General features: G+C 51.8%; 220 protein-coding genes, 10 tRNA genes, 1 other RNA gene and 1 pseudogene (2 of these 232 only partly in view). 87 read left to right on the top strand and 145 right to left on the bottom strand.

Annotated features, from left to right (window positions below):
• From F1E05_RS02715 to F1E05_RS02695, 5 genes are all read left to right on the top strand, one after another.
• Positions 1–889: the 3' portion of an NAD-dependent 4,6-dehydratase LegB gene (locus F1E05_RS02715; protein ID WP_150046519.1), read on the top strand. 92 nt of this gene lie to the left of the window's left edge; the window shows 889 of its 981 coding nt (coding positions 93–981); its start codon lies off the left edge, out of view; it ends in the stop codon at positions 887–889.
• Entirely contained in the window at positions 882–2,021 is a 1,140-nt protein-coding gene (locus F1E05_RS02710; protein ID WP_150046517.1) for a LegC family aminotransferase, read from the top strand. Before F1E05_RS02715 ends, F1E05_RS02710 begins: the two co-directional genes overlap by 8 nt.
• Positions 2,021–3,220, top strand: a complete 1,200-nt coding sequence (neuC, locus tag F1E05_RS02705) for a UDP-N-acetylglucosamine 2-epimerase (RefSeq protein WP_150046516.1) — start codon at positions 2,021–2,023, stop codon at positions 3,218–3,220. Before F1E05_RS02710 ends, neuC begins: the two co-directional genes overlap by 1 nt.
• A 222-nt stretch (positions 3,221–3,442) precedes the next feature.
• Positions 3,443–4,135 (top strand): hypothetical protein, encoded by a 693-nt coding sequence (locus F1E05_RS02700; RefSeq protein WP_232056756.1) that lies wholly within the window; start codon positions 3,443–3,445, stop codon positions 4,133–4,135.
• Positions 4,136–4,613: 478 nt separating this feature from the next.
• Complete coding sequence (locus F1E05_RS02695; protein WP_197737407.1) at positions 4,614–6,737, top strand: putative Ig domain-containing protein; 2,124 nt, start codon at positions 4,614–4,616, stop codon at positions 6,735–6,737.
• Positions 6,738–6,821: 84 nt separating this feature from the next.
• Here F1E05_RS02695 and cydX read toward each other — a convergent pair whose 3' ends face one another.
• The 10 genes from cydX to F1E05_RS02645 form a co-directional block, all read right to left on the bottom strand.
• Positions 6,822–6,962 (bottom strand): cytochrome bd-I oxidase subunit CydX, encoded by a 141-nt coding sequence (cydX, locus tag F1E05_RS02690; RefSeq protein WP_150046510.1) that lies wholly within the window; start codon positions 6,960–6,962, stop codon positions 6,822–6,824.
• An 11-nt stretch (positions 6,963–6,973) separates the two neighbouring features.
• Positions 6,974–8,113, bottom strand: coding sequence for a cytochrome d ubiquinol oxidase subunit II (gene cydB, locus F1E05_RS02685; protein WP_150046508.1), 1,140 nt, complete (start codon positions 8,111–8,113; stop codon positions 6,974–6,976).
• Between the two features lie 3 nt (positions 8,114–8,116).
• Complete coding sequence (locus F1E05_RS02680; RefSeq protein ID WP_197737406.1) at positions 8,117–8,671, bottom strand: aspartate carbamoyltransferase; 555 nt, start codon at positions 8,669–8,671, stop codon at positions 8,117–8,119.
• Between the two features lie 11 nt (positions 8,672–8,682).
• Entirely contained in the window at positions 8,683–10,245 is a 1,563-nt protein-coding gene (locus tag F1E05_RS02675; protein ID WP_150046506.1) for a cytochrome ubiquinol oxidase subunit I, read from the bottom strand.
• Between the two features lie 11 nt (positions 10,246–10,256).
• Positions 10,257–10,478 (bottom strand): hypothetical protein, encoded by a 222-nt coding sequence (locus tag F1E05_RS02670; protein WP_150046504.1) that lies wholly within the window; start codon positions 10,476–10,478, stop codon positions 10,257–10,259.
• Between the two features lie 131 nt (positions 10,479–10,609).
• A complete protein-coding gene (locus F1E05_RS02665; RefSeq protein ID WP_150046502.1) occupies positions 10,610–11,632 on the bottom strand; it encodes an urease accessory protein UreH domain-containing protein in 1,023 nt (340 codons plus the stop codon).
• 108 nt (positions 11,633–11,740) lie between these two features.
• Positions 11,741–13,474, bottom strand: coding sequence for a multicopper oxidase family protein (locus F1E05_RS02660; protein WP_150046500.1), 1,734 nt, complete (start codon positions 13,472–13,474; stop codon positions 11,741–11,743).
• Positions 13,475–13,633: 159 nt separating this feature from the next.
• Entirely contained in the window at positions 13,634–14,026 is a 393-nt protein-coding gene (locus F1E05_RS02655) for a phosphate-starvation-inducible protein PsiE (RefSeq protein WP_197737405.1), read from the bottom strand.
• 33 nt (positions 14,027–14,059) lie between these two features.
• On the bottom strand, positions 14,060–14,989 hold the full coding sequence (locus F1E05_RS02650) for a sulfite exporter TauE/SafE family protein (protein ID WP_150046496.1): 930 nt from the start codon (positions 14,987–14,989) through the stop codon (positions 14,060–14,062).
• A 9-nt stretch (positions 14,990–14,998) separates the two neighbouring features.
• On the bottom strand, positions 14,999–15,697 hold the full coding sequence (locus tag F1E05_RS02645) for an MBL fold metallo-hydrolase (RefSeq protein ID WP_150046494.1): 699 nt from the start codon (positions 15,695–15,697) through the stop codon (positions 14,999–15,001).
• Positions 15,698–15,916: 219 nt separating this feature from the next.
• On the opposite strand from F1E05_RS02645, the gene F1E05_RS02640 reads away from it, so the two are divergent.
• On the top strand, positions 15,917–17,269 hold the full coding sequence (locus tag F1E05_RS02640; protein ID WP_232056754.1) for a sigma-54 interaction domain-containing protein: 1,353 nt from the start codon (positions 15,917–15,919) through the stop codon (positions 17,267–17,269).
• Between the two features lie 245 nt (positions 17,270–17,514).
• Here F1E05_RS02640 and F1E05_RS02635 read toward each other — a convergent pair.
• The 51 genes from F1E05_RS02635 to F1E05_RS02385 all read right to left on the bottom strand — a co-directional run bounded on the left by F1E05_RS02635 (position 17,515) and on the right by F1E05_RS02385 (position 56,491).
• Positions 17,515–17,590: transfer RNA gene (locus F1E05_RS02635), tRNA-Thr, on the bottom strand.
• 19 nt (positions 17,591–17,609) lie between these two features.
• On the bottom strand, positions 17,610–17,972 hold the full coding sequence (rplQ, locus tag F1E05_RS02630) for a 50S ribosomal protein L17 (RefSeq protein ID WP_150046493.1): 363 nt from the start codon (positions 17,970–17,972) through the stop codon (positions 17,610–17,612).
• 16 nt (positions 17,973–17,988) lie between these two features.
• Positions 17,989–18,990: a DNA-directed RNA polymerase subunit alpha gene (locus tag F1E05_RS02625; RefSeq protein ID WP_150046491.1), complete on the bottom strand. Its 1,002-nt coding sequence runs from the start codon at positions 18,988–18,990 to the stop codon at positions 17,989–17,991.
• 26 nt (positions 18,991–19,016) lie between these two features.
• The gene (gene rpsD / locus F1E05_RS02620; RefSeq protein ID WP_150046489.1) at positions 19,017–19,637 is read right to left on the bottom strand and encodes a 30S ribosomal protein S4; all 621 of its coding nucleotides are present in this window, start codon (positions 19,635–19,637) and stop codon (positions 19,017–19,019) included.
• Between the two features lie 17 nt (positions 19,638–19,654).
• On the bottom strand, positions 19,655–20,041 hold the full coding sequence (rpsK, locus tag F1E05_RS02615; protein WP_150046487.1) for a 30S ribosomal protein S11: 387 nt from the start codon (positions 20,039–20,041) through the stop codon (positions 19,655–19,657).
• A 19-nt stretch (positions 20,042–20,060) separates the two neighbouring features.
• Positions 20,061–20,417 carry a 30S ribosomal protein S13 gene (gene rpsM / locus F1E05_RS02610; protein WP_150046485.1) on the bottom strand — a complete coding sequence of 119 codons (357 nt, stop codon included), beginning with the start codon at positions 20,415–20,417 and terminating at the stop codon, positions 20,061–20,063.
• A gap of 64 nt (positions 20,418–20,481) precedes the next feature.
• Positions 20,482–20,595: a 50S ribosomal protein L36 gene (gene rpmJ, locus F1E05_RS02605; RefSeq protein ID WP_150046483.1), complete on the bottom strand. Its 114-nt coding sequence runs from the start codon at positions 20,593–20,595 to the stop codon at positions 20,482–20,484.
• A gap of 32 nt (positions 20,596–20,627) precedes the next feature.
• Positions 20,628–21,953 (bottom strand): preprotein translocase subunit SecY, encoded by a 1,326-nt coding sequence (secY, locus tag F1E05_RS02600; RefSeq protein ID WP_190303228.1) that lies wholly within the window; start codon positions 21,951–21,953, stop codon positions 20,628–20,630.
• Between the two features lie 4 nt (positions 21,954–21,957).
• Positions 21,958–22,392: a 50S ribosomal protein L15 gene (rplO, locus tag F1E05_RS02595; RefSeq protein WP_150046481.1), complete on the bottom strand. Its 435-nt coding sequence runs from the start codon at positions 22,390–22,392 to the stop codon at positions 21,958–21,960.
• Positions 22,392–22,577, bottom strand: coding sequence for a 50S ribosomal protein L30 (rpmD, locus tag F1E05_RS02590; RefSeq protein ID WP_150046479.1), 186 nt, complete (start codon positions 22,575–22,577; stop codon positions 22,392–22,394). Before rpmD ends, rplO begins: the two co-directional genes overlap by 1 nt.
• A 1-nt stretch (position 22,578) precedes the next feature.
• The gene (rpsE, locus tag F1E05_RS02585; protein WP_150046477.1) at positions 22,579–23,091 is read right to left on the bottom strand and encodes a 30S ribosomal protein S5; all 513 of its coding nucleotides are present in this window, start codon (positions 23,089–23,091) and stop codon (positions 22,579–22,581) included.
• A 12-nt stretch (positions 23,092–23,103) separates the two neighbouring features.
• A complete protein-coding gene (gene rplR, locus F1E05_RS02580; RefSeq protein WP_150046476.1) occupies positions 23,104–23,457 on the bottom strand; it encodes a 50S ribosomal protein L18 in 354 nt (117 codons plus the stop codon).
• A gap of 9 nt (positions 23,458–23,466) precedes the next feature.
• The gene (rplF, locus tag F1E05_RS02575) at positions 23,467–24,000 is read right to left on the bottom strand and encodes a 50S ribosomal protein L6 (RefSeq protein WP_150046474.1); all 534 of its coding nucleotides are present in this window, start codon (positions 23,998–24,000) and stop codon (positions 23,467–23,469) included.
• Positions 24,001–24,016: 16 nt separating this feature from the next.
• Positions 24,017–24,412 (bottom strand): 30S ribosomal protein S8, encoded by a 396-nt coding sequence (rpsH, locus tag F1E05_RS02570; RefSeq protein WP_150046472.1) that lies wholly within the window; start codon positions 24,410–24,412, stop codon positions 24,017–24,019.
• Between the two features lie 30 nt (positions 24,413–24,442).
• A complete protein-coding gene (gene rpsN, locus F1E05_RS02565; protein ID WP_150046470.1) occupies positions 24,443–24,748 on the bottom strand; it encodes a 30S ribosomal protein S14 in 306 nt (101 codons plus the stop codon).
• A gap of 9 nt (positions 24,749–24,757) precedes the next feature.
• Positions 24,758–25,297 carry a 50S ribosomal protein L5 gene (gene rplE / locus F1E05_RS02560; RefSeq protein WP_150046469.1) on the bottom strand — a complete coding sequence of 180 codons (540 nt, stop codon included), beginning with the start codon at positions 25,295–25,297 and terminating at the stop codon, positions 24,758–24,760.
• A 14-nt stretch (positions 25,298–25,311) separates the two neighbouring features.
• Positions 25,312–25,629, bottom strand: a complete 318-nt coding sequence (gene rplX, locus F1E05_RS02555; RefSeq protein ID WP_150046467.1) for a 50S ribosomal protein L24 — start codon at positions 25,627–25,629, stop codon at positions 25,312–25,314.
• Positions 25,630–25,644: 15 nt separating this feature from the next.
• Positions 25,645–26,013: a 50S ribosomal protein L14 gene (rplN, locus tag F1E05_RS02550; RefSeq protein ID WP_150046465.1), complete on the bottom strand. Its 369-nt coding sequence runs from the start codon at positions 26,011–26,013 to the stop codon at positions 25,645–25,647.
• Between the two features lie 30 nt (positions 26,014–26,043).
• A complete protein-coding gene (gene rpsQ, locus F1E05_RS02545) occupies positions 26,044–26,307 on the bottom strand; it encodes a 30S ribosomal protein S17 (RefSeq protein WP_150046463.1) in 264 nt (87 codons plus the stop codon).
• On the bottom strand, positions 26,304–26,501 hold the full coding sequence (rpmC, locus tag F1E05_RS02540) for a 50S ribosomal protein L29 (protein WP_150046462.1): 198 nt from the start codon (positions 26,499–26,501) through the stop codon (positions 26,304–26,306). The genes rpsQ and rpmC overlap by 4 nt, the downstream gene beginning before the upstream one ends.
• Positions 26,501–26,914 carry a 50S ribosomal protein L16 gene (rplP, locus tag F1E05_RS02535; RefSeq protein ID WP_150046460.1) on the bottom strand — a complete coding sequence of 138 codons (414 nt, stop codon included), beginning with the start codon at positions 26,912–26,914 and terminating at the stop codon, positions 26,501–26,503. The genes rpmC and rplP overlap by 1 nt, the downstream gene beginning before the upstream one ends.
• 16 nt (positions 26,915–26,930) lie before the next feature.
• Entirely contained in the window at positions 26,931–27,602 is a 672-nt protein-coding gene (rpsC, locus tag F1E05_RS02530) for a 30S ribosomal protein S3 (protein ID WP_150046458.1), read from the bottom strand.
• Positions 27,603–27,614: 12 nt separating this feature from the next.
• Positions 27,615–27,947, bottom strand: coding sequence for a 50S ribosomal protein L22 (rplV, locus tag F1E05_RS02525; protein WP_150046457.1), 333 nt, complete (start codon positions 27,945–27,947; stop codon positions 27,615–27,617).
• Positions 27,948–27,955: 8 nt separating this feature from the next.
• Entirely contained in the window at positions 27,956–28,228 is a 273-nt protein-coding gene (gene rpsS / locus F1E05_RS02520; protein WP_150046455.1) for a 30S ribosomal protein S19, read from the bottom strand.
• A 14-nt stretch (positions 28,229–28,242) separates the two neighbouring features.
• Positions 28,243–29,070 carry a 50S ribosomal protein L2 gene (gene rplB, locus F1E05_RS02515; RefSeq protein ID WP_150046453.1) on the bottom strand — a complete coding sequence of 276 codons (828 nt, stop codon included), beginning with the start codon at positions 29,068–29,070 and terminating at the stop codon, positions 28,243–28,245.
• 33 nt (positions 29,071–29,103) lie between these two features.
• Positions 29,104–29,400, bottom strand: a complete 297-nt coding sequence (rplW, locus tag F1E05_RS02510; RefSeq protein ID WP_150046451.1) for a 50S ribosomal protein L23 — start codon at positions 29,398–29,400, stop codon at positions 29,104–29,106.
• Positions 29,397–30,011 (bottom strand): 50S ribosomal protein L4, encoded by a 615-nt coding sequence (gene rplD / locus F1E05_RS02505; RefSeq protein WP_150046449.1) that lies wholly within the window; start codon positions 30,009–30,011, stop codon positions 29,397–29,399. Before rplD ends, rplW begins: the two co-directional genes overlap by 4 nt.
• Before the next feature lie 10 nt (positions 30,012–30,021).
• Positions 30,022–30,663: a 50S ribosomal protein L3 gene (rplC, locus tag F1E05_RS02500; protein ID WP_150046448.1), complete on the bottom strand. Its 642-nt coding sequence runs from the start codon at positions 30,661–30,663 to the stop codon at positions 30,022–30,024.
• A 22-nt stretch (positions 30,664–30,685) separates the two neighbouring features.
• Positions 30,686–30,997, bottom strand: coding sequence for a 30S ribosomal protein S10 (gene rpsJ / locus F1E05_RS02495; protein ID WP_013820389.1), 312 nt, complete (start codon positions 30,995–30,997; stop codon positions 30,686–30,688).
• Positions 30,998–31,002: 5 nt separating this feature from the next.
• Positions 31,003–32,193, bottom strand: a complete 1,191-nt coding sequence (gene tuf / locus F1E05_RS02490; RefSeq protein ID WP_150046429.1) for an elongation factor Tu — start codon at positions 32,191–32,193, stop codon at positions 31,003–31,005.
• Positions 32,194–32,220: 27 nt separating this feature from the next.
• Positions 32,221–34,317: an elongation factor G gene (gene fusA / locus F1E05_RS02485; RefSeq protein WP_150046446.1), complete on the bottom strand. Its 2,097-nt coding sequence runs from the start codon at positions 34,315–34,317 to the stop codon at positions 32,221–32,223.
• A gap of 32 nt (positions 34,318–34,349) precedes the next feature.
• Positions 34,350–34,820: a 30S ribosomal protein S7 gene (rpsG, locus tag F1E05_RS02480; protein ID WP_150046444.1), complete on the bottom strand. Its 471-nt coding sequence runs from the start codon at positions 34,818–34,820 to the stop codon at positions 34,350–34,352.
• Positions 34,821–34,837: 17 nt separating this feature from the next.
• The gene (rpsL, locus tag F1E05_RS02475; RefSeq protein WP_013820393.1) at positions 34,838–35,212 is read right to left on the bottom strand and encodes a 30S ribosomal protein S12; all 375 of its coding nucleotides are present in this window, start codon (positions 35,210–35,212) and stop codon (positions 34,838–34,840) included.
• A gap of 133 nt (positions 35,213–35,345) precedes the next feature.
• Positions 35,346–39,545, bottom strand: coding sequence for a DNA-directed RNA polymerase subunit beta' (gene rpoC, locus F1E05_RS02470; RefSeq protein ID WP_150051744.1), 4,200 nt, complete (start codon positions 39,543–39,545; stop codon positions 35,346–35,348).
• Positions 39,546–39,619: 74 nt separating this feature from the next.
• Positions 39,620–43,696: a DNA-directed RNA polymerase subunit beta gene (gene rpoB, locus F1E05_RS02465; protein ID WP_150046442.1), complete on the bottom strand. Its 4,077-nt coding sequence runs from the start codon at positions 43,694–43,696 to the stop codon at positions 39,620–39,622.
• A 125-nt stretch (positions 43,697–43,821) separates the two neighbouring features.
• The gene (gene rplL / locus F1E05_RS02460) at positions 43,822–44,190 is read right to left on the bottom strand and encodes a 50S ribosomal protein L7/L12 (RefSeq protein ID WP_150046440.1); all 369 of its coding nucleotides are present in this window, start codon (positions 44,188–44,190) and stop codon (positions 43,822–43,824) included.
• A 45-nt stretch (positions 44,191–44,235) separates the two neighbouring features.
• Positions 44,236–44,730, bottom strand: coding sequence for a 50S ribosomal protein L10 (rplJ, locus tag F1E05_RS02455; protein WP_150046438.1), 495 nt, complete (start codon positions 44,728–44,730; stop codon positions 44,236–44,238).
• A 171-nt stretch (positions 44,731–44,901) separates the two neighbouring features.
• Positions 44,902–45,597: a 50S ribosomal protein L1 gene (rplA, locus tag F1E05_RS02450; RefSeq protein WP_150046437.1), complete on the bottom strand. Its 696-nt coding sequence runs from the start codon at positions 45,595–45,597 to the stop codon at positions 44,902–44,904.
• The gene (gene rplK / locus F1E05_RS02445) at positions 45,597–46,028 is read right to left on the bottom strand and encodes a 50S ribosomal protein L11 (RefSeq protein WP_150046435.1); all 432 of its coding nucleotides are present in this window, start codon (positions 46,026–46,028) and stop codon (positions 45,597–45,599) included. Before rplK ends, rplA begins: the two co-directional genes overlap by 1 nt.
• A gap of 99 nt (positions 46,029–46,127) precedes the next feature.
• The gene (gene nusG / locus F1E05_RS02440; protein WP_150046433.1) at positions 46,128–46,661 is read right to left on the bottom strand and encodes a transcription termination/antitermination protein NusG; all 534 of its coding nucleotides are present in this window, start codon (positions 46,659–46,661) and stop codon (positions 46,128–46,130) included.
• A gap of 3 nt (positions 46,662–46,664) precedes the next feature.
• Positions 46,665–47,042 (bottom strand): preprotein translocase subunit SecE, encoded by a 378-nt coding sequence (gene secE / locus F1E05_RS02435; RefSeq protein ID WP_150046431.1) that lies wholly within the window; start codon positions 47,040–47,042, stop codon positions 46,665–46,667.
• A gap of 25 nt (positions 47,043–47,067) precedes the next feature.
• Positions 47,068–47,143: transfer RNA gene (locus F1E05_RS02430), tRNA-Trp, on the bottom strand.
• A gap of 20 nt (positions 47,144–47,163) precedes the next feature.
• On the bottom strand, positions 47,164–48,354 hold the full coding sequence (gene tuf / locus F1E05_RS02425) for an elongation factor Tu (RefSeq protein WP_150046429.1): 1,191 nt from the start codon (positions 48,352–48,354) through the stop codon (positions 47,164–47,166).
• A gap of 35 nt (positions 48,355–48,389) precedes the next feature.
• Positions 48,390–48,465 (bottom strand) — tRNA-Thr (locus F1E05_RS02420).
• Between the two features lie 20 nt (positions 48,466–48,485).
• Positions 48,486–48,559: transfer RNA gene (locus F1E05_RS02415), tRNA-Gly, on the bottom strand.
• Between the two features lie 17 nt (positions 48,560–48,576).
• A tRNA-Tyr gene (locus F1E05_RS02410) sits at positions 48,577–48,661 on the bottom strand.
• A gap of 113 nt (positions 48,662–48,774) precedes the next feature.
• Entirely contained in the window at positions 48,775–49,311 is a 537-nt protein-coding gene (locus F1E05_RS02405; protein ID WP_150046428.1) for a hypothetical protein, read from the bottom strand.
• 143 nt (positions 49,312–49,454) lie between these two features.
• Positions 49,455–50,504 (bottom strand): glyceraldehyde 3-phosphate dehydrogenase NAD-binding domain-containing protein, encoded by a 1,050-nt coding sequence (locus F1E05_RS02400; protein WP_150046426.1) that lies wholly within the window; start codon positions 50,502–50,504, stop codon positions 49,455–49,457.
• A 264-nt stretch (positions 50,505–50,768) separates the two neighbouring features.
• A complete protein-coding gene (locus tag F1E05_RS02395) occupies positions 50,769–54,038 on the bottom strand; it encodes an efflux RND transporter permease subunit (protein WP_150046424.1) in 3,270 nt (1,089 codons plus the stop codon).
• Positions 54,035–55,132, bottom strand: coding sequence for an efflux RND transporter periplasmic adaptor subunit (locus F1E05_RS02390; RefSeq protein ID WP_150046422.1), 1,098 nt, complete (start codon positions 55,130–55,132; stop codon positions 54,035–54,037). Before F1E05_RS02390 ends, F1E05_RS02395 begins: the two co-directional genes overlap by 4 nt.
• 18 nt (positions 55,133–55,150) lie before the next feature.
• On the bottom strand, positions 55,151–56,491 hold the full coding sequence (locus F1E05_RS02385) for a TolC family protein (RefSeq protein ID WP_150046420.1): 1,341 nt from the start codon (positions 56,489–56,491) through the stop codon (positions 55,151–55,153).
• Between the two features lie 174 nt (positions 56,492–56,665).
• Between F1E05_RS02385 and F1E05_RS20160 the strand changes: the two genes are divergently transcribed.
• Positions 56,666–56,809, top strand: a complete 144-nt coding sequence (locus tag F1E05_RS20160; protein WP_190303227.1) for a hypothetical protein — start codon at positions 56,666–56,668, stop codon at positions 56,807–56,809.
• 63 nt (positions 56,810–56,872) lie between these two features.
• Here F1E05_RS20160 and F1E05_RS02380 read toward each other — a convergent pair whose 3' ends face one another.
• The 3 genes from F1E05_RS02380 to F1E05_RS02370 all read right to left on the bottom strand — a co-directional run bounded on the left by F1E05_RS02380 (position 56,873) and on the right by F1E05_RS02370 (position 59,758).
• The gene (locus F1E05_RS02380) at positions 56,873–57,670 is read right to left on the bottom strand and encodes a VPLPA-CTERM sorting domain-containing protein (protein WP_150046418.1); all 798 of its coding nucleotides are present in this window, start codon (positions 57,668–57,670) and stop codon (positions 56,873–56,875) included.
• A gap of 140 nt (positions 57,671–57,810) precedes the next feature.
• On the bottom strand, positions 57,811–58,287 hold the full coding sequence (locus F1E05_RS02375) for a DNA polymerase III subunit chi (RefSeq protein ID WP_150046417.1): 477 nt from the start codon (positions 58,285–58,287) through the stop codon (positions 57,811–57,813).
• Positions 58,274–59,758 carry a leucyl aminopeptidase gene (locus F1E05_RS02370; RefSeq protein ID WP_150046415.1) on the bottom strand — a complete coding sequence of 495 codons (1,485 nt, stop codon included), beginning with the start codon at positions 59,756–59,758 and terminating at the stop codon, positions 58,274–58,276. Before F1E05_RS02370 ends, F1E05_RS02375 begins: the two co-directional genes overlap by 14 nt.
• A 228-nt stretch (positions 59,759–59,986) precedes the next feature.
• Between F1E05_RS02370 and lptF the strand changes: the two genes are divergently transcribed.
• Together lptF and F1E05_RS02360 are read left to right on the top strand one after the other, a co-directional pair.
• The gene (gene lptF / locus F1E05_RS02365; protein WP_232056753.1) at positions 59,987–61,135 is read left to right on the top strand and encodes an LPS export ABC transporter permease LptF; all 1,149 of its coding nucleotides are present in this window, start codon (positions 59,987–59,989) and stop codon (positions 61,133–61,135) included.
• Between the two features lie 115 nt (positions 61,136–61,250).
• The gene (locus F1E05_RS02360) at positions 61,251–62,624 is read left to right on the top strand and encodes a DNA recombination protein RmuC (protein WP_232056752.1); all 1,374 of its coding nucleotides are present in this window, start codon (positions 61,251–61,253) and stop codon (positions 62,622–62,624) included.
• A gap of 136 nt (positions 62,625–62,760) precedes the next feature.
• On the opposite strand, the gene F1E05_RS02355 is transcribed toward F1E05_RS02360, so the two are convergent.
• Entirely contained in the window at positions 62,761–64,920 is a 2,160-nt protein-coding gene (locus tag F1E05_RS02355; protein ID WP_150046413.1) for an Rne/Rng family ribonuclease, read from the bottom strand.
• Positions 64,921–65,343: 423 nt separating this feature from the next.
• On the opposite strand from F1E05_RS02355, the gene rluC reads away from it, so the two are divergent.
• The 7 genes from rluC (at position 65,344) to recR (ending at position 70,632) form a co-directional block, all read left to right on the top strand.
• Positions 65,344–66,303, top strand: a complete 960-nt coding sequence (gene rluC, locus F1E05_RS02350) for a 23S rRNA pseudouridine(955/2504/2580) synthase RluC (RefSeq protein ID WP_150046411.1) — start codon at positions 65,344–65,346, stop codon at positions 66,301–66,303.
• Positions 66,287–66,934: an HAD family hydrolase gene (locus F1E05_RS02345; RefSeq protein ID WP_150046409.1), complete on the top strand. Its 648-nt coding sequence runs from the start codon at positions 66,287–66,289 to the stop codon at positions 66,932–66,934. The genes rluC and F1E05_RS02345 overlap by 17 nt, the downstream gene beginning before the upstream one ends.
• Positions 66,931–67,902, top strand: coding sequence for a signal peptide peptidase SppA (gene sppA, locus F1E05_RS02340; RefSeq protein WP_232056751.1), 972 nt, complete (start codon positions 66,931–66,933; stop codon positions 67,900–67,902). Before F1E05_RS02345 ends, sppA begins: the two co-directional genes overlap by 4 nt.
• Before the next feature lie 72 nt (positions 67,903–67,974).
• An RNA gene (gene ffs / locus F1E05_RS02335) (signal recognition particle sRNA small type) lies at positions 67,975–68,071 on the top strand.
• 33 nt (positions 68,072–68,104) lie between these two features.
• The gene (dnaX, locus tag F1E05_RS02330) at positions 68,105–69,697 is read left to right on the top strand and encodes a DNA polymerase III subunit gamma/tau (protein ID WP_150046407.1); all 1,593 of its coding nucleotides are present in this window, start codon (positions 68,105–68,107) and stop codon (positions 69,695–69,697) included.
• 12 nt (positions 69,698–69,709) lie between these two features.
• Positions 69,710–70,033 carry a YbaB/EbfC family nucleoid-associated protein gene (locus F1E05_RS02325; RefSeq protein ID WP_150046405.1) on the top strand — a complete coding sequence of 108 codons (324 nt, stop codon included), beginning with the start codon at positions 69,710–69,712 and terminating at the stop codon, positions 70,031–70,033.
• Positions 70,034–70,035: 2 nt separating this feature from the next.
• Positions 70,036–70,632 (top strand): recombination mediator RecR, encoded by a 597-nt coding sequence (recR, locus tag F1E05_RS02320; RefSeq protein ID WP_150046404.1) that lies wholly within the window; start codon positions 70,036–70,038, stop codon positions 70,630–70,632.
• 55 nt (positions 70,633–70,687) lie between these two features.
• Here the strand turns inward: recR and F1E05_RS02315 are convergent, their stop codons facing one another.
• A complete protein-coding gene (locus tag F1E05_RS02315; RefSeq protein ID WP_150046402.1) occupies positions 70,688–72,283 on the bottom strand; it encodes an FAD-binding oxidoreductase in 1,596 nt (531 codons plus the stop codon).
• Positions 72,284–72,893: 610 nt separating this feature from the next.
• On the opposite strand from F1E05_RS02315, the gene F1E05_RS02310 reads away from it, so the two are divergent.
• A complete protein-coding gene (locus tag F1E05_RS02310) occupies positions 72,894–73,757 on the top strand; it encodes a PEP-CTERM sorting domain-containing protein (protein WP_150046400.1) in 864 nt (287 codons plus the stop codon).
• Positions 73,758–73,833: 76 nt separating this feature from the next.
• The gene (locus tag F1E05_RS02305) at positions 73,834–74,634 is read left to right on the top strand and encodes a hypothetical protein (RefSeq protein ID WP_150046398.1); all 801 of its coding nucleotides are present in this window, start codon (positions 73,834–73,836) and stop codon (positions 74,632–74,634) included.
• Positions 74,635–74,743: 109 nt separating this feature from the next.
• On the opposite strand, the gene F1E05_RS02300 is transcribed toward F1E05_RS02305, so the two are convergent.
• The 5 genes from F1E05_RS02300 to F1E05_RS02280 form a co-directional block, all read right to left on the bottom strand.
• On the bottom strand, positions 74,744–75,751 hold the full coding sequence (locus F1E05_RS02300; RefSeq protein WP_150046396.1) for an SGNH/GDSL hydrolase family protein: 1,008 nt from the start codon (positions 75,749–75,751) through the stop codon (positions 74,744–74,746).
• Positions 75,752–75,890: 139 nt separating this feature from the next.
• The gene (locus F1E05_RS02295; RefSeq protein ID WP_150046394.1) at positions 75,891–77,279 is read right to left on the bottom strand and encodes a TIGR03013 family XrtA/PEP-CTERM system glycosyltransferase; all 1,389 of its coding nucleotides are present in this window, start codon (positions 77,277–77,279) and stop codon (positions 75,891–75,893) included.
• 50 nt (positions 77,280–77,329) lie between these two features.
• Entirely contained in the window at positions 77,330–78,088 is a 759-nt protein-coding gene (locus tag F1E05_RS02290) for a S1 family peptidase (RefSeq protein WP_150046392.1), read from the bottom strand.
• Positions 78,089–78,255: 167 nt separating this feature from the next.
• The gene (locus tag F1E05_RS02285; protein WP_150046390.1) at positions 78,256–79,110 is read right to left on the bottom strand and encodes a hypothetical protein; all 855 of its coding nucleotides are present in this window, start codon (positions 79,108–79,110) and stop codon (positions 78,256–78,258) included.
• A gap of 93 nt (positions 79,111–79,203) precedes the next feature.
• Positions 79,204–80,220 (bottom strand): tryptophan--tRNA ligase, encoded by a 1,017-nt coding sequence (locus F1E05_RS02280; RefSeq protein WP_150046388.1) that lies wholly within the window; start codon positions 80,218–80,220, stop codon positions 79,204–79,206.
• Positions 80,221–80,482: 262 nt separating this feature from the next.
• Between F1E05_RS02280 and F1E05_RS02275 the strand changes: the two genes are divergently transcribed.
• Both F1E05_RS02275 and F1E05_RS02270 read left to right on the top strand, forming a co-directional pair.
• Entirely contained in the window at positions 80,483–81,247 is a 765-nt protein-coding gene (locus F1E05_RS02275; protein WP_232056750.1) for a dienelactone hydrolase family protein, read from the top strand.
• A 14-nt stretch (positions 81,248–81,261) separates the two neighbouring features.
• On the top strand, positions 81,262–81,690 hold the full coding sequence (locus F1E05_RS02270; RefSeq protein WP_150046385.1) for a DUF4186 domain-containing protein: 429 nt from the start codon (positions 81,262–81,264) through the stop codon (positions 81,688–81,690).
• Positions 81,691–81,737: 47 nt separating this feature from the next.
• Here F1E05_RS02270 and F1E05_RS02265 read toward each other — a convergent pair whose 3' ends face one another.
• Positions 81,738–82,316, bottom strand: coding sequence for a beta-class carbonic anhydrase (locus F1E05_RS02265; protein WP_150046383.1), 579 nt, complete (start codon positions 82,314–82,316; stop codon positions 81,738–81,740).
• A 156-nt stretch (positions 82,317–82,472) separates the two neighbouring features.
• Between F1E05_RS02265 and F1E05_RS02260 the strand changes: the two genes are divergently transcribed.
• On the top strand, positions 82,473–83,384 hold the full coding sequence (locus F1E05_RS02260) for a LysR family transcriptional regulator (RefSeq protein WP_150046381.1): 912 nt from the start codon (positions 82,473–82,475) through the stop codon (positions 83,382–83,384).
• Positions 83,385–83,530: 146 nt separating this feature from the next.
• Here the strand turns inward: F1E05_RS02260 and glnA are convergent, their stop codons facing one another.
• Together glnA and F1E05_RS02250 are read right to left on the bottom strand one after the other, a co-directional pair.
• Positions 83,531–84,940 (bottom strand): glutamate--ammonia ligase, encoded by a 1,410-nt coding sequence (glnA, locus tag F1E05_RS02255; RefSeq protein ID WP_150046380.1) that lies wholly within the window; start codon positions 84,938–84,940, stop codon positions 83,531–83,533.
• A gap of 153 nt (positions 84,941–85,093) precedes the next feature.
• Positions 85,094–86,407, bottom strand: a complete 1,314-nt coding sequence (locus tag F1E05_RS02250; RefSeq protein WP_150046378.1) for a porin — start codon at positions 86,405–86,407, stop codon at positions 85,094–85,096.
• A gap of 428 nt (positions 86,408–86,835) precedes the next feature.
• On the opposite strand from F1E05_RS02250, the gene glnK reads away from it, so the two are divergent.
• The 8 genes from glnK to F1E05_RS02210 all read left to right on the top strand — a co-directional run bounded on the left by glnK (position 86,836) and on the right by F1E05_RS02210 (position 94,398).
• Positions 86,836–87,174: a P-II family nitrogen regulator gene (gene glnK / locus F1E05_RS02245; RefSeq protein ID WP_150046377.1), complete on the top strand. Its 339-nt coding sequence runs from the start codon at positions 86,836–86,838 to the stop codon at positions 87,172–87,174.
• A gap of 21 nt (positions 87,175–87,195) precedes the next feature.
• A complete protein-coding gene (locus tag F1E05_RS02240) occupies positions 87,196–88,587 on the top strand; it encodes an ammonium transporter (protein ID WP_150046375.1) in 1,392 nt (463 codons plus the stop codon).
• Between the two features lie 242 nt (positions 88,588–88,829).
• On the top strand, positions 88,830–89,168 hold the full coding sequence (locus F1E05_RS02235; RefSeq protein ID WP_150046373.1) for a P-II family nitrogen regulator: 339 nt from the start codon (positions 88,830–88,832) through the stop codon (positions 89,166–89,168).
• A 111-nt stretch (positions 89,169–89,279) separates the two neighbouring features.
• Positions 89,280–90,572 carry an ammonium transporter gene (locus F1E05_RS02230; protein WP_150046372.1) on the top strand — a complete coding sequence of 431 codons (1,293 nt, stop codon included), beginning with the start codon at positions 89,280–89,282 and terminating at the stop codon, positions 90,570–90,572.
• Positions 90,573–90,754: 182 nt separating this feature from the next.
• Positions 90,755–91,519: an inositol monophosphatase family protein gene (locus tag F1E05_RS02225; RefSeq protein WP_150046370.1), complete on the top strand. Its 765-nt coding sequence runs from the start codon at positions 90,755–90,757 to the stop codon at positions 91,517–91,519.
• A gap of 228 nt (positions 91,520–91,747) precedes the next feature.
• Positions 91,748–92,212, top strand: a complete 465-nt coding sequence (bfr, locus tag F1E05_RS02220; protein WP_150046368.1) for a bacterioferritin — start codon at positions 91,748–91,750, stop codon at positions 92,210–92,212.
• An 82-nt stretch (positions 92,213–92,294) separates the two neighbouring features.
• Entirely contained in the window at positions 92,295–93,428 is a 1,134-nt protein-coding gene (locus F1E05_RS02215) for a S1C family serine protease (protein ID WP_150046366.1), read from the top strand.
• A gap of 13 nt (positions 93,429–93,441) precedes the next feature.
• Positions 93,442–94,398, top strand: a complete 957-nt coding sequence (locus F1E05_RS02210) for a zinc metalloprotease HtpX (RefSeq protein WP_456299305.1) — start codon at positions 93,442–93,444, stop codon at positions 94,396–94,398.
• Positions 94,399–94,406: 8 nt separating this feature from the next.
• On the opposite strand, the gene F1E05_RS02205 is transcribed toward F1E05_RS02210, so the two are convergent.
• Genes F1E05_RS02205 through rluD form a run of 3 tightly spaced genes read right to left on the bottom strand, consistent with a single transcriptional unit; the run spans position 94,407 to position 96,923 of the window.
• Positions 94,407–95,264 carry a ZIP family metal transporter gene (locus F1E05_RS02205; protein ID WP_150046364.1) on the bottom strand — a complete coding sequence of 286 codons (858 nt, stop codon included), beginning with the start codon at positions 95,262–95,264 and terminating at the stop codon, positions 94,407–94,409.
• Between the two features lie 2 nt (positions 95,265–95,266).
• Positions 95,267–95,992, bottom strand: a complete 726-nt coding sequence (pgeF, locus tag F1E05_RS02200; protein ID WP_150046362.1) for a peptidoglycan editing factor PgeF — start codon at positions 95,990–95,992, stop codon at positions 95,267–95,269.
• A complete protein-coding gene (rluD, locus tag F1E05_RS02195) occupies positions 95,973–96,923 on the bottom strand; it encodes a 23S rRNA pseudouridine(1911/1915/1917) synthase RluD (RefSeq protein ID WP_150046360.1) in 951 nt (316 codons plus the stop codon). The genes pgeF and rluD overlap by 20 nt, the downstream gene beginning before the upstream one ends.
• An 87-nt stretch (positions 96,924–97,010) precedes the next feature.
• On the opposite strand from rluD, the gene F1E05_RS02190 reads away from it, so the two are divergent.
• From F1E05_RS02190 to F1E05_RS02170, 5 genes are all read left to right on the top strand, one after another.
• Positions 97,011–97,850, top strand: a complete 840-nt coding sequence (locus F1E05_RS02190; protein WP_150046358.1) for an outer membrane protein assembly factor BamD — start codon at positions 97,011–97,013, stop codon at positions 97,848–97,850.
• A gap of 3 nt (positions 97,851–97,853) precedes the next feature.
• On the top strand, positions 97,854–99,068 hold the full coding sequence (locus F1E05_RS02185; RefSeq protein ID WP_150046356.1) for a hypothetical protein: 1,215 nt from the start codon (positions 97,854–97,856) through the stop codon (positions 99,066–99,068).
• A gap of 75 nt (positions 99,069–99,143) precedes the next feature.
• Complete coding sequence (locus F1E05_RS02180; protein WP_150046354.1) at positions 99,144–99,698, top strand: DUF2058 domain-containing protein; 555 nt, start codon at positions 99,144–99,146, stop codon at positions 99,696–99,698.
• A 66-nt stretch (positions 99,699–99,764) separates the two neighbouring features.
• The gene (locus tag F1E05_RS02175; protein ID WP_150046353.1) at positions 99,765–100,745 is read left to right on the top strand and encodes a thymidylate synthase; all 981 of its coding nucleotides are present in this window, start codon (positions 99,765–99,767) and stop codon (positions 100,743–100,745) included.
• Positions 100,746–100,924: 179 nt separating this feature from the next.
• On the top strand, positions 100,925–101,686 hold the full coding sequence (locus F1E05_RS02170) for a DUF5765 domain-containing protein (protein ID WP_150046351.1): 762 nt from the start codon (positions 100,925–100,927) through the stop codon (positions 101,684–101,686).
• 70 nt (positions 101,687–101,756) lie between these two features.
• Here the strand turns inward: F1E05_RS02170 and rpsT are convergent, their stop codons facing one another.
• Entirely contained in the window at positions 101,757–102,020 is a 264-nt protein-coding gene (gene rpsT, locus F1E05_RS02165) for a 30S ribosomal protein S20 (RefSeq protein WP_150046349.1), read from the bottom strand.
• Between the two features lie 108 nt (positions 102,021–102,128).
• Between rpsT and murJ the strand changes: the two genes are divergently transcribed.
• From murJ to F1E05_RS02145, 4 genes are all read left to right on the top strand, one after another.
• Positions 102,129–103,673 (top strand): murein biosynthesis integral membrane protein MurJ, encoded by a 1,545-nt coding sequence (murJ, locus tag F1E05_RS02160; RefSeq protein WP_150046348.1) that lies wholly within the window; start codon positions 102,129–102,131, stop codon positions 103,671–103,673.
• Between the two features lie 77 nt (positions 103,674–103,750).
• A complete protein-coding gene (gene proC / locus F1E05_RS02155; RefSeq protein ID WP_150046346.1) occupies positions 103,751–104,578 on the top strand; it encodes a pyrroline-5-carboxylate reductase in 828 nt (275 codons plus the stop codon).
• Positions 104,579–105,154: a YggT family protein gene (locus F1E05_RS02150; RefSeq protein ID WP_150046344.1), complete on the top strand. Its 576-nt coding sequence runs from the start codon at positions 104,579–104,581 to the stop codon at positions 105,152–105,154.
• 9 nt (positions 105,155–105,163) lie between these two features.
• A complete protein-coding gene (locus F1E05_RS02145; RefSeq protein WP_150046342.1) occupies positions 105,164–106,195 on the top strand; it encodes a DUF4124 domain-containing protein in 1,032 nt (343 codons plus the stop codon).
• Here the strand turns inward: F1E05_RS02145 and argB are convergent.
• From argB to coaBC, 4 genes are read right to left on the bottom strand one after another with little or no spacing between them, the layout of a single operon-like run.
• On the bottom strand, positions 106,151–107,044 hold the full coding sequence (argB, locus tag F1E05_RS02140; protein ID WP_150046340.1) for an acetylglutamate kinase: 894 nt from the start codon (positions 107,042–107,044) through the stop codon (positions 106,151–106,153). The genes F1E05_RS02145 and argB overlap by 45 nt on opposite strands.
• A gap of 11 nt (positions 107,045–107,055) precedes the next feature.
• Positions 107,056–109,656 (bottom strand): phosphomannomutase/phosphoglucomutase, encoded by a 2,601-nt coding sequence (locus F1E05_RS02135; RefSeq protein WP_150046339.1) that lies wholly within the window; start codon positions 109,654–109,656, stop codon positions 107,056–107,058.
• A gap of 17 nt (positions 109,657–109,673) precedes the next feature.
• On the bottom strand, positions 109,674–110,129 hold the full coding sequence (gene dut / locus F1E05_RS02130) for a dUTP diphosphatase (RefSeq protein WP_150046338.1): 456 nt from the start codon (positions 110,127–110,129) through the stop codon (positions 109,674–109,676).
• Positions 110,101–111,312 (bottom strand): bifunctional phosphopantothenoylcysteine decarboxylase/phosphopantothenate--cysteine ligase CoaBC, encoded by a 1,212-nt coding sequence (coaBC, locus tag F1E05_RS02125; RefSeq protein WP_408631332.1) that lies wholly within the window; start codon positions 111,310–111,312, stop codon positions 110,101–110,103. Before coaBC ends, dut begins: the two co-directional genes overlap by 29 nt.
• Before the next feature lie 85 nt (positions 111,313–111,397).
• On the opposite strand from coaBC, the gene radC reads away from it, so the two are divergent.
• Complete coding sequence (gene radC / locus F1E05_RS02120) at positions 111,398–112,072, top strand: RadC family protein (protein ID WP_150046336.1); 675 nt, start codon at positions 111,398–111,400, stop codon at positions 112,070–112,072.
• A 341-nt stretch (positions 112,073–112,413) separates the two neighbouring features.
• Positions 112,414–112,779 carry a hypothetical protein gene (locus F1E05_RS02115; protein ID WP_232056748.1) on the top strand — a complete coding sequence of 122 codons (366 nt, stop codon included), beginning with the start codon at positions 112,414–112,416 and terminating at the stop codon, positions 112,777–112,779.
• Between the two features lie 239 nt (positions 112,780–113,018).
• Here the strand turns inward: F1E05_RS02115 and pth are convergent, their stop codons facing one another.
• The 7 genes from pth to F1E05_RS02080 all read right to left on the bottom strand — a co-directional run bounded on the left by pth (position 113,019) and on the right by F1E05_RS02080 (position 118,478).
• On the bottom strand, positions 113,019–113,585 hold the full coding sequence (gene pth, locus F1E05_RS02110; RefSeq protein ID WP_150046334.1) for an aminoacyl-tRNA hydrolase: 567 nt from the start codon (positions 113,583–113,585) through the stop codon (positions 113,019–113,021).
• 15 nt (positions 113,586–113,600) lie between these two features.
• Positions 113,601–114,206, bottom strand: a complete 606-nt coding sequence (locus tag F1E05_RS02105; protein WP_150046333.1) for a 50S ribosomal protein L25/general stress protein Ctc — start codon at positions 114,204–114,206, stop codon at positions 113,601–113,603.
• Positions 114,207–114,252: 46 nt separating this feature from the next.
• Positions 114,253–115,206: a ribose-phosphate diphosphokinase gene (locus tag F1E05_RS02100; protein WP_150046332.1), complete on the bottom strand. Its 954-nt coding sequence runs from the start codon at positions 115,204–115,206 to the stop codon at positions 114,253–114,255.
• Positions 115,207–115,240: 34 nt separating this feature from the next.
• Positions 115,241–115,315: transfer RNA gene (locus F1E05_RS02095), tRNA-Gln, on the bottom strand.
• Entirely contained in the window at positions 115,295–116,209 is a 915-nt protein-coding gene (ispE, locus tag F1E05_RS02090) for a 4-(cytidine 5'-diphospho)-2-C-methyl-D-erythritol kinase (RefSeq protein WP_232056747.1), read from the bottom strand. Before ispE ends, F1E05_RS02095 begins: the two co-directional genes overlap by 21 nt.
• Positions 116,194–116,700, bottom strand: a complete 507-nt coding sequence (gene lolB, locus F1E05_RS02085) for a lipoprotein insertase outer membrane protein LolB (protein WP_190303226.1) — start codon at positions 116,698–116,700, stop codon at positions 116,194–116,196. Before lolB ends, ispE begins: the two co-directional genes overlap by 16 nt.
• A 59-nt stretch (positions 116,701–116,759) precedes the next feature.
• Complete coding sequence (locus F1E05_RS02080) at positions 116,760–118,478, bottom strand: tetratricopeptide repeat protein (RefSeq protein ID WP_150046330.1); 1,719 nt, start codon at positions 118,476–118,478, stop codon at positions 116,760–116,762.
• A 144-nt stretch (positions 118,479–118,622) separates the two neighbouring features.
• Between F1E05_RS02080 and hemA the strand changes: the two genes are divergently transcribed.
• Genes hemA through F1E05_RS02060 form a run of 4 tightly spaced genes read left to right on the top strand, consistent with a single transcriptional unit; the run spans position 118,623 to position 122,264 of the window.
• Entirely contained in the window at positions 118,623–119,873 is a 1,251-nt protein-coding gene (gene hemA, locus F1E05_RS02075; protein WP_150046329.1) for a glutamyl-tRNA reductase, read from the top strand.
• 6 nt (positions 119,874–119,879) lie between these two features.
• Complete coding sequence (gene prfA, locus F1E05_RS02070; protein WP_150046328.1) at positions 119,880–120,965, top strand: peptide chain release factor 1; 1,086 nt, start codon at positions 119,880–119,882, stop codon at positions 120,963–120,965.
• A gap of 31 nt (positions 120,966–120,996) precedes the next feature.
• Positions 120,997–121,845, top strand: a complete 849-nt coding sequence (gene prmC, locus F1E05_RS02065) for a peptide chain release factor N(5)-glutamine methyltransferase (protein WP_150046327.1) — start codon at positions 120,997–120,999, stop codon at positions 121,843–121,845.
• Positions 121,842–122,264 carry a Mov34/MPN/PAD-1 family protein gene (locus F1E05_RS02060; RefSeq protein ID WP_150046326.1) on the top strand — a complete coding sequence of 141 codons (423 nt, stop codon included), beginning with the start codon at positions 121,842–121,844 and terminating at the stop codon, positions 122,262–122,264. The genes prmC and F1E05_RS02060 overlap by 4 nt, the downstream gene beginning before the upstream one ends.
• 99 nt (positions 122,265–122,363) lie before the next feature.
• Here the strand turns inward: F1E05_RS02060 and F1E05_RS02055 are convergent, their stop codons facing one another.
• From F1E05_RS02055 to F1E05_RS02040, 4 genes are read right to left on the bottom strand one after another with little or no spacing between them, the layout of a single operon-like run.
• Positions 122,364–122,672, bottom strand: coding sequence for a GIY-YIG nuclease family protein (locus tag F1E05_RS02055; RefSeq protein WP_150046325.1), 309 nt, complete (start codon positions 122,670–122,672; stop codon positions 122,364–122,366).
• Positions 122,669–122,944, bottom strand: coding sequence for a hypothetical protein (locus F1E05_RS02050; RefSeq protein ID WP_150046324.1), 276 nt, complete (start codon positions 122,942–122,944; stop codon positions 122,669–122,671). Before F1E05_RS02050 ends, F1E05_RS02055 begins: the two co-directional genes overlap by 4 nt.
• Before the next feature lie 22 nt (positions 122,945–122,966).
• Entirely contained in the window at positions 122,967–123,407 is a 441-nt protein-coding gene (gene rnhA / locus F1E05_RS02045) for a ribonuclease HI (protein ID WP_150046323.1), read from the bottom strand.
• Positions 123,400–124,125, bottom strand: coding sequence for a class I SAM-dependent methyltransferase (locus F1E05_RS02040; RefSeq protein WP_150046322.1), 726 nt, complete (start codon positions 124,123–124,125; stop codon positions 123,400–123,402). Before F1E05_RS02040 ends, rnhA begins: the two co-directional genes overlap by 8 nt.
• An 87-nt stretch (positions 124,126–124,212) precedes the next feature.
• On the opposite strand from F1E05_RS02040, the gene F1E05_RS02035 reads away from it, so the two are divergent.
• The 12 genes from F1E05_RS02035 to F1E05_RS01980 all read left to right on the top strand — a co-directional run bounded on the left by F1E05_RS02035 (position 124,213) and on the right by F1E05_RS01980 (position 138,363).
• Positions 124,213–125,826, top strand: a complete 1,614-nt coding sequence (locus F1E05_RS02035; RefSeq protein WP_150046321.1) for a lytic transglycosylase — start codon at positions 124,213–124,215, stop codon at positions 125,824–125,826.
• Between the two features lie 260 nt (positions 125,827–126,086).
• Positions 126,087–128,198, top strand: coding sequence for a RelA/SpoT family protein (locus tag F1E05_RS02030; RefSeq protein ID WP_150046320.1), 2,112 nt, complete (start codon positions 126,087–126,089; stop codon positions 128,196–128,198).
• Between the two features lie 77 nt (positions 128,199–128,275).
• Positions 128,276–129,049 (top strand): alpha/beta fold hydrolase, encoded by a 774-nt coding sequence (locus F1E05_RS02025; RefSeq protein WP_150046319.1) that lies wholly within the window; start codon positions 128,276–128,278, stop codon positions 129,047–129,049.
• A 220-nt stretch (positions 129,050–129,269) separates the two neighbouring features.
• Positions 129,270–130,436, top strand: a complete 1,167-nt coding sequence (locus F1E05_RS02020) for a methyl-accepting chemotaxis protein (RefSeq protein WP_150046318.1) — start codon at positions 129,270–129,272, stop codon at positions 130,434–130,436.
• A gap of 17 nt (positions 130,437–130,453) precedes the next feature.
• The gene (locus tag F1E05_RS02015; protein WP_150046317.1) at positions 130,454–131,413 is read left to right on the top strand and encodes a nitrate- and nitrite sensing domain-containing protein; all 960 of its coding nucleotides are present in this window, start codon (positions 130,454–130,456) and stop codon (positions 131,411–131,413) included.
• Positions 131,414–131,546: 133 nt separating this feature from the next.
• On the top strand, positions 131,547–132,683 hold the full coding sequence (locus F1E05_RS02010; protein WP_150046316.1) for an efflux RND transporter periplasmic adaptor subunit: 1,137 nt from the start codon (positions 131,547–131,549) through the stop codon (positions 132,681–132,683).
• The gene (locus F1E05_RS02005) at positions 132,680–133,348 is read left to right on the top strand and encodes an ABC transporter ATP-binding protein (RefSeq protein WP_150046315.1); all 669 of its coding nucleotides are present in this window, start codon (positions 132,680–132,682) and stop codon (positions 133,346–133,348) included. The genes F1E05_RS02010 and F1E05_RS02005 overlap by 4 nt, the downstream gene beginning before the upstream one ends.
• 420 nt (positions 133,349–133,768) lie before the next feature.
• Positions 133,769–134,578 carry a formate/nitrite transporter family protein gene (locus F1E05_RS02000; RefSeq protein WP_150046314.1) on the top strand — a complete coding sequence of 270 codons (810 nt, stop codon included), beginning with the start codon at positions 133,769–133,771 and terminating at the stop codon, positions 134,576–134,578.
• A gap of 421 nt (positions 134,579–134,999) precedes the next feature.
• On the top strand, positions 135,000–135,938 hold the full coding sequence (locus tag F1E05_RS01995) for a GTP-binding protein (protein WP_190303225.1): 939 nt from the start codon (positions 135,000–135,002) through the stop codon (positions 135,936–135,938).
• Between the two features lie 73 nt (positions 135,939–136,011).
• On the top strand, positions 136,012–136,371 hold the full coding sequence (locus F1E05_RS01990; RefSeq protein WP_150046312.1) for a roadblock/LC7 domain-containing protein: 360 nt from the start codon (positions 136,012–136,014) through the stop codon (positions 136,369–136,371).
• 46 nt (positions 136,372–136,417) lie between these two features.
• Positions 136,418–136,663, top strand: coding sequence for a hypothetical protein (locus F1E05_RS01985; protein ID WP_150046311.1), 246 nt, complete (start codon positions 136,418–136,420; stop codon positions 136,661–136,663).
• A complete protein-coding gene (locus F1E05_RS01980; protein WP_150046310.1) occupies positions 136,636–138,363 on the top strand; it encodes a bifunctional protein-serine/threonine kinase/phosphatase in 1,728 nt (575 codons plus the stop codon). The genes F1E05_RS01985 and F1E05_RS01980 overlap by 28 nt, the downstream gene beginning before the upstream one ends.
• A 69-nt stretch (positions 138,364–138,432) precedes the next feature.
• Here the strand turns inward: F1E05_RS01980 and F1E05_RS01975 are convergent, their stop codons facing one another.
• The 5 genes from F1E05_RS01975 to F1E05_RS01955 form a co-directional block, all read right to left on the bottom strand.
• On the bottom strand, positions 138,433–139,032 hold the full coding sequence (locus tag F1E05_RS01975; protein WP_150046309.1) for a hypothetical protein: 600 nt from the start codon (positions 139,030–139,032) through the stop codon (positions 138,433–138,435).
• A gap of 224 nt (positions 139,033–139,256) precedes the next feature.
• Entirely contained in the window at positions 139,257–140,495 is a 1,239-nt protein-coding gene (locus F1E05_RS01970; RefSeq protein WP_150046308.1) for a S8 family peptidase, read from the bottom strand.
• Positions 140,492–141,118, bottom strand: coding sequence for a zf-HC2 domain-containing protein (locus F1E05_RS01965; protein WP_190303224.1), 627 nt, complete (start codon positions 141,116–141,118; stop codon positions 140,492–140,494). The genes F1E05_RS01970 and F1E05_RS01965 overlap by 4 nt, the downstream gene beginning before the upstream one ends.
• Before the next feature lie 28 nt (positions 141,119–141,146).
• Positions 141,147–141,707, bottom strand: coding sequence for an RNA polymerase sigma factor (locus tag F1E05_RS01960; RefSeq protein WP_150046306.1), 561 nt, complete (start codon positions 141,705–141,707; stop codon positions 141,147–141,149).
• A 126-nt stretch (positions 141,708–141,833) separates the two neighbouring features.
• Positions 141,834–142,571 (bottom strand): TorF family putative porin, encoded by a 738-nt coding sequence (locus tag F1E05_RS01955; protein WP_150046305.1) that lies wholly within the window; start codon positions 142,569–142,571, stop codon positions 141,834–141,836.
• 494 nt (positions 142,572–143,065) lie between these two features.
• On the opposite strand from F1E05_RS01955, the gene F1E05_RS01950 reads away from it, so the two are divergent.
• The 5 genes from F1E05_RS01950 (at position 143,066) to F1E05_RS01930 (ending at position 150,981) form a co-directional block, all read left to right on the top strand.
• Positions 143,066–145,111, top strand: a complete 2,046-nt coding sequence (locus F1E05_RS01950) for a TonB-dependent receptor plug domain-containing protein (protein WP_150046304.1) — start codon at positions 143,066–143,068, stop codon at positions 145,109–145,111.
• A 28-nt stretch (positions 145,112–145,139) separates the two neighbouring features.
• Complete coding sequence (locus F1E05_RS01945; protein WP_150046303.1) at positions 145,140–146,231, top strand: lipocalin family protein; 1,092 nt, start codon at positions 145,140–145,142, stop codon at positions 146,229–146,231.
• A 259-nt stretch (positions 146,232–146,490) separates the two neighbouring features.
• On the top strand, positions 146,491–147,027 hold the full coding sequence (locus tag F1E05_RS01940; RefSeq protein WP_150046302.1) for a YfiR family protein: 537 nt from the start codon (positions 146,491–146,493) through the stop codon (positions 147,025–147,027).
• 4 nt (positions 147,028–147,031) lie between these two features.
• Positions 147,032–150,046 (top strand): response regulator, encoded by a 3,015-nt coding sequence (locus F1E05_RS01935; protein ID WP_150046301.1) that lies wholly within the window; start codon positions 147,032–147,034, stop codon positions 150,044–150,046.
• On the top strand, positions 150,043–150,981 hold the full coding sequence (locus F1E05_RS01930; RefSeq protein WP_150046300.1) for a diguanylate cyclase domain-containing protein: 939 nt from the start codon (positions 150,043–150,045) through the stop codon (positions 150,979–150,981). Before F1E05_RS01935 ends, F1E05_RS01930 begins: the two co-directional genes overlap by 4 nt.
• Here F1E05_RS01930 and lptG read toward each other — a convergent pair.
• The 15 genes from lptG to F1E05_RS01855 form a co-directional block, all read right to left on the bottom strand.
• Positions 150,973–152,040, bottom strand: coding sequence for an LPS export ABC transporter permease LptG (gene lptG / locus F1E05_RS01925; protein WP_150046299.1), 1,068 nt, complete (start codon positions 152,038–152,040; stop codon positions 150,973–150,975). The genes F1E05_RS01930 and lptG overlap by 9 nt on opposite strands.
• 81 nt (positions 152,041–152,121) lie before the next feature.
• A complete protein-coding gene (locus tag F1E05_RS01920) occupies positions 152,122–152,700 on the bottom strand; it encodes a DUF502 domain-containing protein (protein WP_150046298.1) in 579 nt (192 codons plus the stop codon).
• A gap of 78 nt (positions 152,701–152,778) precedes the next feature.
• Entirely contained in the window at positions 152,779–153,888 is a 1,110-nt protein-coding gene (cydB, locus tag F1E05_RS01915; RefSeq protein WP_150046297.1) for a cytochrome d ubiquinol oxidase subunit II, read from the bottom strand.
• A complete protein-coding gene (locus F1E05_RS01910; protein ID WP_150046296.1) occupies positions 153,885–155,273 on the bottom strand; it encodes a cytochrome ubiquinol oxidase subunit I in 1,389 nt (462 codons plus the stop codon). The genes cydB (F1E05_RS01915) and F1E05_RS01910 overlap by 4 nt, the downstream gene beginning before the upstream one ends.
• Before the next feature lie 103 nt (positions 155,274–155,376).
• Complete coding sequence (phoR, locus tag F1E05_RS01905) at positions 155,377–156,657, bottom strand: phosphate regulon sensor histidine kinase PhoR (protein WP_150046295.1); 1,281 nt, start codon at positions 156,655–156,657, stop codon at positions 155,377–155,379.
• A 3-nt stretch (positions 156,658–156,660) separates the two neighbouring features.
• Positions 156,661–157,353, bottom strand: coding sequence for a phosphate regulon transcriptional regulator PhoB (gene phoB / locus F1E05_RS01900; RefSeq protein WP_150046294.1), 693 nt, complete (start codon positions 157,351–157,353; stop codon positions 156,661–156,663).
• Between the two features lie 394 nt (positions 157,354–157,747).
• The gene (locus F1E05_RS01895) at positions 157,748–159,607 is read right to left on the bottom strand and encodes a SurA N-terminal domain-containing protein (protein ID WP_150046293.1); all 1,860 of its coding nucleotides are present in this window, start codon (positions 159,605–159,607) and stop codon (positions 157,748–157,750) included.
• Between the two features lie 92 nt (positions 159,608–159,699).
• Positions 159,700–159,776, bottom strand: a tRNA-Asp gene (locus tag F1E05_RS01890).
• A gap of 6 nt (positions 159,777–159,782) precedes the next feature.
• A tRNA-Val gene (locus tag F1E05_RS01885) sits at positions 159,783–159,858 on the bottom strand.
• A 13-nt stretch (positions 159,859–159,871) separates the two neighbouring features.
• Positions 159,872–160,144, bottom strand: a complete 273-nt coding sequence (locus F1E05_RS01880) for an HU family DNA-binding protein (protein ID WP_013820824.1) — start codon at positions 160,142–160,144, stop codon at positions 159,872–159,874.
• 207 nt (positions 160,145–160,351) lie between these two features.
• Positions 160,352–162,763: an endopeptidase La gene (lon, locus tag F1E05_RS01875; RefSeq protein WP_150046292.1), complete on the bottom strand. Its 2,412-nt coding sequence runs from the start codon at positions 162,761–162,763 to the stop codon at positions 160,352–160,354.
• Positions 162,764–162,903: 140 nt separating this feature from the next.
• The gene (gene clpX / locus F1E05_RS01870) at positions 162,904–164,181 is read right to left on the bottom strand and encodes an ATP-dependent Clp protease ATP-binding subunit ClpX (protein ID WP_150046291.1); all 1,278 of its coding nucleotides are present in this window, start codon (positions 164,179–164,181) and stop codon (positions 162,904–162,906) included.
• A 99-nt stretch (positions 164,182–164,280) separates the two neighbouring features.
• Positions 164,281–164,913: an ATP-dependent Clp endopeptidase proteolytic subunit ClpP gene (clpP, locus tag F1E05_RS01865; protein ID WP_150046290.1), complete on the bottom strand. Its 633-nt coding sequence runs from the start codon at positions 164,911–164,913 to the stop codon at positions 164,281–164,283.
• A 13-nt stretch (positions 164,914–164,926) separates the two neighbouring features.
• Positions 164,927–166,228 (bottom strand): trigger factor, encoded by a 1,302-nt coding sequence (tig, locus tag F1E05_RS01860; RefSeq protein ID WP_150046289.1) that lies wholly within the window; start codon positions 166,226–166,228, stop codon positions 164,927–164,929.
• 101 nt (positions 166,229–166,329) lie between these two features.
• A tRNA-Leu gene (locus tag F1E05_RS01855) sits at positions 166,330–166,413 on the bottom strand.
• A gap of 180 nt (positions 166,414–166,593) precedes the next feature.
• Here F1E05_RS01855 and F1E05_RS01850 point away from each other — a divergent pair.
• Positions 166,594–166,947, top strand: a complete 354-nt coding sequence (locus F1E05_RS01850) for a DUF192 domain-containing protein (protein WP_190303223.1) — start codon at positions 166,594–166,596, stop codon at positions 166,945–166,947.
• A 7-nt stretch (positions 166,948–166,954) separates the two neighbouring features.
• Here F1E05_RS01850 and topA read toward each other — a convergent pair whose 3' ends face one another.
• The 15 genes from topA to crp form a co-directional block, all read right to left on the bottom strand.
• Positions 166,955–169,279, bottom strand: coding sequence for a type I DNA topoisomerase (gene topA, locus F1E05_RS01845; RefSeq protein ID WP_150046287.1), 2,325 nt, complete (start codon positions 169,277–169,279; stop codon positions 166,955–166,957).
• Positions 169,280–169,292: 13 nt separating this feature from the next.
• Entirely contained in the window at positions 169,293–169,760 is a 468-nt protein-coding gene (locus tag F1E05_RS01840; RefSeq protein ID WP_150046286.1) for a DUF494 family protein, read from the bottom strand.
• 8 nt (positions 169,761–169,768) lie between these two features.
• Positions 169,769–170,866 carry a DNA-processing protein DprA gene (gene dprA, locus F1E05_RS01835; RefSeq protein ID WP_150046285.1) on the bottom strand — a complete coding sequence of 366 codons (1,098 nt, stop codon included), beginning with the start codon at positions 170,864–170,866 and terminating at the stop codon, positions 169,769–169,771.
• A gap of 28 nt (positions 170,867–170,894) precedes the next feature.
• Positions 170,895–171,950, bottom strand: coding sequence for a LysM peptidoglycan-binding domain-containing protein (locus F1E05_RS01830; RefSeq protein WP_232056746.1), 1,056 nt, complete (start codon positions 171,948–171,950; stop codon positions 170,895–170,897).
• An 84-nt stretch (positions 171,951–172,034) separates the two neighbouring features.
• A complete protein-coding gene (gene xrtD, locus F1E05_RS01825; protein WP_232056745.1) occupies positions 172,035–173,654 on the bottom strand; it encodes a VPLPA-CTERM-specific exosortase XrtD in 1,620 nt (539 codons plus the stop codon).
• Between the two features lie 181 nt (positions 173,655–173,835).
• A complete protein-coding gene (gene fcl / locus F1E05_RS01820; RefSeq protein WP_150046283.1) occupies positions 173,836–174,810 on the bottom strand; it encodes a GDP-L-fucose synthase in 975 nt (324 codons plus the stop codon).
• Between the two features lie 3 nt (positions 174,811–174,813).
• The gene (gene gmd / locus F1E05_RS01815; protein ID WP_150046282.1) at positions 174,814–175,935 is read right to left on the bottom strand and encodes a GDP-mannose 4,6-dehydratase; all 1,122 of its coding nucleotides are present in this window, start codon (positions 175,933–175,935) and stop codon (positions 174,814–174,816) included.
• A gap of 117 nt (positions 175,936–176,052) precedes the next feature.
• Complete coding sequence (gene trmL / locus F1E05_RS01810; RefSeq protein ID WP_150046281.1) at positions 176,053–176,523, bottom strand: tRNA (uridine(34)/cytosine(34)/5-carboxymethylaminomethyluridine(34)-2'-O)-methyltransferase TrmL; 471 nt, start codon at positions 176,521–176,523, stop codon at positions 176,053–176,055.
• 3 nt (positions 176,524–176,526) lie between these two features.
• The gene (locus tag F1E05_RS01805) at positions 176,527–179,031 is read right to left on the bottom strand and encodes a glycogen/starch/alpha-glucan phosphorylase (RefSeq protein ID WP_150046280.1); all 2,505 of its coding nucleotides are present in this window, start codon (positions 179,029–179,031) and stop codon (positions 176,527–176,529) included.
• Positions 179,032–179,270: 239 nt separating this feature from the next.
• Complete coding sequence (secA, locus tag F1E05_RS01800) at positions 179,271–182,015, bottom strand: preprotein translocase subunit SecA (protein WP_150046279.1); 2,745 nt, start codon at positions 182,013–182,015, stop codon at positions 179,271–179,273.
• Positions 182,016–182,152: 137 nt separating this feature from the next.
• A complete protein-coding gene (locus F1E05_RS01795; RefSeq protein WP_150046278.1) occupies positions 182,153–183,667 on the bottom strand; it encodes a GGDEF domain-containing protein in 1,515 nt (504 codons plus the stop codon).
• Positions 183,668–183,757: 90 nt separating this feature from the next.
• On the bottom strand, positions 183,758–184,363 hold the full coding sequence (locus tag F1E05_RS01790) for a thiol:disulfide interchange protein DsbA/DsbL (RefSeq protein WP_150046277.1): 606 nt from the start codon (positions 184,361–184,363) through the stop codon (positions 183,758–183,760).
• A 170-nt stretch (positions 184,364–184,533) separates the two neighbouring features.
• Positions 184,534–185,208, bottom strand: a complete 675-nt coding sequence (locus tag F1E05_RS01785; RefSeq protein ID WP_150046276.1) for a c-type cytochrome — start codon at positions 185,206–185,208, stop codon at positions 184,534–184,536.
• Positions 185,209–185,341: 133 nt separating this feature from the next.
• On the bottom strand, positions 185,342–186,511 hold the full coding sequence (locus F1E05_RS01780) for an MFS transporter (protein ID WP_150046275.1): 1,170 nt from the start codon (positions 186,509–186,511) through the stop codon (positions 185,342–185,344).
• 271 nt (positions 186,512–186,782) lie between these two features.
• On the bottom strand, positions 186,783–187,430 hold the full coding sequence (crp, locus tag F1E05_RS01775; protein ID WP_150046274.1) for a cAMP-activated global transcriptional regulator CRP: 648 nt from the start codon (positions 187,428–187,430) through the stop codon (positions 186,783–186,785).
• A gap of 143 nt (positions 187,431–187,573) precedes the next feature.
• On the opposite strand from crp, the gene F1E05_RS01770 reads away from it, so the two are divergent.
• Positions 187,574–187,993 carry an OsmC family protein gene (locus tag F1E05_RS01770; protein WP_150046273.1) on the top strand — a complete coding sequence of 140 codons (420 nt, stop codon included), beginning with the start codon at positions 187,574–187,576 and terminating at the stop codon, positions 187,991–187,993.
• A gap of 4 nt (positions 187,994–187,997) precedes the next feature.
• On the top strand, positions 187,998–188,777 hold the full coding sequence (gene speD / locus F1E05_RS01765; protein ID WP_150046272.1) for an adenosylmethionine decarboxylase: 780 nt from the start codon (positions 187,998–188,000) through the stop codon (positions 188,775–188,777).
• A 50-nt stretch (positions 188,778–188,827) separates the two neighbouring features.
• Here the strand turns inward: speD and F1E05_RS01760 are convergent, their stop codons facing one another.
• The 4 genes from F1E05_RS01760 to F1E05_RS01745 form a co-directional block, all read right to left on the bottom strand.
• Positions 188,828–190,762, bottom strand: coding sequence for a dynamin family protein (locus F1E05_RS01760; protein WP_150046271.1), 1,935 nt, complete (start codon positions 190,760–190,762; stop codon positions 188,828–188,830).
• Positions 190,763–190,864: 102 nt separating this feature from the next.
• Entirely contained in the window at positions 190,865–191,506 is a 642-nt protein-coding gene (pyrE, locus tag F1E05_RS01755; protein WP_150046270.1) for an orotate phosphoribosyltransferase, read from the bottom strand.
• Positions 191,507–191,551: 45 nt separating this feature from the next.
• A complete protein-coding gene (gene hemW, locus F1E05_RS01750; RefSeq protein ID WP_150046269.1) occupies positions 191,552–192,682 on the bottom strand; it encodes a radical SAM family heme chaperone HemW in 1,131 nt (376 codons plus the stop codon).
• A gap of 6 nt (positions 192,683–192,688) precedes the next feature.
• The gene (locus F1E05_RS01745) at positions 192,689–193,129 is read right to left on the bottom strand and encodes a VOC family protein (protein ID WP_150046268.1); all 441 of its coding nucleotides are present in this window, start codon (positions 193,127–193,129) and stop codon (positions 192,689–192,691) included.
• A 237-nt stretch (positions 193,130–193,366) separates the two neighbouring features.
• Here F1E05_RS01745 and sodB point away from each other — a divergent pair, with 237 nt between their 5' ends.
• Positions 193,367–193,948, top strand: a complete 582-nt coding sequence (gene sodB, locus F1E05_RS01740; RefSeq protein ID WP_150046267.1) for a superoxide dismutase [Fe] — start codon at positions 193,367–193,369, stop codon at positions 193,946–193,948.
• A 52-nt stretch (positions 193,949–194,000) separates the two neighbouring features.
• On the opposite strand, the gene F1E05_RS01735 is transcribed toward sodB, so the two are convergent.
• Genes F1E05_RS01735 through metH form a run of 3 tightly spaced genes read right to left on the bottom strand, consistent with a single transcriptional unit; the run spans position 194,001 to position 198,360 of the window.
• On the bottom strand, positions 194,001–194,237 hold the full coding sequence (locus F1E05_RS01735; RefSeq protein WP_190303222.1) for a glutaredoxin family protein: 237 nt from the start codon (positions 194,235–194,237) through the stop codon (positions 194,001–194,003).
• Positions 194,237–194,737: a TIGR00645 family protein gene (locus F1E05_RS01730; protein WP_197737403.1), complete on the bottom strand. Its 501-nt coding sequence runs from the start codon at positions 194,735–194,737 to the stop codon at positions 194,237–194,239. The genes F1E05_RS01735 and F1E05_RS01730 overlap by 1 nt, the downstream gene beginning before the upstream one ends.
• Before the next feature lie 14 nt (positions 194,738–194,751).
• The gene (gene metH / locus F1E05_RS01725) at positions 194,752–198,360 is read right to left on the bottom strand and encodes a methionine synthase (RefSeq protein WP_408631323.1); all 3,609 of its coding nucleotides are present in this window, start codon (positions 198,358–198,360) and stop codon (positions 194,752–194,754) included.
• A 136-nt stretch (positions 198,361–198,496) separates the two neighbouring features.
• Here metH and F1E05_RS01720 point away from each other — a divergent pair, with 136 nt between their 5' ends.
• On the top strand, positions 198,497–198,685 hold the full coding sequence (locus F1E05_RS01720) for a DUF2970 domain-containing protein (RefSeq protein WP_150046264.1): 189 nt from the start codon (positions 198,497–198,499) through the stop codon (positions 198,683–198,685).
• 51 nt (positions 198,686–198,736) lie between these two features.
• On the opposite strand, the gene F1E05_RS01715 is transcribed toward F1E05_RS01720, so the two are convergent.
• A complete protein-coding gene (locus tag F1E05_RS01715; protein ID WP_150046263.1) occupies positions 198,737–199,156 on the bottom strand; it encodes a hypothetical protein in 420 nt (139 codons plus the stop codon).
• A 215-nt stretch (positions 199,157–199,371) separates the two neighbouring features.
• On the opposite strand from F1E05_RS01715, the gene F1E05_RS20705 reads away from it, so the two are divergent.
• The 3 genes from F1E05_RS20705 to F1E05_RS20155 all read left to right on the top strand — a co-directional run bounded on the left by F1E05_RS20705 (position 199,372) and on the right by F1E05_RS20155 (position 201,788).
• The gene (locus F1E05_RS20705; RefSeq protein WP_255189959.1) at positions 199,372–199,500 is read left to right on the top strand and encodes a hypothetical protein; all 129 of its coding nucleotides are present in this window, start codon (positions 199,372–199,374) and stop codon (positions 199,498–199,500) included.
• Between the two features lie 129 nt (positions 199,501–199,629).
• On the top strand, positions 199,630–201,537 hold the full coding sequence (locus tag F1E05_RS01710; RefSeq protein ID WP_150046262.1) for a DCC1-like thiol-disulfide oxidoreductase family protein: 1,908 nt from the start codon (positions 199,630–199,632) through the stop codon (positions 201,535–201,537).
• A 113-nt stretch (positions 201,538–201,650) separates the two neighbouring features.
• On the top strand, positions 201,651–201,788 hold the full coding sequence (locus F1E05_RS20155) for a hypothetical protein (protein WP_190303221.1): 138 nt from the start codon (positions 201,651–201,653) through the stop codon (positions 201,786–201,788).
• Between the two features lie 119 nt (positions 201,789–201,907).
• Here F1E05_RS20155 and F1E05_RS01705 read toward each other — a convergent pair whose 3' ends face one another.
• The 6 genes from F1E05_RS01705 to glyQ all read right to left on the bottom strand — a co-directional run bounded on the left by F1E05_RS01705 (position 201,908) and on the right by glyQ (position 207,735).
• Positions 201,908–202,474 (bottom strand): lysophospholipid acyltransferase family protein, encoded by a 567-nt coding sequence (locus F1E05_RS01705; protein ID WP_332095594.1) that lies wholly within the window; start codon positions 202,472–202,474, stop codon positions 201,908–201,910.
• Between the two features lie 148 nt (positions 202,475–202,622).
• Positions 202,623–203,165 carry a D-glycero-beta-D-manno-heptose 1,7-bisphosphate 7-phosphatase gene (gene gmhB, locus F1E05_RS01700; protein WP_150046260.1) on the bottom strand — a complete coding sequence of 181 codons (543 nt, stop codon included), beginning with the start codon at positions 203,163–203,165 and terminating at the stop codon, positions 202,623–202,625.
• Entirely contained in the window at positions 203,162–205,228 is a 2,067-nt protein-coding gene (glyS, locus tag F1E05_RS01695; protein ID WP_150046259.1) for a glycine--tRNA ligase subunit beta, read from the bottom strand. Before glyS ends, gmhB begins: the two co-directional genes overlap by 4 nt.
• 23 nt (positions 205,229–205,251) lie before the next feature.
• Complete coding sequence (locus tag F1E05_RS01690; RefSeq protein ID WP_150046258.1) at positions 205,252–205,776, bottom strand: hypothetical protein; 525 nt, start codon at positions 205,774–205,776, stop codon at positions 205,252–205,254.
• Entirely contained in the window at positions 205,769–206,821 is a 1,053-nt protein-coding gene (locus tag F1E05_RS01685) for an AAA family ATPase (RefSeq protein ID WP_150046257.1), read from the bottom strand. The genes F1E05_RS01690 and F1E05_RS01685 overlap by 8 nt, the downstream gene beginning before the upstream one ends.
• An 11-nt stretch (positions 206,822–206,832) precedes the next feature.
• Positions 206,833–207,735: a glycine--tRNA ligase subunit alpha gene (gene glyQ, locus F1E05_RS01680; RefSeq protein WP_150046256.1), complete on the bottom strand. Its 903-nt coding sequence runs from the start codon at positions 207,733–207,735 to the stop codon at positions 206,833–206,835.
• 277 nt (positions 207,736–208,012) lie between these two features.
• Here glyQ and F1E05_RS01675 point away from each other — a divergent pair, with 277 nt between their 5' ends.
• From F1E05_RS01675 to F1E05_RS01610, 14 genes and pseudogenes are all read left to right on the top strand, one after another.
• Positions 208,013–209,518 (top strand): helicase HerA-like domain-containing protein, encoded by a 1,506-nt coding sequence (locus F1E05_RS01675; RefSeq protein ID WP_150046255.1) that lies wholly within the window; start codon positions 208,013–208,015, stop codon positions 209,516–209,518.
• A 103-nt stretch (positions 209,519–209,621) separates the two neighbouring features.
• Positions 209,622–210,089 (top strand): copper resistance protein NlpE, encoded by a 468-nt coding sequence (locus tag F1E05_RS01670; RefSeq protein ID WP_150046254.1) that lies wholly within the window; start codon positions 209,622–209,624, stop codon positions 210,087–210,089.
• 102 nt (positions 210,090–210,191) lie between these two features.
• On the top strand, positions 210,192–210,758 hold the full coding sequence (dcd, locus tag F1E05_RS01665) for a dCTP deaminase (RefSeq protein WP_150046253.1): 567 nt from the start codon (positions 210,192–210,194) through the stop codon (positions 210,756–210,758).
• Positions 210,759–210,770: 12 nt separating this feature from the next.
• Positions 210,771–214,037, top strand: coding sequence for a glycoside hydrolase family 15 protein (locus F1E05_RS01660; RefSeq protein WP_150046252.1), 3,267 nt, complete (start codon positions 210,771–210,773; stop codon positions 214,035–214,037).
• Between the two features lie 11 nt (positions 214,038–214,048).
• Positions 214,049–215,023, top strand: coding sequence for a glucokinase (glk, locus tag F1E05_RS01655; RefSeq protein ID WP_150046251.1), 975 nt, complete (start codon positions 214,049–214,051; stop codon positions 215,021–215,023).
• A 70-nt stretch (positions 215,024–215,093) separates the two neighbouring features.
• Positions 215,094–215,266, top strand: a pseudogene (locus F1E05_RS20500) (IS110 family transposase); the annotation flags it as partial.
• A complete protein-coding gene (locus F1E05_RS20955; protein ID WP_456299307.1) occupies positions 215,261–215,419 on the top strand; it encodes a transposase in 159 nt (52 codons plus the stop codon). The pseudogene F1E05_RS20500 and the gene F1E05_RS20955, both read left to right, overlap by 6 nt.
• A 97-nt stretch (positions 215,420–215,516) precedes the next feature.
• Complete coding sequence (locus F1E05_RS01645; protein ID WP_150046250.1) at positions 215,517–216,053, top strand: VPLPA-CTERM sorting domain-containing protein; 537 nt, start codon at positions 215,517–215,519, stop codon at positions 216,051–216,053.
• Positions 216,054–216,690: 637 nt separating this feature from the next.
• On the top strand, positions 216,691–216,954 hold the full coding sequence (locus F1E05_RS01635; protein ID WP_150046248.1) for a phosphopantetheine-binding protein: 264 nt from the start codon (positions 216,691–216,693) through the stop codon (positions 216,952–216,954).
• Between the two features lie 2 nt (positions 216,955–216,956).
• Complete coding sequence (locus tag F1E05_RS01630) at positions 216,957–217,577, top strand: COG4648 family protein (RefSeq protein WP_150046247.1); 621 nt, start codon at positions 216,957–216,959, stop codon at positions 217,575–217,577.
• Positions 217,574–218,194, top strand: a complete 621-nt coding sequence (locus tag F1E05_RS01625; RefSeq protein ID WP_150046246.1) for a LolA family protein — start codon at positions 217,574–217,576, stop codon at positions 218,192–218,194. Before F1E05_RS01630 ends, F1E05_RS01625 begins: the two co-directional genes overlap by 4 nt.
• Positions 218,195–218,196: 2 nt before the next feature.
• Positions 218,197–220,488 (top strand): MMPL family transporter, encoded by a 2,292-nt coding sequence (locus F1E05_RS01620; RefSeq protein WP_150046245.1) that lies wholly within the window; start codon positions 218,197–218,199, stop codon positions 220,486–220,488.
• Positions 220,485–221,693 carry a beta-ketoacyl-ACP synthase gene (locus F1E05_RS01615; RefSeq protein WP_150046244.1) on the top strand — a complete coding sequence of 403 codons (1,209 nt, stop codon included), beginning with the start codon at positions 220,485–220,487 and terminating at the stop codon, positions 221,691–221,693. The genes F1E05_RS01620 and F1E05_RS01615 overlap by 4 nt, the downstream gene beginning before the upstream one ends.
• Positions 221,690–222,436: a beta-ketoacyl synthase chain length factor gene (locus F1E05_RS01610; RefSeq protein WP_150046243.1), complete on the top strand. Its 747-nt coding sequence runs from the start codon at positions 221,690–221,692 to the stop codon at positions 222,434–222,436. Before F1E05_RS01615 ends, F1E05_RS01610 begins: the two co-directional genes overlap by 4 nt.
• Before the next feature lie 251 nt (positions 222,437–222,687).
• Here the strand turns inward: F1E05_RS01610 and F1E05_RS20390 are convergent, their stop codons facing one another.
• Both F1E05_RS20390 and F1E05_RS01600 read right to left on the bottom strand, forming a co-directional pair.
• Positions 222,688–222,813: an Arm DNA-binding domain-containing protein gene (locus F1E05_RS20390; protein ID WP_232056744.1), complete on the bottom strand. Its 126-nt coding sequence runs from the start codon at positions 222,811–222,813 to the stop codon at positions 222,688–222,690.
• Positions 222,814–222,986: 173 nt separating this feature from the next.
• Positions 222,987–223,074, bottom strand: a tRNA-Ser gene (locus F1E05_RS01600).
• 349 nt (positions 223,075–223,423) lie between these two features.
• On the opposite strand from F1E05_RS01600, the gene F1E05_RS01595 reads away from it, so the two are divergent.
• Positions 223,424–224,071, top strand: coding sequence for a DUF2959 domain-containing protein (locus tag F1E05_RS01595; protein WP_150046242.1), 648 nt, complete (start codon positions 223,424–223,426; stop codon positions 224,069–224,071).
• A gap of 46 nt (positions 224,072–224,117) precedes the next feature.
• Here the strand turns inward: F1E05_RS01595 and F1E05_RS01590 are convergent, their stop codons facing one another.
• Positions 224,118–224,684: a YceI family protein gene (locus F1E05_RS01590; protein ID WP_150046241.1), complete on the bottom strand. Its 567-nt coding sequence runs from the start codon at positions 224,682–224,684 to the stop codon at positions 224,118–224,120.
• A gap of 671 nt (positions 224,685–225,355) precedes the next feature.
• On the opposite strand from F1E05_RS01590, the gene F1E05_RS01585 reads away from it, so the two are divergent.
• From F1E05_RS01585 to F1E05_RS01575, 3 genes are all read left to right on the top strand, one after another.
• Positions 225,356–225,994 carry an MlaC/ttg2D family ABC transporter substrate-binding protein gene (locus tag F1E05_RS01585; protein ID WP_150046240.1) on the top strand — a complete coding sequence of 213 codons (639 nt, stop codon included), beginning with the start codon at positions 225,356–225,358 and terminating at the stop codon, positions 225,992–225,994.
• A 587-nt stretch (positions 225,995–226,581) separates the two neighbouring features.
• A complete protein-coding gene (locus tag F1E05_RS01580) occupies positions 226,582–230,256 on the top strand; it encodes a response regulator (RefSeq protein ID WP_232056743.1) in 3,675 nt (1,224 codons plus the stop codon).
• Between the two features lie 15 nt (positions 230,257–230,271).
• Positions 230,272–230,686, top strand: partial view of a response regulator gene (locus F1E05_RS01575; protein WP_150046238.1) — the 5' portion only. The gene runs 605 nt beyond the window's last position; 415 of the gene's 1,020 nt are visible here — the first part of the coding sequence; it begins with the start codon at positions 230,272–230,274; its stop codon lies beyond the right edge, outside the window.

The raw sequence follows: 230,686 nt of genomic DNA, 5'->3' as shown, positions 1-230,686 counted from the left end.
GGCGCACTACAATTCATTCAACAACTGGGGCTGGCTGGACGACACGACGTGTAAAAACGATATCGAAATCGTCTGCGGCGACGTGCGCGATGCGCACTTTTGCCGAGTAATCTGCCGGGATGTCGACACTGTTTTCCATCTGGCCGCGCTGATTGCCATTCCTTATTCCTACCAAGCACCGGACAGCTACGTCGATACCAACATCCGCGGCACCTTAAACCTGTGCCAAGCCGCACGCGACGCCGGAATAGCCCGTTTGGTGCATACCTCGACCTCGGAAGTGTACGGCAGCGCGCAATACGTACCGATAGACGAAAAACACCCGTTGCAACCGCAATCGCCTTACAGCGCCTCTAAAATCGGCGCCGACGCGATGGCCATGAGTTTTTTCCACGCCTTCGGCTTGCCGGTCACCGTCGCCCGGCCGTTCAATACCTACGGGCCGAGACAATCGGCGCGCGCCGTCATTCCTACCATCATCACCCAGATAGCCGCCGGCAAAAAGCAGATCCACCTCGGCGACCTTACCCCGACCCGCGATTTCAACTACGTGGAAGATACCTGCCGGGGATTTATTGCCGTGGCCGAATCCGCGCAAACCGTAGGCGAGATCGTCAACATCGGCTCCAATTTCGAAATTTCGATCGGCGACACGCTGAATCTGATCAAACACCTCATGCAAAGCGACGTGGAGTTCCTCACCGACCAGCAACGCTTGCGTCCCGCCGCCTCGGAAGTAAACCGCTTATGTTGCGACAACCGTAAAATCAATGCCTTAACCGGTTTTATTCCACAAGTCGGCTTAGAACAAGGCTTGAACCGCACCATCGCCTGGTTCTGCGACCCGGATAATCTGCGCAAGTACAAAACGGACATTTACAATGTTTGAAAGCTTTGTCCGGCTGGTCCGGGAAATTTACCATAGCGATCAGTTCATACCCTTGCACGCGCCTCACTTCGCCGGCAACGAAAAACGTTATTTAGATAAGGTCATCGATAGCACTTTCGTCTCCAGCGTCGGCCCTTACGTCGGCGAGTTCGAACAACAAATTGCCACGTACTGCGGTAGCTCGCATGCCATCGCCACGGTTAACGGCACCGCGGCTTTGCATATCGCCTTATTGCTGGCCGGCGTGCGGCCCGGCGACGAGGTGCTGACCCAAGCCGTCACGTTTGTCGCCACCTGCAATGCCATACACTATTGCGGCGCAGAACCGGTCTTTCTCGATATCGCAGCCGAGACCTTGGGTTTATCCGCCGCCTCGCTCGACGATTTTTTGGCGCAGTACGCCGAACGCCGCGCAGGCGGCATCTACAACCGACGGAGCGGCCGGCGTATCGCCGCCTGTTTACCGATGCATAGCCTCGGCCATCCGTGCGAGATGCCGGCGTTAACCGAGATTTGCCGGGAATACGACTTACCTATGGTAGAAGACGCGGCCGAAGCGCTGGGCAGCCGGCTGCAAGGCCGCCACTGTGGCACCTTCGGCTTGCTGGGCGTGTTGAGTTTTAACGGTAACAAGATCATTACCACCGGCGGCGGCGGCATGATTTTGACCGACGACGCCGAATTGGCCGCCAAAGCCAAGCACTTGACTACTACCGCCAAACTGCCGCATCCCTGGAAGTTCGAACACGATCAAATAGGCTACAACTACCGCATGCCGAATCTGAACGCCGCGCTGGGTCTGGCGCAACTGGAGCAATTGCCGCACTTCATCGCCGCCAAGCGCACGCTCGCCGCCCGCTATGCGGCATGGGCAGCCGAAACCGGCGCGACTTTTTTCCCGGAACCCGCCGGAGCCAGCGCCAACTATTGGCTAAACGCCTTGCTGCTGAACGACTTGGCGCAACGCGACGCATTTTTGACATACACCAATGCACGCGATGTGATGACCCGCCCGTTGTGGGAACTGATGTCCGACCTACCCATGTTTCGTCATTGCCAAACCGACGGCTTGGCCAACTCGCGTCGGCTGTCGGCACGTCTGGTCAATATACCGAGCAGCGTGGCAAGCTAATGGCCATTCCGCGCAAACTCTGCGTCATCACCGGCTCCCGCGCCGAGTACGGCCTGCTTTATTGGCTATTGCGGGAAATAGTGAACGACCCGGATTTGCAACTGCAACTGGTCGCCACCGGCATGCACTTGTCGCCGGAATTCGGATTGACCTGGCAGCAAATTGCCGCCGACGGTTTTCCCATCAACCGCAAAGTGGAAATGCTGCTGTCGTCCGATACCCCGGTCGGTATCGCCAAAGCGCTAGGTTTGGGCGTGATCGGCTTTGCCGATGCCTTGGCCGATTTACAACCGGACATGCTGGTCGTGCTGGGCGACCGCTTCGAAATTTTTGCAGCCGCACAAGCCGCTCTAAATTTGCGCATCCCCATTGCCCACATCCACGGCGGCGAACTCACGGAAGGCGCAGTGGACGATGCGATCCGCCACTCCTTGACCAAACTGTCGCATCTACACTTCACTGCCGCCGAAGCCTACCGGCAGCGGGTGATACAGCTCGGCGAACAACCCGAGCGGGTATTCAACGTCGGCGCCCTCGGCTTGGATAACATCCGCCGGCTGAGGCTACTGAGCCGGCGCGAATTGGAGCAAAGCCTGGATTTCAAGCTGGGCGAGCGCAACTTATTGGTCACTTTCCACCCGACCACCCTAGAATGCGACAGCGCCGGCGAACAGTTCGCGCAGTTGCTGGAGGCCTTGGATCGTTTCGAAGACGCGCATATCGTGTTCACTCACAGCAACGCCGACGCCGACGGACGCGTGATCGGCAAAATGATAAACACTTACCGCGAACACCATCCGCAGCGGGTGACGGCCTTCGTCTCGCTGGGGTCTCTGCGCTATTTGTCACTGCTGCGCGAAGTCGACGCCGTAGTCGGCAATTCCTCCAGCGGCCTGTTGGAAGCGCCCGCCCTGCAAACACCGACCGTGAACATCGGCGAGCGCCAGCGCGGCCGCTTATGCGCGGCCAGCGTGATCAACTGCCCCCCGCAAGCCGACGCCATCGCCGGCGCACTACGGCACGTCTACTCCGAAACCCGGTCTTGGAATTCGGAAATTCCCCATCCCTACGGAAACGGCGATAGCGCTGTACAAATCAAACGGATTCTTAAAGACACTCCGCTCGAGTCCATTCTAATGAAACGCTTTTTCGACCTTCCGCCAAGCGCGCTACAAAAACAGGAGGCGCCAGTTTGTTAAACGGCGTGTAAGTTTTTCAGTAGTCGGCAATGCGAACGCAAAAATCAAAATCCTGTTAGGCCGATTGAACTTTTAAGCCGGTAACGGGAATTCACTGCAGAGTATCTCTGCATACCGATCAGGTGTGGAAATACTCGTTTTCCGGCTTGTCCGGCCGGCCCAGATGACGTCACGCTCCGCCGGCTTTAAAAATACTGTCTCAGGAGGATTTCGATGAAAACTATGAAAACAATTTTTTCGCAAGTTGTATGGTTTACGCTCTGGATGTGCCCGTTGCTGTTTGCATCCGAGTCTACGCGGGCCGCCACCGTGAACGACCCGTTAGGGGATTACGTTGCCGGCTATATCGGTAGCACCCTCGGAGATTTGGACGTTGCCGCGGCTTCGGTTAGCTACGATCCGAATACCGACGTATTTCGTTTCGAAGCTAGTTTTGCGGCAGCGGTCGGTAGCTCTGCAGGCGGCATTTATGTACTAGGTTTCGATCGCGGTGCCGGTACGGCACGGTTTGCTGGGAATGGTTTGTCCGATATCGTATTCGATTCGGTCGTGGTGTTGACCGGTAGCGCAAGCGGTACGGTAACAGTCCTGACCCCGGCAACGGCGTCTACCTCTTTAGCCGCGGGTACGGTAGTTATCGACGGCAATCAGTTGACGGCGACTATCGACGGTTCACTATTGCCTAGCCAAGGTTTGGATAAAACCGCTTACACGTGGAATTTATGGCCGCGCGACAGTAGTTTACCGGCCGGTTTCGGACAAATATCCGATTTCGCTCCCGATACTACCAATGCGGCAGTGCAGGTGGTACCGCTACCCGGCGCCCTGTACTTGTTTGCGGCCGGCTTGGGTGTCCTGTTGCGTAGGGCAGGTCGTACCGATTTGAACGCCGAACGCGTCAGCGCAGTTAGTTGATTGACCATGCGGAGGTGCGGCCGGCTTAGCCGGTCGCACCTTTTTGTTTTTACTATGAAAGTCATGGCAGGAGCGACGCATAGCCGCGATTCGTAAGGCCATCATCGCGACTATGCGTCGCTCCTACCAAACTACCTTCCATTTGCCTGGGCGATTGCCGTTTTGCGTAATACCCGGTTGCAGCCGATTTTCTTGAAAGACCTTCTCCCTGATGTCAGGGCGGCATACCATAAAGACCGGAAAAAAAATATGACTATTGGGTAGTTTGTGAATTACTTCTCGGCTGATATGCTGTGCGCGTAGTCGGCTTAGCTTGGCTGGTATGGTCGCAAATCGACTAAAGCATCTGATTCCATAAGGAAAATTCGTCGCCGAGTTTAAGTAAACATACGTCATTCATTTCAAATGCCATAGATGAATGACTTAGTTTTACTTCATTTAGAAGCTCATGGCGAATTGTGTTGATTGGGAGGGGAATATGAAATCCGTAACAAATGCGCTGGCGTGCATATTGAGTCTTACCGTTTCGGGAATGGCTGTGGCGTCGGACGATCCTTTAATGGACAAACTGAATAGCGTCGGTCCAGGCCAATGGGTCAAGTTGAACACAAACAGTTTTCAATCGGTATGGCCGGCTACGGCGTTGATTCCGTGGCCGCCCAATACGGTTTCCGGGTCGCCGAAAAAGGTATTGCAAGCCTGGAGTTCTATGGCTTGGGACAGCAACCGGCGGGCGATGATTTTCTGGGGCGGCGGACACGCCAACTATGCCGGCAACGAGGTGTATCTGTGGCGGGCGGACGATTTGATGTGGGCGCGCGGCTCGTTGCCTAGCGATGTTAGGCTGGTACCAGGCACTACGACGGTGTTCGAAGCTGTGGACGGAGTAGAAAATGCCCCCACCAGTTCGCATACCTACGACAACAACGTGTTTGCCCCCGTGGCGGATAGATTCGTCAATTTTGGCGGAGCCGCTTTCAATACCGGTTGGCGCTTCGAAAAAGATTATCCGGCCAGAACGCCGACCGGTCCTTATTTTTGGAATCCGGACTTGGCCGACCCGAATAAAGTGGGCGGCACCACGGGCTCAAACGTCATCAGTGCGGCTTATCCCAGCATCGAGGGCGGCAACATGTGGCAAAACCGCGACAACGCGCCCATAGCCTCATTTGTCGAAGGCGCTTCCGCCTATAGAGAAGAAGGCGGCAAGGACGTCATCTACATCCAAAGCTTTACCACGAGTTCCGGTTTGTTCCGATACACGATTAACGACCCTGCCGACCCGGCGCAAGATACTTGGAGTCTGATCGGCATCAAAAATCTTTACGTCAGCGGTCAAGGCGCGGCCGGATTGGATTTGGAAAACAATCTGTTCGTAAGGGCCGGCGGGACCGGATTCACCCTTTGGGAACTGGATAAAGCCTCTCCGACCAATAAAAGCCAAAAACCCCAAGTGGTTTATAACACCCCGGGCATGGCAAAAATTGCGACTTATGGAATGGACTACGACACCGCGCGGAAAAAGTTCTTCTTATGGAACGGTTATGGCGATGTCTGGTCCGCCAGCATCACCAGCCCGTCGCGGGTAACCCTGGACAAAGTGCCGGTCGGCAATTCGGTCGGAGCCCCGAGCTATGGCCCGGGAACGGGTATCCTCGGCAAATGGAAATATATCGATCAATACGACATATTTATTGGCGTGCATAACGAAAACGCCGGTGAAGTTTGGGCTTACAAACCCGATCACTGGATATTCGACGGTCCGACTTTGATGACGAATAGTTTGAGCAACGGCGCCCGCAGCTTGGCCTATTCTCAAGCGCTGGAAACGATAGGCTACGGTAATTTAACTTTTGCATTGGCAGGCGGTGCGCTTCCCGACGGCTTATCGCTGAATACCGAGACCGGGGTAATTTCCGGTATCCCGACAGCGGCGGGCGGCTCGACGTTTACGGTGAGCGCAACAGACCAAAACGGCTTATCAACCAGCAAAGACTACACCCTGAACATCCTGGAACCCGGCACGTCGGACGTATTGCTGGCCGAGCCGTTTGACGGCAGTTGGGGTTTGGTCGATTGGACGGTAGTGAACGAAGGCACCTATTTAGCGCCGTCGATTTGGACGATAGAAAACGGCGAGTTGCTGCAAAAAAGCGATATTTATTCCACGCCGACTACAGCTACCGCCTTGGATAAAAAAGGCACCTTCCTGCGCTATGGCCCGGGTTCGAGTTGGACCAACTATCAAGCCAGTTTCACCATGCGTTCCGGAGACGACGACGACATAGGCGTGATGTTCCGTTATAAAGACGCGAATAATTACTACCGGTTTTCCTGGGATAAGGAACGAGCGTATAGACGCTTGATCAAAAAGGTCGGCGGCGTAGTCACGGTGCTGCAAGCCGACGCAGTCCCATACGTACAAGGCCGGACTTATCAGATGAAAGCGGTTGCTAACGGAAGTACTTTGGAAGTCTGGATAGACGGTAAAAAGGTATTCAGCGTCGTGGATACCGCGCATGCCTTCGGCTCTATCGCCTTTTACACCTGGTACAACAAACCCAGCGCCTTCGATAATTTGTTAGTCGAAGGTATCAACTGATTCTGCGTTTATCTGCGACTTAGTCTTGCCTGGTAAAGTGCCGACAGGTAGCGCCGAGAGGCCTACCTGCCGGTTACTGCTGGTTCAGTCGGATTTATGCAGGGTGTCACAAGATTGATCGATACCGTGGGTATCGATGTCACACACCGATTCCAGCCACATCGCATTAATGATGCCGAATGCCGCGGCAAAGCCGACACCAAGTATCCAAGTAAAGTACCACATCGCTTGTCTCCTCAATAAAGTGTATGGCTGTCTTCTAAAACAGTGGATTCGGTCACGCTGCCCCAGATGATTTTGTAAACCCAGCGGGTATAAAGCAGCACGATGGGCAGAAATATCACGGTAATCCAGAAGGCCAGAGACAGCGTGGCGTAGCTGGAACTGGCGTCCCACAGCGTCAGGCTGGAGCCGGGATCGGTGCTGGAGATCAGCAGAAACGGAAACAAACCGAAACCCACGGTCAAGGCGATGCCGGTTATGCCCAAACTGCTGGCCCAAAATGCGGCCATGCGCGATCGACCTTTGCCGAGTAACCAGGCCAGGCTAAACCCGCCGAAGCCGGCAAGCGGCGCCAGTAACATCCAAGGATGCCCGGTAAAATGCGCCCACCAGCCGGTACCGTTTGCGATCACAGTTTTATGCAGCGGGTTGGATGGCGCGGCGGTACCGGCCATGGCGGTCAGCTCCGGGCGATCGATGCCGGCGAAGGTCCAAAAAGTGATGACGGCCAGCACGGCGAGCAGAGCGGGACCCAAGATTGAGATAGCCTTGATCGAGCGGGCATGGACCACGCCTTCGCTCCGCCACTTTAAAAACAGCGCGCCGTGAAAGCTGGTTAACAGCACGCCACCGACGCCGCACAGCAACGCGAACGGGCTTAACAAACCCCAAAACGAGCCGTCGTAAAAAGCCCGCAAATCCCGGTCTAAGTGGAACGGCAAGCCTAGAAGCAAGTTACCGACCAATACGCCTAACAGCAACGGCGGCAGCGTGCCGCCGAGAAACAGCGCCCAATCCCAGGCGCTGCGCCAGCGGGTATCTTCCAGTTTGCTGCGGTAATCGAAGCCGACCGGGCGAAAAAATAGCGAAAACAAGACCAGCAGCATGGCGACATACAGGCCGGAGAACAAGGTGGCATAGACCGGAGGCCAGATCGCGAAAATGGCGCCGCCCAGCAGAATCAGCCACACCTGGTTCCCTTCCCAGGTCGCGCCGACCGTGTTGAGGATGATGCGCCGTTCCAGGTCGGTTTTGCCGACGAAGGGCAACAAGGTGCCGGTGCCGAAATCGAAGCCTTCGGTAATCGCAAAGGCGATGCCGACGATGCCGATGAATAACCACCAGATCAAACGTAGCGTTTCGTAATCGAACATGGCTTACTCCTGGTTATGCGGATGGTGCTTGCCGGCGTGTTTATGCTGCATGTGCTGGCAATGCGCCGGTTTGCCGTCGGTCGCGTGGCGGGCGTGATCGCGCAATTGGGCGTTGAAATAGCGATGGATTGCATCCACCAAGCCCGGATCTTCGGCACTGTATTCGATTTCCGCCCCGTTGGAGAGCTCGCGGTAATTGAATTGAATGCGCGAGTGACTAGCGGCCAGTTCGGCCAGTCCGGGCATGGTGTCGCCGTGCACCTGGCGCTGGGGGGAAAAGTCACCCTGCTTGAAGCGCATGTTCAGCTCCGCCAAATGCCGGCGGATCAGGCCGATTTGAGTTTGGTCGCTAGGATCATTGGCGATCACCTGCTGAATCCCGCCGTGTGCGGTTTTCTCGAATATATGCAGGGTCTTTTCTAGGTTGAACGGCATGGCGTGACGGCCGCGTTCGGCGACTTGGTCTAAACGGGCCGGACTAGCGGGCGTATCGGCATAGACCGGGAGCGACACTGCAAATAGGGCGGATAGCAGAAAGGGGATAATCGGGTAGCGCATGTTGGCCTCCTCTAGTGGGCGATTGCAGTTTGTTCGAAGAAATAGCGCCCTGTGTGCAAGCTGCTCGGCCCTAAGCGCACATACTTGAACATCAAAAACAATTCGATGATCAACAGCGTGGTATAGAACAAAGCGAAGCCGCCGATGCTGAACCACAACTGGTCGGCGCTGACGCTGGAAACGCTCAGTTGCGTGGGTAACACGCCGGAAATGGTCCACGGCTGACGCCCAACTTCGGCGACGAACCAGCCGGTTTCCGCGGCTATCCACGGCAGCGGGATGCACCAAACCGCCATCCGCATCAACCAGCGCTTTTGGTCGGCAACCCGGGTTGCGCAGTAATAGAAGCTCATCGCGAAGATAAACAACATGGTAAAACCGCATGCCACCATGATGCGGAAGGTCCAAAACAGCGGAGCCACTTTGGGGATGGTGTCGTTGGCCGCTTTGGCTATGGTGGCGGCGTCGGCATCCACTACGTTGTCGGTGTATTTTTTCAGCAGCAAGCCGTAGCCTAGGTCCGCTTTGTGGGTTTCAAAGGCCTGCTTGGTGTTATCGCTGTTGTCGCCAGCGCGCAGTTTTTGCAGTTCGCCGTAGGCTAACATGCCGTTTTTAACCCGTTTTTCGCTCTCATTGCGCAGTTCCTTTAAACCTTTGACTTCTTCGTCTATCGAGCGGGTGGCGATCAGGCCTAACACGTAAGGAATTTTGATTGCATAGTCGGTGCGCTCCTGTTGCTGGTTCGGGATGCCGAAGGCGGTAAAGCTGGCCGGAGCGGGTTCGGTTTCCCATTCGGCTTCGATGGCGGCCAATTTGATTTTCTGAGTTTCGCCTTCGGTATAACCGCTTTCGTCGCCTAAAACGATGACCGATAAAATCGACGCCAGACCGAAGGCGGAAGCGATCGAAAACGAGCGGCGGGCGAAGCCGATGTCGCGCTTGTTCAATAAATACCAGGAGCTGATTCCCAGCACGAACATCGAGCCGGTGACATAACCCGCGGCGACGGTATGCACGAATTTGACTTGGGCGACCGGGTTAAAGAACACGTCGGCGAAGCTGGTCATTTCCATACGCAGCGTTTCGTAATTGAACTCGGCACCCACCGGATATTGCATCCAGCCGTTGGCAATCAGAATCCACAATGCCGACAAACTGGTACCGACCGCCAGCAACCAAGTTACGACCAGGTGCTGCACCTTGCTGAGTTTGTCCCAGCCGAAGAAAAACAGGCCGACGAAAGTGGATTCCAAAAAGAACGCCATCCAACCCTCGCTAGCCAGCAAGGGTCCGAAGATGTCGCCGACATAATGCGAGTAATACGCCCAGTTGGTACCGAATTGAAATTCCAGGGTGATGCCGGTGGTCACCCCCATGGCAAAATTGATTCCGAACAGTTTGCCCCAGAATTTGGTCATGTCCTTATAGACTTCCTTGCCGGTCATCACGTACACCGATTCCATGATGCCGAGGATAAACGTCATCCCCAAGGTTAGCGGGACGAATAAAAAGTGGTACATCGCTGTGAGTCCGAATTGCATGCGGGACAGCATGACGACATCATCACCGAACATGGCGGTTCTCCTTATTTTCTAAGTTGAGTGGCGGGGGAGGGAGCGCTTATGGTCGCTTGATCCTTAGGGGCAAAATGCCGGGTTATATCGATTTGTTGTAAGGGTTGGCCCAACCAGCGAAACAGCAGAAACCATAGGCCAATCAATAAGAGGATTTTCAGCGACAACGCCACGCCGATTTCCCAGGCAAAACGATTGGGCGGCAGCTGGCTTTTTATGGGGCGATTCGGCAAGGGTGTTCTCCGGTTTGGGTGTGATCGAAGCGGATTGACGCTGGAAAGCATTGTTAGAATATTAGATTTTTCTAATTTAATAAAGCGGATTAATCCCTTTTGCCCACACTTATCAAATCGAATCATAAGGCTTAGTGGCCGGACTGCTGCTGCATGGCAGGCATGACATTGGTTTGCAGCATCAGCATGCCGCGTTGGGCCATCATGATTCCCATCACGATGACCAATACCCCGGATACCCGCACCAATTGCCGCATGGCATTCGCGCTGAGCAAGGTCGCGAATAGTCCGAACCCCCACAGTGGAATCAAGGTACCCAGGCCGAACAGCAAGAGTATCGTGGCGCCTTGGAGCGGATCGCCACTACCGGCTGCCATCACATACATGGCTTGTAGCGGGCCGCAGCCCAGCAACAAACCGCTGAGTAAACCGGTGCGCCACGGGCTGCGGGTACGCAGGCTTTTTTCCTGCAACTCCCGGTTCAGCTTTGCCGGCAAGCGCAGAACAAAGCGCCGCAGCGCGCTGAAAACATTGAGCATCCTCAAGCCGTACAGCAATAAAAACAGACTGGCGGCCAAGGCTAGCGCTCCGCGCAACTGCGGCGTAATCGCAATCGCCGATCCCAACAGCCCAAAGCCGGCGCCCAGACTGGTATAGGATAAGGTTTTACTGAAGCCGTAGCTCAGATGGGCCAGCATCTGCCGCCATTTGGGCAAACCGGTATCGGTATAGCCGACCACAAAGCCGCCGCACATGCCTATGCAATGAAATCCGGTTAAAAAGCCGATGCCTAGCAACGCCGCAAAATCCAAATGCGCCGTCATCATTTGCATCAAAGCCGGCATTTTCGATTTACCCCAGAATGTAATGCCGCCGACGACCGACAGCAGCAGCATAAACAACAACCAAGGCCTGGCTTTAGCGGCAAAACGGGTTGCAGGCTCGCCGATTGAATAGCCTTTGCCGATAACGGCGCGCTCCAGCTCCGCCAAGCCGATGCGGGAGTCGTCGAAGGTAATTTCGCCAACTTGCTTGGCAAAACTCACGTCGGCGCGTTCGACACCCGGCAAGCTTTCCAACGTTTGCCGAATGACGTCCTCGCAACCCGTGCAGTGCATGCCGCCGATCGATAGCGTTCTCGATTGGAAGGTCATAAGCCTACTCTCCTGTGTCGGTCGATAACCTCGAAATAACAACGTCAAGTTTTATACGGGAATAGCGGCTTTGCCAGTTGCGGCGGCGAGACATAATGTCGCAGGCCTTTATTCGACCGAGAATTCCCGCATCATTCCCATGTCTTCATGTTCCAAGTTGTGGCAATGAAACATGAACAAGCCTTTAAAATCCTCGAACGGCTTGATTAACTTCAGGCGTTCGCCCGGCATGACCAGCACGGTATCTTTCCAGCCGTTATCCACAAAACCGTCCTTAACGCTGGCGTAGCCCGCACCGCTACCGCCGCTGCGCTCGAAAATCTGGAAATATTGGCCGTGAAAGTGGATGGGATGCGCCATGGACATCATCATACCCATGCCTCCCATACCGCCCATGCCCATACGAGATCCCGTGCCGTTTGCTTGCTGCTCGCTACCGTGGCGCATACCCATGCCGCCATGGCGCATGCCTCCGCCCATCATGCCCATGCCGCCCATGCGGTGGCCGGCGGACTCGTCGGCTTGATGGCCGCCGCCGTGTGCGTGGAATATTTCCATCAGCTGAACGCTGTCGACCGGAATGCGTTCGCTAGGCAACACGTCGTTATAGGCATACGGTCTGCCGTTCAACAGCATGCGCATCGGGCCTTCGGAAATACCGATGGGAACCGGCTTGCCGGGATTGGCCGTGTCGTTCAAGCCATAGCGGCGTATGCTTGACAGAAACTTGGGCAATTTCGGGCTGTCGCTGACTTGGCGGCCTACCTTGACGCTGAAAATCGGATAATCGCTGCCCATGGTTAACGGTGAACCGTGCATGCCGCCCATCATGTGCTCGGCCATTCTCGGCAATGCGCCGGAAAAGCTACGGCTGCGCATGACCAGCTGGGAGCCGACGCTACGCCCGCTAAAATCAGCCCAAACGTCCAAGCGCTCGCCGGGAGCCAGCATAACGTAGGGTTTTTCCACTGGATGTTCCAGCAAACCACCGTCGGTGCCGATGACGGTGACCGGCGTGTTGTCATCCCAGGCCAGCTTGTAAATGCGCGCCGTCGAGCCGTTCATGATGCGAAAGCGGTAGACCCGGCTGGCAACGTCCAGGCGAAAGTTGGCAAAGCCATTGACTAAAATCCTATCGCCGTAAAAGCCCATCATGCGGTCGTGCATGTGACGGACGTATTGGAACTGGTTGCTGACGTCGAACATCCTGTCCTGTATGACGATAGGGACTTCGTATTCGCCGGCAGGCAAGTCCAATTTGGCTTCCTCGCTATCGTTCACCAAAATCGCGCCGGCCAATCCCATGTAGACTTGCCGGGCAGTGGCATTGTGCGGATGCGGATGGTAAATGTTCATGCTGGCACGGTTCAGCATTTCGAATTCGTAAACGAAGCTTTCGCCTTTATCGATCGCGTATAGAGGATGACCGTCCATCTCTGCCGGCACGTGCAGGCCGTGCCAGTGGGTAATGGACGCTTCGTTGAGTTGGTTATGCAGATTGATTCGAATTTTCTGACCTTTTTGAAAGCGCAATATCGGACCGAGATACGAACCGGGGATTTCCGATACGGTGTCGGCTGGGCCCCTGACGAGGGTAGCTGTATAGCGCATGACGCGCGTTGCTTGACCGGGCAGGATGGAAACGGCGGACGGTTTGCAAATTAGGTCGACTTCTACATCCGGACGGAAGTTCGGCGATGCCCGACGGGCGGGCAGTTTTGGCATGTGCCCCATGCCTTCCATCGCCGAGAGCCAGCCGGGTAGGCCGCTCCAGGCTAATAAGCCGGCGGTACCGGCAGTCTTGATGAAGCGGCGGCGGTGTGGATTGGTAGTGTTTGTCATAACGGCTCCTCAACCTGAAGCGGTTTGTTGTAATAGTTGTTGTAGAGAACCTTCCTTGTTGAGCTGGTCGTGAAACTTTAGGCGCCGAGGCGATAATTTAGCGTTGTTAATCTCTCCTGTCGTTGAGTTGGACTAATAAATTGTGAAATTGGCGTATGTCTAGCCGCTATCCGCGGGGGGCTTTAAAATCAGCCGCGTTGAAATTGCCAACACGAATATCGCCAGAGAAACCCATAAAATGCCCAAACCGGTTTGGTGGTGCATTTGCACGTCGGCAATCAACAAGCGGGCCAATGCCGTAATGGCGATGTAAATCAAGCAGCGCACCGGCATCACGTTGGTTTTGAAATAAATGCCGACCATGGCGCCCAATTCCAAGTATATAAATAGCAGCAAAATGTCACCCATGCTGGCTTTGCCTTGCCTCATCATGCTGCCGTAATCGACGACAGCCGCCCAAACGATACTGGCACCGATGACGAATAAGGCTAGATAGTGAAACGCTTCAATCAACAAGTTGCCTAACTCGTCGGCTTTGCTCTTTAAAGCCATGCGTGTGTGTAGTATGCGTTCGATCGACATGACTTATTGCCTGTCTGCGGAATGTTTGCCGGAAAAATTAACGTTCTCCAGCGTGTGTAGCCATCGGCCGAAGCGGATCAAGATTGCTAACCCTGCCAAGCCCAATACCAAGCCGATACTATGCCCGATGTTTTCCAGCCATACCTCGCTGCTGGCGATCAAATCCTCGCTGACGGACTGAGTCAATACGTAAACGCCTATCGCTACAACGGTTACGCCGAATGCTCGGCGAAGTTTCGCTTCGTTAATGAAGCCGGAAATCCCCGCGCCCAGCGCACTGCCGACTAATGCGCCTGCGGAAACGATGATAGTGAGGTCGAGGTCCAGTTCTGCATGCTGGCTATAGCCAGCCAAGCCGGCGAGTGCATTCATGATGATGACCAATAACGAGGTGCCGATCGCGCCATGCATAGGCAGGCCAACCCACAGCGCGAGTGCGGGGACAATTAAAAAGCCGCCGCCCACGCCTATCATTCCCGTTAGGCCGCCAACTAACAAACCGTCGAACAGAACCCGCCGGTAAGGTACCGTCAATGGGCACACCGAAACGATGGCCGCGGCTTTCGGCGCAGAGCGCTCGGCTTTTTTGCCACGTAACATCATGATGCCTGTTGCGATGCAAATCAGGCCGAACAATGTCATTAACCAATCGGCGGAAAAAAGTCCGGCAAGGCGTCCGCCGCCAAAAGCGCCCACCATGCCGGACAGGCCGAAAAACAAACCGCTTTTCCAACACACCGAGTGACGGCGCGCATGCGGAATCAACGCGATGATGCTGGACAAGCCGACCACGACAAACGAGGTGGTAATCGCAGTTTTGGCCGGAACGCCCAGCAGATAAACCAGCATCGGCACCGTCAAGATCGATCCGCCGCCACCCAGTAAACCTAAAAGCAGCCCGATCACTAAAGACAAAAGCAAGGTCAACAGCATGCTTTTCTCCTAGTCTTGAGCCGCAACGGATCCGCAGGACTGGTTTGCGGGTAAGGCTTGCTCAATGTACTTGGGATAGGCTAGCTTCAACTCCTTCATGATAGCTATGAATTCTTCCCGACTGCGGCCTTGGCCTAAGCGGGCGTTTTTGGCCATTTCCTGCTTGATAGTCGATACGGTATTGCCTTGATAATCATGGCCGGGGTAGACCAGGGTATCCGGCGGCAAACTAAATAATTTGCCGGTTATGCTGTCGTACAATTGGCCGGCGTCGCCTTGTTGGAAGTCGGTGCGGCCGCTGCCGCCTATCAATAACGCATCGCCGGTAAACACCCGATCCGCCATCACGTAGCTCACGCAACCGCCGGTATGACCGGGAGTGTGTTTGATGAGGAATTCCAAATCGCCCACTTGCAAGCTGACACCGTCGCTGACGAGTAAATCGGCGCACATTGCGCCGGCGTCGCGATGCACCACGCTTTTGCTGCCGAGACTGTCGCGCAATAAGCCGGCGCCGGTGATATGGTCCGCATGCACATGGGTTTCGAAGGTGTAAACCAGCTTTAATTGCAGGTCTCGCAACAAGGCAAGGTAATGCTCGACTTCCGATGCAACCGGGTCTATCAACACCGCTTTTCCGGTGCGCTCGCAACCCAATAAATAAGTAAAAGTCGACGTTTCGGTTTCGAACAGTTGGCGGAAAATCATGGGAAGCTCCTCAAATTGCCTATAAATTAGAATAGTCTAATTATCTTATATCAATTGTCGTGCCAAATCGCTTCACGGCCTATCGGCTTTATAAGCCTGATGATTCAAGCGATAGCAGGTCGAGAGCAGAGCGATAGCTTGCCGCGTGCCGGTTTCATTATGAAACATTGAAACAAATGTGATACATTTGAAACGTTATTGAAACGTTAAACGGGCAGCGTGAAACAGTTAGTGACTTTTGAGGATTGGCTTGAGCAAATCGGATCGGTAAAGGTGATTGCTACCTTGGCAACGCTAAGCGGCGCTGCGGCAATGGCGGTAAATACGACAGGAACCGTATTGTTTTGCAGCGAGGGCGCTTTGTCTCTGCTAGGAATCAGTGCGGCAGACGCTGTCGGCAAAAACCTGGCTGGCCTGGTGGGACCGACGGCGGCCAATGCGCTTAAGCCGGGTACAAGGCAAGCCGACACGAACCTCGAACCGCAAACAGTGTCGTTCGACTTGCTCAACGGCGGCCATGCCGACTGTCTGGTAAAAACCGGCTTGATGTGCAATGAGCAAGCACGCGTTTTAGGTGCGCTTTACCTGTTGGCGCGGCAGACAAAAGAAGCCCATGCTACGCAACGGCACACGGCTACCTGTCAACAATTTCACGGAATTTTATCCTGCGATCCTAAGATGCTGCAGGCATTAAAAATTATTCATAACGTGGCGGAAACCGACGTGACGGTGTTGATACGCGGGGAATCCGGAACCGGCAAAGAATTGGTGGCTCACGCGTTACACCTGGAAAGTAATCGCCGCAACGGACCGTTTTTAGCGATTAACTGTGCGGCGTTGACACCGAGCTTGTTGGAGAGCGAGTTGTTCGGCCACGTCAAGGGCGCTTTTACCGGAGCGGTTCGCAACCATGCCGGATTATTCCAGCGCGCGCATGGCGGCACCTTGTTTTTGGACGAAGTGGCGGAATTACCGCTGGAATTGCAAGCGAAGTTGCTTAGAGTGCTACAGGAACAGAGCTTTATTCCGGTAGGCGGCGATGCGCCGGTATCGGTGGACGTGCGGATTATCGCCGCCACGCACCGATCGTTGCGCGAGGAAGTTAAAGCCGGCCGGTTTAGGGAGGACTTGATGTATCGCTTGCGAGTCGTGCCCGTCTTTTTACCGCCCTTGCGCGAACGGCGCGGCGACATACAACTGTTGTTGTGGCACTGTATCGAACAACATAACCGGCAAAGCCGAAGGCGGCTGGATGCTATCGCGCCGGATGCGATGCGGATACTGCTGAATTATCGCTGGCCGGGCAATGTGCGCGAATTGAAGAATGTCGTGGAATACGTGTTTGCGGTAGGTCGCGGCAACGAACTGACGATAGAGGAATTGCCGCCGGAATTTCGCGAGCCACTGGCCGAACCGGCAGCAATCGCCACGCAAATGCCGATTCGCAGCGAAGCCGAAGTCATACGCGAAGCCTTGCAAATGAACGATGGGCGGGTAGCCGATGCGGCGCGCTATGCGGGCATGAGCAGAGCGACTTTCTGGCGTAAACGCAAAAAATACGCGCTGGATTAACGTGCTTTACAAAAATGCGCTCGGATATTCCGAACACCAACATCATGAAACAGCACTGCCGTGGGGTGGAGAAACACCACCCCATCGCCGACAGGTAACAACGCCCATCCCGCCGGGGAAAGTGAGCGCGTGGTCGGCAAAAGAAGATTACCGCTAATTACCATCGCTCGCTTTCTTTCCTGGTGATTCCTTGGTGGCTCAAAATAAAAAAGGCCCAGGTAAAAATACCTAAGCCTTTGATTTTATGGAGCTGGTGATGGGACTCGAACCCGCGACCGGCTGATTACAAATCAGCTGCTCTACCAACTGAGCTACACCAGCAATATATTAATTCCGTGAGTTAGTTATCGCGATCAACAAGCTCTACGTATGCCATAGGCGCATTATCACCACTTCGATATCCGCATTTAATGATACGAAGATACCCTCCGTTCCGCCCAGAGAATCTCGGACCAAGCACAGCAAAGAGTTTAGTGACCGCATCTCTATCCTGCAATTTAGCAAATACTCGGCGCCGCTTTGCAACGCTATCTTCTTTTGATAGCGTAATAAGAGGCTCCGCAAACATTCGAAGCTCTTTTGCTTTCGGCAAAGTTGTTTTGATCAGTTCCTCTTTTATTAGCGAACTAGCCAGATTAGAAAATAATGCATTCCGATGGCTACTGTTAAGATTTAGTTGCCTGCCTACTTTACGATGTCTCATTTTTGCAATCTGTTGTTCAATTATTGGAATGGTCAGCGAGATTTTCAGGGGGCCAGTTTTCGAGCCTCATCCCCAAAGACAACCCTTTTATCGCAAGAATATCTTTAATTTCAGTTAATGACTTCTTACCAAGATTTGGAGTTCTAAGTAATTCAACCTCAGTTCGTTGAATTAAATCACCAATATAAAAAATGTTTTCAGCTTTCAAGCAATTTGCAGATCTGACAGTAAGCTCAAGATCATCTACAGGTCTTAGCAGAATAGGATCGAACGAATCCTCTTCGGTATTAATTTCTTCAGGTTGAGTCTCTTTAACCTTTTCGAAATCTACAAACACAGACAATTGGTCATGTAAAATTGAAGCAGCATCCTTAATGACTTTTTCGGGATCTACTGAACCATTGGTTTCCAGATCAATCACTAACCGGTCTAGATTAGTTCGCTGCTCTACCCTAGTGCTTTCAACATGATATGCAACCTTCACGACAGGACTGAACATAGCATCTACCAGAAGCACTCCGACTGGGCTGTCTTCATTCATCTCTTTTCGTAGGGCTGCAGGTATATACCCCCTGCCCCGTTCGATTTTAATCTTAATATCCAGTTGTTTATCTTGAGTTAGATGAGCGATAACAAGCTCGGGGTTTATAATTTCTACACTGCTGATAGACTGAATATCACTTGCTTTGACAGGCCCAACACCGGTTTTAGATAATGTCAATACAACCTCATCTTTCCCATGCAGTATAACTGAAAGCTTTTTTAAATTAAGTAGTATATCGATGACATCTTCCTGAATCCCTTCGATAGATGTAAACTCATGGACTACTCCGGCAATTGATACTTCCGTTACCGCGCACCCTGGAATTGAAGACAAAATCACCCGCCTAAGCGCATTACCAAGAGAATGCCCGAATCCTCTTTCCAGTGGCTCTATAATGATTCTGGAATGATACATGCCTTGGCTTACAACTTCGACTAGCTTAGGCCTAAGCAACCCCGCTACAGCGTTATGCATATTTCTGTTAACCTTTTAAGTCACACTTATTTTGAATATAATTCGACAACAAGCTGTTCATTAATCTCTGAGCCAAGATCAATTCGATCAGGAACCGATTTAAATTGACCAGCCAATTTCTTAGTATCAACTTCAACCCATTGCGGAAAGCCGTATTGCTCTGCGACAGTTATAGCGTCTTTAATACGTTGTTGACTCTTAGCGTTTTCTCTAATACTCACCGTGTCACCAGCGGATACATGATAAGAAGGAACATTGATCAAAGCATCGTTAACTAAAACCGCTTTATGAGATACTAATTGCCTTGCTTCCGCTCGAGTACAAGCAAACCCCATTCGATAAACTACGTTATCCAAGCGAGACTCCAAAATGTCTAGCAAGTTCTGGCCTGTAGCTCCTTTTTTTTGATCCGCAGTTTTATAATAGTTTCTAAACTGCTTTTCCAAAACCCCGTAAATTCTTCTCAACCGTTGTTTTGCGCGAAGCTGCAACGCATAGTCGGAATTTCGAGAACGCTTTGCTCCGTGCTGTCCAGGCTTTTGATCTTGTTTACATTTACTATCTAATGATTTGCCTCGGCTTTTAAGAAACAGATCAGTTCCTTCGCGCCTGGCAAGCTTGCATACCGGTCCAATATATCTAGCCATTGTGTAAAATTCCGCTATTAAACTCTACGTTTTTTGGGTGGTCGACAGCCATTGTGGGGAATAGGGGTAACGTCGACGATGTTGGAAATTTTAAAACCCAGCGCATTTAATGAGCGCACAGCAGACTCCCTTCCTGGTCCAGGGCCTTTAATCATAACATCTAAATTTTTTACACCATATTCAAGTGCAACTTGACCCGCTTTTTCGGCAGCCACTTGCGCCGCGAAAGGAGTACTTTTTCTTGAGCCTCTAAAGCCCGAACCACCGGAGGTCGCCCACGACAGGGCGTTACCTTTTCTATCAGTGATGGTTACGATTGTGTTATTAAACGACGCATGAACGTGTGCAATACCATCAGCAACTTCTTTGCGTATTCGTTTTTTTGTTCTGGTTTGGGTAGCCATACTTATTTAAACCAAAATATTATTTAGTAACAGGCTTTCTTGGCCCTTTTCGTGTTCTTGCGTTTGTACGAGTACGCTGTCCTCTCAAAGGCAGGCCTCTTCTGTGTCTAATACCCCTATAACAACCAAGGTCCATTAGGCGCTTAATATTCATCGAAACTTCTCTACGCAAATCACCTTCGACAGTCATAGCAGCGATTGTTTTCCTAATCGATTCGATCTGCTCTTCGGTCAAATCTTTAAGCTTGGCGGTTGCTTTAATACCAACCTTCGTGCAAATCACTTTTGCAGTTGGTCGACCAACACCATAAATCGCTGTTAAAGCAATTTCGGCGTGCTTATGGTCCGGCACGTTAATTCCGGCAATACGAGCCATTATGCGTTCTCCCGAGCGATAATCAGTTTAAAACTATCCATTATACTATATAGACAAAAAAAATCTATCCTTGACGCTGCTTATGACGACCGTCTTTACAAATCACTCTTACAACGCCAGAACGCTTAACTACTTTACAGTTTTTACAAATTGGCTTTATTGATGCCCGAACTTTCATATTGATTACCCTCAACAGTATTTGTAATTGAATTAGTTTCTTTTTAAATTTGCCTTTTTCATAAGCCCCTCATACTGCTGGGACATCAAATGAGTCTGCATTTGCGAAATAAAATCCATTACAACTACCACAATGATTAAAAGCGAAGTGCCGCCAAACGAGAATGGAACATTCCAATAGACAATCAAAAACTCCGGCAGCAGACAAATCAGAGTTATATAAATAGCACCGAATAAAGTGAGCCTAGACATTACTTTGTCTATATAAAAAGTGGTATGAACACCTGGCCTTATGCCCGGTAAAAATGCTCCGGATTTTTTCAAATTCTCTGCCGTTTCTTTAGAGTTAAAAACGAGAGCGGTATAAAAAAAACAGAAGAAAATTATTGCCAACGCATAGAACATTACGTAAACAGGCTGACCCGGTGACAAAACTGTCGATATTTCAGTTAGCCACGCGAATCCGTCAATATGCCCGAACCACCCTGCGACTGTAGCAGGAAAAAGAATAATACTTGATGCGAAAATCGGCGGAATCACTCCGGCCATATTAAGCTTAAGCGGCAAAAAGGAGGACTGTCCTGCATAAACTTTATTGCCTTGTTGCCGCTTAGGATAATTAATAGTTATCCGTCTCTGCGCCCTTTCAACAAACACAACTAGGGCAGTCACAAGAATGGAAATCAAAAATAGCAGAACAATGAATGCACCGTTCATTTCACCGGTTTGCGCTAATTCCAGAGTCCCCCCGATTGCAGAAGGCAAGCCAGATACTATACCAGCAAATATAATTAAGGAAATACCGTTACCTAGCCCTCGCTCGGTGACTTGTTCGCCAAGCCACATCAGAAATATTGTCCCAGTTACCAACGTAATAGCAGTAACCACTACAAACACAGCACCAGGATTGATAACTACAGACATACCTCCTGCAGTTTGATTTTGAAGAGCTATAGCAATTCCAACCGACTGGAAAGAGGCAAGCACTACAGTCGCATATCGAGTGTACTGAGTAATTTTTCGCCGCCCCGACTCCCCCTCTTTTTTAATTTGCTCTAAAGCAGGGACCACAATCGTCATTAACTGCATAATAATTGATGCAGAAATGTAAGGCATAATGCCCAGTGCGAAAAGACTTAGTCGCATTAAGGCACCACCCGAAAACATGTTGAACATGTCTAGAATCGAACCACCTTGCTGCGCAAACATAGCAGCAAGAGCATCCGGATTTATGCCCGGCACAGGAATGTGAGCTCCTATTCTGTATACTATAAATGCACCCAAAACAAAACCCAGCCTAGCTCTCAGCTCCCCGAACTGAAACTTACCTACCGGCACATCAAAACCTTGTTTACTCACAGCGTCATGCCTCGATTTTTCCGCCGACAGCTTCGATTACTTCTTTAGCGCCCGGCGTAACTTGCAAGCCCTTAATATAAACAGGCCTAGATAGATTTCCCGACTTGATTACCTTAACTTTTGATACCGCAGCAGCTATAACGCTGTATTTTTTTAAAACATCAATATCGATTACTTCGACATGAAGCCCTTCTAGCTCGCTTAACCTGACTTCTGCTGAAAATTTTGCCATGGCAGAGTTAAAACCAACTTTCGGCAAACGTCTTTGCAGCGGCATTTGACCACCTTCAAAGCCAACCTTGTGATAACCACCTGCGCGCGCTTTTTGACCTTTATGACCACGACCACAAGTTTTACCGTCAGTGCAACCAATACCACGACCGACTCGCTTAGACTTTTTACGCGCCCCGTTTGCTGAGGCAATAGAATTAAGAAACATTATGCCTTCTCCACCGTGACCATATAAGAGATTTTATTGATCATACCCCTATTTTCCGGGGTATCGATTACCTCCACTGTTTGGCGAATACGACTTAATCCCAATCCTTTAAGACATTGCAGGTGCTTTTCTAGTCGGCCATTTTTACTTTTGACCATTGTCACTTTAAGTTTTTTGTCGGCCATTTCATTGCCCCATGATTTGATCTACGCTTAAACCGCGTTTCGCTGCGATTTGTTTAGGATCTCGCATCGAAGTTAAGCCTTCTATGGTAGCTCTAACTACATTGATAGGGTTGCTTGTACCTATACACTTTGCCAAAACATTGTGCACCCCAACGACTTCAAATACAGCCCGCATTGCACCACCCGCGATAATTCCGGTACCTTCAGATGCAGGTTGCATATATATCTTTGCGGCACCAACATTCGAAGTAATCGAGTATTGCAATGTTCCTTGATTGAGCGCCACTTTGCGCATGTTTTTTCTAGCTTGTTCAAGCGATTTTTGGATAGCTACCGGTACCTCTCTAGCTTTAGATACGCCGTATCCAACCCTACCCTCGCCATCACCAACAACGGTGAGCGCGGCGAAGCCGAATACTCTACCGCCTTTTACCACTTTAGCGACTCGCCGAACAGAAACAAGTTTCTCCTGCAAACCGTCGCTGCTACCTTGTTGCGCTGTTGCTGTTGCCATCTTAACTTACTCCTAAAAATTCAAACCAGCTTCACGCGCTGCATCAGCAAGGGCTTTTATTCGCCCGTGATATTTAAATCCAGAACGATCAAACGCAACCTCATTGACACCGGCAGCCAACGCTTTTTCAGCAATTTTTCGCCCCACTTCAACTGCAGCATTAATGTTACCGGTACGTCCGACCAGAGCCTTCACTTCGGCTTGCACAGTCGATGCAGCAGCTAAAGTTGAACAACCATCTACACTTAATATTTGTGCATAAATATGCTGAGAAGTTTTATGTATAGTCAGTCGATGAACGGCTTGCTTCTTTATTTTGCAGCGCAGCTTTATTGCTCGCTTCATTCTCGCAGATTTCTTATCCATTTCTATTACCTACTTTTTCTTAGCTTCTTTACGAGCAATGAACTCGTCAGCCAGCTTTACACCTTTACCTTTATAAGGCTCAGGTGGCCGAAATGCGCGAATTTCAGAAGCCACTTGTCCAACTTGCTGCCTGTTACTGCCTTTAACTAGTAATTCTGTTTGAGACGGCGCTTCTACAACGATTCCCTCGGGAACTATATATTCGACTGGATTGGAATACCCAAGAGATAGCGTAAGCTTTTGGCCTGATATTTGAGCCCGATAACCAACACCCACTAATTGCATCTTTTTTACAAACCCCTCGGATACTCCTTTAACCATGTTGGCAACAGAAGCTCGAGTGGTTCCTGCAAATGCTTTTGCATTTTTTATACTGTCATTCCAAGTAATTGCGATTTGACTATTTTCAATGGTTATGCCTACCGACTGCGGCACACAAAACGATAGCTCGCCTAATTTCCCGGATACTTGAATGACAGCACCAACCATTTTTACCTCTACACCGGTAGGTAACGTAATAGGTGCATTTGCTACACGTGACATTTAACCCTCCTATTTGTTAGCATACCGTGCAAATCACTTCGCCGCCATGGCCTATAGCTCTAGCGGCGCGATCGGTCATCACCCCATTGGAAGTAGAAACTATAGCTATCCCCAACCCACCGAGCACCTTAGGCAACTCATCTTTTGATTTATATATCCTTAGCCCGGGCCTGCTAACTCTGCTCACCCTCTCTATCACAGGCACGCCATTGTAGTATTTCAATACAATAGTCATTTCTTTATGCGATCCAATTTCTTCGATCTGAAAATCCGTGATATATCCTTCTTCTTTTAATACTTTCGCTATCGCCGACTTCAATTTAGACGAGGGTAGCTTGACGCTTTTTTTTCCAGCAGCTTGACCATTTCTAATTCTGGTAAGCATATCTGCGATTGGATCTGTCATACTCATTTGTTATTTCTCCACAAACCCGATAAAGATTTACCAGCTCGCTTTCGCTACACCAGGGACATCGCCACGCATCGTAGCTTCCCGTAATTTATTACGGCTAAGCCCAAATTTACGATAATAACCATGTGGGCGGCCAGTTAAATTACATCTGTTTCGTAACCGTGCTTTACTGGAATCTCGTGGAAGTTTCTGTAATTGAAGTTGCGCAGACTCTTTATCTTCAATAGAAGAACTTGGAGAACTAATAACTTTTTTTAAAGCATCTCGCTTTGATTTATATTTTTTTATAAGCTTAGCGCGCTTCACTTCACGCGCAATCATAGATTTTTTAGCCATAAATTGCCCTCAGTTTCTGAATGGAAAGTTAAACTGTTTCAACAATGCTAACCCTTCTTCATCGGATTTAGCAGTTGTAGTGATACAGATATCCATCCCACGTAAGGCATCAATTTTATCGTAATCGATTTCCGGGAAAATAATCTGCTCTTTAATCCCTAAAGTATAGTTACCGCGACCATCGAAAGCTCTAGAGCTAACTCCCCGAAAATCTCTTACTCTCGGAATTGCTATTGTTATCAATCGATCAAAAAATTCATACATTTTGGCGCCACGCAAAGTTACTTTGCACCCGATAGGCATTCCGTCACGAATTTTAAAACCTGCGATTGATTTTCTGGCTAACGTAATAACTGCTTTTTGCCCGGATATTTTTTCCAAATCGGATACCGCTGATTGCAGAATTTTCTTATCTGCAATTGCCTCGCCAACCCCCATATTCAAAGTGATCTTGGTCAACTTCGGCACTTGCATGACCGATTTGTACTCAAATTGTGCTAACAATGCAGGCACAATGTCTTGTTTATATTTCTCTTCAAGTCTTGCCACATCTACCCCCAAACTTATAAATCGACAACTTCACTAGTGGATTTAAACAAACGAACTTTTTTCCCGCTGTCCAAAGTTTTAAATCCTACCCGATCAGCTTTTTTTGTTTTTGGGTTGTAAATAGCAACATTTGAAATATGAATAGGCATATTTTTTTCGACAATACCGCCAGCAATCCCAAGGTTTGGATTACCACGCTGATGCTTCTTAACGGTATTAACGCCATCTATAACTAGCTTATCGTTATTTAGTTTTTTAACGACTTTTCCTAATTTACCTTTTTCTTTCCCAGCGATAACAATTATTTCATCGCCTTGTCTGATTTTATCCATCGCCTCGGACCTCGCTTACAACACTTCTGGAGCTAAAGAAATAATTTTCATAAATTTATCCCCCCTAAGCTCTCTGGTAACAGGCCCGAATATACGAGTACCGATAGGTTGTAGTTGATTATTCAAAATGACTGCTGCGTTACCGTCAAATCTTATTACCGAACCATCCGGACGACGCACGCCTTTACGCGTTCTAACTACTAGCGCATTATAAACATCACCTTTTTTGACGCGAGTGCGGGGCATTGCGTCTTTGACGCTGACCTTGATAATATCCCCAATTCCGGCGTATCGCCGGTGCGAACCACCAAGGACCTTGATACACATGACCTTTTTTGCGCCACTATTGTCGGCGACGTCAAGGCTAGTTTGCATCTGAATCATTTTGAATTCCTAAAAATGTACTTAATATATTTATTTGCTAGAAGCCTCTAATACTTCTACCAGTTTAAACGTTTTTCTTTTTGAAATCGGCCGGCACGAAGTAATGCTAACAAGATCCCCTTGCTGACATAAATTGCTTTCGTCGTGCACTAAAAACTTTGTCGACCGCTTGACATATTTGCCATAGACCGGATGCTTAACCAAGCGCTCGACCAAGACTGAAGCAGTTTTATCCATTTTATTGCTGATTACACGACCGGTTAAAGTACGTACTTTCTCTGGATTTTCACTCATATCACGCCTTTATCCTTTTCGCCCAAAATAGTGTGAATACGGGCAATATCGCGCCTAACTTGTTTAATTTGGCTCGATTTTGTAGATTGCCCTATACTTTTTTGCATCCGTAAATTAAATTGTTCACGAGCTAATTCATATAGAGAAGTAAGCAGCTCTTCTTTCGACTTCTCACGCAGTTCTTTTGCTTTCATCACATTATTGTCCGTGCTGAAAAGGTGGTTTTTACCGGTAACTTCGCTGCCGCCAGAGTGAAAGCTTCGCGGGCCATTTCTTCTGAAACGCCTTCAATTTCGAACAACATGGTACCAGGCTTAATTTGTGCAACCCAATATTCTACACTACCCTTGCCTTTACCCATACGAACTTCTAACGGTTTTTTTGTGATCGGCTTATCCGGGAAAATCCGTATCCAAATTTTGCCGCCACGCTTTACGTGCCGACTTATCGCTCTTCGAGCAGCTTCAATTTGGCGGGCGGTCATTCTACCACGACTAATGGACTTCAATCCATATTCGCCAAAGCTAACCGAAGATCCCCTGGTAGCTATTCCATTGTTTCGATTGGTTTGTTGCTTTCTAAACTTTGTTCTTTTCGGCTGAAGCATAGTCTTGACTCCGTTGTTACTTTTTCGAATCTGAATTCAAAGAAGCGGTATGAGCGTCAAGATCAAACACTTCACCTTTAAAGATCCAAACCTTGATGCCTATGATTCCATACGTGGTTTTTGCCTCGGCTGTACCGTAATCAATGTCAGCGCGCAAAGTGTGAAGTGGAACCCTCCCTTCTCTGTACCATTCTGTTCTTGCGATTTCAGCACCATTCAAACGTCCGGCAACGGTTATTTTAATTCCTTCCGCACCTAACCTCATTGTATTTGTTACCGCTCGCTTCATTGCACGACGGTACATGATCCGCTTTTCCAACTGCTGGGCAATGCTTTCAGCCACAAGATAAGCATCTAACTCCGGCTTTCTGATTTCTTCCACGTTCAATTGAACGGGAACGCCCATCATCGCCGAGATATCTTGCCTAAGTACATCGATATCTTCGCCTTTCTTTCCTATTACAATGCCAGGCCGGGCGGTATGTACAGTGATATTGGCGTTATTAGCCGGTCTGTTGATTTGCACTCTGCTTACTGAAGCGTGCGCCAACTTCTTTTTAATATATTCGCGAACTTTGAGGTCCTGCAGGAGTAGAACGGGGTAGTTCTGGCTGTTTGCGTACCATCTGGACGTCCAATCTTTAACTATCCCAAGGCGTATACCTGTAGGATGAACTTTCTGACCCATTTTTAACCTCTATTAACTTTCCGCTACAGTTACAGTAATGTGACACGTTCTCTTAAGAATGTGGTTCGCTCGCCCTTTCGCCCGTGCAGCTATTCGCTTCATCACACGCCCCTCGTTTACAAACACGGTAGAAACTTTTAAGTCGTCGATGTCGGCATTTTCGTTGTGTTCTGCATTCGCGATTGCTGACTCCAAAACCTTTTTGAAGATACCGGCCGCTTTCTTTGGACTAAATGCAAGAACGTTTAGTGCTTTTTCTACTGACAAACCTCTTATCTGATCACCCACTAATCTGGCTTTTTGGGCCGATAAGGGCGCGTTGCTTAATTTCGCTGAAACTTCCACACATCCTCCTATCTGGATTTCTTATCTACGATATGGCCTTTATAGGTACGCGTCGGGGAAAACTCACCCAATTTGTGTCCGACCATGTTTTCCGTAATTAGAACCGGAATGTGTTGTTTTCCATTATGGACAGCTATCGTCAAGCCCAACATTTCAGGACTTATCATCGATCTTCTAGACCATGTTTTAATCGGTTTCCGATTATTCGCCCTCACAGCTTCTTCTACTTTTTTCAGCAAATGATGGTCAATAAAAGGACCTTTCTTAATTGAACGTGGCACGTTTTATACCCCTGTTATTTCTGCTTGCGGCGTCTGACGATCATATTGTCAGTGCGTTTGTTTTTGCGTGTTTTGTATCCTTTTGTCGGCGTACCCCATGGAGATACTGGATGACGCCCACCTGAGGTCCTGCCTTCACCACCACCGTGCGGATGGTCTACCGGGTTCATTGCCACCCCTCTAACGGTCGGCCTAACGCCTCGCCAACGCTTTGCGCCTGCTTTCCCCAGAGAAATCAAATTATGTTCGGAATTGGACACTTCTCCGACTACACCTTTGCAATCAGAAGGTACTTTGCGCATCTCGCCAGAGCGCAGCCTTAATGTGACATAAGCTCCATCTTTAGCAACGAGCTGAACAGAAGTGCCCGCGCTACGAGCCAACTGAGCACCTTTACCTGGCTTCAATTCAACGCAATGTAGCACAGCACCCAAAGGTATATTTCTAAGCGGCATACAATTGCCTGGCTTGACCGGCGTGGTCTCTCCGCTCATTACTTCTTGGCCAACTTCTATGCCCTTTGGTGCAATAATGTATCTGCGTTCGCCGTCTTTGAAGAGCAGCAACGCAATGTTCGCAGTCCGATTCGGGTCATATTCGATTCGCTCAACAACGGCAGGAACTTCTGTTTTGTTTCGTTTGAAATCGACAATCCGATAGAATTTTTTATGCCCCCCGCCAACATGGCGAGTGGTTATTCTACCTGCATTATTTCGACCGCCTGTTTTCGATTTCTTGTCTAGTAGCGGCGCAAATGGCTTACCCTTATACAAGTTATCGTTTTTTACACGCACCACAAACCGAGATCCTGGAGAGGTCGGTTTTGATTTTAGAATAGCCATGCTGTTCTACCCATTCCTAAAATTGCTATTTGCCTATGCTGAGGCCAGTTCGATTGCATAACCGGACTGAAGCTTGATGTATGCTTTTTTCCAATCCGAGCGCTTACCCAAGCTACGGCCAAAACGCTTGACCTTGCCTTTAACGTTTAACACCCGAACAGCATCAACTTTTACATCAAACATCGCTTCTACAGCGTTTTTAATTTCAAGCTTTGTAGCGCTTTTCAACACCCGAAATACGTATTGATTACTTTCCGCAATTACGGCGCTTTTCTCTGAGATCACCGGGGCAGTCAAAACAGTCGCTAGTCGTAATTTATAGTTGTTCATGACAAACGTTCCTCTAATTGCTTAAGCGCCAAACTGGTTACCAATACTTTGTCAGCTGATACTAAAGTAACTGGATCGACGCTTAATGGCGTCATCACCGCAACATAAGGCATATTACGTGCTGCTAGAATCAAATTCTCGTTCAGATCTTCTACAAGCAACAGCACGCGCTTTGCATCCAAGTCCTTTAGTTTCGCCACGAGCTCTTTAGTTTTCGGTGCTGAAGGAAATATACTATCGCATACCGCTAAACGGCTTTGCCTTAATAACTCGGAGAATATGGAACGAAGGCCCGAGCGATACATTTTTTTATTCAGTTTTTGGTCAAATGAACGAGGCTGAGCTGCGAACGCCACTCCTCCTGACCTCCAAATAGGACCTCTAGTAGTACCAGCTCGTGCGCGACCCGTGCCTTTTTGCCTGAATGGCTTGCTGCCACCACCACTAACTGCAGAACGATTTTTCTGCGCTTTGGTGCCAGATCTTGCGGCGGCCATGTGCTTAACTACTAACTGGTGAACTAAAGTTTCATTGAACGACTGCCCGAAAACAGATTCTGATACTTCACTACCGGCTTGTTGGCTTTCGATATCAGGAACTTGCAAACTCATAACGTAACCTTTATTTACTTTTAACTGCTGGTGTGATGGTAACATCTCCGCCCTTAGCCCCCGGAACCGCCCCCTTTACCAGAATCAAACTTTTCTCTATATCGATAGAGTGAATAGTCAGATTCTGAACGGTGGTCTTTTCCGCCCCCATGTGGCCACACATTTTCTTTCCTTTAAATACGCGACCCGGAGTTTGGTTCATACCGTTAGATCCAGGCACCCTATGTGAACGCGAATTCCCATGCGTAGCGTCTTGAGTTCTAAAGTTATACCGTTTAACGGTACCAGCAAAACCTTTACCTATGCTAATGCCGCAAACATCGACTTGTTGGCCGGCCTCGAATACGCTAACAGAAAGCTCTGAACCCGCAGTCAAATCGACGCCTTCACTTTCGCCTAGCCTAAACTCCCACAAACCTCTACCCGCAGTCACATTTGCGGTAGCGTAGTGCCCGGCCATTGCTTTATTAATTTTTGACGACTTTATGTGCCCGGCAGCTATTTGCACAGCGCGATAACCGTCTATTTCTATGTTTTTTACTTGAATAACACGATTCGAGTCTATGTGCAGCACGGTGACCGGTACTGAAGTACCGTCTTCATTGAAAATCCGCGTCATCCCGCACTTACGACCAACAAGACCTAATGACATCTGTCGATTCCTCTATTTTTGCTTATTTCAGCTTGATTTGAACATCTACGCCAGCGGCGAGATCAAGCTTCATTAACGCATCAACTGTTTTATCTGTTGGCTCTACTATATCCAACAGCCTTTTGTAGGTGCGCAGTTCATACTGATCACGCGCATCTTTATTAACATGCGGCGATATCAATATCGTGAACCGTTCTTTCCGGGTCGGCAAGGGTATAGGCCCTTTGACTTGGGCACCGGTACGTTTAGCTGTTTCAACGATTTCACCGGCCGATTGATCAATTAACTTGTGATCGAATGCTTTCAGTTGAATGCGGATAGTTTGATTCGCCATTGCTATTACTCGATTATAGAAGCCACAACGCCCGCGCCCACGGTACGACCACCTTCACGGATCGCGAAGCGCAAGCCTTCATCCATAGCGATAGGCACTATCAATTTCACTTCGACGGAAATGTTGTCACCCGGCATCACCATTTCTACGCCTTCAGGCAATTCTACCGCGCCCGTTACATCGGTGGTTCTGAAGTAAAACTGTGGCCGATAACCGTTAAAGAATGGGGTATGCCGTCCACCCTCGTCTTTTGACAGGACGTAAATTTCCGCTTTAAAGTGCGAGTGTGGCTTGATAGAGTTGACGTGTGCCAACACTTGACCGCGCTCAACCTCATCACGCTTGGTTCCGCGCAACAACACGCCGACGTTATCGCCTGCTTGCCCCTGATCCAATAATTTGCGGAACATTTCCACACCGGTGCAGGTGGTTTTGATAGTTGCCTTGATACCGACGATTTCAACCTCTTCGCCGACTTTGATAATGCCGCGCTCGACACGGCCGGTAACGACTGTACCGCGGCCGGAAATCGAGAATACGTCTTCGATAGGCATCAGGAATTTGCCGTCAATTGCACGCTCAGGCTCCGGAATGTATGTATCCAGGGCTTCTACCAATTTGATCACGGATTGCACGCCGATTTCGCTTTGGTCGCCTTCCAACGCTTTCAACGCAGAACCCACGATAATCGGGGTGTCGTCGCCCGGGAATTCGTATTGATTTAACAATTCGCGGATTTCCATTTCGACCAATTCGATCAATTCGGCATCGTCTACCATATCCGCTTTGTTCAGGAATACGACAATGTAAGGCACGCCAACCTGGCGGGACAATAAGATATGTTCGCGCGTTTGCGGCATCGGACCGTCCGCTGCCGAACAAACCAGGATAGCACCGTCCATTTGCGCCGCGCCGGTAATCATGTTTTTGACGTAATCGGCGTGTCCCGGGCAGTCTACGTGCGCGTAGTGGCGCGTAGTGGATTCGTATTCGACGTGCGAAGTGGAAATCGTGATGCCGCGCGCGCGTTCTTCAGGTGCGTTGTCGATTTGATCGAAGGCTTTGACTTCACCGCCGTTGGCTTCCGCCATGACTTTTGTCAACGCCGCTGTCAGCGTGGTTTTTCCATGGTCTACGTGACCAATCGTGCCGACGTTTACGTGCGGTTTCTTTCTTTCAAACTTTTCTTTAGCCATGAGTCGTTACCTAAAATTTACCAATAGTCAAAACATTTTTTTAATGATCGCATTAGCGACGTTTACAGGCGCTTCGTTGTATTTTTCGAAATGCATGCTGTACGTGGCACGCCCCTGCGTCGCGGATCGCAGGTCAGTGGCGTAACCGAACATTTCCGCCAGCGGAACTTCGGCCTCTATTGACTTACCGGCCAAAACATCATTCATACCGTGAATGATTCCGCGTCGTCTGTTTAAATCGCCTACCACGTCTCCCATGTATTCATCTGGGGTTACAACTTCTACTTTCATCAACGGCTCCAGAAGAACCGGCCGAGCGGCTTCAGCCCCCTCTTTAAAAGCCATCGACCCGGCAATTCTGAACGCCATTTCGTTCGAATCGACTTCGTGGTACGACCCGTCTATTAAACTCGCCTTTACATCCACCACAGGAAAGCCGGCTATTATGCCATTTTCCATTTGCTCCTGGATACCTTTATCAATAGCCGGAATAAATTCTTTCGGAATTACCCCCCCCGCTATCTCGCTAAAGAATGAATAACCTTCTCCGCGTAATTTTGGTTCAAGCCGGATAACCACATGGCCATACTGTCCTTTGCCACCAGTCTGCCTGATAAATTTCCCTTCGCATTGCACTGCATCACTTATCGTTTCCCGGTAAGCAACCTGAGGAGCACCAACATTTGCAGCGACGCCGAATTCGCGTCTTAATCGATCTACAATGATCTCTAAGTGCAACTCCCCCATCCCTGAAATAATAATTTGCCCTGATTCCGCGTCTATAGCCACTCTAAACGACGGATCTTCTTGAGCAAGCCTAGCCAATGCCGCACCTAATTTATCTTCATCCGCTTTAGTTTTAGCTTCCAGGGCTATCGCAATAACCGGCTCAGGAAATTCCATTTTTTCCAGCAAAATCGGGGCATCCATAGCGCAAAACGAATCCCCGGTCACAACATCTTTCAGCCCGATCGCCGCAGCGATATCGCCCGCCCGAACCTCCGAGATTTCCTCCCGGCTATTTGCATGCATCTGGACAAGCCGACCAATTCGCTCTCTCTTGCCTTTCGTAGCATTAAGCACCACTTCGCCAGCCTTTAGAACCCCAGAGTACACCCTGACAAACGTCAAAATACCCACAAATGGGTCTGAGGCAATCTTAAATGCCAGCGCAGCAAAAGGCTGCTCGTCATCCGCTTTTCTGACAACAGGCACAGTCGAGTCTGTTGAAACACCGCCAACAGGAGGTAAGTCAGCGGGTGAAGGTAAAAAATCCAACACTCCATCAAGGAGACACTGTATACCTTTGTTTTTAAAGGCTGCACCACAATACACCGGCACAATCCCTCCTTTCAAAACCCTTGATCTAATTCCTTCTTTGATTTCGAGCTCGGATAACACTCCCTCTTCAAGGTATTTTTCCGTAAACCCCTCATTTGCCTCAGCCGCCAGCTCTACTAAGCGCTCCCTGTATTCTTGAGCGGACTTCATTAACCCTTCAGGTATATCGGACTCTTTAGGATCGACTCCCAAATCTTCTTCACCCCAATAGATAGACCTCATCTTTATTAAGTCAATCACACCAGAAAAAGACTCTTCCGCACCTATCGGCAGCTGCATCACCGCAGCAACCGCACCTAACCGATTCTCTATCTGCTCGACGACACGCAAAAAATCCGCACCAACTCTGTCCATCTTATTGACGAACGCCAGTCGCGGAACATGATATTTATCGGCCTGACGCCATACCGCCTCGGATTGCGGCTCTACCCCACCTACGGCACAGAAAACAGCGCACGCCCCATCTAATACACGTAAAGATCTTTCAACTTCGATCGTAAAATCAACATGCCCGGGCGTGTCTATAATATTTATCCGATGAACAGGGCGTTGCTTATCCATCCCAGACCAAAAACATGTAGTAGCGGCAGATGTGATTGTGATTCCACGCTCTTGCTCTTGCTCCATCCAATCCATGGTTGCCGCACCATCGTGGACTTCCCCAATCTTGTGGGAAACGCCCGTATAAAACAATATTCTTTCAGTAGTCGTCGTTTTACCCGCATCAATATGGGCCATTATCCCTATGTTGCGATAGCGCTCTATAGGGGTCTGCCTAGCCATTGGTTTACTCCCTCAAATCAACGATGAACTAATTACCAACGGTAATGAGCAAACGCTTTATTGGCTTCAGCCATTCTATGGGTATCTTCCCTCTTTTTAGCCGCCGCACCACGCCCTTCGGACGCATCCAGTAATTCTCCGGCCAACTTTGCCGCCATCGTTCTTTCGTTACGCTTTCGCGCCGCATCGATCAGCCACCGCATGGACAGTGCCACCCTGCGAGCAGGGCGCACCTCAACAGGCACCTGGTATGTAGCGCCACCAACTCGGCGGGACTTAACCTCTACCCTTGGCTGAACGTTTTCCAATGCCTTAGCCACCAACTCCAAAGATTCTTTATGCCCCTTAGCCTCAATTACATCCAGAGCACCATAAACAATTTTTTCAGCAACGGATTTTTTACCATCTTGCATAATCATGTTCATGAATTTTGATAGCATTTCACTACTGAAACGCGGATCCGGATTAATTGTGCGCTTGGCCGCCACCCTTCTTCTTGACATTTGCCGTTAACCTTTCTTTATTTCTTAGGTCTCTTCGCCCCATACTTGGAACGACCGCATTTTCTATCTTTAACACCCGATGTATCCAAACTACCTCTCACTACGTGATAGCGCACACCCGGCAAATCCTTTACCCTGCCACCACGAATCAAGACCACTGAGTGCTCCTGTAAGTTATGCCCCTCGCCGCCGATATAACTACTAACCTCAGCACCATTGGTCAATCTAACCCTAGCAACTTTTCTCAGTGCGGAATTGGGCTTTTTAGGCGTTGTAGTATATACACGCGTACAGACTCCGCGTCTTTGAGGGCACGCCTCCAAAGCGGGAACATTGGTTTTTTCTATTTTTTTCGCACGAGGCTTACGGACCAACTGATTGATCGTGGCCATTATTTACTCCGATACAATTGTTTTGCTACGGAGCCCGCTTATTGCGGGCTCACTCGTCAATCATGCCAACCTATTTCAGGTAAGCTGATCATGTTACCTTTTAGTTAGACATCGGTCAAGCATTTATTACGTATTACTCAATATTCAACGCTTGCTTTAATGCTTCCTCGACATCGACAGCTTCAGCAGCACTCATAGAGGATTCCGATTCAGCTGCTGCATCGCCTTTTCTTTGTTTCCGACGCTGTTCGTGATAGGCCAAACCTGTCCCCGCTGGAATTAACCGTCCGACAATGACGTTTTCTTTCAAACCGCTCAAGTTGTCGCTGATCCCTCTTACCGCCGCATCCGTTAACACACGAGTGGTCTCCTGGAACGAGGCCGCGGAAATAAACGATTCGGTTGCTAAAGAAGCTTTAGTAATACCAAGCAGCAACGACTCGTAACTTGCCGGAATACGCCCTTCTTTTTCAACCTTCTCGTTAACTGCGTTCAACAACGTCCTTTCAACCTGCTCACCTTTAACAAAATCCGTGTCGCCGGATGCAGTAATTTCTACTTTGCGCAACATTTGGCGGATTATCGCTTCGATATGCTTATCGTTGATTTTCACACCTTGCAAGCGATAAACGTCTTGAATTTCCTTGACCAGATAGTCCGCGAGCTCTTCGACGCCCCTTAAACGTAAAATATCGTGTGGTGTCAGTTCGCCTTCAGCAATTGTTTCCCCTTTCTCGACAAACTCCCCCTCAAACACCGTAATATGCCGCCATTTAGGGATTAAGGTTTCATGCTGCTCCCCGTCAGCATCGGTAATAATGACGCGCTGCTTTCCTTTGGTTTCCTTCCCGAAGGAAACCATACCGGTCGCCTCTGCCAAAATAGCCGGGTCTTTTGTTTTTCTTGCCTCAAACAAATCGGCTACTCGCGGCAAGCCACCGGTAATATCGCGGGTTTTACTGGACTCTTGCGGAATCCGAGCCAGTACGTCACCAACTTTTACCTCCGCACCATCTTTTACGCCCACGATTGCGCCGGCCGGTAAAAAATATTGTGCTGGAATGTCGGTACCCGGCAAACTGATCAATCCACCATTTTCATCGATCAAACGCACCATAGGGCGAAGCTCCTTACCGGCGGAACTCCTTTGCTTAGGATCGGTAACCACCCGCGAGGTCAAGCCTGTCACCTCATCCGATTGCTCCTGAACGGTTACCCCGTCAATAAAGTCATGAAGCTGAACGACCCCGTCCACTTCGGTGATTACCGGATGGGTGTGCGGATCCCAATTAACGATAATATCTCCAGCTTTAACTTCGCTTCCGTCCTCAATCGATAAAACCGCACCGTAAGGAATCTTATAGCGCTCGCGTTCCCGTCCGTAATCATCCATGACCCCGACTTCCCCGGATCTAGACACCGCGACCAAATGGTTTTCGCGGTTTTTAACAGTCTTCAAATTGCTCAATTTAACGTTACCCGCCGACTTAACTTGAACATTACTGATCGCTGCAGACCTTGACGCGGCACCGCCGATATGGAAGGTTCTCATGGTCAATTGAGTTCCGGGCTCGCCGATCGACTGTGCAGCGACGACACCGACAGCCTCTCCACTATTCACCAAATGCCCGCGTCCCAAATCGCGGCCATAACATTTGGCACATACTCCGTGACGCGATTGACAAGTAATCACCGAACGCACCACCATCTTATCGATACCATTTTCTTCCAGGACCGATACCAAATTTTCATCGATCATCGTACCGGCTGGAATTAACACCTTATCGCTACCCGGATCGGTAACATCCAAAGCCGCAACCCGACCCAATACCCTTTCCACTAACGGCTCGACGACGTCTCCTCCCTCGATGATAGGCATCATGGTTAGGCCGTTTTCGGTTCCGCAATCATATTCTGCAATGACTAAGTCTTGCGCCACGTCGACTAATCGACGCGTCAGATAGCCTGAGTTTGCGGTTTTCAGAGCCGTATCGGCCAAACCTTTCCGTGCGCCATGGGTCGAGATGAAATATTGCAGTACGTCCAGGCCTTCGCGGAAATTCGCGGTAATAGGCGTTTCGATAATTGAACCGTCCGGCTTGGCCATCAATCCACGCATACCCGCTAATTGCCTTATTTGCGCTGCCGAACCCCTAGCGCCCGACTCCGCCATCATGAATATAGAGTTGAACGACTTTTGTTTGACTGTCTTACCGGCTGAATCGATTGCATCTTCTTCACCCAAGCCTTCCATCATCACTTTGGCAACTTGGTCATTCGCGCGCGACCATATATCCACTACCTTGTTGTAACGCTCGCCGTCGGTAACCAAACCGGACGCATATTGATTTTGAATTTCGCTGACTTCCCCTTCGGCCGCACGAATGATATCGGCCTTTTTAGCGGGAATTTCCATATCTTCTATACCGAACGAGACGCCTGCCCGGGTAGCGTATTTGAAACCCAAGTACATGATTTTGTCGGCCAAAATCACCGTATCTTTGATTCCGAGATAACGATAACAATAGTTAATCAAGCGCGAAATATTTTTCTTAGTCATATCCACGTTGACTAACTCGAACGGCATACCGTCCGGAACGATGTTCCAAATAAGCGCTCGTCCTACCGTCGTCTTTCTTCTAGTGGTTGTCTCTTCAAGTTCGCCGTCGGAATTTTTTGTTTTCTCGGTGATTCGAACTTCAATTTTACTTTGTAATTCAATGACCTTGTTGTCTAGTGCGATACCTACCTCGGCAAGATCGGAAAAAATGCTGCCTTCGCCTTTTGCGTTAACTTTTTCCCGGCTGATGTAGTAAAGACCCAATACCACGTCTTGTGAGGGGTTGATTACCGGCTCACCGTTTGCCGGAGACAAAATGTTATTGGTCGCCATCATCAGGGTGCGCGCCTCCAGCTGCGCTTCCACTGACAACGGAATATGTACGGCCATCTGGTCTCCGTCGAAATCGGCGTTAAAGGCGCTACATACTAAAGGATGCAACTGAATGGCCTTGCCCTCAATCAAAGTCGGTTCGAACGCCTGAATACCCAGCCTGTGCAAGGTTGGCGCACGGTTCAGTAGTACCGGATGCTCTCTAATCACTTCTTCGAGAATATCCCATACTTCGGCGCCTTCGCGCTCGACCATTTTCTTTGCCGCTTTGATGGTGGTTGCCAAACCGCGCATTTGCAGTTTGCTGAAGATGAACGGCTTGAACAATTCCAACGCCATTTTTTTCGGCAACCCGCATTGATGCAACCGCAGCGTCGGACCAACCACGATTACCGAGCGCCCTGAGTAATCCACCCGTTTGCCGAGCAAGTTTTGCCGGAAGCGCCCTTGTTTGCCCTTGATCATATCCGCCAAGGATTTTAACGGCCGTCTATTGCTTCCGGTAATCGCACGGCCGCGGCGGCCATTATCCAGCAGTGCATCCACTGCTTCTTGCAGCATGCGTTTTTCGTTGCGAACGATGATATCCGGGGCGTTTAAATCCAACAACCGCGTCAAGCGATTGTTACGATTGATGACCCGTCTATATAAGTCGTTCAAATCCGAAGTCGCGAAACGCCCCCCGTCTAAGGGTACCAATGGACGCAGTTCAGGCGGCAACACCGGCAAAACATGCATAATCATCCATTCCGGCCGATTGTTAGAGGCGAGCAACGAATCGATGACTTTTAAGCGTTTTGAAAATTTCTTGATTTTGGTATCGGAGGAAGTCGAATTGATTTCCTCCCTTAAATTATTGATTTCTTCTTTTAAATCGATGGATTTCAATAAATCGTAAATAGCCTCGGCGCCCATTTTTGCGACGAAATCATCGCCGTGTTCTTCCACCGCGTTCATATACTCTTCGTCGGACAATAATTGCCCTTTCTCCAACGGCGACATGCCCGGATCGGTGACTACGAACGTCTCGAAATACAACACTCTTTCGATGGAACGTAGTGTCATATCCAGTAACAGCGCGATTCTGGAAGGCAAAGATTTCAAAAACCAGATATGTGCGACCGGGCTAGCTAATTCGATGTGCCCCATCCGTTCGCGACGTACTTTTGACAAGGTAACTTCTACGCCGCACTTTTCGCAAATTACCCCACGGTGTTTCAGGCGTTTATATTTACCGCACAAGCACTCGTAATCGCTAATCGGCCCGAAGATTTTTGCGCAAAACAACCCATCGCGCTCCGGTTTGAAGGTCCTGTAATTGATCGTTTCCGGTTTTTTGACTTCGCCGTAAGACCATGAGCGAATCATATCAGGAGAAGCCAAACCGATTCTTATCGTGTCAAAATCATCGGAGCGGTTTTGTCGTTTCAAAAAATTCATTAAATCTTTCAAGAGCGTACCCTCTTTTTATGTAAATCGATAATGTCCAGTGTTTAGTCGTCCCAAGCGTGGGATCATTCCTGTTCCATTTCGATATTGACTCCCAGCGAACGTATTTCTTTGACCAACACGTTGAATGATTCCGGCATTCCGGCTTCCATCGTATGGTTGCCGTCGACGATATTCTTGTACATTCGAGTTCTACCGGTAACGTCGTCCGATTTGACCGTCAGCATTTCTTGCAGCGTATAAGCGGCACCGTATGCTTCCAATGCCCAAACTTCCATCTCACCGAAGCGCTGGCCGCCGAACTGGGCTTTGCCGCCGAGTGGCTGCTGCGTGACCAGACTGTAAGGCCCGGTTGAACGCGCATGCATTTTGTCGTCCACCAAATGATTTAATTTCAGCATATACATATATCCGACAGTAACCTCCCTCTCGAACCTTTCGCCGGTCAAGCCGTCGTACAAAACGGTCTGGCCATGTTCAGGCAAGTCGGCCAAGCTCAACATGCTGCGAATGTCTTCTTCGGAAGCGCCGTCGAATACCGGTGTTGCCATCGGCACGCCTTCGGTCAAATTAGATGCCAAATCTAGAATTTCGGCGTCGGACAAGCCGGCTAAATCTTCTTTTCTACCGCTGCAGTTATAAATTTTTTCCAAAAGCTCCCTAACTTCTATCACCTTGGCTTGCGCCTCCAACATCTTGCCGATCTTGATACCCAATCCTTTCGCCGCCCATCCCAAATGGGTTTCCAGTACTTGCCCTACGTTCATCCGCGAGGGTACACCCAGTGGATTCAACACGATATCGATGGTAGTACCGTCGGCCGTATAGGGCATATCTTCGATCGGAACGATCTGCGAAATGACCCCTTTGTTTCCATGGCGTCCCGCCATTTTATCGCCCGGCTGGATGCGCTTTTTGACCGCCAAATACACTTTGACCATTTTCAACACACCCGGCGCCAAGTCGTCGCCCATGGTGATTTTTTTCTTTTTCTGCTCGAAACGTTCGTCGAATTGTTTACGTTGTTGCTCGACTTGTTCTGCAATCGTCTCCAGATAAACATTGACGTCTTCGTCTTGAGACCTAATTTTAAGCAGTTCGGAATTCGTCAAGCCGTTCATATAGGCTTCAACGATTTCTTCGCCTTTTTTCAGACCGTTCGGTCCCTTTTCCGCCTTTTTACCTTTCAGAGTTGCTTTAACCCTGGCAAAAATGTCGTGCTCGACGATTTTTAATTGGTCGTCCAGATCTTTACGGTAACGTCTGATTTCGGCGTCTTCGATCTCCAACGCCCGTTTATCTTTTTTAACGCCGTCGCGGGTGAATACCTGAACATCGATCACGGTTCCCCGCACGTTATTAGGCACTCGCAACGAGGTATCTTTCACGTCTGCGGCCTTTTCGCCGAAAATCGCTCTTAGCAGCTTTTCTTCCGGAGTCAGTTGCGTCTCGCCTTTCGGGGTAACTTTACCGACGAGAATGTCACCGCCTTTCACTTCCGCTCCAACGTAAACGATGCCGGACTCGTCAAGTTTCGATAGCGCTTCTTCACTGACGTTCGGAATATCGGCGGTAATCTCCTCGGGACTATGCTTGGTCTCTCGAGCGACGCACGTTTTCTCTTCTATATGAATAGTGGTGAATCTATCTTCTTTCACCACCCGTTCCGACACCAAAATGGAATCTTCAAAGTTATAACCGTTCCAAGGCATAAACGCGATCAGCATATTTTGCCCAAGCGCCAACTCACCCAAGTCCGTCGACGGACCATCCGCCAGAATATCGCCTTTGTTGACGATATCGCCCAACTTAACTAGCGGCTTTTGATTGATGCAGGTGTTTTGGTTCGAACGGGTGTATTTGATCAAATTGTAAATATCGACACCCGGAACGCCGGCAACGGTTTCTTCGTCGTTTACTCGCACCACGATTCTGGCGGCATCGACCGCTTCGATTCTACCGCCGCGCGTTGCAACGACAGTTACACCGGAGTCCTTGGCAACAACACGCTCCATACCCGTGCCAACCAGCGGTTTTTCCGCACGCAATGTCGGTACCGCTTGGCGCTGCATGTTGGAGCCCATCAACGCCCGGTTCGCGTCATCATGCTCTAAAAACGGAATGATCGATGCCGCGACCGAGACGATTTGCTTTGAAGAGACGTCCATGTATTGCACAGTATCGGAAGACGCCAAGGTAAACTCGTCTTTATAACGGCAAGAAACCAAACCTTCGATCAATTTGCCGTTGTCGTCTACCGCTACGCTGGATTGCGCAATGACATATTCGCCCTCTTCAATGGCAGAGATGTAATCGACTTGATCCGTTACAACACCGTTAACAACTTTGCGGTACGGCGTTTCTAAAAAGCCGTATTCGTTAGTGCGCGCGTACACGGCCAGAGAGTTGATCAAACCGATGTTCGGCCCCTCCGGGGTTTCAATCGGACATACCCGACCGTAATGAGTGGTATGAACGTCCCTGACCTCGAATCCGGCCCGCTCTCTGGCTAAACCGCCCGGTCCCAGCGCAGATACGCGGCGCTTGTGAGTAACTTGAGACAACGGATTGTTTTGGTCCATGAACTGCGATAACTGACTGGAACCGAAGAACTCCTTCACTGCCGCCGAAACCGGTTTGGCATTGATAATTTCTTGCGGCATCAAACCTTCGGAGTCCGCAAGCGTTAGGCGTTCCCGCACGGCGCGCTCAACGCGGACCAAACCGATCCGGAATTGGTTTTCTATCATTTCTCCAACCGAGCGTACCCGGCGGTTACCCAAATGATCGATATCGTCTACTGTTCCGTTGCCGTTACGAATTTTGATCAATTCCTTTAAAACATCAATGATGTCTTCTTTGCTTAACGTGCCTTGACCTTCGATTTCTTCACGGCCCAAGCGACGGTTGAATTTCATTCTGCCGACAGCGGACAAGTCGTAACGCTCGTCGGTGAAAAATAAATTTTCGAATAAGTTTTCCGCGGACTCTACGGTAGGCGGCTCGCCCGGACGCATCATCCGGTAGATTTCGACTAATGCTTCCAGACGATTCGTCGTGGTATCCAAACGCATGGCGTTTGAAATATACGGACCGCGATCTAAGTCATTGACATACAAGGTATTAATTTCTTTAACGTCGTTGTCAATTAATTTCTGCAACAGGGATTCGGTCAATTCGTCGTTGACGTTTGCTACCAATTCGCCAGTCGATTTATCAACGACGTTGTGTCCCAAAATTTTTCCATAAAGATAATCTTTAGGCACTTCTATTTCGGTGACGTTGGCCTTTTCAAGCTGGCGTACGTGTTTTGCGGTAATCCGCCGCCCTTCCTCGATCAAAACCTTCCCATCGTGCTTGATATCGAATACCGCCATCTCGCCTCGCAAGCGCTCCGGTTTGACGTGAAACATAAAACGATTCGGGGCCAATGAAAATTTATTGGTGTCGAAGAAAATATTAATCATCTCTTCGTTGTCGTAGCCCAACGCACGCAACAATATGGTCGCCGGAATTTTTCGACGGCGGTCTATTCGCACATAAACGGCATCCTTGTGGTCGAATTCAAAGTCTAACCATGAGCCGCGGTAAGGTATTACCCGTGCATTGAACAATAATTTCCCGGATGAGTGAGTCTTGCCTTTGTCGTGATCAAAAAACACTCCGGGCGAACGGTGCAATTGCGACACGATGACGCGTTCGGTGCCATTAATGACGAAGGTACCGTTCTCCGTCATCAACGGCAATTCACCCATGTAAACTTCCTGTTCGCGAATGTCCTTCACGACTTTGGTGTTAGCCGGCGCGTCTTTGTCGTAGATAACCAAACGAACTAATACCCGTAACGGTGCGGAAAATGTCGCGCCTCTTTGCTGGCATTCTCTTACGTCGAAAGCAGGTTCCCCTAAACGGTATTTTACGTACTCAAGCACTGCGTACCCGGAATGACTCACCACCGGAAAAACGCTGGAAAACGCCGCGTGTAACCCTTGATTTTTTCGTTTTTCCGGCTGTACGCCTAGTTGCAGGAAGCTGGCATACGAATCGATCTGCGTTGCCAACAGATAAGGCACATCCAGAACTTCACTGCCTTTTCCAAAATTGTTACGAATGCGCTTTTTTTCGGTAAAAGAATAGGCCATATTGCTTCTATACCTTCTTCGTCAGAGATGATTGATACTGCCCGTCTTACAAGCAGTAAAAGGCCGACGGTAAAATACCGTCAGCCCGGCTTGGTGGGCTTGCGCCCGATGAGCAAACAAATTGCTTATTTGATTTCGCAGGTAGCGCCCGCTTCTTCGAGTTCTTTTTTCGCAGCTTCAGCTTCAGCTTTGCTGACAGCTTCTTTCAAAGTAGTCGGAGCGCCTTCTACCGCATCCTTGGCTTCCTTCAGTCCCAAACCGGTTAAACCGCGAACGGCTTTAATTACTGCTACTTTATTCTCGCCGAAACCGGTCAAAATGACATCAAACTCGGTTTGTTCTTCGACAACTGCAGCCGCTGCAGGTGCGGCCACAGCGACTGCGGCAGCTGCAGATACACCAAATTTTTCTTCCATCGCCGATATTAAATCAACGATTTCCATCACAGTCATGTTTGCAACTGTTTCCAAGATATCTTCTTTCGAAATTGCCATTCTAAATTCCTCGTATATTTTGAGCTTTATCAGTTAATCGTGAGTTTACGCCGCTTCTTTTTCGTCTCTGATCGCAGCCAAGGTGCGTGCCAGTTTTTCCACCGGTGCTTTCATGACAGACATCAGCATGCTGATACCTTGATCGCGTGTCGGCAATCTCGCCAATCGTTCCAACTCGGAGCCGTCAAATGCTTGACCGTTAATTGCAACGACTTTCGCAATCAGCTTGTTATGCTCTTTTGCAAAATCGTGTACCAATCGCGCCGCACAACCTGGATCTTCCAACGAAAAGGCCAGAATAAGCGGCCCGGTTAAACCGTCTTGCATGCATTCAAATTCGGTCCCAACCACTGCGCGTTTTGCCAGTGTGTTTTTTACCACCCTCAAATACACGCCTGTTTCCCGGGCTGTTTTGCGCAATTTAGTCAATTCGGAAACGGTTAAGCCGCGATATTCGGCCGCAACCGCCGAAAGCGCTTTTCCTGCTACTTCTGCAACTTCCTCTACGACAACTTTTTTGCCATCTAAATTGAGTGCCACATCTATCTCCTGTATCGTCTGACTTTCATCAGCACTGCAAATGCATCTAATAGATGCCCCTTCACGGTACTCTTTCCAATCCTTTAGTTCGAGCTTCCGTCTACGTAGGATATTAAGCTTCCGCACCTACGGTCTTTGACGGTTACCGATTTGCCGGCAACCCAAAGTTTTTTAAATCTCGATGCTAGTTTGATCGATCCACAATCCAGGTCCCATCGTGGACGACAACGAAATTTTCTTTAAATACACGCCTTTCGCCGCGGTAGGCTTCGCTTTTTTCAAATCTGTAATCAAAAATTCCAGATTTTGTTTGATGGCAGTCTCGTCGAAAGAGACTTTGCCAATGGAACAATGAATGATGCCGGCTTTATCGGTTCTGTATCTAACTTGTCCGGATTTGGCATTCTTTACGGCTGTAGCGACATCGGGCGTTACAGTTCCCACTTTAGGGTTAGGCATTAAGCCTCTTGGACCTAAAATTTGACCCAACTGGCCGACGACTCTCATAGCATCCGGAGAGGCAATAACGACGTCAAAATTGATTTCGCCGCGCTTTACTTGCTCAGCCAAGTCGTCCATGCCTACTAAGTCGGCGCCTGCTTCTTTTGCTGCGTCGGCATTAGGCCCCTGGGTAAACACCGCTACACGTACGGTTTTACCCGTACCATTGGGCAATACCGATGCACCTCGAACGTTTTGATCGGATTTTCTTGGATCGACGCCCAAATTGACGCTTACATCAATCGACTCGTCAAATTTGACATTTGCGAATTCTTTCAATATCGAAATGGCTTCAGATACTGAATATTGTTTGCTTCTAACCACTTTGGCTTTAATTGCCTGTGTTTTTTTACTAAATTTAGCCATTACAATCCCTCCACGTTCAAGCCCATACTGCGAGCGCTGCCCGCAATAATTTTGACTGCCGACTCTAAATTTGCAGCATTCAAGTCTTCCATTTTTGTTTTGGCGATTTCTTCCAACTGCGCCCGCGTTACGGTGCCGACTTTGTTGGAGTTAGGCTTACTGCTACCACTCTTGATGCCTGCGGCTTTTTTCAACAAAATAGATGCGGGTGGAGTTTTGGTAATAAAAGTAAAACTTTTATCACTATAAACAGTAATAACGACAGGTAAAGGCAAACCTTTCTCGACTTCCTGGGTTCTAGCATTGAAGGCTTTACAGAACTCCATGATATTGACGCCACGTTGGCCCAAAGCAGGACCAACCGGAGGACTAGGGTTAGCCTCGCCTGCTTTTACCTGCAATTTAATATATGAATCGATTTTTTTAGCCATTTTTAGCTCCTATTCGGGTACTAACGCTTTTCAGCTCCCCATACAAACAAAAATCCTTGCCATGAGCATGGCAAGGATTCAGATATTTAGCCCTGCAAGTTAAATTTTTTCTACTTGAACAAAGTCCAGCTCTACCGGCGTTGAGCGACCAAAAATCAACACGGAAACTCTCAAACGGCTTTTGTCGTAGTTGACTTCCTCAATGCTACCATTGAAATCTTTAAATGGCCCGTCGATTATCCTAATAACTTCTCCGACTTCAAATAGCGTTTTAGGGCGCGGCTTATTAACCCCTTCCTCAACTCTATTAAGGATTGCCATCGCCTCTTTTTCCGAAATCGGCGAAGGCTTATCTGTAGCCCCTCCGATAAATCCCAATACTCTAGGCACGTTTTTAACTAAATGCCACGTTTCGTCGTTTAACTCCATTTGAACCAAGACGTAGCCGGGAAAAAATTTGCGCTCGCTTTTACGCTGCTGCCCCATTTTCATCTCTACGACTTCTTCCGTTGGGACCAGGATTTTCCCGAAATAATCTTGCAGCCCTTCCCGCTTAATGCGCTCCTCTAAGGACTGCTTAACTTTATTTTCAAAATTTGAGTACGCGTGTACCACATACCAGCGCAACGACATGGATTAAATCCCCTGATTCATTAGCAATTGGATTGCCCAGAGCAGAAACATATCGAGCAACCAAAGTATCAGCCCCACAATAAATACCATTGCAAAGACCAATATTGTCGTTCTAAATGTTTCTTCCCGCGTAGGCCACACCACGCGCCGCATTTCCTGCTTAGACTCACCGATAAATTGCCAAACAGCGCGCCCTTTTGCCGTGGTAAAACAAATACCCACCGCAAAAGCTACAATCAATACTAAGGCAAGTACACGATACAACAGCAGAAAATCAGAAAAGTGATAGAACGCAACAACCCCAGCTGCAATCAGCAAAGGGCAAATTATTAATTTTACGATATCACCTATAGAAGTGACCTGCTCTGCTTGTGCGTTCATTATTTATTATTTTTATATATCCGGATGGCAGGCCAGGAGGGACTCGAACCCCCAACTTGCGGTTTTGGAGACCGCTGCTCTACCAATTGAACTACTGACCTATTCCAGATAATTAAGAATGTTATTCGATTATAGAAGCCACAACGCCCGCGCCCACGGTACGACCACCTTCACGGATCGCGAAGCGCAAGCCTTCATCCATAGCGATAGGCACTATCAATTTCACTTCGACGGAAATGTTGTCACCCGGCATCACCATTTCTACGCCTTCAGGCAATTCTACCGCGCCCGTTACATCGGTGGTTCTGAAGTAAAACTGTGGCCGATAACCGTTAAAGAATGGGGTATGCCGACCACCCTCGTCTTTTGACAGGACGTAAATTTCCGCTTTAAAGTGCGAGTGTGGCTTGATAGAGTTGACGTGTGCCAACACTTGACCGCGCTCAACCTCATCACGCTTGGTTCCGCGCAACAACACGCCGACGTTATCGCCTGCTTGCCCCTGATCCAATAATTTGCGGAACATTTCCACACCGGTGCAGGTGGTTTTGATAGTTGCCTTGATACCGACGATTTCAACCTCTTCGCCGACTTTGATAATGCCGCGCTCGACACGGCCGGTAACGACTGTACCGCGGCCGGAAATCGAGAATACGTCTTCGATAGGCATCAGGAATTTGCCGTCAATTGCACGCTCAGGCTCCGGAATGTATGTATCCAGGGCTTCTACCAATTTGATCACGGATTGCACGCCGATTTCGCTTTGGTCGCCTTCCAACGCTTTCAACGCAGAACCCACGATAATCGGGGTGTCGTCGCCCGGGAATTCGTATTGATTTAACAATTCGCGGATTTCCATTTCGACCAATTCGATCAATTCGGCATCGTCTACCATATCCGCTTTGTTCAGGAATACGACAATGTAAGGCACGCCAACCTGGCGGGACAATAAGATATGTTCGCGTGTTTGCGGCATCGGACCGTCCGCTGCCGAACAAACCAGGATAGCACCGTCCATTTGCGCCGCGCCGGTAATCATGTTTTTGACGTAATCGGCGTGTCCCGGGCAGTCTACGTGCGCGTAGTGGCGCGTAGTGGATTCGTATTCGACGTGCGAAGTGGAAATCGTGATGCCGCGCGCGCGTTCTTCAGGTGCGTTGTCGATTTGATCGAAGGCTTTGACTTCACCGCCGTTGGCTTCCGCCATGACTTTTGTCAACGCCGCTGTCAGCGTGGTTTTTCCATGGTCTACGTGACCAATCGTGCCGACGTTTACGTGCGGTTTCTTTCTTTCAAACTTTTCTTTAGCCATTACCTAAACACCCTAAGAACGACAATTTATTTAACTGGAGCTCATAACCGGATTTGAACCGGTGACCTCTTCCTTACCAAGGAAGTGCTCTACCTACTGAGCTATATGAGCGTCATTACCGTAGCCAAAAGTGGAGCGGGTGATGGGAATCGAACCCACGTGATCAGCTTGGAAGGCTGGAGTTCTACCATTGAACTACACCCGCAGATCCAATTCAATTAATGGTGGAGGGGGGAGGATTCGAACCTCCGAAGGTAGAACCGGCAGATTTACAGTCTGATCCCTTTGGCCGCTCGGGAACCCCTCCGTCACATGATCTGAGCATTATCCACGAATATTTTTTATCCGTCAAACAATTTATTTCTTTTTCCGCCCAACTTATCGATTCACCGCATCTCCATATACAGCGCAATCAATGTTCTACTGTAAGTCGATGGCCAATGCCCAGCCTCTTCTACCTTGACATTCGCCTGTAGTCATTTCGACCTCGACGAATACATCCTTTTTGCCGTAAGCGTCTTGGGATTGAATCACTTTAACCGGAGTGCCTTGAGGCATATGTTTACAACCTCCCTCACGATCGTCTTCTTCGGTATCGTCATAGGCAGCCATAGAGCCCGGTACGGCGACTAATCGAACAGTAGAATCCGAGTCGTAAGCATTCGCACTTTTCAGCACATAATTTTGACCGATGACGATAGGCTTCGCTTGATGCACAGGCAGTTTTGGATCGGAACCGCCGGACATGAACAGCAACAATACAACAACGACAACCGCACCGACTCCACCGAAGAACACCTTCGGATTGTTTTCCTTCAGCTCGGTCAGCGTTTTCAGAATATTACCCGCCGCATTTTGTGCAGCAGCCATCGTTTCTTTAGGATTGGATTCGCTTGCTTGCGTATTTTCCTCGTTTGGATTCACGTTCTCGGGTTTGTTGTTATCGTCTGCACTCATGGAATGTATCCTCTCGTGTAATTATTATTATGGTAAGAGCGACAAAGTTACCATGCCTGATAAACATTTCAAGCATTGGATGCAATTCCCTGCGAATTTGGCAGCTCTCGGCAGAACGGCTCATAACATTTTCGTCAATGAAATCACCGGTTTTTCGCTTCAATTATCTGCAACACATCCAAGACCCGGCAGCAATACGCAAATTCGTTATCGTGCATCAAGGCCATGCCCAGTTGACGCTTGTTGCTAAGCGTCAAGTGCTCCATCAACACGATTGCCGAATAGGGCGCACCCAGATAATCGATACTGGCTTTCTGATGCCCCCAACTTCCGTACTCACAGCATACAATCCCGTTTAGCTCGCCGTTAGCATACGCCTCTAAACGCTCGCGAACCGCCTCTAAAGACGTTTCGGTCGAAAGGGTAGCGGTCAAATCAATCACCGACACCACCGCCGTCGGCACCCGGTAGGACAACGAATCCAACTTGCCGTCCAATTCCGGAATCACCAAACTGGTCGATTTGCCGACATTGGTCGGCGTCGGCACAATAGAAACCCCACAAGCCCGGCCTAATTGCGAATTGGGATGGTAGGCGTCCAACACCTTTTGATCGGACAAAACCGGATGTATCGTGATAATACGGGCATAATCCATACCGAAATGACTATGCAGGATATGGCAAATCGGCACCATCGCGTTACCGGTACAGGTACTGGCCGAAATCACGTCGTGCCTAGCCGGATCGTAAGCCTGATGATTGACCCCATAAACGACACTAATGTCGGCACCCGCCACATTCCAAGTGCAAAGGATTTTTTTGGCCACGTTTTGGACGATCAAGGCTCGAAAGTCGTTGATCGTGGCAGTACCGGTCGCATCGAACAACACGTCTAACTCGAACTCGCGCAATGCCCCAAAACTATCTTTTTCGGGCGGACTCCGGCGCCGATCAACCCGTAGATACCTTACCCGTATTCCATCCAACAACAAATCGTCGTCGTCAATATCTACTGTAAACGGCGGCCGACCGTAACTGCTGTCATGCGCGATCAAATAAGCGACGTGGTCTATCGGCATCACGTCGCAGACCACACGGATATCGAACCGACCGCCGCCGGCCTGACTAAAGTTGTTTCGTAAAACGCCGCCGCCTACCCGGCCTAAACCGACTATTCCGACTCGTAATCTCATAAGCCGACATCCTGCTTGACGGCCTCGATCGAACACTCGAAACGCTCAATGTCAAACAGTGCGGACAAGATAGGTAATTGGCATGCCATAGGAAGTGAGAAGTCCGGAAGGAGAGAAACATGTGATTTAGTTCGCGAAATCAGACTAGATCAACGGTTCGAGGAAGTCAATCTCGCAGCATTTCCCCGCAATTACAATCCCGTCGAACCGGCACTCGCCGCTAAATATACAATCAAATCAATAAAGGACATAGTGCAAAACCACTCACTGCTCAACTATCGCCGCTTTCGGCAACTCCCGGTTAATCAAAAAATACACTACCGGTATCACCACCAGCGAGAATAAGGTCGAGGCGATAATGCCGAAGATGAAGCTCCAGGCCAGACCGGAAAAGATCGGGTCCAGCACGATCATCACCGAGCCAAGTACCGCCGAGGCGGCGGTCAGGAAGATCGGGCTCAAGCGAGTGGCGCCGGCTTCGACGATGGCGTCGGCCAGCGAAATCTCCGGGTTGCTGCGATAGATGTTCTCGATGAAGTCGATCAGGATGATCGAATTGCGCACCACGATGCCTGCCAACGCGATCATGCCGATCATCGCGGTGGCGGTAAAATACACCGGATCGGCGTATGGGCCCACATCCGACGCAAACAGGTTGATAAACCAAAAGCCGGGCATGATGCCGATCACGGTCAGCGGGATGGCGATCATCATGATCAGCGGCACGCTCAGCGAGCCGGTCTGGCCGACCAGCAGGATGTAGATCATCACCATCGCCGCCGCGAAGGCAAGCCCTAAGTCGCGGAATACGTCCACGGTGATTTTCCACTCCCCTTCCCCGGCCATTTCGGCCCGGTAGCCGGGCGGCAGCGGCTTTTCCTCCAGCTTGTCGCCCAAGTCCCAGACCGCTTCGACCGGGCTGCGGCCGGCCATTTCCGCCAGCACGTAGGACAACGGCTGTAGATTTTTATGGTAAATGGTTTGGTCGGCAATGTCGTGCGTGAATTCGCCCAGTTCGCTCAAGCGCACCAGTTCGCCATTGGCGGATTTGACCGCCAGTGCCAGCAAGTCGGCCTCCGAAGCGCGCGCCGCACGCGGAATGCGCAATTCAATCAACAAGGGTTGGCGTTCGCTGCCGATATGCAGGGTGCCTGCCGCGCCGCCTTGTACCGCCAATTGCAGACTGTCGGCGACTTGCCGGCTACTAATGCCCAATAAGGCCGCCTTGTCCTGATCCAGTTTAAACTGCAGTTTTTGCTGCGGCGCTTGCACGTAATCGTCCACATCCACAACGCCTTCGACGGATTCCAGATCCGCGCGGACCCGTTTGGAGGCTTGCAGAATGTCGGCATAAGTGGCTTCCGGCGGGCCGTAAATTTCGGCGACCACACTGGACAGTACCGGCGGTCCGGGCGGCATCTCGACGATTTTGATGTTGGCGCCGTATTGCTTTTCGATTTTGTCGATCTCCGGACGCATACGCAAAGCGATGGCATGCGATTGTTGCTCGCGCTTGGTCTTATCCACCAACACGATCCGCAAGTCGCCGGCGTAAGCGCCTTGGCGCAGATAGTAATGCCGTACCATGCCGTTGAAATCCATAGGCGAGGCCAAACCAACGTAAACTTGGTAACTGCTGACTTCGTTGACGGTCGCCAGATAGCGGCCCAACGCCGCTGCAACCTGGTCGGTAGCTTCCAACGTGGAGCCGCGCGGCATGTCGATAACCAGCTGTAATTCGTTTTTGTTGTCGAAAGGCAGTAATTTCAACGGCACGACCCGGGTGACCGCCATCAGCGTAGACAGCACGAATGCGGCAAACACTGCCCCCAAAAACCACAAGGCCTTGTTTTTATCGGCCAGCAGCGGTGCCAGGATGGCCCTATAGGTCCTGTAACCCAGGGTTTTCTTCAAGTCGAAGGCCGGCCCGTGATCTTTACCGTAATCGCCTTTCAATAAGCGGTAACTGGCCCATGGCGTTACAGTGAAAGCAATCAGCAGCGACATCAGCATCGCAATCGGTACGTTAAACGCCATAGGCGCCATGTAAGGTCCCATCATGCCGGTGATAAAAAACATCGGCACAAAGGACATGATCACGGCGAACGTCGCCAGAATGGTGGGCGGACGAATTTCGTCCACGGCGGTCAGCAAGGCTTGCAGCGGCGGCTGTTTGCGCAGCTTGTAATGGCGGTGGATGTTTTCCACGTCGACAATCGGGTCGTCGACCAATAAACCCAGCGACAAAATCAAGGCGAACAGCGTCACCCGGTTGATGGTGTATCCGAAGATCAAATCCAGCAGCAAGGTAATCGCAAAGGTCATAGGCACCGCCAACGATACGATCATCGACTCCTTAAACCCCAACGACAATGCCAGCAACACAATAATGGTCAAGATGGCGATGGACAAATGCATCACCAACTCGTTGACTTTATGATCGGCGGTTTCGCCATAGTCGCGGGTGACGGTAATCAGCACGTCGTCCGGAATCAGGGTACCGTGCAGTTGCTCGGTCAATTCCAATACCTGTTCGGCGACACCGACCGCGTTGCTGCCGCGCCGCTTGGCAATCGCAATAGTCGCCGTTTGCCTTTCCTCGCCGACCGCCGGCAATTCGCCGCCGGCGTATCCAACCATTTTCATGTCGGCGACCCCGGGACCGAAACCGATGCGGGTGTAATAATCGGTATCCGCCGGACCGTCGATAATTTCAGCCACATCGCGCAAATACAACAAACGGCCGTCGACGTTTTTCAATACCGTCGCGCCGACTTGTTCCGGAGTTTGATAATGGGGGCCGGCTTCCAACACGATTTCCCGGTTATCCCGGTCCAAGCTACCGATTTGCAGGTTGGCATTGCTCAAGGCCAAGGCTTGCTTGACTTCCAGTAGGCTGACCCGGCCGGCTTGCAGCTTGGCAGGATCCGGATACACCGAGATACGGCGCGGCGCGGCGCCTATCACCCAGCTTTTACCGACGTCGTCTATCGCCCGCAGCCGTTCTATCAGTTCCTCGGCAATGCGGCGAATGGCCATAATATCTTCGCCGGCTTTGGGCATGGACAGATTCAACAATACGATCGGCACATCGTCGATTTCCACCGGCTTGACCACCCAACGGGTGACGCCGGGGGGAATGACGTCCAGATTGGCGTCCAATTTATCGCGGGTCTTGATCAAACTGTCTTCTATGCTCTGCCCGACCTGATAGCGCACGGTCACGACCGATTGTCCCGGGCCGGAGGCCGAGTAAACGTACTCGACTCCTTGAATCTGTTTGAGCAACACCTCCAACGGCGTTGTCACCCGCTTTTCCACTTCCTCGGCGCCGGCGCCGGGATATTCGACGAATACGTCCATCACCGGCACGATGATTTGCGGATCTTCCTCGCGCGGCGTCAGCATCAGCGCCCCGGCGCCGGCTAACAACGAAATCAGCAAAAACAGCAGCGACAGGTGTGAAGTCGTGAAAAGCCGGACGATGGCGACCGTCAAGCTGTCTTTTTTTAAGCTAGCCTGATCTTGGTTCATGGCGCCGGCTCACTGTCGATCAGAATGGTTTCGCCGTCGTGCAAACCGGATAATACCTCCAGTTGTTCACCGTATTGCTTGCCGGTACGAATGTGCCGCGTATGCAGACTTTGCCCCTCGACCACGCGCACGGCCTGCAATTGACCATAGTGCAATACGGCGGATTGCGGGATCAACAAAGCCTGCCGTTCGGCTTGACAGCCCAACCGCAACCAGCCGAACTGGCCGTGCTGCAAACCCGGGTCGACCGGCAGATTGGCCTTGATCAACCGGGTGTGGGTTTGCGGATCGATTTCCGACGCAATTTCGTCGACCGTGCCGGACATCTCGCGCGCCAATGCATCGATGCGTACCGTTACCGGCAGTCCGAGCCGGATTTGGCCGAAACAATGGCTGGCTATCGCGGCTTCGAAGCGCAAGTCTTCGGGTTTGTGCAGGAACACTACAGGCTCACCCGGCAAAGCCAGGTCGCCGGGCTCTTTCAGGCGCTCGCCGACCACCCCGGCGAACGGCGCATACAGTACGTTTTCCCCCAGCATGACCTTAGCTTGCTGCGCCGCGCCAGCCGCTTGCGCCGCCAGCGCGCGCGCGGCCTTGGCCTGAGCCAGGGCCGCGTCGTAATTTTGCCGGGTTGCCGCTTGCTTTTGGTAGAGATCGATCATGCGCTTTTCGTCGGCCCCTGCCTGGCCGGCTTGCGCTTGGGCTGCGGTCAATGCGGCGGCGGCGGCCTGATAAGCCGCTCTGAGGTCGCGGTCGTCCAAGCGGGCGATGACGTCGCCTTTTTTTACCCTGTCGCCGGCGTGCACCAATACCTCGCTAATCCTGGCGTTCAACTTAGCCGAGATCTTGGCCACGCTACGCGAGCGCACGCTGCCCTGCCACGCCAATGCGTCGGGTGCCGCTTGCGCATGTACGCTCAAGGTACGCGCCGCAGGCGGTAACGGCATGACGCTTGGGTGGGTTCTCCCCGGCCCGACTTTATCCGGCCCGCCGATAAAACCCAACGCGAACAGGATGACTAACAACAAGCAGGCAACGGCCGCCGCCGGCGCCCACCACTTGCGTTCCAGCGAGAAACTATTGTGTTCAGACATGGCGCTATCCTAGGTTGACTAATTCCAAAAGCCTATGGCTTGCTTGAGTTCCGCGTCGGCGCGCAACGCATCGTAGCGAGCCGAGATGTCGCGGGTTTTAGCCTTGTCGCGGGCGACCTCGGCCTCGATGTAGCGGGTGACGGTAACGACCCCGGCGTCGCGCTGTTCTTTGACCAGACGCAAGGCTTCTTCGGCCGCAGCGACGGCTGACGAAGTCACTTGCTCGCGGTTCAACGCTTCCAGCAACCGCAGACGCGCGGTATTGACTTGATTCTCCACTTGCAAGCGAGCTTGCCGTGCCGCTTCCCTGGCAACAGTCAGTTCACGCTCCGCTTTGCGGACATTTTCTTGGGTCGCGAAACCGGAAAATACGTCTACCTCCACCATCACCCCGGCACTGACGTTGTCGCGATTGCTACTGAAGGCTAAATTCTTGCTGTTGGAGCCGTAGCTGACATAGGCGTCGGCGCGCGGCAAGTGCGCGGCCTCCGCTGCATTTAACTGCTGTTCGGCGATTTCCACCCGTTTTTCAGCAGCTTGCAACGCCGGATGTTGTGCGATGGCTTGCTCCAGCAAGGTTTGGTAGCTTTCCGGCGTTTGCGGCTGGGTTGGCGTATCGTCGCTGTTGACGGCGAATTCGCTGTCCACAGGCATGCCGAGCAAGGTTTTCAGCATGGCTTTGGCTATGTCGACGGCGTTTGCGGCCTGTAGTTGCGCGTCCTTGGCTTCGGCGTCCTGAACTTCCAACGATAATACGTCCGACTTTAGTAAAGTGCCTGCCTCGTAACGGATGCGGCTTTGCTGCAATTCACTGTCCACCGCGTCGATAGCGCGCAAGCTGGCTTGATGAGCCTCTTGGGCCGCAAGATGCGCGTAAAAAGCCGCAGTCACGTTCGCGATCAAATGCTGGCGGGTAGCCGTGGTTTCCAGTTCCGAGGTTTCGACGCCCAGTTCGGCGGCTTTGCTCAAGTAGTAATCCCGGCCGCCGCGAAACAGCGAATAAGTGGCGGTCACTTGCGGGCGGTAATCGTCCACTCCGCCGGGATGATTGAAGTCCATGCCGTTAAAATCCAAACGGCGTTGGGCGATGATCATCGCAAACGCTTGGGCCGGATTGTCGCTGTGCTGGTAAGCCAAGCTGGCTTTGATGTGCGGATAATAGTTGGCCAACGCCATGCCGAGTTGCGCGTCGGCCTGCGCGATGCGCGCTTGCATGATGGACACTTCGGGATTGTTTTCCAACGCGTAATCGATGGCTTGCTGAAGCGTAAAGCTGGCGGGACCGGACTCGGCCGTCGCTACGGCAGCCAGAAGCATAACGGAGACGGTGACGGTTAGCTGCAAAATACCCAGTCGCATAAGCGCACCCAATGTTAGTATTTAAGAGTTATCTAATATTATAACGCGATGCACCGGCTTTCCCAACTTTTGCGCCCATGATTTTTACCGATCAGCACTGTAAACATAGCCACGCTTTAGACATCGTTACAGCTAATCCCTTATTTTGCCGAACGCTGTTTACCTGTCGGGGTTGTGAAATTCCGCCAACTCGTCTGCCAGCTACTGGGATTTTTGCCGCAACTCGGGCAACTCGGCGACGGTTTGGCCGATGTGCGCCCTGAAATCGCCGCCCTGCATGCCGGGCAGGGGTTTCGAGCCGTTCCGGCCGGGAATTGAAACGAGAAACGCCTGCCTAGCGTTCGGCCCGGCCCCGCCGACCGAACCAAACCCGCCGGGACACTAAACCGCGCCGGATTTGCGCCCAACCGCAGTCAACAGCCCCAGCAAACCGGAACCGAACATCCAAGCCGCAGCCGGCAGCGGCACTTGCGACACAGGACTAAAACTGTATACCGAGGCTTGCGCGGCTAAATTGCCCGTCACGCCGTGCACGCCGTCGCTGAACAGCGTGATCGTGAACGTTCCACTCCGGGAAAACTCACTACCGCTGCCTGCGGTATCATTGCCGCCGCCGGTATTTTTGCCGACATTACCGTTACCGTCAGTGTATTCGGCGGCCAACGCCACTTGGGCACTGGAATAACTACTGAAATCCGCAGCGTCGTGACTGCCGGTTATGGACCAATCGATAGAAATCAAAGCCAACCCGAATCCCGTGACTTGAAAGGAACCGAAATTGTAAGCCGTCGCCGCTGCGTAATTCGAATCTAACAGCGATGCAAAGCCGACTTGGCTGGCCGCATAGGCGTTCAAATCGTCGCCATCGCGTAGCGTGCTGCTTTGGGCGTTGATCGTCGTGGTCGCGGTGCTTAAACTGCTGATGAAATCCGCAGCGCTTTGCGCATCGTTTTGATAATCGCCGTTGCTGCCGGAATACGCATAGGAATCGATCTGGCCGTATTGGGTGGACCACGTCAGTAGCGGGACGTTGCTACCGTCGGATAAGTCGAAATAAGTCACGTTGATGCCGTTCCAATCGATGTGCGCCTGCGCCGAAGTTGCCGCGTATACAGGTTGAACGCTTAATGCCAGCAGCGACATCGCACCGATGGAAAGCTTATGGACAAAAAAATTCATGGGTAATCTCCGATTGAAATAGTTGAAGGAATTTCGTGGTTTGCAAGCACGTCAGCAATACTAACGCGACGGCAATAAATTGGCATCATTCGCGGCTTGTTCGCGCCCGGCCCATACCCCTCAACGGCGCACACTCCGCGTTAATTTTGCGCCGGCCGCCGCGACTCCACCCAGCCGTGGCCATTGTGTACATGCGTGGTAATGGCGATACCGCTTTCTTGATAATGCCTGAAGCGGTTGCGGCCGGCCTGTTTGGAAGCGGCGCCGGCATCCAAAATTTCGATGATGTGCCGCGTGGCACGGGACAGCGGCGCAAGCGCGCCGGACAAATTGACGATCACCCCCTCCCAGCCTTCGGGAACCGGGTCGCCGCCGATTAACACGGTGTTGCGAAACGCGGGCACTTGCCCTTGAAACACTTGGTGCGGCACAAAACTGCCAGCACGAAACGTCCATAAAGCCTTGTCGATTTCGGCGGCTTGCGCGCCATCGTCGGCGAGCACATAGCAAAATTGTCCGTCCCGATAGAGTTTTTCGATTAAACGGCAGGCAAATACCTGCCGCTCCGCCGCCGATTCGGATGCCAGGACGTAAAAAACGACGTCAGGCCGCGGCACGGTCGATCAGATATTGACTCAACAAAGGTACCGGACGGCCGGTCGCGCCTTTACCCGCCCCGGTGCGCCACGCAGTACCGGCAATGTCGATGTGCGCCCAGCGGAATTTATCGGCGAACTTCGACAAGAACACCGCAGCGGTGATGCTGCCACCGTCCGGTCCGCCGATATTGGCCAGATCGGCGAAGTTGGATTTCAATTGTTCTTGATATTCTTCCCAAATCGGCATGCGCCACAGCAAATCGCACGAAGATTCGCCGGCTTTGATCAAGTCAGCCGCCAGGCTTTCATCGTTGCTGAACAGACCGCTAGGTACCCTGCCGAGCGCGACGATGCACGCCCCGGTCAGAGTGGCCATGTCGATGACGACCTCAGGATCGTATTTTTTTGCGAAGGTCAGGGTATCGCACAAAATCAAGCGGCCTTCGGCGTCGGTATTCAAGATCTCTATGGTCCGGCCGGCCATACTGGTGACGATGTCGCCCGGCTTGTTGGCGTTGCCGTCCGGCAGGTTTTCCGACGACGGAATCAAGCCGACGACATTCAACGGCAAGTTCATCAGCGTCACGGCGCGCAAAATGCCCAATACGCTGGCACCGCCGCACATATCGTATTTCATCTCGTCCATGCCCTGGCCGGGCTTCAAGGAAATGCCTCCGGCGTCGAAGGTCAGGCCTTTACCGACCAACACAACAGGTTTGGCGTCTTCCGCCCCGCCCCGATATTGCAAGCAAATCAACTTTGCCGGTTGCCGGCTGCCGCGGGAAACCGATAGAAATGCCCCCATGCCCAAGGCTTCCATATCGTTTTCTTCCAGAATTTCGCAGGTGAGTTTTTCGTGTTGCCCGGCCAATGCCAAGGCTTGCTCGGCAAGATAGGTCGGCGTACAAATATTGCCCGGCAAATCGCCCAATTCTTTGGTCAATGCCACGCCTTGCGCAATGGCAATCCCTTGTTGCAACCCCGTTTGAGCCAACGCCAAATTAGCGTCGCCGGCGACGATCCGCACGGCCTGCAAGGCGATTTTCTCTTCGATCTGTTTGGTCGCGGTGTATTGGTAGGCGCTGTCGTTCAGCAGTTCGACGATTTGCCGGGTCAACCACTGTGCATCGGCTTTATCCAATTCGATATCCAGCAACGCGCAATCGACCGTCTTGATTTTGGCATCTTTAACGGTTTTCGCCGCTGCCGTAACGGCTTTGCGAAACTGCTTGCGGGTAAGTTTGCTTTTTTCGCCGAAGCCGACCAATATTGCCCGTTCGATTGAAGTATCCGGCAGATTGTTTATCAACAAGGTTTCGCCGACTTTACCCTTGATGTCACCGCGGGCAAGGAGCTTGCCGATCAGACCGCCGGACAAGCCGTCCAGCACCGTCGCGCTCGGGCTGAGCTGCTGGTTTTCGTAGAGTCCGACGAGTAGGCAGGCGCTTTGCAATTTGTCTAGGGATAAGCTTTCTATAGAATAGTCCATGGCAGTGTCTGTATGTGTCTCAAGGAAGGGCTTCCCGCAGCAGGAATCGGACAAATTATATACCTATCGGGCCGCAAATACCGGCCTGTGCCTGTGCCGGCGCGGTAGTGTACTGCCAACGGCCGCATAGACATCTTACGCCCGGGCCGATGGAACATACAGGCCGGGAAAACGGAACGCGCTCGGCCTGTTACCACTGAATTTAACCTAAGAAAATCCGGAAAAATTATGTCGGAAGGAAAATTGATGACTTACGGCCGCGGCATCCCCGGCAACGGACCGCCGTTTCGGCTAATGACGGTGCTGGATAAAATGATCGTCAAGGATTTATTCAAAACTGTTTTAGCCGTATTAACCGTTCTAGTCGTCATCATCGTCAGCCGTAAGTTCATTAAAGTGTTGGCGCAAGCAATTGAGGGCAACATTTCCAACGAAACCGTGTTGGCGCTACTCGGTTTCAAAACCATCATCGCGATTACTGCGTTCTTGCCCGCCGCCACCTTCATCGCCGTGCTGATGGTGCTCGGCCGCATGTATCGCGAGCAGGAAATGGCCGCTATCGCATCCGCCGGCGGCGGACTGTTCACCCTGTATAAAGCGGTGTTATGGCTGGTCTTGCCGCTGAGCCTGTGCGCCGCCGGCTTGTCCATGCTGGCTTCGCCCTGGGCGGAAGCGCAAAGCGAGAAAATGACCTATTTAGATAAACAAAGCGCCGACATCCGCGGCATATCCGCCGGACGCTTTAGCGAATACAGCGACGGCGAAATAATTTTCTATACCGAGAACGTCGACGAATCCGGCACGATGAGCCGGGTATTCGTGCAAAACAAACAACAGGACAAATTAGGCGTAGTCAACGCCGAATCCGGCAAGTTGGAATATTTACCCGGCGGTTTGTATTTGATTTTGCAAAACGGCCAACGCATACAAGGCCAACCCGGTCAAAAAGACTATACGCTGGAGAGCTTCGCCGAATACGCCGTGTTGGTAGAACGAAAGACCATCAGTTTCATGCCGCACCTGGAAGCCCTGCCTACCCGAGAAATTTGGCATTCGGATAAATTGACCGAAATCGTGTTGCTGCAAGACCGCCTGAATGCACCGTTGGGCGTATTGCTGCTGGCGGTATTGGCCGTGCCTTTGGCGCGCTCGTCACCACGTGGCGGGGTATACGGTAGCGTACTGATTGCGTTCGGCATTTATTTCGCCTACGCCAACCTGCAAAAGGTCAACCACAGTTGGGTACTTAGCGGCATCGTGCCGGTCTGGCTGGGTTATTTTTGGGTGGAAGCCTTGTTACTCGGCGTGGCTTTATGGATGTTGTCGCGCTATTACGGTTGGCGTTGGATCACACAACGCATCATCCGTCACGGCTGAGCCGCTACCCAAACATGGTCGGCTCGGACAGCCTCCAGCTCACGCAAGCCTCCCCATAAACCTGCTTTCCAACCCTAATGCTACCGGCTTGCAGCCTACTAAGAGGAAAGATAGCTTGATTGAAATTTGGATAGTACCGGCAGCGGCGATTGTGTCCGGCTTACTCGGTTATGCGCTGGCGGTTTGGCTAGGCGGGAGTCGCCGCACCGCGCTGTCGGCGCAAATCGACGACATGAATCGGCAATTGCAGCAACAAAGCGTGAAACTGGCTGTGGCAGAAGAGAGGCTGAGCTTGCTAAGTCAACGCGAATCCGAGTTGCAAGCCTTGCAACAACAGTTATTGGTCCTGAAAACCGAAAACGCTGAACTGAATACCCGCCAGCAAGAACAACACAAGCATAACGAAGAGAAAATCCGCTTGCTGCAGGATGCGGAAAATCAACTGAAAACCCAGTTCGAAAATCTGGCGCACCGGATTTTCGAGGAACGCGGCAAGCAATTCGTCGAGCATAACAAGACCAGTATCGAAACGCTGGTGGCACCGCTGAAGCAGCAGCTCGGCGAGTTCAAGCAACGGGTGGAAAGCGTTTACGACAACGAAACCAAGGACCGCATCAGCCTGCGCGAGGAAATCGTTTCGTTGCGCCGCGACACCCAGAAAATGAACCAGGAAGCGCTGAATCTGACCCGCGCGTTAAAAGGCGACCACAAGGCCCAGGGTAATTGGGGCGAGATGATTCTGGAAAAGGTACTGGAACAATCCGGCCTGCGCAAGGGCATCGAATACGAAACCCAGGGCGCGTTCCGCGACCAGGACAATCGGCTGTTCAAACCCGACGTGATCGTCCGCCTGCCGGACAACAAGGACGTGGTGATCGATTCGAAGGTGTCATTGAACGCCTACGAGCGCTACTGTTCCAGCGAAGACGATGCCGAACGCACCGAAGCCCTGAAGCAACACGTCGAAGCGGTGCGCGCCCACATCAAAGGCCTTAGCGGCAAGGATTACTCCAGCCTGAAAGGCCTGCGCTCTCTGGATTTCGTGCTGCTGTTCATGCCGATCGAAGCCGCTTTCATGGCCGCTTTTCAAGGCGACGAGAAACTGTTCAACGACGCCTTCGAGCACAAAATCGTCGTCGTCACCCCGACCACGTTATTGGCAACCCTGCGCACGATCCAAAACATTTGGCGCTACGAACAACAAAACGAAAACGCCCGGCTGATCGCCGACAAGGCCGGCGCGCTGTACGACAAAATCCGCGGCTTTGTCGAAGACATCGAAAAACTCGGCAACCAACTTAGCACCGTGCAAAAAACCTACGACGGTATCGTTAATAAACTCAGCAGCGGCCAGGGCAATTTGTTACGGCAAGCTAGCAATTTGGAAGAGCTGGGCGTGAAGGTAAAAAAGAAACTGCCTAAGAGCTTGACGGCACAACCGGAGGCAGGAGAGGCGACGACCGGAGACCGAACACCGCCGGTTCGATAAACTCAAGCCTTATTCGTGAATATCGAGGTATTGCACCTCGGTTTACAAACCGGCTCTATTCTGCCGGTTTGACTAGCCAGCCAGCCGGCACCGCGTATCACGCGCGGCACCGGCGATATTGCCAGCGGCCAACCCTTTATTCGTCTACGACGACTTTAGGGCGCTGCTCTTCATAGTCAGATTGACGCGGTTCGCGCGGCTCGAAATCGGCCGGCCGAGAGCGTTCGGCAAAGTCGTTACGGTAATTGTCGGCAAACGGGGCGTTAACGTTACCAGCATCCGCAGCAGCCCCCCGCCCTGCTTGCTCCGAGTCGGCAACGCCGGACTCCGTGCGTCTTTCTGCACCGTTACGGACATTGCGCCTGCGGTTTCTGCCCCTTCTGGGCGGGCGCTCGCCTACCTGCGGCTTGGCGGCTAGCGGAGCAACGCTATTTTCCGGCCTCTCGGTATTTCCGTCGGCATTGACGGAGCTTTGTGCGCTGACATTTTCATCGGCCGGCTGGTTTCCCGCCCGCTTTCCTCCGCGTCTGCCGTTGCGGCCATTCGGCCTATCCCTGCGCCCCATCCTAGACTTAGCTTTCAATTCTCCGCCCGGCCTTACGTTGTCTTGGGCCGCTTGCTCCACCTTTTTTTGCCCGATTAAACGCTGCCAAAAACGCTGGATCAAACTGGCGGACGTCTTTTTGTTTTGTACCGGCGCCGGCGCATCGGGCAAAAACTCTTTGACCGCCGCCTTCTCCGCTCTAGGTACCACTTGCTTGGCAAACTCGGGCACCGCGATTTCGTCTTCTTTGATCTGCATGTGACTGGGTTTTTCTTCCAACCCCTCCAAAGACTTAATCCGCTCGATTTCGTAAGCCGGCGTTTCCAAATGTTTGCTCGGCAACACCACAATGCTCACCTTAAGACGGGCCTCCAGTTCCTGAATGGCTGCGCGCTTTTCGTTGAGCAGGAAGGTGGCGCAATCGATAGGCAGATGGGCAATCACGCGTTCGGTACCCTTTTTCATCGCCTCTTCTTCAATCAACCGCAATACGGCCAAGGTGACCGATTCGACATTGCGGATCGTACCCTGCCCCTTGCAACGCGGACAGGTCAATTGCGTCGAATCGCCCAACGACGGCCGCAAACGTTGCCGGGACATTTCCATCAGGCCGAAGCGGGAAATACGGCCGGTTTGAATACGGGCGCGGTCGATTTTCAGGGCATCGCGCAAGCGATTTTCCACTTCGCGCTGATTTTTATTCGACATCATGTCGATGAAGTCGATGACGAACAAACCACCCAAGTCACGCAAGCGCAGTTGACGGGCAATTTCATCGGCCGCTTCCAGATTGGTGTTCAGCGCGGTCTCTTCGATATCGCTACCCTTGGTCGCCCGCGCCGAGTTGATGTCTATCGAGGTCAAGGCTTCGGTATGGTCGATCACGATGGAGCCGCCGGACGGTAACGAAACCTCGCGCTTGTAAGCCATTTCGATTTGGGTTTCGATTTGGTAGCGGTTGAACAGGGGCACGCTATCCTGATAAAGCTTGGCTTTATGTAGATTGTGCGGCATCACCTGCTTCAAGAAATTGTGCACCAGCTTGAATGCGCCTTCCTGATCGATCAAAATCTCGTCGACATCGCCGCGTAAATGATCGCGCAAAGCCCGGATAATGACGTTGCTTTCCTGAAAAATCAGAAACGGCGCGGCTTGCTCGTGGCTGGAACGCTCGATCGCTTCCCAAAGCTGCAATAGGTAATTCAAGTCCCACTGCAATTCTTCGGCATTTTTATCGCTACCGGCGGTGCGTATGATCAATCCCATATTGTCGGGAATTTCCAAGTCCGCCATGGTTTCGCGCAACTCGCTACGGTTTTCCCCCTCGATGCGACGCGAAATGCCGCCAGCCTTGGGGTTATTCGGCATCAATACCAAATAGGTGCCGGCCAAGCTGATGTAGGTCGTTAGCGCGGCGCCTTTGTTGCCGCGCTCTTCCTTTTCGATTTGAATGACGATTTCCTGACCTTCGCGCACGCCGGCCTTGGACGTCGGCTTACCGTCGTCGCTATCCTGATTGCGATATTCCGGCGCAATCTCTTTAAACGGCAAAAAACCGTGTTTTTCCGCGCCGTAATTGACGAATGCGGCTTCTAAACTCGGCTCCACCCGAGTGATGATACCTTTATAGATGTTGGATTTTTTTTGTTCTTTTGAAGGGACTTCGATGTCAAAATCGTAAAGTTTTTGACCATCTACCAAAGCCACCCTCAGCTCTTCAGGCTGTGTGGCGTTGATAAGCATTCTTTTCATTCAGTAATCCTTGTTGTTATTTATCCTACCGAAGAGTTTGAAACAGTACGACTTACCGCGACATTGAGGCGGCTATCCCACCTTGGGTGTATTAATTGAGCAGCCAGGCTGACTGTAAACGGCAATTAGGTGCGTTATGTTTGGAGCAGCAGAATCGGTCTTGCCGAGGATGGCGCTTGCAAAGTGGGTGGATCTGTTTTGCTGGGCTCTTAGTATTGGACGTAGTCGCTCCTCATGGGTTGAGCGATAAAACCCGAATAAATTCTTTTTTGATGTTATTTGGCGAGGGCTGCTATGCGCCGGTGGCCATTGAATAATCATTGTCCGGTTTATCACACAGATAAACTAGCCTAATATAGCAATGTTTACTTAGTGCAGCAATTTTAAACAGCGGCTTTGCCCGTATTGATAGCGTAATCGTGCATGAATACCACCTCAACCCCCAATCCTCCGCAGGTTCAATGGCTTACTATCGGCGAAGCCAATGCCGAACAACGCTTGGATAATTTTTTAATCAGCCTGTTGAAAGGCGTGCCTAAAACCCGCATTTATCGCATGGTCCGCAAAGGCGAAGTCAGGGTCAACAAGGCCAGAGCCGACGTCAGCTATAAACTGGCCGAAGGCGACGTCGTTCGAGTCCCGCCGGTCAGAACGGCGGATCACCCGGACGCCGTCATCGTCCAACCCGGCTTGAAATTCAGCTTGGAAAACCACATTTTGTACGAAGACGACGGCTTTTTGGTACTGAACAAACCGGCCGGTTTTGCCGTGCATGGCGGTAGCGGCATTCAATCCGGAGTCATCGAGGGGTTACGGCAAATTCGACCGGCTCAAAAATTTCTGGAACTGGTTCACCGCTTGGACAAAGATACCTCCGGCTGTCTGCTTATCGCCAAAAAACGTTCGGTCTTAAAGCAACTGCACGAAATGTTTCGCGGCGACGGCATACAGAAAACCTATTTGGCATTGCTGGCAGGACAATTTACTCGCAAAAAGCAATGGGTGGATGCGCCGCTACTCAAAAATGTCGGGCGCGGCGGCGAACGTTTCGTGATCGTTAGTCAAGCCGGAAAACCTTCGGAAACCTTGTTTACCCGCTTGCAGCCATATAAAACGGCGACGCTCGTCCGTGCGGAACCTAAAACAGGCCGGACCCATCAAATCCGTGTTCATGCAGCCTGGCTGGGCTTCCCCATCGTCGGCGACGAACGTTACGGCGCAGTCGAAACAAACAAGACGTTTAGCCAAAAGGGCTACAAACGCCTGTTTTTGCACGCAGAACAATTAGCGTTCACCCATCCGGGCAACGGAACCAAACTGCAATTTAACGCGCCTTTACCGGACGATTTACAACAACTGTTAAACAATGAAGAACCGCTTTGACTTAATCATTTTCGATTGGGACGGTACACTGGTCGATTCCGTCGATTGGATAGTCCATTGCATCCAAACCGCCGCAGCCGATAACGATTGCCCGGTACCGAACAGCCAAGCCGTCAAAGATATCATCGGCTTGAGCATCGAAAATGCGATGAACCTATTGTTTCCCGATCTGGACCAGGAAACGAGATTCCGGCTTGCCTCGCACTACGGCCAACAGTTTTTTTCCAAACCGGCAGGCCCTGCAGACTTGTTCCCCGGCGTCCCCGAGATGCTGGAGCACTATAGGTCGGCCGGCGTCCGGCTAGCTGTTGCCACGGGCAAAAAGTCCGCCGGCTTGAACCGCGCTTTACAAGCCACTGGCGTGACGGATTATTTCTGCACGACGCGTTGCGCCGATCAAACCGCCTCTAAACCGAATCCGCTGATGATCGACGAAATCGTGACCGAGTTAGGCATAAATAAACAACGGACTGTCATGGTCGGCGATTCCGTGCATGATATGCAAATGGCCTTGAATGCCGGGGTGACCGCGATTGCCGTGACCTGCGGCGCCCATACGGCCCGGACACTGCAACAATACCAACCGCTGCATTGCCTAGCTTACCCGACCGATCTTACCGCATTGCTATGAGAGAACCACCTATGGAGCATTCGCAACAACCCGACAATCAGCCAAACTGGGAAAAATCCGTCCTGGAAAAATTAGCGATGGCAGCGATCGAAGAACAGCGCCGGGCTCGCCGCTGGGGGATTTTTTTTAAATTCGCAACCTTAGCGTATGCCAGCCTATTATTGGCATTAATGGCTTACCCCAAATTCGAAACCGAAATAACCACAAACCAAAAGCACACTGCGGTCATCGATGTCCTGGGCATCATCGCCGACGGAGAAGCCGCTTCCGCAGACAGCATTATCGAAGGCATCCGCGATGCCGTTAAGGATAAAAACACCAAAGGCGTCATCCTTAACATCAATTCTCCAGGAGGCAGTGCGGTTCAGTCGGCCTATGTTTACGAGGAAATTCGTCGCCAGAAAAAACAACATCCGGAATTGCCGATTTACGCGGTAGTCGGCGATATGTGTGCGTCGGGCGGCTATTACATCGCCGCCGCCGCGGACAAGATTTTTGTCAGCCCTGCCAGCATCATAGGTTCGATCGGCGTGGTGATGAACGGCTTCGGATTCACCCACATCCTCGACAAACTCGGCGTGGAACGACGCCTTCTGACCGCCGGCGAACACAAGGCTTTCATGGATCCTTTTTCTCCGGTCAATCAGATAGAAGCGCAACATATGCAAACCATGCTGAATCAAGTTCACGGACAATTTATCGACGCCGTTAAAATCGCGCGCGGCGAACGCTTGAAAGACACTCCGGAACTATTTTCGGGACTGGTTTGGTCCGGCGAAGAAGGCGTCAAAATCGGTTTGGCGGACGCCTTCGGCAGTATCGACAGCGTGGCCAGAGAAGCGCTAGAAGCGGAAGAGGTCGTCAATTTCACGCCACGCGAACAATTATTCGACCGTTTGGCCGGTAAATTCGGCGCATCCTTCGCGCATACACTGTCTACCGCTGTCAATTCAATCAGTTTACGTTAAAACTTGCATCGGTAGTTCGTTTTCTGCATAATGCGCGTTCTTCGGCGACAGCCGATGCCATTATGGTTACCGTGTCGGTCCTCTCGCAACGATACGCTGTAAACCCCGCCAGGCCCGGAAGGGAGCAACGGTAGCAGCAGATTCGTGTGCCGGGATGCGGCTGGCATGGTAGCCGCCCTAATTGCCCGCCCCGGTCGCTATGATGGCTTATCAGGTTCTTGCCAGAAAATGGCGCCCTCGCACTTTCACTCAATTAGTCGGTCAAGAACACGTCAGCCAAACGCTGTCGCATGCGCTCAAACACGACCGCCTGCATCATGCCTATTTATTTACCGGCACCCGCGGGGTAGGCAAAACCACAGTGGCCCGCATCCTCGCCAAGGCTATCAATTGCGAAAATCTGCAAGACTGCAATCCCTGCGGTGCCTGCGAAATTTGCCTAGCCTTCGAACAAGGCCGCTTTATGGACTTAATCGAAGTCGATGCCGCCTCCCGCACCAAAGTGGAAGACACCCGCGACTTGCTGGACAACGTTCAATACGCCCCCAATCAAGGACGTTATAAAGTTTATTTGATCGACGAAGTTCACATGCTGTCGGGACACAGTTTCAACGCCTTATTGAAAACCCTGGAAGAACCCCCGCCACACGTTAAATTTTTACTGGCCACCACCGATCCGCAAAAAATTCCCGTCACCGTATTGTCCCGCTGTTTGCAATTCAACCTGAAACGGCTCTTGCCCGAACAAATCGATGCGCAAATGCGGCGGATACTGAACGAAGAAAATATCGTTTTCGAGCCGGCCGCTACAAAGCTCCTCGCTCGCGCCGCGGACGGCAGCATGCGGGACGGACTGAGCCTACTGGACCAAGCAATAGTCTACGGCAGCGGCGGCCAAGTGAATACGGCAGAAGTAGCCGCCATGCTCGGCAGCGTCGCCCAAGAACCGGTAACAGACATGCTACAAGCCCTCGCCGCACGCGACGGCAAGACACTTTTGGCAACCATTTCTCACGCCGCCGAATTGAGCCCGGACTTCTCGGCCATGCTGGAGGAGATGCTACGCATTCTCCATCGCGTGGCAATACTGCAACAAATTCCGGATTTCATCGCTCCGGAATTCGACCCGGAGATGCTTGCCAATTTGGCCGCCACCCTGAGCGGCGAAGACGTACAACTTTATTACCAAATCGGCCTGATTGGCCGGCGCGACCTCACTCTGGCCCCTGATCCCAGAACCGGCTTCGAAATGATCATGCTGCGCATGTTAAGCTTTAGCCCGCTCGACGCGCCCCAACCTTCGACAAACACGCCCAGGCAACGCCCATCCGAACCGAGCCGGCCACCAAAGATTACCGCAGCGACCCCGCTTGAACATCCAACTAACGCGGTGCGCGAAACCCACCCGGCGGCAGGAAACCCGGAAAATTGGAGCGACATCGTTTCAGCCCTTAAAATAACCGGCTTGGCGCGCGAGCTGGCGCATAATTGCGCGCTCGACGGCATTGAAGACAATGTCTGCCGCTTGCTTATCGATCCCGGCTTCCAACGCGTAAGCACCCAGGCGGAAGACAAATTGCGTAGCGCATTGCAAAATTATTACGGCAAGCCTATTAAATTGCAGATAATTTCTCAAAACATCCCACAACAAACACCCGCGTTAGAAATGCAAAAAGCTCGGGAAGACAGACAGCAAGCCGCCGTTGACGCCATCGACAACGACCTAAACATACAAGCTTTATCCGAACAATTCGGTGCCCACGTCATTTCGGGCTCGATAGAACCGCTCGACTAAAAGGTAGACATCATGAAAAACGCATTCGCTGGCATTATGCAGCAAGCCCAAAAAATGCAAGAAAACTTCAAAAAAGCTCAAGACGAGCTTGAAAACATGGAAGTTATTGGCGAATCCGGCGGCGGCTTAGTCAGTATATTAATGACTGGCAAGCGCGAAGTTCGCAAAGTCAGCATAGACCCTTCTTTGGTTGGCGACGACAAGGATATGCTGGAAGACTTGGTAGCTGCCGCCATTAACGACGCAGTCCACAAGGTCGGAAAAATGAAAAAGGAAAAAATGGCGGAAATTACAGCCGGAGTACCGTTGCCTCCCGGTTTTCAGATGCCATTTTAAGCATGCGCGACCGCGGCTTGCTGAAAGAATTAATCCAAAATCTTTGCTGCCTGCCGGGCATAGGCCCCAAGTCCGCACAGCGCATGGCGTTTCATCTGTTGCAACGCAACCGCGAAGGCGGCATGCAATTAGGAAAATTGCTGGTCCGAACCATGGAGGAAATCGGCTATTGCAAAGATTGCCGCACCTTCACGGAAGCGGAGCAGTGCGAAATTTGCGCGGACCCGAATCGGGCAAACGACGTAATTTGCATCGTCGAGCACGCCGCAGACGTTTGGCTATTAAATCAAGCAACCGGATTTAACGGCAAATATTTCGTGCTACACGGCCGCCTCTCCCCGTTAGACGGTATCGGTCCGGACGAACTAGGCATTGCACAACTGGAGCATCGCTTCGAACAAAACAATATCAGCGAAGTGATTTTGGCCACCAACACCACTATTGAAGGTCAGGCCACCGCCCACTTCGTGGCTGAATTAGCAGCGAAACATCACATCCGCGCCACCCGCATCGCCCACGGCGTACCCATGGGTGGAGAGCTGGAATTCATAGACAGCGGCACCTTAGCCCATGCGTTTAAGGGGCGGCACGAATTCTGAGATCGCTCCCCGTTAATTGCTATTAAATCCCCTCCCGCCGGCTTGTCTGAAAATTTTACAACCCATAGCGACCAGGCGCGATTATGTTATCGGGATCGATCGCATTTTTCAGTTTACGCAGCAGCTTAGGCTGTACACTCTCGTCCGCCAAAAGCCCCATCGACTGTATCCCTAAGCGATAGGGCACAAACCCTAGTTTGCGCCCCGCATCCAATAACTCCTCATAGCAAGCGTGAGCACGACCAATTTCCGCTTGATTGCGTTTGTCGAACAAAATAGGCACCGTACTGTCCCAACACCTATCCGAAACGCTAGTTAGCGTGATAAGCGGCTCTATCTTGTGCGCCCTGCAAATTCGGCTGGCCATTTCCACAAATTCGCGCGTCACATCCGGCCGCATGGGAATCAGCGGCGAATACCAGATCAACCCGCATCCATCACGGTCCGGATCCATCGGATCACCCTCTTTCGGCTTTTCGCCCGATTTCCAATAGGCCAACGGCAAAGCTATTTCACTCGGTTCACCCGCGAATAAATCCATGGTCTTTTTGAGTGTCGCAACCGTGTTCATGATATGCGCATCGCGAACGACCGGTATTGCTCCCAATAAATGTGCCAAGAACGATACCTTTCCGGGCGTTAAAAACACTAAGCGCGACGCCACTGGAGACAAAATCTTTTTGATTTCCTTTTTAACTGCCGCCACGACACGCTTATTGCCGTATATAGCCCCAACCCCGGTCCAATCCATCACCTGATTGCGCCGCATCATTTTTTGCAATACCGCGTCGGGTATCAATCCGTCTTCTCCAATCGCATCCCATGGATAAGCTTCGGACATCGAAAGCACCCGGTGCTTATTCATCAAATTGATAGAGCCCGTTACCGTTCCCACTTCCCGTAACACTTTGCGGACTTTTTCGACCGCCAGCTCTAACTTGTCATCTCTTTTTACACTAAAAAAGAACGCCTCCATGCGCTCGGGAATCGGCGCCAACGCGATGGTCATCTTGGTGACGATACCAAAATTACCCTGGGAAAAAATTCCGTCGACATAAGGCCCAACACCCCACTTGAACAGATTATTGACATCCCCACCTCCGAATCCATCGAGCATCGAAGTATAAAGCGTGCCATCCGGCAGCACCGCCTCCAAACTCATCACCGCGGCAAAATGGTCGGCATAAGGCGTGATTCCATACCCACGCTCCAGAGCATTCCCGATCAAACTACAATCCGGACCGGCCCCGGTTACGGGGATTAAGAACGAGCAGCCTTTCTTTTGAAGATAAGCATTCAATTTGCGCTGGGTGACTCCAGGCTCCAACGTGACGATACCCGTCTGAGCATCAAACGCTAACACCTTGTCCATTTTCGACAGATCAACGACGACACACCCATCGATGACCGGCGATTTCGAACCGTATCCCCAATTGTTTCCGGTACTGATTGGATAAAGTGGAACTTTATGTTTCCCGGCAATTTCCACTATCGAAATGACTTCGGTAACATCTTTGGGAGTCAACCGAAGCGGCACGCGCTTTGTAGAGCCAAGCGTGGACACGTAAGACCTTTCCACAAACTCAATTGAGGCGACGCCAAGCCCCTGCTTCCACTCAAAAACAGCCTTCTCAAGGATACCGTAATCCACATTCCCCTCCTATTTGTTTAAGAATTCACCTAACTTCTCAATAACACCCTATTCACCAAACAGCGCCGCGGCTAAGTCTTACAAACAGACAATGCTAACGTGGCGCAACGAAATCACTTTCCAATCATTCAAAAATTGAAAAAGCGCATGGGATTGATCTCTAGATCTCGCTAAAGACTGGAACAAGAAGCTCATCCAACAGAATTGAGGACTAATCAAGATTAATGTACAGCTTAAATTTGACCGTCATAAATCAACATGCAAACCGGTTTCGCCCAAACCCACATGATTGTTCTTCAGAAAAGTCCAGGGAAACAGAAGCTTGCACGCTAACCAGTAATGATGCAAGACCACCAGCAAATGCTGCCGCATGAGTAGCATGGCGCCCTGATTTCTCTGATGCCTATCTGGAGACTCAAATATCTCCACAAGCTAAACGGCAATTCCTGAAAAGCAGTATAGTGAGCACATAATCATTCGTCAGTTTTTTTTACAAACCACAGAATTCCCAGCCCCCACCAACAAAAAATATCATTACTTTTCATTAACTTAATAAACTGGCCCATTTAATGCTTTCTCTTATTCGAATTCAATACATTCGGAGCAAAAAATGAACAGCAAATTCTCAACAGCAATCCTAGCTGGCGCACTTTCCGTTCTGGCGGCAAGCAATGCAAGCGCGGTAACGGTACAAAACATAATTTGGGATCCGGACGCGTCTGTCGGCAATCCAAATCAGCCTGCAGATGACTTTATCGGCAAAACCACATATACCCAATGGTTCCAAGCAGCTTCAGCTGAAAACACATTTTCTGCCAGACAAGCCATCAATACGAGCGATCTAGGTAGCCTTACGGGCTTGAGCCTGACCGGTACCGGCATTTTTGCCGAATTCAATGGCATCAACTCAATTAACGGTGACCCATTCCCGGACACCAATCCAGCTGATTTTGCTGATAACGTGCAACTGACCTACGGTTTCGGAGGCATAGTTGTCACCGCTGTCGATCTAACAAATCCAGCGGCACCTGTGTTCACACTTGACTATTCAAACGCATGGGTAAACCTGTATTCGGACGCAAACTTAAATTATGGCAACGCATTGCCAGAGACTAGCGATGCAGTTGACAGCACGTTTGGCACCCCATTCCTCACATTGAAAATTGACACCTTAGACTTAAGCACTGCTGTACTTGGAAGCAACTTGTTTGGGGACGTCAGAGCTTATTTCTCAGTAACTGGTGGCGCTGCTGCGGATTATTTCGACACAAACACCCAAACCAATGCATCAGGCGGCGTGTCAGATCTTTTCTACACCTCCAGCTCTCAGTTCAAAGATGGGGATAACTTCACCACTGGTACCGCAGAATTATCAGGAGACACACAAAAATTACCAGAACCTGCTTCCTTGGCATTACTAGGCCTGGGCGTATTAGGCTTAGGAAAATATTCTCGCAGAAAACTTATTGCCTGATAATCCACAATTTTTCGTATTGTATCGAACTAAAATGCCCTCCTAACGAGGGCATTTTTGTTTGAGGTGAGAAAAAATGAAACGCATCCAATTTATCGAAATCGAGGATCAAAATTGGTGCCCCAAAGAAATCCGTAACGGGGTAACTAATTTTTTAGAATATATAGTCCGAAAATATCACCTTTATCACAGCATTTCTCCAATGCTATTCAAAGCCCTACAGAAAAGCAACCACCCATGCATCATAGACTTATGCTCAGGAGCCGGCAGCGCATGGTTATCTATATTAAACAAGCCAAATAACACATCAAAAGACGCTAGCAACATTATCCACAAAGTAATACTAACTGATTTATATCCTAATCACGAAGCATTCAATCATGCGCGGCATAACTTTCCCGAAATTATTGACACTTGCTTTACCTCAGTAGACGCAACCGAGGTCAACCCCGATCTGAAAGGGTTCCGCACACTTTTTTCTAGCTTCCATCATTTTGAACCATCGAAAGCCAAAGCCATCTTACAAAACGCAGTCGATTGCAAAGAAGGAATCGCTATCTTCGAGAGCACTCAAAGACACCCATTGATGTTGCTATACATGCTTTTTACCCCCCTTATAGTATTAGCAGCAGCACCATTTATCAGACCATTCAAAATTTCACATATAATTTTAACTTATCTACTACCTATTATCCCTCTGGTAGTCATGTTTGATGGAATTATTTCGTGCCTGAGAACATACACAGTGGACGAATTAAATGGTTTTGTTAATGTTCTAAGAAATAACTCCTATCATTGGGAAAGCGGAGTAATGCGCTTTCGTTTTCTTCCTATCGGAATTACCTATCTAATTGGGACTCCCCAATCGATCACTTAACATCAAAGATTAGAAAAGTTAAACACTTAGTAACAAGCCATATGCTTGAGAGCATTATTAGGCTCGCTTGACCATGGAATACAGCAATCTAACTTTTTTACAAGGCGATTCATTGTGAAATAAGTTTAATCATTTTATCTGCTATCGCTTTGTGCAAAACCGTAGTAGGATGAAGCTCATCCCAATAAATCAGGTCATCTCCCAGCCCAAAATCAACCTTATTACATACTTCAAGGCCTATAACCGGGCTAAACAAACAACCTGCAGCAGGCCCTGCAACCAAATTTTGGCCTGACGCATATTTTTTAACCAAGCCAAATACATCAACCTCCATAATACGAATCGGATAATTACTTTTTAATTCTTTGAACATTTTCCGCAACTTTTCATTATGGCGCATTGAACTATCCGTCAATATATCCGGTATATCGGCATTTAAATACAACCCAGCCAATATACTTGCCAAAGGAACCTCACCTAAATCAGGCAAATTAGGAATCAAAAACTGACGAACTCCGGCATGATAAAGACCAATAATAGATAATTTTATTCTAAGAATAACGTCGTCTTCAGATACAGGCCTACCGGAAAGTATCTCATTTATATAATCATTAGCACCACTCCAGACTAGCGCATATGTATTACGCATTGGGGTATTATCTGGCTTTAATACCCGAAAAAAACCTACTTGCCCTAGCAATCCTAACACTTCAAACTTTCCAACCACAGAGTTCAAAACCCCTGATTCCGCTCCGCCGTATGCAAAGCTAACCGCCTGTTTATTAAATATAAGTCGCCAATTCATTCCAAGATCTACTCCCTCAGATGGCTTAACACTAGACCCATCACCAATGTAATCCCATAAATAGTCGGCAACATTCAATCCGTTTGAAAATCTCCTATTGAAATATCTTGTTTCAGGCGGAATCGGAATTATCCCCCCTTCGCGCGTAGTTTTTATATAATCATTCCCTACATCTAATAAACTATCTCCAAAAACAATCAAACTAGATCTTCCACCTGCGTTCACACCTACGCAGAAACCAAAAAACATTACTAAAAAAACTATTACCCTTATCACAGCCCCCCCTAAATTGAATTCCGAAGCATATAACATTCACCTTGCGCCGCCATAATATTACAGAACCATAATCATTACCCATTATTTCTTATCTAAGCCTCGAAAATAAGACACAGAAAAATCATAATAATCCACCTCGACCATCCATTAGCGACCGACTATTACACTTCTAATTTTACCTAGCCCCCTTTCCCCACAGCACAACTTCAACGGTACTCATCATAATCGCCAAGTCTAAAAACAAGCTGTAGTTTTTAACGTAATATAGGTCGTATTGTAATTTTTGCCACGTATCTTGTTCGCTAGCGCCATAGGGGTAGCATAATTGCGCCCAACCGGTAATCCCAGGTTTTACGCGATGCCGCTCTTTGTAGTAGGGAATTCGGGCTTCAAATCCTTCGACAAATTCGGGACGCTCTGGCCTAGGGCCGACAAAGCTCATTTCGCCTTTCAACACATTAAATAACTGCGGCAATTCGTCAATTCTAAACGTTCGAATGACTTTACCCACGCGGGTCACCCTGTTATCTGTCTGACTTGCCCATTGGGCGCCGTGCTTTTCTGCGTCCACCCGCATGCTACGAAATTTGATTACTTGAAACGGGCGGTCTCGATAACCGACTCTAGTCTGCCTATAAAGCACCGGAGCTCCAAAGCCGCTTTCGATATAGATAGCAATCGCGGTGAGTAACATGACCCACCAACTAACCAATAACAGCAGCACACTGGCAATCACGTCGAACCCGCGTTTAATAATCGGCCGCATGCCGTCGTTGACGAACCCATCGGAAAATACCAGCCAACTCGGGGTTAATGCTTCCAGAAACACCAAGCGTTGCTCCCGCTCGTAAAAGGTCTGCAAGTCCATCACGACGACACCGGACATTTTGATGTCCAATAAATCGTCTACCGGTAGTTTCTTGCGTCTATCGTCTATTGCTATAACAATTTCATCCACTTTTTGCTGGGCAACCAGTTGAGCCAACGACAAAGTATCGTTTAATGCAAACACTTCCCCAACTGCTTGCTCTTCGTCTTCCATGGCTAAATAACCGACTATTTCGAATCCTCGAAATACAAATGTGGAATTGACCACATCCAATTCCGCCGCTCGCCGACCGCTTCCTATTACCAATACTCTGCGCTTCAAGTTGTCCAGACTTATAAACCGGTAGAACAAATACCGGGTGCTCAGCATGCCGAAAAACGATACGACGATTGCAGAAATTAACACACTACGAGCCAACATCAGTTCCGGTATCACGTAATAAACGAACACTAAAACGAATATTGCCACGGTAAAACTATAGTTAATCCGCTCGAGTAATTTGTATTCTTCCCGGTCCAGGGATTTCCGATACAAGCCCAATGCGGAGCAACTTAACGAAAACACGGCGGAAAACATTAACGAGGCTTGTGCCATCTCCCACTGCGAATACCAAGACTCGGTGTATAAAAATCTGACGGCCGCTCCGATATGCATGGAGCAATAAAACACCACCCATTCCGCCAACATCAACCATAAGTAAGCAGTCGAGATGTAGTGCCTAAAAATTCTGATCATTCTTGTTGTTCCGAAGGGTCTGGTAGTTAATTTACTCGCGGGAAAGCGACTTACATGAGTAGTTTTCGAATGTGCTCTGCGGGAATCGCATAAGAAATACCGCTGGGATTGCTAATGGCATTTTCTTTACTGCCTTGCACGAACACTTTATTAATGATGCCAACGACTTTAGCATCGCTGATATCATAAAGTGGGCTACCGCTATTGCCGGGATACGCGGTCGCGTCAAGTTGGAATACGTCAAAAGGCGTCGTCAAACTTTTTACCATTTTAAAATTCAATTGCTTACTCGATATGACAGGGATTGCGTTGGGCGATATGGCCGAAACGATACCGCGGTGCGTAACCGGATATAGGCCTAAAACCATCCCAATGGGATAGCCGGTGAATGCATACAACTCGCCTTCCCTAACTGTAGTCGAATCTGCGAGTTCCAGCGCAGGCAGTCGGCCTTGAGTCAAGGTCAAAACGGCCAAATCGTGCTGACTATCGGTTTGCCCCAAACTCACTTCTTGCATCAGTTCGTTTCCGTCCTGCCGATAAAATATAGCAAAACGCTCCAAATGCCCTACGTCTAATTGTTTGCCTACAACATGAGCATTAGTTACCACTTTACGCCCATCGCCAACCGCAAAGCCCGTTCCTAAAAAAACCGCGTTCGGATTCCGCGCCGGCATATAGGTGCCTACCGCAACAACACTCGGCTTCACCTTAAGGATGGTTCCCGGTAACAATTCGCTTCCCGCTTCAGCCCAAGCGCCTGTTCCTAGCAACACACTAATTAAACCGCAAACTAATCTAATACCCATACTTTACAACCTCTACAATAAACTTGCGGCTAATCAGCCTAGGAAATACGGACAAAACCTGTCTCAAAAGTTTGCTTATGATAAGTAGATAGCGCTGTCTCGGGCGAGATTGTTTGTTCCATAGCATCGCAACACCGGCAAACTTGTCATCGAACCGACAAAGCCGATTACATCGTTGACGAGTCGTCAAGTTTGCGCTGCTTGAACACAATCCGTATCACTTTGACGATGCAGTAGCATACAAATACCGCAACGCCGACGACGAGGATATTGCTAAGCTTAAACAATTCAAATATCCAGCGAAAAATACTGTCGCGCACCAACTCATCGTCAATTGTAGAATCACCACGCTTAAGCCCCAGCGTTTCAAAATCATTCAAAGGATTGACAGCCTGGGAGGTCAACGGCTGATATACGCCGCCGGAATCGCCACCTTCCGGCCCGAACAATAAACTGGCCGCAAATTCGCTGTTCAATCCTAGAATAGCGCCGACGCCCTGCAATTGGCCCGGTAAATCGTAACTTTCTAAAGTCGCTTCCAGCCAGATGTCGATTTGTTTCACCTCTAAATAGGTATCTCCCAGAGACGCGAAATTCTCTTCACCCAACACGTTACGGAATTCGCTTTGCAACTCTCCGATAACCTCGTATCCGCTCACCGCTTGAACGCCGATGAAATCCAAATCCGAAACTTGCAAAGGCTTTCGAGTCAGCATCGCCGCAATGGGGAAACGGCGATTCATGTCATCGGCCTCGTGATTCGCACTGGCGGCCGCTTCATGAGACTTGGAAATAGGTTTAGGTTTAGGTCTAGCCGGCATTGCAGCCCTATGCGAAGAAAACTCGCCCTGCTCATCGACATCCTCATCCACCGCCTCAACAACGTTAGGCTTGGACGGCTTAAGCGATTCTTGCGGTTTTTTTTCCTCACCGGCTTTAGTGGGCGGCTTGGTGAACGCGTCCACCCCCGACTGCTGAGTCGATTGCTGCCCTAGCAGGCCTGAGGTGATGTCCAGCGTCATATCGTCTGCACGCACCGTCCCTAAGCACCAAACAATCGGTACAAACTTAATGAGACGCTTCACAATATCACCCCCCTCACAAAAGCCCTATCGCTAACACTGCATAATCGGCGCTATTCCCACCGCTTCGCGCAGCTCCCTCATAAACGGCTGACTGATCGCTCGCGCTTTCTCCGCACCCAGGCATAGCTGCTGCTCGATATGTTCGGGGGCTTGCAGCAAAGCTTCGTATCTCTCACGGGCTGGCGCAATCTCATCGTTTATTTTTTCGAATAAAATTTGCTTCATCTCCCCCCACCCTATGCCCTCCGCATAACGCTGGCGAATCGCGTCGATTTCATGCCGGTTGGCAAACGCTTGATAAATTCCAAACAGCGTGCAGCCTTCCGTTTCTTTGGGCTGCCCCGGCTCCAAGGAATTGGTTTTAATCTTGTTGATGAGTTTGCGCAATTTTTTTTCCGGCTCGAACAACGGAATCGTGTTGTTATAGCTTTTACTCATCTTGCGTCCGTCCAAACCCAATAAGGTCGCCGCGTTATCGTCCAACACGGCCTCCGGCAATATGAAATGTTCACCGTACAAATGATTGAAACGACTAGCAATATCGCGCGCCATCTCAATATGTTGAATTTGGTCTTTGCCGACAGGCACCTGCTGCGCTTTAAACATCAAAATATCCGCGGCCATCAAGACCGGATAGCTGAACAGCCCCATAGTAATGCCCTTATCCGGATCGTTCCCTTGCCCTTCTTCGTTCTCGGCGACCGCAGCCTTGTAGGCATGCGCTCGATTCATCAACCCCTTCGCCGTCACGCAGGTTAAAATCCAGGTTAACTCTAAAATCTCGGGCACATCCGATTGCCGGTAAAACACCGCGTTTTCGGTATCCAGCCCCAAAGCCAGCCAAGTCGCCGCAATTTCCAAACTGGACTGTTTGACGCGAGCCGGCTCATGGCATTTGATCAACGCATGGTAGTCCGCCAAAAAATAAAAAGGTCTGACCTGCTCATCCTTGCTAGCATTAATAGCAGGACGAATAGCACCGGCATAATTGCCTAAATGCGGTGTACCTGTTGTGGTAATCCCGGTCAGAACGATGGATTTGCTCATATACTTACCTGTGCACTACAGACTAATAGTTGATAAATACTTGGATTCTACACAAATCCGCTTGCTTAGCCGAACATTAACGTCGGATTAACCGATGGAGCAACCATGTCGCGGCAAGACCCGACAATCGGCCCGAGGACGCTGCTATATCTTGGCTAGCCAAATTAACCGGCAACACGCTTTTTTTAACGGCTTTCAGCAGTCATTCGCTGGATCAAACCACCCAAGGAGGAAACTCGGCATGCGATACACGCTTTTAATCATGACGCTGCTCTTTAGCTACGCTACCTTTGCCGCCTTACGTACTGAAACGATTGAGTACCGGGCAGGCAACACCCGTTTAAAAGGCTATTTAGCCTGGGACGACACTAAAGGAGCACAACAGCCTGGCGTGCTGGTCGTGCACGAATGGTGGGGCTTAAACGACTATGCCCGTAAACGCGCAGAGATGCTTGCCGGGCTCGGATATACGGCTATGGCTTTAGACTTGTACGGAGACGGGCGTCATACCGAGCACGCCAAGGACGCCGCTGCATTTATGAACAGCCTCGCCGCTTCGCCGAGCGCGATTCGACAACGTTTTGAAGCGGCAAAACAACTGCTCAGCCACAGGCCCCAGGTAAACCCCGGTAAAATAGCCGCAATTGGTTATTGTTTCGGCGGCGCAACAGTGTTGAATATGGCTAGACTAGGCTTGGACTTAGCCGCCGTGGTGAGCTTCCACGGCAATTTAACCACCCAAACGCCCGCCCGGCCCGGGCAAATCAAGGCCAAAATACTGGTGTTAAACGGCGCGGACGACAGCTTCGTAACAGCCGATAGCATCTTGGCGTTCAAACAGGAAATGACTGCGGCCGGCGCTGATTACCAGTTTATCAACTATCCGGGCGCTTTACATGGCTTCACCAATCCGGACGCCGACCGGATGGCGAAACGCAATGGACTTCCGCTGGCCTACAACGCCGAAGCCGACAAACAGTCTTGGCTAGCCATGCAAGCACTGTTTGCCCAAGTGTTGCATCCTTAATCTTTCCGCCCGTCATGCAGCATTATGACCGCCTATTCGCGCGATTGGCGGCGTCGGAGTTTCGCAGCCGCTTTCGCCTTAACCAGCCAGATTGGCGCTATCTGCATCACAAGGGTTTGGTACGGATCAGCCGGCACGCCAGCGAATTGGTTCGCCGACGCTTGGCTCCCGCCGTCATTCCTAACGACGGCAAACAAACGCCCTACCATGGCCATCCGGTATTTACCGCACAACATGCTACTGCCTGTTGTTGCCGCGGCTGTTTACAAAAATGGCATGGCATCGCTTGCGGATCCGCCTTAAACACCGACGAACAAAGTTATATCATCGAGGTGCTCATGCATTGGCTGCAACGGGAGCTGGAGAACGGCATCAACCGCCATGGCAACGAACACCACGATTCTGCACCTCACCAGTTCGACTTGTTCAGCTTCGATGTTTGACAGCTGAAAGCGCGAAACCGATCTTAAACCGGTTTCGCTTATCTTCCTTACCCGGCTGCGCCAGCTGCGCTAGCTTCCGGCACTTCTATCAAGCTACCGGTTTTAACGTCGTATACATAGCCATATACCGGAATGTTAGCCGGCACAAGGGGATGCGCTTTGATCCGCTTTACATCTTCCAATACACTCTGCGCTTGATTTTTAATTGTCAACCAGTTGATAAACTTACCGTCCGTGGAACCCGGGCCTTCCCCACCGTCGTGCCAGCCGGACGCATCGATACTGGCGGTCTTCAAACTGCTAGCCAATAAGTCGCCCATGATTTCATTCGTGAAGGTTTCCATGCCGCAATCAGTATGGTGAATGACGAACCACTCCTTGGTCCCCAGCAATTTATATGAAATCACCAACGAACGGATTGCATCGTCGCTGGCACGGCCGCCGGCATTTCGAATGACGTGAGCATCTCCTTCGGATAGCCCGGCATATTTTGCCGGGTCCAATCGTGCATCCATACAAGTCAAAATAGCAAATTGACGTGCCGGAGGCATTGCCAAGTCGCCTTTGTTGAACCCAGCTACGTACTCACGGTTCGCCATTAATACTTCGTTCAGTATCTTGCTCATAATTATTATCCCCTGGTGTGAAAAAGCGTCCGGCTCCCAATATTACTGCCGGACGTAGTAAGGACTATCTCCGACGCAGATTTTATACATACTTTATTTTGGTTTAAAGACACGACAAGGTTTATAAAATATAAACTTTTGGTTTATATTATTAACATGGACAAATTCAACAACATGCACGTTTTCTGCCGCATAGTCGAGCTAGGCACATTTTCTGCTGTAGCCAAAGAGTTGAAAGTCTCCACGATGATGATCAGCAAATACATCGCACAATTGGAGGCTTCGCTAGGTGTGGTCTTGTTAAACCGAACCACCCGCAGCCTCAGTTTGACCAGTGCCGGCGAAGCCTTTTACAACCGCGGAAAGCAACTGTTGGAAGATTTGGCGGAATTGGAAGCCTCAACCGCACGTCTGGGAGAAAGAATCAGCGGCCAACTCAAAATCAGCGCACCTATCGACTTCGGCGGCATTTACATGGTGCCTGCTATCGAACATTATCTACGCCGTTATCCGGATGTCAGTATCTTAATGACGCTGGATAACAAGCCACCCAATCTACGCGACGGCAGCTTCGATGTTTCTCTTTTGGTAACCGACAAACTGGACCCGGGCGTCGTAGCACGCAAGATTGCCGAAACAGAGTTATGCACCTTCGCCTCGCCGGCTTATCTTAAGTTGAAAGGAGAACCGACCAGCATAGATGAATTAACCAAACACCAATGCTTGCATTACCTGGACACCCCGCACGGGGATTTCTGGCTTTTCGACGTAGCCGGCGAAACTCGTCGGGTTAAAACGCAATGGCTATTGGCCTCCAATAACGGCCGCGCCCTATGTCAAGCTGCAGCCTTGGGCATGGGCATAGTACAAGCGCCGCGCTTGTCGGTAGTATCGTATCTGGACAACGGCGAGTTGGTCGAAATACTGCGAGCCTACCGCCGACCAGCAGTTTCCATATACGCAACCTACCTACAACGGCGTTTTTATCCGGCTAAATTGACCAGTTTCATCGATTTTCTACTCGCTTATTTCGAGCAACCTCCTATCGTTCGGCCACCCGAGCAGTAAACATCACGATAAACGACGCCTTATAAGCAAGGGACCACGCTCCCTTAAGTGAAGAAAGGCCTAAACTCCCGCACAAAAAACCCCGCAAAGCCTAGAAGGCTTGCGGGGTTTTCAACCTCTAACGTATTAAGGCTAGATGGAGGCGGTTACAGGCTGTAGTACATGTCGAACTCAATCGGATGAGTGCTCATGCGTAAACGCTGTACGTCTTGCGATTTCAGATCGATATAGCCGTCGATGGCATCGTCGGTGAATACACCGCCGCGGGTCAAAAACTCGCGGTCCGCATCCAAGGCTTTCAAGGCTTCGTCCAGCGAGAAGCATACCTGCGGAATGGCTTTTTCCTCTTCCGGCGGTAGGTCGTACAAATCTTTGTCCATCGCGTCGCCCGGATGGATTTTGTTTTGAATACCGTCTAAGCCGGCCATCAACATGGCAGAGAAAGCCAAGTATGGGTTGGCGGTCGAATCCGGGAAGCGCACTTCGATACGCCGCGCTTTCGGGTTGGTGACGTAAGGAATACGGATGGACGCAGAGCGGTTACGCGCTGAGTAAGCCAACATTACCGGTGCTTCGAACCCCGGTACCAAGCGCTTGTAACTGTTGGTGGAGGCGTTGGTCAAGGCGTTGATCGCTTTGGCGTGTTTAATAATGCCGCCGATATAGTACAGAGCGGTTTCGGACAAGCCGCCGTACAGATTGCCCGAGAACAGATTGACGCCGCCTTTGGACAGAGATTGGTGCACGTGCATGCCGTTGCCGTTGTCGCCGACCAAAGGTTTCGGCATAAAGGTAGCGGTTTTGCCGTAAGCGTGCGCGATATTGGCGATGACGTATTTCAATTCCAATACTTCGTCGGCTTTCTTAACCAAGGTGTTGAATCTGGAGCCGATTTCGCATTGGCCGGCAGTCGCCACCTCGTGGTGATGCACTTCAACGGTTTGTCCCATTTCGCCCAAGACCAAGCACATCGCTGAACGCATGTCCTGGAAAGAGTCGACCGGCGGAACGGGAAAATAACCGCCTTTTACGCCCGGACGGTGGCCAATGTTGCCGTTTTCGTAGACTTTTTCGGAGTTCCAACCGGCTTCTTCGGAGTCGACTTGGTAAGAGCAACCACCCATGCTGGCACTCCAACGTACGTCGTCGAAAATAAAGAATTCGTTTTCGGGGCCGAACAGGGCGGTGTCGGCAATACCGGTAGATTGCATGTAGGCTTCGGCGCGTTTGGCGATGGAGCGCGGATCGCGACCGTAGCCCTGCATGTCTTTGGGCTCAATGATATCGCAGCGCAAAATCATTGTTTTGTCGTCGAAGAATGGATCGATTTTAGCGGTGCTGGCGTCCGGCATCAGAATCATGTCGGATTCGTTGATGTGTTTCCAACCGGCAACGGAAGAACCGTCGAACATTTTGCCTTCTTCAAAAGTGTCTGCGTCTACGGCGTGAGCAGGAAAAGTCACGTGTTGCTCTTTGCCGCGGGAGTCGCAAAAACGAAAATCAACGAATTTCACGTCGTTTTCTTGCATAAGTTTGAGTGCGCTATCTACTGACATCGGCCAAAATCTCCTACTGGTTTAATTATTAGTGATGGTTAAAAAACGATGCTTACGATAGCACCAATCAGTGGAAAGAGCTATAGAAATCAATGCCTCCAGCTCGGCTGACCGAACGGGAGGCTTGGTTTGATTTCTAAAGCGGCGGGCTAATTAGAATGTAACGATGAAATCGGCGGTAACCAGAAGCTGGTTACGGCCGTTGCCGTTGTCGAAAGCTTTGACGTCGTCGGTAAAGTCATAGCGAACGTTAGGACGTAGATTCAACCACGCCATCGGTTTATAGCTCAACCCTGCAGTAATACCATAATAACTGCTACCGGCAAGCGGGTAGCTGGTAGCGTTGGGGCAGGCATAATTGCTGCCGATGTTTCCCGCAGCCGCAAAACAGCGGCCGGGTCCGTTGATGCGATAACCGTTATGGTCGCGGAACCATTCCGCCCGTAAACCGGCGGATAGCTTGTCGTTGACATCGTAAATCAGATAGTTGTTGATGCCGTACCATTCGGCGTCGCCATTGTCGGACAAAGCCCCTACGTTATCGGCAAAACCATGATCGTGCTGGATTATGTAATGCAGGTTGTCCTTGAAATCGTGTTTGCCGACAACGCTGTACATATTCCAAGCACCGCTGTTATTCTCCGCCACTTCGCCTGCGGTAGAGGTAACCGCCAAAGACGTTCCCGCGTCGTTGCTGGTCCAGGTTACGCCGCCCAAGAATGCCCAGTTGCCCAAGCCACGATCGAAGTTGCCGTCCCAACCGCCGGTATTGCTGCCGGTTACCGCGCCAGCGGAGATATTCCAATTATCGTCTATCGAGTAGTTGGCCAAGATACCGGTGTGGGTGAAAGGCTCGCCGTACTGCATGGTGTAGGGCTTGGTGATGAAGAAGTTGTCCGGCGAGGTTACGACTTCGTAGCCGATGATGGTGTAAAAGTGTCCGACTTTTACGTCAACCCCGGTACCTATCGGCAAATTGAATTCGGCGTAGGCTTGCGGAAACGCAATGCCGTAAAAGCGCTCGTCGCGGCCGTTGATGTGCAAGTCCCAGTTACCGCGGTTCACATAAGCGTTACCGTAGGCTTGGGTGAAAATGGCGTCGGTACCGTACATGAAGTCGAATCGACCGCCAAAATCAAATTGATCGCCGCTTACATTCACTTCTTTTTGGAAATACAAATACAGCTGATTCATCTGCACTTCGCCGGTGCGATCGTTAAACGTGATCGGTCCGTTGAAACCATCGCTGTGGCTGCCGCTCATGTTTGCACTGATACTGCTGTTAACCCAGCCGCCGAATTTCAGATTGTTGTTTTTCATGAAACCGAGCTCATTCGGATCCGCGCCCAACGCGCCCAGAAGACCCGGAGCCTCCATCCAATTATCGCCGGCATAAACGGTATTTGCCGCTAGCGTTAATGCGATTGCCAGATATGTGCGGGGAAAGGTAATAGGTGGTTTTATCATAATTTTCTCCGGTAAATGCTCACCCATAAACGCAGCATTTACCATGCCAAAGACAAAGAGCATATTTATCAATAGCTTGAAGATATAAGCCCTACTCAATCCATTCTGATCGCACAAACTTAGTGCATCAAGTGCACCACTTTTGTTGCTAAAAACCAATTTTTTGTTGTTGCGCAACAAGAATTTTAAGCAAATTAGCCTAAAAACGACAAAAAACAACAGTGCTTGAGCACAAAACCCGGACACTAGCTCCAAAATAAAGCAAAACGTACCATTTTGGTGCTTTGAAATGGAAAATTCTGAACCTCCCAGACAAAAGCCTTTATAAAACAGCTGCTTCAATACTGGTATGCTCTTTGCTTTTGAGAATAGCGTTATTTACGAAACCCCAGGGGTAATTTGGCCATGAACTTAAGAGGTATGCATTTATGAAACTTATAACAGCGGTAGTAAAGCCATTTAAGCTGGACGATGTGCGCGAAGCACTGTCCGACATTGGTGTATCGGGTGTTACCGTGACTGAAGTAAAGGGTTTTGGGCGTCAAAAAGGCCATACCGAATTATATCGTGGCGCGGAATACGTCGTGGACTTCCTGCCCAAGGCAAAAATCGAAGTAGCCGTAGCGGATAATCTGGTCGATCAAGCGGTAGAAGCCATAGTCAAAGTGGCCAATACCGGAAAAATCGGCGATGGCAAGATTTTTGTCGCCAATTTGGAGCAGGTTGTGCGAATTAGAACCGGCGAATCCGGCGAAGAAGCCCTTTAAACCATTAGCGAGGATAAAACAATGAAACAAATTTACCTAACTGTTGCGTCGCTCGTGCTTGCGGGGTTTTGCGGGGTTAGCTATGCCCAGGAAGTTGCAGAGCAAACAGTTGATAAAGGCGATACCGCTTGGATGCTGGTATCGACTTTGCTGGTTACTCTGATGGTCATTCCGGGGCTGGCGCTGTTTTACGGAGGCATGGTACGGGCAAAAAATATGCTTTCGATACTGATGCAAGTATTCGTAATTTTTTCTTTGTCTGCCATTTTGTGGGCAACCTACGGCTACAGCGTCGCATTTACGGAAGGAAATGCTTTTTTTGGCGGTTTTAGTAAGGCATTTTTAAGCGGCGTCACACCCGAGTCTCTTGCCGCCACTTTTAGCAAGGGCGTGTACGTCCCCGAATATGTTTACATTGCATTCCAATTGACTTTTTCGGCCATAACGCCTGCATTGATTGTTGGCGCTTTTGCCGAAAGGGTTAAATTCTCGGCAGTTCTAATGTTTACCGTCCTCTGGTTTACATTTTGCTATTTACCCATGGCTCACATGGTTTGGTATTGGGCCGGTCCGGACGCCTATACCGATCAAGCGGCCGCGGATGCCGCAGCAAGTACCGCAGGCTTCCTATTTCAAAAAGGCGCACTGGATTTCGCCGGCGGCACCGTAGTCCACATTAACGCCGGCATCGCCGGTCTGGTTGGCTGCTTAATGATCGGCAAGCGCATTGGCTACGGCAAGGAGTTTATTGCTCCGCATAGCTTGACCTTAAACTTGGTGGGAGCTTCTTTGCTGTGGGTCGGCTGGTTTGGATTCAACGCGGGTTCAAACCTGGAAGCAAACGGACTGGGAGCCATGGTTTTTCTAAACACCATGCTGGCCGCCGCCGCCGCCACACTGGGCTGGATGGGCGTGGAATGGATGGCCCGCGGCAAACCCAGCATGCTGGGCGCCACTTCCGGTGCAATCGCCGGTTTAGTAGCCATCACGCCGGCGTGCGGATGGGCCGGACCAATGGGCTCAATCTTCTTGGGTTTGATAGCCGGGGCTGTTTGTTTCTGGGCCGTAAGCGGATTGAAACACTCTTTAGGATATGACGACAGCTTGGATGCCTTTGGCGTCCACGGCATAGGCGGCATCATAGGCGCACTGGGAACCGCAATCGTAGCGAGTCCGGCTCTTGGCGGCTCAGGCGTATGGGATTATGTATCCAACTCTGTCGCCGAGTACGACATGGCTGCACAATTGGGCAGTCAGACATGGGGCGTGATGACGGCGATTGTATGGTCGGGAGGCGTATCGTTTTTAGCCTTCAAACTCACCGACATCATGCTGGGTTTGCGCGTCGACGAGGCTTCCGAGCGCGAGGGCCTGGATATAACCACGCACGGCGAATCCTCATACAACCTCTAGTTGCAGCAATTTTAAACACTGTAAAGCGGACCGCCTCACTGGGGAGGTCCGCTCCGGATTGCCGAATCTCACTAGACATTGTTTCCGCAACTAAAATTGTATGTTGACCTAGAATTTTTTATCATTCCCATAAGTTTTGATAGCGTGCCTACTTTCTGTTTGATTGCTATCTCTACGTTATCATCTAGTACTAAAATCAAGCCGATAAGTGGCATTTTTACAATTCATTTTTTGGGGAAGCGATGAAATTAATAACCGCGATTATCAAGCCGTTTAAATTGGACGATGTACGCGAAGCGTTGTCGGATATCGGTGTAGCCGGGGTAACCGCCACGGAAGTTAAAGGTTTCGGCCGGCAAAAAGGGCATACGGAACTTTATAGGGGGGCCGAATACGTGGTCGATTTTCTACCTAAGGTCAAACTGGAAATCGCTGTAACGGAAGCCATCGTTGACCAAGCGGTCGAAGCTATCGTCAAATCCGCCAACACCGGGAAAATCGGCGACGGCAAAATATTCGTAACCAACCTGGAACAAGTTATCCGTATCCGTACCGGAGAAACCGGGCCGGACGCTATTTAGCGCTAACGCAGCCGTTTCGATCACCACAAAATCGCCGGGCCGTAAGGCCCAGGCGATTTTGTTGTTTTAATCGGCGGCAATAATCATGCTAACCATCCACCAATCACCACCATGACAAGAATAATAAAAATCGTATTGCCGGCTTTACCGGCTTTCTTGCTGCCGAATTCAGCAATGGCGGCCACCCTCAATCAAGCAAATACGGCCTGGGTGTTAACCTCTACCGCCCTGGTGTTGTTCATGACAATACCCGGCTTGTCGCTGTTTTACGGCGGTTTGGTACGCAGCAAAAACGTTTTGTCCGTATTAATGCAATGCTTTTCCATTACCTGCTTGGTATCCATCCTCTGGTTGGCAGGCGCTTACAGCTTTATTTTCGCCGACGGTGGAGACTGGCAAGGTTTTATCGGCGGAGCGGAAAAAATGTTCGTGCCGGACATGGGCACTGCCTCTCTGACAGGCGATATTCCTGAAACCGTATATTTCATGTTTCAGATGACCTTTGCGATTATCACGCCCGCGCTGATCGTCGGCGGTTTTGCCGAGCGCATGAAGTTTTCTTCGATGTTGTGGTTTAGCGCATTATGGTTGATTTTGGTATACACCCCGGTTTGCCATTGGCTATGGGGCGGCGGCTGGCTGGCCCAACTTGGAGCCAAAGATTTTGCCGGCGGAATCGTCATTCACGTGAATGCCGGCGTCGCCGCTTTGGTCGCCGCTTTGGTCATGGGTCCAAGACGCGGCTTTCCGACGACGGCCATGCCTCCGCACAACATGACCATGGTGGTGACCGGCGCCGGTATGCTGTGGTTCGGTTGGTTCGGCTTCAACGGCGGCAGCGCCTTGACGTCCAACGGCAATGCCGGTATGGCTATCGCCGTTACCCACATCGCGGCCGCAGCAGGCTCGTTGACATGGATGTCTATCGAGTGGCTACGCTTCGGCAAACCCAGCGTGTTAGGCATCGTTACCGGGATGGTGGCCGGCCTGGGGACGATCACCCCGGCGTCCGGATTCGTTGGCCCGTTCGGTGGCTTGGTAATCGGCATCATCGCCGGTACGGTATGTTTTTACGCCACGCAATACGTTAAGCGCCGTTTGAAAATCGACGATTCCTTGGACGTCTTTCCGGTGCACGGCGTCGGCGGCTGCATAGGCTCGATATTGACGGGTGTTTTTGCCGCCGACAGCTTGGGCGGCTTGGGTCTTGCCGGCATTAGCATGCAAGAACAAGTCGGGGTGCAAGCCTTAGCAGTATTGGCTACAGCGGCGTGGAGCGCTGTATTCAGCTATTTAGCACTTAAAGTGATCGATATGGCCATAGGTTTGCGGGTCAGCGAAGATATCGAAGTCGAAGGCCTCGACATCGGCTTGCACGAGGAAACCGGATACCACAACTTGTAACGCCCTGATTACTCTCCGCACCTTGATATTCGGCAGCGCCGTCTCTGTCGGAGGACACAGGTACAGATAAATCCGTGCAACCCATGCCGCCAAGACCTGTGCCCTCTGTTGCCGAAATTCCAATCTCGGCAAGTCTCGATTGCCGAGATTGCGCCGCAACCGCATAACCTTAAGGAAGCAACATGCCGATAAATTTGAATTCGTTGGAAAATATCGTTCGCCAAGCAGGCAGCTTGGCGATGGAGCATTTTGGAAATGTCGCTCAACTGGCGGTAAACAAAAAAAGCGCCAGAGATCTGGTGACCGTAGCGGACGTCGCGGTCGAAAACTTTCTGAAGCAATCTCTCACGGAATTATGTCCCGAATACGGGTTTTGGGGGGAAGAAAGCGGCCAGTCGGCCAATCAACTGAACCGCTGGATTGTCGATCCTATCGACGGTACGCATTCTTTCGCTAAAGGTCAGTATTTCTGGGGTATTAGCGTCGCTTTGGAACTGGCCGGCGATCTGGTGATGGGGGCCGTTTACGGCCCGGCCTTAGACGATTATTACTGCGCGGAAAAAGGCAAAGGCGCATGGAAAAACGCACGGCCGATCACGGTGTCCACGGAGGTCAATTTGGCCGACAGCATGGTTTCTACCGGTTTCGCTTGTTTGCGGGACTATCTGGATGCCAATAATTTGGCCAGGTTTTGTCGAATCGCCCAAGTGACTACCGGGCAACGTCGTTTCGGCTCGGCCGCGCTGGATTTATGTACCGTGGCCGACGGTCAAGTGGATGCTTACTGGGAACAGGAATTAAATCTGTACGACGTGGCAGCCGGAGCGCTGATAGTCATGGAAGCCGGCGGAACGGTTACCGATTTCGGCGGTGTGCCGGGCGTGTATCCGAAACAAATACTCGCTACCAACGGCCATTTGTTGCCGCAAATAGTGCCGCTGATGTAGCCGGCAAGCCAACAACACACTTCTAACGAACTGGATACGGCCTCCACGTGCGGAGCAACCATAAAAACCTGGCAAAGCCGGTATCGCAAGTCCGTGACGTTCAGCGTGTTCTCTACCCTGAGGTCCGCGAGCATTCGGTAGTTAACTGCTTGCGACTGTGATAACGTGTTCACCACTTGCCAGTCCGACTAAACTATTCCTGTCAAACCCGTTTAAGGAGATCCCCCCATGCAAGGCGACAAAAAAGTCATCGAATATCTGAACCAAGTATTGGAAAACGAACTTACCGCAATCAACCAATATTTTTTACATGCCCGCATGTACAAAAACTGGGGCTATCACAAACTCAACGAGAAGGTGTATCACGAATCTATCGACGAGATGAAGCACGCCGATAAAATCATCGAACGTATTTTATTTTTAGAAGGCCTGCCCAACCTGCAAAGCCTGGGTAAATTATTGATCGGCGAAAATCCCAAAGAAATGCTGGAATGCGACTTGAAACTGGAGCATATAGCCCTACCGCTACTGAGGGAAGCCATCGCCTATTGCGAATCGATCAACGATTTCATCACCCGCGAATTGTTCGAGCATATTTTGGAAAGCGAGGAGGAACATGTCGACTGGTTAGAGACCCAATTAGGCCTGATCGAACAAATCGGCATACAAAACTACCTGCAATCCGCCATGTAATCCCAGCGCGCCGGCGGCGGTTTGGTCAATCAGCCGCCGGCCTTTAACCGCTCCCGCTCGTCTTCACTGCTAGAGATTCAGCATGCCAATCCCTCAATCCACCGACCCCACTACGCAAAGAATCGTCACACTCGGACTGGTGCTCGCGGGCTTGATCGTGTTGTGGAAATGGTTACCGGCGCTGGAAGCGGCTTTCACGCCGACGTCGAACCCGGTCCGCACGGTAACGGCCAGAGGCGATTTGGCGGCAGACGAGAAAAGCACCATCGAATTGTTCGAAAAGTCGCGCGATACGGTCGTATTCATTACCACCGCATCGCTGGTTCAAAACATTTGGACCCGCGACGTCTTCAGCGTGCCCAAAGGCTCGGGCTCCGGTTTTATTTGGGACGAAGCGGGCCACGTCGTAACCAATTTTCACGTGATCGCCGGCGCCAACGAAGCCACCGTCAAATTAGCGGACGGCCGCGACTACAAAGCCGCGCTGGTAGGGGCCAGCCAAGTACACGACATCGCTGTCCTTAAAATCGGAGTCGGATTCAAGCGCCCGCCGCCGGTTCCTATCGGCAGCAGCCATGATTTAAAGGTAGGGCAAAAAGTCTTCGCCATCGGCAACCCCTTCGGTTTGGACTGGACGCTGACCACCGGCATCGTTTCGGCCCTGGATAGATCGTTGGGCGGCGGCGAAGGGCCTGCGGTGGAACACTTGATTCAAACCGACGCCGCAATCAATCCGGGCAACTCCGGCGGGCCGCTATTGGATTCCGCCGGCCGCCTGATCGGCATCAACACAGCAATTTATAGCCCGAGCGGTGCCTCCGCAGGCATTGGCTTTGCTGTGCCGGTAAATACCGTCGCCAGAGTCGTACCCGAAATCATCAAAAATGGCCGATACATTCGGCCGACTCTGGGCATAGAAATTAATCAACCATTGAACGAACGTCTGGTTCAAGCGTTGGGGGTAAACGGGGTTGTGATATTACGTGTACAACCCGGATCAGCGGCGGAGAAAGCCGGCCTGCTCGGCGCTAGCGTGAACGATACCGGCATTATCCCCGGCGACATCATTACCGCCATAGACGCCAAACCGGTGAATTCCACCAATGAGCTATTAAGCATTTTGGACGAACGACAAGTCGGCGACACAGTCCACGTGACGGTGTTACGCGACGGTACGGCTACAGAGCTCACCGTCACCTTGCAGCCCGGCAACTAGCCCAGGAGGTAACGTGAGCCGCGAATTTGCCCAGCAACACGCCTGGAGCAACCGGCTACAAACCGTGTTGCTGATGGCCTTGCTGTTGGCCATCAGCGGCCTGACCGGCAGTTTGATCTTAGGCGAACTCGGCTTCTGGACCGCTTTATTCGGTGCCGGTTTCGCCCTGCTGTTCGAGCCGGTTGCGGCGTGGCGGCTAACCTTGCGCTTATATCGCGCCCGGCCGATTTATCCGGATCAAGCCCCGTTGCTATGGCAAATGGTTTACGGCTTGGCCCAACGCGCCGAGCTACCGACGACGCCGGTGCTGTACTACCTACCTAGCGCAGTGATCAATGCATTCGCGGTCGGAAACCGCAAGCATTCCGCCATCGCCCTGACCGACGGCTTATTGAGCCAGCTAACCCAAAGGGAACTCGCCGGCGTATTGGGCCACGAAATCAGCCATATCGCCAACGGAGACTTGAAAGTAATGGGACTGGCCGATTACATCAGCCGCTTGACTAATTTGTTTTCGGGTGTAGGCCAGATTCTAATTATGCTGTCCCTGCCGTTGCTGCTAACAGAAGGCTACAGCGTGAATATCAACCCGCTAGCCATATTACTGTTGGTTTTTTCTCCACATTTGGCTTTATTGACGCAACTAGGCTTATCCCGCGTCCGGGAGTTCGACGCCGACCTGAAGTCGGCCAGCCTCACCGGCGACCCCATGGGGTTGGCCTCTGCGCTGGCAAAGATAGAGCGCGCCCAACGCTCGTGGCTGTCGGTGCTATTGCCCGGTTGGGGAAATCCCGAACCGTCTTGGCTTAGAAGCCACCCGGCCACTGAAGCGCGCATCGAACGACTGACCCGATACGCCCGGGCCCAACACGCCGAGCTCTGGCCGCACGAAACCGGGATTCCGCTAGAACTGCTGGGCCGCCATTGCACAACGCCCCCCCGCTGGCGGATCGGCGGCCTGTGGCACTAAGCGCCAAGCTACTTCTCGATCGCGCCAATCGCCCGGTGATCGGCCGCTTCGTAACGGTGCGCCAAATGTTGCATACTGACGATGAGAGCGACGCCGGCCAAAATAAACCCTATTTGCTGCAAAGAGGTTTTGATATCGGTTTTAACATGCAATGACGGAATCAAGTCGGCGACGGCGATATAAATAAAACTGGATGCCGCCAAAACCAGAAAGTACGGCAATGACGCTTGCATGTCACCTAAACCGAAATACGCCAGAACCCCGCCCGCAACCGTGGTCAAACTAGCCAGCACGTTATATAACAAGGCCTTGCGCCTTTCGTAACCGCTATGCAGCAATATGGCGAAATCGCCGACTTCTTGCGGAATCTCATGGGCAGCCACCGCCAAACTGGTCACCATTCCCAAATGCACGTCGGTCAGGAACGCGGCACCGACCAAAATACCGTCCACGAAGTTATGAATGCCGTCGCCTAAAATAATGAAGGTACCGGCAGCCCGCCGCCCGTGCTGATGGCTGTTCTCAGCGCTATTGTGGCTATGATGCGCATCCTCTCCGTGCATTTCACAGGCGTGCGCATGGCAGTGCCGCCAAACCAGCAACTTTTCTAAAACAAAGAAAACCAAAATGCCGGCCATCAAAGTGGCCGACAAAACCGGAATATCGCTGGCCGCCACATCCTCGAATGCATGCGGGATTAACCCGCAAAAGGCGCCGGCGAGTAACGCGCCGATCGCGAAACTGATCCCGTGCGGCAACGCACTTTCCCGGTAATGTTCCGGCAACAGCAAAAACACCCCGGCTGCCAATACGCTGAGCAATCCGCCAATCGCGGTAAAAATAACGATCAGTAACAAAACATCCAAAATCAATTTCTCCAAATCAGACTAGCCATACGCCCGGTACGCGTACCGTCCCGGCGGTAGGAGAAAAATCGACTGCCGTCCGCCACCGTGCAATCCCCTCCGCCGTATACCGCATCGACACCGAGCGCCCGCAACTGCTGTCTCGCCAAACCGTAGAGGTCTGCCAACCATTTACCCGGTGCTACCGCGCGAAACGCCGCCGAATGCACGGGATCGCTGTCGACAAACGCCGTTCTAACCTCGTCGCCGACTTCGAAATGCGCTGGCCCTATCGCCGGACCCAGCCACACCGAGACGTCCCGGCACTGCATGGCCAGCAAGGTTTGCCCGATCACGCCTGCTTGCAAGCCCCGCCAACCGGCATGAGCGGCGGCAATCACCTCGCCCCGGTCGCCGCAAAACAACACTGGCAGACAATCGGCGGTCAAAACCGCGCAAACCACCCCGGCCCGGTCGGTATAGCTGGCGTCGGCACATTCCAATCCAATGGTTTGATCCGCTTTCACAACCCGAACGCCGTGCACTTGCTGTAACCAAACCGGTTCACCGGGCAAACCAAGCCCCTCTCGGATCAATTCACGATTGCGAGCGACATGTTCGGGATTATCGCCGACATGATCGGCCGGATTCAGACTAGCGTAGCACCCCAGACTTACGCCGCCGTCCCGCAAAGTCGTGGCGGCCTGCACCGTCGACGGTAGCGGCCAGTCAGGTCGGATCCAATTCATTTTCGGTCAATACCTCAAGCAAATACCGCATGTCGTCCGGCATGGCTTGTTCCCATTCCATATATTCGCCGGTTTCCGGATGCTCCAAGCCTAACTTGGCCGCATGCAGCGCTTGCCGCTTGAAATTGCGCAGCGCTTCCGCCAAGGCCGGGCTGCAATCGGCCGGCATTTGAAATCGGCCACCGTATACCGGATCGCCAACCAAAGGGTAATTGATGTGCGCCATATGCACCCGAATTTGGTGGGTACGCCCGGTTTCCAATTTCACCCGAATCAACGTATGACGTTTGAAACGCTGCTCCAATCGGTAATGGGTAATCGCTTCTTTGCCGTCCCGTCGCACCGTGTTGCGCTTACGATCCGTCGGATGCCGGCCTATCGGTTCGTCCACGGTACCGCCCGCGGTCATCCAGCCTTTCACCAATGCCAAATATTCGCGCTCAATCGCCCGCTCCTGCAATTGTTCGACCAGGCTGGTATGCGCAGCCAAGGTTTTGGCGACCATCAACAAGCCGCTGGTCTCTTTATCGATCCGATGCACAATTCCGGCTCGCGGCAAGGTATCCAACGCCGGCTGGTGATGGAGCAATGCATTCACCAAAGTGCCGTGCCAATTGCCGACCGCGGGATGTACGACCAATCCGGCCGGCTTGTTGACGATCAACAACGCATCGTCTTCGTAAACGATGTCCAGCGGAATGTCTTCCGCGTCGTATTCCACAACCTGTTCGGCTTCGGCATCCAGTTCGATTTCCTCACCGCCGTCCAATTTGTGGCGCGCTTGCATTTGCTCGCCGTCCACCAATACCCGGCCGGCCTTGATCCAGGTTTGCAACTTGCTGCGCGAATAATCGGGAAAGATTTCCGCCAAACCTTGGTCCAAGCGCATGCCTGCCAACTCTTCGGGAACTGTTGCTATTAATGTCGTCATAATGGTTTTTTACGTTATACTCGCAGCCTTTGATTCTGTCCGAACCTGCTGCAAAATCTTGCAATATTACAACGTGTTGTATTTTCTATGCGATTACTTTTAGTACAAACCGTCATTCTCGTCAGTTTGAGCTGTTTTCTGTCCGGATGCGAACTCTTTGGCGGCGGCAAACGGGACGGTTCGGAACAACAAGACGAGTACGTGGGCTGGGACGACGCGAAATTTCACCAACAAGCCAAAGCGGCGTTGGAAGAGAAAAACTTCCAGAAAGCCATCAAACTGTACGAAGCCTTAGAGGCCCGTTATCCGTTCGGCGATTACGCCGCTCAGGCGCAATTGAACATCGCCTACGCTTATTATAAAAACGACGAGCCGGAAGCCGCATTGGCGGCCGCGGACCGCTTCATCAAAATCCATCCGCGCAATCCTCACGTCGATTACGCTTATTATCTGAAAGGCTTGATCAATTACAACCGCGACATCGGCTTTATCGACCGATTTATGCCGACCGATTCCACTCAGCGCGACCCGGGCAATGCCAAAGACGCTTTCGACAATTTCCAGGAACTGATACAACGCTTTCCTAACAGCAAATACGTGCCGGACGCCCGCCTAAGGATGGTCGCCTTACGCAACAACATGGCGATGTACGAGCTGCACGTGGCGGATTTTTACATGCGCCGCAAGGCTTACGTCGCCGCAGTGGACCGGGCGAATCACATCATCAAGGAATATCAACGCACCCCGGCGGTTCCGCATGCCTTGGAAATCATGCAGGAAGGCTACCGAAGCTTAGGCCTCAACGATCTGGCCGCCGACGCCGAGCGCATTTATAAACTGAATTATCCCAACGGCGCACCCACAGTCGATTACAAGGAAAGAACCATGATGGAAGAAGCCTGGGATGCCATGGGCATGGATAAATAACGCTTGAAACATCTCATCCTCCTGTCGGCCGCTGTTGGGCTGCTGAATGGAGCGGCTTTGGCGCAAGACCAAGCCGAAACCCTGTTCCAAAACCGTTTTTTCACGCTGTCTAAAGACAACCAGCTGTTATGCGCGACCAGCGAACAGGCCTTTCTGCCGCCTTCGGTTTTACGCGCCGCGCTGCAGTTTTACGAACGCGGCCGTCCGCATCTGCGCGCGCAAGCGGTAGCGGTTCTGACCGACCATAAAAATCCTCAGCATCTGGAGGATTTGGCCGATTACCGCGCCGACTGCCAATCCAACGAATCGCCGGATTTATGTGTCCTGGAAAAATATTGGGGCGATACCGATGCGGCATTACGGGCCTTAGCCTTGTTTTACGATACCAAAACCATCGTGAAACATAGCGAAGACTACCGCTATCAAATCAAACGCTTCAGCGAGGATCATATTCGCGCATTCGAAAAAGCCGTCCGCAAAATTCCGGGATTTTTACGGCAAAGCATCAGCAAAGCCAAACCCATCGACAAACTGGCGCAGGAAATCGCCGATAAACCACGCGCAGTACAAAACTTGATTCGGGAAGCCTATCAGGACGATTACGACACCAGCATCTGGCAGGATTACACTCACCCCTTAACTCTGGTACCCGGCATAGGCTTTCGTTCACAGACCGTAGCCCAAGTATTCAGTGGGCAAAACCTGATCGTTTTCACGGTCTCCGCCTTCGACAAAGGTAAAGAAGGTACGGTATACCGCGACATAAACGCCGAATATCTGGTCGACTTTCGCCTGCCTATCGCGGTACACGAAATCGCCCATACCATAGACAATTTTCATTTCTGGAACGGCACGGACGACTTGTACTTTTTCTACAAGTACCACAAGATGTCCAACGACCAACAAATCATGCAAATCGTTTCCGCAGCTCAATTGGCCCTGTGGCCCTCCAAGTGGTTCGAAGCGTTCGAGTACCTGCACGAAGTCAACGCCGGCCGCTATGACGGAAGCGTTCAGGAAAAGCTGGCGGAATTAGTCGCCCAATACATCCTGATTCCGGAAAGACTAAAAATCAGTGCGCCGCAAGCGTATCAATGGCTGCGCCACGAGGTGTTTCGCGACATCGAATATCAAGGTTACGACAGTTGCCCGCAGCCGGTAATTCGCCCCTTATCGTGGTGGCAACAATACGCCAGTGGTAAAATTTTAGGTCGTTGACAGCCACCCCTACCCCGGACTGATCAGACTACAGGAATCCTTACCCTCCTTGCTTCGCACCGGCAGGCTAGTATCATGAAAAAAACGCAACTCCATTCTTTACAAGAGCAATTACTGAAAGCCGGCTTGGCCAACAGCAATCAAGCCAAACAAGTCAAAGCCGAAAAACGCAAGCAACAGAAACTGCAACGCAACACCGGTGTCGAGTGGGTCGACGAGGTTAAATTAAGCGCGGAGCAGACTCGCCAACAGCAAGCCGAACGCGACCGGGAACTGAACTTACAACGTAAACTGGCGGAAGAGCAAAAAGCCTTGGCTGCGCAAATCAAGCAAATCGTCGATCTGAATCGTATTTCGCAAACGGCCGACGGCCTGAGCTATCAATTCAACCATCAAAACAAAGTCAAAACGGTATTAGTCGACGAAAAACTTAGAAGTGCTCTGGCCAACGGCAGAGCGGGAATTGTCAACGTGGACCAGCGCTACGAGATCGTTCCGGCCGAAATCGCCCGCAAAATTCAGTCGCGCGACGCCGCCTGTGTACTGGTACTAAACGATGCTTCTCAACATGACCATTCGGAAGAAGACCCCTACGCGGCCTACCAAGTCCCCGACGATTTAATGTGGTAATACGCCCGACCGGTTGTTTAGCCACTTTTCCCAATCATTTCGCATCTTTCCTCGCCCCCTGCCAACATGCGCCAATACCTTGACTTGGTTCAACAAATTCTCGATCACGGCACTTGGCAGCAAAATCGCACCGGCATACGCACTTGCAGCCTGCCGGGCGCCATGTTGCGCTTCGATTTGCAACAAGGTTTTCCGGCGATCACCACTAAAAAATTGGCGTTCAAATCGGCAATGGCAGAGATGGTCGGATTTTTGCGTGCATCCCGCAATGCCGCCGATTTTCGGGCCTTGGGCAGCAAAGTATGGGACCAAAACGCTAACGAGAACAGCCAATGGTTGGCCAACCCCTATCGGTTGCAACCGGACGACTTGGGGCCGATTTACGGCGTGCAGTGGCGGCAATGGCCCGCTTATAAGCTTATCAAATCCGCTAGCCCGCAAAGCGACAAGCAGGTCGAATACGCGCAAACTCTCGGCTATCGCATTCTGGGCGAAGTGGAAGATAACGGCGAACCCGGTCTATTACTTTATAAGGCGATCGACCAATTACGCGTTTGCTTGGACACCATCATGAGCGACCCGGGAAATCGGCGCATCCTGTTTCATGGCTGGAACTGGGCCCAGCTGGACGAAATGGCACTGCCGCCGTGCCATTTGCTGTATCAATTTTTGGTCAACACGGTGAAGCAGGAGATTTCGCTGTGCCTTTACGTTCGCTCCAACGACATCGGTCTCGGCGCCCCCTTTAACTTAGCCGAAGGCGCAGCCCTATTGCATTTGGTCGGCCACTTGACCGGCTATACGCCGCGCTGGTTTAACTATTTCATCGGCGACGCCCACATTTACGAAAACCATCTGGACATGCTGCAAACTCAGCTGTCCAGAGCGCCTTTACCGCTACCCCAGCTTGCGCTTACCGCCAGGATACCGGCTTACCGCGAAACACGACGCTACGAACCCGAGTGGCTGGAGCGCATAGAACCGAACGATTTCGTTTTACAAGGCTATACCCACCATTCACCGCTAACCGCCACCATGGCGGTCTAAACCGCATACCGCTGCAACAAATTTCCCTCGCCGCCGGGCAACCATCGTATTGCGTCGCCCGAAATTTCAACGCAAACCGGCTTGATCCCGGCCATTAAAATGCAATATTGCCTATGTAATAATGTTTAGCTGCGGGGTTTACCCGCATCGAAATCATAACAATTACAGAGGGTAATGCAATGTGTTGGAGTGGAGAAGCGTCCGGCGTGCTGGCCGCCGCCGGTCTGACAACTGCCGTCTATGTGGCTTACAAAGGCGAATCCAGGGAATTATGGCTACCGCTGACGTATTTCGCATTGATGGAGTTATTACAGGCCATAACGTATATTTATATCGATGTTTGCGACAATCCCAACAATCAGGTGCTCACGTTATTGGGCTACCTGCATATCGCGTTTCAACCGTTCTTCGTCAATATGGTGGCGATGTATTTCATACCGGAAAGTGTAAAACACAAAATCCGCATCACGGTATACGGCATATGCGCCATTAGCGCCCTGGCAATTATCATCAAGATGTTTCCGTTTGCCTGGGCCGGCGCCTGTGCCGAGGGCGTGGAGGGGTTTTGCGGACCGGAAATATGTTCGGTATCCGGCAACTGGCATATTGCTTGGCAAATGCCGCTGAACGGCTTATTGTCAGAACCGATAGCTTGGCTGTTCGGCTTCGATTGGGGTTTACACGCCTTAGCTTATATCGCTGCCGCGTTTTACCTGCCGATACTTTACGGCTCTTGGCGTTTCGTCGGATTTCATTATTTGCTGGGTCCGCTGATTTCAGATCTGACCACTGACAACCCGAACGAATATTGCGCAGTGTGGTGTCTGTTTTCTATCGCCTTATGCGTCTCGGTCATAAAGTCACCGATACGTAAGCATCTGCATGTCCGGCAATGGGCGTTTTATTATCGCGAAGCCGCCGGAAGCCCGCAACAATCGTGAATTCGGCGCATAAAAAAGGCTGGCGTTTTAAGGCGCCAGCCTCGCAAATTATTCTTTCAAACAATAAGCCTTAAGCCATTGCCCGCAGCCTGCTGTTCAACCGGCTTTTACTGCGAGCCGCTTTATTTTTATGAATCAAGCCTTTGTTCACTGCGGAGTCTATCACCGGCACAGCTGCTTTAAAGGCCGCTTGCGCTTGGTCCTTGTCGCCCGCTCTAACTGCAGCGATTACTTTTTTGATAAAGGTGCGAAGGTTGCTGCGCTGCCCGGCATTGCGAATACGGCTGTTCTCTGCCTGACGCGCTCTTTTTCTAGCTTGTGGTGAATTAGCCATAAGGGATCAGATTATTCGAGTAATTAGAAAACGGCGTATTATCTTTTTGGATGCTATGATTGTCAAATTTTTATCGCCACCGGATAATCGCGACTCAACGGAGCCTGCTTGAGCAAACAACTTTATCGATCGACTGCGACGGTCAGCAGCATGTCCTTGCTGTCGCGGATTTTAGGATTCGTACGCGACATGTTGATTGCTAATATTTTCGGCGTCAGCGCCGCCACCGACGCATTTTTTGCCGCGTTCAAGATACCCAACTTACTGCGCCGTCTTTATACCGAAGGCGCGTATTCCCATGCGCTAATCCCGCTGCTTGCGGAGCAACAGCAAAAGGCCGACTCCCTCTCGCAAAAACGTTTTATCGACAACGCCGCCGGCACGCTAACGGCCTTGTTATTGCTATTGACATTGGTAGGCATGCTCGCCGCCCCGGCCTTGGTAACACTACTGGCCCCGGGCTTTTTAAACGCAGACGGCGAATTCGATTTGGCGGTGCAACTGCTGCGAATTTCGTTTCCTTACTTATTTTTCATCAGCTTGACCGGCTTGGCCGGAGCCTTGTTAAACGCAAAAGGCCGTTTTGCCTTACCCGCGATTACCCCCGTCGTCTTGAATATTTGTTTGATCGCCGCGGCGCTTTGGCTTGCGCCGCTGTGCCGAGAGCCTGTCACTGCACTGGCATGGGGTATTGTGATAGCCGGCGTGTTGCAACTTGCGCTGCAACTGCCTGTCTTGCATGCCTTAAACCTACTGCCGCGCTTACGCTGGGGTGCAAGCGACCCCGCGGTACGCCGCCTGCTGCATTTGATGCTGCCGGCAATTTTCGGCATCTCGGTCACCCAATTGAATCAAATTTTCGGCACCTTAGTCGCTTCATGCTTGGAAACCGGCAGCGTATCTTGGCTATATTATTCCGAACGGCTGGTCGAATTCCCCCAGGGCATTTTAGGCGTTGCCGTCGCAACCGTCATTTTGCCCAGCCTATCGAACAATCATGCCGCGGAAGATCCGGTCGCATTTTCCGCGTCCTTGGATTGGGGCCTAAAAATTGTGTTGTTGGTCGGTGTACCGGCGACATTGGGCTTAGTGCTGTTAGCCGATCCACTGCTATCAACGCTATTCGAATATCGCGAATTCGATCGCCACGACGTGTTGATGGCCAGTGAAAGTTTAATTGCCTTCGCGTTCGGATTGTTGGCATTCACCTTAATCAAGGTTTTCATACCCGGCTTTACTTCCCGTCTGGATACCCGCTCTCCCGTGCGCTTCGGCCTCTATTCGATCATAGGCAACGCGGTGCTATCCGTAATGTTGGCTTGGCCTTTCGCGCACGCCGGCATTGCTTGGGCGGCAACCTTAGCGGCCTATCTCAACGCCGGATTATTGTTTTTTACCCTATACCGGCAAGGCGTCTATCGCCCGCGCCCCGGCTGGCAAAGCTTCGGATTGAGAATAGCGTTTGCCAGCACGGCGATGGCACTGTTTTTGATGTATTTTGTCAAACTGCCCGTCTGGCATGATTGGTCCGCCGCACAACGCGCTTTGCATCTGTCCGGCACCGTCGGCATCGCGATGGGAGTCTACGCTGCCGCGCTATGGCTGGGCGGGATTCGCCCGCAGCATTTGCAGGCCGACGGCGCCGGCCTTTAGATTTAACGGCGCGACGCTATAGTCATGTAAAATGCGTCAACTTTAATTATTAACCAATGGATTCAGAACGATAAGTTATGAAAACTCGAACGATCGGATTTATCGGCGGCGGCAACATGGCTAGTAGTTTGCTGAGCGGTTTGATTGCCAGCGGCCACTCCCCTCAACAGCTTTGGGTGTCCGACCCAGCCCCCCTCCTATTGGAAGAACATCAACAACGCTTGAAAGTGAATGTCTCGGCCGACAACAACGCTATCGTGCAAGCAGCCGACGTCATTGTTCTGGCCGTGAAACCGCAAATATTGCGCGATGTTGCCCTGCAAATTGCTCCCCTGGTCCAACAACGGCATTCGCTGGTGGTTTCGATAGCCGCCGGCATTTCGCAAGCCAGCTTGGCGCATTGGTTGGGACATTCGACCGCCATAGTGCGCTGCATGCCTAACACTCCGGCATTAGTCTTAACCGGTGCCACCGCGCTGCACGCTAACCCGAACGTCAGCGACGAACAAAAAGATCTGGCCGAAAACATCCTGCGCGCGGTCGGCTTAACTTTGTGGGTGGCCGACGAAAGTCAGATGGATGCCGTTACCGCAGTATCGGGTAGCGGCCCGGCTTACTTTTTCTTGTTGATGGAAGCCATGGAAGCCGCAGCAATATCCATGGGATTGGACGAAAAAGCCGCGCGCTTGTTGACTCAGCAAACCGCATTGGGTGCGGCTAAAATAGCCTTGGAATCCAGCGAATCGCCCGCCGAACTGCGGCTAAGAGTGACTTCTCCGGGTGGAACCACACAGCAAGCAATCGAAACGTTTCAGCAAAACGGCTTCGAAGCCTTGGTCGCTAAGGCCTTGCAGGCGGCCCGCGATCGTTCTATAGAAATGTCCAAACAACTGGGAGCCGAATAAATGGGATCCAACTATATGACCGATCCGCTGGTGTTTTTAATCGACACCATCACCTCGCTGTATATCTTGGCGGTAATGTTACGATTTTTGTTTCAATGGACGCGGGCGGATTTTTACAACCCGGTCTCGCAATTCTTGGTCAAAATCACCCACCCGCCGCTTCGCATCATCCGCCGCTTCGTGCCGGCGGTAGGCCGCATCGACACCTCCTGTTTATTGCTGGCCCTGCTGTTGCAACTCTTGGCCAATCTAGCGATTTTGTCCATCAAAGGCGTAGGCATAGGCATAGCCGCCCTGACGGTGCTGTCATTCACGGCCTTGTTGAAAATGTTGCTGGACATTTTCGTGTACGCCATTTTTGCCGGTGCGATACTGAGCTGGTTCGCGCCCATGAGCTACAGCGGCGCAGCGTCTTTGCTGTACAGTTTGACCGAACCGGTATTGTCGATCTGCCGCCGCATGATTCCTGATTTAGGAGGCATCGATTTATCGCCGCTGGTCGCATTAGTGCTGCTGCAGCTTGCCAAAATGATGCTGCTGCCGCCGTTGCAGGAATTGGCCGGCATGTTGAGCTAAATCCCGGCGATGAGTGTACGTTCTGGCAAGCTGGTCTGGTTGCTGCCGCTAGCGGTAGCTTATTGGCTCGTCGCCGCACCCGCCGCGTATGCAAAAAAAATGTATCGCTGGGTCGACGAAAACGGCAACGTGTATTTTTCCGACCAAGTACCGCCCGATCAAGTCAAACATAAACGGGAAACCTTAAACCAGGATGCCCGCATCCTGGATTCCGTAGACAAAGCCAAATCGGCGGAAGAACTTGCCCAGCAACAGCGCTTGCAGAGCTTACGCCGAGAGCAAAACAAACTCATCGAAAAACAGGCGGCTAGCGACAAGGTACTGTTGGCCACTTACCGTACCTTGGACGATATAAACCGCGCTTTCGAAAACAAAATGGCGTTAATGGACGGCAAACAACGCGTATTAGAAGGTAATAAACAGCGACTGGAACAACAACTGCTTCAGCAACAGCAGCAAGCAGCGGAAAACGAACGCAACGGGCGGACGATCCCGGAAAAATTAATCGCCGATATCGCCTCGACCGAACAACAAATCAAGCAAGCCGACCTGGATTTGCAAAGGCATGCCGTAGACAGGCAAGCGGCTGAAAAAGAATTCCGCGCCGACATCGCCCGCTTTGAAATACTCACGCGCTCGGAAAGCGGCGGAGTCAACGACGCTGCAAACGCCGCAGTACACAGCAACGACGAACTCGGGCTTTTCAGCTGCGAGAACACCGAAATATGCGAGAACGCCTGGGCAATCGCCGGTCAGTTTGTCCGCGAATTTGCAACGACCGGTCCCGATGTCGATACCGAGCTATTAATCATGTCGGCTCCCCCTATCAATGACAACGACATTGGCTTGTCCGTATCCCGATTGGGACAAGAACCCGACAAACCGCAAATTTTTCTGGATGTCCGCTGTAAAAACTCCACGGTCGGCAAAGAACTTTGCGCCAGCGATAGGGCGCAAACCATTCGCAAGAACTTCGTGGGCTATATACAACTGCGCTTATCTACGCAGCAACAAGGTGCCGATACCTTGATCGGTAAATAATTCCAACAGTACCGAATGCTCTATGCGTCCATCGATAATGTGCACGCTGTTCACCCCGCCTTTTAACGCATCGGTCGCGCAACGGGTTTTAGGAAGCATCCCGCCGTAAATCGTACCGTCGGCGATTAAATTATCGATGTCGGTTAAACGCAAACCGGTCAGCAACTTGCCGTCTTTATCCAGTATGCCCGGAATGTTAGTCAGCAGCATCAGCTTTTCGGCCCTTAGCACCTCCGCCACCTTTCCTGCGACCAAATCGGCGTTGATGTTATAAGAATGGCCGTCGTTGCCCACGCCAATCGGCGCGATGACGGGAATAAAATCGCTGTTGCCCAGCATTTCCACCACGGCAGGATCGATGCTGCCGACTTCGCCGACATGACCTAAATCGATAATTTCCGGCGCATCGTCCAGCGACGCACCCGCTTTGGTAATATTGATTTTGCGGGCATGGATGAAATTGCCGTCCTTTCCGGTCAAACCGACCGCTTTACCGCCATGCATATTGATCAAATTAACGATTTCCTTGTTAACCAAACCGCCCAAGACCATCTCGACCACATCCATGGTCTCGCTATCGGTAACCCGCATACCGTCGACGAATTCCGAGGTTTTGCCCAAGCGTTTTAGCAACTCGCCGATTTGCGGGCCGCCGCCGTGCACGACAATCGGGTTGATGCCGACCAGCTTCATCAACACGATATCGCGAGCGAAACTGTGTTTTAAGCCTTCGTCTATCATCGCATTACCGCCGTATTTGATGACGACGGTCTTACCTTTAAATTTTTGAATATAAGGCAGAGCCTCGATTAATACGTGAGCGATTTGGTGAGCGGTTTTTTCTTTCATGTGTAACAGCGCTAAAAAGGCAAGCTGATATCGGGTCTGATATTCAGCAATTGTTGTTTAAATAGGGTTTGAATACGCGATAACGCCGCCGCACTATCGGCCTCGAAACGAAGACCCAAGACCGAATCGAGTAATCCCGGACGCAGACACCACCAGCCATCCGCAAACTCCACCCGCACGCCGTCCGCATCGACTAAGCTACCGTCGGCCGTGCCGGTCGAGCGCATCGCGGCCAATAGCGGCTCCAGCGTTCCGGGCGTTACCGAAATCTGCCATTCCGGCGTTGCCACGCCATGCGGTAGTGCGGCGAACAGCTCGGTGCTGACCCGCGAGTCCGAGGAAAGAATCTCCACCAATCGGACAGCGGCGTACAGCGCATCGCTGAAATTCAGCCAGCGATCGTTAAATACGAAATGCCCGGCAAAGTCTCCGGCCAATGCGGCGCCGTGTTGTTTGACCGCGGAGAAAAATCCGGGAATACCCTCGGCGGACAACACCGGCTGTCCGCCCTTGCGCGTGATGTAGTGCGCCAAATGCCTGGAACAAGCCGAATCCAATACCACGGCACTGCCCGGTTTTACTGCCAATACGTCGGCTGCAAATAACATCAACAAAGCATCCGGCCAACGGATTTCCCCGGCGGAATCGACTGCCGCCACCAGAGTGTCCCCATCACCGCCGAAAGCCAATCCAACGTCGGCCTTATTGAGGACAACCGCTTTACTTAAAGCCTCGAAAGCAGCCGGCTCGGCCGGATCGAAAATCCGGCCGTCGCCGAGCTCTATCACATCGCAACCGATGGTGCGCAGCAATAGTGGCGCTATTTGCCCGACTACATCGCTACCGGCATTCAATACGACCGTCATAGGTCGAACGATATGGATGTCTTCGGAGATGATGCCGATGTATTCGTTAATGAATAAACCGTTCTTTTCTACCGACCCGCTAACGCCTCGCGAGATATCGCCCGACCGCATCCTAGCTTGCAAACGCTCCGTTAACTTCTGCGATCCGGGCTCGCCGGACAAGATCATTTTCAAGCCGTTATACGCCGCCGGCAAATTTCCACCGGAAACCATCACCGCACTACGGCCGTCAGTATGGTGGCCGACAAACGCCAATATCGGCGTCGGCACCATGCCGATATCCAATACGTCGCATCCTGCCGACAATAGGCCCTTCGTCAACTCCTCCACCAACGCCTGACTGGTTTCCCGGCTATCGCGCGCCAAAACGATAGTATTAACGTTGTGGGCCTTCGCCTCGCTGGCGAAGGCCTGACCGATTGCAAAGCAAAAATCTGTGGGGAAATGTTGCCCCACCACACGGCCAAATCGGAAATAGTTCGCATATCGGTCGTTACTAGGGGGGATGTTTTCGGTTACCGTCGTTTCCGCCGTCCGAGGGGTAACGGATTTCGCCAATTGCTCGAATTGGTCGGGGGGCAAAAACGATTCGACCACATCCATTCCTTGACCGCCGATAGCTCGCGCCTCTTTTGCCTGCGCGACGGGCAGCGGAATCGTTAAATCCGGCATGCTGATCGGCACGGAAGTTAATACTTCCGGAGTTTGCAACGGTTGCGGCTTTTCACCGATAGGCTCCAAAAAATCCATATCGAAGGACTCGTCGAAAAAATCCTCGTCTTCGACCAATACGGGGCTTTTGCCGGCAACCGCCTGTTCTTGATCCAAAACCCGCTTGAATTGAGCGATAGCCGTGATGATGGGCTGCATTTCCGGCAATTGCATCGGGTAATTGCCGGCGATCTTGCCTTGCATCATGTCTTTTGCCGCTTTAAGAATACTACTTTGGTCCTGACGCAGACTATCCGAAAGCTTTCTATAGCCCATAAAAAACCCCAAGCAAGCAAGCAATGCCGGCAGGCAAATAATCGCGAACGATAACCCCGTGTCGGCTATATCGGATTTTACCTGTACCTGCACGTCTATCGTCCAACGGCTGTTGGGAATCGAAATCGATTGTGGCTCTATGTCCTGTTCGTCATCCGCTAAATCACCCACCGAAGCAAGCGTCAGCTGTTCTTGCCTCAACGTTAATTTGCCGCCGGTATAGGGGATTTTTGCCAAAAAATTTTGCGGGATATTGGCATTCAAACTCGCCAATACGACTCCGACTACCTTATCGCCGTCGCGAACCGCACTGGTAAAAGCCAAATGGCGCTGCCCGGCCTCTCCTTGGATCACCGGCTTTTGCTTAGCGACTAAGCTTGCTCTAACCATATCCAAGTCGCCAAAACTCATAGGCGGATTATGCGCTTGATCTAATGTGTTGACATTCGGCAACAGTAATCGCAAGCGCAAGTTAAAAGGGATGGCGGTTTGCAAATCGTTCGCCGTTTGCTCCAATTGTTGCGGAGATTGGCCGGCAAACGCCTGCAGGACTTGAGGCAGCTGCGCCACTCCGTCCACGCTTTGCTGCAACGCCTCCAACTGTTGCGAAAGTGCGCCGGCCAAACTGGCTGCGACCGTCATCGCGGCCGCCTCTTTCGCCGTATCGACTTTAAGAGAGGAAAACCAATGCGAAACCCCGCCCGCCAATACCACCATTAGCGCAGCCAGTGAAGCAATTACGGTAAAAACCCGGCCCATATGTCACCTTTTAAAGGTCAGTGCCGCCCGCTGTGACCGAAACCGCCGCTAGCGCGACTGCTCACGTCGAATTCTTCGACATAGTCGAACTCGGCTTGCACGACAGGCACAAACACCATTTGGGCGATGCGTTCGCCGATCTGTACCGTAAATGCCTGTTCGCTACGATTCCAACAAGACACAAAGATTTGCCCCTGATAATCCGAATCGATCAATCCCACCAAATTACCTAGCACTATGCCGTGCTTATGCCCTAAGCCTGAGCGCGGCAATAAGACCGCAGCTAGCCCAGGGTCCGCTATATGCACGGCCAGTCCGGTCGGAATTAAAACCGTTTCTCCCGCCGCTATGACGATGTCTTGGTCCAGACATGCGCGTAAATCCATTCCCGCAGATCCTACCGTAGCGTAACTAGGCAGGGGAATTTCGCGGCCTAGCCTAGCGTCAAGGATTTTCAAGCGGATTTTTTTCATGCATCTTCTCTTCGATTAATCTTAAAAGCTGTTTCGCCAAACAACGCTTGGTCGCCAGCGGCAACAGCCTGCTCCCCCCGCGCCAGTATACTTGCAGCGCATTGTGATCGCTGTCGAATCCGCCTTCGTTGCGCCCTACCCAATTGGCAGCAATCATGTCCAAATTTTTTTGCTGTAACTTGTCTAGCGCATAGGCTTCCAGATCGTCGGTTTCCGCAGCGAAACCAACGACAAAGGGCTTGGCCGGCAATGCCGTTACTGCGGAAATAATATCCGGGTTTTGCACTAACGCTATGCTGCCGACCTCTTGCTGCTTCTTGATTTTAGCAGGGGCTACAGCCACAGGCCGATAATCGGCCACCGCAGCGGCGCCGATATAGAGATGAGCGCATCCGGCCTCGCGCAGCACCGCATCGTACATCTCCAACGCCGATTCGACTGGCACCAAACGTAGCGATTTCGGCGGCGGCAATTGCACCGGGCCACTGACTAAAACCACTTCCCCGCCCATGGCCGCAGCCGCTTCCGCTAAGGCATAACCCATTTTTCCGGAGCTACGGTTGCTGATGAATCGCACCGGATCCAGGGGCTCGCGGGTCGGTCCAGCGCTAATCACAACTTTAACCCCTGCCAGCGACCGGTCGCTAACGCACGCAGCCTCTACACATTCGACAATCCGCTCGGGCTCGCTCATACGGCCGAATCCGGTTTCTCCGCAAGCTTGCTCGCCGGGTTCCGGCCCCACTAGCTGGACCCCGTGCCGTCGCAATGTGTCAATGTTTTCTTGCGTAACTGCTTTATTCCACATCGCTTGGTTCATAGCCGGCGCCGCAATAACCCGAGATTCGGCAGCAAGATAAATCGTGGACAGTAAATCGTCGGCAATACCGTGAGCCATTTTTGCAAGAGTATCGGCACTGGCAGGTGCAATCAGCAACAAATCCGCCCAGCGAGCCAGATCGATATGCCCCATGGCCCGCTCCTGTGCCGGATCGAACAGCTCATTATGAACCGGCTGTCCGCTTAACGCCTGCAACGTCAGCGGCGTGATAAACGCACCTGCGTTCGCGCTCATCACCACTTTGACCGCATAGCCGCGCTTGCGCAACAAGCGAATCAATTCGGCGGACTTATACGCTGCGATACCGCCACACACTCCAAGCAATATATTTTTAGAACTAATGACCAGCCTCCGTAGTTAATTGCAAATTATGGCAAATTCATTTACATCCTTCTATTTTTATATCGTCGCGCCAGCAGGAGTAGCTATGAGCATTAAAGAATGGCCCGCCGATGAACGCCCCAGAGAGAAGTTGATGCGCAAAGGCGCGAATTCTCTAACTGACGCCGAACTATTGGCGATTTTTTTGCGTACCGGCACCGCCGGAACATCCGCCGTAGAAATGGCACGATCGCTTTTGCAAGAATTCGGTTCCTTGCAAGCTCTATTGGCCGCTGAACATGAACGTTTTTGTCAATGTCACGGCCTAGGCGATGCAAAATACGCACAATTGCAAGCCGTATTAGAAATGGCGCGCCGCTATTTCGCGGAAACGATTACCCGCGGCAACGCGTTGACCAGCCCTGATGCAACTCGCGCCTATCTACACGCCCAATTGCGCAACTATAGCTACGAAGTTTTCGCATGCCTATTTTTGGATAGCCAACACCGCGTCATTCAATGGGAGGAAATGTTTAGAGGCACCATCGACAATGCGAGCGTTTACCCGCGCGAAGTGGTTAAAAAAGCCTTGAGCTGCCACGCGGCTGCCGTCATTTTTGCGCACAATCACCCATCCGGCATCAACGAACCCAGTCAGGCGGACCGACACATAACCGACCGGCTGAAACAAGCCTTAGAATTGTTCGACATTCGCGTGCTGGACCATTTTATCGTCGGGGACGGAGCACCGTTTTCCTTTGCCGAGCACGGCTTAATTTGATCAGTTGGAACACGACAGGATTGTTTGCTGGAAAACCCGCAGGTACGGAAAATTACGCCTGCCTTCCATATGACTGCGGCAAGTTTTGTCACGCGCTTGAAACATACCCGGCACTGTTGTCTGGTATAATTCTTTCGCTTTACACGACTACTGTTTCGATAGCGGCGTGATCAAGCCCCTCCTCCCGAGGGTAAGGCGCTCGGGGTATTAATCACGTGTAGATGGCAAATTGCAAAGGCGCAGTTTCGACCACCTCTATATTACCAATCGCATTATTGTCCCGAATCTTGATATCACCTTAGTCATTAAGACAATTTCTTTAAAAACACCTTAGGAATATTATGACCAAAAAAATTATTATTGCTTTCGCATTGTTGTTCACTTTGCTGGGTTTCAATAGCTCCGCCTTCGCGGAAGGCGCCAAGCGTAAAGCTCCTGAAGTCTTGAAAGAAGTCGATGCTAAAATTCAAGAAGCCTTGGCTTCTGTTGCCGCCGGAAACGCCCAAGAATTGACTTCAAAAATTTCGGAAATTAACGAATTGGCGGGCGAAGCCAGTGCCAACTATAAATTCGAATTCGAGCGCGACAAAGTGAGACAACGTTTGAAAGCCGCTAGATTGGCTTCTAAAAAATCCGACTTAGCCGGTGCTGAACAAGAACTGAAAGCCGCTAAAGAAGGATTCGCCAAGCTGGCAAACTTCCTGTAATCCGTTGAGCTGCGATAGACGTTTTCGCAAAAAAAGGGGCGCAAGTAGCGCCCCTTTTTTATTGCACCCCTCGAATTAAACTAGAAGTTTCACAGCATTAAAAGGAATGCGCAGGTAGATAGAACGGATTTGAAGGGTTTTCCGCGTACAGCGCAGAGACCATTACAATGGATACAACCTATTAGTGCTGTCAAATTTCCGGGAAACATCAACACCTGCTTCAACTCATTGCGAGTTGCTTACGAGCCAAATTTCGTATTAATCGTATTGATATCCACTGAAACCAAACTGGAAATTTCGGCCGCAAGCCTAGCAAATAATTCATCGAAAGCCTCTAGTGCCTGACTAGAAGGCTTCGACAAAACGTAATCGGCGATATTGGCACCGGAATTTGGCCTACCGATTCCAACCCTAAGCCGGAAAAAATCCCTGGTATTCAGATGAGCAATTATATCTCTTAGACCGTTGTGACCGGCATGCCCGCCGTCCCGCTTTAACCTCACCAAGCCTTCCGCCAACTCTAATTCATCGTGTACCACCAACAATTCTTCCGGTTTCAGTTTGTAGTAATGCAGCATTTTCGTAACGGAAATTCCGCTTTTATTCATGAAAGTCATAGGTTTCAGTAATAACACATTACAGCCGAAACCAAGGTAGGTTGCGACATCACCCGAGAATTGGGCGTTATGACTCCATTTACCGCATGACGTAGAAAGCAGGTGGTCCAAAAAAAGAAACCCGGCATTATGCCGGGTCTTTTGGTATTGGGGGCCGGGATTTCCCAGTCCCACAATCAACTTAATCATGCAGAGGATCCGCTTCTAGGCTTGAACACCCTCGTCAGAGCCGCCTCTGCCTTTCGCAACCTGCACAACCGGATGATCGTGCTCCGGACCGTGCTGCAACTCGGGAATCTCTACGCCAGCCGGCAACACCAAATTAGACAAGTGCACGGTTTCACCCAAGTCAACGTTAGCCAAATCGACTTCAATGAATTCGGGTAAAGCGGATGGCATACAGACCACCTCGACATCGACCATTGCATGGTTAATCACCCCGCCTTTTTTGACCCCGACTGAAGTCGATTCATTGACAAAATGCAAAGGCACTCTGACTTTCAATTTGTGCGTCTCGTCGACACGCATGAAATCGATATGCAGAATCTGCGGCTTTGCAGGGTGGCGCTGAATTTGTTTGAGAACGGCTTTCTCGGTACGTCCATCGACCTTTATATCTAAAACGTGCGAATAAACCGCTTCGTGAACCAAGTGTTTTAAAAGATCATTGTGATCTAAAGTTAACATTTCCGGTACTGCTGTCCCGCCGTAAAGCACTGCAGGAACTTTGCCTTGACGACGAATCGCTTTCGCCGCTCTTGTGCCGGCCGCACCGCGTACCTCTGCAACAAACTCAAATACGTTAGCCATGTTTAATTCTCCAAAATCTGCTTTACCAGCACTCTCTAAACGTTACTTAATCTACGTAAAGCGAGCTTACAGACTCGCCCACCGCAATCCGCCTTATCGTTTCAGCCAACATTTCAGCAACGCTCAACTGTCGAATTTTGCCGATTGCTTTCAATTCATCCGTCAACGGGATAGTATCAGTCACTACCAGCTCGTCCAATACGGAATTCCGCACGTTCTCGGCAGCCTTCCCGGAAAGCACCGGATGCGTACAATACGCCACTACCTTGACCGCACCATGCTTTTTCAGCGCTGCGGCTGCATGGCAAAGCGTACCGGCGGTGTCGACTAGATCATCGACCATGACGCACGTTCTGCCAACGACGTCGCCGATGATGTGCATAATCTCAGACACATTCGGCCTAGGCCTGCGCTTATCGATAATGGCCAAGTCAGCATCCCCAAGACGCTTCGCTAACGCGCGTGCCCTTACAACTCCGCCCACATCCGGGGAGACGACGATTAAATTCTCGTATTCTTGCTTCCACACGTCACCCAACAAAATGGGCGAAGCATACACATTGTCGACCGGAATACCGAAAAAACCTTGTATCTGATCGGCATGCAAATCTACGGTCAAAGCCCTATCCGCACCGGCATGCCCGATCATATCCGCCACCAACCGCGCCGTGATAGGCACCCTGGCCGAACGTGAACGCCTGTCTTGGCGCGCATATCCGTAATACGGAATAACAGCGGTAATTCTCGCTGCCGATGCCCTACGCAAAGCATCGATCATGACCAATAGTTCCATTAAATTTTCGTTCGTAGGCGTGCATGTCGGCTGCACCACGAACACATCCCGTCCGCGAACGTTTTCCTCGATTTCTACAAAGATCTCGCCATCACTGAAACGACCTACCGTGGCCATGCCCAAACGCATATTCAGCTTCCTAACAATACCTTCGGACAGTGCCCTATTGGCATTACCCGAAAATACCATAATCGAAGCATCGCGCATTCAAAGGACCTCGAGGATATAAGCTAAGATGATGTGGCTGGGCTGCTAGGATTCGAACCTAGGTATGCGGGGATCAAAACCCCGTGCCTTACCGCTTGGCGACAGCCCAATTACTGAACTCAACATTTCCCTGTCCTAATTGCTTATAAAGCAATGATTGATTCATCCCTTTTGCCAAGAAGACAGACCAATCTTTACTAAGGGATTGACAAGCCGCTCTTGCATCATGCTCCGTGTCGAACAATGCAAAAACGCAAGCTCCAGTCCCTGTTAGTCTTGCCTTCGAATATACGGACAGAGCATCGATTGCACTTTGAACAGGAGGATACAGCTTACTCACTACCGCAGTGCAATCATTGCATTCATCCCCTGCAATGAAGTCCTGCATTGTGATTGAATTACTATTTCTTGTCAACTCTTCTGCGGAAAAAATTTGCCCCGTATTGACATGACAATCCGGCTTTATGATGACCATCCACTTTTCGGGGACATCGATATAAGCCAACTTTTCTCCAACCCCTTCCGCCCAGGCCGAATGACCGTACACGAAGATAGGCACATCCGCCCCAAGCTGCAAACCCAACGCCTGCAACTCTTCCTGCGGCAAATTCACCCCCCACAATCGGTTCAAAACTACCAGCACGGTGGCTGCGTCGGAACTTCCGCCGCCCAAACCGCCACCCATTGGTAGATGCTTCTCAAGTTCGATAACTACCCCGTGCCGACAAGCGGTGTGCGATTTTAACAATTGCGCGGCTCGCACAGTGAGATCTTCGGTTTCCGGCACATTAGGCGTAGGCGTTCGCAATCTGACCCGCCCGCTTTCATCCGGATAAAACGTTAGCCAATCGCATAAATCCAATAATTGGAAGACGGTTTGCAAATTGTGATAACCATCGGCTCGCCGCCCGGTGATGCGTAACATCAGATTGATTTTTGCCGGCGCCGGCCATTTACAGCCCCACCCCGCCATCTGATCGTTTATGTTTACAGCAGATTCCATTGATCGATAACCAACTTTATTCTTGTTTTATCCCTAACCGCCGATATTTTCCGCGGTAACGCACCTGAGCTTACCGCTTGCAACTCCGAATAACGAACCAACCAACCGGCCTGATAAAAGCCTCCCTCTTGCGAAACGGCCTGAAGATTAGGATCCGCGCCGCCTAACACCCAATAGCGCAAAGAATCCACTGGTATTTCCATGCCGAATTGCTCTCGCATCACATTTTCGGGAGAACCGTCATAAGTGGTGCGGCTTTCACCATCATCGACGATCACTTGCTCCGGCGTGACGATCAATATCACCCGACCTTGCGACAAGGGACCGGACAAATCAATCTGGTCCTTGTTACCGTTATGCTGCCATTCTATCGACATGGAAGCCGAATCCTGATCGTCGGCAACCGCCAAGCGCCCCTGAAAAACCCAATTTTCATGCCGTTCCGAAATCCCTGCAAACTCAGACAACAAACCGCCCCTACTCGCCGACATGGGCGCACAAGCCGTTAACAAAACGAGCAAAACCAAAGCCGAACAGTAATAAGCCATCGTTATTCGGGAAGAAAACGATTCTTAAAATTCAACAAATACTCGTCGTCGGGAAAGCGCTTGAACACACCGATAAAAAAATCTTTCGCCTCTTGCGTTTTACCCATCACCCACAACACTTCGGCTATGTGCGCCGCTATTTCGTTTTCCGGTTGTTTTTCGTAGGCCTTGCGTAAATATTCCAGCGCCAATTCGTATTTTCCGCGCTTGAATTGCAACCAACCGTAACTATCTATAATCACCGCTTCGTCCGGCTTCAAGTGCAACGCTTTTTGCAAATGCCTTTCCGCTTCGTCATAGCGTTCGGTTTTATCGGTCAGCGTATATCCCATTGCATTTAAGGCGCCAACGTCGTCCGGATTGCTTTGCAAAATTTTGCCTAAATCCGCCTCCAACACATCCAACCGTCCCAGTCTTTCAGCCACTAAAGCTCTGGCATACAACACGTCACGCGACTCCGGCGCCTCTTTTAACGCTTCAGTTAACATATCGTAAGCTTCTTGATAGCGACCGGTCTGATTGTAAAGCTCGGCCTTCATCAGCAAAATGCGCAAATGCTTGTCCGGATATTTACTATTCAAACGCCCCATTCTAGTCTCGACCTCATCCATGTCTTTCTGCGATAACAACAGCGAAATAGCCGCCAGATCGGCATCGAATCCGAATCCTTTCGCTCCGGCCCTATCAAACCATTGCAAGGCCTTATCGGCATGCTGTTTATCCAGCTCTATTTTTCCTAAATAAAAGCTGGCCTGAGCCTCCCACTCTTTATTGCCCAGCAATTTTTCCAAATGGCTTTCAGCCTTATCCACTTGCGCTTGCTGCAAACTGATCATGGCCAACATAAACAACATTTCGCCATCCTCCGGGTTTTCGTCTAAAGACGCCTGACATAAGCGAATTGCGTCATCGAACGCCCCGGTGTTCATCAATACCTCTAACAGCATTTTTCGCAGCTGCTTGTCGTCCGGCGCTTGTTTGTAAGCCTTCTGCAAATATTCGCGGGCCTTATCCATATCCCCGGAGCGGCCGGCAAGTTGCGCTTGAAAAATGATGGCTTTATTCCAATCCGGTTGCAACTCCAGCACTCGGCCGATTTTTTGCTGTGCGACTTCGTTGTTTTTTTGCAAGGAGGCGACTACGGCTTGCAGAAATAAAACCCCGGTATCGTCAGGGTGAGCTAACGCCAAATCATTGAGCACGTCGTCCATGAAGGGCAATCTCCCCTCTTTTTCCAAACCCTTGACCATCTCCAACATGCCGGTTTCGAAACCCGCCGGGTCTTCCAACAAAATAGCATCGAGATTCTCGACTGCACTTTCCCTATCGCCGCTTTTTACCGCAAGCAACACGGCAAACTTTCGGGCCGGCAGATTTTTTTCGTCCTTGGACAACCAAATATCCAACGCTTCCCGGGTGCGCTTACCGTCTTTTAAAAACATGCCGATACGCACGGCTCGCTCGGCGATGCGCGCATCCTCCACCCGTTTGGCGGCTTGCAAATAAGCATCCAGCGCCAAATCATACTGATCACGCTGACCGGCCAACTCCGCCGCCATCAGCAAATAGAGAACTTCTTCGTCGATAACCGTGTTTTGGTTAGGCCTAGCCGCCAAGGCTTCTTGCGAGCTTATCGTCGTCGCAGTTTCCGGCGTAGTCTCCGGCGCCATAGCACAGCCCGACGCACACAAAGCCATGGCAATACCGATCCATTTATTCATGCAATTCAAATATCCCGACGTGTAAATTACAGATATAGAGTATCAGAAAATACTCGTAGTTCAGTTTAAGCTTGTATTAGATTTGGATAAAAACAACGCTTTACTTAAAATGGCGTACTTTCACAATGCCTTAGATTGTTAACGATGACGTTACTCGCCTTAGGGATCAACCACAATACTGCGCCGGTCGCAATTCGCGAACGCCTGGCGTTTCCTGCGGATATCTTGGACAACACCCTAAAAACGTTGCGCAACGTGCGCGACATCAGCGAGGCCGCGATCCTTTCCACTTGCAATCGCACCGAATTTTATTGCCACAGTCAAAGTGAAGATCAAAGCCCTTTGATAGCATGGATAGCCGATACCAAACTCATCCAACCTGGGGAATTCACCCCGTACCTATACAGCTACAAAGACAGCCAATCCATCCGGCATATGTTCCGCGTAGCTTGCGGACTGGATTCGATGATTTTGGGAGAACCGCAAATCCTCGGGCAGATGAAAACCGCCTACCACGCCGCAAACCAAGCCGGAACGCTAGGCAAGAACCTCAGCAAGTTGTTTCATCATACGTTTTCGGCCGCCAAGAAAGTGCGGACCGACACAGCGATCGGCTCCAGCCCGGTATCGGTCGCCTTCGCCGCAGTTCAACTCGCCCAGCAAATTTTCGACAAACTCAGCGATCAAACCGCATTGCTGATCGGTGCCGGAGAAACCATAGAACTGACCGCCCGGCATCTTTTCCAGCACGGCATAGGCCGGATTATCATCGCTAACCGAACCTTCGACAAAGCCCACAGTCTGGCTATGCAGTTTAACGGATACGCGATTGCCCTGTCCGAAATTCCCGATCATTTGGCCGAAGCCGATATCGTCGTTTCTTCCACAGCCAGTCAATTGCCGATTTTGGGTAAGGGCCGGGTGGAAAGCGCGCTGAAAAAACGCAAACGCAAGCCGATGTTCATGGTCGATTTGGCCGTGCCGCGCGACATTGAAGCCGAGGTGGAGCAATTGCGCGACGTATATTTGTACACGGTGGACGACTTACAAAACACCGTCAATCAAAACATGGATTCGCGTCGCCGGGCAGCCGAGCAAGCCGAAGAAATCATAGACACTCAGGTTGAACACTTTTTAGCTTGGCTGCGTTCGCAAGGCGCCCAAGAAACCATACGCGATTTCCGCTTACAAGCCGAACAAACTCGCGACGAAGTGCTGGCCAAAGCCATCTCGCAATTACAAGGCGGCGCCTCGGCGGAAGAAGTATTGCAACGTCTGGCCCATAGCTTGACTAACAAACTGATACATACTCCGTGCGCGCAGCTGCGGGAAGCCGGCTCGAATGAGCGCCACGACTTAATCGCCGCATCGCGAGAAATTTTCAAATTACGTTAATCCCGAATGAAGCCCTCAATTCGCACCAAACTGGAAAATCTAGCCGAACGTTTCGAAGAGATTACCGCCCTTTTGACCCAACCGGAAGTGCAAAGCAACCAAAACCAATTCCGCAGCCTCAGCCAAGAGTACGCGCAACTGGAGCCCATCGTTGCCTGCTACAAAGCCTACCAAGACAACGAAGCGGACTCGGAATCCGCCAAGGAAATGGCCAAAGACAGCGACCCGGAACTGCGCGACATGGCCAAGGAAGAACTGGCAGAGACGGAGCAAAAGCAGGAACAACTCGAACAAGACTTACAAATTTTGCTATTGCCCAAGGATCCAAACGACAACCGCAACGTATTCTTGGAAATTCGCGCCGGCACCGGCGGCGACGAAGCTGCAATTTTCTCCGGCGACTTGGCACGCATGTATCAACGCTACGCCGAACGCAAAGCCTGGAACGTGGAAATCATTAACGAAAACCGCGGCGAACACGGCGGATACAAAGAAATCATCATGCGCGTCAGCGGTCAGAACGTGTATTCGCAGCTTAAATTCGAATCCGGCACCCATCGCGTGCAGCGCGTTCCGGAAACCGAATCGCAAGGCCGGGTGCACACCTCCGCTTGCACGGTGGCCATCATGCCGGAAGTCGACAGCGTAGACGAAATCGACATCAATCCGGCCGATCTGCGCATAGACACCTATCGCGCGTCAGGCGCCGGCGGCCAGCACGTCAACCGGACCGATTCGGCCATTCGGATCACCCATATACCGACCGGCGTAGTCGTGGAATGTCAAGACGAACGTTCGCAACACAAGAATCGGGCCAGAGCCATGTCGGTGTTGCAAGCACGCCTGTTGGCTGCCGAACAGGAAAAGCAACAGGCCGAACAATCCGAAAGCCGTAAATTACAAGTCGGCAGCGGAGACCGCTCGGAGCGGATTCGCACGTACAACTTTCCGCAGGGCCGTTTGACCGACCACCGCATCAATTTGACCCTTTACAAATTGGAAGACATCATGGAAGGCGACCTTGAGCCTGTGATTCAGCCATTGATCCACGAACATCAGGCTGAATTACTGACGCAGCTGGGCAATGCCTAATTGCACGGCACGGAGGTCTGCGGCCGCCACTATGTCCTCTTCCATTACCGTACTGCTGCAATCGGCCGCGATGCAGCTTGCGCCAACCAGTGAAACGCCGGAGCTGGACGCCGAAGTGTTGTTATGCTTTTGCTTGCAAAAGCAACGTTCCTATCTGCGCGCCTGGCCGGACAATTGTCCTGCGCAGGCCGATGTCGAATGTTTCTTCGACTTGATCGAACGTAGACGCCAAGGCCTACCCGTTGCCTATTTGACCCAAACCAAAGAATTTTGGTCGCGCGAATTTCTGGTAACCGACGCGGTACTGATTCCCCGTCCCGATACCGAACTCTTGGTGGAACTGGCGCTGGAGCGCCTACCCAAGCAACCGCCAGGCAAACTGCTCGATCTGGGTACGGGTTCCGGCATAATCGCCCTGAGCTTGGCTGCAGAACGCCCCGAGAGTGTCGTGCTTGCTGTCGACATGAGTCCTAAAGCGCTGGCAATAGCCAAACAAAACGCCAGCCGCCTCGGGGTCGAAAACGCCCGTTTTTTAGAATCGGATTGGTTCGAAAACATTGTCGACTACGGTTTCGACATTGTGGTCAGCAATCCGCCTTATATCGCAGCCGGCGACCCGCATCTAAGGCTCGGCGACCTGCGCTTTGAACCGCAATCCGCGCTGATCGGCGGCGTGGACGGGCTACGCGACATCCGCACAATTGCCGAACAAGCCGGCCAGCGTCTGAAACCCGGCGGGCATTTACTGGTAGAGCATGGTTACGATCAAGCCGAAGCCGTGCGGCAACTCTTTCAACACTACGGGTATCGCAACATCCGCAACCATGCCGACCTAGCCGGCAACCCGCGCGTCACGTCAGGGATAAGGAGCTTTACATGATCGAACAAGAAATTTGCCTACCGCGAAAATTAACCAACCAATTGCTGCATTTGGCGCAGGCCTCGCCTCAGCAGGAAATTTGCGGTTTGATAGGCGCCAACGCCTTCGGCAAGCCGGTTAGCTGCTATCCGGTCGCCAACAGCGCGGAACATCCGCAAAACCGCTATTGTATGGAACCCGGCCAGCAAATCGCGGCAATGAAAGCCATGCGCGACAAACAGGAAACCCTGTTCGCCATCTTCCATTCGCACCCGGAAACACCCGCAATACCCTCAGCCACCGACATTGCCCAGGCGAATTACCCGCAAACGCTCTATCTAATCATCTCCATGGGCACCAAAGGCGTGTTGGAGTTACGCGCGTTCAACATAGACGGTTCAACTGTAAAGGAACGTCGCTTGTGTTTGGTGGAAAATTAAGGCGATGGCCAAGCGTGAATTCACCCGATTCGCGCCGAAATTTTATTCAGCCATTGGACCGGTCGCTTGGGTGAACATAGTTTTCGCCGGAAATCTGCCCTAACATGCCTGATCGCGCCGGCCAGCGATACCGATTGAAGTAGCGACCGGCGCCTGCGCAATTAAACTTCGCTTTTGTTCCGACTTTAACCGCTTGATCGCACGCTCGCGGCGGCTGGCTTGCGACTTGTCGTAGCCGTTTTCGATATAGGCAATCCGCAGCGGACGGCGAGTTCTGAAAAATTTTGCCCCCTTGCCGCTCGCGTGTTGCCGAAAGCGCCGGTCCACGTCGGTACTAATGCCGGTATATAAAGCACCGTCGCTACATATCACGATATAAACCGACCAAGCCTTAGGCGATTCGCTCAATCGCCGGCCTTGTTTAGCAACAAATTGACCGCCGCGGCGGCCAACACTCCAACGCCTACATACGCATAACGCACGATAAAAATCAGCATGCCGCTCGGGTTATGGGTAGCCGCGTCTTTGATACCGGGAGTCACCGTTAAACTCCAAATCAAAGCCGCTAGAAAATACACCACCACGCCGGATATGCTCCAAGATACCGGCGCCCTGCCGGATCGGTCGGCCGTGCTGTAAAACCAGTATCCGATTGCCAAAGCCGCTACTACCCCTAACATACCGCCCCCTGACCGTTTGTTGTTATTGTTTGATTTGGGCAATGCCGCGATTCGCCAGTTCGTCGGCTTTTTCGTTGCCGGCATTGCCGGCATGACCCTTAACCCACACCCATTCCACCTCATGCGGCAATAAAGCATTATCCAGTCGTCGCCACAAATCTTCGTTCTTGACGGGTTTATTGGTCGCAGTTTTCCAGCCGCGTTTTTTCCAGTTGACCATCCATTCCGTAATGCCTTGCAACACGTATTTGGAATCGGTGTGCAATTTTACCGCGCAAGGACGCTTCAAGGCCTCCAAGGCTTGAATCGCCGCCATCAACTCCATGCGGTTATTGGTCGTTTCGGCCTCCCCGCCGCACAACTGCTTTTCTTTGTCTTTGTAGTGCAAACAAACACCCCAGCCGCCGGGGCCGGGGTTACCTTTACACGCACCGTCCGTGTAAACCGTTACGATGTCATTCATAAAAATCTCTAAATACTTGCGGTTCTGCCTTAGCGACAATCCCGGCCGCCGACAAACGGTTTACCGGCGCCACGACCGATTCGAGCGGGATCAAGGAATACTGGCGCTTCACCGCTTTTACCCCGTAAGCCATGGAAAACATGCGTTTACTGATTGGGGAAAATCGGCCTATGGTAATCGTAAACGTATCCAAACCGAATTCGGCGGTATTCATTAATTCGAAATTCAACAATTTCAGCCAATCCGAGGTTCGCCCGCGCGATATGAAATGCGACCGCCAGGGATCGCTGAACTTTTTATCCAAAAAGAACTGCAGCCAGACATATAAACTCAAGGGATTGAAATTCAAAACCACCAACTCCCCGCCCGGCTTCAACACGCGGTGTACCTCGCGCATCGTCCGAAATCGAAAAGCGTCGAACTCCAACATATGCGGGATGATGACCAAATCCATCGATTCGGATTGAATCGGCAGGCTATACGACTTCGCACTGACCTTTAGGGCAGCCGCATGTCCCAGGGCCTTGCCGTCCAAAATCAGGTAATTCCTGTACAAACTGCAATCCACAAACTCATCTTCCCACCCCAAACCACCGATTTGCAATTGTTTCTGCTTGCAACTAACGGTAAGGCAGCGTTTGATATACTTGGCCTCCATGGCTTGCAACAGCTTGCCCCGCGGGGTTTGATAAAGTGAAAATAGGAATGTTCTTTTCATCGAATACTGCCCGAAAGGGTAGGGTTTGTTGTGTTTTGCCGGTAAGCCATGGTAGCATCAAGTTTTTTGATTTTAAGAGTAAAGACAATGCCTCGCTCAATTTCGAAAAAATCGGCCCGACATCTGTCCTATCTGTTGCCTATTTTACTGGCTACCGGCTGTAGTCAAACCGGTCACAAAACCTCATTGACACCGACGTCTACCAGTAAGTTTTCGGTATTTACTCGTAGCCATCACGGCAAATTGCGTTTCGACGACAAGGACGACGAATCGAAAGAAAATGCCACTATCTGGGACCGCATGCTATCGCTGTATGCACTGCCCGAGGTCGAAAATTCGCGCATAGACAGGGAAGTAAACTTTTATCTGCGCAATCCGAATTATCTGGCCAGGGTACAACAACGTGCCGAACCTTACTTGTATTTCATATTGAACGAAATAGAAGCGAAAAACATTCCCGGCGAACTGGCATTATTGCCCGTCATAGAAAGCGCGTTTCGCCCGGATGCGGAATCGCCGGCCAAGGCATCGGGTCTATGGCAGTTCATCCCGCCGACCGGAAAACTCTATGGCTTGGAGCAAAACAGCTGGTACGACGGACGGCGGGACATCGTGGAATCCACCCAGGCCGCGACTACCTTTTTAAAACAGCTCAGCGAAGAATTCGACCATGACTGGCTGTTGGCGCTGGCTTCTTACAACGCCGGCAAAGGCAATATTCGCCATGCCATGGAGAGAAACCTTAGCCGCGGCCAACCCGCCGACTTTTGGTCTTTGGATCTTAACCACGAAACTGCCACCTATGTTCCGCGCTTATTGGCGGTAGCAAAAATTTTTGCAAATCCCGAAAAATACAACTTGAGTTTGCAGCAAATCGCCAACGCACCTTATTTCGAGCTGGTAGACGTCAAATCGCAAATCGATCTGGCTAAAGCTGCGGAAATGGCGCAAACCTCGCTCGAAGACTTCTTGAAACTGAACCCGGCCTTCAACCGCTGGAGCACCGCCCCCGACGGCCCTCATCACTTGTTGGTACCGGTGGAAAAAGCCGATGCTTTCAAAGAAAAACTGGCCGGCTTGTCCAGTGACGCGCGCATCAAATGGGAATATCACACGGTCGGAAAAAAAGAATCGCTCAAATCGATTGCCAAACACCACCACGCCAGTTTGCAGCAAATCAAGGAGGTCAACCATTTAGACGACAACGCCGTCGAACAAGGCAAAACCTTGTTGATTCCGGTTTCCTTCAAATCCATCAAAGGCCGCGAAGATACCGAAGTCGCCTCTACAGATACCGGCCAAGAAGCGCAGCAGGCCACCGCCGCCAAAGAACGTCCCAATAAACAACTGTATACGGTTAAAAAGGGCGACACCTTATGGGCGGTATCGCAAAAATTCAACGTAGACCAACAAGACGTAGTCAACTGGAACAAGCTTTCGGCTAAAAAGCCGCTGAAAGCCGGACAAAAATTGAAAATCCTGAAAACCGGCGACGTGATAGCCGTAGCCTCCACCGGACCGACGTTCAAACACATCAGCTACACGGTCAAGCCGGGCGACAGCTTGGCGCAGATATCCAAAAAATTTAAGGTCAACGTCACCGACCTGCGCAAATGGAACAACGTGCCGAAAAACCGTTCCGAACTCAAACCCGGTTCCAAATTAAAGATTACCGTGGAAGTCGCCAACTCTTCTTCATGACGCATTAGCCGTCTAAGCAAATGCCGATGTGGATTCCGCATTTTCTTAATCGGTTGTTTAAAAGCCAAACATGAATCCAGCGGGGAGCGCATGCTCCCCATCGTGGCGCGTTCCCCGCACATTCCACTACCGCCAAAAAACCTTTAACCCGGCATCCGTTGCCGCCCCGGTAGGCTACGCGACTTTATATCCGCATCGATTTTTTCTGTAAGCGATACCGTTCTCAACGGTAGCACTATGCCCTGCATTACAATATCGGCATGCACATCCCCGACATCGTAACCCGCTTATTTCCGGACTTATCCGCCCCCGACCTCGCACAAATCAAGCGCGCCTTGGCCTTGACCGGCCAAACCGAAGCAAGTGCAGCCGATGTTAACTTGCGCCCGCGCGGCATCGACGTTGCCGCGATTTTATCGGCCGTCCACATCGACTTGCCGACTATTTTGGCGGCGCTGCTGAGCGATTCGCAGCTGGAAAACAAGTTGAGCGAAGCCGACATCGAGACGGAATTCGATCAAACCGTGGCGCAACTCGTTAAAGACGTGCGTTGGTTAAACACCGTCAGCATTTATAAATTGGACATGGCCGAGCAGCCCGACCAAGCGGAAATTTTGCGCCGCATGCTGTTGGCCATGACGCACGACGTGCGGGCGGTGTTGATCAAATTGGCCTATCGCATCCAGCGCCTGCGCGGACTGGCCAGAGAAAGCGAACAGGTACGCCGCTTCATCGCCACCGAAACTTTGGACATTTACGCGCCGTTAGCCAACCGCTTGGGCATCAGCCAATTCAAATGGGAACTCGAAGATCTGGCTTTTCGCTATTTAAAACCGGAGCAATACAAAGAAATCGCTGCGGCGTTGGCGGAAAAGCGCGGGCAACGGGAGTCTTGCATTCAAGCATTTTTAAGCGAACTGGAGTCATCGCTACGCCAGCATCAGATCGAGGCCAAGGTCTACGGCCGACCTAAGCACATTTACAGCATTTGGCGCAAAATGCTGCGCAAACGTCTGCCGATACAAGAACTTTACGATTTGCTGGCCGTGAGAGTCATAGTGGGCAGTTTGGCCGATTGCTACGCCGCATTGGGCGTGGCACACAGCCAATGGCAAACCATACCCAAAGAATTCGACGATTACATCGCCAATCCCAAGGAAAACGGCTATCAATCCTTGCACACCGTCGTGCTGGACAAACAAGGCAACCGCATTGAAATTCAAATTCGCACCAAAGCCATGCACGAATTTGCCGAACTCGGGGTGGCCGCGCATTGGCGCTACAAGGAAGGCGGCAAGCACAACCTAGCCTCCGAACGCAATATCGCCTCGTTGCGCATGCTGCTGGAAGAACGCAATAACGACCATTTACTGGCCAATTTCCGCACCGAATTGTTTTCCGACCGCGTCTTCGTGCTGACCCCCTCCGGCCAGTTGATAGACTTGGTGAAAGGCGCCACACCTCTGGATTTCGCTTATGCCATCCATACCGAGGTCGGTCATAGTTGCCGCGGCGCAAAAGTCAACGGCCACATCAAGCCGTTGACTTACCCCTTACAGTCGGGCGAGCAAGTGGAAATCATCGCGGTAAAGAACGGCCATCCCAATCGCAACTGGCTGGATAGCAACCTTGGCTATCTGAAAACCCCGCGCGCAATCAGCAAAGTCAAAGCCTGGTTCAAACAACAGGAATTCAGCGAAAACATAGCCGCCGGAAAATCCCTGTTGGATAAAGAATGCAAGCGGTTAGGCATCAAGCAACCGGATTTGCCCGATTTGCTCAAGCATTTCAAAATGGCGGACGCCGAACATTTTTATCAAGCCTTGGGCCGGGGCGACATTAACACTCGGCAATTAGCCGGCGCGCTGAAAATTCCGGAGTTGGCCCCGCTGTCTTTTAAATTGGCGCAACCCCGCCGCAACGACCGATCGACGGTAACCGTCGCGGATCTGGACAACGTCGTCACCAGCTTGGCACACTGTTGTACCCCGGTTAACGGCGACCCCATCGTCGCCTACGTTTCGCATCGGCGCGGCATCACCATCCACCGCCGGGATTGCGAAAACATTCGCCTGCTGAACGCCGAACAGCGCAAGCATTTACTGGAAGCGGAATGGAGCGGCAACCACAAAGCGCACCACACCGTAACCATCATCATTGAGGCTTTGGAAGCCGATCATCTGCTGGGCGACGTATCGCAGTTGTTGAGACAAGCCAAGATACATGTCAGCGAGGCCACGCTGAAAACCCGCTCAGACTTATCCGCAACCTTACAGATGCAAATTCGGGTGGAAAGTACCGGGCAATTGAGCCAAATCCTCGGACAAATCGGCCAGTTAAGCAACGTGATAGAAGCGAGACGCAAAATTTAACGACCTGTTAACCAAACAATGCGCGCGCGTAACCACTACCGAATGCTCCCTCCCACTGCCATTACCCAGCGATCATCATGCAAACCATTGAATTAGCTTACGAACAATTCGGCGACGCGGCGGGCGATCCGTTGATCATCTTACACGGCTTTTTAGCGTCGTCGCGCAATTGGCGCTCCGTTGCCAAGCGCCTCGCCGCACAGCGCCGCGTCTACGTGCTCGACATGCGCAACCATGGCGCCTCGCCGCACCATGCGGCCATGGACTACCCCAGCATGGCGATGGACGTTGCCGCATTCATAGAGAATCGCAACCTTAACCGCGCCCATGTTTTGGGGCACAGCATGGGCGGAAAAATCGCGATGTGGCTGGCCTTACACCGGCCGAATCTAGTGCGCCGCTTGATCGTCGCCGACATCTCGCCGGTCAGCTATCAGCATAGTTTCGACCCCGTGATCCAGGCACTACGCCAATTGCCGCTGCATAGCCTGGGCAACCGTAAAGACGCGGAACGGCATTTGGAAAGTGCAATCCCCGAACTCGGTTTTCGCCAGTTTTTGTTACAAAATTTGCTGTTCGAAAACGAACGCTATTTCTGGCGCATCAACTTGGACATCATTGCCGCAACCGGACACAATATCGTTGCCTTTCCGGAACCCGAAGCGGCTGCGTATTCCGCCCCCGCCTTGTTTATTGCCGGAGAACGCTCCGCCTATGTCCGCCCCGATGCGATCCTTCGGCATTTTCCGTTAGCCCGGATTGAAACCATCGCCAACACGGGGCACTGGTTGTACGTGGAGGAACCGGCAATTTTTACCGATTTAGTGGACGCTTGGTTAGCCGACTCGTAAGCGTCACTGCATAGTCAAGCCACCCGCACGCACCATTTTGACACAGCCATTTTCCCCATCCGTCCTTGCCGAAAAAACTATCCAAAAGAGTGCAAACTAGCGATCAAGCCGCACCATAATGGCATTAATAGCTTTATTGCCCCCGGGAAAATAAGGCCTTCCCATCTGGCCCATATGTTGCTTTCATTCGAGATTGACATGTCATCCGGAGATTGCATAGATGGGATTGATCAGACGTTTTTTGGACTCCCTCCCTTACCGGCAGAAATTTCTGTTGCTATTCGCACTGTGTTGCTTATCGCCGGCGCTGACAGCCGCCCGCTTGCTGAATTCTCCGATGACGGTAGCCACTGCCGAAGGCTTGACGCTACTGGTAAGCAACATCCCCTGGATGCTGGCGTTGGCGGGTTTATTTTCCGGGTTAAAGCGGGATAACGACGCCTTGACTGCCGCGATAAAGGGATTGGCGCAAAATCGCTTCGATACCCGGCTGACCTGTCAGGGGCAGGATGAGACCAGCCAAACCTTTTCGGCATTTAACGACATGGCGTTGGAACTGGGGCGACAAGTGGAAGCCATGCGCGCTTCCATGCAAGAAGTAACCTACGCGGCCGAGCAGTTGGACCATAGCGCCGGCGCCGTCGCCCGGAAACTTGAACACCAGCGACAGAGTACCGAAACCATGGCGGCGGCGATAGAACAGATGTCCGCCAGCATTCAACACGTCGCCGACCAATGCCGCGACGCCGAACAAATTTCCTCCACGACACACCAACTATCCTCGGAAGGCCATCAAGCCGTAGACAGTTTTATTGGACAAATGCGCAAACTGTTTCAAGAGATTCAGGATATGGCGACACTGATGCAAACCCTGGAAGTCTTGTCTCAACAGGTCTCCAACATCTCGGAAGTGATCAAAAATATTTCGGATCAAACTAATTTGCTGGCATTGAATGCGGCCATCGAGGCCGCCCGCGCCGGCGAATACGGCCGCGGCTTCGCCGTAGTAGCCGACGAAGTCCGCTCCTTGGCCTATCGGGTAAGACAATCGGCAGAAGAAATCACCGGCACGACCGAAACCGTCCGGCAAAAAATCCATCTGGCAGCCCAGTCCATCACCAACACGCAAACGCATACCGAACAGGGAATTGCCCGCGCCTTAGACGTGGAACAATCGTTAAGCAACATTTGCGAATACGCGGACCAAACCCTGATGAGCGTATCGGCGATTGCGGCCAGTACCGATCAGCAATCGCAAGCCAGCCGGGAAATCGGCCGGAACATAGAAACCATCGCCGCCGGGGTCGAACAAAACAGCATAGCCGCTCAAGAATCGGCCTCGGTTGCCAATCACCTCACCCGATTGGCTCAGGTGGCAATGCATTAACCCGCACACTTACTCCGATGATCAGTTATTTCGCCGCTTTTCTCGCATTCTCGATGCTCGCCGCCGCGTCTATGCTCTACAAAAACCATTGCGGACGCCTGGCTAATTTACGCAGCCAACAACGCAGCATCGAACTGACCGCCCGCTTGAAACAACTGTTAACCCAAGCCCAACAACATCGCGGTATGGTTAGCGGTTACCTGAACGGCGACCAAAGCTTCAAATACAAAATTCCGGCACTGCAGGCCGAAATAGCCCGTAACAGCGACACGCTCGCCGAACTGCTTGCGGAGTTTAGCGAGCACGCTTCGGCATTCGGCCGCATACGGCAAAGCTGGCAGGACTTACAGAACAACGCGTGCAGCTCCGGAAAGGAATACAGTTTCGAGCGCCACTGCATCGTGATTGCCGACATCTTGAAGCTGCTACAAGATATAGCTGAACAGGCACACCTGCACCGGGACAGCAGCTGCCCTTACAGCTTTACCGAAACTATTTGGCACCTTTTGCCCGACGTCGCGGAAGCCATCGGCCAAGCGCGCGCCATCGGTGTCGGCATTGCCGCAACCGGACGCAGCAAAACCACGGAACGGATCAAGCTCGGCTTTTTGGTCAAACGCATCCGGCAAGCCTTGAAACGAGCCGAAACCGGTATTTTCGCCAGCAAAACCTACTTAAGCGCGGACGGCGAATTTCAGCCGGTGTCGGTAAAATTACACACCAACATTCAGCATTTGCTAGAGACCGTCGAGAAGCAGTTTATCGGCGACGCAATCAGCAACATCGATCCCGGCCACTATTTCGAAACCGCCACTTCGACCATCAGCGCCGTATTCAGCTTATACGACCGCGGCGAACAGCTGGCATTACGCGTTATTCACCAAGAACTGACACAGGCTCGCCGCCATCAATGGCTATCCTTATCCGCCGCTTGCTTGTCGTTGATCGGCGCCGTTGCGGCTCTGCTGGCGGATTAGTCGCATTACTCGCCCGCCATTACCCTGCGTCGCTTGACGGCAGCACGCGCCCTACAGTTTTCGTCATTGCTTTTTGATAAACCGCACGCTTCGGGTTAGCCTAGTCGCAATTGCAACCCCGAATCCGCAAACCATGCGCAAACAGCCGGTACTACTGATTACAGCTTTGATGCTGATTGCCGCGGCCGTCGCTTACAGCCGACGGCCTGCGCCGATAGAAGTCGAAGCCTACAACGTCGGTACAGGAGAAGTCCGCGCCACCGTCTCCAACACTCGGGTCGGGACCGTGAAAGCGTGTAGACGGGCCTATTTGGCGCCCGCTACCGGCGGACAAGTCGCCGCCTTGCACGTGCGCGAAAGCGACTCGGTACAACGCGGGCAATTATTGCTGGAAGTCTGGAACCAAGACCTCAAAGCGCAAGTAGCATTGCAAAAGGTCGAGATCAAAAGCAAACGCGCCAGCGCAGAACAAAGCTGCCAACTGGCCGGCGGCGCAAAACGCGAAGCGGCTCGCTTATCCCGCCTGCAACAACACAAACAAATCGTTTCGGTCGAACAAGTCGACAAGTCGGTAACGGGCAGCAAATCGCAACAAGCAGCTTGCCGAGCGGCCAATCTGGCGGTGGAAGTCGCCGAAGCCCAACTAGCCGTTGCCGAAGCGGCGGTGCGCCGCACCTTGGTATTGGCGCCTTTCGACGGACGAGTCGCCAAAGTCAACGCCGAATTGGGCGAATTCGTCACCCCATCGCCGCCCGGCATACCCACCTTGCCGCCCATCGATTTATTGGACCTCAGTTGTCTGACGGTTTCCGCACCGATAGACGAAGTCGATGCCGCGGCGATCAAAACCGGGATGAAGGCTTGCGTGTCGCTGGACGCCTTTGCCGATAAACGCTGCTCCGGCGAGGTTACCCGCATCGCGCCCTACGTGCTGGAAAAGGAAAAGCAGGCCCGCACGGTTGAAGTGGAAGTCACCTTGAAAGACCCGCAAGATTTAACCGAATTGCTGCCCGGATACAGCGCCGACATCGAAGTTCTGATCGCGCAAAAAGACAGCGCACTCCGCTTGCCGACCGAAGCGGTATTGGAAAACAACCGGGTATTGTTGATAGAGGCCGACAACACGCTACGCGAGCGCCGCTTTCAGCCGGGCTTGTCCAATTGGAGTTACGTCGAAATCGTTTCCGGCTTGAACGCCGGCGAGCGAGTGGTGTTGTCGATCGGGAAAGACGGCGTGGCGGCAGGCGCCAAGGTTAGCGTTAAACCGTGATCGAGTTGTGCGATATTCATCGGCATTTTCAAGTCGGCGAACAAACGGTGCGCGCATTGAACGGCATCGATTTGCAGGTGGCGGCCGGCGAATACCTTTCGGTGATGGGACCGTCGGGGTCCGGCAAATCGACGCTGTTGAACATTATCGCCCTGCTGGATCAACCTTCATCCGGCAGTTATCGCTTGAACGGCAACGACGTCACCCGTCAAAGCGACGACGAACTCGCCCGCATCCGCCGCCACAACATCGGCTTCGTCTTTCAGTTTTTCCATTTGATCCCGCGCCTCACCGCGGCGGAAAACATCGAAATGCCGTTGCTATTAGCCGGGATTTCGAGAAACGAACGGCAACGTAAGGTCGACCAAGCCTTAGCTGCCGTGAACTTGTCCGACCGGGCCGATCATAAACCGAATCAACTATCCGGCGGACAACTGCAACGCATCGCCATTGCCCGAGCGATGATCATGCGGCCGCCGATTTTGTTGGCCGACGAGCCCACCGGCAATCTGGACAGCCAATCGGGCCTAGAGATTGTCGGGCTGTTGGAAACGTTGAACGAGCAAGGAGTAACTTTGTTCGTCATTACCCACGATCCTGAGCTGGGCAAACGGGCCAAGCGGCAAATCCGCATCGTCGACGGCCGCATCGCCGCGTCCGGTTAACCGGCTCGCAACGCCTTTCCGCTCCGACCGCAGCACGCGCCGACAATAGCACCAAAATAGTGCAAACACCTCGCAACTCAGTGCAATGCCTGCTGTACCGGCAAACTACGGCCGAATAAAAACTACGAATTGTCTCATTTTTTTGCGATTGGCATGCTGCGTGCTGCTATCTTTGCGATGCAACGTCGCATCGCATTTCCCTTCAACAATGGCGTTGAGTGTCGCTTAACCGTTAAGCGCTCGGTTTTTGCTCGTCTATTGTTTTTGCCTCGAACTTCGCGAGGCCGCCTAGGTATTCGAGCTAAACGCTCGTTAACAGGGAAATCCTTGCCCATATCCGGGTTTTTCCAAGGAATTAGCGCGTTTTCCCCGTGAACGTCTTAATTCATTGCACTCCCCACTTAATACTTAAGGTGAATTATGTCTTATTTAGTCCCTGCCGAATTCGTCACTAAAATGGTCGATGCCGGCGAATCGAAAATTTATATGTCCACCCGAGATACGGTGATCCGTGCCTACATGGCCGGTGCCATCCTGGCCTTAGCCGCAGTGTTTGCCGTCAGCATTACCGTGCAAACCGGCTCGCCCATTTTTGGCGCTATCATGTTCCCGGTCGGCTTCTCCATGCTGTACCTTCTGGGTTTCGATTTGTTGACCGGGGTTTTCGTGCTGACCCCACTGGCATGGCTGGATAAACGGCCGGGCGTTACCATAGGCGGCATATTGCGCAACTGGGGCCTGGTTTTCGTCGGCAATTTTCTCGGCGCATTGACGGTTGCGGTGATGATGTCCATTGTTTTTACCTACGGGTTCTCGGTAGAACCGGACGCGGTCGGCAAAAAACTGGCCGGAATAGGCGAAGCCAGAACCCTAGGCTACGCCAAATACGGTTTGGCCGGCTGGATGACGATATTCATCCGTGGCATGCTGTGTAACTGGATGGTGTCCACCGGGGTAGTCGGCGCGATGATTTCCACCTCGGTCAGTGGCAAAGTCATCGCGATGTGGATGCCTATCATGCTGTTCTTCGGCATGACTTTCGAACATTCGGTCGTCAATATGTTCTTATTCCCGTCAGGTCTGATCATGGGCGGTAATTTTTCCATCATGGACTATTTTGTTTGGAACGAAATCCCTACCGTGCTGGGCAATTTAGTCGGCGGCTTGGCGTTTACCGGCTTAACCTTGTACACCACTCACCTGAGAACCGCGCCCAAACGAGCACTCTAAGGATTTTGGCAAACATCACATCCCTGTTTTGATAGGCTTGGATTTTCCCGCTTGCCACAGCCCAGGGGAAAATCCGGGCTAAACCGTTAGCGTCTCTACCCGACCGGCTAAGATGCTGCTCCCTCTACAGCAGGAAGGGATTTGCGCTTCCCGCTGAATTGCTAGCTTTTTTTAAATATGCTGAATATTTACCTGCGTTTTTTTTATTTTCTGATAGCCTTGTCCCCCAACATGCTACCGGATCATAAAGAAGATGGCGCCAGTCACAGCAGATTCCAGCAATATCCCGTAGCAGACCCAAAACAGTAGCTAATACGTTAGGTCCCCCTTCAAAACTCATTTTGCGCGCGACTATTCGAATTGCAACGCAACCACTCTCGACATGAACCATTCATCCAACGACGCCTCTCTCCATCCGACGATGCCGTTCATCGCACCTATCCGTATCGGCTTCTACGGATTCGCCAATCAATCGGAAGCCAACCGCATGACAGCCTTTTTTGCGCGCGCTCATCATTGGAAACAACCCTGGCAAGTCGTTAACGAACTTAAAGACGCGCAGATCCTGATGATAGCAACCGCCGATGCCCGGGACCTGCAAGCTTGGCATGACTTCGAGCATCGCTTTTCCCGCGAACACCTTATCGCCTATTCCAGCCAACCCTTCAAAGAAGCGAAATGGTATCTGCACCGTCCGGCCAACGGCAAACTCCCTTCGCCACTTGAGTTTACGATTTTACTAAAAGAAATCGCGACCCATTTATCGAAGCAACCATGGCTTCAAACCTCTCACAGCAAACCGAAAGGGCCATCCTCTCAATTCAACTGGAAAGAAAAACTAAAACTACTCATCGTCGGCAGCGTCGGTTCCGGCAAAACAACAGCCATCCGGACACTTTGCGACGGCAACGTCATTTCCACTGAAGCCGCACCGAGCGACCATACTCAACTCAGAAAAAAATCGACTACGGTTGCCATGGATTACGGCTCTCTCGCCATCGACACACAAACGCAGCTGCACGTTTACGGCGCACCGGGACAACGCCGGTTCGATTTTATGAGCGAGATACTGCTAAACAACGCACTCGGTCTCATCATTTTGGTCAGCAACGAATCAAGCGATTCTTTGAACGAGCTGGATTACTACCTCAATAGCTTCAAGCCTTACTTGGCGAAGCATCACGCGGTAATCGGAGTCACACACAACGACATCCGCCCCAACCCATCGCTAAACGAATACACCCATTACCTCAAAAACCGGGGCGATGCGTGGCCGGTGTTCAAGATCGACGCACGCAAGCAGGAAGACCTCATGCAGCTTGTGCATGCCTTGCTGGCAACCACGATGAAATACGGTTAAGCACCCATCGCCAATCCCGGCCGCATTGGCGACGGCAACCTGTCCGCGGCCGCAAAAACTCAGGAGAATCTTTATGGCAAATACCGTCGAAACCCTCAAAAAATTGGACGGTTTTATCGCATCCGCACTAGTGGACTCTAGCAGCGGCATGATGCTCGAATCCTTCGTAGTCGGAAATTTTCCGGTCGAAATTGCTGCGGCCGCCAATACGGAAGTATTACAAGCAAAACTCAAAGCCATGAGCGCCATCGATTTAGGCGACGACACCATCGAAGACATTTTGATCAGCTTAGGAACCCAGTACCACTTATTACGGCCGTTGGCATCCAACCGCGAAATTTTCATTTATCTCGCCCTGGACCGCTCACGCGCCAATTTGGCAATGGCACGTCTCGAACTCAAAAAAGTTGAAGCCACGATCAAACGAATTTAATCCGCACGACAGAGTTTCAGCGCAAGGACTTTTGAGTCCTTGCGCTTTGACTTTCCACTCAGCCTGCCGGAATGTGGGGCTGCATACGCGCGATATTGCCAAGCAGCTTATGGAAACGGTAAAGGTGACGGCAAAATTAAAAGGCACCGCCGATTTCCCCGAAAACCTGTGCATCGTGCTTGATGATTTTCTCTACCTGAAATTGCCGAGCTCGCCTCACGGCGAATGCATTTCAGGACGTTATTTTTGGTGGAATCCTAAACAATGGCTAAGCAACTGCGCGTTTCCATAGGGCAACATTCCGACAAAGGCCGTAAGCCCGTCAATCAAGATTTCTACGGCTGTTACGCCCCCAAAGAGCCGCAACTCGGCAGCAAAGGCATAGCCGTTGCGTTAGCGGACGGCATCAGCAGTAGCGACGTCAGCCAAATAGCCAGTAAAGCCGCGGTGATCGGCTTTCTGGAGGACTATTACTGTACCTCGGAAGCCTGGTCGGTAAAAAAATCCGCGCAGCGGGTGCTGACCGCGACCAACTCCTGGCTGTATGCCCATACCCGGCAAAGCCAATATCGCTACGATACCGAGCGCGGCTACGTCTGCACCTTCAGCGCCTTGGTGCTGAAATCCGCTACCGCCCACCTGTTTCACGTCGGCGACACCCGCATTTACCGGCTGCAAAACGCTGGTTTGGAACAACTGACCCAGGACCACCGTTTACGGGTATCTCAGCAGCAAAGCTATTTAAGCCGGGCCTTGGGCATGGACTCGCACTTGGAAATCGATTACCAGGCCTTAGGAGTGGAAGCGGGCGATACGTTCATTTTAGCGACCGACGGCGTCTACGAATTCGCCTCCGAAAGTTTTATCGTCAACGCATTGAGGGAATACGCCAACGATCTGGACGCAGCCGCGATTGTAATCATCGCCGAAGCCATGCATCGGCAAAGCGACGATAACTTGACCATACAAATCGTCCGGGTCGAAGAATTACCCGACAAAGACGCCGCGGAGGCCTACCGGCAATTAACCGAACTACCGTTTCCGCCGCCGTTGCAAGCGAGGATGAACTTCGACGGCTATACCATCGTCCGCAGCTTGCACACCAGCAACCGCAGTCACGTTTTTTTAGCGATGGACGGCGAGCAACCGGTAGTCATCAAAACCCCGGCCACCGACTTGCGTCACGACGCCGCTTATTTAGAACGTTTTCAAATGGAAGACTGGATCGCCCGGCGCGTCAACAGTCCGCACGTGCTGAAACCTTGCCCGCAGACCCGCAAAGCCCATTATTTGTATTTGGTTAGCGAATTCATCGACGGTCAAACGCTGAAACAATGGATGATAGACAATCCCAAGCCCGATTTGGCGACCGTCAGGTCCATCATCGAACAAATCGGCAAAGGCTTGCAAGCCTTTCACCGTTTGGAAATGCTGCACCAGGATATTCGCCCGGAAAACATCATGATCGATAAAACCGGCAGCATAAAAATCATAGACTTCGGCTCCACCCGAGTCGCCGGTTTAATCGAAGCCCTGGCACCGGCTGCCCGCACGGAAATTTTGGGTACCGCGCAATACACCGCCCCGGAATATTTTCTCGGCGAGAGCGGCAGCAATCGTTCGGACATTTTTTCCTTAGGGGTACTGGCTTACCAAATGCTGTCGGGACGCTTGCCTTACGGCTTGGACATCGCCAAATGCACCTCCCGCGCCGCGCAATGTAAGCTGACCTACCGAACGGTATTGGACGATAAGCGGGAAATTCCGGCCTGGATAGACGAGGTGCTTAAAAAAGCGGTCCACATCAATCCCTACCGACGCTACGAGGAATTGTCGGAATTCTTATTCGATTTGCGGCAACCCAACAAAGCCATGCTGCAAAAAGTCAGGCCGCCGTTATTGGAACGCAGGCCCCTGCTGTTTTGGCAGAGTTTAAGCGCTCTTTTGGCCATCACCGTCCTGTTGTTACTGATAAAAATTGCAAATCATTGAGATAAAAGAGCGGCCAACCGCCGCCGGACGCGACTGGCGGCGGCGGCCTGCAATTATGCCGGTTAGCAATCAAAAGCTGCCGGAAGCGATGGCCTGATTAGCGGTACCGGTATCGTCGTCCTCGTCCAATTCGATGACCACCGCCCCGCCGGAATAATCCGGAATCGCCGCGCTATCGCAGGAACCGTCCTTTTCGTCGAACTCGCCTTTGCGCACCCGCAATTTCAACGCATATTCGTAAAAACGCCCGACGGTATCGTCCGCTTCCAACTCGCAAACGCTGTCGTCCGGAAAAATTGCCCTAACCACCGCAGTATCGAAATTTTCCGCGGTAATCGGCCCTGACTTGCCGACTTTGAGTTTAATGACGAAATCTTGTTTGTCGCCGGCTTTTTTAACCACGTGCTTTAAACTGCCTTTAACTGTCGCCGTGTCAATGAGCGAAGTAAACCGGCCTTTTACCACGCCTGATTTAGCGTTGCGCACATTACCGCTTGCCGCTTTCGGGTGGTCGTCGCCGGCTTCGTGTCCGCCGCCATGATCGTCCGCAGCCGATTCCGGCGCTTCCGGGGTAACGTCGTCCGCTCCTTTTCTGGCGTAGGCCGGATTGGCCAAAGCGACACAGGTGAGCAACAGTAGGCTTAAATTAAATTTTGTCGTTTGTTTCATAGTACGAACCTTTATCTTTTAGTGGATGGTCTCGCCGCCGGACATTTCGAGAAAATCCGCGGACGCCGTGCTTTTGTTGTTGCAACGTTCGTAAATGCCCGAGAATCGCTAAAGGTTCATCAAGCAACATTAAACTGCGATGAAGTTTCGGATTGAAAGACGGCGACAATAGCCGCGAATAGCCGTCACCGTGGAGCGCTCGCCGAAAACGGCAAGCGCTTGGTTCAGCGCTGTTCGGCGATAAACGTTTGCGAATCGAACAAGCGGTTCAGTTGCTCGGCGCTTAAGCGCATATTGGCGTGCAATACCCGCCCGATGTCCTGCGCTCGCCAATCGGGATGCAGTTGCAACAATAAAGCGGCCACTCCGGCCACGTGCGGAGCGGCAAACGAACTGCCGGTCATGAATTCGTAGGCCCGGTTGGGTAAGGTCGTCAAAATGTCTTTGCCCGGCGCCGTCAGTCCGGCGCTATGCTCGACGTCGCCGTAACCGACGGCCAACACCCCCGGTACGCTAGCCGGAAAACCACCGCCCTGATCTTGTTCCGGTAGCGCAGCGATGACGGAGATCCCCTGTTGCAACGCTTTTTCTATCAATAATTGCAATAGCGGGTCTTGCGGCCCGCTAAGGCTCAAATTGATGATGTGGCTATGCATACGGATGGCCTGATTCAAAGCCAAGGCCAAGGTAAAACTATTGCAGCGTGCGGCAAGTTTACCGGTTTGTTGCGGCCAGCAGGCCCTGAACGCCAGGATTTGCGCATCGGGCGCAATGCCGACTATTCCTACGCCGTTGCCCGGCTGCGCAGCCAATACTCCTGCGACGGCGGTACCGTGCATATCTGCGGCATGTTGTTCGTTACCCAGAGGCGCCAAATTTTCGGCATGAACGATTTGTCCCCGCAAATCCGGATGCTCCGCATCCACCCCGGTATCGATCAAAGCAATGCGTACTCCCCGGCCGGTGGTGACTTTATGCAAATGGGCAATGCCCAAGGCGTTAAAGCTGGTTTGCAAACCGAGGTACGGATCACTGTACGCCTTCGGCGCTTCGTCGCCCAGCACATCGAACTGCTGCATGCGCTGGACCGACTGTACCTCGCTATCTTGTTGCAACTCTTTTAACGCAAAGTCGATGTTGTCCGTTTCAGGCACTTCGTAGACTACGCAACTGACGCCCAATTCGGTCACCGGCCATTGCGCAAGCAACTGCAGCTTGTGCCGTTCCGCCAAGCGCCGGGCCAAGCGTTCGCTCCAATCCGAATTCCCGTAGCTAGCGTGCCACGCGTAGCTGTCCAAGGCATTAGCCGACAACGTACGATTAATGGTGCGGTCCACGAATGTCACCAGCAGCCGGCGCTCTGCGTGCGCCGGCACGTCGCTCAAGCGCACCACCTGATGGCCGGTGCATCCCGCCAGCACTAGGCTCAAAAGCAAGCAAAACCGGTATCGCCAAAGCGTCATGGTTGCACCGCAAACTCCGCAAATACCACGTCCGGACGTGCGCGCAACCATGTCAAAGCCTGGCCGGGGTCTTGACTCAGCTCTACAGTCAGCGCGCCGGCCGCGTTCGGCTCGCCCACGCGAACGGCCCCGAGATGCTGCAGCACGGCATCCACTTGCGAGTCGGGCAAGGATGGAGAGAAAACCACTTTCAGCTTTACTTGAGCGGACGACGCTTTAAGCGGGGAGGCCAAAGTCAGGTAAACATCCGCCGGCTGACGCGGCGGCAGCACAGGCAACAACGCCAAAAACAAGGAAGCCGCGACCGCTAGACCTGCGCCTATACGGTACAGGCGGGAGCGATTAAGCCACCGCACGGTAGACGCTTGCTTACCGGCACCTTGCCGATTCGCGTCCGCCGGCACCTGCAATTTGCCGCGCAACGCCGCGAAGGAATTGCGCGCGGCCAAGTCCAGTTCCGTCGGCTGTTGCACCAGTTTTGCCAGATTTTGCAAGCGACTGATTTCCTTTCGGCACAGCACGCACTCTTTAACGTGCCGCTCGACTTGCCGCCGTTCGGCGTCCGCCAAACTACGGTTGACGTACCAAGGCAACAACAACACAACCTGTTGGTGCCCCGACATAAAGGTATCCGAACTTCGACTCATATGCTTACTGCCCCTCCGAGTCGGCTAAAGCCTGTAATTTCTTGCGCGCGTGGTACATCCGGGTCTTAACGGTATTTTCCGGGCAATCCAAAATCTTGGCGATTTCCAGATAAGACAAGCCGTGATAGAACGTCAATTCGATCACCGCCCGCTGTTCGGCCGACAAAGACGCTAAAGCCCGATGCAACCAATCGCTGGTTTCGATACGGATAGCCAAGTTTTCCAGCGGATCTCCCGTGGTTTCGCTAAATTCCAGCCAATCCAGGTCGTGATGTTGTCTGGCCGATTTAGCCAAAGCTTTCAGCGACTTTCGGTAGGCGATACCCAACACCCACGTGGATATCTTGCTTTGGCCGTTGAAGCGCTGCGGCTGTTCCCAAACCAACAACAAGGTTTCCTGGATTAATTCCTCGATGAGGTCCGCTTGTCGGGTAACCCGTAGAATAAAGCGGAACAAACGCGGATAGTACAGGGTATAAAACCGCTCGAACGCCTGCGCGTCTCCTTGCACGATCCGTTGCAACAAGGCGTGTTCGTCGTGATCCGGTGACAACGGTAGCAACATATCCGGGCTTCGGTTATAGACTAATCGCAAGGGCACACACATTATCCTCTTCGCCAGTAAACGGCTATCACTGCTGAATGCCGGCAACAGGGCCCAAGGTTCAAACCGGAAGCGAATTATTTGCGGCTAAAATCCCAACGCGACCGCAAACAAAAATTTGTTTTCCTGCACGCGCGGATAAAAACCGTCGTAATGCGCGTCGGCGTGCTGTTCGTCCTGCAACGCAACGTCGACGTAACGTATATCGACCGCTAAATTCGCGGATAGATGCCAAGTCAAGCCGGCATTCCAGAAAAAATAATCCTTACCCAGCAAAGCCCCGGCTTGATGAAACCCTAAGCCGGCGGACACTTGTAAATCATCGCGGATATCATAGCGGGCGATCGTCTCGTAATTAAAGATTTCGACGCTGCGGTTATAGGCATTGGGAGCAAACGACGCTCTTGCACTGAACCAGTCTCGATAATGCAAGCCGGCTGTAAGCTCCGCGTAATCGGAGGTCAAACCGAAAACCTTGTTGTCGAACACATAACCTAAAACCGACAAATCCGCCCGCCATGCGTCTGTCACCGGAACAGTCCGACCCAATTGCGGCGTCAATTCCAATTCGGCTCTATCGGGATTAAGCTGATCGTCGAAGCGTGCTTGCGACAAGCCTAAGCCGGCATACCAGCCCGATTCCGCCGAATAATTCAGCCCTGCTTGCGCAACAGGGTTGCCCCGGCTTTTCGAATAACCGCGATAGAGGTAATCGCTCAATAATTTCACGTTGGCGTGCCATTCCGCCGCCGCTTCGCAAGCGAACAAGCCCACAGCCGGCGCCAGCAGGCAGAGCACTATGCCGGATGAACGCCTGCTTGTCATACGCCTGGTACGCAAACGCGCGCATCAAAAAAACTTGGATGGATGTTTACCGGACGCAAGCACATCAAATTCTCTACCCCAACCGCCTTTAGGCTGCTTTTAACTCGACAAGCAGTTTGACACATTCTCGACGCGGTTTGTACGAGACCGGCCCTAACGGTAAAGTAAATTACCGTACCAACACGGCGTTAACTTAGGCGGATACAAACACTTGTTCCTCCTGAAAAAATTCGATATTTATCGCCTAAATTCGTAGGGAGGCGCTTTAGCGCAGCCGAAAGTCAAACACCTTTGCAACACGATTTGTCAATAGTTTTCTATAGATTTTTCAGACTTGTTGTCTATTCTTACATGCGCTTTCGGCACAAACCCAAGCAAAGGGAAAAAGCATGCTGTAAATCTTCCCCTTTAGTTTGAATAGTTCATTAAGAATTCGGCAACGCGACGGACAATCTCACCTTCGTTCGAGATATGCGTCAGACTAAATAACGACTATGAAACCACCGGTTTTTTGCAAGCAGTTTCCTTTTAACCAACGCGGGTACCGCAATCTAATCGGCTATCTACCTTGCTTCGTTTTATCGCTTGGCATAGAACAGGCGGCTTTTGCAGACACCCCGGCGGCCATTGAGGACGTTTCCATTACCGACTTGATGCAAATGCAAGTGTCGTCGGTCAGCCGCAAAACCCAATCGCTGTCCAACACCGCCGCAGCCGCTTACATCATTAGCCAGGAAGACATTCGCCGCTCCGGCGCCACCAGTATCCCGGAAGCCTTACGCCTGGCTCCTGGCCTGGAAGTCGCCCAAATCGACGCGAACTCCTGGGCTATCACCGCCCGCGGATTCAACGGCCGCTACGCCAACAAACTCTTGGTATTGATGGACGGCCGCACCCTGTATACCCCGCTGTTTGCCGGGGTATTTTGGAATTTGCAGGACACGCTGATGGAAGATATAGAACGTATCGAGGTCATACGCGGGCCGGGCGCGGTGATGTGGGGCGCCAACGCGGTTAACGGCGTCATCAACATCATTACCAAAAAAGCCAAAGACACCCAAGGCGATTTGTTCGTTGCCGGCGGCGGCAACCAGGAACAAGGCTTCGCCGGCTTTCGTCACGGCGGCCAACTCGATAACGACGGCAGCTACCGGGTTTACGGCAAAGCCTTCGAACGCGCCGCCAACATCGGCGCCGACGGCCAGCGCGCGCACGATGACTGGCGCTCGGCACAAGGCGGATTCCGCTACGATCAAAGAATTTCCAACGACCATCGCTTTACCGTACAAGGCGACGTTTACCGAAAATCCGTGGGCCGCACCACTTACCCTTTGACCGTCGCCCCCCCTTTTAATGTGTTGAATTTCGGCGACGACAAAGCGGACGGCGCCAATCTGCTGGCGCGTTGGGAAGGAAACTTGGACGACGGCTCCGAGTTCATGCTGCAAAGTTATTACGACCGGGTCAGCTTCAATTCGCCGATTTTGTCCGATACCCAGGATATGTTCGACGTCGACTTTCAGCACCGTCTGCACCCTAACCCGGACCACGACCTGATGTGGGGCGCCAGTTACCGCTACATCCACAATGCGGCAACCAATACCAACGGCATAGCCTACACCGAAAGCGACTTCGGCTATCACAACGGCAGCGTGTTCCTGCAAGACGAAATCAATTTAATAGACAACGTATTAAAGCTAACCTTGGGCAGCAAGCTGGAGGAAAGCCATTTCGGCAATACCCAGGTGCAGCCCAATATCCGCATGCTGTGGACGCCGAACAGCTACCACAGCGTGTGGGCTTCGGCGTCCCGCGCGTCGCGCAACCCAACCCAGGGCGAATCGCAAGCCAATATCGCTTTGGGCACCGTACCCACCGGTGCTCCGCCGCCGTTCGATCAAGCACAGGTCCGCGCTTTTCCGACCGCAGACCTGAAAGCCGAAAAAGTGTTAGCTTTCGAAATCGGCTACCGCGCTCAATGGTATAAACATTTTTCCACCGATATAACGGCATTCAGCAATCATTACACCGATTTAATCATGTTCAGGCGCGGCGCCTTCGACCCGGCGACCTTCACCTTGCCGTTACATTGGTTCAATTCCGAGCAAGAGGTTACCACCCGCGGCATAGAAATTTCCGCCGATTGGGCGCCATTGGACTGGATGCGCTTGACCGGCTACTACACCCACCTGAAAATGGAACGTCAATACGACGTTAATAACCCGGACATTGCCGGCCTGAGCCCGCGGCACCGGGCCTCGTTACGCTGGCAAATAGACGTTGCCGATCACGCCAAACTGGACTTTACCCTGCGCCACGTCAGCAAGCTGAGCGCGGTCACGCAAAGCGTACCGGCCTATACCACGTTCGACGCCAGACTAGCCTTTCAGCCGGTTTCCGGCCTCGAGCTGTCGGTCACCGCCCAAAACCTGTTTTCTCCAACCCATCTGGAATACCGCGATTCGTCCTCTATTTCGCTACCCGCTACATCCCTGGAAGTACCGCGATCGATTTACGGCAAAATCAGCTGGGAATTTTAATCCTAAGAAAAAACCGCGAGGTATAACAATGCGTGAAATCTGGAAAAAACTGCCCTGGATAGTCGGCGGCATCGTGGCCATCATCGCTCTGATCAACCCTGCTTGGTTACCGTGGGCGCTACTGGCGGTTGCGGTCATCGTCTGTATGTTTCTTCCCAAGCGCGGCCTGATCGGTCCGGTCGAATTGCCGGCGGACGACGCCTTCCTGCCTCAAGAACAAGTGCAATGGTGGTACTGGACCGGTCATTTGCATACCGAAGACGGACGCCGGTTCGGATTCGAAATCGTGTTTTTCGCTTTCGACAGTTTTGTGATCATGCGCGATCAATTGGTGCAGGCAGCCATCACCGACGTTGCCGGCCAAACCTTCAGCTTCGAGGAATTTCTGGAATTCCACTTACCCGACCGCACCAAAAACGGTTTTAACCTGAGCTCCGGCATCGGCAACAAAGTCACCGCGGTCGGCGGCGGCGGCCACGACCGTTTGCACGCCGAAATCGGCGATTATGTGCTGGACTTGCAACTCGATACCGATTTGCCGGCCGCCATGCATTACGGCGGCGACGCGCATCCCTATCGTTTCGGCGGTTATACCTATTATTATTCGCGCCCCAGAATGGCGACCAAAGGCAGCTTGAGCATCAAAGGCCAAACCTTTTCAGTAACCGGAAACAGCTGGTTCGACCGGCAATACGGCGAACTTTATCAAGCCATCAATCAAGGCTGGCAATGGTTTGCGCTCGAATTGGACGACAACCGGCAAATCATGTTGTTCGATTTCCAAGGCAACGACGCATCGGTCGAAAAATCCGGCTCCATTACCGACGCCGAAGGCCGCACCGTCACGCTGGCCGCACACGAATTCGAAGTCACGGTGTTAGGCGAATGGACCAGCCCCAACACCGGCTGTACGTATCCGTCAGGCTGGGCGCTCGAAGTACGCGGGGAAAAATTTACGGTACAACCGTTGCTGAAAGATCAAGAGCTACACGCCAAGCACACCTTATGGATAGGCCCGGTCTATTGGGAAGGCGCATGCAGCGTAGACGGTGCGCAAACCGGCAGCGCCTATGTAGAGTTGAACGGATTTTGCCGTTGCGCGGCAAAACTCGGCGTTTAATCCATACCTCTTATAGACGGACGATTTGCGTCCGTCTATTTCTAGTGTTTTACCTACGCTGATAATTCCACTAATATCTGTCCCGATGATTTAATTGCAGTAACTTTCTAATTCAGCCGCTCGGACCCTTATCAGCAATTACCCGCTCATGGCGCAACAGAATAAGCATGAAGGATTAAGCTCGCTTCTGGTTCGCGCCGGCCATCTGTTGAAATCGGCAAACGCAAGCCTGCTAGGCCGGTTATATTGCTTGCGGTTCATGGCGCAAGTCGCCTTTTACGGCAGCCGGCTACTCGTCCTCCTAGCCGGCTGGCAAATCGCCGCCGCCAATGGATTTTCCGAAAACCAAATTAAAGCCGCTTATTTGTACAATTTCGCCAAATTCGTCGAATGGCCGGCCGAAGCCCTGCCTAGCGACGCCAACCTGAAACTATGCGTAGTCGGCGCCGACGCACTGGACGGCGCCTTGCACGATTTCGAAGGGCGCAAAGCCGGCGAACATGTCATGACCGTCGAAACCCACGGCTTTTCCGACCCATCGTTAACCGGTTGCCACATGGTATTCATCGGTAATTCGGAAGCCGGCCATTTCGTTTCGCTGCTCAAAGCCTTGGCAAATTCCCCGGTATTAACCTTGTCGGACATCAGCGACTTCGCCGAAAAAGGCGGCGGTATCGGCTTGCGTTTTCTGGACAACAAAGTCGTGTTCGAAGTTAACTTGGAATCGATCAACAACGCCGGACTTAGGCTGCCGGGTCAATTGCTGAATATTGCATCTTATGTTTATGGGAGATAGACCGATGCGTTTGTTACCGGACTTTCCCAACTGGTCGTTACAGACAAAACTGGTCTCCATCATCATGCTCAGCTGCACGACTTGCTTGTTGGTCAGCATGTCCGCAATCGTGGTCAGTTCCGCCGTCAGCCGCTACCAGAGTACCTTGACCGAAATCGCCGGGCTGGGAGACGTGTTGGCGCAAAACGGTCAAGCGGCCTTGGTATTCTCCGATAAAATCGAAGCGCAACGCTTACTGGAATCGCTCAAGGACCACCCCGAAATCGAAGCCGCGTGGATGCTATCCGAAAACGACAGCATTCTGGCGCATTGGAGCCGCAACCGGCACGACTACGGCTTACCGCCGGGCTACCATGTCGACTCGCGCGAACTACGCACCGATTTTTGGAGCCGCCGCGCCGATCTCATCACCCCTGTCGTCAAAAACACCGAACGCGTAGGCACCGTATTAGTCCAGGCCAACTTCACGGCATTGTGGAACGATCAAGCCACCGATTTAAGCAAGGGTTTAGCCGCCGCAAGCTCGTCGTTGTTACTGGTCTACCTACTGGTGGTTCGGCTGCAACGAGTCATCTCCAAGCCGATAGAAGAACTGGCCCAAACCGCAAGAACCATCGCCGAACAAAAAAATTACACTTTGCGAGTAAGCCGGCACGGTGACGACGAAATCGGTTCGCTGGTACAGGACTTCAATAGCATGCTGGAAGAAATTCAAACGCGCGACATGGATCTGACGACTCATCGCGACCGCTTGGAAGAAGAAGTGGCGCAACGCACCTCGGAGCTGCTGCAGGCCAAAGAACAAGCCGAGGCGGCCTCGCGAGCCAAGAGCATGTTCTTGGCTAATATGAGCCACGAAATTCGCACCCCGATGAATGCGCTGATCGGTTTATCCGACTTGGCCCTGAAAAACGATCCACCGGCAAAATTACGCGACTACCTGCAGAAAATTCATACCTCGTCGCTGGCTTTGCTGGCCATCACCAACGACATTCTGGATTACTCCAAAGTCGAAGCCGACCGCATGGAACTGGTATCCGAGCCTTTCGACCTGGAAGAAGTCTTGCAAAACGTGCTGAACCTATTCATCGTCCGCGCCGAAGAGAAAGGTCTGGAGATGGTATTCGACCTGGATCCGGACGCACCGCACCATCTAATCGGCGACGCCTTGCGCTTGGGACAGGTGCTGAACAACCTAGTCGGAAACGCGGTCAAGTTTACCGAAAACGGCGGAATCCACGTCAAAATCGGCCGCCGGGATTTCGATGCCCACCAAGTGACTCTGCATTTCTCGGTACGCGACTCCGGCATCGGCATGACCGCGCAACAAGTCATTCATTTATTCGAACCGTTCACCCAGGCCGACGGCTCCATCACCCGCCGTTTCGGGGGTACCGGTTTGGGGCTCACCATCAGTAAACGCCTGGTCGACATGATGGGCGGCCAATTGATCGTACAAAGCACGCCGGGGATCGGCAGCATTTTCGAATTTACCCTGACCTTAAAGTGCCAGGTGCGGCCGAACACCAAACAACTATCGTCCGACCTGCGCCCGCTGCGGGTACTGATAGTCGACGACCTGGAAATGTCCCGGCAAATGTTAAGGGATATATTACAATCCTGGGGCTTCGAAGCCGAAGAAGTCGCATCCGGTCCGGACGCTTTGCTCCGTTTGCGCAACGCCAAACACGACAGCCGCGATTTCGAGATGGTATTACTCGATTGGAAGATGCCCGGCATGGACGGCGTGGAGGTCAACCGTAAAATCAAAGACATGGTCGCACGCGGCGAAATTCAGCATGCGCCGGTGGTCATTATGGTAACCGCCGCCAATAGGGAAAATGTACTCAATGCGGCCAGAGACGCCATGCCGGACGATATTTTGCTGAAACCGGTTATGCCCTCTACCTTGCTGGATGCCATGACCCGTCTACAAGGCGGACACATTATCGCCGACGATACCGGTTATTCCGGTCCGAACTTAGCCGAATTAGCCGCACCTATCCGCGGGGCGCGGATTCTCTTGGTGGAAGACAACGAAATCAATCAAATGGTCACCTGTGAATATTTGCACGACGCCGGGCTTAGCGTTACCGTGGCCAACAATGGCTTGGAAGGAGTGGCAGCCGTCCGGCGCGGAAATTTCGACGCAGTGCTGATGGATTTGCAAATGCCCGAAATGAGCGGAATCGAAGCCACTACCGTCATTCGCCAAGACCCGCGCTTTAAAAACCTGCCGATTATCGCGATGACCGCCGCCGTGCAAGAGCCGGCCCGCAACGATTGTTTGGCGGCCGGCATGAACGCCCACGTCGGCAAACCGATCTTGCCGCACGTATTGTTATCCGAGTTAATACGCTGCATAAAACCGCATCACAAACCCGCCCCGCTAAGCTATAAACCCGTTTCCAAACCCGCCGAGGATTTGCCCGGTTTCGACCGCGCCTATATTTTGGAGACCCTGGGTAAAGACGAAGCCAAACTGCGTCGTTTTCTCAGCCATTTCGCGGACCGTTTTGCAGACTTCGCCCGGCGTTTACGAGAACAACGCACTTTAGGCCAAATCGATCAAGCACTCACCTCGCTGCATACGCTTAAAGGCGCTGCCGGGATGGTTGGCGCTATCCGGCTCAGTCAAGCCGCCGCCGCGCTGGAGCAAGCATTGGTCGCCGACGCCGGCGCCGACGATAGTGAATTTATCCGCTGTTTCGAGCAAGTAATGACCACCCTCCGGCAATATGCCGTCCCTGTTGTTGCCGATCAACCGCCCGCGCGGCAAACGGACTGGTCCGCCGCGCGGGCCTTGACCCGGGAGCTGCGCCAGTTACTGGAAGGCTGCGATTTCGTACCTAACGAATTGCTCGGCAAATTGCACCATGCCCTACCTGCGCCGCACGCCCATCAGCTGCTGCGGCAAATTGAGAGACACGTAAGCAATATCGACTACCCGCGTGCAACCGACACGCTAAACGAATTAGAATCCGTCATAGCGAGTCATAGCGCAGGAGACCCGTCATGAACCCCGAAGTACCTAAACCGTTAATTTTGATCGTCGACGATACCCCCACCAATATTCAGGTGCTCGCCGAAAATTTGATTCAGGATTACCGGATCAAGGTCGCCGCCACCGGTACCGCAGCCTTGGAAACCATTGCCAAACAAGGCGCTCCGGATTTGATATTGCTGGACGTGATGATGCCCGACATGGACGGCTACGAGGTGTGCCGCATCTTAAAAACCGACCCCAAAACCTGCGACATTCCGGTCATTTTTGTCACTGCGATGAGCGACGTGCACGACGAGGAGAAAGGTTTGAATCTCGGCGCTTTGGATTACATCGCCAAGCCGTTTTATTTACCGGTGGTCAAAGCGCGGATCCGCAACTACATCCGCTTAAAACAAATGACCGATTTATTGGAAAGCATGGCCTGGATAGACGGCTTGACCGGCATTCCGAACCGGCGCCGCTTCGATCAAGTCCTCGAACAGGAATGGCGGCGCGCGCAACGCAACCAAATTTCGCTGGCGCTGATCATGGTGGACGTGGATTACTTCAAGAGTTATAACGATTTCCACGGGCACGGCGCTGGCGATATGTGCCTAAAGCGGGTCGCTTCGCAGCTATCGATGCTGGTCAGCAGGCCCGGCGATTTAGTTGCCCGTTACGGCGGGGAAGAGTTCGTGATCTTACTTCCGGAAACAGACAGCGACGGCGCGTGGCTGATTGCCGAACAATTATGCCGGCGAATCGAGGCCCAACAAATCCCGCACGCCTCGTCCAAAGTCTCGCGCTGGATTACAATCAGCGCGGGCTATGCCTCATTAGTACCTCAATCCGAACAAGCGTCTTCATTGCTGCTGGACCATGCCGATTCCATGCTGTATCAAGCCAAATATACCGGGCGCAACCAGGCATTCGGCGGCAAACCCCTGGCGGCTCGCCAGTTAACTTAAACGCCACACGGTCGCCGTGGCGATCAAAAACACCGTCAAGCTGGGCATGACCGCTATCAACATGGGATTGACGTCGTAAATCAAGCCCATGTGTCCGACGATGCGGTCCAGAATATTGAAAGTCATGCCGATGAGTACGCCCAAGGTAATGCGCCCTCCGGCGCCTATGCCGCGGCCTATGCCGATCACCAAAGGCACCGAGACCATCAGCATCACGAAGGTTACCCAAGGATTAATCAAGCGGCTCCAAAACGCCAGTTCGTAACGCTGGGCTTTTTGCTGGTTGGCGTTCAAAAAATCGATATACATATAAAGATCGTATAACGACAAATTGTCCGAATTGACCACCGCCACTTTGAGCAAATCGGCATCTATGCCGGATTGCCACGGCATTTCGGCCTGAGATTTGGCATCGACGCGGTCCGGATTAAAAATCGAAACCGCCGCATTCTGCAAAGTCCAACGTTGCTCGCCTAAAAATATACCGTGCGCGGCGCGGGTTGCGCTAATCAAACGGTGCTGCTCGTCGATTTCGAATATGCGCACGTCGCCCAACGACCCGTCGTCCAGAATCTTACGCACGTTGATGAAACGGTTACCCTCGCGCAACCACATCCCGTATTGCGAGCGTAGCACCACGCCATTATTTTGAGCGGTGGTTTTCAACACTTGCGCCGTGCGCTCGCTGGCCGGCGCCACCAATTCGCCGATGGCTACCGCCAGCACTACCAATATCAGGCCGGCCAGCATAATGTTACGAATAATCCAAAAGGTAGAAAACCCGGCTGCCCGCATCGCCACAATTTCGCGATTGTTGGCCATGGCACCGACCACGAACAAACTGCCGAGTAGAGCCGCAGACGGAATCAATTCGAACGTCACCCTGGGAGAGGTCAGTACTAAATACCATAGGACTTGTTTCAAGCCATAGTTGCCGTTGCCCAAATCCTTCAATTCGTCGCTGAAGGTGAATAAATTAAACAAGGTAAGCAATAACAGCAAAGCCAGCAAAGCCCCTTTAGTGACTTCGCGGATGATGTAATACGATAGGACGTTCACAAGGTGGATATACGACTGTTAACGACAGATTCCGACTAGTTGCAGCCGGAATCTTTTAAATAAGAGTTGCCCACGATTAGCCTATTTAGGCAACTTGTCAACTTCGCTTGGTTTCTCGAAATCGGCACCCACGCTGATGATAAAACTGGTCACTTGTTCTATGCTCATCTCGGAACGAATGACTTTGGATTCGTGCACGATGACCGCGAAACCGGATGTGGGATTAGGCGAAGTCGGCACGAAAAGTATGTATCTGTCTTGAATCCTATTAGTGACGTAAGCCGGCACCCACACACCTTCTTTCGGATATTCTATATAAACCACTTCGCGCGGCTCTTGCAATTCGTGGCCGGCAATCATATGCACCAACTTCTTGGTTACTCGGTATATCGTGCTTAATAGCGGAATGCGCTCGACCAGCTTTTCGAACGCCGCAATAATCGAGAATCGGCCCAAGCTGACTCTGTGACCTATATAAGTGATAACGGCGAAGCTAGCGCCGAACAACAAAAAAGTAATAAAGTAATTATCGGAATATCCGTAAACGAACCGGAACAAATCGGTAAAACGGTCTTTGACGAACAAGACGATTTGCAATATCACCACGACCGGGATCAAGGCAACGATACCGATCAAGGCGTAATTCAAAAGCTTTTTCATACGGGTTTCCTTATTATTATTGTCAATGGCAAATACACGCCCCAGGCCGAGTTAGCTTGGGGCATCTAGCGGCAAAAATCAATCCTTTGCCAAGTCTTGCCGGTTAAAAAATCCGAACAAGCAACGAGTAACAACGGCTATTAGCGGAACCGCGATCAAGCCGACCGGCAGCAACAAGCCGGCGCTGGTTTGGCTGGCACTACTGTCCCAAATGCTCAGCGAGGTATTCAACGAGATATTCGACGGCAACAAAAACGGAAACATAGAAACCCCGAAGGTCAAAACCGCTACGCCAACCGTCAACACGCCCGTCAACATCGCGTAATAAGCCTTACCCCTCAGTGCAAGGGCGGCGGCGGCCGGCGCGGCGACTGCGACGAATACCGGCAACCCCCACAAAACCGGGATATGTTCGTAGTTGTCCAGCCACAGGCCTTCTGCGCGTTTGACGAATTTCGCCAACGGATTGGACGCTGCGTTGGGAAGCAGTTCGGAGGTAATATGATAGCCTTCCAAATGACTTAACCATAACCCGGTCAGCACGAACAGCACGACAAACACCAGCGCCAAACGCATGGAAAGCGCAGCCACCTCATGCCTTAGCTGACCCTCCGTATTTAACTGTACCCACAAACTGCCGTAGAAAGCGAGTAGCGCCGTAAACGTAGCCGCCACTAACAGCGCAAACGGATTACACAAGCCAATGGTATCCCCTAAAAACAGGATACGCATATCGCTTTCCAAATGAAACGGGATACCTTTCAGCAGATTGCCGGCAATGATTCCTAATGTGATCGCCGGCAGGTAACCGCAGGCCAACGCAATCCGGTTTTCATATTTCTCCCAAGCTGCTAATTCAAACAATCTTAGCGGCAACGCGGCAGTCCGCGCGCACAGCACCGTAAGCAAGGGAACCAGTAAAGTATAAAAACCGGCCAAGGACACTGCGTAGACGATGGGCCATACGGCAAATAAGGTCGCCAACAAAACCAATAGCCAAAGCAGGCCGAGCAAGCTGGTCGGTGCGATCGACTGCAACATTTGCCGGCTATGGCTTGGCTGCCGGCTCGCAAGCGGTAGAAGCAAAAACACGCCCAAGGCTAAACCTTCGCACAAGGTAAATACAACGACAACAACGCCCAAAATTAACCACCAGATCAAGCGTAACGACTCCAGATCCATCGTCATACCGACCTCTCCGTCGCCGCCTGCCGATTGGCTTGCTGCAAGCCATATCGTCCGGCCATTAACAGAATTACGCATAGCAGTACGAATCCGCCACTGCTCACCGCCAATTGGGAAACGCTTAACGAAGACACTGCCAACCGGATCGGCAACACCCCTGCAACAACCCATGGCTGCAAACCTCCTTGCGCAAAAAACCAGCCGGATATGCTGGCGAGCCAAGGCAAACTCCAGCCGTAGCAGCAACACGTGATCAGCCAAGCAGGCAAACCGGCCCCGGCAAAAGCCTTCCAAACCGCTGTTAACATTAAAACGGCGCTAAGCCATGCAACGGCGATCATCGAATAATAACTCCCGTAAAATAATAATCGATACGCCGGCAACGCGGATTGTGCTGCTGACTCTATCTGCCCCGCGCTAGCACCAACTATGGGCTTGTGCCAAGAGCTTAACAACCAGGCGTAACCCAAATCCTGTTGACGGCCGTTGAAGTCAGACAAGAGCTGCTTATCGTTATCGCTGTCGCGCAGTTGCTGCAACAAATTATAAGTTTCCATGCCGCTACGTATGCGCGCTTGAAAATCGGTCAAAAGCGTTGCGTCTGCAGCTTGCTGTAAAACGGAATATTTTGCCCGTTGCACCAAGTTAGCACCGGCGGGCGATGAACCGTTCTGCCACAGCAAAACCGCAACGGCAACGAGCCCGAACGGGGCTGCCAACTTAAACATATAACGGGCCGCAGAGTCCTGCGGATCTTGGCGTAACTGGCGGGCACTAACTGCCAAGATCACCGCTACGGCGGCCAGATAGCTCGCCGCCAAAACATGGATAAATGTATCCGCCGCTGCCGGGTTGAACAACATACCTAGGCCGTCCTGCAACACCATCCGGTAAGACTGATAATCGAAAGCCGCGGCTATCGGCTGCTGCAACCAAGCATTGGCAACCAGCACCCAATAAGCGGAGCTGTGTACCGCCAGCGCCAGCAGGCAAATCGCGGAGCAGCGCTGAAACTTAGACAACTTATGGTAGGCAAAACAATACGGCACGAACAAGGCAACGCCCGCAGCCAGGCCGGTAAAAGCCTCTATCGCCAACGGCAAGGCCACGATATCGCCTACATAATGGGAAAAATAGGAACCGTTCATTCCGAACTCGCATAACACCCACAAGCGGGTGGCGAGAGCCAGCAAGAAATTGATAGCGAAAATGTGCCGCCAAAACCTTAGCGTGCGTTGGTACGCAGACGCATCGCTAAAAACCGCCAAGGTTTCGGTGACAGCCAGCAACAGCGCCAACACCAGGGTGAACGGTATAAACAAGAAGTGCAATAGTGCCGTGACGGCAAACTGCCAACGCGACAATTCGATAACGGTGTCGGCAAGCATTTCAGCCTCTTCGCAAGAATTTCAAAAAGGCTGCAATTATAAAAAATGCCGCGCTATCGAGCGCGTTTTTATTTACGCGGTATTATTGAGGAAACGCGGAAGCTCAAGCGCAATAAACTCTTTGCGCCGGAAACAAACAGCGAAAGCGGCTACCTTTGCCTAACTGACTTTCAATTTCCAATTTGCCGTCGTGGCGCGCCATCACGTGTTTAACGATAGCCAAGCCCAAACCGGTACCGGTCACCTTGTGTTTGCGCTTAACATCTACCCGGTAAAACCGCTCGGTGATGCGCGGGATGTCGAGAGCGGGGATACCTTCGCCAAAGTCCTCCACCTCTAAACATAACATCCCGTCGCTCCTGGCGAACCAAGTAACCTTGACAGGGGAAATCGCCGGCGAATATTTCATCGCATTGACGATTAAATTGGAAAATGCGCTCTGCAGCTCCTGTATGTCTCCGGCCAAATCGGCATTGCTATCGACCTTCAATTCGATGCGGCGTTCGTCTTTCTCCAATAAATCGCTTTCCTTACAGATTTGCTCCAAAAGCTCGCGCATCTTGACGCATTCGGATTTTCTGGGTTTGGTTTCCAATTTCGTCAGCATTAGCAGATCGTCGATCAAATGCTGCATGCGTTCGGTTTGCGCGGACATTTGCGCCAACGAACGCGCCACGGGCGTCGGTATTTCGTCCACCTCCTGCAGCGTTTCCAAATAGCCTTTTAATACCGTGATGGGGGTACGCAGTTCGTGCGAAACGTTGGCAACGAAATCGGTACGCATGCGTTCCATGCTCTTAATTTGCGTGACGTCTTGCGCCAACATCAGCCGCAAGCCTTCGCCGTAGGGTACGATACTGATTTGCAACATGATGCTGTCGTTAATCGGCGAGGCGATACAGATCTTTTGTTGATAATCCTCCGACTTTAGAAACTGGATGAATTGCGGACTTCGGATTAAATTAGGAATCCTTTGGCCTTTGTCGGATTTCTTAAGACCTAACACTTCGCGCGCCGCCTTATTGGTCCACTCGATTTGGGCAAACTCGCCCAACACCACGGCCGCATCGGGCAGCGCATCGGTAGATGTCCGAAATTGGTCGATCACCCGCCCGAATTTCTTTTTACGCTTTTTCTCAGCTTTTTTGATTTTCCATAAATGGTAATAAATGTCCGACCAAATGCCTTTTCGATTTTTAAGGTCGCGGAAGTTCCCGCGTGCCAGCCACTGCTCCAATTCGTTTATCGATAAACATTGCTTGATCAGCATTAACCAGGTTGCCGTCAGCATCATCTGACTGGTGTGCCCGATAAACCAGCCCAATACCAAAAGCGGCAGCATCACTGCGATGGCTATCCCTATCTCTCGCTTCCAACGCCCCATTGGTTACCCCGCAATGGAAAAGCGGTAGCCGAATCCGCGTACTGTCTGGATCAAATCTTCCCGGCCGAATTCGGCCAGTAATTTCCGCAAGCGACGGATATGCACATCGACCGTACGCTCCTCTATGTAGACGCTACGCCCCCAAACTTGGTCGAGCAAATGGGTGCGGCTATAGACTTTATCGGGATTGGCCATAAAAAACTGCATAAGCCGAAACTCGGTCGGACTAACATCCACCGTCTTTCCGGCAATGGTCAAGCGATGTTGATCGGCATCCAGCGTTAAATCGCCTATCTTCAATTGCCCGGTTTCGGTCAGCTTACCGCTGCGCCGCATCACCGCTTTAATTCTGGCAATCAACTCCTTAGGTGAAAACGGCTTGGTGACGTAATCATCGGCACCGATTTCCAATCCGCGAATCTTGTCTTCTTCCTCTCCCCGCGCGGTAAGCAAAATAATCGGCAAGTCTTTGTAGCCGGGCTCCCGTTTCAGGCGACGAGCCAGCTCCACTCCGCTGATACCCGGCAACATCCAATCCAGTAGCAACAAATCGACTCTATGTTCCGCAAGCGCTTGCAGTGCCTGCTCCGCGCTACCGACCGCGGTAACCTGCAATTGGGCCTGTTCCAATACCATGAGCAACATTTCCCGAATGGCATCGTCGTCTTCCACAACCAGGGCATTCAAATTCGACATAATCATTTTACGGTTCAGCCTAATCGATCTGCAAATCTAACAACGCCATATTACCTTTTTATGACAAGCCATTTCGAATCCGGCATCGAAACAGAGCCCACTTAAAAAGGCAAACAACGCAAGGCGAACAATCGAACGGTATCTTACAGACCAAAGAAGGCAGCTAACGCCCCAGTCAATTGAGGCGGTAGTGGTGAGAGCATCGACTATCAATAATACACATCGACAGCAAAACCGGCACACACTTTTCCGGGCAGAAAAATAAATGAATACGCTTTGAAGGAAGTTAAGGAGCAGAACTTAAGAAATTGGTGCCACTAACATTTAAGGTGCGTTAGGTGCGCGCGTCCATGCGCAAAATCGTTTCCATTCAGTGTTGAGCAAACGTTGCCGATTACGGCTTGGCAACGGTAAGGTCGGCTTCGGTCTCCAGCTGATTCAAAACTGCTTCGAATTGCGCTCTGCCGAATGCCGCGGCCATGTTCTTTGCCAAACCTGCTTGCTGGGCCTTATCAGCCTCCGTCATCGCTCCTTCGATAACACGACTGATGGCGGCGACCGTTTTACTACCCCCTACGTTATCTATTACGACTACGCTAGCTTGATTGGCTTGCGGTTTTGCTGCACGAAACACGGCTTGCACAAGGCCAGGATCGATGTCTTTAGCCGTACGCGTCACACTGGATAATTTTTTGACTGTCAATCCCGCAGCCTGCGCAACTTCCGTAAACGATTTTCCCGATTGCAACTCCTTTTTCAAGCTATCGGCGAGCTCCGTGACGCGTAGGCCCGCGCGCTCGTTGAGCAGTGCTTCTATGACCTGATCTTTGACCGAATTCAGATCCTTGGTAGCTGCCGGATTGTGCGACAGCATACGCAATACCACAACCTGATCGCCTGCCAGTTCCAGCGGCTCACTATTGTTGCCTTTCAACACGTCTTCCGAAAATGTGGCCTGCCTAACCTTGTCATTGGCGGCAATCCCTTCGCCACGCACTCGCGTAAACAAAGGTGTGGTTTGAATTTCAACCCCTAACAATTGAGCGACTGCTTCCAGACTACCAGGGTTTTCATAACTCACTTCCGCAAGCTTTTCGGCCAATTCATTATAACGGCTTTCCGCTTGAGCTTTTTGGTAGGCTGGCAATAGTTCGGATTTAACCGTGGCAAACGGCTTTATTTCTCCCGCTACCAGTTCAGTTACCTTAATCAAGTGATATCCGAACGCCGATTTAACCGGATCGGAAACTTCGCCTTGCTTTAGGCGACTAGCCGCTTCTTCAAAGTCTTTTTCCATCACGCCGACGTTAAATAGCCCAAGGTCTCCACCGTTTTTAGCAGTCAACTTATCGTCGGATACTTCGGCAGCCAAGCTAGCAAAGTCTTTGCCGGCTAACTCTTGTTTAGCGCGCTGCGCGCGTTGCAGCGCTTCGCTCTGGTTTCCGTCTTTGCCGAACGCAAACAGAATGTGGCTAATTTTTCGGCGTTCCGGCGTGGTGTATTGCGCTTTTTGTTCCTCGTAGAACGCTTTTAACTCGTCGTCCGTTGCCTTGACGTCGGCAGCCAGTTTGGACAAGGCCAACTCGACGTATTGAATAGCAACTTGTTCTTCGGTTTGAAAGCGATCCAAATGCTGTTGATAGTAGGCATTAACGTCTTCCTCAGTCGGTTGCGTAGCGTCAACTTTCAACGGCAACGTCACATATTCGACGTCGCGTTGTTGATTTTGAATTTTAAAAAAGCTTTCGATTTCGGCCGGCGTCACAAAACCGCTATCGACTATGCCTCGCTGTACCTGCTCCATGATCAACGCTTTTTTAATGCGCCTGACGAATTCGTCGGAAGACATGCCTTGCGCGTTCAACAAAGTTTGATATTGGCTTTTATCGAATTTCCCGTCCTTTTGGAAATACTCCAAAGACTGAACGAAGTCCCGAGCAACATCGTCCGTCACCGTTAGCTTTTGCGACTCTGCGTATTGCAGCAGCACTTCGTCTCGAATCAATTTTTCTACAACCTGTTGCTTCAGCGTTTCTTCGTCGAACTTCATACCGGCTAAGTTCTGCTCGAACTGCCGATACGCTTGGTTGACGTCGCGTTGAAAAAACTCCTTATCGCCGACGGTGATCACCGGCGCCTCTTTTCCCCCGCCTAGGTAGTTTTGTATCCCCCACAATCCAAACAGTACACAAATGAATACCAGAATGATCGTCGCGAATACACCCTGCACTTTTTCTCGAATTTCTAATAGCATAGCTCTGTCCTTCAACAGCGTGAAACTTGGTTCCGAACCGCAAACAATGCGCAAAAAAAAACCCCGAGCCATTCGGCCCGAGGTTTCTGTTTTGGCGGAGCGGACGGGGCTCGAACCCGCGACCCCCGGCGTGACAGGCCGGTATTCTAACCAACTGAACTACCGCTCCTAAGTCTGGTGGGTGCTGAGGGGTTCGAACCCCCGACCCTCGCCTTGTAAGGGCGATGCTCTCCCAGCTGAGCTAAGCACCCGACTAAAGAAACGCTAGTTTACAGCATCTTTTAAAGATTTTCCAGCTTTAAATGAAGGAATTTTTGCAGCCTTGATGGTAATTTCTTCCCCGGTTTGCGGATTACGGCCTTTGCGCTCAGCCCTTTCTTTTACTTCGAACGTTCCGAAGCCTACCAAAGCCACCGAATCGCCTTTTTTCAGAGCCTCTTCAACCGATTTGATAAAACCGTCTAAAGCACGACCCGCATCGGCTTTAGTCAATTGTGATGCTGCCGCAATCGCGTCAATCAGTTCCGATTTATTCATTTATTTCCCCTTTGGATGTGTCGTTGTACTAATTATGCTCGAAAAAGCGAATCGATATACCAGTGACAGGTTCGCCCCCGCTTCCGTTCGTTACCCTAGCCTCCCCCACGGAAGGTAGGCCTTTATATCAACGGGAAACAAGCAATGTCAAGTTCAGAGATAGCCGCAATCCCCCGGCAGCCAAGGTCTTGCGGCTAATTTGCAAGATTAATGTGCGACCACAGTCTGCGCCTTGACATCGCCCTTGGCAGGCGCATCAGCTTTATCAGCCGAATCAACGACGATAGGGACCGGCAAGCGTTGCAAGGCAATTTCTAAAACTTCGTCTATCCAACGGACGCATTTGATCGTCAAATTGCTTTTAACGTTTTCCGGAATTTCGGATAAATCTTTCTCGTTTTCCGCAGGAATCACAACAGTTCGAATCCCCCCCCTATGCGCAGCCAAAAGCTTCTCTTTCAAACCGCCAATCGGCAAAACTTCGCCTCTGAGGGTGATTTCACCGGTCATTGCCACATCCGCACGCACCGGAATTTTGGTTAACGCCGAGATAATGGCGGTACACATGCCGATGCCTGCACTAGGTCCGTCTTTCGGTGTCGCCCCTTCCGGAACGTGAATGTGTATATCGTTTTTTTGGAACACTTCGTTATCGATACCCAACACGTTTGCCCGGCTTCTAACCACCGTGACCGCCGCATCGATGGACTCCTTCATCACGTCACCTAATTTGCCGGTCGCTTGCTGTTTACCTTTTCCGGGCATCACTGCCGTTTCGATGGTTAACAATTCCCCACCGACTTCGGTCCACGCCAAACCGGTTACTTGACCGATTTGGTCGTTGTCTTCGGCGACACCGTAGGTAAAGCGCCTAACGCCCAGGTATTTATCGAGGTTTTCCGAATTTATAACGATTCGACTTTCCGATGCTTGCAACAACAGATCTTTAACGACTTTGCGGCAGATTTTAGAGATTTCCCTTTCCAAACTACGAACACCCGCTTCCCGCGAGTAATAGCGGATAATATCCCTGATCGCCACCTCGGTAATTTCGATCTCAGATTCTTTCAAGCCATTGTTTTTGATTTGCTTCGGAATCAAGAACCTAGTCGCGATGTTGATTTTTTCGTCTTCGGTATAACCCGCCAAACGAATGATTTCCATCCTATCCATCAGCGGTGCGGGTATGTTCAAGGTATTCGCCGTCGCTACAAACATTACGTCGGACAAGTCGAAATCGACCTCGAGATAGTGATCGGAAAAAGTATGATTTTGCTCGGGATCCAGAACCTCCAGTAAGGCGGATGCCGGGTCGCCGCGAAAATCGGCTGCCATTTTGTCGATTTCGTCCAACAAAAACATCGGATTCCGGGTTTTTATCTTAGCAAGATTTTGCAGAATTTTTCCGGGCATGGAACCTATATATGTCCGCCTATGACCGCGAATCTCAGCCTCGTCGCGAACGCCGCCTAAGGCCATACGTACGTATTTGCGATTAGTCGCCCGGGCAATCGACTGACCTAATGACGTTTTTCCCACTCCCGGAGGCCCAACCAAGCACAATATAGGGCCTTTCAATTGCTTAACACGCTGGTGGACCGCCAAATACTCGAGAATACGCTCCTTAACCTTCTCCAGCCCGAAATGCTCGGATTCCAAAACCTGTTCCGCGGCTTTAAGGTCGTGACGCACTTTGGTTTTCTTTTTCCAAGGCACGTTCACCATCCAATCGATGTAATTACGCACTACCGTCGCTTCCGCCGACATCGGCGACATCATTTTTAGTTTGTTCAGCTCCGCGCTAGCTTTAGTTTTAGCTTCCGCAGACATCCCGGCATTCTCGATTTTTTTCTCCAACTCGTCGACTTCATTGCCGGCTTCGTCCATTTCGCCCAGCTCTTTTTGAATGGCTTTCATTTGCTCATTCAAATAGTATTCGCGCTGATTTTTCTCCATTTGCTTTTTGACCCGGCTGCGGATTTTCTTTTCCATTTCCAAAATATCCACTTCGCCTTCCATCAACGTCATTAGGCCTTCCAGACGTCGGGCTACATCCACCATTTCCAGCATGTTTTGCTTTTCTTCGACTTTCAACGCCATATGCGCAGCCATGGTATCGGCCAGACGCCCGGGGTCGTCGATACCGGACAGCGAATTCAACACCTCCGGGGGAATTTTGTTGTTCAATTTGACGTATTGATCGAACGAACTAATGGCCGTTCTTTGCAACACCTCCATCTCTTGCTCGTCTATGCTGATTTCGTCGTTCAATTCCAATACGTTGGCGGCGCAATAGCCTTCGAATTCGTGATATTGCAATACCGAACAACGTTGCGTACCTTCCACCAGCACTTTCACGGTACCGTCCGGCAATTTGAGGAGCTGCAATATGTTGGCCAGGGTGCCAACCTTGTAAAGGTCGTCGAATTTAGGTTCGTCAATCTCCGCTTGTTTTTGCGCAATCAGCAATACTTGTTTGTCTTGTTTCAACGCTGCATCCAATGCATCAATGGACATCCCTCGTCCAACAAACAAAGGAATCACCATGTGCGGGTATACCACTACGTCGCGTAGCGGTAGCACGGGTATTAGGTCATCTTGGGCGTTTTCGTGAGTCATGAGTTCATATCCTGTGGGCGAAAAGGGGTACCTGCAATCGTATATGAGGACGAACTGTTAGAAAACAAGAATATTTAGATTTTAGGCAAAAAAAAGGGGCTTGGTTTGCAAGCCCCTTCGACAAAAATTCGATTGTCCCGTTACGACTCGGCGGACGAAGCGCGCTTCATTTCCGGCTCATAAACCAAAATCGGCTCAGATTGACCCTGTATCACACTGTCGTCTATAACCACTTTGACGATGTTATCGCTGGATGGCAATTCGTACATAGTATCTAATAACACATTCTCGACAATAGTGCGCAGTCCTCTGGCACCGGTTTTTCGTTCCATCGATTTGCGAGCAATTGCGCTTAGCGCCTCATCGCGAAATTCCAGCTCCGCGCCTTCCATTTCGAACAAATGTTTGTATTGCTTGATCAAGGCGTTTTTAGGCTGGGTCAAAATCTGCACCAGCGCTTGTTCGTCCAACTCCTCCAAGGTAGCCACAACAGGCAAGCGGCCAACAAACTCAGGAATCAAACCGTACTTGATCAAATCTTCGGCCTGTACGTCAGCGAATACTTCACCGACATTTTGGGTATCGTCTTTCGCTTTTACCTCAGCCGAAAAACCGATTCCACCTTTTTCGGTACGGCTTTTGATCACGCGATCCAAACCGGCAAAAGCACCGCCAACGATAAACAAAATGTTTGCAGTATTGACTTGCAAAAATTCCTGCTGAGGATGTTTTCTACCGCCTTGTGGAGGCACCGAGGCAACCGTACCTTCGATTAGTTTCAACAACGCTTGCTGCACCCCTTCGCCGGAGACGTCTCGCGTGATCGACGGATTATCGGATTTACGGGAAATCTTGTCTATTTCGTCGATGTATACGATACCGGTTTCAGCCTTTTCTACATCGTAATCGCATTTTTGTAGAATTTTCTGAATGATATTTTCGACGTCTTCGCCCACATAACCCGCTTCGGTCAACGTAGTAGCGTCGGCAATGGTAAAAGGAACGTCCAACAACCGAGCCAAAGTTTCCGCTAGCAAGGTTTTGCCTGAACCTGTAGGACCTATCAGCAAGATGTTACTTTTTGCCAGTTCGACGTCGCTCTTCTTGCTATTGCTACGCAAGCGCTTGTAATGGTTATATACGGCAACCGCGAGTATCTTCTTGGCTTTTTCCTGACCAATCACATATTGATCAAGCTCCAATTTGATTTCTTTCGGTTTCGGCAAAGCACCATGTCCAACCGATTTATCATCTTCGGCCAATTCGTCGCGGATGATATCGTTACACAACTCCACGCATTCGTCACAGACATAAACAGCCGGTCCGGCAATTAATTTTCTGACTTCGTTTTGGCTTTTACCGCAGAACGAACAATAAAGGAGCTTATCCTCGTCCTTACCTTTTTTGTCTTTACTCATGAGCAGACCCCGAGGTATTTCATTGCTTCAATGGCTGAAGGATATACCAAAAATAAACGAGATTCCCAAGAAATTCGCCGCCATGCGGCGAATATTGAATTAACCGTTTCTACTGGATAGCACTTTGTCCACCAAACCGTATTCAACCGCTTGTTCGGAACTCAAAAAGTTATCCCTATCGGTATCTTGTTGAATTTTTTCCAACGGCTGCCCGGTATGATGGGCTAGGATTTTGTTCAATTTATCGCGAATCGATAATATCTCTTTGGCGTGAATGGCAATGTCCGAAGCCTGACCTTGAAACCCGCCCAGCGGCTGATGAATCATGACCCTTGAATGCGGCAGACAGTAACGCTTACCGGCTGCGCCGCCTGCCAACAACAACGCCCCCATGCTGGCCGCCTGACCGATGCACATGGTGCTCACGTCGGGCTTAATAAATTGCATGGTGTCGTAAATCGACATGCCGGCAGTGACCGAACCGCCCGGCGAATTGATATACAAATGTATATCTTTATCCGGATTTTCCGATTCCAAAAACAGTAATTGCGCCACTACCAAATTGGCCATGTAATCTTCCACTTGACCAACTAAAAAGATAACGCGCTCTTTTAACAGTCGCGAATAAATGTCAAACGACCGTTCGCCTCTGGCCGTTTGCTCCACCACGATAGGCACCAAGCCGCCGGCGGCTTGCGGTGCCATTTGTTTCAGACCTTCAAAATTAGACATGTTGGGGGGATTCCTATGCTTGTTGTCTGTCCATGACATCATCAAAGCCGACACTTAGATCGGTGACTCTAGCACGCTCGACGACCCAGTCCACAGCCTGATCCTCTAAAACCATCTGCTGAACATCGTTTAAACGGCTATTGTCCGCATAATACCAGTTAATAACATCTTCAGGTCTCTCATAACTTTTAGCCATCTCCTCAATGACGGCGCGTACCCTCTCGGCATCCACCTTGATTTGATTTACACGGATGATTTCACCCAATATCAATCCCAGCGCCACACGACGTTTTGCTTGTTCTTCAAACATTTGGGTAGGCAAATTCAAATCTTCCACTTTAACGCCCGCTTTCGCAGCTCTATCGGCGTACGGTTTTATTAAATTCTGAATTTCCTGATCGATAAGAGCGTTCGGCAAGGCAATTTGAACTTTTTCGTACAATGCATCCAAAACGGCGCTTTTTTGTTTGCTCTTCAGCCCTTCCGCCAACTCGCGTTCCATATTGGCTTGCACGTCGTTGCGAAAAGACCCCGCATCGCCTTCTTCTACTCCGTATGACTTGATAAATTCCGCGTCGATTTCCGGTAAAACAGATTCTTCTACCTTTGCCATTTCGATTTCAAATTCGGCTAATTTTCCAGCCAATTTCTCGCTGTTGTATTTTTCGGGAAAGGTAATGGAAAAAGTTTTACTTTGGCCGGCACTCAGGCCTTTTAATTCATCCTCGAACCCCGGAATCATTTGGTTGGCACCAATTTCGACGACGTAATTTTCGGCTTTACCGTTGGTAAAGTTTTCCCCTTCCGAAACGCCGGAAAAGTGAATCGTCACTTTGTCGCCATCCCGGGATTCGCGCTCGACCACATTCCAGGCTTTTCTTTGCTGACGCAGCCTTTCAATCATTTTGTCTATGTCCGCATCCGTCACCGTAGCTTGCGGGCGTTGAATTTCCAATCCTTCCGCCGCAGCCAAGCTGATCTCAGGATAGACTTCGAATTCCGCTACGTATCGAAAACCGCTTTCATCATCGCTCGAAGTGATATGCGGCTGCCCGGCCGGCACTAACGCTTCTTGTTGCAAAGCCTGATAATAAGTCGATTGAATTAAGTCACCGGCAACTTCCTGCTTTACCCGCTCGGCATACAGCTTTTTGACCATACTGGTCGGCACTTTACCCGGACGAAACCCGTCGACTCTAACTTCCTTGGCCAGTTTTCTATAGCGTGTTTCCAGCTTTTCCTGGAAAACGTCCTCCGACACGCTGACAGTCATTTTTCGGTTTAACTCTGATGTCTTCTCGACAGAAACTTGCATTGCATTACCTCAGTTAATACACAGTGGAATTTAGGGGGAGACCTATCAGCGGGATTCTAGCAAGTGGAAAACGCTGTGTGGTTGCGAATCAGGGAAGGAGTTGGTGCGAGCGGAGAGACTCGAACTCTCACGGGGTTGCCACTGGAACCTAAATCCAGCGCGTCTACCAATTTCGCCACGCTCGCAAAATCGAATAGCGGACAATTATAATAATTCAACCGCTTAAAAACAACTCACTTGAGTATTTCCCGGCTAGCATGTCCAGAATATTCGCCACATTTCTTATAGTATTCGGATTGTTTTGTCCGACTCGCGGCCATGCGGATACGGCCCGCGGGCACGCGGCACTTCCTGACGGATATGTTGTGGAAATCGACATCGCCGACACCCTGAGCCAACGGGCCGCCGGCCTGATGTTTCGTCCGGTTCTTCCGGAAAACCGGGGCATGTTGTTCGTCTATCCGGAACCTCAAGCTATCGGCGTATGGATGAAGAACACGCTAATTTCGTTGGACGTGGTCTTTCTGAATGCCGATGCGATCATCGTTGGTGTGTTACCCAACCGGCAACCCTGTGTCACGCATCCCTGTCCGATTTACTCGTCGCCTACTCCTGCGAACTACATGCTGGAATTACAAGCCGGTAGCGCGGAAAAGCACAAACTCAGCGTCGGCCAAGAAATCTTGTTGGATTATCAACACCCGATGCCGACCGACTAACCGACACTCACCTCACCTTGGGCCCGTCTACGTCGGCGGGATCACCTTCGTACGGTGTCGCATATTTGCAATCCTTTTGCGGACACACTTTTTCGGTGCCGCGCCGTTTCGTGGTTTTCAAGGTGAGGATAGGCCATTGACAGGCCGGACAACTTTCTTTGATGGGCGCGTCCCATAATGCGTAATCGCATTTCGGGTATTCGGAGCACGAATAAAATATCTTGCCGCTACGGGCCTTGCGTTTCAAAATCGAGCCCTTTCCGCATTGCGGGCATTCAACTTCGGTATCCTGCGGCTTCTCTAAGGGCTCGATATGTTTGCATTTAGGGTAAGCGCTACAGCCTATGAATTTTCCGTAACGTCCACTCTTAATGACTAAAGGTGAGGTACATTTAGGACATACCCTGCCTTCGACGACCTCATTCTCCGCACCGACACCGGGATTATCGTCACCTAAATTGCGCGTGTAAGAGCAGGCCGGATAATTAGTACAACCGATAAAACGCCCGTTGCGTCCTAACCTTATCGATAATGGGCTAGCACATTCCGGACATTTTTCATCGATATGTTCTTGCGTAACATCTTTGCGTTGCACGGTCTCGTCTTTTTCACCGATCAACTGATTAAAGGGCTGCCAAAATGCGTTCATCAACGGCACCCAATCCTTTTCGCCCCGCGCCACGGCGTCCAATTCGTCTTCTAAATCGGCAGTAAATCCGTAGTCGACATATTTAGTGAAATGTTCGGTCAAAAACTTGTTAACAATCCTACCGACATCGGTCGGGAAAAACCGTTTGTTTTCCAGAGTGACGTATTCTCTGTTTTGCAAAGTCGAGATAATCGTCGCATAGGTCGACGGCCGACCGATACCGTATTCTTCCAGGGCTTTTACCAAACTTGCTTCGCTAAAACGCGGTGGCGGTTCGGTGAAATGTTGCGCTGCGACAATATCCAGTAAATCGACCGGCCTGCCTTCCTCCATCGGCGGCAACAACCGGTCTTGATCGTCGGCCGCGTCTTTGCTGTCGTCCACCCCTTCCAGATACACGGTCATGAATCCCGGATGGGTCACAGTCGAACCGGTCGCTCTGAATACGTTCAATTCGCTGCCGCAATGCAAATCAACCGCAACCAGGTTTAACGTAGCGTGCAACATTTGGCAGGCCACCGTGCGCTTCCAAATCAAATCGTACAATTTGAATTGTTCGGCGGATAAGCGATCTTTTACTTGTTCAGGCAAACGCTGGACCGAAGTCGGCCGAATCGCTTCATGCGCTTCTTGCGCATTTTTGGATTTAGTTTTGAAGTGCCTAGGCTCTTTAGGCACGTTTTTCGACCCGTATTTTTCGGCAATCAGCGCACGAATATCGTTGATGGCTTCGTCGGCCAGATTGACCGAATCGGTCCGCATGTAGGAAATCAGGCCGACCGTCTCGCCTCCCAAGTCGATACCTTCATACAGTTGCTGAGCAACCATCATGGTGCGCTTGGTAGTAAAGCCCAGTTTACGGGCGGCTTCCTGCTGTAAGGTAGAGGTGATGAACGGCGGAGCGGGATGTTTGCTGCGTTGCTTTTTTTCTAATTTGGCAACGATCAGCTTTCCGTCGCCAGCCTCAAGCAGGGCTTGCTTCACGTCCAAAGCTTTGGCTTCGTCGGTGAAACTGAATTGACCGAGCTTTTCTCCGTTGAAATGAGTCAGCTTGGCCTTAAACGGCTGGCCTTGCGCAACAGCGTCCGCAGTATGCGACCAATATTCCCGAGTCTTGAACGCCTCGATTTCCATTTCCCGTTCTACGATAAGCCGTAGCGCAGGACTTTGCACCCGCCCGGCCGATAAGCCGCGGCGAATTTTTTTCCACAACAAGGGCGATAAATTAAACCCCACCAAATAATCCAAAGCCCGGCGCGCTTGTTGCGCATTCACCAAGGTGGTAGACAGCTCGGTTGGGTTTTCTATGGCTTCGGTCACCGCCTTCTTGGTAATCTCGTGAAACACGACGCGCTGTACGTGTTTATCCTTAAGCAGTTTTTTTTCTTTTAAATACTCGAACACATGCCAGGAAATGGCCTCGCCTTCGCGGTCTGGGTCAGTAGCGAGATACAAAGTATCGGCCGCTTTAAGTGCTTTGCCGATTTCTTGCAAATGGCGTTGATTTCTGTCGATGACCTGATATTTCATGGCAAAGCCATGCTCGGGATCGACAGCGCCTTCTTTCGGGATTAAATCTCTGACGTGACCGTAGGATGCCAATACCTGAAAATCTTTACCCAGGTATTTTTCTATCGTCTTACATTTGGCGGGAGATTCGACAACGACCAAGCTTTTAGTCATAGCACCTTTTAAATCAATGCAAAGAAGTTGGTATTAAATCGTAAACGATATCTTCCATACGGGAGAACGCCGCGCTATCGCCAGGCTGACTCAAAAGCACCATCAATACCAACCATTTGAGTTTGTCCAGGGTAATGCCTTCTTCTTTCAAGGCCATCGCCCTATCTATGGCAATTTCCCGATTAGCCGCGCTTAATATGCCCGTATGTTCCAAAAACAACAGAAAGCTACGGCATTCCAGATCGAATACGCTTTGTTCTTGTGCGCTAAAGATTCGAAAAGAAGACGGTGCTCTAGGCTCCAAACTTTCAATGTCAGCCAAGGACTCGAGCCAATCAAAAGCCTTGCTGACATCGGGTTGCTGAAACCCCGCATCCAATAGCTCGTTGGCAATCACGTCCGTATCGGGATAACTCTCGCTATCCCCGTCCAGATAGTTTTCGAATAAATAAATCAACACATCAAATATATCTTCTTTCATCGGAGCCTTTATTGAATACGGTAATAACTACCACCAGCCGCGGCAGCAATATAGCCCTGCATCTCCAAAACCAACAGCATTGAAGATACATTTTCCGCCGAGCTACCGCTTGCTCGAACCAGTTCATCCACTGTTATCGGGCTGTACGGAATCAAATTCAATAGATTTTGTTGCTCCAGGTCAAGCATAGTGTGATTTATTTGTGCGCCGCTAGACCTAGGCAATTGATTGTATTGCCCTAATTCCTCCAAGATGTCGTCCACAGACTCTACCAATTTAGCGCCTTGCCGAATCAGCGCGTTGCAGCCTTTTGCCAGGGGATTGTAAATGGAGCCGGGAATTGCGAAGACTTCCCGGTTCTGTTCCAGCGCTAGCCTGGCGGTGATCAAGGAGCCGCTTTGGGCGGCGGCTTCCACAACCAGCAAACCTTGACACATCCCGCTGATGATGCGATTGCGGCGCGGAAAATGTCCGGCTTTAGCAGAGCTGCCTAACGGAAACTCCGAAATCAAAGCCCCTGTCTCGGCTATCTCAACCGCCAGCTGCCTGTGTCTAGCCGGATACACGCGGTCCAAACCCGTGCCGACCACAGCTAACGTTTTTCCTCCGCTGTTTAACGCCGCAACATGACTCGCCGCATCTATACCCAATGCCATGCCGCTGGTAATCGCGTATCCGGCTGCGACTAAGGCTCCGGCAAACTCCTGCGCCATTTTTGCCCCAAGAACCGAGGGATTTCGGCTCCCCACCATGGCAATCTGTGGCCTATTCAGTAAGCGGGGATCTCCTTTAACGTATAAAACGAAGGGCGGATCGGCGATTTGTTTCAGCAAATCCGGATAATCCGGGTCGTCGAAAACCACCACATGGTTTTCCGTTTGCGCCAACCACAGCAAGTCCTGCTCGATTAAACTCCATTCCAGCACCTGCAGCGAATCGACCAATTTATCCGGACAACCGGCCTGCTTTAATTCGGCGGACGACGCGCTAAAAATTCGTTCCACAGAAAATTGAGCCAGTAAGCGTTGCGCGGTAAGCGGACCTAATCCCGGCGTACGGGAAAGCGCCAGCCAATAGCGTATCTGCGAGTTACCGAGCGCGGACAAATCTAATCCGAACTTAAATCCGTCGCGCTTACGGCGTTTTTACTTTGTCGTAAACATGGATGGCGGAAGCCGCTTTCATGACTAATGCATAACTGACTTTGTCGAACGGCCTAAAGATCATCAACAGCCCCGCTTGTTCGTCCGGCAACTGAACCGGTTCCGGCTCGTTAGTCCTGGTTCTGTCAATCACTATCTTGCCCCGTCGAAATATCTCCAGGGTATGACCGACAGTCAAACCATCCCGCAAGCCCTTGTCTACGACCACGATATCGTGCTGACCGATACGCGACACCCCGCCCAACACCTGAATGATGCTTCCCGCAACCGGACTTTCCGGGGACTTAGGAAAATAGTTCAAGGCCATTTCCCCATTTGCGCTCAACATGATCAAGTCGCCGCGCTGGACCTCCATTTCCGCTTTCATGATACGCAAAGTCGCCGGATCGCCAGGCCTCTCAATTACCGCGTCGGCAATGTATTGCGCTTCATACCCCAGGATTTCTTGGGTTTCCGGGCTTACGTAAGGCTTGCCGGGACGAAATACGGTATACGACAGGCCCTCGGGATGCTCAATCGCCCGCACGTAAAACCGGTCGCCTATACCGCCGACCAAATGTTCGTCCACAATCTCCAACACATACGGCGAGGAAGCAAGCTCTTCTGCGTTGACTACTCTAGGCGAACTCAGAAATTGAGAAATCGCTTCGTTCGGAATCATCGGGATCGCTTGCTGCAACTCCGATTCGCGCACATGAGGCACTAGTTCCGTATCGCTATAGTCTTGGCCGTTCGGTGAAAAACTGAGTGTGGCTTCCCCGTTGACGTACGCGAAATACAAGGTATCGCCCGGATAGATCCAATGCGGGTCTTTAATCTGCGGATTGTTGCGCCACAACTGCGGCCATTGCCAGGGATGCTGCAGGAATTTACCCGAGACGTCCCACAAGGTATCACCTTTCACGACAGTATATCGCTCGGGGTGATTGGGATTGATTTGCAGCGTGTCGGCGCTAAGCAGTGCGCTAAACAACATTGCGCCGAAAAAAAGGGAGGCCCGCCATCCCCAAGACAACCAAACAATCATCGATACCCTACCGTTAATGCTAGACAGACTAATGGCGAAGTGTAGATGAACTCAATCGGAAATCCAGCCATCAGCCCCGACCGGCTAATTTACACTCGTCTGCGGCTCGGCTCCGGGCAAATAACCGGCAAGCTCGGGCGCTAACTCTTTCAAAAAGCTTTGCAGTCTAAGATCGGCCTCTTTTAATTCTTGCCCGGGTTCCAGCCCGGTAACCAATCTGACCAAGGCGCCGTCGGTACGATGCATGGCAATCGCATCGTAAAACAAATACCATTTGACAAGATATTCGTTGGTAACCATACGCCCGCGTTGCGGAAACCAGTAATAAACCAATTGTTTATAATCGCCTTTCTCGATAACGGCTCTATTGACCCGCAACGGTTGGCCTTGGAACATAATGTCGGAAAACTCCTTTTGCCCGAAGCCGGTAATTTGCCAGCCGTCACCCGGAATGCAACTGCGCGGAGAATGAATGGCCGCGCCGTTTCGTTGCGACTCGTAATAAGCGGTGTAGAAATTCACATTGCTACGCTGACTTGGATTGACGTAATTCATTACCACGTAATCGGTCAACTTCAACTCCTTGAGGTAGCGTCCGTCGATGTAGTCTCGCCGCCCTTGCCACTGCCCCAATTGAGCCGGAAAACTTGCAAAAACTTTTCTGGGCGGAATGATGTCCTCGCCGGCGCGCATGGCATGCATGCTAGCCCCCATGAATACGATCAAGGCTATACAAGCAAAAACGGATTGGTTGAGTTTTACGTCGGCGCTGAAATTCGCTTTGCCGTCGAACCATTCGTCCGGCAACTGGACCAATTCCGAAAAAGCGGTGTTACTGCCGTTCAGCCGGGCAAAAAGCCACATTTCAATGAATAACAACACCATACAGAGCAAAAATACCGCCCAGCCTTCGAAATCATGTAAGAAGCCTTCGGCCATTTCGGTACCCCAATAATTGACTAAAACGCCAATCACACCGATACGGAAGCTGTTCATAAAAATCGTCAACGGAATCGACGATAAAAATACTAAGAGCTTTTGCCAAAAAGGCCCTTTGAATAAATAGGCGCACAAAAAAGACAGGCTGGCCAGCGGAAACAAATACCTTAGCCCACTACACGCTTCCACCACTTGCAGCTTATAGCCGCCAAGATCGATGACGTTTCCCTCGAGAAACACCATGATGTCGCATGCGCGTATGAATTCCACGCCTAGCCAGGAAGACAACAACTGCAGCTTGGACGACAGGTTGTTGAGTATAAAACTGGGGAACGGCACCATGAAAAACAAAAACAACAAGGCAACCCAAACGGTTTTCAGGCCGCGCGTGCCGAATGCCGCGGCGAACAATCCGCTAAGGCCTAGGATGAAGCCATATTGCTGCAGGGTCTTGATGGTTGCCAATCCGCCCAACACGCCCAGCAACAATGCAAAAAACAACAGGGCCAATCCGATTGAAGACTCGCGAAAACCGTTAACGAACGCCAGTTCCCTGCGCTGCATCCAAATTAGATACGCCGAAATAAGCGGTATGAAAAATCCGTGGCTGTATTCTTCGGTATCGAGCCATACTTCCACCATCATGCGCAAGCTATCATATAGCACGCCAGTCAATAACAGTACGGCTAAGCCCCATAACGACAACACCCAGAAAGGGTTAGGTCCGGGTGTATAGGACTTACTCTTTATTGCTTCCATTTGCATAATGATCACTCCAACCCATCTAAATTGAGATCTGCACTTTTCACTCTAACCGGATAAGTAAACCGGCTGCGGCCTGCCTAGTTTTGCTAACATTCGCAAACCGGCCTTTCAAAACATAACCATCGTGTAAAGCGCTTTAGGAAATCTCCCGTCAGAAATATCCTGATTCTTGGCAATCGCCTTATTGATTTTTAATTTCCGCTATATGTTCGACGAACCATTGGTAGGTCGAGGCTAAGCCTTGTTCCAGCTCGATTTTCGGTTGCCAGCCCAATGCACGCAATTTGCTGTTGTCCATCAATTTACGCGGCGTTCCGTCCGGCTTGCTGCTATCCCATTCGATATTGCCGGTAAAACCGACTACCTTGCCTACGGTTTCCGCCAATTGGCGTATGGTAACATCGACTCCCGTCCCGACGTTCAGATGCGATAACATCGGCTCAGTTACCTGTTGATAAGCTGCTTTGGACAAACTCATCACGTGCAGGCAAGCCGCAGCCATATCATCCACGTGTAAAAACTCCCGCATCGCCACGCCGGTACCCCAAACCGTTACACTCGCCGCGCCGGCGACTTTGGCGTCGTGAAACTTACGGATCATCGCCGGAATGACGTGACTGTTTTCCAAGTGAAAATTGTCGTTCTCGCCGTACAAATTGGTCGGCATCACCGAACGGTAATCGGTCGCATACTGCCGATTGTAAGACTCGCACAGTTTGATACCGGCAATTTTGGCGACAGCATACGGTTCGTTAGTCGGCTCCAGCACCCCGGTAAGCAAAGCCGACTCCTGTATCGGCTGTTCGGCATATTTAGGGTAGATACAAGAACTGCCTAAAAATAACAGCTGCGTGCAGCCGGAACGCCATGCCTGGTGCACGACGTTCGCCTCCATCATTAGATTTTGGTATATGAATTCAGCCGGATATTGGTTATTCGCGTGGATGCCGCCCACTTTGGCTGCCGCCAAAATCACGTGGTCCGGTCTCTCGGCTTGCATGAACTCGCTCACCGCGGCTTGATCGGTCAGATCCAATTCGCCATGCGTTTTGACCACGATATTGTCGTGACCAGCCGCCTGAAGTTGCCGAACGATGGCGGAACCCACCATCCCACGATGGCCTGCGACATAAATCTTCTTTTGCCTGTCGGACATCCGCTACTCCTTGCTTACCGCAACGCTATAGCCTTCATGCTGTAACAGTGCGTGTTTTTTGGCGTGCTCCAGATCGGCAGCCACCATCTCTTTAACCATCTCTTGCAAGGTGATTTGCGGCTCCCAACCCAAACGTTGTTTCGCCTTACTAGGATCGCCCAACAAGGTTTCGACTTCGGCCGGTCGAAAATAGCGCGGATCAATGGAAACGATAGTTTGCCCGACTTTAACGTGCGGCGCTTTGTCCCCGCTAATCGCTTCGACATAGCCTTTTTCGTCGACCCCGCTTCCCTCCCAACGCAAGGTAATCCCAAGCTCGCTTGCCGACATTTCTATAAATTGACGGACCGAGTATTGCACGCCGGTCGCGATGACAAAGTCTTCCGGCTGTTCTTGCTGCAACATCATCCATTGCATGCGCACATAGTCCTTCGCATGCCCCCAATCACGCAATGAATCCATATTTCCCATGTACAAGCATTGCTCTAGGCCCATGGCGATATTGGCAAGACCGCGGGTGATCTTGCGCGTCACGAAAGTTTCGCCACGACGCGGCGATTCGTGGTTAAACAAGATGCCGTTACAGGCATACATGCCGTAAGCTTCCCGGTAATTGACGGTAATCCAATACGCATATAATTTCGCAACAGCGTAAGGCGAACGCGGATAAAACGGCGTGGTTTCCTTCTGCGGAATTTCCTGAACCAGGCCGTACAATTCCGAAGTGGAGGCTTGATAAAAGCGAGTGGTTTTCTCCATCCCTAAAAAGCGTATGGCTTCGAGCAAGCGCAAAGTCCCTATCGCATCGACATCCGCCGTGTATTCCGGAGATTCGAACGACACCGCGACATGACTCATGGCACCCAGGTTGTAGACTTCGTCGGGTTGGGTTTCTTTTAGGATGCGCGTCAGGTTAGAGCTATCGGTTAAATCCCCGTAATGCAGATGAAATTTGGCATCCGTGGTATGAGGGTCTTGATAAATGTGGTCTACCCGCTCGGTATTAAACAGCGATGCCCGGCGTTTGATGCCGTGCACCTCGTAGCCTTTTTCCAACAGAAACTCGGCTAAATAAGAACCGTCCTGACCGGTGATGCCGGTAATTAAAGCGACCTGCTTTTTCATTCAATATCCTCTTTCTCTGAACCAACTAAATCTAACGGATTCGTCGACGAAACCGGCATCATAGCGAATTCGTATTACAGCAACGCTGTTCGCCGGTTTTGAACGACCATTTCAATGCTAAATCGCCTGCGCACCCGGAAAACCGAGCTGTTTCCAAGCCTCGTAAAGAACCACGGCGACCGTATTGGATAAATTCAAGCTTCTACTTTCCCTGCGCATCGGCAATACCAAATTCATCTGACGCGGCTGACTCTCCAAAAAATCCGCGGGCAAGCCGCGCGTTTCCGGGCCGAACAACAGCGCGTCTCCGACCTGAAACGCTACCCGACTGTACTGGGTACTGCCTTTAGTCGTGAGTGCAAACAAGCGATTGGGCTTGGCCCTTTCCCGGTAGTCCTGCAACGACGCATACTGCCTGACGTTGACCCACTCGTGATAGTCCAGACCGGCCCGCCGCAAACGCTTATCGTCCAATTCGAAGCCTAAAGGATGAATCAAATGCAAATGCGCGCCGGTATTGGCGCATAATCGAATGATATTGCCGGTATTTGCCGGAATTTCCGGCTGATAGAGGACAACATCCAACATGTATCAATATTGCTCCACATCTATCGGCGACAATTTCCAGATTTCTCTGTTGTAGTCGGAAATAGTCCTATCGGTCGAAAATTTCCCACTGGCCGCCGTATTCAGAATGCTCATTTTTGTCCAGCGTTCCTGATCGCGCCAAGCTTCTTCGACTTGCTTTTGCGCGTTCAAATAACTACGAAAATCCGCAATAGTCATCCACGGATCTTGCGGGTTTTTGATCGACGCAATCACGTCGTCGAACATGCCGGGCTCAAATTGGTTGAAATGGCCGCACTCCAACAAGCGCATGACGCCTTGCAAATCGGTATCTTGATCGATATAAGCTTGCGGGTTGTAATGCGGTTTTAATGCTTCCACCTCGGCTTCCGTGAGTCCGAACAAAAAGAAATTCTCCGCCCCAACCTCATCGCGAATTTCGATGTTCGCCCCATCCAAAGTGCCGATGGTCAGTGCGCCGTTCATCATGAACTTCATGTTGCCGGTGCCGGAAGCCTCTTTCCCGGCGGTGGAAATTTGTTCGGACAGATCCGCACCCGGACAGATTTTTTCCATGGCCGAAACCCGGTAATTGGGTAAAAACACTAATTTGAGCTTATTCCCGACATCCGGATCGCCGTTGATGACATTCGCGATATTATTGATTAACTTAATAATTTTTTTCGCCATCGCATAACCGGGGGCGGCTTTACCGCCGATCAACACACAACGGTTAACCCAATTTTGCGTATCGCCCCGCTTAATGCGGTCGTATAAATGTATGACGTGCAATACGTTTAATACTTGCCGTTTATATTCGTGAATGCGCTTGACCTGAACATCGAACAAGGCCTCCACGTCGATTTCGATGTCGAACTCGGTGCGTTTGTAATCGACCAAGCGTTGCTTGGCGGCCTGATTGAGCTCACGCCAGGTTGCCCTAAACGCCGGATCTTCGGCATGAGGTCTTAGCTTGGCCAGTTCCGACAACTCGATAATCCATCTATCGCCTATTGTCGCGGTAATCAGTTCCGCAAGTTCGGGATTACAACCCGCCAGCCAGCGGCGCGGCGTAACCCCATTGGTTTTATTATTGAATTTGTGCGGCCAAAGCTCATAAAAATCCTTAAACAAGCCTTCTTTCAACAACTTGGAGTGCAGTTCGGCCACCCCGTTGACCGAAAAACTGCCGACGATAGCCAAATACGCCATGCGCACGTTTTTTTCATGCCCTTCTTCAATCAGCGACATTCTGGCGATTCTGGCGCCGTCCCCCGGCCAATGCGCCGAAACCTCCGCCAAGAAGCGCGCGTTGATTTCGAATATGATCTCCATCAAGCGCGGCAGCAAACTTTGCATCAAATTTACCGACCATTTTTCCAGAGCTTCCGGTAACAATGTATGGTTGGTATAGGCCATGGTATTGCGGGTAATCTGCCACGCTTCGTTCCAGGATAGCCCGTGAATGTCGACCAATAGCCGCATCAATTCGGCCACCGCGATGCTGGGATGGGTGTCGTTGAGTTGAAAGCAGTTTTTCTCCGCAAATTTGGAAAAATCCCGGCCGTGCCGCCCCACCCAGTTGGCGATAACGTCCTGCAAACTCGCCGATGCCAAAAGATATTGCTGCTTTAACCGCAACACTTTGCCGTTTTCGTTGGCGTCGTTGGGATACAGCACCATGGTGATGTTTTCCGCCGTATTTTTCTGCGCCACGGCTTCGGCGTAATCGCCGGCATTAAACTCCTGCAAATTAAATTCTTCGGTAGCAATTGCCTTCCATAACCGCAGGGTATTGACGGTACCGTTTTTATAGCCCGGTACCGGCGTATCGTAGGGAATAGCCAGCACGTCATGCGTCTCCACCCAACTGCTGCGCTTGTGTCCGTTTTCGTCGATATGCATTTGAGTACGGCCGCCGAATTTAACCCGGGTCATATACTCCGGCCGTTCGATTTCCCAGACGTTGCCGTTGCGTAACCAGTGATCGGGTTTTTCGACCTGCTCGCCGTTGACGATTTCCTGAGTGAACATGCCGTACTCGTAGCGCAAGCCGTAACCGGTAACCGGTAATTGCAAGCTGGCGCAGCTATCTATGAAACAAGCCGCCAACCGCCCCAAGCCACCGTTTCCCAAACCGGCGTCCGGTTCGCTATCCAATAGCTCTTCGGCGTCCAGCCCCAAGTCGTATAGCGCTTTGATCACTTCCTCGTCCATGCCCAAATTCAACATGGCATTGCTTAGCGAGCGTCCGATCAAAAACTCCATGGACAGGTAAAACGCTTTCTTGCAATCGATGTCCCGATAAACGTTGTAGGTTTTTTTCCAGCGCTCCGCCAAACGGTCGCATATCGCCAGAGACAACGCTTCGTAAGCGTAGTGCGGGGATCGGCAGTTTTCGTCCCGGCCTAGCCGATGGCTGTAATAACGTTTGAAATCCGAAGTGATATGCTCAGCCGCCATCCCCAGTTTAGGTAACCGGGTAATGTCGGCTTTAGGGGTACTCTTACGGAAGACTTTGTGTATCATGATCTAACCCCTTGAGAAATTTAGAAAGACCGAATTTATCCATCAACCGCTGCAAGCCCTATCGGCTGCACCGACATAGTCATCGAATCACAAGCTTTGCTTACGGCAATATCTGCAAGTACCTTCAGCATTTCCTTGCCTGCATCAATAAACCTCTAACTCAAGTTACTTGGCTCGCTGACCGGTCAAGTCCGCTACGACAACGATTGAATACCGGAGAAACAGCGGGTTTGCCGACTTTAGTTCAATTTACCATGACAATGTTTATATTTCATGCCCGAGCCGCAAGGACAAAGATCGTTCCTACCTACTTTGGGGTCGCGCCGTACATAAGTTTGCGACTCGGCAGTTGCGGCCGCCCCCGAGTCTTGCTCGGCCGGTTGTTCGAGTTCGAACGCCGAATGGGCCTCGGCGTGCTCGAAATGCATGTCCACCGGCGCTTGCAACTGCTCGTCCATCGCTTGCACGTCTTCCTCGCGCGTCACCTGAATTTTGGCTAGGATAGTGACTGCCTCTTGTTTGATATGGTCCAACAAGCTGTTGAACATTTGGAAGGCTTCCCGCTTATATTCCTGCTTAGGATCTTTCTGGCCGTAGCCGCGTAAATGAATGCCTTGCCGCAATTGATCCATAGCGGCGAGATGCTCTTTCCAACCATGGTCGAGCACTTGCAACATCACGCTTTTCTCCAGATGCCTGACCACATCCACACCTATTGCTCGGGCTTTAGCCTCACTATCTTGTTCGGATTTTTCCACCAAAAGCTTACGCAACTTAGCTTCATTCAGCGATTTGTCGGCGGCCATCATTTCGACCAACGGCAAGGACAGATTCAAGTCTTGTTTTAAACAGTGTTCCAAACCCTGAATATTCCATTGCTCTTCCATGGTCTTCGGCGGAATGAATTGGCTGACGATGTCATTGATAACATCCGCGCGAATGGCGCAAATAATATCGCTGATATCGTCGGCCGCCATCAGCTCGTTACGCTGGGCATACACCACTTTCCGCTGATCGTTGGCGACGTCGTCGTAAGCCAGAATTTCTTTCCGGATATCGAAGTTGCGATTCTCCACCTTGCGCTGAGCGCTTTCGATAGAGCGGGTTACCCAAGGATGCTCGATCGCCTCCCCCTCTTGCATGCCCAATTTTTGCATCAAACCGACCACGCGGTCCGACGCGAAAATCCGCATCAAATCGTCTTCCAACGACAAATAAAAACGCGAAGATCCCGGATCGCCTTGCCGGCCGGACCTACCGCGCAGCTGATTATCGATACGTCGCGATTCGTGGCGCTCGGAACCGATGACATGCAAACCGCCGGCGGCCAGCACGGCTTGATGCCTATCCAGCCAAGCACCGCGCACCCGCTCTTTATCCGCTTCGGAAGCCTGTTCGCCCAAACTGTCGAGCTCGGCAGCCAAATTACCGCCCAGTACGATGTCGGTACCCCGGCCGGCCATGTTGGTTGCGATAGTTACCGCCCCCGGCATCCCGGCGTTAGCGATGATGTGTGCCTCGCGCTCGTGTTGCTTGGCGTTCAAAACTTCATGGACGATGCCGTGGCTTTTTAACAACGTCGAAATCAACTCGGATTTTTCGATGGACGTAGTGCCCACTAACACCGGCTGACCGCGCTGATAACAATCTTTGATGTCGGTAATCACTGCATCGTATTTTTCCCGTGCCGATAGATAAACCAGATCGCCCATATCCTTGCGGATCATCGGTCTATGAGTGGGAATGACCACAACCTCCAGACCGTAAATCTTATTCAGCTCGAACGCTTCCGTATCGGCGGTTCCGGTCATGCCGGACAATTTTTCATACAAGCGAAAATAGTTTTGAAAAGTAATCGAGGCCAGGGTTTGATTTTCTTTCTGAATGGTCACCCCTTCCTTGGCTTCTATGGCCTGATGCAGGCCTTCGGACCAACGCCGTCCGCTCATCATGCGGCCGGTGAATTCGTCAACGATAATGATTTGGTCATTGCGGACCACATAATCGACGTCTTTTTGAAACAAGCAGCGCGCGCGTAACGACGCATTGACGTAATGCATCAAGCGGATATTGGCCGGATCGTATAAGGTCGAACCTTCCGCTATCAAGCCGGCTTCAGCCAGCATGTGCTCGACTTTTTCGTAGCCCGATTCAGTCAAGTGGACTTGACGGGATTTTTCGTCGATGAAGTAATCTCCCGGCATTTTGTCCTGCATTTCCGGATCGTCGGCTTTTTCCTGCCGGCTTAGATACGGAACCAAGCGGTCGGTGGCCAAGTAAATGTCGGTACTGCCTTCCGCCTGCCCGGAGATAATCAACGGAGTTCGCGCCTCGTCGATCAAAATGGAATCGACTTCGTCGACAATGGCAAAGTGCAAGTCGCGCTGTACTTTTTGCTCCAGACTAAACGCCATGTTATCGCGCAAATAGTCGAAGCCGAATTCGTTGTTGGTGCCGTAGGTGATGTCGGCGGCATATGAGGCTTTACGTTGCTCGTGATTCAGATCGCTCACGATCACGCCGGTCGTCAGCCCCAAAAAACCGTACAACCGCCCCATGGTTTCGGCGTCGCGGCGAGCCAGATAATCGTTCACGGTAACTACGTGTACGCCCTTGCCCGGCAAGGCATTCAGATAAGCCGCCAAGGTAGCCATCAGGGTTTTACCCTCGCCGGTTTTCATCTCGGCGATTTTTCCGGCGTGCAGCACCATGCCGCCGATCAACTGCACGTCGAAATGCCTCAAGCCGAATACCCGGGTGGAGGCTTCCCGGACTAACGCAAAAGCTTCCGGAATTAAGTTATCGAGCTTTTCGCCGGCGGCTAAGCGGTCGCGAAACTCTTGAGTCTTGGCTTTGAGCGCAACGTCGGGGAGCTTTTCATACTCGGCCGCCAATGCATTGACTTTCTTGACCAGCTTGCGCTTTTTCTTAATCAGCCTATCGTTCCGGCTACCGATAACCCATTTAACCAGCTTACCCAGCATGATACTTCCAGTGTGATATTGAATTCAAAGCAAACGATTATAAACCGTATACGGTTTTTGCCGCCAGAATCTGAGTTTTTACAAATGCCTGGCAATTTTCTCGGGGAATTAATGCGGCGGTTTGCTCTACTGATCAATCAAGCCGGCACGCAGCAATTGCGGCCTTGTTGTTTGGCTTGGTACAACGCGGCATCCGCCCGGGAGAAGATAGATTCGTTGTCGTCTCCGGCTACATATTCCGTCAAACCGCACGACAGCGTGATCGAGAGTCGGTTGCCGCCGGCATTGAAACCGCTGTTTTCGACAACTTGCCGGATTTTCTCCACAACGCCGAACGCGGCTTCCGCCCCTGTTTCCGGTAACAACATCACAAACTCTTCGCCGCCGAATCGGGCCAGGAAATCAGTCTCTCGCGAATGCTGACTCAACAGCTTGGCTATGATTATCAGCACCTTATCGCCGGACTTATGCCCGTATGTGTCGTTGATGTTTTTGAAATAATCGATATCGAACACCGCAACCGACAATGCACCACCGTAACGTTTGCACCGGGCCAATTCGCTAGCCAAGCGTTCGTCCAACGCCAATCGATTGGACAATTCGGTCAAAGGATCCCGTGTAGCCTTGTATTGCGCCACATCTAAATGCGATCTCAGTTCAGAGGTTTCCTCTTCCAAGGCCTGTAATTTTTGCACCAAGGCATTCAACTGCTGTTGCGCGTTAGTTCTTTCCGCCTCTTCCTGAGCCCGAGATTGCTGCAACTGCTGGTTGAGCGTGTGGACCCGCAGCTCGATCAACTGCTTTAACGGCTCCAGCTGAGTAGCCGACGCGGAGTTTTGTTGCAACTCAACGATTTGCGCCTCCACGGTGCGATTGAAATCGCTGTGCTTGATGAAGGAGTCTTCCGCGGCAACCCCCATGCCGGCCGTCTTGATGCCCAAATCCGTCAATTCATCGGTCAAGCGCGTCAAAAAAGTTGCCATTTCCTGCTGCTCGACATCAATGTGTTTCTTGACGGAAAGCAGCAAACGCACGCCGTCGTCGAATATCGGGGCTAGCGGCTGTAGTTGGTTAAGCCGGACTCTGAGATTTGCCGCATCCTGCGCGAAGGCCGGCGGCAGCTGCACGTTATCGAGCAAATTTAACAGCTGTTCGCCGACCGTCCGATTGTCGGCCATAACATTTTGCAGTGCCTCACTTGCGTTGACGTTCTTAAGCAGGTCCGCCAAAGCCAGAAATAACCGCTGCTGATTAGGAATTTCTCGATTTTGGTAATTCGCTTGAATCCGCTGCAATGCCGATTCCAGTTCGACATGGGTTTGTATCAAGTACTCAAACAGCAGGCTGGCATCCAGATGAGAAGTCTGCTGCAAATCCTTTAGCGAATACAAGGCCTTGCTAAATGCTTCCAATTCCTGCCGCAACAGGGGATTGGCTATCCCGGCTTTAAGCGACTTACGCAAGCGCTCTAAATGCGGATCCAGACCGGGATCGAAGCCTTTAACCGCCAACGCGAAACGTACGAGCGTTTTGCAGAACAAATCGCGCAGACCTTGCTGTTCTTTTTCAAAGCTTTCTTGCTCGATCAGCAAGTCGAAATACTTAGTCTTCCACTTATCGTCACCATCGTGTTTATTGCCGAACAAACCCATACTCTCTGACACCTCGTTCGGTAAAACACGTAAACCGCAAGCTGAATAAACGCTTAGCTTGTTCGGTTAAAATTAGTTTGATGATATCCGTTATTTGGCTTGAGATTCCTGTTGAATCAATTGATCGGTCACACTCAACATGTTTTCCTGTGACTTGGCGGTAGTCGCGGTCACGCGGTACTTGCCGTTTACGATCAGCGCGGGCACCCCGGTTATCCCATAGCGGGCCGCCATGGTTTCCGCCTGCCGCATTTTTGCATCGACCAAAAAAGAGTGATAGGCGGCACGAAAATCCTCGTCCTTGACCCCATGCGTCACGAAAAATTTGGCCAATTCGTCTTCCGTAGCCAGTTTTTGCTTTTTATTCTGGATGGCATCGAACAAGTCCGCATGCACTTTCTCCACTATCCCTAGGGCCTCGGCGGTAAAAAAAGCTTTCGCGTGTTTTGCCCACAGATCGCTGAATACCGCAGGCTGCCGGATAAAGTTAACGTTCTCCGGCTTTTTGGCCAGCCATTTATTCATTTCCGGTTCCAGACTGTAACAATGCGGGCAGCCGTACCAAAAAAATTCGATCACTTCCACTTTATCGGGTTTTTGGACCGGTTGAGGCGGTGAAACCGATTCGTAATTCAATTCGCCGTGCGCTAAAACCGAACAACACAACAAACCCACTGCAGCAATTTTTCTAAGCATTTTTTCTCCGTTGTTGGCACGCCTATCTAATAATTCCCGAAGGCTATTAGAGCCGGCGTCCTGTTAACCAAGCAAAACGTTGTAGCAAGCGGTGCCTAGCCATTCGCCAGGCACCCGTCTATCGATGACAAACCGGCCGTTTCCAGCGCGTCCAGCTTGCACTACCCGGGTTATTTGATGGTGGAAATGTAGTATGCAACCGCTTTAATGTCTTCATTGGTCATCTTGGTTGCAATCATATGCATCATATTTTCCCGATTGTTGCTGCGGGCGCCGGTTTTGAAGTCGGTAAGGGTTTTGATCAAATACTCCGCATGTTGCGAATGCAAGGCCGGAAAAGAAGCCGGTTTATTACCTTCCGCATACGGCCCGTGACAAGCGACGCACGCGGATACTTCTCTGGCTATATTTCCGTTTCGATAAAGATCTTTGCCTTGAGTAATTAAATCTTCCAATTCTGCCTGCTTTTGTGCTTCGGTTTTTGCCGGCTTCGAATCGTCGTCATCTTCCATCGGCAGAACCGGCGCCGAATTTGCGGCTATTTTCTGCTCGCTATAATAGCTAGCGATTTCCGCCATGCTTTTATCGTCTAAACCGGTCGCTAACGGTGCCATCATGGGCGACAAGCGGGTGCCGCTTTTGAACGCTTGCAATTGTTTCAGCAAATAGCCTTGATGCTGCCCTGCCAATTTTGGAAACGACGGCATCGGACTATTACCGTCTTCGCCATGACAACCGGCGCAAGTAGCGGCTTTTTCCTTGCCCGCTTTACTTTGCGCAGCTGCAAAACCGCTACTCGCGGCAAGTGCCAGAGAAATAGAAACGGTCAGCAGTGTTTTTATCATTATTTAGCCCCTGTTTTCGGATAGTAATTGGGATTAACGCTTGCGGCTAATTGCGGCCGGTTGCGTAAAATCCTCGCGAATTCTAACCGATTTGCTATTTGGAGGCGAGACCGCAGCTTCCGGGTCCAACCGGTCAAGCGCTCACGCGACTTACCCGGATCAGCAGCAATGCCAAACCGCAAAACATCGCCCCCGCCAGGAACGTTGCACCGGCGCCTAATGTATCCCACAGTACACCCGCCAGAACACTGGCAAGCAACATCGCAACCCCGCCGCATAAATTAAACATACCGTAGGCTGTGCCGCGTAAATAGTCGGGCGCAGTATCGGCGACCAATTTGGCCAACAATCCCTGGGTCATAGCCATATGCACACCCCATAAGCCAATGCCGACGACTAGAGCTTGCCAGCTATCGGCAATTGCCAAGATCAGATCGGCGCTTATCAATACCCAAAGGCCGCCGACGAGCAAATACGTTGCGCTACGCCTATCGGAAAGCTTGCCGAAAGGATAAGCGCTCGCCGCATAAACGAGATTCATGGCAACCATAATTAGCGGCGAATAGGCTGGCGACACCCCGCATTGCAGTGCGCGCAGGACTAAAAACGCCTCGCTGAACCGGGCAAGACTGAAAATCACGCCGACGGCGACCACTCGCCAATAAGCGCCGCTCAACCTAGCCAAATACTCCCGGCCAATGGGGTTAGTCCTGCACCCGCCTCGCGTAATCGCAGGCTCTTTCACGCCGACGGACAACAACAACACCGACAACACACCGGGTACAACGGCAACCCAAAACACCGCACGAATATCGTTTTCCCATACCAGCATCAAACCGACTGCCAACAGCGGCCCCAGAAACGCACCAATGGTATCCAAAGCCTGCCTTAACCCGAATGCAGCCCCCCGAATTTCGATTGGGGAAACGTCAGCAATTAAAGCATCACGCGGCGCCCCTCGAATGCCCTTGCCAAGGCGATCGACCACCCGTGCGACAAACACCGTTTGGCTACTGAGCGCCAGTGCAAACAAAGGTTTACTGGCGGCTCCCAAACCGTATCCGACGATTGCCAACAGCTTGCGCTTGCCCAAATAATCGCTGAGTGCACCGGAAAATATTTTGACGATCAACGCCGTAGCCTCGGCAACTCCCTCCACCAGCCCTATCAACGTAGCGCCGGCGCCTAAACTACCGAGCATAAAGATGGGCAGCAGGCTGTGAATCATTTCCGACGAAACATCCATCAGCAAACTTACAAAACCTAAAGCCCAAACCGTCCCCGGAATTTGCGGTTTATTCATTTGGATAGTGTCTTAAAGATAGCTCTGACCGGCGAGGCGATATATCCGACTCTTGGCGCTTGATTTATGCGGTAACGCCAATCCGATTAAACCGATTCGCGCAAAAATGAAAACCGGCGATTTCCGTCAACGAAACAGCCCGTCTGGTATCAGGAAAGCGAAATCCGGGCGCTTCCCAGAGGTAAGACAGAGAGCATCGGAGCGCTGTTAACCTGAAAATACGCCTGGGAAAGCGGGCAACCGGGATACTAGAAAGCGACTCCCGAACAGTTTAGCGAGTCCCGAAAACAACAATGGTTTTACCGTGCGCAGTAATCAAGCCTTTGTCTTCCAACTCTTTCAAAACCCTACCCGCCATTTCTCTGGAACAGCCTACGATACGGCCGATTTCCTGCCGGGTAATATGCAACTGCATGCCGTCCGGATGAGTAATCGCATCGGGTTCTTTGGCCAGATCCAGTAAAGTACGAGCAATGCGGCCCTCCACGTCCATGAATGCCAAGTCTCTGAACTTACGGCTGGTAATCAATAACCGTGTCGACAACTGTTCGCCGAGAACCGTCAAAATTTCTACAGCGTGCTCCCGCAACTCGTTATTCAACAGCATTTTAAAACGGTCGTAACCGATTTCGGCCATTTGAGATTTAGTCCGGGTTTTGACGTACGCGCTACGAATTTCGGCATTCTTAAACACCCCGATCTCGCCGACGAAATCATGTTTGTTCAAATACGCCAAAATCAGTTCGTGCCCGTCGTCGTCCTCGACGCTAACACTTACGGAGCCGTCCACGACGAACAGCAGTTTGTCCCCAACGTCCCCCGGCCGCACAATGGTCAACTTCGCCGGATAACTGCGAATGTGGCAAACGTGCAAAAACGCATCCAACGCAGCTTGGGAAATCTTATGGTTTTTTCTCATCGGTAGCGGATTCATTGTTGTAATAATTTTTTCCAAACGATTGGGTTACCCTATCAAAAAACTGTACTTTTGTGCAAAAAAAAACGTTGGCTCAACTGTTATCATTGTAAAATTTGCTCATATTTTGGTTTTAAGGAATTGACATGCAAGCAACGGTTAAATGGATTGACGGCAGGGCGTTCGTCGGCGAGTCCGGCAGCGGTCATGCGGTCATAATGGACGGCCCGCCTGAACACGGCGGACGAAATATCGGAGTTCGGCCAATGGAAATGCTATTACTAGGGGTAGGCGGTTGTTCGTCATTCGATGTCGTGGATATTTTGCAGAAAGGCCGTCATGAAATTACCGGCTGCACCACCGAATTGTCGGCAGAACGAGTCGACGCAACGCCTGCCGTATTCAGCAAAATTCATTTGCACTTTAAGGTAATCGGCAAAAATCTTTCCGTATCGGCCGTGGAACGTGCAGTCAAACTTTCCGCGGAAAAGTATTGTTCGGCGTCGATTATGCTAAGTCATGCCGGCGTGGAAATTAGCCATGATTTCGAAATAATCGAGGGTTAATCGGTTGAGCAAATTACAATTACACGGTTTCAATAACCTAACGAAATCCCTGAGTTTCAACATCTACGACGTTTGTTACGCGCCCAAGGAACAAGAAAAAGCCTACATCGAATATATCGACGAGGCGTATAACGCGAAACGTCTAACTCAGATACTGAAAGACGTCGCCAACATCATCGGCGCGCAGATACTGAACATCGCTCATCAAGACTACGACCCGCAAGGCGCCAGCGTGACTATGCTGATTTCCGAAGGCGCGGTGATTCCGGCCGGCATGAACTCGGAATCGCCCGGACCTTTGCCTGATACGATTTTGGCGCACCTAGACAAAAGTCACATCACGGTGCACACCTATCCGGAAAGCCATCCGGATACCGATATTTGCACGTTCCGCGCCGACATTGATGTGTCCACTTGCGGGCAGATTTCCCCGCTTAAGGCCTTGAATTATTTGATTCACAGCTTCGAGTCCGACATCGTAATCATGGATTACCGGGTGCGTGGATTCACCCGCGACATTTCCGGGCAAAAACATTATATCGACCACAAAATCAACTCGATCCAGAACTACATCGCCGAAAGCACCAAAGAGCTATACCAAATGATAGACGTCAATGTCTATCAAGAGAACATCTTCCACACCAAGATGATGCTCAAGGAAACCGAACTGGAGAATTACTTGTTCGAAAAAGAAAGTAATTTTACGGAAGAAGAAAAAGAGGAAATTCAGGAACAGCTGCAGGACGAAATGGCCGAAATTTTTTACGGCCGCAATTTTTCGTAATACCGACCGGGCCGTCTGTTCACAGAGAGCCCGGTCGTGCTTAGCTCAGCTTAGTTAGAATCGGTAACATTGATTTGCATCGCTTTCACGATGGCGAGCAATTCTTGGCGTTGCTGTTTCAACGGCATTAATTCCGCTTCCAATTGCGCGATACTTTCGCTGACGGCACCTTTGGATTCGTTGATTTTTCTTAACATCACCAACCGACTTTCGATTTGTTTTTTGTGATCCTTAATCTGATGCATCAGCGGCGTTAGCACGCTGTTGCTCCAAGCCGCCGCATCTTTATGCGCTTGTTGCAAAATCGTCCGAGCTTTGGCGATCAACGTCCCATACAACTTATTGATCACCAGATTTTGTTCAGTCATCGTGGTGCGGGCACTGCTTCGAAACGCTTCACCTTCGTCGAAAATTTGTTCCAGTTCAAATTGATATTGTTTGATGGAAAACAGCTGCGGCTCGATTTCCTTAAAACCGTATTCCTCTTGGAATTTCTTGTGGATAGCCTTGATCAAGCGGCGGGTTTCCTCGGTAATATCCACCGAATCCTGCAACAAATCGCGTAATTCGTCGAACAGCTTACGCATGTTTTGCTTCATGCCGTAGGTAGTCAAGCTTTTGCGCATGTCTTCTTTGGTACGTGCGATGATTTCATCCACTCTTTCCTTAGAGAAAGAATCGATCAACATTTTGGCCTGCACGGCAAACACCTTGCGACTGGCTTGAAAATTTTCGATATTGGCCATATAAGCATTTTGCCTATCCCGCGTTTCGGCCATCAACTTACCGGTCAATTCTTGATTTTCAAAATCCATTTGTTTGAATTCCTCCCATTGCTTGGAGGCATTTACCAGCTTGGTATTCATCAGTTTAATGGATTCACTGACCAAAAAGCCGATATCTTTTTCGATGGCCCCTCGCAGAATCTCGCGGCGCTGGCTCAAAATATCCACGGACAAATACTGTTCCAAATTTTGCAAACGGCTCCTTTCGAACAACGCGTTGTCGCCTTTTACCTTTGCCAACAACGCTTGTTTAGCCGATACCGAAAAGATCACCTGCTTCTCGATGTTCAGAATAGTCGCGCAGGTTTCCACTTGCTTTTCTATCGCTAGTTGATAGCCTTGATCGCCCGCCAAGTCGTCCCACATCGAGTCAATCTTGTTCATTACGACGGCCAACCCTTGACGCCGCAGCCCACGGGAACCGCAAACATGGCTTTTCCACATTTCCAGGTCGCTTTTGGTAACCCCGGTATCGGCCGCCAGCACGAAGATAATCGCCTGAGCGCTAGGAAGCATGCTCAGCGTCAGCTCCGGTTCGGTACCTAACGCATTCAAGCCCGGCGTATCCAGGATACACAAGCCCTCTTTCAACAAAGGATGCGGAAAACTAATCAGCGCATGCCGCCAACACGGAATTTCTACAGACTCCGGATTAACGATACCCTGTTCGGCCGCTTCGCGCTCGTTCCACAACCCCAGTTTATCGGCCACTTCCTTGGTTACCCGTTTGGTGGCTACTAATTCTCTGAAAGCCTCTTGCATTTGGGTAGGCGAATCGATATTCAAATCCACTTGCGTCCAGCGCTCGGGGTTGCGCTTATAATCCATTAACGTGATTTCTTCCAAGCGGCTCTCTATGTTTAACAGCCGAATGTAACTGCCTCCGCTTTCGTCCCAAAACAATTCGGTAGGACACATCGTGGTTCGCCCCGGCGATGACGGCAACAAACGCACACCGGTTTCGGCAAAAAACAGTGCATTAATCAATTCGGTTTTTCCGCGCGAAAATTCGGCGACGAACGCTAATGTCACTCTATCGTTATGCAAACCGTGCAAAATGCTCAAAATCGCTTCCGTGCTTTGCGGGTCGCTGAAGTTATAACGCTCCCGCCACTCCCGATACATTTCAATCGCCTGTATCAGCTGTTCGCGCCAATTCGAATATTCGTGCAGTTGTTCTTTAAAATCCAAATTTCTCATGGCAAGCCTATGTGCTGACTGTACTCACAAAGTTCAAGCGGTTATAGATAAGGCGTAATTGTAGACCAATTACTCTAGCCCGTAAGCGTCGCGCCGTGCGCGCTAGTTCACACCGTATTGTTGTCTGTATGCGCGTATCACCGGCAAGCGCTCCGCGTATCCGCTTTCTTGCTCCATATACTCGATAATGTGTTGAAAGCCGATGATGGCCAAAACCGGAATACCGAATTGCCGGGTAACTTCTTGGACCGCGGAAAATTCATTTTGGCCTTTTTCCTGCCTGTCCAGTGCAATTACCACTCCGGCCACGCTTGCCCCTGCGGCCTCTATCACCTCGACCGACTCGCGCACCGATGTGCCGGCGGTAATCACGTCATCCAATATCCAAACCTTGCCGCGTAACGGCGCGCCGACCAACACGCCGCCTTCGCCGTGATCCTTGGCTTCTTTGCGATTGAAGGCAAAGGGAATGTCTTGATGCAAACGGGCGTAGGCAATTGCCGTCGTACTGACTAAGGGTATGCCTTTGTATGCCGGCCCGTACAATACATCCGCCGCCACATTCGCACTCAGCAAAGTTTGCGCGTAAAACCGGCCTAAACGATCCAGCTGAGCGCCGGTGTTAAACAAGCCGGTATTGAAGAAGTAAGGACTGGTTCGCCCGGATTTGAGCTGGAATTCTCCGAATTTCAATACGCCGCATTGCAAGGCGTAACTGATAAATTGTTGTTGGTAGTCAAGCATAAGTTAAGGATCTGAAATAAAGCGACGAGGGATTATACCCATGTTTCAAGGAAGGAATTTCTGCAACACGCTATCCAGAAAATTCCAACCGACTGCGGAACATGCCACGCGCTCTCCATGCCGCGCCAATAACCCTGCCTCAAGACACTGAGCCAATGCGGGTTGCAATACATCCACCGCTAAGCCGGTCGCAGCCTGAAAATCGGCCAAGCTAAATCCGGATTTCAAGCGCAAGGCGTTCATCACGAACTCCAAGGATAACTGATCCTGCGCTATCACCGCTCGACTGCCGCCCGCGGGGTTCAACCAGTATTGCTCGGGATTCTTAGGCTTTGTTGTGCGCAGAATGTGCCCCGGCATCGCCAAACTGAGTTTACCGTGCGCTCCGGCGCCTATGCCCAGATAATCGCCGAACTGCCAATAATTTCGATTGTGCCGGCATTGAAAGTCAGGCAAGGCATAAGCGGAAATTTCGTATTGCTTATAACCCTGTTTTGCCAACAGATCTTGGCAACGCTGCTGGTGCGTAAAAATAGTTTCGTCGTCGGGCAATTGCGGCGGATAACGGTGAAAATAAGTATTCGGCTCCAGCGTTAACTGGTAATAAGAAATATGGGTAGGTTTTAGCGACAACGCCGCTGCCACGTCAGCGATTGCGCTGTGCTCGGTTTGCTCCGGCAGACCGAACATCAAATCCAAATTCAGATTATCGAACCCCGCGTCGCGCGCAATTTGTGCTGCACCGAAAGCTTCCTCCGCATTGTGCACCCGTCCCAGCCGTGCTAGTTGCGCGTCGTCGAAACTTTGAATGCCTATCGACAAGCGGTTAATGCCCAATTCCCGGTAAGCGCTGAACTTGGCACTCTCGAAGGTTCCGGGATTGGCCTCCAGGGTAATTTCGCAATCGTCAGCCAATTCAACCAAGGCTTTCACGCCTTTCAGCAAGCGCTCCAGCGCCGCGGCGGAAAACAAACTCGGCGTACCGCCGCCCATGAAAATGCTTTCGATGCGCCGCGGCTGCGGCAAAGCCGCTATTTCGACGCGTAAATCATCCAGCAGTGCCGCTATGTATCGCTCTTCCGGCAAGTCTTGTTTGAGCGCATGCGAGTTGAAATCGCAGTAAGGGCATTTTTGTAAACACCACGGAAAATGAATATACAGACTGAGCGGCGGCAAATCGGCTTACCAACTACCGGTGTTCGGCATCGAACACCAAGGTTCTTGCGGCGGCAACGCCGCGCCCTTTTGCAGCAACTCAATGGAAATCGCGTCCGGCGAGCGAATAAATGCCATCCAGCCGTCACGCGGCGGGCGGTTTATGATGACTCCTTGATCCAGCAAAGCTTGGCATATCTTATAAATGTCATCGACTTCGAACGCCAAATGCCCGAAGTTACGCCCCCCGCTATAAACTTCCGGGTCCCAATTATAGGTCAGTTCCAATAGCGGCGCCTGGACGGCTTCGGCAGTGCCGCCGTCTGCAGGCGCGGCCAAATACACCAAGGTAAAGCGGCCCGCCTCGCTTTCCATACGCCGAATCTCGCGCATGCCCAATTTATTACAGTAAAAATCCAGCGACTCGCTCAAGTCGCTCACCCTTACCATAGTATGTAAATACCGCATCACTACCCTCCAAACTCTACATTCCGAAAAACATTCCGCAGCCGGCCACGCCGTGAGCACCGCGCTTGCTAGGCCGACAGCGCCGGGATTTTAGCGTAAGCCCAGCCTCGCCCAGCTGAAAACTACCATTCTAAAAATAGTGATTTGCCATAATTGTTTATTATAATACTGGGTTATTAGCCTGTGAGCTCCCTCTCTCGGGCTATGGCTGCTGTTCACTTACTCTGGAGAATTAAGATGACTTTCGAATTACCTGCATTACCGTACGCAAACGACGCCTTGGCTCCGCACATTTCCCCCGAAACCATCGAGTACCACTACGGAAAACACCACCAAACCTACGTAACCAACCTGAACAACTTGGTTCCCGGCACTGAATTCGAAGGCATGTCTTTGGAAGACATCGTGAAAAAATCGTCAGGCGGCATGTTCAACAACGCCGCGCAAGTGTGGAACCACACCTTCTACTGGAACTGCTTGTCGCCCAACGGCGGCGGCGAACCGACCGGTGGATTGGCTAACGCCATCGAGCGTACCTTCGGCTCTTTCGAAAAATTTAAAGAAGAGTTCACCAAATGCGCGGTCACCACATTCGGCTCCGGCTGGGCTTGGTTGGTGAAGAATGCCAACGGCTCGCTGGAATTGGTTAGCACCAGCAATGCCGGTTGCCCGTTAACTTCCGGCCTCACCCCGATTTTGACTTGCGACGTTTGGGAACACGCTTACTACATCGATTACCGCAACGCCCGTCCGAAATACATGGAAGCCTTCTGGGCCTTGGTAAACTGGGAATTCGCCAACGCCAACTACGACGCTTAATCGTATAAGCGCTTAGGCCTTTAAAGCCGGTCCGATGGTCGGACCGGCTTTTTTATGCCTTGTGCCGGCGCACGAACGCCGTTACCCGTCCCGCATCGAACGGCCAATCCAATTGCGAGGCGCTTTCGATATGCAATAACACCGGTATCCGAAGCGCGTAGAGCTGCTGCGCCGCCTCGTCATCCATAATCTCCCGGCACGCGTAAGCCAAACCCAGCTCGGCCAACACGGCTTCCGCTTCCTCGCACAAATGGCAACCCGCGGTGCCGAACAACAAAAACTCTATCATCAATGTTTGGACAATCTATCCAAATAGCCCATGATGAAAGCGGAAACCACCAAGGTTAAATGAATGATGACAAACCACAGCATCTTGTCGTTTTCGGTGTGTTCGACTTCCATAAACACCCGGAGCAAACGGATAGACGAAATAGCCACTATCGACGTGGCGACCTTCAATTTCAACGAACCGTAGTCGTGCGTGCCCAGCCAATCCAGTTTTTCCGCATTTGCGCCTATGTCCAAGCGCGAAACGAAGTTTTCGTAGCCGCTAAACATGACGATCAAGGTCAAACTGCCCACCAAGGCCAAATCGATGAAGGTCAGCAAACGCAGGATAATTTGGCCGTCGTCTATTTCCAGAATATGCGGCACGAAGTGGTACAACTCCTGAAAGAACTTGATCGCCAACACCACCAGCACCACGCTCATCCCTAAAAATACCGGCGCCATGATCCAGCGGCTGGCGTACATCACGCGTTCCAAAAAATGTTCTATGCGGGTTTGCATACGCTTTTCATCGCTCAATGCTGTAAATGTGCCGCCAACCAACGAGCGGCAACCTCAAGCGGCATCCCCTTTCGGCGCGCATAATCTTCCAGTTGGTCCGCCTCGATTTTGCCGACGTTGAAATATCGGGAGTCCGGATGGGCAAAATACCAGCCGCTGACCGCCGACGCCGGATACATCGCATAACTTTCCGTCAAGCTAATTCCGGTCAAAGCAGTCGCATCCAACAATTCGAACAGTTTTGCCTTCTCGGTATGGTCAGGACAAGCCGGGTAGCCGGGTGCCGGCCGAATGCCGCGATATTCCTCGGCAATCAATGCCTCGTTATCGTAGCTTTCGTCCGCGGCGTAACCCCAATATTCGGTACGCACCTTGCGATGCATGTATTCCGCCAAGGCTTCCGCCAAGCGGTCTGCCAACGCTTTCAGCATGATGGCACTGTAATCGTCGTGGTCCTCGGCAAATTCCTGCAGCTTGCTTTCGATGCCTATCCCGGAGGTCACCGCAAAACCGCCGATATAATCCGCAATTCCGCTTTCAACCGGAGCAACAAAATCGGCTAGGCAATAATTCGGTTTACCCGGCGCCTTTACGTTTTGTTGGCGCAAATGGTGCAACAACATACGCTGTTGCGTGCGGCTGTCGTCGGCATAAAGCACGATGTCGTCGCCGTCGCTATTGACCGGAAAAAAGCCGATTACCGCCTTCGCGGCCAACCAGCGCTCTTCGATGATGGCGTGCAGCATGGCTTGTGCGTCCTCGAACAACTTCGTCGCCTCGACCCCTACCGTGACGTCTTGCAGAATTGCCGGGTAACGCCCCGATAATTCCCAGGTCAGGAAAAACGGCGTCCAATCGATGTATTCGACCAAACTTGCCAGAGAAATGTCGTCTATCAGCTTAGTGCCTAAAAAGCAGGGTTTAACCGGTTGATGACTGGCATAATCGAATTTATTGCTGCGTGCGGACGGCAATGCATGCTGCGGATTTTTTGCTTGCCGGCCTTGGTGCCGCTCGCGTACCTGTGCGTACTCCTCGCGGGTTTTAGCGACGAATTCGGCCTTTAAATCCTGGCTCAACAGCGAGCCGACCACACCGACCGCGCGTGAAGCGTCGGTGACATAAACGGTCGGCTGTTCATAGTTGGGTTCGATCTTGACCGCGGTGTGGGCGCGCGAGGTGGTGGCGCCGCCTATCATCAACGGCATGGTAAAACCTTGGCGCTGCATTTCCTTGGCGACGTGTACCATTTCGTCCAGCGACGGCGTGATCAAACCGCTGAGGCCGATCACGTCGACCTTTTCCTCGCGGGCGGTTTTCAATATATTTTCCGCCGGCACCATCACACCCATGTCGATCACCTCGTAGTTATTGCATTGCAACACCACGGTGACGATGTTTTTGCCGATGTCGTGCACGTCGCCCTTGACGGTGGCCATCAGCACCTTGCCGTTGGTTTGCCGTTCGCTGCCGTCGACTTCCGCATCCATGAACGGCATCAGATAGGCCACGGCTTTCTTCATGACCCGCGCCGATTTCACCACTTGCGGCAGAAACATCTTGCCTTCGCCGAACAAGTCGCCGACCACGTTCATACCGTCCATCAACGGGCCTTCGATCACGTGCAAGGGTTTCTCGGCCTCCAGGCGGGCGGCTTCGGTATCTTCCTCGATAAAGTCGGCGATACCTTTGACCAAAGCATGTTCCAGGCGTTTGTTAACCGGCCATTCGCGCCATTCCAGGGTTTCCTGCTTGGCCGCCTGGCCGCTGCCCCGATATTTCTCGGCGATTTCCAACAATCTTTCGGTGCCGTCCGGGTTGCGGTTCAAAATCACGTCCTCGACCGCATCGCGCAATTCGCGCGGAATGTCTTCATAGATCGCCAACTGGCCGGCGTTGACGATGCCCATATCCATGCCGGCCTGCACCGCGTGGTACAAAAATACCGCGTGGATCGCTTCGCGCACCGGATTGTTGCCGCGGAACGAGAACGACACGTTGGATACGCCGCCGGAAATCAAGGCGTGCGGCAGGTTTTGCTTGATGATGCGGGTGGCTTCGATGAAGTCGACGCCGTAATTGTTGTGCTCCTCGATGCCGGTGGCGACCGCGAAAATGTTCGGGTCGAAGATGATGTCTTCCGGCGGAAAGCCGACCTGCTCGGTCAGAATCTTGTAGGCGCGACTGCAAATTTCGATCTTGCGCGCCATGGTGTCGGCTTGGCCGACTTCGTCGAAGGCCATCACAATCACAGCCGCGCCGTAGCGCCGCACCAGCTTGGCTTGTTCGATGAATTTGGCTTCGCCTTCCTTGATCGAGATCGAGTTGACGATGCCCTTGCCCTGGACGCATTTCAGGCCGGCTTCCAGAATCTCCCATTTCGACGAATCCAGCATCACCGGCACTTTGGCAATGTCCGGCTCGGCCGCCAGCAGATTCAGAAAGCGCACCATCGCCGCTTTGGAATCGAGCATGCCTTCGTCCATGTTGATGTCGATGATCTGGGCGCCGTTTTCGACCTGCTGGCGCGCCACTTCCAGCGCGTCCTCGTAGCGCTCTTCGACGATCATTTTCTTGAACACCGCCGAACCGGTGACGTTGGTGCGTTCGCCGACGTTGACGAACAAGGTTTCCGGGCCGATGCTCATCGCTTCCAGACCTGCCAGGTGGCAGCGTTTTTCCAGCTTGGGAATTTGTCGCGGCGGATATTTGCTCAACGCGGCGACGATGGCGCGGATCGTGTCCGGCGAGGTGCCGCAGCAGCCGCCGATGATGTTCAGATAACCGCTGGCAGCCCAGTCGGCCAGCTCGGCGGCCATCATTTCCGGGGTTTCGTCGTATTCGCCGAATTCGTTGGGTAAACCCGCATTGGGGTGGGCCGAGACGTAGGTGTCGGCAATATTGGACAATTCTTCGATGTACTGACGCAATTCCCGGGCACCGAGCGCACAGTTGAAACCGATCGAAATCGGTTTGACGTGTTTCAGCGAAGTCCAGAATGCGGCAGCGGTCTGGCCGGACAAGGTGCGGCCGGAGGCGTCGGTAATGGTGCCGGAGATCATCACCGGCAATTGGTAACCGATTTGCTCAAATACCGACTCCACGGCAAAAATCGCCGCCTTGGCGTTCAAGGTATCGAACACAGTTTCGATCAAAATAATGTCGGCGCCGCCGGCTATCAGACCGCGCGTGGCTTCGCTGTAAGCATCTACTAATTCATCGAAGCTGATGTTTCTGAACCCGGGATCGTTAACGTCCGGCGACATCGACGAGGTGCGATTGGTAGGCCCTAACACGCCAGCGACGAAACGCGGTTTTTCCGGAGTCTTGGCGCTAAACTCTTCTGCGACTTGCTTGGCCAGTTTTGCCGAAGCAAGGTTAATCTCGTAAGCCAACTCTTCCATGCGATAGTCGGCCATCGCAACCCGAGTCGAGTTGAAGGTATTGGTTTCCAATATATCGGCGCCGGCTTGCAGATACGCGCCATGAATGGCTCGAATAATCTCCGGCCGGGTAAGCGACAACAAATCGTTGTTGCCTTTTAAATCCACCGGCCACTGCGCAAAACGCTCGCCGCGGTAATCCTTTTCCCCTAGCTTGTAGCTCTGTATCATGGTGCCCATGGCACCGTCCAAGAACAAAATTCTCTGCGAGAGCTGCTGATGTAATATCGTTGAATTGGTCATTAGCAAAAGGCGTTGAAAAAGCGCAACCTTTTAAGGTGTCGACGGAATTTAAAATGTAAAACGAGGAGGAAAAATGTCTAAACCGGATCTACTGCATGTTGTTAAAAGCGTCATTGCCGCGGGAATCGGGGTACAGAGCAATAAAAATCGGGAGATCGATTTTAAGGACGGCTCTCTGCCGGCTTATATCGTCGTCGGAGCGATAGCGACTGTATTGTTGATCGGCGCCATCGTATTTGTCGTATCGCTGGTTCTGGGTTGACGAACCCTAGCGAGCAAGCCAGACCGCAGTCGGGCTTGCTCGCCTGCAGCATTAGTTGCCGGATACTTTGAAGCTGTCTTTGATGCTGATAAACAGCTCTTTCATACCGCTGAACAAGTTAGCGAGCGTAGGCGCTTCTTTCAAAATCACCAAGGTCCGAATTGCCGCTACCGCCAACACGCCGGCCGCCGATGGGAACAACTCGCACAAGCTGTTGACCAAGAAACCGCCGGCATTTTCCTGCGTCCGTCTATCGCCGACACTAGTCAACTCGCGATCATAACTTTCGCCGATGTCTCTACCGCCTAAGGCGTCGATAATTTCGATGCAGAAAATTTGCGCTACGAATTCGACCCCAAAGAACACTACGGAACAAATGCCCACCCACATCATTACGCTGCTCTTTTTGGCCCTCATCATGGTCTGGTAGACCCAAATCGCAGCCAACACCATCACTATACCACCTATCATGATTGCTCCCCTTTAGCTATTGTTATTCTTATGCAACAAGTTAAAGGTGCATACTACTTCTATTCGCTCGTATTGGCAATTTCAAGCTCACTCTTTCTTCGAAGATTATCAATTGCTTGACATTAAAGTTAGCTAAAGTAACATATGGCGCTCTGGCGCCGGTCTCGGCGTTTTTTGATAACAATGACCAATTAACAATAAGGTAGGAGGCACCCATGGGAGCGATCTTAGACTTGACAGAAATGTTAAAAGAACCATCAGGCATGATTGGAGCGGTAGTCATTATCGCTGCAGGATATTTCTTCGTAAAATGGGTGTTTGCCGAACCTAAAGACGAAGAGTAAGCGACAAGCAGTAAGCTTAGCTTTTCTGAATAAAGGCGGCACCGCAATGGAAGCCGCCTTTTTTATGCCCGCCAGTTTTTCCTAATCGGCTAATACCTTATAATTTGTACATTTTTAGCCGTCCTGAAGATGTACAAACGCTTATATTCCAAAGTTTTCGCCCTGTCCAACCAACAGGTCCCCGCAACCGGAGTCGGTCTGTTCCGCTTGCTATACGGGCTTGTTGCCCTGCAGGAAATTCTGTTCTTAATCTATTTCAACCATTTGATTTTCGACCCTATACCCTATATAGACGTCGAATTCCCAATGATCGTCTGTTTCTTATGGCTATGGGCGGTCATCGCATTTTGCCTAGCCATCGGCTATCGCTGCCGCTTCAGTAGCATAGCCAATTACCTGCTGTGGCTGATCTTCGTCAATTTCACACCCATGCAACGCGATTTCGACGGGGGCTTCGATCTTTTCATGATCGGCGCGAATTTTTTTCTACTTTTCATGCCGATAGATAAAGCGTTCGCGATAGACGCGTTACGTAAAAAATTAGCCCAGCCCTTTGTGCATTATTCGCAATATCAACCAAATCAGGTTTCCAGGCTCAGCTATTTGTTGCCGGTACTGATTTGCCTGGGCTTTTTGTATTTCGACTCGGCCATCCACAAGCTATTCGCCCCCCATTGGCGCAACGGATTGGGAGCCTGGCTACCTTCTTCGGTGCCTTATTACTTGTCCGCGCTGGATATGTCGTGGCTGCTCAATCAGGAAAGCCTACAAAAGGCGATAGGCTATACGATTTTAGCCTTCCAATTCAGCTTTCCGTTCCTCTTCGATTTTCGGCTACTGCGGCCCGTTTATTTTCTGATAGGCATAAGCCTACATCTTGGCATTACCCTGTCGTTTAACATTTACCCGTTCGGATTGGGCATGCTGATATTCTACGCGCTGGTCATGCCACTGTCTTGGTACCGAAAAATAGGTGCCCGGATAAGACAACTCGAACCCTCGTTAGCCGTGCTATACGATCAACAGTGTCCGTTGTGCAATCGCACCGTGCTAACCCTAAATCACTTCGACGTGCGCCGTAGCGTGGAATTCAAACCCGCCCAATTGCATGCCCAAGACTATCCGGCACTGATGCGGCTGGAGCAAAAAACGTTGTTGACCGATTTGTACGCCGTCGACCGCCAAGGAAAAGTCTATAGCGGCATAGACACCTATGCGCGCATTTTAATCGCCATGGGTTATCCGGCCGTATTCGGCTACGGCCTATCCTTACCGGGCATACGCCAAATTGCGCAGCGCATCTATCGGCGCATTGCCGACAATCGAGCGAGGCTCGACTGTGACATCACCTGTGCTTCCAGCATCAGCGCACCGCCATCTCCAAGCCTATACGACTTGCTGTTCGCCTCGCAAAACGACAAGCAAACAAAACGGAACCTGCATAAAGTCGCTAAAACGTTAGCGTTTATAATCCTATTACAGCTGAACAGCAGCATACATTACGGCTTGTTGTACCGTTACGAAATCGACACCCGGCAAACCGCCTTTTCCAGTGCGCTAGCCGACATGAGCAACGCGCTGTTAATGTTTTCCCACACCTTTTTAGGCATTACCCCGCACGCCTTGTATTTGCACGATCACTTCGCCGGTTACGAGCACCTGCTGGCGATTACCTATATTGATGGCAACGGTAACGAACAATGGTTGCCTTTCGTCAACGAGCAAGGCCGACTGCTGGCGCCTAACTGGGGCCGTGTGCACTCCATGTGGGCCAATATCGCGGTTACGCCCAATATCGACGAATTAAGACTGAAAAAATTCATCATGAAGGTCACCGCCTTCTGGGGGCATAAACTAGGCCTAGCTCTGGACGGCACGCGCTTTATCGTCAAAATGAAAAAAATTCGGGCACCGTTCGAGTGGGAAGCCAATCTTCGGCAAAACAACCTTTCCGGAGCATGGTCCAGCATAGGTTATGCCCAGTGGCACGGCAGAGAAATTAAAATCGATCTGCCGGCCGACATCGACGCTCTGTAAGCGATTTGGAAATTGGCTCTTGCAAGTGCCAATTTGTCATGTTATAAAATTCCGCGTGTCCTGTTAGGGCGCGCAAAAATTATAATAACCCTAATATTAGATCGGAGGATGTTATGAAGAAAGTATTTACCCTTTTGGCCATGGCTCTTATGGTTGTTAGCTTGAGCGGCTGCATGGACGATCCAGACGGTGGCAACCCAAAACCGAAAGGTTACGGCACACCTAGCCAACAAGGCAGCGGTCTTCAGTAAGCAGCTTTGACAGGACTAAAAACTTCCTGAGTAAGGCCCACGTCAGTGGGCCTTATGTTTTATGGCTACTTGATATTCTACCGCTCCATCCGAGTTAAGCACGGAGCACTCTTAAAGCCTTAAGTCGCCATCTCATCCATCGTTTTTACAATCCACTGCTCCGCTTCGGCATTGATTTCTTTGGAGCTCTTACCTTGAGTGCTAATCTCCGGGCCAATCTTCACAGTAATTACCCCCGGATACTTCAAAAAACTATTCCGCGGCCAAAATTCCCCGGCGTTATGCGCCAAAGGGATAACCGGAAACCCGGATTTATGAGCTAACATCGCCCCGCCGGCATTGAATTTTTTGCTAGCTCCGGGAGCAACCCGCGTGCCTTCGGGAAACACCAATACAAACAATCCCTCCTGCAAGCGAGCGGTTCCTTGCTCCAACAACATCTTCAACGCCTCTTTCTGGTTGCTGCGATCTATAGCAATCGGCTTTAAGGTAGCCAATGCCCAGCCTCCGAACGGAATTTGCAACAATGATTTTTTCAATACGGCGGTTTGCGGCGAAATAATTTGCCGCAGGGCGATAGTTTCCCACGCGGATTGGTGCTTGCTGAGAATCACCGCGGCGCGGTCTAGCGGAACGTTCTCTAACCCCTCCACCCGATAACTCAACCCGCAACACAGCTTTAGCATAAACAACAAATAATCTATCCATATGTCCGCGATCTTATAACGCGTGGAAAATGGCATAAAGTAACAACCCAGAATCGCCAAACCGACTATCGGCGTGGACAACACCACATAAATGAAAAATAAAGTAGAACCTAAGATCACTCGCAAATCAGCTTTGCGAGACGATGAAATGAGCGGCGTCATATAAAGTATCGAAAATAGGACAAAGTAAATCGGGGTGCTTGGCGAAGGTATCGGCGCCTTTACCGGTTTTCACCAAAATCGGTTTAGCACCCACCGCCTCAGCGGCTTGCAAATCGCGTAACGAATCGCCAACGGCGTAAACCTCGGTCAAATCCGCGCCAAAATCGGCAGCAAACTTGAGAAATAAGCCGGGCTTAGGCTTGCGGCAGTCGCATCCTTGCTCCGGGTCGTGCGGACAAACATATACAGCCTCTATTGAGCCCCCGGCTGCTGCTGCCAGCCGGCGCATCTTGGCATGCATCGCATCCAAAGTAGCCGGATCGAATAAGCCTCGTCCTACACCGGATTGATTGCTGATTACCACGACCGCGAAACCATGCCGATTCAACAGCGCAATGGCTTCCAAGCTGCCGGGCAGCGGAATCCATTCGTCCGCCGACTTGATAAAGGAGGCGGAATCGAGATTTATCGTGCCGTCGCGGTCCAACACGACATAACGCCGGCTCACGCTTGCAACTTGGAAATGTCGGCGATATTCAAGAATTGGCCGGACAACTTGGCCAGCAACGCCAGCCGGCTGTTACGCAAGGCAGTATCTTCGGTATTGACCATCACGCCGTCGAAAAAGGCATCGACGCTATCGCGCAGCTGAGCCAAACGACTCAAAGCCAACGGATAATTTTGCTCGGCCAACAGCGGCAGAATCGCGGCTTCAGCTTCCTCGGCGGCAACCAGCAAATTTTTCTCCTGCGCTTCGACCAGCGCGCCTATGGTTTCCGAAACCGGCTGCTCGGACTTTTTCAAGATATTGATGATGCGCTTGTTGGCCGCCGCCAGGCTTTCGGCTTCCGGCAGGGCGCGGAAGGACTGCACCGCTTTCATCCGCAACCAGAAATCGAACGGCCGGGTCGGATTAACCGCCAACACCGCCTCGAATTCGTCAGTGCTGAAACCGTGATCCAGGCAATAGCCTTTCAACCGATCGAAGATGAAGCCGACGACTTTTTGCCGGGTTTCGGCCTGATCGAACTTATGGCTGAATTGCGCCAAGGCTGCGTCCAACAGCTCGGCCACGTCCAAATCCAGGCCGTTTTCGATCAGGGTGCGCAAGATGCCCAAGGTGGCGCGGCGCAAGGCGTAAGGATCCTTGTCGCCGGTCGGAATCAGCCCGGCGCTGAAGATGCCGGCCAAGGTGTCGATTTTTTCCGCCACGGCCAACGCCACGCTGATGGGGGCTTTGGGAATCTCCCCGCCGGATTGTTTCGGAAAATATTGTTCTTCCTGGGCATTGGCAACCGCCGCATCCTCGCCGTCGGCCACCGCGTAGTAGCGGCCCATGGTGCCTTGCAGGTTGGTGAATTCGCTAACCATGTTGGTCAGCAAATCGGTCTTGGCCAGCAAGGCGGCGCGTTTTGCCAGCGCAACGTCGGCGCCAAGCTGTTCGGCGATCAAACCGGCCAGTTGGGCGACCCGTTCGGTCTTGTCGAACAAGGTGCCCAGGTCTTTTTGAAACACGATGGTTTTCAGGCTGTCGACGCGGTCGGCCAGGGATTGCTTTCTATCCTGTTTCCAGAAGAATTCGGCATCGACCAGACGCGGCAATACCACCCGCTCGTTGCCGGCGCGAATCGAAGCCGTATTGGAGCTTTCGATGTTAGCGAAGGTAATGAAATGCGCCAGCAAGCCGCCTTGCGCATTCTTGACCGGAAAATATTTCTGGTTGGACTGCATCGTGGTGATCAACACCTCCTGCGGCAGTTCCAGGAAGCGGGCGTCGAAATTGCCGACCACCGGCACCGGCCATTCGTTCAAGGCCGCGACTTCTTCCAGCAACTCTTCCTCGATATGGGCGATGCCGCCCAATGCAGTCGCCGCCTGCTGGGCGCCGGTTTCGATTTGCCGCATGCGTTGTTCGAAATCGACGGTGACTTTCGCCGTCAACAATTTTTCGACATACTCGTCCGGATGGCTCAACTCGATCGGATTTGGTGCGTGCATGCGATGGCCGAAACTATGGCGGCCGGTTTTCAAGCCCAAGATGTCGGCGTCGATAATTTCACTACCGAACAGCAACACCGCATTGTGCACCGGCCGCACGAATTCGTGATCGTAATCGCCCCAGCGCATGCGCTTGGCGATCGGCAATTGCGCCAGACTTTTACGAATAATGTCCGGCATCAATTCGGTGGTCGGCTGGCCTTTGACCGCTTGCTTGAAAATCAACCACGCACCCTTGTCGGTTTCCAGTTTTTCCAGTTGCTCGAAACTGGCACCGCAACTGGATGCAAAGCCCAAAGCTGCCTTGCTCGGCGCGCCGTCCGGCCCGTAGGCCGCTTGCAAGGCCGGGCCGCGTTTTTCCACCACTTTATCGGCCTGCTGGCTGTCGAGGTTACGAATCAGAACGGCCAAACGGCGCGGCGTGGCATAGGCCTTGGCCTCGCTGAAATTCAAGCCGGCGTCTTTCAAGCCGGCGACCATGCCGTCCAATAACGACTGGCTGAGTTTTTTCAAGGATTTGGGCGGCAGTTCTTCGCCGCCCAGTTCGAATAATAAATCTTGAGTGATCGTCACAGCGTTTGCCTATGGTGCAAAGTTTATAGGTGTTGTAAATGTTCGATACAGGCATCGTAGGGATGCTGTTTTAAATAACAGAGCCAATTCGATAACCGATTAAAACTGTCGCCGGCTTTCAAATCGCGAAATAACCGTTTGAATCGCGAATCGTGTTTGCTGGTGGCCGTTTTGGTTTGTTTTTGCAACGCACTTCGTTCGTCGGGTAAATCGTAGGCGCTTAAATCGATATTGGCCGATTTTGCCTCATCCAATATCCATTGTTCGATAGGCGGATGCAAAATCAGATAATGGTGCTTTTGCGGATGCTTATAAAGCCTTAACCCCGATTTGTTCGCAAGCAATTTCAATTCGTTTAAATAGGGCGTTTGTTTCTTGTCGTCATCCAATATGCCGACGGCAAAACTATCTTTGAGGCTTTTACAGTTTTGCATTTTGCTCGTTACGGTACTACAGCCTTTCTGGTGGTTATAGCCGGAAACAGGTTTCACCAAGGTTTCCGTCAACATAGTGTCCAGATAGCACTCCGGCAAAATATGATTATCCATGTTGCGTGAATCGCTCGTAGTTAAAAAACACGTCTATGCCGTAATCGTAGACTTCGTTTAATTCGGTATCGGTTAAGCGATTAATCACCGTTTGCCCATTTTGATAGTCGATAATAAATACCGCTAATTCATTCCTATCACGTTCAAGAAAATCATTCATTACATAGGGGCTGTGAGTTGCAATGAAAAATTGATTGCTTTCGGCAGCAATGACTTCCTGGGTGATATGAGCGATATACGGCGGGAAGCAGTGGGCTTCAGGTTCTTCGAATAGCAGGATTGAATCGGTGTTTGAGGAAATCGCGGTTTTAAAAAACACCATGCGTTGCAAAGTATCAGAAATAGAACTGAATGGAAACGACGCGATTGAATCGTTGCTCAGGATTTTTACAATTCTTAAAGTGTGACCTGTTCTGTCGAATAACAAATTAAGCTTATATTCTTCAAACAGCATTAAAATCTCTTTTTTAAGAGGTTCTTTTTGCGCCAAGTCTAGAATATTTTCGCCGCTTGGCGGCACTAATCCTGAAATATATGAATATGGCTTAAACGAAAATTTATCAGGAAATTTAAAGTATTTTACTTTCGAGCCTATGTTCTTTCTATTGTAAAGAGCATGATATTTTAAGTCATGGTATATAGAGAACGAATGTTCTTCGTAACCAATTTTTGAGCGTGGGCTTATGTTTTCAATATGTGATTTTAAATTAATATCAATCTCGACGCTCTCATGATGGTTTGGCGGGGATCTTAAATACCTTGCAAAACAGACACTTCCATCGTCAGCATGAATTTCAATGGCATTTTCTGTATTACCATCAAAAAACATCTCCGCAAGATTTTCCAGCTTTACAAACTGAGTAATTTTCTTGCTTTTGTTGTATTTGACATAAGGCAACGAAAATAGCCCAATCGCCTCCAAAATATTCGACTTACCGACATTCGGCTTCCCAATCAGCACGTTAATCCGCTTGCAATCCTGCAAAGTCGCATCTTTCAGCGACTTGAAGTTGCGAATTTGTACCGAATTGAAAAATACGCTCACGTTAATTCCGTTTAACTAATACACATCGGAAAACCCAAACTCTCCCGCCGGGCATAGTAGGCTTCGGCGACCGACTTGGCCAGATTCCGCACCCGCAAGATATAACGCTGGCGTTCGGTGACCGAGATGGCGTGGCGCGCATCGAGCAGGTTAAACGAGTGGGACGCTTTCAAGACCATTTCATAGGCTGGCAAGGGCAGGTTTTGTTCGAGCAGTTTTTGGCATTCCGCTTCGAAGGTATCGAAGCATTGGAACAGGAATTCGACGTTGGCGTGTTCGAAGTTGAAAGCCGACATCTCCACCTCGTTTTGGTGGAACACGTCGCCGTAAGTCACCACACCCTGCGGGCCGCGGGTCCAGACCAGATCGAACACCGATTCCACGCCTTGTAGATACATCGCGATGCGTTCCAGGCCATAGGTAATCTCGCCGGTCACCGGCTTGCATTCCAAACCGCCGACTTGCTGGAAGTAGGTAAACTGCGTGACTTCCATGCCGTTCAACCAGACCTCCCAGCCCAAGCCCCAGGCGCCCAGGGTTGGCGATTCCCAGTTGTCCTCGACGAAACGGATGTCGTGCTCCAGCAAATCCAAGCCCAGATGGCGTAGCGACCCCAGATACAGCTCCTGGATGTTGTCCGGCGACGGCTTCATCACCACCTGATACTGGTAATAATGCTGCAAACGGTTGGGGTTTTCGCCGTAACGGCCGTCGGTCGGGCGACGCGACGGTTGCACGTAAGCCGAGTTCCAAGGCTCCGGTCCTATGGCACGTAGGAAAGTGGCCGGATGAAAAGTACCCGCTCCCACTTCCTGATCCAAGGGTTGTAACAAAACGCAGCCTTGCTCGGACCAATATTGTTGCAGAGTCAGAATCAAGCCTTGAAAAGTTGAGACATCGTTGTTAGTCGACACGTTACGTCCACATAAATTGATGAAAAGTGGCGCGATTATAACGGAAAAACCCGGCTCAGACAGGGCTGAGCCGGGTTCCCGCAGGGGCCGTAATCCCGTAACGCGGTTATGATTCCCGGCATCTCAAAACCGGACGGCTTTAGCCCAAACCGTGCGAGTCAGTCGCATGCTCCGCGCCGATTCCGGGTGACGTCGATAAGCAGCTTTCTGCAACGGTTAGCTGCCGAAAATCACTCAAGCATGCTATGGTTTAGCGAAAATTTTTCCGGATGCCTACATGAGCCAACCGCTGTCAGTCGCGCAAACCGACAAACCCATCCACTTGCTGCCCGGCATGGCCAACCGCCACGGCTTGATTGCCGGCGCGACCGGTACCGGCAAAACCATTACCCTGCAAACCATGGCGGAAGGATTTTCCGACTTGGGTGTGCCGGTTTTCATGGCCGACGTCAAGGGCGACCTGTCCGGCCTCGGCAAAACCGGCGGCGGCAACGCCAAAATCGCCGCCCGGGTGGAGGCGCTGGCGCTTTCAGACTTCGACTACCGAAACGTGCCGGTGCTGTTTTGGGACGTGTTCGGAAAAGACGGGCATCCGCTTCGCGCCACGATTTCCGACATGGGGCCTTTATTGTTGGGACGCATGCTCAACCTGAACGACACCCAAGCCGGTGTGCTCAACGCGGTGTTCAAAATCGCCGACGACCAAGGCTGGTTGCTGTTGGATTTGAAAGACCTGCGCGCCATACTGCAATACGCAGCCGAACACGCAACACAGTTGCGCGACGAATACGGCAGTATCTCCGCCGCCAGCGTCGGCGCGATCCAGCGCGGCTTGCTGCAGCTGGAACAACAAGGCGGCGACAAATTGTTCGGTGAACCGGCCCTGGATTTCAACGACCTGCTGCAAACCGTCGATGGCCGCGGCGTGGTCAACGTTCTGGCCGCCGAAACCTTGTACAACTCGCCCCAAATTTACGCCACCGTACTGTTGTGGCTATTATCGGAATTATTCGAAAATTTGCCGGAAGCCGGCGATCCGGATAAACCAAAGCTGGTGTTCTTTTTCGATGAAGCCCATCTGTTGTTCAACGACGCACCGACCGCGCTGCTACAGAAGATTGAACACGTGGTGCGCTTGATCCGCTCCAAAGGCGTAGGGGTTTATTTCGTCAGCCAAAATCCCCTGGATATTCCGGATAACGTGCTCGGCCAACTCGGCAACCGGGTACAGCACGCATTGCGTGCCTTCACGCCGCGCGATCAAAAAGCCGTCAAAGCCGCTGCGCAAACCTTTCGCAGCAATCCCGATTTAGCCGTCGAAACGGCACTGACCGAACTTGGGGTTGGCGAAGCTCTGGTGTCGTTTCTGGACGAAAACGGCATCCCCTGCCCGGTCGAACGCGCGATGATCAGGCCGCCGCATTCGCAAGTCGGCCCACTGACGGCCGGCGAGCGCCGTCAGCTTATCGCCGATTCGCCGATATTCGGGCATTACGAACAAGCACTGGACCGGGAATCGGCGTACGAAATCCTGAAACAGCGCGCGGAACCAGATCGGACTAATTCATCCCGCGAACAACGGCAGCCGGCCGAGAGCGACGGCGATTTCGGTTTGACCGATCTACTGCTCGGCGGCAATACCACCGGCAAACGTAGCCGCCGCCGCGAAGGCGTATTGGAAGCCGCCGCCAAAAGCGCCGCCCGCAGCATAGGCCAGGAAGTCGGCAAACAAATCATCCGTGGCGTGTTGGGCTCCTTGCTGGGCGGAGGCAAGCGCCGATGACGTCCGCGCAAACCTTTGCATACTCCGCTTCCGCCGGCGGTTTGTTCGAACGGCCGGCTTGTTTCAACCCTCGCACTGTAGTCCGAAAAATTGTGAGACATTTATGCAGCTAATCACTACCACCCTAAAATCGATTTCAGCACTGATTCTGGCCTCGGGCTTGCTTTGCGGCAACGCTTCGGCTCAATCCGCACCCCACGACGAAGCGCATCACCCCGCTAAAAAAATGGATTGGCCCGGCATATACAACGGTTTTTTACCCTGCGCCGATTGCATGGGCTTGAAAACCTCGTTAGCGCTGAACAAAAACGGCAGCTATATTCTGATCACCCAGTACGTCGGCAGGTCGCCGCGCGATTTCGTCGAGAAAGGCAAATACAGCGTGGACGAAGCCAGCCAGACGATTTCTCTGACCCCGCGCAAAGCCGGCGACACCCACCAATACCGAATCGGGGACGGCCAATTGATGCAGTTGGACGACCACGGCAAAGCCTACACCGGCGAGCTAGCCAGCCGCTATGTTCTGCGCCGGACCGACGTAACGGAAAACCCGCCGGAGCACGCCCATTAAACCGGCCGGCACCGGCGTTGATAAAGCGACGCCGGTGCGCTTTGCGCCGGGAAAATATGCTATGTTGGCGACTCATTCCATCGAATAACCAGCACCCGCAACATGAGCATCAAATCTGACAAATGGATACGCCGCATGGCCGAGCGGCACGGCATGATAGAACCGTTTCAAGCCGGCCAAATTCGCGAATCCTCGCAAGGCCGCATCATCTCCTACGGCACATCCAGTTACGGCTACGACGTCCGTTGCTCCAACGAATTCAAAATTTTCACCAATATCAACTCGACCATCGTCGATCCGAAAGACTTCGACCAAGGCAGTTTCGTCGACGTCCATTCCGACGTTTGCATTATCCCGCCGAATTCGTTTGCGTTGGCGCGCACGGTGGAGTATTTTCGAATTCCGCGCGACGTGTTGGTCATCTGCCTGGGCAAATCCACTTACGCCCGCTGCGGGATTATCGTCAACGTCACCCCCCTGGAGCCTGAATGGGAAGGCCACGTCACCTTGGAGTTCTCCAATACCACGCCGCTGCCGGCGAAAATATACGCCAACGAAGGCGTCGCGCAGATGCTGTTTATCGGCAGCGACGAAGTGTGCGAAACCTCTTACAAGGACAGAGGCGGCAAGTACCAAGGACAGCTGGGAGTGACTTTACCCAAGGCCTAGCGCCGGAGTCCCATGTATAAACCATTTTTCAGTCAAATGACCGCATCCATGCCTAGCCCGGTAAACGCCGCGCCGGTCGACACGCTTTCCGGCTTGGACGAATACTACCGGCAAGTTCAGGGCATCATTCTGAACAGGCAAGACTGGATCACCGGCCTGCTGCCCGCCAGCACCGCCATCACCACGCACGGCAACTACACCGACGCCTGGGTCAGGGACAACGTATACAGCATTTTGGCGGCTTGGGGCTTGGCGCTGGCCTATCGCAAAGCCGAAGCCCGCGCGGATCGACGTTACGAACTCGAACAAAGCGTGGTCAAACTGATGCGCGGTTTGTTGACCTCCATGATGAAGCAGGCCGACAAAGTGGAGAAATTCAAGCACAGCCAAGACCCTTTGGATGCGCTGCACGCTAAATACGACACGCATAGCGGCAACGTGGTGGTCGGCGACCGGGAATGGGGACATTTGCAACTGGACGCCACTTCGCTGTTTCTGCTGATGCTGGCGCAAATGACCGAGTCCGGACTGCGCATCGTATTCAGCCTGGACGAAGTCAACTTCGTACAAAATCTGGTGCATTACGTCAGTCGCACCTACCGCACCCCGGATTACGGCATCTGGGAACGCGGCAACAAGATGAATCACGGCATCGCCGAATTGAACGCCAGCTCGATCGGCATGGCCAAAGCGGCCTTGGAAGCCATGGCCAACTTCAACCTGTTCGGCAAAGACGGCGGCCAAAGCGCCATCGTCCATGTGGTCAGCGACGACATCGCCCGCACCCGCATCACGCTGGAAGCCTTGCTGCCGCGCGAGTCCATTTCCAAAGAAGTCGACGCCGCAGTCCTGAGTGTCACCGGCTTTCCGGCCTTCGCGGTAGACGATCCGGAGCTGCGGCAACGCACTCAGGCCGCCATCGTCGAAAAACTGCAAGGCCGTTACGGCTGCAAACGCTTTTTACTGGACGGTCATCAAACCGTACTGGAAGACCATAAGCGCCTGCATTACGAACCGAACGAGTTGAAGCAATTCGCCGACATCGAATGCGAGTGGCCGCTGTTCTTTTGTTACTTGTTGCTGAACGGCTTGTTTAACGGCGATACGCACAGCGCCGCCGACTACCGACGCAAATTGGAAGCCTTGCGGGTCGAGGATCGCGGTCAATGGTTGCTACCGGAATTGTATTGGGTGCCGGCCGATGCGGTCGAAGCCGAAAAAACCGATCCGCACAGCCAAACCCGGCAACCGAACGAAAACGTGCCCCTGGTATGGGCGCAAAGCCTGTTCATCTTGGGCTGTTTGGTTCAAGACGGGTTTCTCGACCTTGCCGACATCGATCCTTTGGGCCGGCATCGGCAACGTCACAGCCGCCACCCGGCCCGGGTGCAAATCGCCCTGTTGGCCGAAGACGCCGAGGTGCAAAACGAATTGGCGGCGTTAGGCATCGCCAGCCAAACCCGGGCCGAGATAGCCCCTATCCAAGTCCGCGAAGCCAGCGAATTGGCTGCCGCCTATACCCAAGTCGGCCGCAACGACCGGATGAGGCTGAGCGGGCGTCCGTTGCGCCAGCTACGCACCTTGTCCACCTCCAAGCTGTACGAGCTCGCCGGCGAGCGCTTGCTATTCCTGCCGCAGTTCGTCAGCCAAAAAGGTTTTTATCTGGCGATGGACAACCAACTGCTGATTCAGCGCTTGCGCCTGGAACTGGCCTACGTCGCCAGGCATTGGGACAAACCCGGCTTGCCGCTGATGGTGATAGACGTCAAACACAACATGTTGGCCGGCGACAGCCGCCAAGTCTTGCTCGATTTCATCCAGCAGCTGCAAAGCGGCGATCTGCAGGGCACCCCCATTCAACTAGAGTCGCTAAGCGCCGCGGCTCCTCAGGTCTATCAAGAGAAAATCGGCTATTTACACGATTTCAAATTTTCCGCCGCCGTCTGGCGGGAACCGGAACGGCCATTTGCCAACGTGCTTCCGGCGAACCCGGAGTTGCTCGAAGCCGTCTCGTGTTTGCAGCTGACCCAATGGGAATTGGCGGACGACGCGCTGTTACTGGACGAATTGCGGCGCAACGGCAATTTGTGCGCGCAACTGGAAGTGCTGAACCTACTGGTGCAACGGCACGGTTTGGAATTTGCTTGCGGCCTTGGTAACGATTTCGGTCAGGCGGCTACGGTTTGCGATTTGTTGGAAGAAGTCTATAGCCGGGCCGCCGACCGACACGTTTGGAAGGTGATCCGCCGTTGCGCCAGTTTATTGGGCAAATACGACATCAATCTGGAACAAAGCGCCACCGACATTCTGGTCCGCCAACACGGCCTGACCGTCGGCCGCGCCTACAGCGGCAAAGCCACCTTGCGCCGACCCGCCGATTCCTGGCAAATCCTGGAAATCATCCGCGCCTTCAACCCCGGCGAAGGTAGCCAACAAATACTGATTCAGGAGTTGATTCTTTACCTGGGCATGTTGATCAAGTTGAATCACGCCCTGTTCGCCGACATGCACACCATTCGCGTCGGCCACATATTGCAATTGATCATCGCCCGGCAAAAAAGGCTGGCCAAATGCGAATCGCTGGACGAGGCGTTCGAAGCCATCATGGCGCTACCTCCGCACGCGGTGCTGCAATTGTTGCGCGCCACCTTGGAAGATTATGCCAACAGCGAAACCCAATTGGGCCGGATGGAAACCCTGCAAACCGACGGCAGCCGCTGCGACCTCAGTTCGGCCCGCTTCCCGGAAAGCATCAATCCCAAACACGTCGGCGACGCGGAAGACTGGTATGCCTGGCGCGAACAACAAGGCAATTTCGGCCGCGAAAACGAGGAATTCTTCGGCGGCGTCTGGCTGCTGCTGCATCGCTGCAAAGGCCTGATGCTCGGCGAAAAATATAACAGCAACCGACGTATAGACAGCGAAACCCTGCTTGCGCAAATGACGCCGGGCGAACAAAGCTTCAAACTGCACATCAACCACGTGCTGAACAAAATCCAGGCTCCGGTTTACCGGCAGCTGACCGTCGAGGCGCTCAGAGCGTTGGCCTTCATCATGAAAAACAATCCGGACCTGCGCATAGACGACGTATTGGTCACCGACATCCTGATCGGCCACGCCGTCCGAATCGCCTGGCTGCAAGCCCACCCGGATTACCAAAACAAATACGAAGACAACGTATCCTTGGCCTGGCAAGCCTTTTATCAATTGCCGCCCCATGCGGTCGCCAACGCCATACTCGACGCACTGGTGCATTTGCTCAATCAACATCATTCTTAACGAGGACACGCATGATATTGGCCGGAGACGTAGGCGGAACCAAAACCATTTTGGCCTTAGTCGATCGGGACGGCGCCGGTCGCTTGAGCATCCAACAGGAACAAACCTTCGCCAGCGGCGAATATCCGAGCCTGGAGGCCATCATGGATTTGTTCCTGCCGCCCGAGGTAACAGTGGATGCGGCCTGCATAGGCTTTGCCGGTGCCGTGGTCGACCAGCGCTGCTTCGCCACCAATTTGACTTGGAGCCTGGACGGCGCCTCGTTGAAACACCGCCTGCAAACCGACAAAGTCAGGCTACTCAACGACCTGGAAGCCATGGCGCTCGGCATGCTGCACCTGCCGGCCGCCGATTTCGTCGAATTAAATCCCAACGCGGAATCGCATACCGGCAATATGGCCGTCATCGCCGCAGGCACCGGCTTAGGTGAAGCCATGCTTTATTGGGACGGCGAACGCCACCATCCGGTCGCCACCGAAGGGGGGCATTGCTCGTTCGCCCCGCAAACGCCGCTGCAGGAGCAACTGCTGCAATTTCTACGGCAACGGTTTCCGACTCACGTCAGCTACGAACGGATTCTGTCCGGCGCCGGGTTCAGCCATTTATACGATTTCGTAGTCGATAGCGGCATCGCACCGGCCTGCCCGGCCGTCCCCCCGGCCAGAATCAAAGGCATGGACCGCAACGCCGTCATCTCCAGATTGGGCATAACCGGCGAAGACCCGGCTTGCACCGCCGCGTTGAATTTATTCGTGGAGGTTTACGGTGCCGAAGCCGGCAATCTGGCCTTGAAATCGCTGGCCACCGGCGGGATATTCATCGGCGGCGGGATAGGGCCGAAAATACGCGGCGCGCTCGAAAACGGCAATTTGTTGCAAAACTTCGTCGCCAAAGGCCGGTTCGAAACTCTGCTCAGCACCATGTCCGTGAAGCTGGCGTTGAACCCGAAAACTCCGTTGATCGGCGCAATGCATTACTTTGCATAAGGTTAATCTTAACGTCCGTAGCGGGCGCCGCTGTGCATGGTACGCCCATCCGGCTCGCCCCCGCTTTAACATGCCTGCCATGGTGATGCTTTATAAAACAGCCTGGGGGGCAAACCATTCCGCAGCCGATTAGCCGATACCGGCAAACCCAACAAGCTCATTAATGGCGCCATGATGCGTAAGTTGATTCACGTCGCTTTTGGCGTCTTAAAATCCGCCAAACCGTTCGATTCATGCATGCATTTCCTGCCATCTTATAGTCCTGAGTTGAACCGAATTGAATTGCTGTGGCGCCAAATGAAATATGAATGGTTGCCCTTCAAAAGGTTTACTCCCGACGAGCTTGAAAACGCCATTGATGAGATTGGACGAGGATTGGCTCAAAATACACGTTAACTTTTTGCTAGGCGCTTATCAACCAATTGAACCCTAATAAAAATCAAAAGCCGATGTAAAACATTACATCAAAACGCATCCATTTTAGAGGTAAATTATGAAATTTAAACACTATCTGGTAGCTTGGTTTTGTTTCGTAATCTCAAGCTTTGCCAACGCAGGAACGATTAATGGTCAAGACGGAGCCTATTACTTTCATTTTGAGGATATAGCTTATACCGGCATCCCGTCCCCTTATTCAGATAGCGTTCTATCTGTAAGATTTTATTGGTCTGACGGATCAGCAAATGGTCTTGTTCAAATTGGCACTAGTTTTTTTGAAGACTCGTTACTTGACGTTCCTTTCCTTTCTGACCCGATTACCGAGCTATCCGAAGGACCTGGCAGTACTGCCGCCTCAATTAGCGGCGACTACTGGGGAGACTTACAAGGTGTTGTGAAACTTTTAGTTCTCGGCGATGGCTGGATCGATTTATCCAGCATCAAGATAGATATTTATAAAGACGGCTATCTTTATTCTCAAACGTTTTCTACAGCGCCTGTACCATTGCCAGCTGCTCTGTGGTTTTTTCTTACCGGCCTAGTAGGCCTTGGTTTCTATTCTCAATACCGAGCCCCGTATCAAGCTGGGTAAGCTAATCCGTGGAACGCATTGCGGAGTGGTTTGGAATTGGCGGATCGCCTGTCGGCATCCGTACTACACAGGTTGATTCAGCCGTCGTCTCGGTGCTAAGGCAAGTCTTTTTGCCGGGTTAGCCGTCGCAGCAACTACCACTACCACCGGCGTCATCGTTCCGCCGAATATCACCGACGGTACCAAACCTAACCAGCGTGCAGTGACGCCGGAAATAGAGGGGTCTTGGCAGAGGCAGGGCAATGGGTAGGCGATTCAGTGCAGCGGTTACAACCATGAGCATCGGCATCGCGCTCTTGGCTTTGTCACCCCGGTCCAATGCCATGCGGGAGTGGACGAAACGCTGTTAGCTCAACGCAAAGCGCTTTATGAAAACGCTCGTCGGCAAAATCCGAGACGCCGGAGTCAACAGACCCGCAACCGGAACAGGATCCATACCGTGCACGTAAATCCGGATCACACCGAAACCCACGCCCATTAACTCAGGAGAGTGCTAACCCGTATAAAATTGCCGCATAAGTTTTTTTACACTGCGGCGACAACTAGCTTGAAATTTTCCGCCGGAATGCCAAGGCTTTTTGGCCGGGACCGAAAATTTGTGTAGAATCGCGGCTTTAACAACGGAATGCCAATCGCGATGTCAGACGATTTGATCAGCCAATTGAAAATTATGCTCATCGAAGGCTTGCGCCTGGAAGATATGGTACCGGAAGACCTATCGGCCGATGCCGCACTGTTCGGCGACGGTTTGGGTTTGGATTCGATAGATGCCTTGGAAATTGGGGTGATGTTGGATCGTCAATACGGCATCAAAATCACCTCCGGCGACCAGCGCAACCAACAGATATTCGCGTCTTTACGTTCTCTGGCCGAATTCGTCGCCGATCAACGCACCCGTTAGCCATGTTCGGTGCATTGCGCGGCATCGCGATTGCCGGCCTGTTTCTGGCTTACCCGTTTCTCAGCGCTTATTTCGCCCGGCAAGGTTATGCACCTTTGGTGTTGCTGACGTTCGCCGCGCTGACGGCATGGCGCGGCTGGCGACTCACCAAAGCATCCTGGCGTTACGGTAGCTTCGCGTTGTCCGCCATGCTGGTCATTGCAGCCCAATCGGCGGCCAGCTATTGGATTTGGCTGCTGCCGGCAGCGATTTATCTTTGCTTGGCATGCTTGTTCGGCCATACCCTGCTGGCTCCGCCGTCGCTATGCGAGCGCTTGGTTCGCTTGCAGTTTCCGGAACTCGAGCCCGGCATCGCCGAATACTTACGGCAAGTCACCCAGGCGTGGACCTGGTTCTTTGCCCTCAACGTGCCGGTGTGCGCGGTGCTACCACTGTTGGCCGGCCAACAGGTCTGGGCCGTGTATACCGGCGTACTGGTTTATCTGTTGATGGGGCTGTTAGTCGTCGGCGAATGGCTGTACCGGCGCAAGCGTTTTCCGGATTTGTACATCCCGCCGGTGCTGGAAACCGTACGCTTTTTTGCCTTAAACGGCCACAAGGCTTTCAAAAACAGCGGTACATGAACTATTGGATTTGGCTATGTGCATGGCTGCCGTTCGCCGCTTGGGCCGACGGCGAACCGGCAAACTGGGTGCAATTGCTGAAGCAAACGGGACCCGGCTATTACCGCTACGAGGAAACCCGCGAATTGGAACTGGCCAGCCAACCCTGGCACGCACAAGGCTTTATGCTAACCGACGCCACCGGCAATTTGGTCAAACTGCAAACCGTCCCGCAGCGGGTCATCATGGCCATTGCCGGCGAGCAGTTGTATTACTGGGATCCCATCAACAAGCAGCGACATAGCGCCTCTATCGAGGCGGCCGGCGACGCCGCACAACAAATAGCCGCGTTCCGTGCCATTTTGCAAGGCCGCATCGAACAGCTGCAAGCCGACTATGAAATTGCCTTGCACCCGCTAGGCAACGGCTGGCAACTACGTTTTACCCCTAAGGCTGCTGCCGCCGAAACCGGTCTGCCCAGCATAGAAATCGCCGGTAACGGCGACACCCGGCAACGCGACATCAGCATACGTCAAGCGGACGGTGAAATCACTCGCTACCGTATCGGCGCGTCCGCACCCGAAGCCGGCGGCGGCATGACCATAGACGCGTTGCTACGGGAAGCGGCCGGAGAATAGCGGTGTCTTTGCCATGGCGTAAACGGATATTTTTATGGCTATGCCCTTTGCTACTGGCACTCACCGCCTGGCAATTGCGGGTGGAATCGGATTTGAACGCGTTTTTCACCGCCACCGAAGATGCAGACTCCCGTTTGCTGGCCAATCTACTTAAATCCGGCGAGCTATCTCGACGCTATTTGCTGTTAGTGGAAGCGCCGGCCAACGCGGAACAGACCACCTTGGCTGCCTTCAGCAATCAGTTGGTGAAGCGTTTGGCCGACCTGGCAGACGTGGAACAGGTCTGGCTAGCCAAACAACCGCCGCGCGCCTGGGTCGATGCGCTGACTTCGTATGCTCCTCATCATGCCGGCATTTTCAGCTTGAATCCGGAAGCGGACGCAGCGGCGATATTCGATCCGGCGGCCTTGCCGGCCAAAGCCGCCGGGCTGAAACAAGCCTTGTTGTCGCCGCAAGCCGCATTCGTCAAAACGGTAGCCAAACAAGACCCTTTGTTATTGTCGCTGCAAGGTTTTCAACGGATCAAACAGCAATTCGTATCGGCCACGGCCGACGGCGCCCTGTTGCTCAACAGCCGAGCGGCGGCCCTGGACGCCGATGCGCAAACTCGCCTGCAAGCCGGAATTGTTACAACGTTCTCGGCGCTGAACGCCGAGAACGGAAGTTCGTTCCGACTGGCCATGGCCGGCGTACCGGTGTTCAGCAGTGCCGCGCAACGGGAAATCGGCCGCGACGTCGGTTTGGTGTCGGCAGCCTCCGGCGCTGGGGTGATTGCGGTGTTTTTATTACTGTTCCGCTCCTTTGCGGCTTTGCATTGGATCTTGCTGATCCAGGCCGCGGCCTTCTTGTGCGGAGCATTGGGCATTGCCGTGCTGTTCGAACGAGTCAATAGTCTGACCCTGGCCTTGGGTGCCAGCTTGATCGGCATTTGCGTGGATTATCCCATACACGTGATGGTGCACGCGGCCAAGCACGGCGAAACGCCGCATCAGGCGGCACGCTTGCTGTGGCCTGCCCTGGCGATGGGCGGTTTGACCACTGTCATCGGTTATGCGGCGTTGGGTTCCAGCGGCTTTCCGGGTTTCGAACAAATTGCGGCCTTTGCCTTATTCAGCATCGTTGCCGCGTTGCTCCTGACCCGCTACGTCTTGCCGGCCCTGTTGGCGAATGTCGTCTTGCACCCGGTCGAATTACCCGGCATAGCCGGCTGGTTAGGGTTCTGCCGACGCCGGCGCCGGCACTTGCTAATCGGATTCGGCTGTGCCGCCCTAGTGGCCATCGCCTGGTTGCCGCAAGTGCGCTGGATGGACGATATGCAAAATCTGGCGTTAAACATGGACGAACTAAAACAACGAGATCAAGCAGTGCGCAGCCACTTCTCTCACATAGAACCCGGCCGCTTCGTGCTGGTCCAGGCCGACGATTTGGAAACCGCATTGCAGCGCAGCGAGGCCGCCGAACGCCGCTTGCAAACGCTGCAAGGGGAAGCTCGCTTGAGCGGCTACCAAGGTTTATTTCCCTGGCTGGTATCCCAACAATTGCAACACCGCAACAGCGAGACTTATAACGCCGCCATCACGCCAAAGTTTCGCGAGACTTGGCACGCCGCGTTAAACGCACAAGGTTTGGCGGCCGACAAATTGGCGCTACGCGCGGCCGGCCATGATTTTCTGGATTCGGCTGCACTGCTGACGTCGCCGGTCCAACAAATTCTCGCCGGCCAATCGTTGCAAACCGAGCACGGTGCCGGGTTTGCCCTGTGGTTGGGCGATCACGACCCGGCCGTGGTCGCAAATGCATTGCAAGGCTTGCCGGGTGTGCGCTACTACAGTCAAAAAGATCAACTTGACGCCTTGGCCGCTCGCTACCGCGACCGCTCATTGTGGATGCTGGCACTCGGAATAGTGGCGATGGGCCTCTGCGTTGCTTGGCAACAACATAGCGTGCGCATCGGCTTATTGACGCTATTACCGTGCTTGGCGGCCACTTTGTTCATTTTCGGCGCCTGGGCAGTCTTGGGCGAAGCCTTGAGCTTTTTGCACGTCATAGGCTTGCTGCTGGCCATTTCCCTGTGCGTGGATTACGGTATTTTTTTTATCGACCGGAACAGCCGCGACAGCCTGATCACTTATCATGCCATCGCCGCGTCTACTCTGACCACCCTGGCGTCATTCGCCGCCTTGGGTTTGGGTAAAACTCCGACCTTGCCTATTCTGGCGCTGTCGGTCTGCTTGGGTGTGGGCTTAGGTTTTTTGCTTTGCCCATTGCTGATTCCGCGTAGAGCCGAAATATGACGGCGCCTCAGCCCGCCCTCGCTGCGGTTGCCGTAACCGCGTTCCAATGCGCCAGTGCAGCCGGTAACGACGTCGAATCCTTAACTCAGGCATTGCTGGTCAATCGCAGCCTGTTGAAACCGTTAAGCCTGTTCGAGCTGCCGTTTGCGACCGTGGTCGGCGAAATCCGCAAGCCGTTGTCCGCACCGCGCGCCGAGCTATCCGCCTACGATTGCCGCAATGCCCGACTGGCACTGCTGGCCTTGTCGCAAATGGATTTTCGCGACGCACTATTGACCACTCGCAGCCGCTACGGCGCCGACCGCATCGGCGTGCTACTCGGTACCAGCACCTCGGGAATTCTGGAAACCGAAGCCGGCTATTTTGAATGGTCACGGACAGGTGCCATGCCGGCCGGCTTCGATTTCCTGCGCACCCACACCGCGCAAGCAACCGCCGAATTTTTACAACGCGAATTGGAATTGCAAGGACCTTGCTACGCCATATCCACCGCGTGCTCGTCCAGCGCCAAAGCGCTGGCCGCCGGGCAACGCCTGATCGGCGCCGACGTTTGCGACGCGGTGTTGATAGCCGGGGTAGACAGCTTGTGCCGCTTGACCTTGCGGGGCTTTAACAGTCTGCAATTGATCGATGCAAAACCCTGCCGCCCCATGGACGTCGAACGGCAGGGCATCAATATCGGCGAAGCTGCCGCTTTGTTACTTTTGGAGCGGGTTAGCGAGCACAATTTCGCTTGTCCCCGGCTACTGGCTGTAGGGGAAAGTTCGGACGCGCACCACATGAGCGCACCACATCCGGAAGGTTACGGCGCCGCCCAAGCCATGCGCATGGCCTTGCACTTGGCTGGCCGCGAACCCGCACAGGTCGATCACATCAATCTGCACGCCACCGCCAGCCAGCTGAACGACGCAGCCGAAGCCAAAGCCATCCTGCAGGTTTTCGACCATCCGCCGCCGTGTAGCGGAGTCAAAGGTTTGTTGGGGCATACCTTAGGCGCCGCTGGCGCCGTGGAAACCGTCGTCAGCCTACTGGCTTTACAACACGGCTTTATCCCAGGTACCTGCGGTTTACGTGTCGTCGACCCTAGTCTGGCTTTACCGGTGAGCGCCGAGCCGATGGTCGATCAAGCCCCGCGTCTGATCCTAAGCAACGCGTTCGGCTTCGGCGGCAACAACGCCAGCGTATTGCTGGAGGCAGCCTTATGAAAGCGATGAGCGTATTGGCATATGCCGTATGCGCGGCGGCGGACGAGTTTCGGACCGGCTTGCCGTTTGCATGCGACGCGGTGGAACGGGATGCAATGCCACCGGTCTTGCGCCGGCGCAGCAGCCAATCCATGCGATTAGCCTTCAGCGCAGCGGCAAAAGCCTGCGCGAATGCCTTGCGCCAGCCGGCTGATTTACCGGCCGTGTTCGCCAGCGTAGCCGGAGAAATCCAAACCACCGACCGGCTGTTGTCGGAATTGGCTAAAGCGGACGGCTTGGTATCGCCCAGCGATTTCCATAACTCGGTACAAAACAGCGTCGCCGGCTACTGGAGCATCGCCCACGGCAACCGCCGACCCGCAACGGCCATTGCCGGCGGACACCACACGTTGGCGATGGCTGTGCTGGAAGCATGGGCGCAACTGGCTTGCCACGGCGGCGAATTGTTGCTGGTTTACTATGACGAACACTGGCCCGCCCATTTATTTCCGCATCACGGCAGCGGCCCGCTGGCAACGGCTTTGATCCTTGCAGCGGAACAACAGGATTCGGCCATCGCCCTACTCGGCCCTCCGCACCCCGGAAGGCCGCCGGCCACCCCCCCGGAGCACGGCTCCAATCCCGAATCACCGCTATTGGCCTGCTCACCGCTACTCAATGTCTTAACGCATTCTCCCGTGGTCGGCACGACTATTCGGCTATCGATAGTAGCGCCCTATTGGCAGACTAAAGTCGTTTTTTAATCGCTTTTCGTAAGCATTTAACCGCCCCATCTATTTAAATTCGTCGAAATTGTCGATGTTTTACCTTTATTTAACGAGGTGCAGCAATGGCATTATCAGTGGACTGGGATCAACACCTGGGGTTCAAGCCATCGGCTTAACGGCTCCCTATTTGCCGCCGGTTCCCGGTAAGGCGCCAACGGTTGACCGGGATTACGAATATGTTCGCCTGGAAAAAGTTCGACTTGGAGCTTGCTCAATTAGTCAATATATTAATGGAACGAACTACTAGCGTCTTTTAAAGCGGTATCCGGGTAGATGCCAAGCGCCAGCGTCTTGCGCTTTCCGGCGCAGCGATAGTTGTAGCGGAAATACTTGGATCCGTTGGGATTAACCAACAGATAAAGCCCTTTTCGTCCTGAAGTTTATAGGGTTTTTTCTTTGGGCTTGGCGTTACGAATGGCGGTATGTCAATAGACGACATAAGACGACGATGGACAATAAAAAACCCGCTAAGCCTTGTCGCTTGCGGGTTTCTTGGATCGTCCGAGATGTCTTCAGACTCTTAAATTGGCGGAGAAAGAGGGATTCGAACCCTCGATACGTTGCCGTATACACACTTTCCAGGCGTGCGCCTTCGACCGCTCGGCCATCTCTCCAATTCAATATATCCTGTTAATTATCCTAAAAAACCGTCGATTTTGCAATTATCAGTCTTGTCCAATGACACATGAGCCTGAAAGCGCGAAAGCCGGGATCATAATCGTGGCTTTACACGCTGAAGTTTCCCAATTTTCACAGATAAGAATTAAAGTACCGGAGTGTCCCAAAAATTCCTCAAGCCGCCATGCGGTTCAAGTTCAAAACTAACCGATAGGCTTGTACATGTCCGCAAGAATCGGCAACAAACCGGTCAATATCCGCAGTCATTATGATTTGCATGATGCGATTCGATAGGGTTGCGGCCGGAATGTTTTATCATCAAAAGCTCAATAAACGGGAGGAAACATGAACTTAACGCGTCAACTGGTTTTAACTGTTTTGCTGGTCGGCCTGACGGCTTGTTCCAGTCTTTATTACAAAGGTTTGGAGCAAGTCGGCATTCCTAAACGGGAGGTGATGGTGTATCGGGTCGAAAAGGCCAGGGATACCCAGCAAGAAACCAAGCAACAGTTCAAAACGGCATTGGAACGGTTCACCGCATTGACTCAGTTCAACGGCGGAGATTTGCAAGCGAGTTACGATAAATTGAACGGCGAATACCAAGCCAGCGAAAAGATGGCCACCGAGGTACATAAACGTATCGGCGATATCGAAGATGTGTCCGAGGCCTTGTTTAGCGAATGGGAAGCCGAGTTGCTGCAATACAGCAATGTGGCCATGCGCCGCAACAGCCAACAAAAGCTGGCGGCCACCCGAATTCAGTACAAACAATTGATAGCGGCGATGAAGCAGGCGGAGGCCAAAATCCAGCCGGTGCTGACGGTATTCCGCGACCAAGTGCTGTATTTGAAACACAATTTGAACGCGCAAGCGATAGCGTCGTTGAAAGGCCAGTTAGGCAGCGTGCAATCCGACGTTTCCACATTGATCGCTGCGATGGAAAAATCCATAGACGAGGCCGACACCTTCATCCAAAACATGGAAAAGCCCTGAGAATAGCGACTTAAGCCATATTCTCAGAGCTTAGCCCCGCCCGGCGTCAATCCCGGAACGCTTCGACTTGGATGGCGATTTTTACCTGATCGGCAATCATAGGCACGTATTTGCTGACCCCGAAATCGGAGCGTTTGAGCGTGGTGGTCGCATTAGCGCCGCAGGCGTATTTCATCCGGATGGGGTTCATCGCGCACTGAAAGTGCTCCACGTCCAGGTGCACCGGTTTGCTGACGCCGTGCATCGTCAAAATCCCATCCACCCCGGTTAATTGCTCGCCGGTAAAGGTTAACCGGTCCGATTTAAATGTGACGGTCGGAAATTGCCCGGCGTCGAAGAAATCCGCGCTACGCAATCGGTCTTCCAATTCCGCCAAGCCGGTACTGATAGAAGCCGCTTCTACCCGGATGTCTACGCTGCCTTGGCCGGCGGCGGCATCCAATTCGATGCTGCCCGTCGTTTTATCAAAGCGGCCGCGTTGGGTGGAAAAGCCCATGTGGTCGATTTCGAAACTGGGAAAGGTGTGGCGGCTGTCTATGGTATAGCGATCGGCTGCGTGCGCCGGAATATTGCATAGACTAACGGCGGCGGCGATAGCAAGCGGCTTGAACATGGGATGCTCCTTGAATAGGGTCAAATGAAGTTAGTTTGTGGTTGCGCGAATGGACAGTCTCGCGCGGTTGGAGGCCGTTTAGAGTAGAGAAGTTTCGGTAATAGGCAAACAAGGTTGAAATAGTCCGAAGCCGGCAGGAGCGAGGAAAAGATCTTTTTATTCGGTTAGGGCTAAGCGTCGGACCGGCAGGGACATCAGCTAAAGCTTAGTTGAATGCTTGCCAAAACGGTCCAAATGGAACGGCCGTGGCGTTGTTATTGCATAGTGGGGAAGCCGTTTTTAGTCATTCAACGAGGAATACACGATGAAAAACCGTATACATCACATCGGGAAAACTGCTCCTTGGTACTGATTTCCGCATTGCCTATGTCTATAGCTGTGTATGCGGAAGATGCACAAAATCCGAAAAGCGCGGCTGAAGAAGTCAGACTGGATGACGAGCCTCGTGACGAAAGCGGTTCGAATGCGAACAAAGCCGGATAGGGGCGGCAAAAGAGCAGTCCGGTTATTTCGCCAGGCCTTTAAGAGTGTTTTAACCTGCGACGGTTTATGGTTTAGTGAACGGGGCGTAACCTTAGCGCTCAGGAATGTGCGGTTTTGCCGGCAGATTCCAGAGTACTTTTGCTTACGCCTCGCTTTTTTAATAGACGGACCGGACTCGGAGATCAGACATGAAAACATTTTTATTGGCGATAACGCTGGCTACCGCAGCGGTGTTGACACCGGCCGGCACTCAAGCTGCGGTAGGCGGTGCGGCGGACGATCCGCAAGCCATTGTGCAGAGCGTATCGAGCCGTATCCAGAAACACTTGCAAAGCGCGGGAGCGGACCAAGATTTCAAGCAGCTATCGGACTACGTCGCTAGCGAAATCGATCCGTATATCGATTTCGACTTGGTATCCGGCTTGGTGCTCGGTAGCTATTGGAAAACCGCTACGCCGGCGGAGCGATCCGAATTCAGCCGCGAATTCAAAACCTTGCTGATGCGGGTGTACGCCAGAGGGTTTGCCGAAGCCAAAAATTGGTCGCTTAAGTTTTTTCCGAGCGACGCGGATCCCAGCGGTCAAAAAACCTTGATCAAAACCCAAATCTTACAGGCGGAGCGTAAACCCATAGCAGTGGATTACCGCATGCTGCAACAACGAGGCAGTTGGAAAGTGTATGACATCCTGATCGACGGGGTGAGTTTGGTTGCCACTTACCGGAGTTCGTTTCGAAGCGAAATCGAAACCAACGGCGGTTCTCTGACAGGCACACTGGACAATTTGCGCAAGCACAATCAACAGTCTTCGGCCGCAGCCGGTAATTAAACTTGAAACCCAAGCTGTTGCGCAGCCGGCAGTTCTCCGGCCCCGGCGTTAACCGGCTTTGAAACTCTGATCAACCGTTAATGTCAGTATGCAATCCGCTTGGTTTTATCTGTTACTATGAAAATCATGGTGGGAACGACACATAGCCGCGATTCGCAAGGCCTCATCGCGACTATGCGTCGCGCCTACCAAACGACCTTTCATTTGTCGGGGCGATTGCCAGACCTTCATGACCGTTAGGTGTACGTGCATTGATAACACTAATCGCCTTATCCGCCGTCTAGCCCGCCGTTATTCCAAACGGCAGGATGCCTTATCGAGAGTTTTTAAATTCAGGCATTTTCACCGAATTGCGCTGAAAATGCCGTCCGCTTACTTAGCCGGTTTTCACCACTCGAAAGCTGCTCGCTTAACGAAAGCTATCTAGCCTATACTTTGAGCGTATTTTGCCGTATAAGCTTAGACGCTGGTCCGATGCCTCGTGTAATAGACTTAAATGTATGGCTGAAATCCCGGTCGAATTAACCCCATCCGTTGGCCGAACCAACACTAGCCGACTATCTCAGCTAACGAGAGAGTTTCTACTATTGTTCGTTCCGGTAGCGGTTCTGGTTATCGCGGGCGCTTGGGCCTTAGCGGAATCGCGCATCAAGACCGAAGTGGCGACCATTCTGGCCGAAGAAAAGGCCTATGTCGATTTAGGGGCAGGCCGCTTAGTTCAAGAATTGGCCATACCGGTCAGACATTTGCACAGCTTGATCAACGAGGCACCGGTGAGGGCGGCTTATCAAGCGGAAAACGGCCAATACTTAGCGCAAATCGAACAGTCTTTTACATCGTTGCTGTCGCGTAATCCCCGTTATGATCAGGTGCGCTGGATAGACGAAGCCGGCATGGAGCGGGTGAGGGTCAATAACCGCGAAGGCCGGCCGAGCGTAGTGCCTGAAGAGCAATTGCAGAACAAGCGCCAGCGTTACTACTTCTCCGAAACGATGGCGCTGCCCCCCGGCGTCGTCTACATTTCTCCCCTCGATTTAAGTGTCGAAAACGGCGAGATTGAAAGACCTTATAAAGCAACTATCCGAGTTGCGGGTAAGATCTTCGATCAACATGGGGGGGCACGGGGAATTTTGATCATCAACGTTTCGGCCGATTCGATGCTGGAGACTTTTGTTGCCAGTAGCGGGCCGGCAGGCGATCGGGTGATGTTATTAAACGGAGACGGTTATTGGCTGAAAAGTCCGGTACAAAGCGACGAATGGGGCTTCATGCTTGGACAAGATTTCCGCTTAGGAACTAAAAATCCGCGGTTATGGCAACAAATCCTCGACAAACCTAGCGGAAATCTGCGGTTACCCGACGGATATTGGACCTGGAAACGTGTTGTTCCGGCGTTCGATAAAGATACGAGCGTGTCGCATAAAATACGCTGGACAGTGCTGTGCCGGTTTCCGGACGAGGCACTGCGGCAATTGGCGTGGAGCATTTGGCCGGCAAAGCTGTTCGGGGCATTTATCGTATTGCTGTTATTCGCTATAGGTATCGCCCGTTTGGTGCAAAGCCAAGCGGGAAAAATGCAGGCCGAGAAAGAAGCGGCCTTGGTGCGCAACGAAATAGAAGCAACCCGCCGGCTGCAGGATGCGCAAGCCAGCTTTGAGATGTTGTTTCAGGCCAACACCAATGCGCTGTTAGTAGTGGACGAGACAGGCCGCATCGTCATGGTGAATCCCGCTTTCGAATCGATGTTCGGGTACGCGGTGTCCGAAGTGCAAGGCCGCGGCGTGGAAATGTTGCTGCCAGACGATATGCGCGCGCAGCACGCCGCACAACGGCGGGTATTCATGAGCGCGCCGACCAGCAGGGCCATGGGCGCGGGACGGGATTTATACGGTACCCGCAAGGACGGCAGCGTATTTCCGATTGAAATCGGCTTAAGTCCATATCGGGATACTCGTAAATTGTTCGTACTCGCCACGATTGCCGATATTTCCGAACGTAAACGCGCGCAAGATACGATTTTGCAAATGAACGAATGGCTGGAAAAGCGCGTGACCGAGCGCACCGAAGAATTGCAGGCGGCTAGGCTGGAGGCGGAACGCCTGGCCAGCGTCAAAGGTAATTTTCTGGCCAATATGAGTCACGAAATCCGCACCCCGCTGAATGCGGTACTCGGCTTGGCGTATTTATTGGAACGCACCCAGCTGGACGCCAACCAGTTGGAACTCATACAAAAAATCCGGGTAGCCGGGCGTTCTTTGCTCGGCATCATCAACGATATTTTGGATTTCTCCAAAATCGAATCCGGGCATTTGGAAATCGAACACGCGCCATTTAGACTCAACGACGTGCTGGACAATGTCGCGACATTGATGTCGGCCGTAGAGCATAAAACCGACGTGGAATTAAGCATGGGCCCGGCACCGCAGGGTATGGAGTTTTTGCGCGGTGACGCTTTGCGATTGGAGCAAATCCTGGTCAATCTGGTGACCAATGCCTTGAAATTTACCGATCAGGGCAGCGTGCTGATTACGACGAGCAGATTGCCTCGGCATCAGGGAAGCGAACGCATCCGCTTTAGCGTCAAAGATACCGGCAAGGGCATAACGCTGGACAAGCAGGCGGAAATATTCAACGCCTTCTCTCAGGAAGACAGCTCCACCTCGCGCCGTTTCGGCGGTACTGGCTTGGGTTTAACCATTTGCCGCCGGCTGGTCGAAAAAATGGGTGGAAAAATCGGCGTGGCCAGCGAGCCGGGCAAAGGCAGCGATTTTTGGTTCGAATTGCCGGTGGAGTTGGTCGAGTCGCAAGATTTTGTGCATCCATCCATGGCGTTTCAGGGTGTTTTGATTGCGGACGACCACCCCGTAGCCAGAGATATGTTGGCGGCGACGGTGCGCAGCATCGGCTGGAACCCCGAGGTAGTTTGCTCGGGAGAAGAGGCCGTGGAGCGGTTTTTTCAAAAGGCTCAACTGAACAAGCTGCCCGACATCGTCTTGCTGGATTGGTATATGCCCGGTATGAGCGGCTTGGAAGCCGGCATCAGCATTAAAAAATCGCTGGGCGACGCGGCTGCGCCTATCATCCTGATCGCCACGGCTTACGATCGCGAGAACTTGCTGCGCCAAGCCGGAATCGAACTAGCGGATGGGGTGCTCAGCAAGCCGATTACCGCCTCCAATCTATATAACGCGGTGTCGGAAGCCAAGCGTAAGCGCCTAGGGCAGCATGGCGTCCATGCCGTTTACGCAGAGCCGGATAAGCAACGCCTCGCGGGCTTGCGCATTCTGGTGGTGGACGATAGCGAAATTAACCGCGATATGGCGCGGCGCATATTGGAAGCGGAGGGCGGCAGCGTCCAAGTGGCGGATGACGGACCGGTCGCACTCGAATGGCTTAACCTGAATACCCAAGGCGTTGACGTGGTCTTGATGGATATACAGATGCCACTGATGGACGGTTACGAAACTACCCGGCAAATTCGGGACGTGCTGGGTTTGAAGTCGTTGCCGATTATCGCATTAACTGCGGGAGCTTTTAAAAATCAGCAAGTTGCCGCTTTGGCGGCCGGCTTGAACGGCTTCGTGGCTAAACCGTTCGACGTGGACGAATTAGTGACCTTGCTGCAACGCTATATTCCGGATATTCCGGCGACTACCTTGCCGGTACAGCCGGGCAAGGCTGAGGAAGCCGACATGGTCATAGACATGGCAAGAGGTTTGCACAGTTGGGGCGACGAGGCAACCTATTACAAATATTTGCGCAAATTTGCGGATGCGCACGGCCGCGACGGCTATGAAATCGGCGAGTTGCTTGCCGCAAAACGCATTGCCGAAGCCAACGCGCTAGTGCATAAACTGAAAGGGACTGCGAGTAATTTGGCCGTCATGACGGTTTGGCGTTTGGCTGAACAGTTGGAGCAAGCGCTCGCAGCCGGTTTACCGGCGCAAGCGTTGTCTGGCAAGCTGCAAGCCGAATTGGACGCTGCATTGCAGGCAATAGCCCGCATCGCTCCGCCGTTGCCGATAGACGCAACAACCGTTGCGGAAGTTAACGACGCTGAAGCTTCGCTACGCTTGTTGCAGGAATTATTGCAGGCCTTGGATAGCGACAACCCTGATCAAGCCGAGCCGCTATTGCAAGCATTGGCGGCGCATTTACCTTACCGTGCGTTAAAACCGCTATTCGATATGCTGGACGGCTTCGATTTTCGCGCAGCGGAACGAGAAACGCGACGACTGATAGAACAATTGGTCAACCAGTAATTCGGGGGAATTGGTATGTCCGGCGGTCCCATACTCTGTGTAGACGACGAACCCTATAACCTGGGTATTTTGCGCATGGCATTAAAGGATAGGTACGCACTCGTGTTTGCCCGTAGCGGCGAAGAAACCTTGTGCGCGGTTAAAAAGCACCGGCCGGCTTTGATATTGCTGGACGTGCAAATGCCGGATATGGACGGTTACGAAGTTTGCCGCCGCTTGAAGAGCAATGCCGCGACCGAACATATCCCTATCATTTTTATCACCGGCATGAACCATGAAATCGACGAAAAAGCCGGATTCGACGTCGGAGCGGTGGATTACATCGCCAAACCGGTGTCGGTGCCTATTGTGCAAGCAAGGGTAAAAACGCATTTGTCGCTCGTCAAAACCGAGACGCTGGAAAAAAGTTACCGCGATGCCGTGCATATGT

This window comes from Methylomonas rhizoryzae, from assembly GCF_008632455.1.
In the GTDB taxonomy this organism is placed as follows: Bacteria; Pseudomonadota; Gammaproteobacteria; order Methylococcales; family Methylomonadaceae; genus Methylomonas; species Methylomonas rhizoryzae.
The sequence above is the reverse complement of the archived record's forward strand: the minus strand, read 5'-3'. Positions and strand labels throughout refer to the sequence as shown.

Excerpts from the sequence above, each read along its gene's own strand:
- F1E05_RS02000 (WP_150046314.1), top strand. The coding sequence starts at position 133,769 with ATGTCTTATTTAGTCCCTGCCGAATTCGTCACTAAAATGGTCGATGCC.
- F1E05_RS01940 (WP_150046302.1), top strand. The coding sequence starts at position 146,491 with ATGGCGCAAGTCGCCTTTTACGGCAGCCGGCTACTCGTCCTCCTAGCC.
- rpsD (WP_150046489.1), bottom strand. The coding sequence starts at position 19,637 with ATGGCTAGATATATTGGACCGGTATGCAAGCTTGCCAGGCGCGAAGGA.
- rpmJ (WP_150046483.1), bottom strand. The coding sequence starts at position 20,595 with ATGAAAGTTCGGGCATCAATAAAGCCAATTTGTAAAAACTGTAAAGTA.
- F1E05_RS01895 (WP_150046293.1), bottom strand. The coding sequence starts at position 159,607 with ATGCTATTAGAAATTCGAGAAAAAGTGCAGGGTGTATTCGCGACGATC.
- rpsH (WP_150046472.1), bottom strand. The coding sequence starts at position 24,412 with ATGAGTATGACAGATCCAATCGCAGATATGCTTACCAGAATTAGAAAT.
- F1E05_RS02710 (WP_150046517.1), top strand. The coding sequence starts at position 882 with ATGTTTGAAAGCTTTGTCCGGCTGGTCCGGGAAATTTACCATAGCGAT.
- F1E05_RS02105 (WP_150046333.1), bottom strand. The coding sequence starts at position 114,206 with ATGGCTAACGTATTTGAGTTTGTTGCAGAGGTACGCGGTGCGGCCGGC.
- F1E05_RS01690 (WP_150046258.1), bottom strand. The coding sequence starts at position 205,776 with ATGGATAATCATATTTTGCCGGAGTGCTATCTGGACACTATGTTGACG.
- dcd (WP_150046253.1), top strand. The coding sequence starts at position 210,192 with ATGAGCATCAAATCTGACAAATGGATACGCCGCATGGCCGAGCGGCAC.
- F1E05_RS01595 (WP_150046242.1), top strand. The coding sequence starts at position 223,424 with ATGAACTTAACGCGTCAACTGGTTTTAACTGTTTTGCTGGTCGGCCTG.
- F1E05_RS02385 (WP_150046420.1), bottom strand. The coding sequence starts at position 56,491 with ATGCGACTGGGTATTTTGCAGCTAACCGTCACCGTCTCCGTTATGCTT.
- F1E05_RS01880 (WP_013820824.1), bottom strand. The coding sequence starts at position 160,144 with ATGAATAAATCGGAACTGATTGACGCGATTGCGGCAGCATCACAATTG.
- lolB (WP_190303226.1), bottom strand. The coding sequence starts at position 116,700 with ATGTCGGCGAGTAGGGGCGGTTTGTTGTCTGAGTTTGCAGGGATTTCG.
- F1E05_RS02380 (WP_150046418.1), bottom strand. The coding sequence starts at position 57,670 with ATGAATTTTTTTGTCCATAAGCTTTCCATCGGTGCGATGTCGCTGCTG.
- F1E05_RS02345 (WP_150046409.1), top strand. The coding sequence starts at position 66,287 with ATGAAGAACCGCTTTGACTTAATCATTTTCGATTGGGACGGTACACTG.
- F1E05_RS02145 (WP_150046342.1), top strand. The coding sequence starts at position 105,164 with ATGAGTGTACGTTCTGGCAAGCTGGTCTGGTTGCTGCCGCTAGCGGTA.
- F1E05_RS02645 (WP_150046494.1), bottom strand. The coding sequence starts at position 15,697 with ATGATTTTCCGCCAACTGTTCGAAACCGAAACGTCGACTTTTACTTAT.
- F1E05_RS01610 (WP_150046243.1), top strand. The coding sequence starts at position 221,690 with ATGAAAGCGATGAGCGTATTGGCATATGCCGTATGCGCGGCGGCGGAC.
- rplC (WP_150046448.1), bottom strand. The coding sequence starts at position 30,663 with ATGTCATTAGGTCTTGTTGGTCGTAAGTGCGGGATGACGCGGATTTTC.
- F1E05_RS01730 (WP_197737403.1), bottom strand. The coding sequence starts at position 194,737 with ATGCAAACCCGCATAGAACATTTTTTGGAACGCGTGATGTACGCCAGC.
- F1E05_RS02370 (WP_150046415.1), bottom strand. The coding sequence starts at position 59,758 with ATGGACTATTCTATAGAAAGCTTATCCCTAGACAAATTGCAAAGCGCC.
- neuC (WP_150046516.1), top strand. The coding sequence starts at position 2,021 with ATGGCCATTCCGCGCAAACTCTGCGTCATCACCGGCTCCCGCGCCGAG.
- F1E05_RS01745 (WP_150046268.1), bottom strand. The coding sequence starts at position 193,129 with ATGCGGTATTTACATACTATGGTAAGGGTGAGCGACTTGAGCGAGTCG.
- F1E05_RS02625 (WP_150046491.1), bottom strand. The coding sequence starts at position 18,990 with ATGCATAACGCTGTAGCGGGGTTGCTTAGGCCTAAGCTAGTCGAAGTT.
- F1E05_RS02190 (WP_150046358.1), top strand. The coding sequence starts at position 97,011 with ATGCGATTACTTTTAGTACAAACCGTCATTCTCGTCAGTTTGAGCTGT.
- F1E05_RS01910 (WP_150046296.1), bottom strand. The coding sequence starts at position 155,273 with ATGCTTGCCGACACCGTTATCGAATTGTCGCGTTGGCAGTTTGCCGTC.
- glnA (WP_150046380.1), bottom strand. The coding sequence starts at position 84,940 with ATGTCAGTAGATAGCGCACTCAAACTTATGCAAGAAAACGACGTGAAA.
- glnK (WP_150046377.1), top strand. The coding sequence starts at position 86,836 with ATGAAACTTATAACAGCGGTAGTAAAGCCATTTAAGCTGGACGATGTG.
- tuf (WP_150046429.1), bottom strand. The coding sequence starts at position 32,193 with ATGGCTAAAGAAAAGTTTGAAAGAAAGAAACCGCACGTAAACGTCGGC.
- radC (WP_150046336.1), top strand. The coding sequence starts at position 111,398 with ATGAGCATTAAAGAATGGCCCGCCGATGAACGCCCCAGAGAGAAGTTG.
- F1E05_RS02180 (WP_150046354.1), top strand. The coding sequence starts at position 99,144 with ATGAAAAAAACGCAACTCCATTCTTTACAAGAGCAATTACTGAAAGCC.
- rpsQ (WP_150046463.1), bottom strand. The coding sequence starts at position 26,307 with ATGAGTGAAAATCCAGAGAAAGTACGTACTTTAACCGGTCGTGTAATC.
- F1E05_RS01675 (WP_150046255.1), top strand. The coding sequence starts at position 208,013 with ATGAGCCAACCGCTGTCAGTCGCGCAAACCGACAAACCCATCCACTTG.
- F1E05_RS01590 (WP_150046241.1), bottom strand. The coding sequence starts at position 224,684 with ATGTTCAAGCCGCTTGCTATCGCCGCCGCCGTTAGTCTATGCAATATT.
- rplX (WP_150046467.1), bottom strand. The coding sequence starts at position 25,629 with ATGGATAAAATCAGACAAGGCGATGAAATAATTGTTATCGCTGGGAAA.
- F1E05_RS01840 (WP_150046286.1), bottom strand. The coding sequence starts at position 169,760 with ATGAAAGAAGATATATTTGATGTGTTGATTTATTTATTCGAAAACTAT.
- F1E05_RS02695 (WP_197737407.1), top strand. The coding sequence starts at position 4,614 with ATGAAATCCGTAACAAATGCGCTGGCGTGCATATTGAGTCTTACCGTT.
- F1E05_RS01715 (WP_150046263.1), bottom strand. The coding sequence starts at position 199,156 with ATGATAGGTGGTATAGTGATGGTGTTGGCTGCGATTTGGGTCTACCAG.
- F1E05_RS01930 (WP_150046300.1), top strand. The coding sequence starts at position 150,043 with ATGAACCCCGAAGTACCTAAACCGTTAATTTTGATCGTCGACGATACC.
- F1E05_RS01760 (WP_150046271.1), bottom strand. The coding sequence starts at position 190,762 with ATGAGAAATTTGGATTTTAAAGAACAACTGCACGAATATTCGAATTGG.
- F1E05_RS02355 (WP_150046413.1), bottom strand. The coding sequence starts at position 64,920 with ATGAAAAGAATGCTTATCAACGCCACACAGCCTGAAGAGCTGAGGGTG.
- F1E05_RS02080 (WP_150046330.1), bottom strand. The coding sequence starts at position 118,478 with ATGAATAAATGGATCGGTATTGCCATGGCTTTGTGTGCGTCGGGCTGT.
- F1E05_RS02660 (WP_150046500.1), bottom strand. The coding sequence starts at position 13,474 with ATGACAAACACTACCAATCCACACCGCCGCCGCTTCATCAAGACTGCC.
- pth (WP_150046334.1), bottom strand. The coding sequence starts at position 113,585 with ATGATTAAGTTGATTGTGGGACTGGGAAATCCCGGCCCCCAATACCAA.
- prmC (WP_150046327.1), top strand. The coding sequence starts at position 120,997 with ATGTCCTCTTCCATTACCGTACTGCTGCAATCGGCCGCGATGCAGCTT.
- F1E05_RS02215 (WP_150046366.1), top strand. The coding sequence starts at position 92,295 with ATGCCAATCCCTCAATCCACCGACCCCACTACGCAAAGAATCGTCACA.
- pyrE (WP_150046270.1), bottom strand. The coding sequence starts at position 191,506 with ATGCTTGACTACCAACAACAATTTATCAGTTACGCCTTGCAATGCGGC.
- F1E05_RS02240 (WP_150046375.1), top strand. The coding sequence starts at position 87,196 with ATGAAACAAATTTACCTAACTGTTGCGTCGCTCGTGCTTGCGGGGTTT.
- F1E05_RS02175 (WP_150046353.1), top strand. The coding sequence starts at position 99,765 with ATGCGCCAATACCTTGACTTGGTTCAACAAATTCTCGATCACGGCACT.
- F1E05_RS02310 (WP_150046400.1), top strand. The coding sequence starts at position 72,894 with ATGAACAGCAAATTCTCAACAGCAATCCTAGCTGGCGCACTTTCCGTT.
- F1E05_RS02100 (WP_150046332.1), bottom strand. The coding sequence starts at position 115,206 with ATGCGCGATGCTTCGATTATGGTATTTTCGGGTAATGCCAATAGGGCA.
- F1E05_RS01830 (WP_232056746.1), bottom strand. The coding sequence starts at position 171,950 with ATGATTGTTTGGTTGTCTTGGGGATGGCGGGCCTCCCTTTTTTTCGGC.
- F1E05_RS01630 (WP_150046247.1), top strand. The coding sequence starts at position 216,957 with ATGTTCGGTGCATTGCGCGGCATCGCGATTGCCGGCCTGTTTCTGGCT.
- rplW (WP_150046451.1), bottom strand. The coding sequence starts at position 29,400 with ATGAACAACTATAAATTACGACTAGCGACTGTTTTGACTGCCCCGGTG.
- F1E05_RS01710 (WP_150046262.1), top strand. The coding sequence starts at position 199,630 with ATGTACAAACGCTTATATTCCAAAGTTTTCGCCCTGTCCAACCAACAG.
- F1E05_RS01785 (WP_150046276.1), bottom strand. The coding sequence starts at position 185,208 with ATGATAAAAACACTGCTGACCGTTTCTATTTCTCTGGCACTTGCCGCG.
- F1E05_RS02290 (WP_150046392.1), bottom strand. The coding sequence starts at position 78,088 with ATGGGTATTAGATTAGTTTGCGGTTTAATTAGTGTGTTGCTAGGAACA.
- rpmD (WP_150046479.1), bottom strand. The coding sequence starts at position 22,577 with ATGGCCGACAAAAAACTTAAAGTGACAATGGTCAAAAGTAAAAATGGC.
- F1E05_RS02225 (WP_150046370.1), top strand. The coding sequence starts at position 90,755 with ATGCCGATAAATTTGAATTCGTTGGAAAATATCGTTCGCCAAGCAGGC.
- lon (WP_150046292.1), bottom strand. The coding sequence starts at position 162,763 with ATGACTCACGAAAACGCCCAAGATGACCTAATACCCGTGCTACCGCTA.
- F1E05_RS02265 (WP_150046383.1), bottom strand. The coding sequence starts at position 82,316 with ATGAGCAAGATACTGAACGAAGTATTAATGGCGAACCGTGAGTACGTA.
- F1E05_RS01975 (WP_150046309.1), bottom strand. The coding sequence starts at position 139,032 with ATGAAACAAACGACAAAATTTAATTTAAGCCTACTGTTGCTCACCTGT.
- F1E05_RS02275 (WP_232056750.1), top strand. The coding sequence starts at position 80,483 with ATGACGCTGCTCTTTAGCTACGCTACCTTTGCCGCCTTACGTACTGAA.
- F1E05_RS02650 (WP_150046496.1), bottom strand. The coding sequence starts at position 14,989 with ATGCTGTTGACCTTGCTTTTGTCTTTAGTGATCGGGCTGCTTTTAGGT.
- F1E05_RS02405 (WP_150046428.1), bottom strand. The coding sequence starts at position 49,311 with ATGAGTGCAGACGATAACAACAAACCCGAGAACGTGAATCCAAACGAG.
- ispE (WP_232056747.1), bottom strand. The coding sequence starts at position 116,209 with ATGGAATCTGCTGTAAACATAAACGATCAGATGGCGGGGTGGGGCTGT.
- recR (WP_150046404.1), top strand. The coding sequence starts at position 70,036 with ATGCGCGACCGCGGCTTGCTGAAAGAATTAATCCAAAATCTTTGCTGC.
- F1E05_RS01955 (WP_150046305.1), bottom strand. The coding sequence starts at position 142,571 with ATGACAAGCAGGCGTTCATCCGGCATAGTGCTCTGCCTGCTGGCGCCG.
- F1E05_RS01945 (WP_150046303.1), top strand. The coding sequence starts at position 145,140 with ATGCGTGAAATCTGGAAAAAACTGCCCTGGATAGTCGGCGGCATCGTG.
- rplN (WP_150046465.1), bottom strand. The coding sequence starts at position 26,013 with ATGATTCAGATGCAAACTAGCCTTGACGTCGCCGACAATAGTGGCGCA.
- F1E05_RS02250 (WP_150046378.1), bottom strand. The coding sequence starts at position 86,407 with ATGATAAAACCACCTATTACCTTTCCCCGCACATATCTGGCAATCGCA.
- argB (WP_150046340.1), bottom strand. The coding sequence starts at position 107,044 with ATGAAAGAAAAAACCGCTCACCAAATCGCTCACGTATTAATCGAGGCT.
- rpoB (WP_150046442.1), bottom strand. The coding sequence starts at position 43,696 with ATGGCCTATTCTTTTACCGAAAAAAAGCGCATTCGTAACAATTTTGGA.
- F1E05_RS01965 (WP_190303224.1), bottom strand. The coding sequence starts at position 141,118 with ATGTCGGGGCACCAACAGGTTGTGTTGTTGTTGCCTTGGTACGTCAAC.
- sodB (WP_150046267.1), top strand. The coding sequence starts at position 193,367 with ATGACTTTCGAATTACCTGCATTACCGTACGCAAACGACGCCTTGGCT.
- F1E05_RS02390 (WP_150046422.1), bottom strand. The coding sequence starts at position 55,132 with ATGTCTGAACACAATAGTTTCTCGCTGGAACGCAAGTGGTGGGCGCCG.
- F1E05_RS02150 (WP_150046344.1), top strand. The coding sequence starts at position 104,579 with ATGGGATCCAACTATATGACCGATCCGCTGGTGTTTTTAATCGACACC.
- secE (WP_150046431.1), bottom strand. The coding sequence starts at position 47,042 with ATGAACGCACAAGCAGAGCAGGTCACTTCTATAGGTGATATCGTAAAA.
- F1E05_RS02260 (WP_150046381.1), top strand. The coding sequence starts at position 82,473 with ATGGACAAATTCAACAACATGCACGTTTTCTGCCGCATAGTCGAGCTA.
- rplL (WP_150046440.1), bottom strand. The coding sequence starts at position 44,190 with ATGGCAATTTCGAAAGAAGATATCTTGGAAACAGTTGCAAACATGACT.
- F1E05_RS01625 (WP_150046246.1), top strand. The coding sequence starts at position 217,574 with ATGAACTATTGGATTTGGCTATGTGCATGGCTGCCGTTCGCCGCTTGG.
- F1E05_RS02060 (WP_150046326.1), top strand. The coding sequence starts at position 121,842 with ATGATCGAACAAGAAATTTGCCTACCGCGAAAATTAACCAACCAATTG.
- sppA (WP_232056751.1), top strand. The coding sequence starts at position 66,931 with ATGAGAGAACCACCTATGGAGCATTCGCAACAACCCGACAATCAGCCA.
- dnaX (WP_150046407.1), top strand. The coding sequence starts at position 68,105 with ATGGCTTATCAGGTTCTTGCCAGAAAATGGCGCCCTCGCACTTTCACT.
- F1E05_RS01950 (WP_150046304.1), top strand. The coding sequence starts at position 143,066 with ATGAAACCACCGGTTTTTTGCAAGCAGTTTCCTTTTAACCAACGCGGG.
- F1E05_RS02135 (WP_150046339.1), bottom strand. The coding sequence starts at position 109,656 with ATGGGCCGGGTTTTTACCGTAATTGCTTCACTGGCTGCGCTAATGGTG.
- F1E05_RS02235 (WP_150046373.1), top strand. The coding sequence starts at position 88,830 with ATGAAATTAATAACCGCGATTATCAAGCCGTTTAAATTGGACGATGTA.
- F1E05_RS02050 (WP_150046324.1), bottom strand. The coding sequence starts at position 122,944 with ATGTTAGGGGTAGTAGCGGCTTTGGCAATCGGATACTGGTTTTACAGC.
- rluD (WP_150046360.1), bottom strand. The coding sequence starts at position 96,923 with ATGACGACATTAATAGCAACAGTTCCCGAAGAGTTGGCAGGCATGCGC.
- F1E05_RS01920 (WP_150046298.1), bottom strand. The coding sequence starts at position 152,700 with ATGAAAAAGCTTTTGAATTACGCCTTGATCGGTATCGTTGCCTTGATC.
- proC (WP_150046346.1), top strand. The coding sequence starts at position 103,751 with ATGAAAACTCGAACGATCGGATTTATCGGCGGCGGCAACATGGCTAGT.
- F1E05_RS02030 (WP_150046320.1), top strand. The coding sequence starts at position 126,087 with ATGCACATCCCCGACATCGTAACCCGCTTATTTCCGGACTTATCCGCC.
- F1E05_RS02325 (WP_150046405.1), top strand. The coding sequence starts at position 69,710 with ATGAAAAACGCATTCGCTGGCATTATGCAGCAAGCCCAAAAAATGCAA.
- F1E05_RS02040 (WP_150046322.1), bottom strand. The coding sequence starts at position 124,125 with ATGAAAAGAACATTCCTATTTTCACTTTATCAAACCCCGCGGGGCAAG.
- F1E05_RS01780 (WP_150046275.1), bottom strand. The coding sequence starts at position 186,511 with ATGAATAAACCGCAAATTCCGGGGACGGTTTGGGCTTTAGGTTTTGTA.
- bfr (WP_150046368.1), top strand. The coding sequence starts at position 91,748 with ATGCAAGGCGACAAAAAAGTCATCGAATATCTGAACCAAGTATTGGAA.
- F1E05_RS02700 (WP_232056756.1), top strand. The coding sequence starts at position 3,443 with ATGAAAACAATTTTTTCGCAAGTTGTATGGTTTACGCTCTGGATGTGC.
- rplD (WP_150046449.1), bottom strand. The coding sequence starts at position 30,011 with ATGAGTTTGCAAGTTCCTGATATCGAAAGCCAACAAGCCGGTAGTGAA.
- F1E05_RS02675 (WP_150046506.1), bottom strand. The coding sequence starts at position 10,245 with ATGTTCGGTGATGATGTCGTCATGCTGTCCCGCATGCAATTCGGACTC.
- rpsJ (WP_013820389.1), bottom strand. The coding sequence starts at position 30,997 with ATGGCGAATCAAACTATCCGCATTCAACTGAAAGCATTCGATCACAAG.
- rpsK (WP_150046487.1), bottom strand. The coding sequence starts at position 20,041 with ATGGCTACCCAAACCAGAACAAAAAAACGAATACGCAAAGAAGTTGCT.
- F1E05_RS20155 (WP_190303221.1), top strand. The coding sequence starts at position 201,651 with ATGAAGAAAGTATTTACCCTTTTGGCCATGGCTCTTATGGTTGTTAGC.
- F1E05_RS01670 (WP_150046254.1), top strand. The coding sequence starts at position 209,622 with ATGCAGCTAATCACTACCACCCTAAAATCGATTTCAGCACTGATTCTG.
- phoR (WP_150046295.1), bottom strand. The coding sequence starts at position 156,657 with ATGGGGCGTTGGAAGCGAGAGATAGGGATAGCCATCGCAGTGATGCTG.
- F1E05_RS02230 (WP_150046372.1), top strand. The coding sequence starts at position 89,280 with ATGACAAGAATAATAAAAATCGTATTGCCGGCTTTACCGGCTTTCTTG.
- xrtD (WP_232056745.1), bottom strand. The coding sequence starts at position 173,654 with ATGCAAATGGAAGCAATAAAGAGTAAGTCCTATACACCCGGACCTAAC.
- F1E05_RS01795 (WP_150046278.1), bottom strand. The coding sequence starts at position 183,667 with ATGGGTTTGTTCGGCAATAAACACGATGGTGACGATAAGTGGAAGACT.
- F1E05_RS02115 (WP_232056748.1), top strand. The coding sequence starts at position 112,414 with ATGACCAAAAAAATTATTATTGCTTTCGCATTGTTGTTCACTTTGCTG.
- hemA (WP_150046329.1), top strand. The coding sequence starts at position 118,623 with ATGACGTTACTCGCCTTAGGGATCAACCACAATACTGCGCCGGTCGCA.
- F1E05_RS01980 (WP_150046310.1), top strand. The coding sequence starts at position 136,636 with ATGGCTAAGCAACTGCGCGTTTCCATAGGGCAACATTCCGACAAAGGC.
- rnhA (WP_150046323.1), bottom strand. The coding sequence starts at position 123,407 with ATGAATGACATCGTAACGGTTTACACGGACGGTGCGTGTAAAGGTAAC.
- F1E05_RS02285 (WP_150046390.1), bottom strand. The coding sequence starts at position 79,110 with ATGACGCTGGACATCACCTCAGGCCTGCTAGGGCAGCAATCGACTCAG.
- rplO (WP_150046481.1), bottom strand. The coding sequence starts at position 22,392 with ATGTTTCTTAATTCTATTGCCTCAGCAAACGGGGCGCGTAAAAAGTCT.
- F1E05_RS02020 (WP_150046318.1), top strand. The coding sequence starts at position 129,270 with ATGGGATTGATCAGACGTTTTTTGGACTCCCTCCCTTACCGGCAGAAA.
- prfA (WP_150046328.1), top strand. The coding sequence starts at position 119,880 with ATGAAGCCCTCAATTCGCACCAAACTGGAAAATCTAGCCGAACGTTTC.
- F1E05_RS02680 (WP_197737406.1), bottom strand. The coding sequence starts at position 8,671 with ATGCGCTACCCGATTATCCCCTTTCTGCTATCCGCCCTATTTGCAGTG.
- F1E05_RS01960 (WP_150046306.1), bottom strand. The coding sequence starts at position 141,707 with ATGTTGCTACCGTTGTCACCGGATCACGACGAACACGCCTTGTTGCAA.
- topA (WP_150046287.1), bottom strand. The coding sequence starts at position 169,279 with ATGACTAAAAGCTTGGTCGTTGTCGAATCTCCCGCCAAATGTAAGACG.
- F1E05_RS01970 (WP_150046308.1), bottom strand. The coding sequence starts at position 140,495 with ATGACGCTTTGGCGATACCGGTTTTGCTTGCTTTTGAGCCTAGTGCTG.
- rluC (WP_150046411.1), top strand. The coding sequence starts at position 65,344 with ATGAATACCACCTCAACCCCCAATCCTCCGCAGGTTCAATGGCTTACT.
- F1E05_RS01645 (WP_150046250.1), top strand. The coding sequence starts at position 215,517 with ATGAAATTTAAACACTATCTGGTAGCTTGGTTTTGTTTCGTAATCTCA.
- tuf (WP_150046429.1), bottom strand. The coding sequence starts at position 48,354 with ATGGCTAAAGAAAAGTTTGAAAGAAAGAAACCGCACGTAAACGTCGGC.
- rplQ (WP_150046493.1), bottom strand. The coding sequence starts at position 17,972 with ATGAGACATCGTAAAGTAGGCAGGCAACTAAATCTTAACAGTAGCCAT.
- F1E05_RS02015 (WP_150046317.1), top strand. The coding sequence starts at position 130,454 with ATGATCAGTTATTTCGCCGCTTTTCTCGCATTCTCGATGCTCGCCGCC.
- F1E05_RS01720 (WP_150046264.1), top strand. The coding sequence starts at position 198,497 with ATGTCTAAACCGGATCTACTGCATGTTGTTAAAAGCGTCATTGCCGCG.
- F1E05_RS02295 (WP_150046394.1), bottom strand. The coding sequence starts at position 77,279 with ATGATCAGAATTTTTAGGCACTACATCTCGACTGCTTACTTATGGTTG.
- F1E05_RS20955 (WP_456299307.1), top strand. The coding sequence starts at position 215,261 with ATGCATTTCCTGCCATCTTATAGTCCTGAGTTGAACCGAATTGAATTG.
- F1E05_RS01735 (WP_190303222.1), bottom strand. The coding sequence starts at position 194,237 with ATGATAGAGTTTTTGTTGTTCGGCACCGCGGGTTGCCATTTGTGCGAG.
- F1E05_RS02010 (WP_150046316.1), top strand. The coding sequence starts at position 131,547 with ATGCGCAAACAGCCGGTACTACTGATTACAGCTTTGATGCTGATTGCC.
- F1E05_RS01790 (WP_150046277.1), bottom strand. The coding sequence starts at position 184,363 with ATGCTTAGAAAAATTGCTGCAGTGGGTTTGTTGTGTTGTTCGGTTTTA.
- F1E05_RS02025 (WP_150046319.1), top strand. The coding sequence starts at position 128,276 with ATGCAAACCATTGAATTAGCTTACGAACAATTCGGCGACGCGGCGGGC.
- pgeF (WP_150046362.1), bottom strand. The coding sequence starts at position 95,992 with ATGAATTGGATCCGACCTGACTGGCCGCTACCGTCGACGGTGCAGGCC.
- F1E05_RS02270 (WP_150046385.1), top strand. The coding sequence starts at position 81,262 with ATGCAGCATTATGACCGCCTATTCGCGCGATTGGCGGCGTCGGAGTTT.
- nusG (WP_150046433.1), bottom strand. The coding sequence starts at position 46,661 with ATGTCGTTGCGCTGGTATGTGGTACACGCGTACTCAAATTTTGAAAAT.
- rpoC (WP_150051744.1), bottom strand. The coding sequence starts at position 39,545 with ATGAATTTTTTGAAACGACAAAACCGCTCCGATGATTTTGACACGATA.
- F1E05_RS01705 (WP_332095594.1), bottom strand. The coding sequence starts at position 202,474 with ATGCTAAAGCTGTGTTGCGGGTTGAGTTATCGGGTGGAGGGGTTAGAG.
- lptF (WP_232056753.1), top strand. The coding sequence starts at position 59,987 with ATGTCGGAAGGAAAATTGATGACTTACGGCCGCGGCATCCCCGGCAAC.
- rpsL (WP_013820393.1), bottom strand. The coding sequence starts at position 35,212 with ATGGCCACGATCAATCAGTTGGTCCGTAAGCCTCGTGCGAAAAAAATA.
- F1E05_RS20705 (WP_255189959.1), top strand. The coding sequence starts at position 199,372 with ATGGGAGCGATCTTAGACTTGACAGAAATGTTAAAAGAACCATCAGGC.
- F1E05_RS01990 (WP_150046312.1), top strand. The coding sequence starts at position 136,012 with ATGGCAAATACCGTCGAAACCCTCAAAAAATTGGACGGTTTTATCGCA.
- F1E05_RS02655 (WP_197737405.1), bottom strand. The coding sequence starts at position 14,026 with ATGGCTTTAAAGAGCAAAGCCGACGAGTTAGGCAACTTGTTGATTGAA.
- F1E05_RS02305 (WP_150046398.1), top strand. The coding sequence starts at position 73,834 with ATGAAACGCATCCAATTTATCGAAATCGAGGATCAAAATTGGTGCCCC.
- rpsN (WP_150046470.1), bottom strand. The coding sequence starts at position 24,748 with ATGGCTAAAAAATCTATGATTGCGCGTGAAGTGAAGCGCGCTAAGCTT.
- F1E05_RS01585 (WP_150046240.1), top strand. The coding sequence starts at position 225,356 with ATGAAAACATTTTTATTGGCGATAACGCTGGCTACCGCAGCGGTGTTG.
- glk (WP_150046251.1), top strand. The coding sequence starts at position 214,049 with ATGATATTGGCCGGAGACGTAGGCGGAACCAAAACCATTTTGGCCTTA.
- F1E05_RS02665 (WP_150046502.1), bottom strand. The coding sequence starts at position 11,632 with ATGACCTTCCAATCGAGAACGCTATCGATCGGCGGCATGCACTGCACG.
- cydX (WP_150046510.1), bottom strand. The coding sequence starts at position 6,962 with ATGTGGTACTTTACTTGGATACTTGGTGTCGGCTTTGCCGCGGCATTC.
- gmd (WP_150046282.1), bottom strand. The coding sequence starts at position 175,935 with ATGAAAAAGCAGGTCGCTTTAATTACCGGCATCACCGGTCAGGACGGT.
- fusA (WP_150046446.1), bottom strand. The coding sequence starts at position 34,317 with ATGGCTAGGCAGACCCCTATAGAGCGCTATCGCAACATAGGGATAATG.
- F1E05_RS02395 (WP_150046424.1), bottom strand. The coding sequence starts at position 54,038 with ATGAACCAAGATCAGGCTAGCTTAAAAAAAGACAGCTTGACGGTCGCC.
- cydB (WP_150046508.1), bottom strand. The coding sequence starts at position 8,113 with ATGTTCGATTACGAAACGCTACGTTTGATCTGGTGGTTATTCATCGGC.
- rplA (WP_150046437.1), bottom strand. The coding sequence starts at position 45,597 with ATGGCTAAATTTAGTAAAAAAACACAGGCAATTAAAGCCAAAGTGGTT.
- rplP (WP_150046460.1), bottom strand. The coding sequence starts at position 26,914 with ATGCTTCAGCCGAAAAGAACAAAGTTTAGAAAGCAACAAACCAATCGA.
- F1E05_RS01805 (WP_150046280.1), bottom strand. The coding sequence starts at position 179,031 with ATGATACACAAAGTCTTCCGTAAGAGTACCCCTAAAGCCGACATTACC.
- rpsE (WP_150046477.1), bottom strand. The coding sequence starts at position 23,091 with ATGGCAACAGCAACAGCGCAACAAGGTAGCAGCGACGGTTTGCAGGAG.
- tig (WP_150046289.1), bottom strand. The coding sequence starts at position 166,228 with ATGCAAGTTTCTGTCGAGAAGACATCAGAGTTAAACCGAAAAATGACT.
- secA (WP_150046279.1), bottom strand. The coding sequence starts at position 182,015 with ATGCTGGGTAAGCTGGTTAAATGGGTTATCGGTAGCCGGAACGATAGG.
- F1E05_RS01770 (WP_150046273.1), top strand. The coding sequence starts at position 187,574 with ATGCAAGCAACGGTTAAATGGATTGACGGCAGGGCGTTCGTCGGCGAG.
- fcl (WP_150046283.1), bottom strand. The coding sequence starts at position 174,810 with ATGTCCGACAGGCAAAAGAAGATTTATGTCGCAGGCCATCGTGGGATG.
- rpsC (WP_150046458.1), bottom strand. The coding sequence starts at position 27,602 with ATGGGTCAGAAAGTTCATCCTACAGGTATACGCCTTGGGATAGTTAAA.
- F1E05_RS02170 (WP_150046351.1), top strand. The coding sequence starts at position 100,925 with ATGTGTTGGAGTGGAGAAGCGTCCGGCGTGCTGGCCGCCGCCGGTCTG.
- rplB (WP_150046453.1), bottom strand. The coding sequence starts at position 29,070 with ATGGCTATTCTAAAATCAAAACCGACCTCTCCAGGATCTCGGTTTGTG.
- rpsM (WP_150046485.1), bottom strand. The coding sequence starts at position 20,417 with ATGGCTCGTATTGCCGGAATTAACGTGCCGGACCATAAGCACGCCGAA.
- rplF (WP_150046474.1), bottom strand. The coding sequence starts at position 24,000 with ATGTCACGTGTAGCAAATGCACCTATTACGTTACCTACCGGTGTAGAG.
- rpsT (WP_150046349.1), bottom strand. The coding sequence starts at position 102,020 with ATGGCTAATTCACCACAAGCTAGAAAAAGAGCGCGTCAGGCAGAGAAC.
- metH (WP_408631323.1), bottom strand. The coding sequence starts at position 198,360 with ATGGGCACCATGATACAGAGCTACAAGCTAGGGGAAAAGGATTACCGC.
- dut (WP_150046338.1), bottom strand. The coding sequence starts at position 110,129 with ATGAAAAAAATCCGCTTGAAAATCCTTGACGCTAGGCTAGGCCGCGAA.
- crp (WP_150046274.1), bottom strand. The coding sequence starts at position 187,430 with ATGAGAAAAAACCATAAGATTTCCCAAGCTGCGTTGGATGCGTTTTTG.
- F1E05_RS01935 (WP_150046301.1), top strand. The coding sequence starts at position 147,032 with ATGCGTTTGTTACCGGACTTTCCCAACTGGTCGTTACAGACAAAACTG.
- trmL (WP_150046281.1), bottom strand. The coding sequence starts at position 176,523 with ATGTTGGATGTTGTCCTCTATCAGCCGGAAATTCCGGCAAATACCGGC.
- F1E05_RS01995 (WP_190303225.1), top strand. The coding sequence starts at position 135,000 with ATGCCGTTCATCGCACCTATCCGTATCGGCTTCTACGGATTCGCCAAT.
- F1E05_RS02400 (WP_150046426.1), bottom strand. The coding sequence starts at position 50,504 with ATGAGATTACGAGTCGGAATAGTCGGTTTAGGCCGGGTAGGCGGCGGC.
- cydB (WP_150046297.1), bottom strand. The coding sequence starts at position 153,888 with ATGACGATGGATCTGGAGTCGTTACGCTTGATCTGGTGGTTAATTTTG.
- F1E05_RS01635 (WP_150046248.1), top strand. The coding sequence starts at position 216,691 with ATGTCAGACGATTTGATCAGCCAATTGAAAATTATGCTCATCGAAGGC.
- rpsG (WP_150046444.1), bottom strand. The coding sequence starts at position 34,820 with ATGTCAAGAAGAAGGGTGGCGGCCAAGCGCACAATTAATCCGGATCCG.
- rpmC (WP_150046462.1), bottom strand. The coding sequence starts at position 26,501 with ATGAAAGCAAAAGAACTGCGTGAGAAGTCGAAAGAAGAGCTGCTTACT.
- clpX (WP_150046291.1), bottom strand. The coding sequence starts at position 164,181 with ATGAGTAAAGACAAAAAAGGTAAGGACGAGGATAAGCTCCTTTATTGT.
- phoB (WP_150046294.1), bottom strand. The coding sequence starts at position 157,353 with ATGTCGAATTTGAATGCCCTGGTTGTGGAAGACGACGATGCCATTCGG.
- rplK (WP_150046435.1), bottom strand. The coding sequence starts at position 46,028 with ATGGCTAAAAAAATCGATTCATATATTAAATTGCAGGTAAAAGCAGGC.
- rplR (WP_150046476.1), bottom strand. The coding sequence starts at position 23,457 with ATGGATAAGAAATCTGCGAGAATGAAGCGAGCAATAAAGCTGCGCTGC.
- F1E05_RS01615 (WP_150046244.1), top strand. The coding sequence starts at position 220,485 with ATGACGGCGCCTCAGCCCGCCCTCGCTGCGGTTGCCGTAACCGCGTTC.
- F1E05_RS02300 (WP_150046396.1), bottom strand. The coding sequence starts at position 75,751 with ATGTTATATGCTTCGGAATTCAATTTAGGGGGGGCTGTGATAAGGGTA.
- F1E05_RS02035 (WP_150046321.1), top strand. The coding sequence starts at position 124,213 with ATGCCTCGCTCAATTTCGAAAAAATCGGCCCGACATCTGTCCTATCTG.
- F1E05_RS01660 (WP_150046252.1), top strand. The coding sequence starts at position 210,771 with ATGTATAAACCATTTTTCAGTCAAATGACCGCATCCATGCCTAGCCCG.
- clpP (WP_150046290.1), bottom strand. The coding sequence starts at position 164,913 with ATGTCTAATTTTGAAGGTCTGAAACAAATGGCACCGCAAGCCGCCGGC.
- F1E05_RS02280 (WP_150046388.1), bottom strand. The coding sequence starts at position 80,220 with ATGAGCAAATCCATCGTTCTGACCGGGATTACCACAACAGGTACACCG.